The 228094-nt window shown below is 64.8% G+C and carries 204 protein-coding genes, 2 tRNA genes and 1 pseudogene; 71 read left to right on the forward strand and 136 right to left on the reverse strand.

Annotation, left to right across the window (positions count from 1 at the left end; all coding sequences use genetic code 11):
* Positions 1-19: 19 nt before the first annotated feature.
* Both RB2654_RS12110 and RB2654_RS12115 read right to left on the reverse strand, forming a co-directional pair.
* Positions 20-430, reverse strand: a pseudogene (locus tag RB2654_RS12110) (3-oxoacyl-[acyl-carrier-protein] synthase III C-terminal domain-containing protein); the annotation flags it as partial.
* A 54-nt stretch (positions 431-484) separates the two neighbouring features.
* A complete protein-coding gene (locus RB2654_RS12115; RefSeq protein WP_008331885.1) occupies positions 485-991 on the reverse strand; it encodes a DUF1643 domain-containing protein in 507 nt (168 codons plus the stop codon).
* Positions 992-1068: 77 nt separating this feature from the next.
* Here RB2654_RS12115 and deoA point away from each other — a divergent pair, with 77 nt between their 5' ends.
* Positions 1069-2373, forward strand: a complete 1305-nt coding sequence (deoA, locus tag RB2654_RS12120; RefSeq protein WP_008331887.1) for a thymidine phosphorylase — start codon at positions 1069-1071, stop codon at positions 2371-2373.
* A gap of 275 nt (positions 2374-2648) precedes the next feature.
* Here deoA and truB read toward each other — a convergent pair whose 3' ends face one another.
* Positions 2649-3554, reverse strand: coding sequence for a tRNA pseudouridine(55) synthase TruB (gene truB, locus RB2654_RS12125; RefSeq protein WP_008331888.1), 906 nt, complete (start codon positions 3552-3554; stop codon positions 2649-2651).
* The gene (gene rbfA, locus RB2654_RS12130) at positions 3554-3964 is read right to left on the reverse strand and encodes a 30S ribosome-binding factor RbfA (RefSeq protein WP_008331891.1); all 411 of its coding nucleotides are present in this window, start codon (positions 3962-3964) and stop codon (positions 3554-3556) included. Before rbfA ends, truB begins: the two co-directional genes overlap by 1 nt.
* A 73-nt stretch (positions 3965-4037) precedes the next feature.
* Here rbfA and dapB point away from each other — a divergent pair, with 73 nt between their 5' ends.
* Entirely contained in the window at positions 4038-4847 is an 810-nt protein-coding gene (dapB, locus tag RB2654_RS12135; protein WP_008331892.1) for a 4-hydroxy-tetrahydrodipicolinate reductase, read from the forward strand.
* A 196-nt stretch (positions 4848-5043) separates the two neighbouring features.
* On the forward strand, positions 5044-5604 hold the full coding sequence (locus RB2654_RS12140; protein WP_008331893.1) for a TetR/AcrR family transcriptional regulator: 561 nt from the start codon (positions 5044-5046) through the stop codon (positions 5602-5604).
* Here RB2654_RS12140 and recO read toward each other — a convergent pair.
* On the reverse strand, positions 5592-6323 hold the full coding sequence (gene recO, locus RB2654_RS12145) for a DNA repair protein RecO (RefSeq protein ID WP_040884803.1): 732 nt from the start codon (positions 6321-6323) through the stop codon (positions 5592-5594). The two genes, RB2654_RS12140 and recO, sit on opposite strands and share 13 nt — an antisense overlap.
* A gap of 74 nt (positions 6324-6397) precedes the next feature.
* On the opposite strand from recO, the gene RB2654_RS12150 reads away from it, so the two are divergent.
* Genes RB2654_RS12150 through RB2654_RS12160 form a run of 3 tightly spaced genes read left to right on the forward strand, consistent with a single transcriptional unit; the run spans position 6398 to position 8926 of the window.
* The gene (locus tag RB2654_RS12150; protein WP_008331897.1) at positions 6398-7012 is read left to right on the forward strand and encodes a Pr6Pr family membrane protein; all 615 of its coding nucleotides are present in this window, start codon (positions 6398-6400) and stop codon (positions 7010-7012) included.
* 48 nt (positions 7013-7060) lie between these two features.
* Positions 7061-7660 (forward strand): Pr6Pr family membrane protein, encoded by a 600-nt coding sequence (locus tag RB2654_RS12155; RefSeq protein WP_008331905.1) that lies wholly within the window; start codon positions 7061-7063, stop codon positions 7658-7660.
* 12 nt (positions 7661-7672) lie between these two features.
* Entirely contained in the window at positions 7673-8926 is a 1254-nt protein-coding gene (locus RB2654_RS12160) for a DNA polymerase IV (RefSeq protein WP_008331908.1), read from the forward strand.
* On the opposite strand, the gene RB2654_RS12165 is transcribed toward RB2654_RS12160, so the two are convergent.
* Positions 8927-9787 carry an N-formylglutamate amidohydrolase gene (locus RB2654_RS12165; protein ID WP_008331910.1) on the reverse strand — a complete coding sequence of 287 codons (861 nt, stop codon included), beginning with the start codon at positions 9785-9787 and terminating at the stop codon, positions 8927-8929.
* A 147-nt stretch (positions 9788-9934) separates the two neighbouring features.
* Here RB2654_RS12165 and RB2654_RS12170 point away from each other — a divergent pair.
* Together RB2654_RS12170 and ykgO are read left to right on the forward strand one after the other, a co-directional pair.
* Positions 9935-10009 (forward strand) — tRNA-Val (locus RB2654_RS12170).
* A 67-nt stretch (positions 10010-10076) separates the two neighbouring features.
* Positions 10077-10202, forward strand: a complete 126-nt coding sequence (gene ykgO, locus RB2654_RS12175) for a type B 50S ribosomal protein L36 (RefSeq protein ID WP_005850168.1) — start codon at positions 10077-10079, stop codon at positions 10200-10202.
* 112 nt (positions 10203-10314) lie between these two features.
* Here ykgO and RB2654_RS12180 read toward each other — a convergent pair whose 3' ends face one another.
* Together RB2654_RS12180 and RB2654_RS12185 are read right to left on the reverse strand one after the other, a co-directional pair.
* On the reverse strand, positions 10315-11961 hold the full coding sequence (locus RB2654_RS12180) for a peptidoglycan-binding domain-containing protein (protein ID WP_008331916.1): 1647 nt from the start codon (positions 11959-11961) through the stop codon (positions 10315-10317).
* Positions 11962-12079: 118 nt separating this feature from the next.
* A complete protein-coding gene (locus RB2654_RS12185; protein WP_008331918.1) occupies positions 12080-13300 on the reverse strand; it encodes a phenylacetate--CoA ligase family protein in 1221 nt (406 codons plus the stop codon).
* Positions 13301-13433: 133 nt separating this feature from the next.
* Here RB2654_RS12185 and RB2654_RS12190 point away from each other — a divergent pair, with 133 nt between their 5' ends.
* A complete protein-coding gene (locus tag RB2654_RS12190) occupies positions 13434-14252 on the forward strand; it encodes a hypothetical protein (protein WP_040884808.1) in 819 nt (272 codons plus the stop codon).
* Between the two features lie 41 nt (positions 14253-14293).
* On the opposite strand, the gene RB2654_RS12195 is transcribed toward RB2654_RS12190, so the two are convergent.
* From RB2654_RS12195 to RB2654_RS12225, 7 genes are all read right to left on the reverse strand, one after another.
* Positions 14294-15121: an ABC transporter ATP-binding protein gene (locus RB2654_RS12195; protein ID WP_008331922.1), complete on the reverse strand. Its 828-nt coding sequence runs from the start codon at positions 15119-15121 to the stop codon at positions 14294-14296.
* 69 nt (positions 15122-15190) lie between these two features.
* Positions 15191-16477, reverse strand: coding sequence for an ABC transporter substrate-binding protein (locus RB2654_RS12200; protein WP_008331925.1), 1287 nt, complete (start codon positions 16475-16477; stop codon positions 15191-15193).
* Between the two features lie 73 nt (positions 16478-16550).
* Positions 16551-17627, reverse strand: a complete 1077-nt coding sequence (locus RB2654_RS12205; protein ID WP_008331927.1) for a branched-chain amino acid ABC transporter permease — start codon at positions 17625-17627, stop codon at positions 16551-16553.
* Positions 17627-17875 (reverse strand): hypothetical protein, encoded by a 249-nt coding sequence (locus RB2654_RS12210; protein ID WP_008331929.1) that lies wholly within the window; start codon positions 17873-17875, stop codon positions 17627-17629. The genes RB2654_RS12205 and RB2654_RS12210 overlap by 1 nt, the downstream gene beginning before the upstream one ends.
* Positions 17876-17877: 2 nt before the next feature.
* Complete coding sequence (locus RB2654_RS12215; protein WP_008331931.1) at positions 17878-18864, reverse strand: branched-chain amino acid ABC transporter permease; 987 nt, start codon at positions 18862-18864, stop codon at positions 17878-17880.
* 95 nt (positions 18865-18959) lie between these two features.
* Complete coding sequence (locus RB2654_RS12220; RefSeq protein ID WP_008331932.1) at positions 18960-19781, reverse strand: ABC transporter ATP-binding protein; 822 nt, start codon at positions 19779-19781, stop codon at positions 18960-18962.
* A gap of 31 nt (positions 19782-19812) precedes the next feature.
* Positions 19813-21789 carry a long-chain fatty acid--CoA ligase gene (locus RB2654_RS12225; protein WP_008331933.1) on the reverse strand — a complete coding sequence of 659 codons (1977 nt, stop codon included), beginning with the start codon at positions 21787-21789 and terminating at the stop codon, positions 19813-19815.
* Positions 21790-21996: 207 nt separating this feature from the next.
* Between RB2654_RS12225 and RB2654_RS12230 the strand changes: the two genes are divergently transcribed.
* The 3 genes from RB2654_RS12230 to RB2654_RS12240 are packed head-to-tail and all read left to right on the forward strand — an operon-like array spanning position 21997 to position 25316.
* The gene (locus RB2654_RS12230; RefSeq protein WP_040885666.1) at positions 21997-23907 is read left to right on the forward strand and encodes a hybrid sensor histidine kinase/response regulator; all 1911 of its coding nucleotides are present in this window, start codon (positions 21997-21999) and stop codon (positions 23905-23907) included.
* The gene (locus RB2654_RS12235; protein ID WP_008331935.1) at positions 23904-24608 is read left to right on the forward strand and encodes a response regulator transcription factor; all 705 of its coding nucleotides are present in this window, start codon (positions 23904-23906) and stop codon (positions 24606-24608) included. The genes RB2654_RS12230 and RB2654_RS12235 overlap by 4 nt, the downstream gene beginning before the upstream one ends.
* 57 nt (positions 24609-24665) lie before the next feature.
* Positions 24666-25316 carry a histidine phosphatase family protein gene (locus RB2654_RS12240; protein WP_008331936.1) on the forward strand — a complete coding sequence of 217 codons (651 nt, stop codon included), beginning with the start codon at positions 24666-24668 and terminating at the stop codon, positions 25314-25316.
* A gap of 13 nt (positions 25317-25329) precedes the next feature.
* On the opposite strand, the gene RB2654_RS12245 is transcribed toward RB2654_RS12240, so the two are convergent.
* The 10 genes from RB2654_RS12245 to RB2654_RS12290 form a co-directional block, all read right to left on the reverse strand.
* The gene (locus tag RB2654_RS12245) at positions 25330-25650 is read right to left on the reverse strand and encodes a DUF3775 domain-containing protein (RefSeq protein WP_008331939.1); all 321 of its coding nucleotides are present in this window, start codon (positions 25648-25650) and stop codon (positions 25330-25332) included.
* 60 nt (positions 25651-25710) lie between these two features.
* A complete protein-coding gene (locus RB2654_RS12250) occupies positions 25711-26943 on the reverse strand; it encodes a DNA recombination protein RmuC (RefSeq protein WP_008331941.1) in 1233 nt (410 codons plus the stop codon).
* Complete coding sequence (mutL, locus tag RB2654_RS12255) at positions 26940-28772, reverse strand: DNA mismatch repair endonuclease MutL (RefSeq protein ID WP_008331943.1); 1833 nt, start codon at positions 28770-28772, stop codon at positions 26940-26942. The genes RB2654_RS12250 and mutL overlap by 4 nt, the downstream gene beginning before the upstream one ends.
* Positions 28773-28882: 110 nt before the next feature.
* On the reverse strand, positions 28883-30193 hold the full coding sequence (locus RB2654_RS12260; RefSeq protein ID WP_008331945.1) for a M16 family metallopeptidase: 1311 nt from the start codon (positions 30191-30193) through the stop codon (positions 28883-28885).
* Positions 30190-31545, reverse strand: a complete 1356-nt coding sequence (locus RB2654_RS12265; RefSeq protein WP_008331947.1) for a M16 family metallopeptidase — start codon at positions 31543-31545, stop codon at positions 30190-30192. The genes RB2654_RS12260 and RB2654_RS12265 overlap by 4 nt, the downstream gene beginning before the upstream one ends.
* 152 nt (positions 31546-31697) lie before the next feature.
* The gene (locus tag RB2654_RS12270; RefSeq protein ID WP_040884810.1) at positions 31698-32231 is read right to left on the reverse strand and encodes a DUF3035 domain-containing protein; all 534 of its coding nucleotides are present in this window, start codon (positions 32229-32231) and stop codon (positions 31698-31700) included.
* A gap of 51 nt (positions 32232-32282) precedes the next feature.
* Positions 32283-32762 carry a signal peptidase II gene (lspA, locus tag RB2654_RS12275; protein ID WP_008331950.1) on the reverse strand — a complete coding sequence of 160 codons (480 nt, stop codon included), beginning with the start codon at positions 32760-32762 and terminating at the stop codon, positions 32283-32285.
* On the reverse strand, positions 32762-34351 hold the full coding sequence (purH, locus tag RB2654_RS12280; RefSeq protein ID WP_008331951.1) for a bifunctional phosphoribosylaminoimidazolecarboxamide formyltransferase/IMP cyclohydrolase: 1590 nt from the start codon (positions 34349-34351) through the stop codon (positions 32762-32764). The genes lspA and purH overlap by 1 nt, the downstream gene beginning before the upstream one ends.
* A gap of 15 nt (positions 34352-34366) precedes the next feature.
* Positions 34367-36100: a heparinase II/III family protein gene (locus RB2654_RS12285; protein WP_008331952.1), complete on the reverse strand. Its 1734-nt coding sequence runs from the start codon at positions 36098-36100 to the stop codon at positions 34367-34369.
* Positions 36101-36192: 92 nt separating this feature from the next.
* Entirely contained in the window at positions 36193-37455 is a 1263-nt protein-coding gene (locus RB2654_RS12290; RefSeq protein ID WP_008331953.1) for an RsmB/NOP family class I SAM-dependent RNA methyltransferase, read from the reverse strand.
* Between the two features lie 65 nt (positions 37456-37520).
* Here RB2654_RS12290 and RB2654_RS12295 point away from each other — a divergent pair, with 65 nt between their 5' ends.
* Positions 37521-37700: a DUF1674 domain-containing protein gene (locus RB2654_RS12295; protein WP_008331954.1), complete on the forward strand. Its 180-nt coding sequence runs from the start codon at positions 37521-37523 to the stop codon at positions 37698-37700.
* A gap of 124 nt (positions 37701-37824) precedes the next feature.
* Positions 37825-40749 carry a hypothetical protein gene (locus tag RB2654_RS12300; protein WP_008331955.1) on the forward strand — a complete coding sequence of 975 codons (2925 nt, stop codon included), beginning with the start codon at positions 37825-37827 and terminating at the stop codon, positions 40747-40749.
* On the opposite strand, the gene RB2654_RS12305 is transcribed toward RB2654_RS12300, so the two are convergent.
* The 12 genes from RB2654_RS12305 to RB2654_RS12360 all read right to left on the reverse strand — a co-directional run bounded on the left by RB2654_RS12305 (position 40746) and on the right by RB2654_RS12360 (position 54463).
* Entirely contained in the window at positions 40746-41732 is a 987-nt protein-coding gene (locus RB2654_RS12305; RefSeq protein WP_008331956.1) for a sulfotransferase, read from the reverse strand. The genes RB2654_RS12300 and RB2654_RS12305 overlap by 4 nt on opposite strands.
* Before the next feature lie 4 nt (positions 41733-41736).
* Positions 41737-42708 carry a UDP-glucuronic acid decarboxylase family protein gene (locus RB2654_RS12310; protein WP_008331957.1) on the reverse strand — a complete coding sequence of 324 codons (972 nt, stop codon included), beginning with the start codon at positions 42706-42708 and terminating at the stop codon, positions 41737-41739.
* A 68-nt stretch (positions 42709-42776) separates the two neighbouring features.
* Entirely contained in the window at positions 42777-43916 is a 1140-nt protein-coding gene (locus tag RB2654_RS12315) for a glycosyltransferase family 4 protein (protein ID WP_008331959.1), read from the reverse strand.
* On the reverse strand, positions 43913-45046 hold the full coding sequence (locus RB2654_RS12320) for a glycosyltransferase family 4 protein (RefSeq protein ID WP_008331960.1): 1134 nt from the start codon (positions 45044-45046) through the stop codon (positions 43913-43915). Before RB2654_RS12320 ends, RB2654_RS12315 begins: the two co-directional genes overlap by 4 nt.
* Positions 45043-46197, reverse strand: a complete 1155-nt coding sequence (locus RB2654_RS12325) for a glycosyltransferase (protein ID WP_008331962.1) — start codon at positions 46195-46197, stop codon at positions 45043-45045. Before RB2654_RS12325 ends, RB2654_RS12320 begins: the two co-directional genes overlap by 4 nt.
* A gap of 6 nt (positions 46198-46203) precedes the next feature.
* The gene (locus RB2654_RS12330) at positions 46204-47049 is read right to left on the reverse strand and encodes a glycosyltransferase family 2 protein (RefSeq protein WP_008331963.1); all 846 of its coding nucleotides are present in this window, start codon (positions 47047-47049) and stop codon (positions 46204-46206) included.
* A 17-nt stretch (positions 47050-47066) separates the two neighbouring features.
* Complete coding sequence (locus RB2654_RS12335) at positions 47067-48020, reverse strand: sulfotransferase family protein (RefSeq protein WP_040884812.1); 954 nt, start codon at positions 48018-48020, stop codon at positions 47067-47069.
* Complete coding sequence (locus tag RB2654_RS12340; protein WP_008331965.1) at positions 48013-49416, reverse strand: hypothetical protein; 1404 nt, start codon at positions 49414-49416, stop codon at positions 48013-48015. Before RB2654_RS12340 ends, RB2654_RS12335 begins: the two co-directional genes overlap by 8 nt.
* Positions 49413-50492 carry a glycosyltransferase family 4 protein gene (locus RB2654_RS22435; protein ID WP_008331966.1) on the reverse strand — a complete coding sequence of 360 codons (1080 nt, stop codon included), beginning with the start codon at positions 50490-50492 and terminating at the stop codon, positions 49413-49415. Before RB2654_RS22435 ends, RB2654_RS12340 begins: the two co-directional genes overlap by 4 nt.
* 3 nt (positions 50493-50495) lie before the next feature.
* Positions 50496-51413, reverse strand: coding sequence for a sulfotransferase family protein (locus RB2654_RS12350; RefSeq protein WP_008331967.1), 918 nt, complete (start codon positions 51411-51413; stop codon positions 50496-50498).
* 171 nt (positions 51414-51584) lie between these two features.
* Positions 51585-52613, reverse strand: a complete 1029-nt coding sequence (locus RB2654_RS12355; protein WP_008331970.1) for a glycosyltransferase family 4 protein — start codon at positions 52611-52613, stop codon at positions 51585-51587.
* Positions 52610-54463 (reverse strand): ABC transporter ATP-binding protein, encoded by a 1854-nt coding sequence (locus RB2654_RS12360; protein WP_008331972.1) that lies wholly within the window; start codon positions 54461-54463, stop codon positions 52610-52612. The genes RB2654_RS12355 and RB2654_RS12360 overlap by 4 nt, the downstream gene beginning before the upstream one ends.
* A 326-nt stretch (positions 54464-54789) precedes the next feature.
* Here RB2654_RS12360 and RB2654_RS12365 point away from each other — a divergent pair, with 326 nt between their 5' ends.
* On the forward strand, positions 54790-56934 hold the full coding sequence (locus tag RB2654_RS12365) for a polysaccharide biosynthesis tyrosine autokinase (RefSeq protein ID WP_008331974.1): 2145 nt from the start codon (positions 54790-54792) through the stop codon (positions 56932-56934).
* Positions 56935-56940: 6 nt separating this feature from the next.
* Here RB2654_RS12365 and rfbA read toward each other — a convergent pair whose 3' ends face one another.
* From rfbA to RB2654_RS22440, 6 genes are all read right to left on the reverse strand, one after another.
* Entirely contained in the window at positions 56941-57813 is an 873-nt protein-coding gene (rfbA, locus tag RB2654_RS12370; protein ID WP_008331976.1) for a glucose-1-phosphate thymidylyltransferase RfbA, read from the reverse strand.
* Positions 57810-58676, reverse strand: coding sequence for a dTDP-4-dehydrorhamnose reductase (gene rfbD / locus RB2654_RS12375; RefSeq protein WP_008331977.1), 867 nt, complete (start codon positions 58674-58676; stop codon positions 57810-57812). Before rfbD ends, rfbA begins: the two co-directional genes overlap by 4 nt.
* Positions 58673-59713, reverse strand: coding sequence for a dTDP-glucose 4,6-dehydratase (gene rfbB, locus RB2654_RS12380; RefSeq protein WP_008331979.1), 1041 nt, complete (start codon positions 59711-59713; stop codon positions 58673-58675). Before rfbB ends, rfbD begins: the two co-directional genes overlap by 4 nt.
* Complete coding sequence (rfbC, locus tag RB2654_RS12385; protein WP_008331981.1) at positions 59710-60276, reverse strand: dTDP-4-dehydrorhamnose 3,5-epimerase; 567 nt, start codon at positions 60274-60276, stop codon at positions 59710-59712. The genes rfbB and rfbC overlap by 4 nt, the downstream gene beginning before the upstream one ends.
* A gap of 182 nt (positions 60277-60458) precedes the next feature.
* A complete protein-coding gene (locus RB2654_RS12390; RefSeq protein ID WP_008331983.1) occupies positions 60459-61859 on the reverse strand; it encodes a dihydrolipoyl dehydrogenase in 1401 nt (466 codons plus the stop codon).
* A 96-nt stretch (positions 61860-61955) separates the two neighbouring features.
* Positions 61956-63293: a calcium-binding protein gene (locus RB2654_RS22440; protein ID WP_008331985.1), complete on the reverse strand. Its 1338-nt coding sequence runs from the start codon at positions 63291-63293 to the stop codon at positions 61956-61958.
* Positions 63294-63475: 182 nt separating this feature from the next.
* Between RB2654_RS22440 and RB2654_RS23700 the strand changes: the two genes are divergently transcribed.
* Together RB2654_RS23700 and rpsO are read left to right on the forward strand one after the other, a co-directional pair.
* A complete protein-coding gene (locus RB2654_RS23700) occupies positions 63476-63922 on the forward strand; it encodes a DUF5665 domain-containing protein (protein ID WP_008331994.1) in 447 nt (148 codons plus the stop codon).
* A gap of 127 nt (positions 63923-64049) precedes the next feature.
* A complete protein-coding gene (gene rpsO / locus RB2654_RS12405; RefSeq protein WP_008331996.1) occupies positions 64050-64319 on the forward strand; it encodes a 30S ribosomal protein S15 in 270 nt (89 codons plus the stop codon).
* Between the two features lie 34 nt (positions 64320-64353).
* On the opposite strand, the gene RB2654_RS12410 is transcribed toward rpsO, so the two are convergent.
* Positions 64354-64914, reverse strand: coding sequence for a cytochrome b (locus RB2654_RS12410; RefSeq protein WP_008331997.1), 561 nt, complete (start codon positions 64912-64914; stop codon positions 64354-64356).
* A 1-nt stretch (position 64915) separates the two neighbouring features.
* Positions 64916-65485, reverse strand: coding sequence for a YceI family protein (locus tag RB2654_RS12415; RefSeq protein ID WP_008331998.1), 570 nt, complete (start codon positions 65483-65485; stop codon positions 64916-64918).
* A gap of 259 nt (positions 65486-65744) precedes the next feature.
* Here RB2654_RS12415 and pnp point away from each other — a divergent pair, with 259 nt between their 5' ends.
* Positions 65745-67895 (forward strand): polyribonucleotide nucleotidyltransferase, encoded by a 2151-nt coding sequence (gene pnp, locus RB2654_RS12420; protein WP_008331999.1) that lies wholly within the window; start codon positions 65745-65747, stop codon positions 67893-67895.
* A 60-nt stretch (positions 67896-67955) separates the two neighbouring features.
* Here pnp and RB2654_RS12425 read toward each other — a convergent pair whose 3' ends face one another.
* The 7 genes from RB2654_RS12425 to RB2654_RS12455 form a co-directional block, all read right to left on the reverse strand.
* Positions 67956-68756 (reverse strand): DUF2711 family protein, encoded by an 801-nt coding sequence (locus tag RB2654_RS12425; protein WP_148912493.1) that lies wholly within the window; start codon positions 68754-68756, stop codon positions 67956-67958.
* A complete protein-coding gene (locus RB2654_RS12430) occupies positions 68749-69480 on the reverse strand; it encodes a metallophosphoesterase (RefSeq protein ID WP_008332001.1) in 732 nt (243 codons plus the stop codon). Before RB2654_RS12430 ends, RB2654_RS12425 begins: the two co-directional genes overlap by 8 nt.
* 92 nt (positions 69481-69572) lie before the next feature.
* Positions 69573-70166, reverse strand: coding sequence for a hypothetical protein (locus RB2654_RS12435; protein ID WP_008332007.1), 594 nt, complete (start codon positions 70164-70166; stop codon positions 69573-69575).
* 57 nt (positions 70167-70223) lie between these two features.
* Positions 70224-70358 carry an aa3-type cytochrome c oxidase subunit IV gene (locus RB2654_RS12440; RefSeq protein WP_008332009.1) on the reverse strand — a complete coding sequence of 45 codons (135 nt, stop codon included), beginning with the start codon at positions 70356-70358 and terminating at the stop codon, positions 70224-70226.
* Between the two features lie 81 nt (positions 70359-70439).
* Positions 70440-70901 carry a DUF6173 family protein gene (locus tag RB2654_RS12445; protein ID WP_425463155.1) on the reverse strand — a complete coding sequence of 154 codons (462 nt, stop codon included), beginning with the start codon at positions 70899-70901 and terminating at the stop codon, positions 70440-70442.
* A gap of 2 nt (positions 70902-70903) precedes the next feature.
* Positions 70904-71947, reverse strand: a complete 1044-nt coding sequence (locus RB2654_RS12450; RefSeq protein WP_008332018.1) for an MBL fold metallo-hydrolase — start codon at positions 71945-71947, stop codon at positions 70904-70906.
* Entirely contained in the window at positions 71944-73659 is a 1716-nt protein-coding gene (locus RB2654_RS12455) for an acyl-CoA dehydrogenase (RefSeq protein ID WP_008332020.1), read from the reverse strand. The genes RB2654_RS12450 and RB2654_RS12455 overlap by 4 nt, the downstream gene beginning before the upstream one ends.
* Positions 73660-73757: 98 nt before the next feature.
* On the opposite strand from RB2654_RS12455, the gene RB2654_RS12460 reads away from it, so the two are divergent.
* The gene (locus tag RB2654_RS12460) at positions 73758-74711 is read left to right on the forward strand and encodes an L-threonylcarbamoyladenylate synthase (protein ID WP_008332022.1); all 954 of its coding nucleotides are present in this window, start codon (positions 73758-73760) and stop codon (positions 74709-74711) included.
* 90 nt (positions 74712-74801) lie between these two features.
* Here RB2654_RS12460 and RB2654_RS12465 read toward each other — a convergent pair whose 3' ends face one another.
* From RB2654_RS12465 to RB2654_RS12480, 4 genes are all read right to left on the reverse strand, one after another.
* Complete coding sequence (locus RB2654_RS12465) at positions 74802-75971, reverse strand: beta-barrel domain-containing protein (protein ID WP_008332024.1); 1170 nt, start codon at positions 75969-75971, stop codon at positions 74802-74804.
* The gene (locus tag RB2654_RS12470; protein ID WP_008332026.1) at positions 75971-78214 is read right to left on the reverse strand and encodes an ATP-binding cassette domain-containing protein; all 2244 of its coding nucleotides are present in this window, start codon (positions 78212-78214) and stop codon (positions 75971-75973) included. The genes RB2654_RS12465 and RB2654_RS12470 overlap by 1 nt, the downstream gene beginning before the upstream one ends.
* A complete protein-coding gene (locus tag RB2654_RS12475; protein ID WP_008332028.1) occupies positions 78211-79464 on the reverse strand; it encodes a TolC family protein in 1254 nt (417 codons plus the stop codon). Before RB2654_RS12475 ends, RB2654_RS12470 begins: the two co-directional genes overlap by 4 nt.
* Positions 79465-79600: 136 nt before the next feature.
* Positions 79601-83758, reverse strand: a complete 4158-nt coding sequence (locus RB2654_RS12480; RefSeq protein ID WP_050771960.1) for a beta strand repeat-containing protein — start codon at positions 83756-83758, stop codon at positions 79601-79603.
* Positions 83759-84051: 293 nt separating this feature from the next.
* Here RB2654_RS12480 and RB2654_RS12485 point away from each other — a divergent pair, with 293 nt between their 5' ends.
* From RB2654_RS12485 to RB2654_RS12510, 6 genes are read left to right on the forward strand one after another with little or no spacing between them, the layout of a single operon-like run.
* A complete protein-coding gene (locus RB2654_RS12485; protein WP_008332032.1) occupies positions 84052-85476 on the forward strand; it encodes a circularly permuted type 2 ATP-grasp protein in 1425 nt (474 codons plus the stop codon).
* A 1-nt stretch (position 85477) separates the two neighbouring features.
* Complete coding sequence (locus RB2654_RS12490; RefSeq protein ID WP_008332034.1) at positions 85478-86413, forward strand: alpha-E domain-containing protein; 936 nt, start codon at positions 85478-85480, stop codon at positions 86411-86413.
* 11 nt (positions 86414-86424) lie between these two features.
* Complete coding sequence (locus tag RB2654_RS12495; RefSeq protein WP_040884817.1) at positions 86425-87222, forward strand: transglutaminase family protein; 798 nt, start codon at positions 86425-86427, stop codon at positions 87220-87222.
* A 9-nt stretch (positions 87223-87231) separates the two neighbouring features.
* On the forward strand, positions 87232-87969 hold the full coding sequence (locus tag RB2654_RS12500; protein ID WP_008332046.1) for a proteasome-type protease: 738 nt from the start codon (positions 87232-87234) through the stop codon (positions 87967-87969).
* 51 nt (positions 87970-88020) lie between these two features.
* Entirely contained in the window at positions 88021-89751 is a 1731-nt protein-coding gene (locus tag RB2654_RS12505; protein WP_008332047.1) for a sensor histidine kinase, read from the forward strand.
* Positions 89748-90974 carry a sigma-54-dependent transcriptional regulator gene (locus RB2654_RS12510; RefSeq protein WP_008332049.1) on the forward strand — a complete coding sequence of 409 codons (1227 nt, stop codon included), beginning with the start codon at positions 89748-89750 and terminating at the stop codon, positions 90972-90974. Before RB2654_RS12505 ends, RB2654_RS12510 begins: the two co-directional genes overlap by 4 nt.
* Here RB2654_RS12510 and RB2654_RS12515 read toward each other — a convergent pair.
* The 8 genes from RB2654_RS12515 to RB2654_RS12550 form a co-directional block, all read right to left on the reverse strand.
* Positions 90971-93322 carry a TRAP transporter permease gene (locus tag RB2654_RS12515; RefSeq protein WP_246146536.1) on the reverse strand — a complete coding sequence of 784 codons (2352 nt, stop codon included), beginning with the start codon at positions 93320-93322 and terminating at the stop codon, positions 90971-90973. The two genes, RB2654_RS12510 and RB2654_RS12515, sit on opposite strands and share 4 nt — an antisense overlap.
* Positions 93323-93439: 117 nt before the next feature.
* On the reverse strand, positions 93440-94510 hold the full coding sequence (locus RB2654_RS12520; protein ID WP_008332052.1) for a TAXI family TRAP transporter solute-binding subunit: 1071 nt from the start codon (positions 94508-94510) through the stop codon (positions 93440-93442).
* A 33-nt stretch (positions 94511-94543) separates the two neighbouring features.
* Positions 94544-96229 carry a sulfatase-like hydrolase/transferase gene (locus RB2654_RS12525; RefSeq protein WP_040884820.1) on the reverse strand — a complete coding sequence of 562 codons (1686 nt, stop codon included), beginning with the start codon at positions 96227-96229 and terminating at the stop codon, positions 94544-94546.
* Between the two features lie 112 nt (positions 96230-96341).
* Positions 96342-97253 carry a LysR substrate-binding domain-containing protein gene (locus RB2654_RS12530; protein ID WP_246146537.1) on the reverse strand — a complete coding sequence of 304 codons (912 nt, stop codon included), beginning with the start codon at positions 97251-97253 and terminating at the stop codon, positions 96342-96344.
* Positions 97254-97308: 55 nt separating this feature from the next.
* Positions 97309-99138: an acetyl-CoA hydrolase/transferase C-terminal domain-containing protein gene (locus RB2654_RS12535; protein ID WP_008332055.1), complete on the reverse strand. Its 1830-nt coding sequence runs from the start codon at positions 99136-99138 to the stop codon at positions 97309-97311.
* Positions 99131-101191 (reverse strand): 3-hydroxyacyl-CoA dehydrogenase NAD-binding domain-containing protein, encoded by a 2061-nt coding sequence (locus RB2654_RS12540; RefSeq protein WP_008332056.1) that lies wholly within the window; start codon positions 101189-101191, stop codon positions 99131-99133. The genes RB2654_RS12535 and RB2654_RS12540 overlap by 8 nt, the downstream gene beginning before the upstream one ends.
* Positions 101188-102471: an acetyl-CoA C-acetyltransferase gene (locus tag RB2654_RS12545; protein ID WP_008332057.1), complete on the reverse strand. Its 1284-nt coding sequence runs from the start codon at positions 102469-102471 to the stop codon at positions 101188-101190. Before RB2654_RS12545 ends, RB2654_RS12540 begins: the two co-directional genes overlap by 4 nt.
* Positions 102468-104708: an acyl-CoA dehydrogenase gene (locus RB2654_RS12550; protein ID WP_008332059.1), complete on the reverse strand. Its 2241-nt coding sequence runs from the start codon at positions 104706-104708 to the stop codon at positions 102468-102470. Before RB2654_RS12550 ends, RB2654_RS12545 begins: the two co-directional genes overlap by 4 nt.
* 357 nt (positions 104709-105065) lie before the next feature.
* On the opposite strand from RB2654_RS12550, the gene RB2654_RS12555 reads away from it, so the two are divergent.
* From RB2654_RS12555 to RB2654_RS12565, 3 genes are all read left to right on the forward strand, one after another.
* Positions 105066-106076, forward strand: coding sequence for a DctP family TRAP transporter solute-binding subunit (locus tag RB2654_RS12555; protein ID WP_008332061.1), 1011 nt, complete (start codon positions 105066-105068; stop codon positions 106074-106076).
* Between the two features lie 79 nt (positions 106077-106155).
* The gene (locus tag RB2654_RS12560; RefSeq protein WP_008332063.1) at positions 106156-106806 is read left to right on the forward strand and encodes a TRAP transporter small permease; all 651 of its coding nucleotides are present in this window, start codon (positions 106156-106158) and stop codon (positions 106804-106806) included.
* Between the two features lie 3 nt (positions 106807-106809).
* Positions 106810-108207, forward strand: coding sequence for a TRAP transporter large permease (locus RB2654_RS12565; protein WP_008332065.1), 1398 nt, complete (start codon positions 106810-106812; stop codon positions 108205-108207).
* 127 nt (positions 108208-108334) lie between these two features.
* Here the strand turns inward: RB2654_RS12565 and RB2654_RS12570 are convergent, their stop codons facing one another.
* The 14 genes from RB2654_RS12570 to RB2654_RS12635 all read right to left on the reverse strand — a co-directional run bounded on the left by RB2654_RS12570 (position 108335) and on the right by RB2654_RS12635 (position 124828).
* The gene (locus RB2654_RS12570) at positions 108335-109060 is read right to left on the reverse strand and encodes an ABC transporter permease (protein WP_050772036.1); all 726 of its coding nucleotides are present in this window, start codon (positions 109058-109060) and stop codon (positions 108335-108337) included.
* A 92-nt stretch (positions 109061-109152) separates the two neighbouring features.
* On the reverse strand, positions 109153-109935 hold the full coding sequence (locus RB2654_RS12575; RefSeq protein ID WP_040884822.1) for an ABC transporter ATP-binding protein: 783 nt from the start codon (positions 109933-109935) through the stop codon (positions 109153-109155).
* A gap of 64 nt (positions 109936-109999) precedes the next feature.
* Entirely contained in the window at positions 110000-111004 is a 1005-nt protein-coding gene (locus RB2654_RS12580; RefSeq protein ID WP_008332072.1) for an ABC transporter substrate-binding protein, read from the reverse strand.
* A 162-nt stretch (positions 111005-111166) separates the two neighbouring features.
* The gene (locus RB2654_RS12585; RefSeq protein ID WP_008332073.1) at positions 111167-113794 is read right to left on the reverse strand and encodes a nitrate reductase; all 2628 of its coding nucleotides are present in this window, start codon (positions 113792-113794) and stop codon (positions 111167-111169) included.
* Entirely contained in the window at positions 113794-114126 is a 333-nt protein-coding gene (nirD, locus tag RB2654_RS12590; protein ID WP_008332074.1) for a nitrite reductase small subunit NirD, read from the reverse strand. The genes RB2654_RS12585 and nirD overlap by 1 nt, the downstream gene beginning before the upstream one ends.
* Complete coding sequence (nirB, locus tag RB2654_RS12595; protein ID WP_008332075.1) at positions 114123-116555, reverse strand: nitrite reductase large subunit NirB; 2433 nt, start codon at positions 116553-116555, stop codon at positions 114123-114125. The genes nirD and nirB overlap by 4 nt, the downstream gene beginning before the upstream one ends.
* A complete protein-coding gene (locus RB2654_RS12600) occupies positions 116552-116974 on the reverse strand; it encodes a globin family protein (protein WP_008332079.1) in 423 nt (140 codons plus the stop codon). The genes nirB and RB2654_RS12600 overlap by 4 nt, the downstream gene beginning before the upstream one ends.
* A 5-nt stretch (positions 116975-116979) precedes the next feature.
* The gene (locus tag RB2654_RS12605; RefSeq protein ID WP_008332081.1) at positions 116980-118686 is read right to left on the reverse strand and encodes an ABC transporter ATP-binding protein; all 1707 of its coding nucleotides are present in this window, start codon (positions 118684-118686) and stop codon (positions 116980-116982) included.
* Between the two features lie 5 nt (positions 118687-118691).
* Positions 118692-119777: an ABC transporter permease gene (locus RB2654_RS12610; protein WP_008332084.1), complete on the reverse strand. Its 1086-nt coding sequence runs from the start codon at positions 119775-119777 to the stop codon at positions 118692-118694.
* Positions 119778-119899: 122 nt separating this feature from the next.
* Positions 119900-121270, reverse strand: a complete 1371-nt coding sequence (locus RB2654_RS12615; protein WP_008332093.1) for a CmpA/NrtA family ABC transporter substrate-binding protein — start codon at positions 121268-121270, stop codon at positions 119900-119902.
* Positions 121271-121516: 246 nt separating this feature from the next.
* Positions 121517-122719 (reverse strand): CmpA/NrtA family ABC transporter substrate-binding protein, encoded by a 1203-nt coding sequence (locus tag RB2654_RS12620; RefSeq protein ID WP_008332101.1) that lies wholly within the window; start codon positions 122717-122719, stop codon positions 121517-121519.
* On the reverse strand, positions 122716-123300 hold the full coding sequence (locus RB2654_RS12625; RefSeq protein ID WP_008332103.1) for an ANTAR domain-containing response regulator: 585 nt from the start codon (positions 123298-123300) through the stop codon (positions 122716-122718). Before RB2654_RS12625 ends, RB2654_RS12620 begins: the two co-directional genes overlap by 4 nt.
* Before the next feature lie 100 nt (positions 123301-123400).
* Positions 123401-124081: an NAD(P)H-binding protein gene (locus tag RB2654_RS12630; protein WP_148912494.1), complete on the reverse strand. Its 681-nt coding sequence runs from the start codon at positions 124079-124081 to the stop codon at positions 123401-123403.
* 27 nt (positions 124082-124108) lie between these two features.
* Complete coding sequence (locus tag RB2654_RS12635; protein ID WP_008332107.1) at positions 124109-124828, reverse strand: DUF4386 domain-containing protein; 720 nt, start codon at positions 124826-124828, stop codon at positions 124109-124111.
* A 174-nt stretch (positions 124829-125002) separates the two neighbouring features.
* On the opposite strand from RB2654_RS12635, the gene RB2654_RS12640 reads away from it, so the two are divergent.
* Positions 125003-125887 (forward strand): LysR family transcriptional regulator, encoded by an 885-nt coding sequence (locus RB2654_RS12640; protein WP_187432391.1) that lies wholly within the window; start codon positions 125003-125005, stop codon positions 125885-125887.
* Here RB2654_RS12640 and RB2654_RS12645 read toward each other — a convergent pair.
* Positions 125847-127052, reverse strand: coding sequence for an FAD-dependent oxidoreductase (locus tag RB2654_RS12645; protein WP_008332112.1), 1206 nt, complete (start codon positions 127050-127052; stop codon positions 125847-125849). The two genes, RB2654_RS12640 and RB2654_RS12645, sit on opposite strands and share 41 nt — an antisense overlap.
* 154 nt (positions 127053-127206) lie before the next feature.
* Between RB2654_RS12645 and RB2654_RS12650 the strand changes: the two genes are divergently transcribed.
* The 3 genes from RB2654_RS12650 to RB2654_RS12660 all read left to right on the forward strand — a co-directional run bounded on the left by RB2654_RS12650 (position 127207) and on the right by RB2654_RS12660 (position 129757).
* Positions 127207-127611 (forward strand): DoxX family protein, encoded by a 405-nt coding sequence (locus tag RB2654_RS12650; protein WP_008332114.1) that lies wholly within the window; start codon positions 127207-127209, stop codon positions 127609-127611.
* Between the two features lie 93 nt (positions 127612-127704).
* Entirely contained in the window at positions 127705-128994 is a 1290-nt protein-coding gene (locus RB2654_RS12655; RefSeq protein WP_040885680.1) for an AAA family ATPase, read from the forward strand.
* A gap of 1 nt (position 128995) precedes the next feature.
* Positions 128996-129757, forward strand: coding sequence for a COG3904 family protein (locus tag RB2654_RS12660; protein ID WP_008332118.1), 762 nt, complete (start codon positions 128996-128998; stop codon positions 129755-129757).
* A gap of 3 nt (positions 129758-129760) precedes the next feature.
* Here the strand turns inward: RB2654_RS12660 and RB2654_RS12665 are convergent, their stop codons facing one another.
* Positions 129761-130711 (reverse strand): YihY/virulence factor BrkB family protein, encoded by a 951-nt coding sequence (locus tag RB2654_RS12665; protein WP_008332120.1) that lies wholly within the window; start codon positions 130709-130711, stop codon positions 129761-129763.
* A gap of 151 nt (positions 130712-130862) precedes the next feature.
* Between RB2654_RS12665 and RB2654_RS12670 the strand changes: the two genes are divergently transcribed.
* Positions 130863-132533 carry a PAS domain-containing HWE histidine kinase family protein gene (locus tag RB2654_RS12670; protein ID WP_246146538.1) on the forward strand — a complete coding sequence of 557 codons (1671 nt, stop codon included), beginning with the start codon at positions 130863-130865 and terminating at the stop codon, positions 132531-132533.
* Positions 132534-132536: 3 nt separating this feature from the next.
* Here RB2654_RS12670 and RB2654_RS12675 read toward each other — a convergent pair whose 3' ends face one another.
* The 8 genes from RB2654_RS12675 to RB2654_RS12710 all read right to left on the reverse strand — a co-directional run bounded on the left by RB2654_RS12675 (position 132537) and on the right by RB2654_RS12710 (position 144048).
* The gene (locus RB2654_RS12675; RefSeq protein ID WP_008332122.1) at positions 132537-133628 is read right to left on the reverse strand and encodes a transglutaminase-like domain-containing protein; all 1092 of its coding nucleotides are present in this window, start codon (positions 133626-133628) and stop codon (positions 132537-132539) included.
* 125 nt (positions 133629-133753) lie between these two features.
* Positions 133754-136636: an error-prone DNA polymerase gene (locus tag RB2654_RS12680; protein ID WP_008332123.1), complete on the reverse strand. Its 2883-nt coding sequence runs from the start codon at positions 136634-136636 to the stop codon at positions 133754-133756.
* A 149-nt stretch (positions 136637-136785) separates the two neighbouring features.
* Positions 136786-137202 (reverse strand): hypothetical protein, encoded by a 417-nt coding sequence (locus tag RB2654_RS12685; protein WP_154653311.1) that lies wholly within the window; start codon positions 137200-137202, stop codon positions 136786-136788.
* A 53-nt stretch (positions 137203-137255) separates the two neighbouring features.
* Positions 137256-137759, reverse strand: coding sequence for an RNA pyrophosphohydrolase (locus tag RB2654_RS12690; RefSeq protein ID WP_008332125.1), 504 nt, complete (start codon positions 137757-137759; stop codon positions 137256-137258).
* A 7-nt stretch (positions 137760-137766) separates the two neighbouring features.
* Complete coding sequence (locus tag RB2654_RS12695) at positions 137767-139104, reverse strand: S41 family peptidase (RefSeq protein WP_008332126.1); 1338 nt, start codon at positions 139102-139104, stop codon at positions 137767-137769.
* A 48-nt stretch (positions 139105-139152) separates the two neighbouring features.
* Complete coding sequence (locus tag RB2654_RS12700; protein WP_008332128.1) at positions 139153-140256, reverse strand: murein hydrolase activator EnvC family protein; 1104 nt, start codon at positions 140254-140256, stop codon at positions 139153-139155.
* Positions 140257-140291: 35 nt separating this feature from the next.
* On the reverse strand, positions 140292-141812 hold the full coding sequence (gpmI, locus tag RB2654_RS12705; protein ID WP_008332130.1) for a 2,3-bisphosphoglycerate-independent phosphoglycerate mutase: 1521 nt from the start codon (positions 141810-141812) through the stop codon (positions 140292-140294).
* Between the two features lie 364 nt (positions 141813-142176).
* Complete coding sequence (locus RB2654_RS12710; protein WP_008332132.1) at positions 142177-144048, reverse strand: cation:proton antiporter domain-containing protein; 1872 nt, start codon at positions 144046-144048, stop codon at positions 142177-142179.
* A 139-nt stretch (positions 144049-144187) separates the two neighbouring features.
* Here RB2654_RS12710 and RB2654_RS12715 point away from each other — a divergent pair, with 139 nt between their 5' ends.
* Positions 144188-145453 carry a SulP family inorganic anion transporter gene (locus RB2654_RS12715; RefSeq protein WP_008332139.1) on the forward strand — a complete coding sequence of 422 codons (1266 nt, stop codon included), beginning with the start codon at positions 144188-144190 and terminating at the stop codon, positions 145451-145453.
* Here the strand turns inward: RB2654_RS12715 and rlmH are convergent.
* From rlmH to RB2654_RS12735, 4 genes are all read right to left on the reverse strand, one after another.
* Positions 145450-145920: a 23S rRNA (pseudouridine(1915)-N(3))-methyltransferase RlmH gene (rlmH, locus tag RB2654_RS12720; RefSeq protein WP_008332142.1), complete on the reverse strand. Its 471-nt coding sequence runs from the start codon at positions 145918-145920 to the stop codon at positions 145450-145452. The two genes, RB2654_RS12715 and rlmH, sit on opposite strands and share 4 nt — an antisense overlap.
* Positions 145920-146288, reverse strand: a complete 369-nt coding sequence (gene rsfS, locus RB2654_RS12725; protein WP_008332144.1) for a ribosome silencing factor — start codon at positions 146286-146288, stop codon at positions 145920-145922. The genes rlmH and rsfS overlap by 1 nt, the downstream gene beginning before the upstream one ends.
* A 130-nt stretch (positions 146289-146418) precedes the next feature.
* On the reverse strand, positions 146419-147861 hold the full coding sequence (locus tag RB2654_RS12730) for a mechanosensitive ion channel family protein (protein WP_008332146.1): 1443 nt from the start codon (positions 147859-147861) through the stop codon (positions 146419-146421).
* Positions 147862-147936: 75 nt separating this feature from the next.
* Positions 147937-148737: a GNAT family N-acetyltransferase gene (locus RB2654_RS12735; protein WP_008332147.1), complete on the reverse strand. Its 801-nt coding sequence runs from the start codon at positions 148735-148737 to the stop codon at positions 147937-147939.
* A 229-nt stretch (positions 148738-148966) separates the two neighbouring features.
* Here RB2654_RS12735 and leuC point away from each other — a divergent pair, with 229 nt between their 5' ends.
* Together leuC and leuD are read left to right on the forward strand one after the other, a co-directional pair.
* Complete coding sequence (leuC, locus tag RB2654_RS12740; RefSeq protein ID WP_008332153.1) at positions 148967-150373, forward strand: 3-isopropylmalate dehydratase large subunit; 1407 nt, start codon at positions 148967-148969, stop codon at positions 150371-150373.
* 89 nt (positions 150374-150462) lie between these two features.
* The gene (gene leuD, locus RB2654_RS12745; protein WP_008332154.1) at positions 150463-151068 is read left to right on the forward strand and encodes a 3-isopropylmalate dehydratase small subunit; all 606 of its coding nucleotides are present in this window, start codon (positions 150463-150465) and stop codon (positions 151066-151068) included.
* A gap of 51 nt (positions 151069-151119) precedes the next feature.
* Here leuD and RB2654_RS12750 read toward each other — a convergent pair whose 3' ends face one another.
* Complete coding sequence (locus tag RB2654_RS12750) at positions 151120-152337, reverse strand: MFS transporter (RefSeq protein ID WP_008332156.1); 1218 nt, start codon at positions 152335-152337, stop codon at positions 151120-151122.
* Between the two features lie 441 nt (positions 152338-152778).
* Here RB2654_RS12750 and RB2654_RS12755 point away from each other — a divergent pair, with 441 nt between their 5' ends.
* Together RB2654_RS12755 and RB2654_RS12760 are read left to right on the forward strand one after the other, a co-directional pair.
* Positions 152779-153618, forward strand: a complete 840-nt coding sequence (locus RB2654_RS12755; protein WP_040884829.1) for a hypothetical protein — start codon at positions 152779-152781, stop codon at positions 153616-153618.
* 62 nt (positions 153619-153680) lie between these two features.
* Positions 153681-154694: an endonuclease/exonuclease/phosphatase family protein gene (locus RB2654_RS12760; protein WP_008332159.1), complete on the forward strand. Its 1014-nt coding sequence runs from the start codon at positions 153681-153683 to the stop codon at positions 154692-154694.
* Here RB2654_RS12760 and RB2654_RS12765 read toward each other — a convergent pair.
* Positions 154691-155584: an NAD-dependent epimerase/dehydratase family protein gene (locus RB2654_RS12765; protein ID WP_008332161.1), complete on the reverse strand. Its 894-nt coding sequence runs from the start codon at positions 155582-155584 to the stop codon at positions 154691-154693. The genes RB2654_RS12760 and RB2654_RS12765 overlap by 4 nt on opposite strands.
* Positions 155585-155673: 89 nt before the next feature.
* Here RB2654_RS12765 and RB2654_RS12770 point away from each other — a divergent pair, with 89 nt between their 5' ends.
* Positions 155674-156558, forward strand: coding sequence for a LysR family transcriptional regulator (locus RB2654_RS12770; protein ID WP_008332163.1), 885 nt, complete (start codon positions 155674-155676; stop codon positions 156556-156558).
* Between the two features lie 60 nt (positions 156559-156618).
* Positions 156619-157722: a 3-isopropylmalate dehydrogenase gene (gene leuB, locus RB2654_RS12775; protein ID WP_008332172.1), complete on the forward strand. Its 1104-nt coding sequence runs from the start codon at positions 156619-156621 to the stop codon at positions 157720-157722.
* 46 nt (positions 157723-157768) lie between these two features.
* Here leuB and RB2654_RS12780 read toward each other — a convergent pair whose 3' ends face one another.
* On the reverse strand, positions 157769-158452 hold the full coding sequence (locus RB2654_RS12780) for an ArsR/SmtB family transcription factor (RefSeq protein WP_040885684.1): 684 nt from the start codon (positions 158450-158452) through the stop codon (positions 157769-157771).
* A gap of 111 nt (positions 158453-158563) precedes the next feature.
* Between RB2654_RS12780 and RB2654_RS12785 the strand changes: the two genes are divergently transcribed.
* The 3 genes from RB2654_RS12785 to RB2654_RS12795 all read left to right on the forward strand — a co-directional run bounded on the left by RB2654_RS12785 (position 158564) and on the right by RB2654_RS12795 (position 160025).
* Entirely contained in the window at positions 158564-158884 is a 321-nt protein-coding gene (locus RB2654_RS12785; RefSeq protein WP_008332183.1) for an NIPSNAP family protein, read from the forward strand.
* Between the two features lie 62 nt (positions 158885-158946).
* Complete coding sequence (locus RB2654_RS12790; protein ID WP_008332184.1) at positions 158947-159903, forward strand: DMT family transporter; 957 nt, start codon at positions 158947-158949, stop codon at positions 159901-159903.
* Positions 159904-159948: 45 nt separating this feature from the next.
* Positions 159949-160025, forward strand: a tRNA-Pro gene (locus RB2654_RS12795).
* Positions 160026-160276: 251 nt separating this feature from the next.
* Here the strand turns inward: RB2654_RS12795 and RB2654_RS12800 are convergent.
* From RB2654_RS12800 to RB2654_RS12825, 6 genes are read right to left on the reverse strand one after another with little or no spacing between them, the layout of a single operon-like run.
* Positions 160277-161089, reverse strand: a complete 813-nt coding sequence (locus tag RB2654_RS12800) for an ABC transporter permease (protein ID WP_008332185.1) — start codon at positions 161087-161089, stop codon at positions 160277-160279.
* Between the two features lie 3 nt (positions 161090-161092).
* Positions 161093-161911: an ABC transporter ATP-binding protein gene (locus RB2654_RS12805; protein ID WP_008332186.1), complete on the reverse strand. Its 819-nt coding sequence runs from the start codon at positions 161909-161911 to the stop codon at positions 161093-161095.
* A gap of 11 nt (positions 161912-161922) precedes the next feature.
* The gene (locus RB2654_RS22445) at positions 161923-162903 is read right to left on the reverse strand and encodes an ABC transporter substrate-binding protein (RefSeq protein WP_083783390.1); all 981 of its coding nucleotides are present in this window, start codon (positions 162901-162903) and stop codon (positions 161923-161925) included.
* Between the two features lie 36 nt (positions 162904-162939).
* Positions 162940-163959: a dihydrodipicolinate synthase family protein gene (locus RB2654_RS12815; protein ID WP_008332188.1), complete on the reverse strand. Its 1020-nt coding sequence runs from the start codon at positions 163957-163959 to the stop codon at positions 162940-162942.
* Positions 163959-165440, reverse strand: a complete 1482-nt coding sequence (locus RB2654_RS12820; protein WP_008332189.1) for an NAD-dependent succinate-semialdehyde dehydrogenase — start codon at positions 165438-165440, stop codon at positions 163959-163961. Before RB2654_RS12820 ends, RB2654_RS12815 begins: the two co-directional genes overlap by 1 nt.
* A gap of 11 nt (positions 165441-165451) precedes the next feature.
* The gene (locus RB2654_RS12825; RefSeq protein ID WP_008332190.1) at positions 165452-166465 is read right to left on the reverse strand and encodes an ornithine cyclodeaminase family protein; all 1014 of its coding nucleotides are present in this window, start codon (positions 166463-166465) and stop codon (positions 165452-165454) included.
* Positions 166466-166587: 122 nt separating this feature from the next.
* Here RB2654_RS12825 and RB2654_RS12830 point away from each other — a divergent pair, with 122 nt between their 5' ends.
* On the forward strand, positions 166588-167247 hold the full coding sequence (locus RB2654_RS12830; protein ID WP_008332191.1) for a FadR/GntR family transcriptional regulator: 660 nt from the start codon (positions 166588-166590) through the stop codon (positions 167245-167247).
* A gap of 151 nt (positions 167248-167398) precedes the next feature.
* Here the strand turns inward: RB2654_RS12830 and RB2654_RS12835 are convergent, their stop codons facing one another.
* The 5 genes from RB2654_RS12835 to RB2654_RS12855 form a co-directional block, all read right to left on the reverse strand.
* A complete protein-coding gene (locus RB2654_RS12835; protein ID WP_008332192.1) occupies positions 167399-167836 on the reverse strand; it encodes a c-type cytochrome in 438 nt (145 codons plus the stop codon).
* Positions 167833-168273 (reverse strand): c-type cytochrome, encoded by a 441-nt coding sequence (locus tag RB2654_RS12840; RefSeq protein ID WP_008332193.1) that lies wholly within the window; start codon positions 168271-168273, stop codon positions 167833-167835. The genes RB2654_RS12835 and RB2654_RS12840 overlap by 4 nt, the downstream gene beginning before the upstream one ends.
* 22 nt (positions 168274-168295) lie before the next feature.
* On the reverse strand, positions 168296-169684 hold the full coding sequence (locus RB2654_RS12845) for a multicopper oxidase family protein (protein ID WP_008332194.1): 1389 nt from the start codon (positions 169682-169684) through the stop codon (positions 168296-168298).
* Positions 169684-170130 (reverse strand): c-type cytochrome, encoded by a 447-nt coding sequence (locus RB2654_RS12850; protein ID WP_008330893.1) that lies wholly within the window; start codon positions 170128-170130, stop codon positions 169684-169686. The genes RB2654_RS12845 and RB2654_RS12850 overlap by 1 nt, the downstream gene beginning before the upstream one ends.
* 83 nt (positions 170131-170213) lie before the next feature.
* On the reverse strand, positions 170214-170543 hold the full coding sequence (locus RB2654_RS12855; protein WP_008332197.1) for a hypothetical protein: 330 nt from the start codon (positions 170541-170543) through the stop codon (positions 170214-170216).
* A 167-nt stretch (positions 170544-170710) separates the two neighbouring features.
* Between RB2654_RS12855 and RB2654_RS12860 the strand changes: the two genes are divergently transcribed.
* The 4 genes from RB2654_RS12860 (at position 170711) to RB2654_RS12875 (ending at position 173664) form a co-directional block, all read left to right on the forward strand.
* Positions 170711-171715 carry an AraC family transcriptional regulator gene (locus tag RB2654_RS12860; protein WP_008332200.1) on the forward strand — a complete coding sequence of 335 codons (1005 nt, stop codon included), beginning with the start codon at positions 170711-170713 and terminating at the stop codon, positions 171713-171715.
* Between the two features lie 109 nt (positions 171716-171824).
* A complete protein-coding gene (locus tag RB2654_RS12865; protein ID WP_008332202.1) occupies positions 171825-172652 on the forward strand; it encodes an NAD(P)H-binding protein in 828 nt (275 codons plus the stop codon).
* Between the two features lie 25 nt (positions 172653-172677).
* The gene (locus RB2654_RS12870) at positions 172678-173106 is read left to right on the forward strand and encodes a DUF4345 domain-containing protein (protein ID WP_008332204.1); all 429 of its coding nucleotides are present in this window, start codon (positions 172678-172680) and stop codon (positions 173104-173106) included.
* A gap of 63 nt (positions 173107-173169) precedes the next feature.
* Positions 173170-173664: an anthrone oxygenase family protein gene (locus RB2654_RS12875; RefSeq protein WP_008332206.1), complete on the forward strand. Its 495-nt coding sequence runs from the start codon at positions 173170-173172 to the stop codon at positions 173662-173664.
* 52 nt (positions 173665-173716) lie between these two features.
* Here the strand turns inward: RB2654_RS12875 and RB2654_RS12880 are convergent, their stop codons facing one another.
* Positions 173717-174931, reverse strand: coding sequence for an NnrS family protein (locus RB2654_RS12880; protein WP_040885688.1), 1215 nt, complete (start codon positions 174929-174931; stop codon positions 173717-173719).
* A gap of 73 nt (positions 174932-175004) precedes the next feature.
* The gene (locus RB2654_RS12885) at positions 175005-175430 is read right to left on the reverse strand and encodes a pseudoazurin (protein ID WP_008332211.1); all 426 of its coding nucleotides are present in this window, start codon (positions 175428-175430) and stop codon (positions 175005-175007) included.
* Between the two features lie 97 nt (positions 175431-175527).
* Between RB2654_RS12885 and RB2654_RS12890 the strand changes: the two genes are divergently transcribed.
* Positions 175528-176223 carry a Crp/Fnr family transcriptional regulator gene (locus RB2654_RS12890; RefSeq protein ID WP_008332215.1) on the forward strand — a complete coding sequence of 232 codons (696 nt, stop codon included), beginning with the start codon at positions 175528-175530 and terminating at the stop codon, positions 176221-176223.
* Between the two features lie 6 nt (positions 176224-176229).
* On the opposite strand, the gene RB2654_RS12895 is transcribed toward RB2654_RS12890, so the two are convergent.
* On the reverse strand, positions 176230-176445 hold the full coding sequence (locus RB2654_RS12895; protein WP_008332217.1) for a DUF1858 domain-containing protein: 216 nt from the start codon (positions 176443-176445) through the stop codon (positions 176230-176232).
* Between the two features lie 122 nt (positions 176446-176567).
* On the opposite strand from RB2654_RS12895, the gene RB2654_RS12900 reads away from it, so the two are divergent.
* The 7 genes from RB2654_RS12900 to RB2654_RS12920 are packed head-to-tail and all read left to right on the forward strand — an operon-like array spanning position 176568 to position 182158.
* Positions 176568-177020: a c-type cytochrome gene (locus RB2654_RS12900; RefSeq protein WP_040884837.1), complete on the forward strand. Its 453-nt coding sequence runs from the start codon at positions 176568-176570 to the stop codon at positions 177018-177020.
* Between the two features lie 33 nt (positions 177021-177053).
* Positions 177054-178400, forward strand: a complete 1347-nt coding sequence (locus tag RB2654_RS12905; protein WP_008332220.1) for a cbb3-type cytochrome c oxidase subunit I — start codon at positions 177054-177056, stop codon at positions 178398-178400.
* Positions 178397-179197, forward strand: coding sequence for a CbbQ/NirQ/NorQ/GpvN family protein (locus tag RB2654_RS12910; RefSeq protein WP_008332222.1), 801 nt, complete (start codon positions 178397-178399; stop codon positions 179195-179197). The genes RB2654_RS12905 and RB2654_RS12910 overlap by 4 nt, the downstream gene beginning before the upstream one ends.
* Before the next feature lie 4 nt (positions 179198-179201).
* On the forward strand, positions 179202-181076 hold the full coding sequence (locus tag RB2654_RS12915; protein WP_008332224.1) for a nitric oxide reductase activation protein NorD: 1875 nt from the start codon (positions 179202-179204) through the stop codon (positions 181074-181076).
* 1 nt (position 181077) lies between these two features.
* On the forward strand, positions 181078-181254 hold the full coding sequence (locus RB2654_RS23705; RefSeq protein WP_008332227.1) for a hypothetical protein: 177 nt from the start codon (positions 181078-181080) through the stop codon (positions 181252-181254).
* Positions 181251-181469: an NnrT protein gene (locus RB2654_RS22920; RefSeq protein ID WP_083783391.1), complete on the forward strand. Its 219-nt coding sequence runs from the start codon at positions 181251-181253 to the stop codon at positions 181467-181469. Before RB2654_RS23705 ends, RB2654_RS22920 begins: the two co-directional genes overlap by 4 nt.
* Complete coding sequence (locus RB2654_RS12920; protein WP_008332232.1) at positions 181466-182158, forward strand: NnrU family protein; 693 nt, start codon at positions 181466-181468, stop codon at positions 182156-182158. The genes RB2654_RS22920 and RB2654_RS12920 overlap by 4 nt, the downstream gene beginning before the upstream one ends.
* Before the next feature lie 3 nt (positions 182159-182161).
* Here the strand turns inward: RB2654_RS12920 and RB2654_RS12925 are convergent, their stop codons facing one another.
* The 11 genes from RB2654_RS12925 to gyrB form a co-directional block, all read right to left on the reverse strand.
* Entirely contained in the window at positions 182162-182947 is a 786-nt protein-coding gene (locus RB2654_RS12925) for an SUMF1/EgtB/PvdO family nonheme iron enzyme (RefSeq protein WP_008332234.1), read from the reverse strand.
* A 71-nt stretch (positions 182948-183018) separates the two neighbouring features.
* Positions 183019-184137: a copper-containing nitrite reductase gene (gene nirK, locus RB2654_RS12930; RefSeq protein ID WP_040884840.1), complete on the reverse strand. Its 1119-nt coding sequence runs from the start codon at positions 184135-184137 to the stop codon at positions 183019-183021.
* An 82-nt stretch (positions 184138-184219) separates the two neighbouring features.
* Positions 184220-185131, reverse strand: a complete 912-nt coding sequence (locus RB2654_RS12935; RefSeq protein WP_008332238.1) for an FAD:protein FMN transferase — start codon at positions 185129-185131, stop codon at positions 184220-184222.
* On the reverse strand, positions 185131-185676 hold the full coding sequence (locus tag RB2654_RS12940) for a nitrous oxide reductase accessory protein NosL (protein ID WP_008332240.1): 546 nt from the start codon (positions 185674-185676) through the stop codon (positions 185131-185133). The genes RB2654_RS12935 and RB2654_RS12940 overlap by 1 nt, the downstream gene beginning before the upstream one ends.
* A complete protein-coding gene (locus RB2654_RS12945) occupies positions 185673-186500 on the reverse strand; it encodes an ABC transporter permease (protein ID WP_008332242.1) in 828 nt (275 codons plus the stop codon). Before RB2654_RS12945 ends, RB2654_RS12940 begins: the two co-directional genes overlap by 4 nt.
* The gene (locus tag RB2654_RS12950) at positions 186497-187405 is read right to left on the reverse strand and encodes an ABC transporter ATP-binding protein (RefSeq protein ID WP_008332243.1); all 909 of its coding nucleotides are present in this window, start codon (positions 187403-187405) and stop codon (positions 186497-186499) included. Before RB2654_RS12950 ends, RB2654_RS12945 begins: the two co-directional genes overlap by 4 nt.
* Positions 187402-188649, reverse strand: coding sequence for a nitrous oxide reductase family maturation protein NosD (locus RB2654_RS12955; protein WP_008332244.1), 1248 nt, complete (start codon positions 188647-188649; stop codon positions 187402-187404). Before RB2654_RS12955 ends, RB2654_RS12950 begins: the two co-directional genes overlap by 4 nt.
* Positions 188650-188661: 12 nt before the next feature.
* Positions 188662-190557 (reverse strand): TAT-dependent nitrous-oxide reductase, encoded by a 1896-nt coding sequence (gene nosZ, locus RB2654_RS12960; protein ID WP_008332248.1) that lies wholly within the window; start codon positions 190555-190557, stop codon positions 188662-188664.
* Between the two features lie 12 nt (positions 190558-190569).
* Complete coding sequence (locus RB2654_RS12965) at positions 190570-192732, reverse strand: NosR/NirI family protein (RefSeq protein WP_008332250.1); 2163 nt, start codon at positions 192730-192732, stop codon at positions 190570-190572.
* A 156-nt stretch (positions 192733-192888) separates the two neighbouring features.
* A complete protein-coding gene (locus RB2654_RS12970) occupies positions 192889-193056 on the reverse strand; it encodes a twin-arginine translocase TatA/TatE family subunit (protein WP_040884842.1) in 168 nt (55 codons plus the stop codon).
* Between the two features lie 247 nt (positions 193057-193303).
* A complete protein-coding gene (gene gyrB, locus RB2654_RS12975; protein ID WP_008332255.1) occupies positions 193304-195721 on the reverse strand; it encodes a DNA topoisomerase (ATP-hydrolyzing) subunit B in 2418 nt (805 codons plus the stop codon).
* 140 nt (positions 195722-195861) lie between these two features.
* Here gyrB and RB2654_RS12980 point away from each other — a divergent pair, with 140 nt between their 5' ends.
* Complete coding sequence (locus RB2654_RS12980; RefSeq protein WP_008332263.1) at positions 195862-196071, forward strand: hypothetical protein; 210 nt, start codon at positions 195862-195864, stop codon at positions 196069-196071.
* Here the strand turns inward: RB2654_RS12980 and RB2654_RS12985 are convergent.
* The 6 genes from RB2654_RS12985 to rpsT form a co-directional block, all read right to left on the reverse strand.
* Positions 196064-196684, reverse strand: coding sequence for a LysE family translocator (locus RB2654_RS12985; RefSeq protein WP_008332270.1), 621 nt, complete (start codon positions 196682-196684; stop codon positions 196064-196066). The two genes, RB2654_RS12980 and RB2654_RS12985, sit on opposite strands and share 8 nt — an antisense overlap.
* Positions 196681-197097, reverse strand: coding sequence for a VOC family protein (locus RB2654_RS12990; protein WP_008332277.1), 417 nt, complete (start codon positions 197095-197097; stop codon positions 196681-196683). The genes RB2654_RS12985 and RB2654_RS12990 overlap by 4 nt, the downstream gene beginning before the upstream one ends.
* Positions 197094-198209 (reverse strand): DNA replication/repair protein RecF, encoded by a 1116-nt coding sequence (gene recF, locus RB2654_RS12995; protein ID WP_008332279.1) that lies wholly within the window; start codon positions 198207-198209, stop codon positions 197094-197096. The genes RB2654_RS12990 and recF overlap by 4 nt, the downstream gene beginning before the upstream one ends.
* Entirely contained in the window at positions 198206-199324 is a 1119-nt protein-coding gene (gene dnaN, locus RB2654_RS13000; RefSeq protein ID WP_008332281.1) for a DNA polymerase III subunit beta, read from the reverse strand. Before dnaN ends, recF begins: the two co-directional genes overlap by 4 nt.
* A gap of 152 nt (positions 199325-199476) precedes the next feature.
* Entirely contained in the window at positions 199477-200856 is a 1380-nt protein-coding gene (gene dnaA / locus RB2654_RS13005) for a chromosomal replication initiator protein DnaA (RefSeq protein ID WP_040884845.1), read from the reverse strand.
* A gap of 544 nt (positions 200857-201400) precedes the next feature.
* The gene (rpsT, locus tag RB2654_RS13010; RefSeq protein ID WP_008332285.1) at positions 201401-201664 is read right to left on the reverse strand and encodes a 30S ribosomal protein S20; all 264 of its coding nucleotides are present in this window, start codon (positions 201662-201664) and stop codon (positions 201401-201403) included.
* A 285-nt stretch (positions 201665-201949) separates the two neighbouring features.
* On the opposite strand from rpsT, the gene RB2654_RS13015 reads away from it, so the two are divergent.
* Positions 201950-204049 carry a DEAD/DEAH box helicase gene (locus tag RB2654_RS13015; protein ID WP_083783462.1) on the forward strand — a complete coding sequence of 700 codons (2100 nt, stop codon included), beginning with the start codon at positions 201950-201952 and terminating at the stop codon, positions 204047-204049.
* Between the two features lie 42 nt (positions 204050-204091).
* Here the strand turns inward: RB2654_RS13015 and RB2654_RS13020 are convergent, their stop codons facing one another.
* Both RB2654_RS13020 and mutM read right to left on the reverse strand, forming a co-directional pair.
* Positions 204092-204868, reverse strand: a complete 777-nt coding sequence (locus RB2654_RS13020) for an enoyl-CoA hydratase (protein ID WP_008332287.1) — start codon at positions 204866-204868, stop codon at positions 204092-204094.
* A 65-nt stretch (positions 204869-204933) separates the two neighbouring features.
* The gene (mutM, locus tag RB2654_RS13025) at positions 204934-205785 is read right to left on the reverse strand and encodes a bifunctional DNA-formamidopyrimidine glycosylase/DNA-(apurinic or apyrimidinic site) lyase (RefSeq protein WP_008332288.1); all 852 of its coding nucleotides are present in this window, start codon (positions 205783-205785) and stop codon (positions 204934-204936) included.
* 130 nt (positions 205786-205915) lie between these two features.
* Between mutM and ubiE the strand changes: the two genes are divergently transcribed.
* Both ubiE and ubiB read left to right on the forward strand, forming a co-directional pair.
* On the forward strand, positions 205916-206665 hold the full coding sequence (ubiE, locus tag RB2654_RS13030) for a bifunctional demethylmenaquinone methyltransferase/2-methoxy-6-polyprenyl-1,4-benzoquinol methylase UbiE (protein ID WP_008332289.1): 750 nt from the start codon (positions 205916-205918) through the stop codon (positions 206663-206665).
* Positions 206665-208194 carry a 2-polyprenylphenol 6-hydroxylase gene (gene ubiB / locus RB2654_RS13035; protein WP_008332290.1) on the forward strand — a complete coding sequence of 510 codons (1530 nt, stop codon included), beginning with the start codon at positions 206665-206667 and terminating at the stop codon, positions 208192-208194. Before ubiE ends, ubiB begins: the two co-directional genes overlap by 1 nt.
* A 120-nt stretch (positions 208195-208314) precedes the next feature.
* Here ubiB and RB2654_RS13040 read toward each other — a convergent pair whose 3' ends face one another.
* Positions 208315-209103 (reverse strand): phosphotransferase family protein, encoded by a 789-nt coding sequence (locus tag RB2654_RS13040; RefSeq protein WP_008332291.1) that lies wholly within the window; start codon positions 209101-209103, stop codon positions 208315-208317.
* The gene (locus tag RB2654_RS13045; protein ID WP_008332305.1) at positions 209084-209932 is read right to left on the reverse strand and encodes an LOG family protein; all 849 of its coding nucleotides are present in this window, start codon (positions 209930-209932) and stop codon (positions 209084-209086) included. The genes RB2654_RS13040 and RB2654_RS13045 overlap by 20 nt, the downstream gene beginning before the upstream one ends.
* Before the next feature lie 91 nt (positions 209933-210023).
* On the opposite strand from RB2654_RS13045, the gene dapD reads away from it, so the two are divergent.
* From dapD to RB2654_RS13060, 3 genes are all read left to right on the forward strand, one after another.
* Positions 210024-210851: a 2,3,4,5-tetrahydropyridine-2,6-dicarboxylate N-succinyltransferase gene (gene dapD / locus RB2654_RS13050; protein ID WP_008332307.1), complete on the forward strand. Its 828-nt coding sequence runs from the start codon at positions 210024-210026 to the stop codon at positions 210849-210851.
* Positions 210852-210960: 109 nt separating this feature from the next.
* Positions 210961-211215, forward strand: a complete 255-nt coding sequence (locus tag RB2654_RS13055; RefSeq protein ID WP_008332309.1) for a GlsB/YeaQ/YmgE family stress response membrane protein — start codon at positions 210961-210963, stop codon at positions 211213-211215.
* Positions 211216-211400: 185 nt separating this feature from the next.
* Complete coding sequence (locus RB2654_RS13060) at positions 211401-212357, forward strand: calcium/sodium antiporter (protein WP_008332310.1); 957 nt, start codon at positions 211401-211403, stop codon at positions 212355-212357.
* On the opposite strand, the gene RB2654_RS13065 is transcribed toward RB2654_RS13060, so the two are convergent.
* A complete protein-coding gene (locus RB2654_RS13065; RefSeq protein WP_040885693.1) occupies positions 212341-213039 on the reverse strand; it encodes a DUF4336 domain-containing protein in 699 nt (232 codons plus the stop codon). The two genes, RB2654_RS13060 and RB2654_RS13065, sit on opposite strands and share 17 nt — an antisense overlap.
* Before the next feature lie 277 nt (positions 213040-213316).
* On the opposite strand from RB2654_RS13065, the gene RB2654_RS13070 reads away from it, so the two are divergent.
* From RB2654_RS13070 to RB2654_RS13085, 4 genes are read left to right on the forward strand one after another with little or no spacing between them, the layout of a single operon-like run.
* Positions 213317-214351, forward strand: a complete 1035-nt coding sequence (locus tag RB2654_RS13070; protein WP_008332312.1) for a sodium:calcium antiporter — start codon at positions 213317-213319, stop codon at positions 214349-214351.
* 49 nt (positions 214352-214400) lie between these two features.
* Positions 214401-214745, forward strand: coding sequence for a DUF8846 family protein (locus RB2654_RS13075; protein ID WP_008332313.1), 345 nt, complete (start codon positions 214401-214403; stop codon positions 214743-214745).
* Complete coding sequence (locus tag RB2654_RS13080; protein ID WP_008332314.1) at positions 214742-215749, forward strand: TIGR00341 family protein; 1008 nt, start codon at positions 214742-214744, stop codon at positions 215747-215749. The genes RB2654_RS13075 and RB2654_RS13080 overlap by 4 nt, the downstream gene beginning before the upstream one ends.
* The gene (locus tag RB2654_RS13085; RefSeq protein ID WP_008332315.1) at positions 215746-216384 is read left to right on the forward strand and encodes an HAD hydrolase-like protein; all 639 of its coding nucleotides are present in this window, start codon (positions 215746-215748) and stop codon (positions 216382-216384) included. The genes RB2654_RS13080 and RB2654_RS13085 overlap by 4 nt, the downstream gene beginning before the upstream one ends.
* Here RB2654_RS13085 and RB2654_RS13090 read toward each other — a convergent pair.
* On the reverse strand, positions 216381-216977 hold the full coding sequence (locus tag RB2654_RS13090) for a hypothetical protein (RefSeq protein WP_008332316.1): 597 nt from the start codon (positions 216975-216977) through the stop codon (positions 216381-216383). The genes RB2654_RS13085 and RB2654_RS13090 overlap by 4 nt on opposite strands.
* A 60-nt stretch (positions 216978-217037) precedes the next feature.
* Positions 217038-218135: a Hint domain-containing protein gene (locus RB2654_RS22450; protein WP_008332317.1), complete on the reverse strand. Its 1098-nt coding sequence runs from the start codon at positions 218133-218135 to the stop codon at positions 217038-217040.
* Positions 218136-218501: 366 nt separating this feature from the next.
* Between RB2654_RS22450 and dapE the strand changes: the two genes are divergently transcribed.
* The gene (dapE, locus tag RB2654_RS13100; protein WP_008332319.1) at positions 218502-219647 is read left to right on the forward strand and encodes a succinyl-diaminopimelate desuccinylase; all 1146 of its coding nucleotides are present in this window, start codon (positions 218502-218504) and stop codon (positions 219645-219647) included.
* 50 nt (positions 219648-219697) lie between these two features.
* Here the strand turns inward: dapE and RB2654_RS13105 are convergent, their stop codons facing one another.
* Together RB2654_RS13105 and RB2654_RS13110 are read right to left on the reverse strand one after the other, a co-directional pair.
* Positions 219698-221668, reverse strand: a complete 1971-nt coding sequence (locus RB2654_RS13105) for a bifunctional 2',3'-cyclic-nucleotide 2'-phosphodiesterase/3'-nucleotidase (protein ID WP_008332320.1) — start codon at positions 221666-221668, stop codon at positions 219698-219700.
* A 150-nt stretch (positions 221669-221818) separates the two neighbouring features.
* Complete coding sequence (locus RB2654_RS13110; RefSeq protein WP_008332322.1) at positions 221819-222847, reverse strand: glycosyl transferase family protein; 1029 nt, start codon at positions 222845-222847, stop codon at positions 221819-221821.
* Positions 222848-222966: 119 nt separating this feature from the next.
* Here RB2654_RS13110 and cysG point away from each other — a divergent pair, with 119 nt between their 5' ends.
* The gene (cysG, locus tag RB2654_RS13115) at positions 222967-224397 is read left to right on the forward strand and encodes a siroheme synthase CysG (RefSeq protein ID WP_008332324.1); all 1431 of its coding nucleotides are present in this window, start codon (positions 222967-222969) and stop codon (positions 224395-224397) included.
* A gap of 12 nt (positions 224398-224409) precedes the next feature.
* On the opposite strand, the gene RB2654_RS13120 is transcribed toward cysG, so the two are convergent.
* Positions 224410-224994, reverse strand: coding sequence for an HD domain-containing protein (locus RB2654_RS13120; protein ID WP_040884846.1), 585 nt, complete (start codon positions 224992-224994; stop codon positions 224410-224412).
* Positions 224995-225225: 231 nt separating this feature from the next.
* Here RB2654_RS13120 and ahcY point away from each other — a divergent pair, with 231 nt between their 5' ends.
* Both ahcY and RB2654_RS13130 read left to right on the forward strand, forming a co-directional pair.
* On the forward strand, positions 225226-226620 hold the full coding sequence (gene ahcY, locus RB2654_RS13125; protein ID WP_008332328.1) for an adenosylhomocysteinase: 1395 nt from the start codon (positions 225226-225228) through the stop codon (positions 226618-226620).
* A gap of 140 nt (positions 226621-226760) precedes the next feature.
* Positions 226761-227879 (forward strand): DUF4344 domain-containing metallopeptidase, encoded by a 1119-nt coding sequence (locus tag RB2654_RS13130; protein ID WP_008332330.1) that lies wholly within the window; start codon positions 226761-226763, stop codon positions 227877-227879.
* Positions 227880-228094 lie beyond the last annotated feature (215 nt).

Below are 228094 nucleotides of genomic sequence, written 5' to 3' on the forward strand. Positions count from 1 at the left end.
TCTGGCGCGAAAGCGCCGATTACCAGTGCAGAACGACGGCACCCCAGGCAAGTCCGCCACCGATGGCATCGGTCACGACCACGTCGTTTTCGTGGATCTGGCCGCGTTTCTTGCCCTCGTAGAGTGCAAGCGGGATCGAGGCGGCCGAGGTGTTGCCGTGGTCGTGAACCGTCACCACCACGTTGTCCATGCTCATGTCGAGCTTCTTGGCCGTGCCCTGAATGATCCGGATGTTGGCCTGATGCGGCACGATCCAGTCGACGTCTGTATGGGTGAACCCCGCCTTGCCCAAGGCCGCATCGGCGGTCGCGGCGAGCTTTTCGACGGCCTGCCGGAACAGGGGATTACCCTGCATCCGCAGTTTGCCCGCCGTCCCGGTGGTCGAGACGCCGCCATCGACATACAGCATCTCGCGGTAACGCCCCCCAGACCCCCTCCGAGGTTTTTTGAAACGAAGAAGAGGCCGCCGTTTCGGTGGCCTCTTCTATGTCCAGAGTTCGGGCTGCTGGGTGTAGGCGATGTAGAGCGGGTGTTTCGGGTGGCCTGCCTTGGATAGCCCGAGGTGGTAGAGCGGCTTGCCGGTCTGGCGCAGAAGCGCCTCGACCTGCGCACCGCGGGCGAGGTGTTCGCCGTGCGTGCCCCAGGCGCATATGATCTGATCGGCCCAACCCGTGCTTTCGACGATAGCCGCATCGTTTTCCGGCCCCACGGGGTCGCCCGCCCGGCGCATCGCGCGCGGGTCGGTGTCGCGCCAGGCGAAGATGTTGAGCACCCGGAAACTGCCGAAGCCCAGCGCACGGGCGCGCCGTTCGCAGCGTTCGACGGTCGGATCGTTCTGCACTTCGGTCGCCGTCGACGGGTTCAGCATGATGAAAAGCGCGCGCTTGCCCGCCGGATCCCAGACGCGGGTCAGCGCATAGCGATACCGTTCGCAGTCGGAGTAGACGGCGACCGACGGGGCATCGCCTTTGGTATGTTCTCGCGTAATCATGCGGCGGTTTTTGCCCGGCGTGCGCAGGAACTCAAGTCGCGCTTGCGGAATTTGACCAATAGGTCAAGGTTGGGCCCATGTTGATATCCGAAATCATCCGCAAGAAACGCGACGGCGCCACGCTGGACGAGGCCGAGATCGCCGCGCTGGTTACTGGCATCACCGATGGGTCCGCTTCGGACGAGCAGGTGGGGGCCTTCGGCATGGCTGTCTATTTTCAGGGCATGGAGGCCGAGGAGGCCGCGGCCCTGACGCTGGCCATGCGCGATTCGGGCGACGTGATGCGATGGGATCTGCCCGGCCCGGTGGTGGACAAACATTCGACCGGGGGCGTGGGCGACAACGTCAGCCTAATGCTCGCGCCTATCGTGGCGGCCTGCGGTGGCTATGTCCCAATGATCTCGGGCCGGGGCCTGGGGCACACCGGCGGGACGCTCGACAAGATGGAGGCGATCCCCGGTTATTCCGCCACGCCCGACAACGATACCTTTCGCCGTGTCGTGCGCGAGGTTGGATGCGCGATCATCGGCCAGACCGGCACCATCGCACCGGCCGACAAGCGGTTTTACGGCATCCGTGACGTGACCGCGACGGTGGAGTCGATCCCGCTCATCACCGCGTCGATCCTGTCCAAGAAACTGGCTGCGGGGCTGGATGCGCTTGTGATGGACGTGAAAACTGGCAACGGCGCCTTCATGCCGACCTTCGAGGCATCGCGGGATCTTGCCCGGAGCATCGCGCGGGTCTCGACGGCGGCGGGTGTGCCGTGCCATGCGCTCCTCACCGCGATGGACCAGCCGCTTGCGCGGGACGCGGGCAACGCCGTTGAAGTCAGAAACGCGGTCGAGTTCCTGACCGATGTGCATCGCGACGTCAGGCTCGAATGGGTTACGCTGGCGCTGGCGGGTGAGATGCTGACGTTGGCCGGGCTGACGAAGGACCGCGACACCGGGTTCTCGGTCGCGCGCGCGGCGCTTGAGGACGGGCGGGCGGCAGAGGTGTTCGCCAAGATGGTCGCAGGTCTTGGGGGCCCGGCTGATTTCGTGGAACGCTACGAAGACCATTTGCCGAAAGCACCGCTGACACGGGACATCGCAGCGCCTGTCGAAGGGCATGTCGCCTCGATCGACACGCGGGGCATCGGGCTGGCTGTGGTCGAACTGGGTGGCGGGCGACGGCGGTCGGCGGATGAAATCGATCCGGCCGTGGGCATCACGGGGATGATCGACCTTGGCCAGACGGTTCGGGAAGGCACGGTGATGTGCACGATCCATGCGCGGACCGAGGACCAACTCGACGCCGCGGAAAAGCAGATCCGGGCCGCCTACCGGATCGGGGAGGCTCCGGAGCAGACCGACCCGGTGCTAGAGATCATTTCCTAGGCGTTTCGCCGCGCGGGGCGCGTCGATCCTGATGGGGGGCCAGCCCCCCGAAGTATTTTTGAAACAGAGAAGGAGCGCGTTTACCCACCATTAAGGTTAACGCGCTAACGTGATGGTGCGTTACAGGCTGAAGAGCCGATGAACGTAAACGGAGAAGCCCCCGGCCTTTGGTCGGGGGTGGACCACGCCCCGCTTCTTCGTTTCACAAATACTTCGGGGGGTGAGGCTCATTCGCCCCGCGAATGAGGCGAGGGGGGCAGCGCCCCCCTGCCCGGTCAGAGGTTGAAGACCCGGCTGGGGTGAAGTTCGCCCGCCTTGTAAATGCCGACCGCCACCGGCTCACCATCATAGGACGCCCAGGCTTCGTCGCCATAGTCCACGTCGGACGCTATGACCATGCCGGGGTTGCCGTGGCGCAGACGGGTCGCGCCCTCGTGCGTGCACTTGAGTTCCGGCAGGCTGGTCAGGCCCTCGGACAGCGGCAGAAGCAGCGCGTCGATCTCATCCGATTTCGCGAGTTCTTCGATCCGCTCCATGCTCACGCCCTCTTCGGCCACGAAGGGGCCGGACCAGATCCGGCGCAATTCGCGGACATGACCGTAGCAGCCGAGTGCCTCGCCCAGATCGCGGGCGATGGCGCGCACGTAGCCGCCTTTGCCGCAGGTCATTTCCAGCGTGACGTGATCGGCGTCGGGACGATCCACAAGCTTCAGGTCTTCGACGAAGAGCGGGCGGGCCTCGATCTCGACATCTTCGCCGTCGCGGGCGAGCTTGTAGGCGCGCTGGCCGTCGATCTTCACGGCCGAGAACTTGGGCGGCACCTGCATGATGTCGCCCGTCAAAGGCGCGAGGGCCTCGACGATCTCGTCATCCGAAGGGCGCGTTTCGCTTTCGGCAATCACTTCGCCCTCGGCGTCGTCGGTATTCGTCGCCTGCCCAAGCCGCACGGTGAAGCGATAGGCCTTCAGCGCGTCGGTGATATAGGGCACCGTTTTGGTCGCCTCGCCCAGCGCCACGGCCAGAACCCCCGTCGCCTCGGGGTCAAGGGTGCCCGCGTGCCCGGCCTTCTTCGCATCGAAAGCCCAGCGCACCTTGTTCACGACGGCATTCGACGTGATGCCCGCCGGCTTGTCCACGACCAGCCAGCCGTGGACGTCGCGCCCCTTCTTGCGGCGTCCCATTATTCTTCCTCGTCGCCTGCGTGGATATCGCGCTGCACCGTCTCGTCCGAGAACAGGCGGCGGGTCGCGTCCATCTGGTCGAAGGTCTCGTCAATCATGAACCTGAGGTCCGGCGTGAACTTGAGGTTCGTCACCTTGCCGATGAAACGGCGCAGCTCGTGCTTGTTGCGGGCGAGCGCCTTGATCGCTTCGTCGGGGTTCTTGCCACCCAGCGGCAGCACATATGCGGTCGCGATCTTCAGGTCGGGCGATGTGCGCACCTCGCCCACCGTGATCGACATGCGGTTGAGGTCCGGGTCGTGGATCTCGCCGCGCATCAGCACGTCGGACAGGGTGCGGCGGATCAGTTCACCCACGCGCAACTGGCGCTGGGACGGGCCCGTGCCTTCGTTGAATCGGTTCTTCGACATGTGGCGCGATGTAGTGCCGATTGCGTGTTCGCGCAACAGGCACTAGGACAAAGGCCGAACGACGGAGGGTCAGATGAGCGAATTGCCGGGGATCGTGGTGAACGGGGCGTCGGGGCGGATGGGCCAGATGCTCGTCAGACTGGTGTCCGAAAACCCGGCCTGCCGGCTCGTCGGCGCATTGGAGCGCGCCGGGCATGACTGGATCGGGCGGGACATCGGAACCGCGATGGGCGGGGCCGAACTCGGCGTCACCGTGACCGACGATGCGCTCGACGCCATGTCGCGCGCACAGGCCGTCATCGACTTCACCGCACCCGCCGCCACCGTTCCACTGGCCGAGATCGCAGCGCAGGCGCGGGCGGTCCACGTGATCGGCACCACCGGGCTGGACGAGGACGACATCGCGAAGCTCGACGCCGCCGCGCGCCACGCCGTGATGGTCCGGGCGGGCAACATGAGTTTCGGGGTCAACCTTTTGACCAAGTTGACCGAGACGGTCGCCCGCGCGCTGGACGTGGAGTTCGACATCGAGATCGTGGAAGCCCACCACAAGCATAAGGTCGACGCGCCGTCCGGCACCGCCCTCATGCTGGGCGAGGCCGCGGCCGAGGGGCGCGGCGTGCGCCTGACGGATGTGGCGGACCGGGGCCGCGACGGGATCACCGGGGCGCGCGAAGAGGGGCACATCGGGTTTTCGGCCATTCGCGGCGGCGACATCGTGGGGGAACATGACGTGATCTTCGCCGGGCCGGGCGAGCGCATCATCCTGCGCCACGTCGCCACCGACCGCGCGATCTTCGCGCGCGGGGCGGTCAAGGCGGCGCTCTGGGGGATCGGTCGCAAGCCCGGCGCCTATGACATGATGGACGTGCTGGGCCTTTGACCCGACCGCCCGCTGCCTGTTTTCACGGCAGGGCGCGGCGACTTCGGGCATCGCATCCGACAACGGACCGCGAAACGTGCGGAATGTGGGATCGGCGCGTCCAATCCTGACCTGAACCGGGGCGCCCGCGCCAAAAACATTGAAAATGCTGCACCTGCAAAGTAGACTGAATACATTGCAGTATGGGTGTTTCACCATGTCTTCGAAGAAAACGCGTCTCACCGCTCAGGACTGGATCGCCGCCGGTTTCCGCGCCCTCGTCACCAAAGGCCCAGACGCCCTCAAGGCCGAGCCTCTGGCGCGCGACCTTGAGACCACGAAGGGCAGTTTTTATTGGCATTTCAAAGATGTGCCCGATTTCAAGACCAAGATGCTGCATCACTGGCAGTCGAGCGTGATCGGCGCGCTTACCGCGGCCGTGGATGCGGGCGGCACCGCCAGCCAGCGGCTTTACCGGATCAATGAAATCGCCTCGACCGACTCCGGGTCTTTCGGCGGTGCAGCATTGGAGCCGGCGATTCGCGCTTGGGCGCAGTCGGATGTCGAAGTGGCGGATGCCATCGAAGAGATCGACGCCAAGCGCATGGCCTACCTCGCCGCGACGTTGAAGCAGCTCGGTCTGACCAATCCCGAATTCGCGCGCATCCTGTATGGCGCCTATATCGGGATGGGCACGCTCTCCGCCACCGACGGGCAGGACAACACCGATGCGCTGTCGACCCTGACCGCCGCAATGCTCGCGCTTCAGGACGCCTGACGCCGCGACAGGCGATCCACCAGCCGCGCCCGCGCCTCGGGCAGGGGCCGGTCGCCCAGCGCATGAGCCAGCCCGTGTGTCAGGAAGTATCCCGTCGTGCGCAGGCCGTCGGGGATGCCAGCCAGATCCTGCGTCACGACGCCCAGAAGCTCCTCGGGCAAGGGCAACAGCCGATCGACCCATTCGCCGGCCCCTTCGGCACTCACCGCCCGCCCGGACTTGGGCGAGACATAGGCCAGATCCTCGGCCCCGCCCGTCACCGCGCAGGCGGTCAGGTCGAGGCCGTATCCAAGCTCCTCCAGCAGCGCGAGTTCCCATTGCAGGTATCCGACAGGCCAGGCGGGCGTTTCGGCCAGAAGATCGAGCATGGCGATGCTGCGGGTGTAGAGGCGGGGGTGCGCTTCACGCTCCGGCAGGGCGAAGGACAGAAGCGCGGTGATCGCGTTCAGGCCCGCCAGCGCGTTGCGATCGCCCATGATCGCCGCGGCACGGCTTTTCACGGGCTCGACGGTGAAGGCGCCGATGTGTTCTTCCAGCCGCGCCCGCCACACAAGGTCGAGTTGCGATCCGGGTTGCAGGATCGGGGCGATCTTGCGCGACACGCCACCCCGGACCACGCCCGCGTGGCGGCCATGTTCGGCCGTGAAAACCTCGATGATGACCGAGGTTTCGCCATGCTTGCGCACGCTCAACAGCGTGCCCTGATCCCGCCACTCCATGCGCGCCATTGTGCGCGGGGGTGGGACGCACGCAAGGGCTTGATTTACCGGACGGAGTCGGACCTGATGGGGCCATGACACCGACCGCCCGCCTTGCTGCCACCCTGATCGCGCTCGCCGCCCTCGCCGCGCTGGTGATGCAATGCGTGGTGTCCTACGGGCTGGCCGGCGGGTTCGGCGCGATGCTCTGGGTGATCCTCGGGTATTTCACGGTCCTGACCAACATCCTCGTCTTCGCGAGCTTCGCGCGCATGGCCGCGACGGGCCGGATGCTGTCGGCCGGTTGGCTGGCGGGTCTGACGCTCTGGATCGCCATCGTCGGGGTCGTCTACCACACCTTGCTTGCGAATATATGGGAGCCGCAGGGGCTGGCGCTCTGGGCCGATCAGGGGCTTCACACGGTGACGCCGCTCCTCACCCTCGCCTTCTGGCTCGCCTTCGCGCCCAAGGGGGGCTTGGGTGTGATGGACGCGGTGCGCTGGCTGGGCTGGCCGCTGATATACGTGATCTACGCCCTCGTCCGGGGGATCTTCACGCAGAAATACCCTTATCCGTTCATCGACCTGAACGTGCTGACCGCCGGACAGGTCGCGGTGAACTCGGTCGGTCTGACCGTCGCGTTCTTCCTCGGCGGTCTGGTGTTCGTCGGTCTTGCACGGGCGCTGCACGGACAAAACGTCGCCGCCTGACGCGACGCCCTGCTTTGCGGATACGGTGCCGTCTGGCAGTCTCGCCCCATGACACGCCCTGCCCGCATTTCCGCCAGCCTCGTCTTTCTTCTGGCCCTCGCCACCATCGCCGTTCAGGTGCCGCTCACCTATCAGGATTACGGCAGCCTTGGCGCGACGCTCTGGCGGCTCGGCTGGTTCTTCACCCTGCTCACGAATGCGATGGTCTGCGCGTCCTTCGGCCTCATGTCGATCCGGGGGCAAAGCCTGTCGGCCCATTGGCTTGGTGGCCTGACCTTGTGGATCCTGATCGTCGCCATCGTCTATCACACCCTGCTCGCCCACCTCTTCAACGAAACCGGCCTGCGATGGTGGACGGATCTGGGCTTTCACACCGCGATCCCGCTGGCGACGGCGCTGTACTGGCTCGCTTTCGCGCCGAAAGCGCCCCTGCCGTGGCGGGCCGCGCTGGTCTGGCTTTGGTGGCCGATCCTTTACTGCGTCTACGCGATGCTGCGCGGTCTGGGCTCTGGCGAATACCCCTATCCGTTCCTCGACCTGAATGACCTGACCCTCAAGCAGACCGCGATCAACATCGTGGGGCTGTCGGTGGCGTTCTACCTTGGCGGGCTGGGCATCATTGCCATCGCGAGGGCGTTTCGCCGGTGATATGATCGCGCCATGCCCGCGCTGTGCCGATCCTGCCTGACCACATTCGACGAGGGGACACGCTGCCCCGCGTGCCGGTCGCCGCGTGTCCTGTCGCATCCAGAGCTGTTCAGCCTGTCCATCGCGCATATGGATTGCGATGCGTTCTATGCGAGCGTGGAGAAACGCGACGACCCCAGCCTTGCCGGCAAGCCCGTCATCATCGGCGGCGGTAAGCGTGGCGTGGTGTCGACCGCCTGCTACGTCGCGCGCATCCGGGGCGTGCGCTCGGCCATGCCGATGTTCAAGGCGCTGGAGCTTTGCCCCGACGCCGTGGTCATCAAACCGCGCGGCTCGCATTACGCCGCTGTCTCGAAACAGATTCGCGCGATGATGGACGAGCTGACCCCCGCCGTCGAACCGCTCTCGCTGGACGAGGCGTTTCTGGACATGACGGGCACGGAACGGCTGCACCACCATCCACCCGCCGTAATGCTGGCGCGGCTGGTCAAACGGATGGAGGACGAATTGGGCCTGACCGGCTCCATCGGCCTCAGCCACAACAAGTTTCTGGCCAAGGTGGCGAGCGATCTGGACAAGCCGCGCGGGTTCTCGGTGATCGGCAAGGGCGAGACGATGGACTTTCTGGCCGGGAAACCCGTCCGCATGATCTGGGGCGTGGGTGCCGCCGCGCAAAGCTCGCTCGAACGGGCGGGCATCCGCACCTTCACGGACCTCCTGCGCTGGGACAAACAGGCGCTCATCGAACGGTTCGGGGGTATGGGCGAACGGCTCTGGCATCTTGCGCGGGGCGAGGATTTCCGGCGCATCTCGGCCAATGCGCCCGTGAAGTCGATTTCGAACGAAACCACGTTCTTCGAGGACACGTCGGACCCCGACCTGCTCGACGGCCATCTCTGGCGCCTGTCGGAAAAGGTCGCGGACCGGGCCAAGGCCAAAGGGCGCGCAGGCCGGGTGGTGACGCTGAAGCTCAAACGGGCCGACTTCAAGCTCATCACCAAACGCACGAGCCTTCACGACACCACGCAAAGCGCCGACCGCATCTATCGCACGGCGCGCAGCCTGTTCGACACCGTGGCGAACAAAGGGCCGTTCCGGCTGATCGGCGTTGGAATTTCCGAGATCACGGGGGCCGACGGCGCGGACACGGCGGGCGATCTTCTGGACCCGCAGGCGGCGCAACGGCGGGCGGCAGAAAAGGCGACGGATGCGATCCGGGCGAAGTTCGGTGATGGGGCGATCCTGAAAGGCCGCGCGATCCGCTGACTATTCGGCGGCGAGCGGCAGGTCTTGCGGTCGCCCGACCTCGGCAATGCGCGCGATGACGCGATCCAGCGATTCCCGCATGGCGGTGAAATTGCCGTTGGGGACCAGTTTCGCTTCGTTCATGTACAGCGCCCGGTCGATCTCGATCTGGATCGCGTGCTGGCCGCGTGAGGGGCGGCCATAGTGCTGGGTCGTGAACGCGCCCGCGAACGGCGTATTGCGCCCGACCTTGAAGCCCTCGTCCCGGAACGCCAGTTCGATCTCGTCCACGATCTCGCCACCGGCGCTGGCGCCGAACCTATCGCCCAGCACGATCTCGGGTTTCTCGCGACGACCCCGGCACAGGCTGTCGATGGCCTCGTGGGGCATGGAATGACAGTCGATCAGGATCGCCTGCCCGAACAGGCGATGCGACTCGTTCACCAGCGTCTTGAGCCGGGCATGATACGGATGCCAGTGCGAGCGCAGGCGCGCTTCGGCCTCGGCCAGCGGGATCTTTCCGCGATAGATCTGCCGCCCCCCGGCGACGACGCGGGGGATGACCCCAAGGCCCGAGGCCACGCGCGGGTTGTGCGTGCCCTTCTCGACCCCCCGGATCAGCGCCGGATCAAGCTCTTCCGCCCCGCGATTCACATCGACGAAGGCGCGCGGCACGTTCAGCGACAACAGCGGCGCACCATGTGACGGAGCGGTGGCGAACAATTCGTCGACGAAGGCATCTTCCGACGAGCGGATGGTGCGCGAATCGAGCACCGTGCGCCGCAGGAACCCCCACCCGTAATCCCGCCCGGAATGGGGCGAGGAAAATATGGCCGAGGTCGATCTGAGGCTCGGATATTCGACGCGATGCGAGGGACTCATTTTCTCTCCTGATCCCACAGCATAGACCGATAACAGACCCTGCCAAAAGCCCCTTGCAAGGTGGTTCGACTCCTTTTATAGACACGCGGACCGGCGCGGGGTTTCCCGCGTCTGTTTGTTTGGGTTAGCGCCCGGACAGGAAATTCAGGGCGATTAGCTCAGCGGTAGAGCACTTCGTTGACATCGAAGGGGTCACTGGTTCGATCCCAGTATCGCCCACCATGAACCGCCTCACACGTGAGGCATGAACACAAAGGCGCGACCAGCGCCGCGAATGAGGAGAAGGGCCATGAAAGTCCGCAACTCGCTCCGCTCGCTGAAGAACCGGCATCGGGATTGCCGTGTCGTGCGCCGTAAGGGCCGCGTCTACGTGATCAACAAGACCCAGCGCCGTTTCAAAGCCCGTCAGGGCTGATCGGCAAGCTCAGTTTTGCAAAAGGGCCGCCGGAACGATCCGGCGGCCCTTTTTCTTTTGTCGGTGGCGGGCCGGGGTCGCACGCCCCGGCCTTGGCGGGCACCCGCCCCGGTCAGAACGCGGCCAGAAGCCGCACCATCGTCTCCTGCGTGACGAACCCCGTGACCGGCAGCCCGCGCGAGCTTTGGAAGCGGCGGATCGCGCGGCGGGCGGTGGGGCCGAACACGCCATCCACCTCGGGAATGTCGAAGCCAAGGCTGACCAGCCTGTTTTCGACCAACAGCCGCGTCACCTGATTTCCGGCCACGGTCTGCTCTTCTCGTTCCGCCGCCGCCATCTGGGCCTCGTTCTGCTGGTTCTGCGAAAGCTGATCCAGCCGCGCCCGCGCCTCCTGCGCGAACAGCCCGTTCGGATAACGGTCGAGGTAGGCGCGGTAACTGCCCGGCTTGTCCTCGTTACGGACGCGATCCCAGAAGTCCCGCTCCTGCGCCTGCGCTTCCGACCGTTTCGCGGCCTCGATGTCGTCCAGACGATCCTGTGCGACCTCGGAAAAGAGCCCGTCCGGGTAACGGTCGAGATAGGCGCGAAGCCCGGCCTCGTCGCGGCCTTGCCCGATCTGTTCCCAGTACCGCCGATCCTCGCGTTCCTGACGCGCCTGCCGTTCGGCGGCTTCGCGTTCCAACTGCTCGGCGCGGTCGTCCGCCTGTGCGGTCATCCGGGCCAGCATGTCGCGGCTCAGGTATCCCGTCACCGTGAAATCGTTGGCGGACTGGTAGGACCGGATCGCGGCACGGGTCGCGGGGCCGAAGATCCCGTCGATGCCCTTGGGGTCGTGCCCCAGAAGCGCGAGGTTGCGCTGCACCTGACGGCGCGCGGCCTGATTGAGGTTCAGCGCCGCCTCGGCGGTCTCATCGCGATTGGCGCGATTGTCTTCGATCTGGCGCAGGGCCGCACGCGCTTCCTGATTGTGGGCCCCTCTGGGGAAATATTCGAGGTAGAGCGAATACCCCTCCTCGTCGTCCATCGTGCGCGCAACGACCCAGAAGGCATCGTCGGGCGATTGCTCGGTGCGCTCGATCACCACCCTGCCCTCGTCGCCTGCGGGCAGGAACGGAACCACGTTGGAGACGAACCCGGTCGCGGTGACGCCACCCGGCCCGCCGTCCAGACCCTCGCCCAAGGGCAGGCCGGGCACCAGAACCACTTCGTTCGCGACGCGGATGATGCGGTCGACGGGTCCGGTCAGGATGGTGACCCCCTGCGGCGCCTCGAGCTCGAACGTGTCGGACAGGCCCGTTCCCGCCACCTCCTCGCCGGCAGGGGCGGCCATGAGGATGGATTGCCCTTGGAACTCGCTCAGAACGTCGAGGATGGGGCCGATCGCCAGCGCCTCGCCCGCCACCGACACGGCATTGGGCCGGTCCGCCTCGTGCGTCAGGAGGTAGCTGTCGCGCGGACCGCCGACCATGTGTCCGGCAAGGTAGACGAACACGCGGTCGCCCCCTTCCGCGTCCTCGCGGAACTCCTGCACGGCATCGCGCACATCGTCCGCCTCCTGATCGAGGGACGAGGTGACGGTGAACCCGCTGTCCTCGAGTTTCTGGGCAAGTGTCACGGCCTGCGCCGCGCCCGAGACGTCGGGCAGGCTTTCGTATTCGGATTGCACGATGATGAGCGCCGCGTCGGCGGCGGCGATCTGCGGAACTGTGGCCAGAACGGCGAAGCTCGTCGCCAGAGTGGCGAAGGGTTTGTGTCGCATGGAACCTCCCATTGGTCAGGGTCGCGATTGCTGCAAACCTGTGCCGTCCCGCCCCGATATCCAATATCAACGGGTTGCTATGGGATATGTTCCGGCGGTGATCCGCCGCTCACGGCCTCTAGTCGTAGGTGCGCACGTCGTCGATCACCTTGCCATCGTTGGGTAATGCGCCGGGCGCCACGATCTCGACCTTGCCCTTGAGCTTCAGGACATCGGCGATGGTCCGGCCATAGGCATCTGCGTCGCCGCCGTTGGATTCGACCTGCACCGTCATGACGTCCGCCTCGCCCTCGCGGCTGGCCACGACGCGCGCCTTGGCGATCTCGGGGTGTTTGGCGACGAAATCCGCGACCTGTTCGGGGCGCACGAACATGCCCTTGATTTTGGTCGTCTGGTCGGCCCGGCCCATCCAGCCCTTGATGCGCAGGTTGGTGCGCCCGCAGGGGCTTGCCCCCTCCATCACTGCCGACAGGTCGCCGGTCGCGAAACGGATCAGCGGATAGTCGGCGTTGAAGCTGGTGACGACCACCTCGCCCACCTCGCCCGGTGCCACGGGGTCGCCGGTGCCGGGGCGCACGATTTCGACGATCACGCCTTCGTCCACGATCATCCCCTCCATCGCGGGGGATTCGTAGGCGATGTTGCCCAGATCGGCGGTGGCGTAGTTCTGAAGGCAGCGAATGCCCCGATCCGCGTATTCCTGCCGGAGCGACGGGAACAGGGCTCCACCGCCGACCGTGGCCTTGGTGATGCCAAGGCTCACGCCCATCTCTTCGGCCTTGTCGAGAATGATCTTGAGGTAGTCGGGCGTGCCCGCATAAGCAGTCGTTCCGATGTCGGCAGCGGCGCGCACCTGCAACTCGGTCTGTCCGATGCCGGCGGGCACGACGGCGGCCCCGACAGCGCGCGCGCCGTTTTCAAAGATCATGCCGGCGGGCGTCAGGTGATAGGAAAAGCAGTTCTGGACGATATCGCCCTTGCCCACGCCCGCGGCGTGCAGAAAGCGCCCGATCCGCCACCAGTCATCACCGATTCCACCCGGCTCATAGATCGGACCGGGGCTTTGGAAGATGTGGCCGTACTCATGCGTCTTTTTCGCCGCGAAGCCACCCAGCGGAGCATGGGCGGCCTGCGACTTGCCGAGTTCCGACTTGCGCAGGACGGGAAGCGCCGACAGGGCCTCGACACTCGCAATCGCCGCCGGGTCCACGTCGCGCAGACTGTCGGCATACCCCGGCAACGCCTTGGCGCGGGCGATCTGGCGCGGCAGGGCGCGGGCGATATCGTCGGCGCGCTCGTCGGCCGAACGGGTTTCGAGGTCGTCGAAGAACTCAGACATGACAGGGCCCCTTTCCCGGGTGTTGCACGGTTTCTGCGACAATCCGCCCAAACGGCCTGCGCGGAAGTATCGCGTGGACGATCTGGTTAAATTGACGTTGAGTAAGCTGATTTGTGATTCGGGAGAAACTTATATGCCGCATAGGTATTTGCATCGCGTAACGCTGAACGACGATCTTCAGGTGGCCGAGATCGATTTGTCCGGCCTCCGGCTGGACACGTCGGGCGAGGTGAACGCGCTTTACGATGCGATCGAAGCGGCTTTGGCGGAATCCGGTGAAGAGCTGTGGTTTTTCGTCATTAATTACTCTGACTTCCGGATCGACAGCGACGCCTGGTATACCCACCACCGGCGCGGCAAGGCGCTGAACCTCGGTCACAGCATGGGCACGGTCCGCTTCGACATGAGCGAGGAAACGCAGCGCCAGATCGAACGCACGGCGGAGACCGAAAGCTTCGATCCCAACCTGTTCGCGGATCATGACGGCGCGCTGGCGCGGGTCGCCGAGCTTCCGTCGAAACGTCGCGCGAAGGTTGTTCACGACATGGGTTATTCGGACGCGGAATTCGCCAAGCGCATTTCGTTCGACGGGGCGGCCGAAATCATGAACGTCGATTTCTCGAACTTCGTTTTTCACCATTCCGCCGACGTGAACGCGTTCTACGATCATATCGAGGCGCGGCTGGAAGAGACCGCGGTGCGCTGGTTCTTCCTCATCAACTACGAGGGTTGCCGGATCTTCGAAGAAGCCTGGGTCGCCTATGCCCGGCGCGGCAAGCGGCTGAACGAACGCTGGTCGATGGGTTCGGTGCGCTACGCCCCCGGCTCGGAAACCGAGGAAACCATCCGTATGCGGGCCGAAAGCCAACAGTTCCGCCCGAACATCCGCAACACCCGCGAAGAGGCGCTGGCGCGCATCGACGAGATGAAGTCGGAGATGGCGGAGCATTAGGTCTGCCCACCTGACGGTTATGTTCGCGCTGTGATCGGTCATTATGAGAGCCAGCGTTTCCGCCGGCGATAGGAGCGCACGTCGCGGAAGGACTTGCGCCCTTCGTCCGACATGCCGAGGTAGAATTCCTTGACGTCCGGGTTCTCGCGCAGGGCGGCGGCGGGGCCGTCCATCACGATCCGGCCGGATTCCAGAATATAGCCGTAGTGCGCATAGCGGAGCGCCACGTTGGTGTTCTGTTCGGCAAGAAGGAAGGTGTAGCCTTCGTTCTCGTTCAGGTTTTTCACGATTTCGAAAATCTGCTCGACGAGCTGCGGGGCAAGACCCATAGACGGCTCGTCCAGCAGGATCGTTTCGGGCCGGGACATGAGCGCGCGGCCAATGGCGACCATCTGCTGCTCACCGCCCGAGGTATAGCCGGCTTGGCTTTTGCGGCGCTCTTTCAGGCGCGGAAAATAGTCGTAGACCATGTTCAGGTCGGCGTCGATGTCGCCGCGCCCGGCCTTGCGGGTATAGGCGCCGGTCAGAAGGTTCTCTTCCACCGTTAGGTGTTCGAAGCAATGCCGCCCCTCCATCACCTGAATGACCCCTTTGGTCACGAGGTCGGCGGGCGACAGATCCTGCACCTTTTCGCCGCGATACTGGATCGACCCCTTGGTCACCTCGCCGCGCTCGGAACGCAGGAGGTTGGAAATCGCCTTGAGCGTCGTGGTCTTGCCCGCCCCGTTGCCCCCGAGAAGCGCGGTGATGCCGCCCTTGGGCACCGTGAGGCTCACACCTTTCAGGACGAGGATCACGTGGTTGTAGATCACCTCGATATTGTTGACCTCGAGCACTGTCTCGGTCTGGGTCGGCTGGGCGTCGAGCATGGCGAAATCCGTCTGTTCGTCTTGGTCGTGGTCCCCGGCCCGCGGGACATGCGGGCCGGGGGGGAGGGCTTACATCGCGCAGCCCGGTTCGATGCCGGCTTCCGCCGCGAAGGCTGCCGAGTCTTCCTCGATCAGCGGCGACAGAACGTCGAGATCGGCCTGCATGTAGTCGGTGATCAGGCTCCACTCGCCCGCTGCCGCATCCCACTGCGCCACAGCTGCATAGCCGTCGCCGCCGTGGTTCTGGCAGGACACCGAGAACTCCGGCCCGAAGCCCGGCAGACCCAGATCGGTCATCTTGGCTTCGGTGATCTCGAGGTTCTCCATCCCGTCGCGCATCTGCTGCGGGGTGAGGGTCGAGGTGCCGTGCATCTCCTGCGCCGTCTTGGCCGCTTCGGCGGCGAGCATGGCGGCGTAGAGGCCCCGGTTGTAAAGCGCGGTGCCGATCTGGTCGCCGGCGCCCGCAGCCTTGCCCGCATCCACCACGTACTGCTGGATGTCGTCGAAGACCGGGTAGTCGGAGCCTACGTTGTGGAAGGTCAGCGCCTTGTATCCGTTGGCACCTTCGCCCGCCGGGAGCACGTCGTTTTCAGAGCCGGACCACCAGATGCCGATGAAGTTTTCCATCGGGTAGCGGATGTTCACCGCTTCCTGAATGGCGACTTGGTTCATAACGCCCCAGCCCCACATCAGGGTGTAGTCGGGCTTGTCGCGACGGATCTGAAGCCACTGCGACTTCTGCTCCTGACCGGGGTGGTCGACCGGCAGCGTGATGAGCTCATAGCCATGCTTGGCCGACAGCTCTTCCAGCGTGCGGATCGGCTCCTTCCCGTAGGCGGAGTTGTGATAGACCAGCGCGATCTTCTTGCCTTCCAGCGAGCCGCCGTTTTCGTTCAGCAGGTACTTGATCGCCACCGAGGCCCCATCCCAGTAGTTCGCGGGATAGTTGAAGATGTAGTTGAACACTTCGCCGTTCTTGGCCGAGGTCCGGCCATAGCCCATCGAGTGCACCGGGATCTCATCCGCCGTCGCTTTGGGGATGAGCTGGTAGGTGATGCCGGTCGAGAGCGGCTGATAGACCAGCGCGCCGGAGCCCTTGGTCGACTCGTAGCATTCGACACCCTTCTCGGTGTTGTAGCCGGTTTCGCATTCGATCAGTTCGATCATCTCGCCGCCGATGCCGCCGTCACGCTCGTTCAGAAGCGTGAAGTAGTCGGCATAGCCATCCGCAAACGGGATACCGTTCGCGGCATAGGGGCCGGTCCGGTAGCTGAGCGCGGTGAACGTCAGGTCGGCCAAAGCCGGGCTGGCCGCGACCGCGGCGCCCAGTGCGACAGTTGCAAGTTTCATTTTCATCGGGTGTCTCCTCCCTTGGTTGGTCCGATGTTTCCAGTCGGGGTTCCCGCCCCGCTTATTGCCCAGCCCCGCCCTAGTGCGGGAAAGGCCAGAGTCTGAGTTTTTCCTTCATCACCTTCCACAGCGCGGCGAGTCCATGCGGCTCCACGATCAGGAAGAACAGGATCAGCCCGCCGACGATCATGAACTCAAGATGCGCGGCAAGGTCCGTGGCCCAGCCCAGTCCGCCCACGAGCGTGTTTTTCAGAAGCACGGGCATGAGGACCATGAAGGCCGCGCCCGCGAAGCTGCCGAAGATTGAGCCCAGCCCGCCGATGATAATCATGAACAGGACAAGGAACGATTTCTGGATGCCGAACGCCTCGCCCACTTCGACCGCGCCGAGGTAGACCGAGAAGAACAGCGCGCCCGCGACGCCCACGAAGAACGACGATACGGCGAAGGCGCTGAGTTTGGCGGTCAGCGGGTTCACCCCGATGATCTCGGCGGCGATGTCCATGTCGCGGATCGCCATCCATTTGCGCCCCGTCGACCCGCGCGTCAGGTTACGCACGATCCAGGCCGACAGGAACACGAACACGAGACAGAAGAGATAGGTCGCCCAAGCCTCGGTCTGCGGTCCGGTCACCTTGATCCCGAACACCGCACGCTCCGGCACGCTGATCTGGCCGGAGGCGGAGTAGTTGTAGAACCACGGCACCCGGTTGAACAGCCAGACGAGAAAGAACTGCGCGGCAAGCGTTGCCACGGCAAGGTAGAAGCCTTTGATCCGCAACGATGGCAGACCGAACAGCATCCCCACCAGCGCGGTGATCCCGCCCGACAGGATGATGTGGAAAAAGATGTTCACGTCCGGGAAGGACGTCATGAGCTTGTAGCTGGCATAGGCGCCTACGGCCATGAAACCGCCCGTGCCCAGCGACACCTGACCCGCATAGCCCGTCAGCACGTTCAGCCCCAGCGCCGCGATGGCGTAGATCAGGAACGGCAGAAGCACGGCGTTGGCCCAGTAGTCGTTGATGACGAAGGGCACGACGATGAGCGCCACAGCGATCAGCACGTAATAGGCGATCCGGTCGAACTTGATCGGGAACGTCTGGCTGTCGTCCCGGTAGGAGGTTTTGAAATCTCCGGCCTCGCGATAGAGCATCAGGCGATCTCCCCGTCAGTTTTGAGGTGTGAAGGCACGCGGTTCGCGCGTTTGGCGTAACCCGTGGCTTCCGAATGGCGGACAAGCTGGAACCAGCAGGCGAGGCCGATGGCGGCACCGACGGCCGCCAGCAGCGACGCGATAAGCGCCTGATTGCCGGTGTCGGTCGGGGCCGACAGGGCGAGGTAGCCGAAGGCCCAGAAGCCGGACCATGCGACGGTGTTGGCGATGGCGATGAGTTTCTGCATCGTCACACCCTCTCGATGATCTTTTCGCCGAACAGCCCTTGGGGGCGGAAGACGAGGAACAGAAGGGCGAGGACATAGGCGAACCAGTTCTCGGTCGCGCCGCCGACCAGCGGGCCGATGGCGAATTCGAACAGCTTCTCACCCACCCCGATAATCAGCCCGCCGACGATGGCGCCGGGGATCGAGGTGAAGCCGCCCAGCATCAGAACCGGCAGCGCCTTGAGCGCGATGAGCGAGAGCGAGAACTGAACGCCCGACTTGGACCCCCACATGATGCCCGCGACCAGTGCGACGAAGCCCGCGATCGACCAGACCAGCACCCAGATGAACCGGAGCGAAATGCCGACCGACAGCGCCGCTTGGTGGTCGTCGGCCACGGCCCGCAGCGCGCGGCCCTGCTTCGAGTATTGCGAGAACACGGTCAGCGCGACGACGAGGATCACCGCCACGATGGTCGCCGAGATGTCGAGGTTGTCGATGAAGAAGCCGTAGCCGAACCAGTTGAAGGTGGTGTCGTCGATGGCGATGTTGATGCCCTGCGGCAGCCCCACGTCCAGCTTCTTGATGTCGGACCCCCACATCATGTCGCCGAAGCCTTCCATGAAATAGGCCAGTCCGATGGTGGCCATGAACAGGATGATGCCCGGCTGGTTCACCAGATGTCGCAGGATGTATCGCTCGACGATCCATGCGAAGGCGACCATCACCACGACGGTCAGAAGGATCGCGAGGATCGCGGGCACATGCCAGCCGAAGTGGTGCACGTCGGTCCCGAAGATCGCGTTGATGAGGTGGGCGAACGGCACCTGCCCGTCCTGAATGCCCACGAGCGTCAGCGCGGCGAACAGCGCCATGACGCCCTGAGCGTAGTTGAAGATGCCGGAGGCTTTGAAGATGAGAACGAAGCCCAGCGCGACGAGCGCGTAAAGCACCCCGGCCATCAGACCGTTCAGCGTGACTTCCATCGCGTAGAGAAGCTGATCAGGCATGGGTTCCTCCCGTCCCGAAGCGGCGTGCCCAGCGCGCGGCGCCGTCCTCGCCCAAGTATTGTGAAGAACCTCCGACGGAGGTGATGAAGGTCGCGTCAGTCATGCGCCACCCCCAGATAAGCGTCGATGACCGCCTGATTGCCGCGCACCTCGTCCGGTGTGCCGTCGCCGATCTTCTTGCCGTAATCCATCACGACGACACGGTCGGACAGGTCCATGACCACGCCCATGTCGTGCTCGATCAGGGCGATGGTGGTGCCGAACTCGTCGTTCACGTCGAGGATGAAGCGGCTCATGTCCTCTTTCTCTTCGACGTTCATACCCGCCATCGGCTCGTCCAGAAGCAGAAGCTTCGGCTCGGCGGCCAGCGCGCGGGCCAGTTCGACCCGCTTTTTCAGGCCATAGGGCAGACGGCCAACGGGCGTCTTGCGGATGTTCTGGATTTCGAGGAAGTCGATGATCTTTTCGACCTGTTCGCGGTGATGGTTTTCTTCCTTCTCCGCCCGGCCGAACCACATCGCCTGACTGAGCAGACCCGTCTTCATCATGGTCAGGCGACCCGTCATGATGTTGTCCAGCACGCTCATGCCGTCGAACAGCGCGATGTTCTGGAACGTGCGCGCGATGCCCTGTGAGGCGACTTGATAGGGCTTCATCTGCGGACGGCGCTTGCCACGGAACCATACCTCGCCCTCTTGAGGCACGTAGAAGCCCGAGATGACGTTCAGCATCGACGACTTGCCAGCGCCGTTCGGGCCGATGATTGCGCGTATTTCCCCTTCGCGAATGTCGAAGGAAATATCCTTGATCGCGACCACGCCGCCGAAACGCAGGGTGATGTTCTTCATTTCCATCACCACGCCGCCGATGGTCCGGCCGTCCGCGGTCACGTAGCTGTCCGGGCTCATGTCGTTCATTGGGCCCCTCCGGTTCCGTATTGTGTGAAGGTCATTCCGCCGCGATCCCCTGCTTCGGGGCGGTCGGCACCACCTTGGCGTCGCGGATTTCCAGCGTCGCCTTGATCTTGCCCTTGCGGCCGTCTTCGTAGGTGACTTCGGTTTCGGTGTATTGTTCGGTCTTGCCGGAATAGAGCGCCTCGACCAGATCACCGAACTTTTCCGAGATCACGCCGCGCCGCACCTTGCGGGTCCGAGTCATCTCGCCATCGTCCGCATCCAGTTCCTTGTGCAGGACGAGGAAGCGGTGGATCTGGCAGCCCGACAGCATCTCGTCCTCGGCCACGCTCGCGTTCACCTCTTCGACATGGCTCTGGATCGTGTCGAGCACCTGCGGATGGTTCGCCAGTTCCTGATAGGACGCATAGGAGATGTTGTTGCGCTCGGCCCAGTTACCCACCGCGTTCAGGTCGATGTTGATGAAGGCCGTGCACATCTCACGCCCCGATCCAAAGACCACGGCTTCAAGGATATTCGGATAGAACTTGAGTTTGTTCTCGACGTATTTCGGCGCGAACATTGACCCGTCGGCCATCTTGCCCACGTCCTTGGCGCGGTCGATGATCCGCAGGTGTCCGGTGTCCGGTTCGATGAACCCGGCGTCGCCCGTCGCGACCCAGCCTTCGGCATCCTTGGTCGACGCCGTGCTTTCGGGGTTGTTGTAATATTCGACGAAGGTGCCCGGGCTGCGGTAATAGACCTCGCCGTTGTCGTCGATGCGCAGTTCCACGCCGGGGGCAGGCACGCCGACCGTATCGGGCCGCACCTCGCCATCGGGCTGCACGGTGATGAACACAGTTGCCTCGGTCTGGCCGTAGAGTTGTTTCAGGTTGATGCCGAGCGAGCGGTAGAAATCGAAGATTTCCGGCCCGATCGCCTCGCCCGCCGTATAGCCGACGCGCACGCGGCTGAACCCGAGCGTGTTCTTGAGCGGCCCGAAGATGAGCAGATTGCCGAGCCAGTAGGAAAAGCGGTCGCCACCCGACACCGGCTTGCCGTCGAGGATCGCGGGCCCGACCCGGCGCGCGACCTTCATGTAATGGTCGAACAGCCGTTTCTTGAGCCGCGTGGCGTCTTCCATGCGGATCATGACCGTCGTCAGAAGGTTCTCGAACACGCGCGGCGGAGCGAAGAAATAGGTCGGCCCGATCTCGCGCAGGTCCGTCATCATCGTCTCTTCGGACTCGGGGCAGTTCACGCAGAACCCGGTCCAGTAGGCCTGACCGAGCGAAAAGATGAAGTCGCCCACCCAGGCCATCGGCAGATAGGCGAGAATGTCGTCGCCCGCGGTCAGGTGATCGAACTCGGACGAATTCTTGGCGCTTTCGATGACGTTGCGGTTCGACAGCACCACGCCCTTGGGCTTTCCGGTCGTGCCGGAGGTGTAGAGCATCACGCAGGTGGAATCGTAGTCCAGCTTCTCGGTGCGCTCGCGCATGATCGGTTCGAGCCGCGAATGCCCGCCGCGTCCTTCGGCCTGCACGTCGTCGAACCAGTTCAGATGCGTATGGTCGTATTTGCGCATCCCGCGCTTGTCGACGTAGATCACATGCTCGATCTTCGGCACGCGGTCCTTCACTTCGATGACCTTGTCGACCTGTTCCTGATCGCCGCAGATCACGAAGCGCGCACCGCAATGGTCGAGGACATAGTCCATTTCTTCCGGGCCGGCGTCCTGATAAAGCGGCACGGGAACGGCGCCGCATTTCTGCGCGGCGACCATCGACCAGTAATGTGCCGGACGGTTGCGGCCGATGATGGCGACATGATCGCCGGGTTCGATTCCCAGCGCGATCAGGCCCATCGCCAGCGCGTCGATTTCCTCGGCGGTCTCGGCCCAGCTCCATGTCTGCCAGATGCCGAACTCTTTTTCACGATAAGCGGGACGACCGCCGAATTCCTTCGCATTCCGGGCCAGAAGCGCCGGAACCGAGGACAGACCGCTGGTCGCGGTTTGAACCTGTGCCAAATTGTCTCCTCCCACACCGGCCCTCCCCGACCGGCGTTCCGCATCACCCGAAGGCGACACGCAATATTCTTGCCAAGCAGAGTTCCACGTCAAACATTTCCGCAGTTTTTCCAGAATGTAACGAATTGTTGCGGGTGCTGCGGAAGCGAAACCGGGGGCTTCCAGAGCGGTCGCCACGGTGCTAGCGAGAAAGGGGGAGGACGTTCTCTGAACACCAAGTACACCGATATCGCCGCCCTGACGCAGGCCGGTCTGAACCTGATCCAACAGGCGCTGTCGATCTATGACAGCGACCTGCGCTTCGTGGTCGGCAACCGGACCTTCCAGACGATGTTCGGCCTGCCCGACAGTCTGGTGACACGCGGCGCGCGGTTCGACGATACGATCCGGTTTCTGGTCGAACGCGGCGAATACGGCGAGGTCGACGACCACGAAGCCTTCGTGCAGGACAAGGTCGATCAGGCGCTGGCGTTCGAACCGCATTACGTGGAACGGCAGCGGGCCGACGGGCGCATGATCTCGGTCGAAGGATCGCCGCTGGCGCAAGGCGGCTGGGTCACGGTCTATACCGACATCACCGCGATCAAGCGGCAGGAAACGCTGCTCAGATCGCGGTCCGAAGAGCTGTCGGATCAGCTTCTGGAACATGCCGAGGAGTTGTCGCACACCAACCGGGCGCTGGCCGCGACCAACGCGGCACTCGAAGAAACCAAGCGGCAATTGACCGAGATGGAAAGCCGCGCCCGCGTCACGGCCGAAATGATGCCCGCGCATATCGCGCGGCTCGACAGGGATTGGCGCTATTCCTATTCCAACCGTCAGCTTGCCACGATCCTGCCGTTCACGCCGCGCAACATCGTCGGATTGCACGCCCGCGACGCGTTGGGCGACGAGGCGTTCGAGAAGATCACGCCAAGCCTCGAGCGGGCCTTTGCCGGAGATGCCAGCGTTTTGGAATTCGCGCACGAAGGCGTGGCGCGGCGTATCCGCGTGGCCTTCACCCCCGATGCCGACGAGAACGGCGAAGTCACCGGGGTCTATATCCTGTCGATGGACGTCACCGAAGAGGCGCAGGCGCGGGCGGCGCTGACCCAGACCCGCAAACGCGAACTGGCCGCCCAACTCACATCGGGAATGGCGCATGACTTTTCGAACCTGTTGACGATCATCCTCGGCCTTCAGGCGCGGTTGGGTTCCATGCCTTTGGGCGAGGATGCGCAGGCGCTGGTGCAGGCGACGACGGGCGCGGCCCGGCGGGGCGGTGCGCTGCTCGACCGGATCTCGTCCCTGTCCGGCGCGCGCGAGGTGCGGCCGGAGCCAGTCGAAGCCGCGCGCCTTCTGGCCGAGATCGAAACGCTGGCGAAACCGACGCTGCCGGATGGCCTGTCGCTGACCACCGAGGTTGAAGGGCTGGCGCATCCGGTGTTGCTGGACGTGGGCGCGACGCAAGATGCGCTCCTGAACCTCGTGCTGAACGCAAAGGACGCCATCGGGGCGGGCTCCGGTCGGATCGCCATTGTCGCGCGCGAAGTGGCGGGGACATGGATCGAATTCGAAGTCACCGACACGGGGCCGGGGTTCAGCCCCGACGCGCTCGACCATGCGCTCGACGCGTTCTTCACCACGAAGGGTGGCGAAGGCTCGGGCCTTGGGCTCGCCATGGTCTATGACCACGCAAAGATGTCGGGCGGCCACGTGCGGCTTGCCAATACGGACCGGGGCGCACGGGTCACGATCCGGGTGCCGTTGAAGCCCGCCGTGGCGACAGGCGCGCCGCAACTCGTGCTGCTGGTCGAGGATCAGGACAACATTCGCGCGGACGTGCGCGAGATGCTCATCTCGCTCGGCCATCAGGTGATCGAGGCCGCCTCGGGCGAAGAGGCGCTGGACCTCGCCGGGATCGAAGGGATCGATCTGGTTCTGTCGGACATCATGCTGGGCGGCACGGTGACCGGGGACCGGCTGGTCGGCAGGATCGAAGCGCCCGTGATGCTCATGTCGTCGCTGCCGCAGGGCGATGCGCGGCGGGCGGGCCATGCCGTGCTGACCAAGCCGTTCACGCGCGGCCAGCTTGCCGCGTTCCTTGCCGATGCCCTTGCACGGGAGGCGGCGGAATGAGCGCGCCGATGGTTGCCATTCTGGATGACGAACCCGAGATCCGGCAAATGCTGTCGGACGCCTTGCAGGACGCCGGGTTCCGCACCGCGGGGTTCGGCCGCGCGACCGAGTTCGAGGCCGCGTTGCGCAAGACCGCGCCCGACGTCTGCCTCGTCGATCTCGGCCTGCCGGATCGCGATGGCCTGACACTCGTTCACCGGCTGGCTCTGGAAAGCGGCGCGGCCATCATCATCATTTCGGGCCGCGCGCAGGTTCAGGACCGGGTGACGGGGCTGGAGCTTGGCGCGGACGATTACATCATCAAGCCCTTCGAACTGGCCGAGGTCGTGGCCCGTGTCCGCGCCCGCGTGCGCGTCGGCAAGGCGGCCAAGCCGGGCCAGTCGAACACGGCGAGCTTCGCGGGATGGACCGCGCATTTCGACCGTTACGTGCTGGAAGACGCGACCGGGGCCGAGACCGGATTTTCCCATGCCGAGGGCGAAGTGCTTCGCCTGTTCCTCGAAGCGCCCAAACGCCTGATTTCCCGCGCGCATATGCAGGAAAGCCTTGGGGGCGCCGCGGGCGAGAGCTTCGACCGGGCGATGGACGTCCGCATCTCGCGCCTGCGCACGAAGCTGGGCGAAGACCCGAAGAACCCCAAGCTCATCAAGACGATCTACGGCGCCGGATATATCTTTCTGGGTGATGTCACGTGGCGCTAGGTCTTTTCCCTGTCACGTCTTCGGGTTAGCACCCGGTGAGCCAGTTGGGGGAACACGATGTCACAGGTCACGCTGGTCCGGCATGGGCAGGCCAATTCCGGGTCGAACGACGAACACGGATACGACAAGCTGTCGGACCTCGGCTGGCAACAGACCGGATGGCTGGGCAACTATTTCGACAGCGTCGGTGAACGGTTCGACCGGATCTATTCCGGCACTTTGACCCGCCATGTCGAGACGGCGAAGTCGATGGGGTTTCCCGAACCCGTTCAAGACCCGCGCCTGAACGAAGTCGCCTATTTCGATCTGTCCGCGAAGATGCACGAACAGATGGGCATCAAGCCGCCCGAAAACCGCGACGAGTTCGTGAAACACCTGCCGCTCGTCTTCACGGCATGGCGCGAGGGCCAGATCGAGGACACGATCGAGACCTATGCCGAATTCGAAGGGCGCGTGGACGACGTGCTGCATGAGATCGCGGCGGGCAAGGGCCGCGCGCTCGTCTCGACCTCAGGGGGCTGGATCGCCATGTCGATCAAGGTGGCCATGGGGCTGCAACTGAATTCGATGGCGCGGCTGGCGCTGACCATCATGAACAGTTCCGTGCACCAGATGCACCCGGTCGGCGCCGGTTTGACCCTGACCCAGTTCAACGCGGTTCCGCATCTCGCCGACCCGGACCGTCAGTACGCCCAGACCTTTATCTGAGGGTGGCGGCGGATCACTTCAGATGGTCGTCCTCAAGGTCTTCGACATCATAGCCCAACGCTTCCAACCCGGCTTCGAGGTAGTCGGCCAGCATGGTCTCGCCCAGCAGGTAATCCTCGGTGGGCGCGGTCGCCTCGGCCTTGGCGGTCGCGATGGCCTCGTCCAGTTCCTCGGCTTCGAACGTCTCGCGCCCGATCCACATGACGGCCACGAGGCTCGCCTGTTCGTCGGTATTGAGATCCGAGATGTAGTTGCGGATCACGTTCTCGGTGTCGGGCAGTTCGCGGGCCTGAATGGCGATGCGGGCGACGCGGGACGGGCTGATTTCGAGCATGTCTGACCTGTTCATTGCTTGCCCCCCATTTAGGGGCGAAAGCGGGGGCGCGACAAGGGATCAGGTCTTGGGAAGCTGAACCACCGCTGCCGCGTCGTCCTGCGCCAGTTCCTCGAAGTCGAAATTGTCGAGCCGTTTGGCCCGGTTTCCGGCCTTTTCGGCGGAAATCTTGATGTCCGCGATGTCCTTGGAGGCCTGATGGAAATGCCGGTCGAGGTTTTCGACACGGTCGCCCAACCGGCCGACGTCCGCCGACAAAAGGTGCAGTTCCTTGCGGATCGCGCCCGCCTGTTCGCGCATCCGGGCGTCTTTCAGGATCGCGCGCATCGTGTTCAGCGTCGCCATGCAGGTGGTGGGCGAAACGATCCAGACGCGGGCGTTGAACCCTTCGCGCACCACATCGGCGAAATTCGCGTGAAGTTCGGCATAGACGGCTTCTGACGGCAGGAACATGAGCGCGCCATCCGCCGTCTCGCCCTCGATGATGTATTTCTCGCTGATCGCCTTGATGTGGGCACGCACGGCTGTTTTCATCAGCCGTCCGGCCTCGGCGGCCTGTGCCTGTGTCCCGGCCCGGCGCAGCGCCTCATACGGCTCCAGCGGGAACTTGGAGTCGATCACGATGGGGCCCGGCGGGTTCGGCAGGTGGATCAGGCAGTCGGCGCGCTTCCCGTTCGACAGCGTATGCTGAAACGCATAGCTGTCGGTCGGCAGGGCCTTGGACACGATGTCGTTCAACTGAATCTCACCGAACGCCCCGCGCGTCTGCTTGTTGGACAGAATGTCCTGAAGGCTCAGAACGTCGCCCGAAAGCTTTTCGATATTCGCCTGCGCCTTGTCGATGGTGGCGAGCCGTTCCTGCAATTCGGTCAGCGACTTGGTGGTCTTGACGGTCGAACCCGTGAGCGTTTCGTTCATCCGCTCCTGCAAGTCGGACAGGGCCCGCGCGGATTTCATCGCGTTCTCGTGCAGCCGGTCCTGCATCTGCCGCTGCACGTCGGCGAGGCGGGTTTCCATGGTCTGTATCATCCGGCTCTGCGCGTTGGCCTGCGCGTCCGACACGGTGCGCAGGCCGCCCGACAGCTGATCCTGCCCCTGCCCCAGCACCTGCACCGCTTGCCCGATGCCACCAAGCTGACGCGCAAGTTCCGCGTTGGTGGCGCTGGCGCGGCCCGACCGCACGAGCAAAACGATCAGCAGGAGGACGAGCAGAAGCAGCACCGCCCCGGCCACAAACGCGGCAAGGGTCAGAGGGTCGGAAAGGTCGAGGGTCGTGTCGCCGATCTGGATCATGTGCGCCCGAAAAGCCGTTCGATATCCGCCAGCTTTAACTCGACATAGGTCGGACGGCCATGGTTGCACTGACCGGAATGGGGTGTCGCCTCCATCTCGCGCAGGAGGGCGTTCATCTCTTCGGGCCGCATCCAGCGTCCGGAGCGGATCGAGCCGTGGCAGGCGACGCGCGACAGCACCGCTTCGATCCGGGCCTGAAGGGTCTGGCTTTGACCGAGGTCCGCGAGTTCGTCGAGGATGTCGCGGATCATGGCTTCGGCGTTTACCTGGCCCAGGATCGCGGGCGTTTCGCGCACGGCGATGGCGCCGCCGCCGAATGGCTCGATGACGAGGCCCAAGCGGGCGAGGTCGTCGGCGAGGCCCAGGAGCAGGGATGCGTCGCCTTCGGACAGGTCCACGATCTCGGGGATGAGCAGCGCCTGCGACGCCACGCCGTTTTCGGCCATCTGGCGCTTGAGCTTTTCATAGACCAGCCGTTCGTGCGCGGCGTGCTGATCGACGATCACCATGCCGTCTTCGGTCTGGGCGACGATGTAGTTTTCATGCACCTGCGCGCGCGCCGCGCCGAGCGGAAGGCTTTCGGCGGGCGGCGTTTCGGGTGTCGGCTCCGGTTCGATCACGGGGTCGAACCGGGCCGAGGGAGTTTCCGCGAAGCCCATTGGGGACTGGGCTTCGCGTGCCGTGTGCAGGACGACTTGGGACGGTCTGTCCATCTGGTACACACGGGCGTGCGTTGGCTCGGGCCGCATGGCGCCGAGCGTGGATTGGGCGACGGTGGAAGACGCGCGGTGCCCGGCCTCGGCAAGCGCATGCCGGATCGTCGTGACGATCAGCCCGCGCACGAGGCCGGGTTCGCGGAAACGCACTTCGGATTTCGCCGGGTGGACGTTCACATCGACCAGTTTCGGGTCGCAGGTGACGAACAGCGCCGCCGCCGGGTGGCGGTCGCGGGACAGGAAATCGGCATAGGCCCCGCGCAACGCCCCGATCAGAAGCTTGTCGCGCACAGGGCGGCCGTTGACGAACAGGAACTGCGCCACCGCCGCGCCACGGGAATAGGTCGGCAGGGCCGCGTAGCCCGTCAGCCGGAAGCCTTCGCGCAGCGCGTCGAGCGGCACGGCGTTCTCGGCGAAGTCGCGCCCGAGAACACCGCCCAGACGGGCATGGAGCGCGTCGAACAGATCGCCGTTTTCGGGCGCGGCCCGGAAGGTCACGCGCCCTTCGCCCCCGCCGGAAACGTCGCGCAGGGTGAAGCCGATATGCGGCTCGGCCATGGCGAGGCGTTTGACCACATCGGTGATCGCCTGCGCCTCGGCCCGGTCGGTGCGCAGGAACTTGAGCCGCGCGGGCGTGGCGAAGAACAGGTCGCGCAATTCCACGACCGTGCCGCGCGACAGGGCCGCGGGCCTCACCGGCTCGGCCTTGCCCCCGGCCACGCGGATGCTGGCGGCCGCCCCATCGCAGCGCGAGGTGATCGTCAGCCGACCGACCGCGCCGAGCGACGGCAGCGCCTCGCCCCGGAAACCGAAGGTGTGAATGTCGAGCAGGTCGGACCCGTCGATCTTGGAGGTCGCATGGCGCGACATGGCGAGCGGCAGGTCTTCGGCCGGAATGCCGCACCCATCGTCGGTGACCCGGATCAGGGTCTTGCCGCCATCGGCGTAGGCCACATCGATGCGGGTGGACCCGGCGTCGATGGTGTTCTCGACAAGCTCTTTCACGGCGGACGCCGGCCGCTCCACGACTTCGCCCGCGGCAATCCTGTTGATTGCAGCGTCATCAAGCTGGCGTATGGCTGGCCGGCTTATCTTGGGGGCGTCGTCGGGCATGCCACTAGACCTAGCATGTGCACGCGCGATTCTGAAAGCGCGAAAGACGGCGCGAGGGCCGTCTTTCACAGGGGTGTCGGGGCGTCTTCAGCGCCCCGATGGCGCGGCCCTCAGTTCACCGTCGGCTCCAGACCTTCGGGCTGGCCGACCACCACGAAGCGCAGGTTCTCGGGCTGGAAAAGCTCCGCCGCGACGCGGTTCGCCTCTTCCAGCGTCACCGCCATGACCTTTTCGTTCCGGGTTTCCGGGTAGTCGATCGGGTATCCGTCCATCTGCATCGAGGTCAGGATGTTGGCGATGTTGCTGTTGCCGTCGAACCGCAGCGGATAGGCGCCGGTCAGGTATTTCTTGGCATCTGCAAGCTCCTGCTCGGTGATGCCGTCCGCGGCCATCTTGGCCCATTCCTCCTGCACGACCGAAACGGCTTCGGCCATGACGCCGTTCTGCGACGAAAAGCTGCCGCCCAGCACTTCGGAATAGTCGCTGTCGGACAGGTAGGTGCCGATGCCGTAGGTCAGGCCGCGCTTCTCGCGCACCTCGTCGAACAGCCGGTTTTCGAAATTCGCGCCGCCCATGATCGTGTTCACGATATAGGCCGCGAAGAAATCCGGATTGTCGATCTTCATGCCCGGCTGACCGAAGCGCGCCACGGATTGCGGCGTGTCGAAGGTCACGACCGAGATGCCGGGCGTGGCGCCGAAAGGCACCGGGTCGGGGTATGCCCCGCCTTGTTCGCGCAGATCGCCCAGAATGGTGTCCAGCACCGTGCCCAGTTGCTCGGGCGTGATGTCACCGACCGCCGAGACATAAACCCGGTCACGCGCGATGGCGTTTTCCCACGCAGTCACGATATCGTCGCGGGTCAGGGCGGTTACGCTGTCGACGGTGCCCCCGTCGAAGCTTCCATAGGGATGGTCGCCATAGGCCGCGGCATTCATCGCATCGCCCGCAAGCTCGTCGGGGTCCGTCTGGCGCGAGTTGATGTAGGACAGGACCTGCCCGCGCACACGCTCCACCGCGACGTCATCGAACGTCGGCTCGACCAGCGAGGCGCGGATCAGGTCGATGGAGGGCTGCATGTTCTCGGTCAGGAACTGGGCCGAAACGGTCAGGACATCGCCATAAACGTCGAAGTCGATCGACGTGGCGAGGTCTTCTTTCGCCTCGGCAAAGGCGCGGCTGTCCATGTCGGCCGCCCCTTCCTCGAGCAACCCGGCCATGAGGTTCGTCGCACCGCGCTTGCCCGGCAGGTCGAGCGACGTGCCGCCCCGGAACCGAAGCTCGAGAGCGACGAAGGGGATCGAATGTTCTTCGACCAGCCAGGCCGAGATGCCGCCGGGCGACGTGACCTCCTGAATCGGAACCTGAGCACGGGCCGGAACGGCGGCGATCAGGAAAAGCGCAATGGCGAGACGGATCATTGGATGGCCTCCGCGTCGGTGTCAGGGGTCGTGGTGGGGCCGGTCAGCCAGCCGGTGACGGCGTGAGAGCGTTGCAGAACCTTCTCGGCAGCCGCCATCACGTCGTCTGGCGTCACCGATTGCAGAACCTCGGGCCAGGCTTTGACGTCTTCGATGGTCAGACCGCTCGTCAGCGCCGCGCCATAGCGGTTGGCAAGGCCACGCATGGAATCCTGCGCGTAGATATCGCCTGCCCGAATACGGGTCTTGATCCGTTCGAACTGCGCCGGGTCGATCCCGTTCTCCATAAACTCGGCCAAGGTGGCATCCATCGCGGCTTCGGCTTCGGCCAGCGACACGCCCTGCGCCGGAACCACGCCGATGCGGATCGACGAGATGTCGAGGTTCAGCGCGCTGTAGCCCGCAAAGGTCGAGACGGCGATGTTCTGGTCAAACTCGAGCGCCTGACCGAAGACCGACGTTGCCGAGTTCCCACCGAGGATCTCCGCGAGATAGACGAGCGCGGCGGCCTCTTCCTGTTCGCCCGGATTGCGTTCGGGGGCGAGGTAACTGCGCACGACATAGGGCTGGCTGACACGCGGGTCTTCGTATGTGATGCGACGTTCGGCAAGCGGCACGGGTTCCAGCGGTCGCGCGCGCGGCTCCAACCCTTCGGTCGGTTCGAGCGGGCCATAGTGCTCCTCGGCCATCGCGAGCACCTCTTCCGGTTCCACGTCACCCGCCACCACGAGGATCGCGTTATTGGGGGCGTAATATTTGCGGTAGTAGGCCATCGCTTCGTCCAGCCCCAACTGCTCCATCTCGTGCCGCCAGCCGATGACCGGGATGCCGTAGGGGTGGTTCTGGTAAAGCGCGGCCTGCATCTGTTCGTTCAGCAGTGCGCCCGGCGAATTGTCGGTCCGCATCGCGCGTTCTTCGAGGATCACGTCACGTTCGGTCGCGATGTCGTCTTCGGACAGCTGAAGGTCGCGCATCCGGTCGGCCTCCATCGTCATCATCAGGTCGAGCCGGTCGGCGGCGACGCGCTGGAAGTAGGCGGTATAGTCCTGACTGGTGAAGGCGTTGTCAGACCCGCCGTTTTCAGCCACCACGCGGCTGAGTTCGCCGGATTCCATGTCGTCGGTCGCCTTGAACAGCAGATGTTCGAGGAAGTGGGCGATGCCGGAGACCCCCGGATCTTCGTCGGCGGCCCCGGCGCGATACCAGACCATGTGGACCACGACCGGCGCACGATGATCTTCGATCACCACTACGTCCATACCGTTGTCGAGGGTGTAGTCGGTGACCTCCTGCGCCGTGGCAGGGAGCGTGACGGCCATGATGGCGAAACAGGCCGAGAGAAGTCGCTTCATCTGAAATCCTCCGTTCCACTGACACAGTTAGCCGGAGCGGCCAGAGGAGCAACCCCGCATGACGGTGGTGTGAATTGGATTACAGGTTGTTAACACGCCTGTGTGGCGCGGAAAAAGAAACGGGCCCAGCCGGGCCCGTCGCATCTTTCGCCTCACTCGAACCGCTCGGGATCGGGGGGTGCCGCCGGGGTCCAGACCCCGCGATTGCGGACCCGGTCGAGTTCGAGCTGCTGGTCGAGCGACTGCTGGCTGTAGCTGTCGTAATAGACGTTCACGTTGAACAGGCGCTCAAGCAGCTTGCCGTTGTTCTTGCGGCGGTATTCCAGGTCTTCCTCGGCCAGCACCGTGCGGATGTTGCCGTTGGTGCCATAGCGACCGGCATGGGCGAGAAGCGTGCCTTCACCGGCATTCGCGCGATCCGAGGTGAGCGCATCGGGATTGCCGCCCAAGGCCGCCACCGCATCGGCGGTCGGCGTGGCATCGGCGCGGTTCGTCTGACCGGGGGTCGGCGTCGGAAGCGCGCTGTAATCCTCGGGCTGTTCAAGCGGCTTGTTGGGCAGGATCGAAAACTCGTCCGGGGTCGAGGACCGGATGTTCATGAGGTCGGGATTGCCGTCGTTGGAACAGGCCGCAAGCAGCCCGAGACCCACAAGGGCTAGTCCGAATTTCATGGCAGGAACCCGCATCTATGCCTCCAACACCCGTTTCGACCTCTTTACCGCAACTCGCGGGCCCCGTCACGGGGCCTTTTTCCCATCGGCTTTGTCGGCCAGCAGGATCAGACCGATGGCCCCGGCAAACACTGCAATATCAGCGACATTGAAGGAATAGGGATTGGTAAATCCGCAACAGGACATATTGAGAAAGTCCGCGACGGCACCATAGACCACGCGGTCGATCACGTTGCCCAGCGCACCACCGACGAGCACGCCTGCGGCAATGCGTGCGGCCAGCGTCATGGATTTGCGCCGCACCCACCATAGCACGCCCAGACAGATCGCGAGCGCCACACCGATCAAAATCCAGCGCATCGTGTCCTCAGACGACGAGAACAGTCCGAAGTTCACGCCTTCGTTCCACGCCATGCGGTAGTTGAGGAAGGGCGGCCAAACGTCGATCGCCCCGACCTCCTTCAGGTTCATCACCTGCACGACCCAGTATTTCGTCACCTGATCGAGGACGAAGACGATGAGCGCGGTGATCGACAGCGCGCGCATCAGTGACGGAAGTGCCGCATACCGGTGAACACCATGGCGAGCCCGGCCTCGTCAGCCGCCTTGATGACCTCGTCGTCGCGCATCGACCCGCCCGGCTGGATCACGCAGGTCGCACCCGCTGCGGCGGCTTCCAAGAGGCCGTCGGGGAATGGAAAGAACGCGTCCGAGGCGACGGCGGAGCCGATGGCGGGGCTTTCGGACAGGCCCAGTTCGGCCGCCATGCGACCCGCTTTCGTGGCGGCGATGGTGGAGCTGTCCAGACGGCTCATCTGGCCCGCGCCAACACCCACGGTCGCGCCGTCTTTGACATAGACGATGGCGTTGGATTTCACGTGCTTGGCCACTTTCCAAGCGAAAAGCAGGTCTTTGAGCTGTTCGTCGGTCGGGGCCTTCTTGGTCACCACCTTCAGGTCATCGAGCCCGATATGCCCGTTGTCCTTGTTCTGGAACAGATAGCCACCCGCGACCTGACGGATCGTCTGGCTGCCGATCAGCGGATCGGGCAGACCGGCGGTGGTCAAGAGGCGCAGGTTCTTCTTCGCCGCGAAAATCTCTTTCGCCTCGTCCGAAGCACCGGGGGCGATGACGACCTCGGTGAAGATCTGGGTGATCTCGCGTGCCGTGTCGGCGTCGAGCGGCTGGTTCAGCGCGACGATGCCGCCGAAAGCCGAGGTGCGGTCGCAATCGAACGCCTTCTTGTAGGCGTCGAGCAACGTCGCGCCCCGCGCCACGCCCGAGGGGTTGGCGTGCTTGATGACGGCGACGGCGGGACCGTCGGCGGGGTCGAATTCCGCGACCAGTTCGAACGCTGCGTCGGTGTCGTTGATGTTGTTGTATGATAACTCTTTGCCCTGATGCTGCACGGCGGTCGCGACGCCTTCGCGGGCCGAGCCGTCGACATAGAACGCCGCGTCCTGATGCGGGTTCTCGCCGTAGCGCATGACCTGTTTCAACTCGCCCGCGACCACACGGCGGCGCGGCGCGGCCTCGCCAATCGCGCCCGCCATCCAGCCGGACACGGCAGCGTCGTAAGCTCCGGTGCGGGCATAGGCGATCTGTGCCTGACGCTGGCGGAAGGCATAGGTGGTCGCGCCATCGTTCGTCTTCAACTCGTCCAGCAGCGCGCCGTAATCTTCGACATCGACGATGGTGGTGACGAAGCCGTGGTTCTTGGCCGCCGCGCGGATCATGGCCGGGCCGCCGATGTCGATGTTCTCGATCATCTCGTCGTAATCCGCGCCACGGGCCAGAGCGGCCTCGAACGGGTAGAGGTTCACCACCAGCAGGTCGATCGCGCCGATGCCATGCTCATTCATCGCGGCCACATGGTCGTCGTTGTCACGCAGCGCCAGAAGGCCGCCGTGCACCATCGGGTGCAGCGTCTTGACGCGGCCATCCATCATCTCGGGAAAATTCGTCACCTCGGACACGTCCTTGACCGCAACGCCCGCATCCCGCAGCGCCTTGGCCGATCCGCCGGTGGACAGGATCTCGATCCCCATCCCCTCCAGAGCCTTGCCCAGATCGACCAGCCCGGTCTTGTCGGAAACGGAAATCAGCGCGCGGCGCACGGGGGAAAGGTCGGTCATGTGGTGTCCCTTGGGTCAGTCTGGCAGCTCGTCCACCTCATCCCGCACCAGATCGCGCACGCCGATGGGCGTGTCCTGCGCCTTGGCGAGGGACCAGCGGATGCGCGTCGCATAGTCTATTGCCGCGCCGGATAGAACCACTTGTTTCGACGCACGGGGCTTCAATCGGTTCTTTTCGAGGTAAACCGAGGGTTCGAGCGACAGTTTCGCCGCACCATCGTAGCGGAACACCCAGATTTCCCCGGATTTGAGCGCCATCGACACCGCTGTGCCGCCAAGGTCGATGGTCGCGTCCACGTCCGGGTGCAGGTGGAAGCGGATGTTGAAGGGCACGCCTTTCTCGCCCTCGCGTTCAAGCGCGCGGCCAAAGGTGGCCTGTTCGGATTCTGACACGGCCGCCAGCGTTTCCTCGCCCGCGATGGTGCGCCCGTCCACGGCCAGTTCCAGCCGCCGGATATAGGCCAGACCGAACCGCGGCTGATAGCCATCGTGGCCGCTGACGAGGCCGATCATGTCGGCATCGCCGATCCGCCGCGCCTCGACCTCGTTCGGGACTTCGACCATGCGCGCGCGCGGCCCGTAGGGCGTGGCCTCCATATCGCCGAGGCGCGAGGACGACACGCCGGTCAGGCCAAGCACCGAATGCGACGGGGTGGCGCGGCCCGCTTTGCCCCAATCCTCGCCGAATTGCCGCCCGGACCCGCAGTTCACGATCAGCGGGCGACGCCCCGAAGTGACCTCGAGCGCGAGGGTCGAGGCGTGCGCATTCCACGACGCCGGCCCCAGCGGCGGCTTGTCGGCATCGACGATGATCGAGGTGCGGCCTGCCGAGAGGCGGGCGAAACCCATCGCCGGGCCATCTGTCGGCCCACCGCGCACGCCGGATGTGGCAAGCGCCTGATCCAGCCGCCCTTCGGCCCCGCGCCCGCCGCCGTGAAATCGGGCCAGACCGCCGTCGGCATGGCGCAACGCACGCAGCGTGGGTGCGATGCGTTCGATGGCCGACTGGTGGGCGGGCTTCGGCGTGATCTCGGATTCGCGCAGCGCGAGGGCGGCCCAGTTGAGGAGCGTGAAGACTTCGAGCAATTCTTCGGGGTTGCGGGTCGGAATACCCCCCGCCGCGTCGATCTGCCGGTCGCATTCGCGGGCCAGCGCCTGTGTGGCGGGTTCGGTCAGGTGCTCCATGCCGGAGAGCGAAAGCCCCGCATAAATCAGGCCGGTGAGCGCCTCGAACCGGGGCAGACCGGGCGAGGTGCCCTGCCACCGCTTCGACAGAAAAATCGCTTGCTGACCAAGACTGCGGTGAAACCGGAGCGAGGCGTCGCTGTCCTGCCCGTTGAGGATCAGGAAGGCATGGTTGATCCAGCGGATAAGCCTGCGGCCCGCGACATCGGGCACCCAGCCGGGGCCGGTGCCCCGCCCGAAACGGTCGATCCAGTCCATCGTCCAGAATTGCGCCCGCGCCCGCGCATCGCGGTCGCCGAGGGCCGCCAGATCGTCCAACCATCCGAAACCCTGAAGCGCGGCTTCGAAATCGTCGGAGGGGGGCGTGATGGCCCAGATGCTGTCGGCGGGGGACTGGACGAGGTGCCCTGCGAACAGGAAGTTCCCCGCGACCATCTGTTTGCCCTTGGCGAAGCTGCCGATGGTGCGCGGTTCGGGCTTGGACGTGAAACCCGTCGCCGGCTTCGCGCGGGCCGCCCGCCGGGCGTGCCAACGGTTGAGCCACCGCGTTCTGCGGCTGGTCATGGGAAAATCCTTGGCCAACGTCGCCTTGCCTTACCTCAGATGCCGACCCTTACCGGGTTCTGGCCGCACTCTACAGGTCGGGCGGGCGCGAGTCATGCCTTAACGAGGCATGCGATGTAGAACCCGTCCATCCCGCCCTTGTCGGCCCAGTAATCCGGGCGCAGGCGCAAACCACCCTCATCCGTGCGCCAGTCGGGGTCGATGCCGGGGCGGTCGAGCGCGGCGGTGTCCACCGAAAGCCCCTCATGCCGCCCGAGCGCGTCGCGCACCTGTTCCTCGCCCTCGTCGATCAACAGAGAACAGGTGCAATAGACCAGACGCCCGCCGGGTTTGAGCATACCCAGCGCGCGGTCGATCAGGTGTTCCTGAAGCTCGAAGAGGCCGGGGAAATCGCTGCCGTCCTTGGCGTATGGAAGATCCGGGTGACGCCGGATCGTCCCGGTCGCGGTGCAGGGCGCGTCTAGCAGGATCGCGTCGAACGGCCCGCCCTCGTATTCCAGCGCATCCATCGTGACGAGGTCGGCGGACAGGCCGCAGCGCGCAAGGTTCTCGCCCACCCGCGCCATGCGGTGTTCCGAGATGTCGACGGCGGTGACCTCGGCCCCGGCGGCGGCAAGCTGCATCGTCTTGCCGCCGGGTGCGGCGCACAGGTCCAGCACAGCCTCGCCAGGCTGGGCGTTCAGCACGCGGGCCGGAAGCGCGGCGGCGGCGTCCTGCACCCACCAGTCGCCCTCGGCAAACCCGGGCAGGGTCGAGACCTGCCCGGCCCCCGTCACACGCACCGATCCGGTGGGCAACACCGTGCCGCCCAACGCCTGCGCGAGCGTCTCGGCATCGCCCTTGGGTGTCAGGTCGAGCGGCGCCCCTGCGTAGAACGCCGTTTCCATCGCCGCCACGATGTCTTTGCCGTAGTCGTCGGTCAGGGGCTTTCGCAGCCATTTTGGCAGGCGCGGCGTGGGCAGCGCGGCCCACCCTGCGGGGTCGACCTTGCGCAGGATCGCGTTGACCAGCCCCGCCATGCCCGCCGTCTTCTTGTCGGCGCGCGCAAGTTCGACCGCCGTGTTCACCACGCCGTGCGGGGCGGCGCCGAGTTCGCAGATTTCCGCGACCGACAGCCGCAGGATATTGTGGATGCGCAGGGTCGGGCGTTTGCGCAGGTGCGGGCCGAGCACGCGGTCGGCGCGGTCCATCACCCGGAACGCCGTCGCGACGAGCCGCTGCGTGCGCGCGCGATCCTCGGGCGCGAGCTTTTCCAGACGGCGCGGCAGCACCTCTGGCAAAAGCCGTCCATGCTCCATCACGTCGCCCATGAGGTCCAGCGCGACGCGGCGCGGCAGATTGGGATCACCGGCCATGCGGCCTCCTTTGCCAAATCGGTGGCGACGGCCTATATCAAAGGCGCGAGACAAGGAAGCCTGCCATGAGTGACGAAACCAAACGCGACCTGCCCCCTGCCGCCATCCGCGCGCTGGCCGAGGCCGAGGAACGGCGCAAGAAGGCCGCCGCCCTGAAGCTTCCCGAAGAGCTGGGCGGGCGCGACGGGCCGGAGCCGGTGCGCTATGGCGACTGGGAGAAAAAGGGCCTCGCCATCGACTTCTGAACGGCATTAACCGTCTCGGGGCGGTCGATTTCCGCCGCCCTAACTCCTCTTCCCTCAAATCAGACCCATCGAATGTGCGGCTTCATCCGAATGCCGCCCGCACCGCCGTTCAAGGAGCTGCTTCATGGGTCTTCTCAACCACCCCGACGTGATGCGTGCCGTCAAGCCGGATCAGACGCCGGTCGCCGGGGCCTGCCGGTTCGTCTTCAAGGCCGGGTCCGACAATCTTTGCCCGATCTTCCGGGACCGTCACCTGACCTATACGATCGGCAATCCGATGATGTCCGACGTCAACGGCGATTTCGCGCCCTGCTACCTGCTGGAAGGGGCGTATCGGGTCCGTATCGAGGATCGGTTCGGCAAGGTTCTGGTGGATGTCGACGGCGTGGAGGTGACCGAGGCCACGGGCGGAGGCGGGTCCACCATCACACAGACGGGCGCCAGCACGCTTTTGCCCAGCGTGACGGCGCTGATCGCGGACGAGGTGCTCGCTTACATCGAGGGGGCGGACCGGGTGCAGGTCAGCGCCGGGGATTCGGTTCGGGTCGAAGCGCCCGCCTATCTGTACGAGGTGGCGGCACCGGACGCGACGGACTACCACACGATGACGGCGGGTGGGCTGAAACTCTACGCCCTGCCGGACGGTCTGGGGCAGATCTTCACGTCGCAGTTGAATTGGGCGGCCGGAACCGATGTGACCGACGACATGGTCCGTCTTTTCGCCCGCTGGCCGGAGGGCGCGCGGACGCTGCGCCAGACGGCGGACTACATGATCCGGGGTTCGGAATACACGCTTCCCACCGCTCTGCGCGCGTGGCTTTCGGATGACTACGAACTCTTGTCCCACGGCGAGGTCGCATCGCGGTCGCTGTTGCTGATGGATGCCTGCGACCAGTCCGCGGACAGTCACGGCCTGACCCGTGATCTGAAAATCCGGTTCTTCACGCCCTCGGGGTTCAAGGTCGGTGGCCTGCGGTTCGACCACAGCGTCGCGGTGGACGAAACTCAACTGGTCGCGGGCGGCAATGCGTCCGAAGTCTTCAACTGCACCGACAACGCCATTGGCCTGACGGTGGACAAGTGCCGCTTCGACTTCGAAGGCGGGACGGCCGTTCAGATCGTGAATTCAAAGCACTGGGCCTTTACCGCGAACCATGCGGGCAAGCAGAAATACCTTCTGAACCTCGTGGGCGGCGCACACTTCGGAACGTATTCGCACAATCGCGGAGAAATGGGTTTCGTCGGCCTCAAGGCGAACGGGCAGCCCTCGACGTTCTTCGGCGACTACATCAAGACGACCCCGACCGATAATGTCGGACCGCGCTACTGCAAGTGCGAATACAACGAGTTCATCAACGAGAACCGGGATGGACCTGACGGCACGGGCGGCTTTCACGGCTGGACGTTCGCCGAAAACTATTTCCGCGTCGCCGTCGCGGCCATCGACATCAAGATCGCCTATAACCTCGCCACCGATTTCGCCACGCGTGAGAACCAGTATTCCAACATCACGATCCGCAACAACATCTTCGACGGTTGCGGGCTGGTTTATACCTGCACCTGGAAAGAAGCGGTGACGGGGGTTGCGAACAACCCGGACCTGATGCTGCGCCATATCGTGAGTCAGGGAAACCACTTCATTCCGCGCCCCGGCAAGGGCTCCAGCGCGCATTTCTTCAAGTCCTACCGCGGGACGTTCCTGTCGCTGGGCGATACCATGTCGACCTTCACGGGCGCGAACGCAGGGGCCTTTGACGCGTCGAGCGGCGCGTTCCCCGCGAATGCGGTCAAGAACAGCTACTACACCGTCACGGTCGCGGGGGTCGTCGATGGTCAGAGCTTCGCGGTCAACGATACGGTCTACGCCCTCAAGACCGGGGCCTCGACCACGACCTATGCGGGCAATTGGTACAACACCGGCAAGACCTACCCCCGGATCGCGGCACCCACGCCGTTCAAATGCGGTATCGACGGGGTCGGGACGCATACTGTCAACAAGGGGACATGGAACGCGGCATCGGGGAGTTTTCCGAGCGGTGCGGTTCTGGGCGACTTCTACACATCGACATCCGACGGAACGGTGGGCGGCGTGAAGTTCCGCACCGGCGACATCATCGTCGCCACCACCGCCACGCCTTCGACCTCGACCTACGAAGGCCAGTGGGAGGTCCGGACCCCCGATTCCGGTCTGAACGAGAACATGGTGTTCCGCAGCCTCGTCTTCGACGGCCGGGGGGCGAGTGCGCTTCAGATCATGTCCTGCCGGAATGTCTCGGTCGATTTCGCGGATTATCAAAGCGACGGGCTGGGGACGATCAGCGTGTCGGGCGAGGATATCACGATCACCGGGAACATGCGGTCCGAGGCCCTTCCGCCGCTGGACTCCGGGGTCTGCGATATCATCGTCCTGAACGGCTGCCGGAACGTTCGGATCGATACGACCTACAGCCACAAGCGGGGCGCATCGCATGGGGGTGCCCTCGTCCGCGTCACGGGAAAGGCGACTCGCGTCTGGATCGACGGGACCGTCACCGGTTCGGCCGAACTCGTCGAGGTCGCGAACGCGGGCGTGCTGACGGACCTTTACCTCGGCCAGCGATCATCCCTGACCGTCGAAGCCCTGTCCGCACGCGTACTGACGATCACGGGAACTGCGAATGGCGTCTGGCAGGGGCGTCTCGACAACCCCGATGGCGTGCCGCTCTTCAACAACCCGCCTGCGGTCCATAACCTCGGCCAGCTGTCGAAAGGTCAGGGCCGGGAACTGACCATCGCATCGGGCACGGTCAAGGCGCAGCGCACGGCGCATCGGGTGGATACCGAAGGCGACGCGGCGAGCGACGATCTGGTCACCGTGTCCGGGGGCGCGCTGGGGGATCAGCTGATGATCTGTTGCGCCGACGCCGGCCGGGCGGTGGTCGCCAAAACGGGCACCGGCAATCTCAGGCTGGTTTCCGACCGGATGCTCGGCAACCCCGGTGACACACTGGTTCTTGAGATGCGGGGCGATGGGAACTGGCACGAAGTCAGCTTCACCGATCAGGTCTAGGAACGGACCCTGCGCGGTGTAAGCCCGTGACGCAGGACAGGAAACAGCAAGGCGAAGAACCGGAATTGCGCCAGCTCGAAGCGGGTCAGGTCCGGTGCCTTGGGCGGGGGGCGAAGCGTGACCGTTTCGGCCCCCTTCGTGCCGCGCGTAATCCAGATATTGCCCGTGTAGACATGCGCTTGGTCGAGCCGGATATCGGCCGGGCCGGTGCGCCCGAACGACACGGTGCGCCCATACCACCGTGAGAGCGCCTTTTCGGTTCCCTTGGGGTCGGACACGAAGTCTTCGTAGTTCAGGTAATAAACGCTGCGGGGCGGAATGTCCTTCAGGGCGCTTCGCATCTGCCGGTAGTGGTGCAGAAGCCAAAAGACATAGGCCGGGGCGAGGGCCTGCCGGTAGAACCGATTGCGCCGCCGCGCGCGTTTGATACGGGCCGCGAAGGCATCGACAGGGCGGCGTGACATCGCGATGACCCTGAGCGGCAGGTCGGATGCTTCGGCAAAGACCTGCAAGCGCCGGGCGTTCTTTGCCGCGTCGATGACCTCGTGACTGCCGGTCTCCTCAAGGGCCAGCTTCATGAACCCGATGTGATCCTGACGGTAGGCGCGCAGGTCCTCGGTGCCGTAAATCCCCTGTAGGGATCGTCCGAAAATCAGCGACAGACGGGTCGCGAGCGACGGGTTGCGCCGGTCGACAGCGCGCAGACGGGTCGAGGTGTCGAACGAGAGCATGGGGCGGCCCGCAGCCCGTTCCGCTTTCGCCCGCGCGATCAGCGGCCCCCAGAACGCACATTCCGTCACCAGCGCGCCGCAGCTACAGGTCCGCCGTTCGTTCAGGTCGTTCTCGAGGTAATTCATCTCACCCAGGTTCACGAACCCGTCGGCATTTCCCAATGCGAGCGCGAACAGGCTCGACCCGGAGTAGGGCAGCGCAAGGATGTAGGTCAGTCCGCGCTCGGGCGGTGGCGCACCCCGTTCCGCCAACGGCTTAAGCCTCCTGAAGCGTCTTCAGCACGTCCGTGAAGTAGTCGACCGTGCGCACGAGCCCGTCTTCGAGTTGAACCGAAGGCTCCCACCCGAGGGTCGATTTGGCCAGTCCGATGTCGGGGCGGCGTTGCTTCGGGTCGTCTTGCGGGAGCGGTTCGTAGACGATCTTGGACCCCGATCCGGTCATCGCGACCACCTGTTCCGCAAGCTCGGCGATGGTGAATTCGCGCGGGTTGCCGAGGTTCACGGGGCCGGTCACATCCTCGTCCGTCGCCATGAGGCGCAGGAACCCTTCGACCAGATCGTCGACGTAGCAGAACGATCGGGTCTGGCTGCCGTCGCCGTAGATGGTGATGTCGCGCCCCGACAGCGCCTGAACGATGAAGTTCGACACGACGCGACCATCGGCGTGATGCATGCGCGGCCCATAGGTGTTGAAGATCCGCGCGACCTTGATCTCGAGCCCGTGCTGGCGGTGGTAGTCGAAAAACAGCGTCTCGGCGCAGCGTTTGCCTTCGTCATAGCAGGACCGCGTGCCGATCGGGTTCACGTTGCCCCAATAGCTTTCCGGCTGAGGGTGAACCGACGGATCGCCATAGACCTCGGACGTCGAGGCCTGAAAGATCTTGCAGCGCAGGCGCTTGGCCAGACCGAGCATGTTGATCGCGCCGTGCACGCTGGTCTTGGTCGTCTGCACCGGGTCGTGCTGGTAGTGCACGGGCGAGGCCGGACAGGCGAGATTGTAGATTTCGTCGACCTCGACATAGAGCGGAAAGGTCACGTCGTGACGCATGAACTCGAACCGCGGGTTGCCGTGCAGGTGGTCGATGTTGCGCTTCGTGCCGGTGAACAGGTTGTCGAGGCAGATCACCTCGTGCCCCTGATCCAGCAGGCGGTCGATCAGGTGCGACCCGATGAACCCGGCACCGCCGGTGACGAGGATGCGTTTCCGGCTGTCGTAAAGGCGTGCCACTGTCGTTTTCCTTTGCGTCGAAATCAGGGAACCTGTTGCAAGCGCGGCGGGGCCAGTCAATCGGCTATTTACCCGCTGCCCCCGGTTTGGGGGGCCAGTGCCGCGCGCAGGGCGGTTCTGTAGGCATCTATGACGATACGTTCATCGAAAAGCGTTTCCGCCCGTTTGCGCGACGCGGCCCCCATCGCCACCCGCGCCTCGGGTGTGAGGTCGGCGAAGGCGTTGAGTTTCTCAGCTAGATCGCCCGCGTCGCGCGGCTGGCACAGGAACCCGGTCGCGCCCGGCGCGACGGTGTCGCGGCAACCGGCGGTGTCCGTCGTGACGATGGGGCGGCCCATCGCGGCGGCTTCGATCAGCGCTCGGGGCGTGCCTTCGAGGTAGTAGGAGGGCAGGACGACCGCGTCGGCCTCGGCGATGAGCGGGCGGACATCGCCGACTTCACCGAGGTAGTCGATGACGCCCACGGCCTGCCACGCCGCGAGGTCGGTTTCGGGCATGTATTCCGGGCCGGTGCCATGACCGCCGATCAGGACGAACCGCGCCTTGGGATGTCGCGCCTGCACCGCGCGGGCCGCCGCCGCATATTCCGCGACCCCCTTGTCACGCAGCACCCGCGCGATCATCAGGAACGTGGGCGAGTCGTGCGCGGGCATCGGGGCGGCCTGAAACTTGTCGAGATCCACGCCGGAGCCGGGCAAAAGCGTGCTGCGGTCGAGCGATCCGATCCCGTGGTCCAGAAAGAACGCCCGGTCCTCGGGGTTCTGGTAAAAGACGCAGGCCGCGCGATTGAAGGCAAGGCGATAGGCCGCGAGCACCGCCCTGACGGTCAGGCCCGGCTCTTGGAACACCGCCCCCCGGCCGCTGACATTCGGCAGGAACGGAATGCCGAGCAGGCGACAGGCGATGCCGGTATAGATGTTGTTCTTGATCGTGAAGCTGATGACCGCGTCCGGGCGCAGGCGGCGCAGGGTGCGATAGGCATTGGCGACCACGCCCGCCTCGGTCACGGGTGACTTGCCGCGCCGGGTCATGGCGATGTGTTCGAAGTCGCAGCCCAGGGCCTCGAGCGCCGGGGCACTGTCGTCGCGCGGGGCAAGCAGGGTCACCCGGTGCCCTTCGTCCTGCAACATGCGGATGATCCCGGTGCGGTAATTGAGGAGGTTCCACGCCGCGTTCACGGTCACGACGATATGCTTGCCACCGCTCATCGCGCCACCGCCTCGTAGATTTCGGACATGCGGGCGGCCGTCGCCGACCACGGGAATTCCCGCGCCCGTGCCAGCCCCCGCGCGCGCAGATCGGCGGCCAGCGTGGCGTCGGACCCGACCTTCACGATCGCCTCGGCGATTTCGTCGGGGTTCATCGGATCGACCAGAAGCGCCGCGTCGCCCGCCACTTCCGGCAACGAGGACAGGTTCGAGGTGACGACCGGCGTCCCGCTCGCCATCGCTTCGAGCACCGTCAGCCCGAACCCTTCGTAAAGCGACGGGTGAACATAGATCGCGGCACGACGATAGAGCGCGTGCAGCGCGGCATCCGACACGTAGCCCGCGACATGCAGGCGTTTCGACAGGATCGGGTCGTCCAGAATGGCCTCGATCTGCTCCATGTCCCAACCGCTGCCGCCGGTCACGACGAGGTGGTGGGGAATGTCCTGCATCGCGATCCTGAGTGCGGCGATCACGCCCTGCACGTTCTTGCGCGGGCTGATCTTGCCTGCGGTCAGGATGAACGGAACGTCGTCCGGCGGGAGCGGAATGCCGTCGAGCGCAGCGTCGTCCGGTTCTGCGAAGAAACGGTCGGAAACGCCGGAAGCGACCACGTGCAGCCGATCCCATGACTGGCCCGGATAAAGGCTCATCACCTCCTCCGCCGTCGCCTGCGAGATGCAGACCAGCGCATCGGCACGGTGCACGGCCTGATCCAGCGCGCGTTTCATCAGCCACGGGCGGTTGTGACTGAAGTATTCGGGATGGGTCAGCGGGCCGATGTCGTGGACCGTGACGACCAGAGGCTTCGCCGTCGCGATGGGGTATCCCATGCAGACCGAATGGGTCACGTCCACCGGCCCCTCCATCATCCATTCGATGCGCGGCAGCCCGGCGAAGGTCCAGCCATAAGACGTGCCACGCCGCCCGGATTTCAGAAGCGTGAGGCCGGTATCAGACCGAAGCGCGGCGAGCCGGTCGGGCGGCAGCGACGACCATGCAGAAGCAGGGCGAACGTCGACGTCGCCCTGCGCCGCCAGAGCGTCGCGCAACTCACGCGCATAACGGGCCAGCCCGTGCCCGTGCAGGTCGGCGAACTGGTTGGCGAAAAAGGCGACCGTCGGTTTCATGGCGTCGGCCCCTCGGGCGGCAAGCCGATCTCGGCCAAAATACGGTCGACCTTGGATTGCCACGAATGGGTCGTGGCGAAGGTGTCGATCGCCCGATCACGGTCCGGGTCGCCCGACAGCGCGCGGGCGATGGCGGGGGCGACGGCACCTTCGTCCGACAGCACCTCGGCAGGCGGCGCGAGGTGGGCATATTCGTCGTGCGGCGTGGACAGGATCGGGAGGCCTGCCGCCGCGTATTCGTAAAGCTTGAGCGGGTTCTGCCCTTTGTAGACCGCCTGCTTGCTCCGGTCGTAAAGCATCACGCCGAGGTCACAGTGGACGAGCCACGCGGGCAGCTCGCGCGGGGCGACGGACCCCATGAGAAACACGGTCCCCGGATAGCGGGCGGCGAGGTCGTCGGCCCAACCCGCACCCGGCCCGATGAGCGCAAGGCTTCCGCCCCGCGCCTTCATCTCGGCCGCGACGGCTTCAAACAACGCCGGATCGCCCTTGCTCAGAACGCCGGTCCACACCGCACGCGGATGGGGCAGCGGGGCGAGCGCCGCGGGCTCGGCCGGATCGCCCGCATAAATCTCGCGTTCGACACCCTGCCCCAGCACGTGAACCTTGCTCGCCGGCACGCCAAGCTCATCCACGGCATACGCCTTGAGCGTCGTCGAAATCGTATGAACAGCGTCGACCGAAGCATAATCCTCGGCCTCGATCGGCTTCACGGCGTCACCCCGGAACGCCGGGTAATAATCGACCACGTGAAAAGCCACGCGCGCCTTGGGGAAGGCACGTTTCAGCGCGCGGCCCGATCCCGGCACAGTCGTCCAGACGAGGTCGGGGTCCGGCATCACCTGCGCGAGGCCGGGCCGCGCCAGACCATAGCGCAGATGCGAGGCGGTCCGGGTCGAGAGCGGCCAGATGTCGCGCACGGGAACCGGCGTCGCCTGCGTCACGATATGCACGCCAGCCTCGGACCGGGGCGTGGCGCGCCAGACCTTCAGGTAACCGCCCGTCCCCCGCAAGAGGTGCACGGGGTCGAGCGGTGCCTGCAAATAGGTCACGTCATGCCCGCGCGCTGCCGTGAGCCGCGACAACACCTTGGTCGAGCACTGGATATCCGAGGCCCAGACCGTCGGCCGATGAAACAGAACGCGCGCCATGATGGGTCAGCCAGCGCCCCCGCCACGTGTCCACTGGTCCTGAAAATCCGCGTCGATCTGCGACCGCGTGATCGCATTCTGACGGTCCCAGACGATTGCATTGGCCCGGAAAATGGCGGTCGCGGAATGGACGGCCGAAATGAAGCCCGGAATCCCGTCCTGAAACCCCTTTTTGGCCACGTATTTACGGAAGAATTCGTAGATGGGGCGCCCCGCGATGTCGATGAAGCGGACCGGGCGCCCGCGCCCCTCGACCCCCTTCACGACCTCTTCCATATACTGCCCGCTCTTGCGGAACCGTTTCTCGAGGTTGTCCTCGTTGAAATGCACCATGAGGGCCGAAAGCTGACCGACGCGGCTTTCGGGTGCGTCGAGCAGGCAGTCCTCATGGAACATGCCGCCGAAGCGGAACTTGTCGCGTCGCGCGAGGTGGACGAGGTTCCAGTCGCGCCAGCCGCCGCCCTTCATCGGACGATGCATGAAGTAGTTGAGGCGGCGATAGCGGTAGCCGTCCTTGCCGTCGTCGCAGATCGCCTCCTGCACCTGTCGGGCAAGCTCGGGCGTCACGCGTTCGTCCACGTCCATGTGGAGCAACCAGTCGCTCGTCGCCGCGTCGATCCCCTTGTTGCGCTGATGCGAGAAATACTCGCCCTCCACGCGGGGCGACCGCAGGAACCGCACCTTGGGGCCGGCGGCCTTCGCCAGATCCTCGGTCGTGTCGGACGAGCCGTCGTCGACGATGATGATTTCATCCACCCAGTCGATCAGGTTTGCAAGGAAGCCGGGCAGATCGCGTTCTTCGTTGTAGCTGATCGTCACGACGCCAAGCTTGGGGCGGGTCTGGTCGGGCATGTGTGGTCCTTGCGGGTCTAGCGATACGGCGATTGCCGGCGCATGCGGATGGGCCGGTAGATGCGGTCGCGGAAACGGTTCTTGAAGGTCGTGAAATCGGGGATCGGACGGCCGGGCGGAGGCCCGAGGTCGAGCGGCGCGCCATGCGGGTTCGTCAGATCGTCGTCCGAATAGCCGAAGGCACGGGCCACTTGGATCACCACCGGGTCGAGCGTCAGGCGATAGTCGGGATCGGTCCGCCAGCGGTCCTGCGTGCGGTCGGTGATCGAAGATCCCATGTCCGGGGTCGTCGCGATTCCGATGTGGTCGCAGACGCTGGCAAAAGATGCCTGCGGATCGGCGATGATGTCTTCGTGGCGGATCAGCATCAGCCGCTCGGGCGGCAGCATCTGGCGGAGCGCCAGCAGGTTGCGATGGATTTCGGCCCAACCGAACTGGCGATCATAGGGCGCGGTGCCGAACAGTTTCTGTGATGAATGTTGAACGGCGAGCGGGTTGCGCACGAGGCCGACGAGGCGCACGTCGAACGTCGTTTCTTCCATCCAGTTCAGAAGGAGCGACACCGCCGCCCAGTTCGCCAGCACCTGCGGTGACTTCTCGAAGAAGACAGGCGCTGCGAACCGGGAGCAAAGCGCCTCCCACCCGTCGCGGATCAGGGCGTGGTCGTCGGCAGGCGGCACGAAGTCCGGGATGTTGCCGCGCACGGTGTCGATCATGTAGGTGCGCGCGTTCCGTGCGCCGCCATAGCCGGGATAGGGAACGCCGCCCGAGAACAGCCGCGCGGGTTGACCCGTCATCACGGCGGCCTTCAGCCAGTGGTGGCTTTCGAGATAGGTGTGCGACGTGTAATCGAGCCCCCGCACATCGGGATGCGCGATCAGTTCGCTTTGAAAGATCGTGGAGCCCGACCGTTTGTCCGACAACAGGATCACCACGGTCGGGCGTGACGCAGACGTGGGCCGCTCAGGCATGGCTTTCCTCGGGCAGGGGCGTGTCGTCGCGCACCGACGGGGCCTCGTCGCGCAGGGCGACATTCGCCGGTTTCGACAGCGAAGCCATCAGATCGGGGTTACGCAGGGCCGAAAGCAGCCCGAGCACGAAAATGAACATGTAGACGCCGCGCACATTCTCGCCGAAGGCCGGGGAAAAGGCCGCCACCGGGAACATCGGAAGATATGCGAGATACAGCGCCCGTGGCCAGTCCCGCGCGAGCGGGGCCAATCGGGCGGCGTTTCGTCGATGCACGTTCGCATAGTTGAACGCGGATATGAGCAGGAAGACGAACAGGAACGTGCTCAGCATCCCGTGGGCGAAATACCCCTGCCCGATCAGCGAGTGGTTGTTCTCGAACCGCCCCATCTCGAAATCGTCCTGCCGGTTCGACGTCGACCCGGCCCCGACGATGAAGAACTGCGGATAGTCCAGCACGTGTTCGAAGGGCGTCACGAACGACAGGAACCGACGGGATTCGCGTTCATCGGTGAAGGGGTCGTTGAACGTCGCCGTGAACCGATTCACGTATCGGTCGAAGAAGAACAGCGACGATCCGACCCCGACGAAGATCACCAGCCCGACCGAGATCAGGACGGGCCTGAGCATGATCGAACGAAGCTGCCAGAACGGAAAGATCAAAAGCGCGCCGAGGATCAGGACGAGTTCCGACAGGGCCTGCCTGGAATAGGCCATGACGATTCCCATCGGAGACAGGAAGATGCCGACGGTGGTCACGAAGGACCAGAACGCCGAAAGGTGGAAGCGTTTCGTCTTGAGATAGCTCACCATGGGCCAGGCGACCGCGACGAAGGTCGCGCTCAGAATGGACACGCCGACAAGGCTCTTTCCGCGCACGCCATAATCGCCGTAACGGATCGAATAACGGTTCGCCGAGTTGGCCGGGTCGAGCTGCGGGATCGAAAAGATCGCGATGGCGATGGGCCGGGTCTGCGGCAGAGAACTCATGATGATCATCGAGGCGGTGACGAGCAGCCCGAGCGACAGCGCCTTGAGCACGAGTTCGACGTCCTTGGCCGTGCGCACGAACTGCGGAATGGCGAAGACCATCCCGAAGGCGAGGAAGAACTCGATCGCGGTGTAGATGCCGAAAAGCGCCGACCCGCCGTAGACGACGACCGACACTTCGCTCAATACGATCAGCGCGGTGATGATCGCGATCAGGCCCCGGAACGGATAGCGGGCGACGGGGTTGTGGCGCGCCATGATGTAGCCGCGCAGGATGATATATGCCGCCACCCCGTCGATGATGTAGATCGGGATCGGGCCGAGCTTCACGTTCAGGCGCGGCATGGCGAAGAGGATGAAGGTGAAGACCGCCATGACGGCGATGCCCCGTGTGCGCTCGACCGTCATGCCGCGACCCTTTCGGGCAAGTCCCGCCACATGGCGAGATAGTCGCGGGCCATGCCCACCTTGTCATAGCCCTTGGCCGCCTCGAACCCGGCCAGACCCAGTTGGGACCGTTGCGCGGGCGCGTCGATCAGACGGCCCAGCGCCTGCGCGAAGCCTTGCACATCGTCGGGCGCGATGACCGGGTTTCCGACAGGCGCGACGATATCGCTCAACCCCGGCACGTCCGATGCGACGACCGGCAAGGCCGCGTTCATCGCCTCGACGGCGGCCAGCCCGAACCCTTCCCACAGCGAGGGCAGCAGGAAGATGTCGGCTGACCGCAAAAGCTCCGTCACGTCCGTCACATTGCCCAAAAACGTCACGCGGTCGGCGATCCCGAGTTCGTTCGCCCGCGCTTCCAGCACCGGGCGCAGGGCACCATCACCGGCGACGACATAGTTCCACGGTCGATCCGCGATCAGGTGGAGCGCGGACAGCGCCGTTTCTATGTTCTTCGCGCGCGCCAATCTGGCGACGGTCAGGATCGTGGGCGGGGTCGAGGTGTCCGGCCTTTCCGGCGGGGTCGCGAACCGCAGCGCGGCGCCGTTGCGCACGGTGACCGTTTTGGCGGCAACCTGCGGATGCGCCGTGGTCAGCGCATCACGGGTCTGGGTGCTGATGGCCGCGATCCGGTCGAACTGACTGTAGATCGCACGATCCAGCCTGCGCCACAGCCCGCTGTCGCGACGTTTGTTCCACGTATTGTGTTCCGTCATCGTGCAGGGCGCCGCGATACGACCGGCACGGCGTAGCATCGACAAATGGAGGATGGTGGGAAACAGGTGACCATGAACGACGCTGTCCGGCGTGGCCAAGGGGCCAAGCGCCCGCGCAAGACGGATCGCGGCGCGCGGGTCGCGCGGGTTGGCGATGCCAAGCGACCGGGCATTCTTCAGCCCGTCGGTCGCGCAGGGTTCGAGCGCGATGATATGCGCGTCTGCGCCCAGGTCGAGCAGGTCGGAATGCAACCCACGCGCAAGCCGTTCGGCCCCGCCGCGGTCCAGCCCGAAGCTGTTTATGACCTGAACGACCCGCATCCGTCAGGCCGCCGCCTCGAGCGCCCGAACCTTCCAGCTTTCGAGGTTGCGCCCGGTCAGACGCTCCAACTCGATGATGTCGGGTTCGTAGAAGCGCCGCAGCGCGAGATCGAGATGAGGGGGCAGTTCCTTGCGTTCGAGCGTCTTGGAATAAACGAACGAGCGAACCTGTTCCCGCAGGATGCGCGGCAGAAAGCGCCGCACGGCCTTGAGCGGGCCCTTGCGCGTGGTGAGCGACTTCATCAGCCAACGCGAACGTGGAACGCCGCTGCGTTGCGTGTGAACGGCGACGGGCACGAAACTGTCGTCGACGCCGAGCCACCTGTAGATTTCGACCGCTGTCCTTGCCGCGTGATCCTCGAGATCTTCGAAGAGCACGAAATGCACATGGTCCGCGCCGAATGCCTCGATCCAGGGCTTCACCAGCCGGGCCTGCTGGCCCTTGCCGATCCGCGATTCCGGCGTGAAATCGACGATGCGGCCATCATCCGAAAAGGTGGCGTTCCGGCGCAGAAAACTCTCGAATTCCCCTTCGAAATGGCCTGCCCGCACGCCGCGCATGAATTCCGAGAATAGCCGCTCGGCCGGATTTCGCAGCGACACGATGATCCGGGCGTCCGGTGACGCGGCACGGATCAGCTCCGCCGTTCCTTGCGCGTAGATGTAGTGCGACGATTCCCCGATCCACCGTTCGGTGGTGACGCCGTCGAAAAGGCCCTCGTAAGCCTCGGGTTCGGCATAGGGCCATGCTACACCGGACGTGTCCGTTGCGCCGGTGGCACGAAGCATCTCCGCCCGCCAGTACATCGGCTCCTTCACAGGGGACATGAAGATCTCGGGGTGCTGCGACAGAAGCAGGTTCAGCGTGGTCGAGCCACAGCGCATACCACCGATGAAATAGAGGTTCGGAACGATCTTCATGCCTTGCCTTCCGCCCGTCGCTCGGTCGGGTCAAATCCTTGGGCAGGCAGCCACGCCGAGCGACCCCTGCGATCAACGCTGCCTACATAGCAACGCGACCCCGGAATAGCCAATTGGAATGACCCGGCGATGTGCGGGGGCCCGCGATGGCCGCCACCGGGGCCAGTCGTTTCATCGACCATCGGACAGGATGCCTTCAAGATCGGCGGCGATGCGACGGGTATCGAAGCGTTCTTCGACGATCTTGCGGCCAGCCGCACCCATGGCGCGACGCTTCGCGGTGTTTCCGGCCAGATCGGATAGCGCACGCACCCAGTCGTCGGGAGAACGCAGAAGATGACCCGACACGCCCTCCTCCACGATCTCGGCATGGTTGGCCGCGTCGCTTGCCAGAACCGGAATGCCGGTGGCCATGTATTCCAGTGCCTTGAAGCCGCATTTGTAGTCGTTGAACGGACCCGCGAAGAGCGGGTAGAGCCCGATGTCGAAAGGGGCGACGGCGTCGGAGATCGCGGCGGGTGAGGACCAGTCCACACCGTCGATCACCTCGGCTGTCAGGCCGGGGATGCCATCGAACGCCGTATGCAGGCGCTGCTCGCCATTCGCGCCGACGATCCTGAGCGTCACGGGACGGTCCGCCGCCACCTTGCGCAGCGGTTCGGTCAGGATACCCAGAATGTCATCGGCATAATGCGCGCCGTTTCCGATCCAGCCCAGACAGACGCGCGACGGGTCATGGGTGTCGACGGGTTGCACGACGTAGTTCTCAAGCCGGATGCCGGACGGCACGAAGTGCACGCGGTCCTGCTCTTCCCGCGCGACCCGGACGAGGGCCGATGAACCCGCCAGCACGCCGTGACAGTTGCGCATCATCCATCGCGCCGTGCGTTCGACGCGCGGGTTTCCGACCCGCGAGGGCGCATCGTCGATGTCGAAGAAGACCCGCTTTCCCGCCGCGCGCGCAAGCCTGAGGATCGCGGGGTGATAGCGACTGTAGGATTTCTGAAAGATCACGACGTCGTGGCGCGCGATCCGGGCGGTCAGCCGCAGGTAATCGGCCTTGGAGTTCACATGGGCGTAGGACACCGTATGCCCCAGCTCTTCCAATGCCTCGCCGATCCAATAGCCGCGCACCCGCGAACTCGCCTTGTTTCGGTCCCCTGCCAGATTGAACAGGATCCGCATCTTTCCGTTCGTCATGCCGCGCCTTCGAAATCCTTGGCCTGCGTCACCCTGCGAAACTCTTCGTTCCGCATCGCGTCATCGACCGGAGCATCGACCGAAACCCGGCCACCGCCGAACAGGATCACCCGTTCGGCATGGGTGAGTGTGTCGAGGTGATGTGTCACGGAAATGACTGTCGGGTTCTGTGGCAGGGTGGCGATCGCATTCATCACCTTGGATTGCGTGGCGCGATCAAGGGCCGAAGTCGCCTCGTCCAGCACCACGACCGAGGGTTCGTGATAGAGCGCACGCGCGATGCCGACGCGCTGCCGCTGCCCGCCGGACAGGTTGCCGCCACGCTCCCCTACCCGCGTATTGATACCGTCGGGCAGCGTGGCGATGAAATCGGTCAACTGCGCGCGGTCGAGCGCCATGCGCAGACGCTCGGGATCGTGCTTGGCTTCGGACAGGCCGAGGGCGACGTTCGCTGCAATCGTATCGTCGGTCAGAAAGACGGTCTGGGGCACGTAGCCGATCTGCCCGTTCCAGATCGCCAGAACCGAGTCGAGATCGGCCCCGTCGAGTTTCACCTGCCCGCTGGTGGGCTGGATAAGACCCAGCAGCATCGCGAGAAAGGTGGACTTGCCCGCACCGGTCGGCCCCATGATCGCGACATGCTCGCCCCGCTTGAGCGACACATTGATGTCCGACAGGGCGGCGGCGTCGGTTCCGGGAAAGGTAAAGCCAGCATCTTCGAAGGAAAGCTCGGCGAACCCGTCGGTCGGAGCCTCGATCAGCGAAACGCCCGCATCCTCTTGGGCGCGGTGGTGTTCCAGTTCTTTCAGGTCAGCGGCCAAAGGCGGGAAAGCCGCGCTGAACGAGCTGATCCGGTTCGTCGAATTCGCGACCTTCGTCAGCGTCTGCCTCAACCGGAAGATCGCGACGGCCAGCACGGTCGCCTGCCCGAACGCCGTTTCGATGCTGTCCGCCGTCAGAACGATGAAGCCGATGATGAGAACCAGCGCAACGAGCATCAGTGTTTCCAGAAGCACCGGCACGATCTGCATAACGAAAATGGTCTTGCGGTTCGCCGCGCCGAAATCGCGGGACTTTTGCGCGAAGGCCCGAATGAACCCGTGTCGCGTCCCCATGAGGCGCGCTTCGGTGAGGGCGCCCAGCCCCTCCTGCACGGCCTTCATCATGTCACCCGTCGCATTCCGCGCCTCGCGCCCGGCACGCTGCAATTGTCGGTTCGCGCCTTTGCCGGCGACGAAAAGAGCGGCGGCAAGGGCGCAGATCATACCGACCAGGACCGGCGGAAGGGCGAGGACGATGAACCCCAGAACAGACAGCGCCATCACGAGGTTCAGCGCCAATTGCAGAAGCTGAAGGACGACGCCGTTGGAAATCTGGGACGTGTCCGCGGTGAGGTTACGCTGTAGTTCCGACGTATGTCGCCCGAGGTGCCACAGGTAGGGCGCATATTGGTAAGCCCAGAACAGGCGGTTCGAAAACGATACCTTTTGCAGGCTCACCGCGCGGGCGAGCAGGGCATAGGTTCCGATCCCGATGGCCAGCTTCAACGCGAACAGCAGCATGAGCGCGGCGGAAAACACCACGAGCCGGGTCCGCAAATCCATCCCGGTCACCCACGGTCCGATCGCGCCGGGCAGATCGGGCGTCCGCGACGAAATGAGGCTCATGTAGACCTGAATGCCGTAGAGAGTCGCAAGTTCGACTACTGCGAGCAGCAGCATCGCTCCGAACAGGCCCACGAGGCGCAGACGTTCCCGGCGCGAGAAGATGCGCCACAGACCGATGGCAACGGTTCCCAGCTTCACGTTCGCCTCGGCGGACGGCCGTTCCTCGTCCGGTATCGTCGTCATGCCGGTGACTGCCCCGATATGGCCGCGAGGCTCTGCGCGTCCGCTCGACCCGCAACCGAGCCTTTAGGATAATCCTGCGTCGGCATTCTCGCGCCTCAACCCAAGTCGTTCAGGCCCTGCACTGGACCGACGCCGGTCTAACATGCTGCAGTGCAGGAGGTAAGGCCATACCGGGCACCGGCAAAGGTCAGATCACGAAAAATGTTTTCTTCGCAAAAACAGGTCATTCCTTATGGCCTTTCGCGGATTTGCTGGGCTACATACGCATTGCGCGCCCCGTTTTCGCGGGAATTCAGGCCCGATCGGCACAAAGGCTAATCCAACACATGACGGACACGTCACCCAGCCAGCCAGGCATTCAGGAAGACGAACTGGACCTCATGCGGCTGCTCGGCCTTGTTTGGCGCGGGCGCTGGATCATCCTCGCCTGCGTGGCCGTGGCCATCGTGCTTTCCATGCTCTACGTGCGCAACATCGCGGTGCCGAAGTATGCGTCGACCGCGCGTCTCGTGATTGAAGCCGAGGATCGCAACGTCGTCGACATCGAAGCCGTCGTCAGCGGCATTTCCACGAGCGACACGTCGATCAATACCGAGCTGTCGATCATCACCTCGCGCGGCATGATCGAGAAACTCATCCGTGACCTCGAGCTTTATAAGGATCCCGAGTTCAACGGCGCGCTCTACGAGCCGAACCCCTATTCGATCGCAGGCATCCGAAAACGGATTCTAGCGCTTTTCGGACAGGAAGACGCAGCGGGGCCAGAACAGTCCATCGAGCAGGCCGTCCTGTCCACGATACCCCGCACGACACGCGCGATCCGGGCCGTATCGGTGCAGAAAACGCTGCTGATCGACATAACGGTGACGACCGAAGACCCGCGCAAGTCCACACAGATGGCGAACCGGCTTGCCGCGATCTACGTCCAGTCGCAGGTCGAGACCAAGTTCGACGCGGTCGAATATGCGATCAACTGGCTGACCGAGCGCGTGACCGAACTCGAGGGCGAATTGCGCACGCGCCAGAACGAATTGGACAACGTCCGTTCCGAAGCGGCGCTGGTCGGGATCGAAACGCTCGAGGCGATGACCGTGCGCAGTGTCGAATTGCGCAGCCGCCAGTCGAACCTGACGAACACGATCACGGAAAAGACCGAGCTGATCGAACGGGCACGCGTTCTGATCGAGGCGGGCGATGGCGATGGGCTTGTCGCCCTTTTCGACGACCGAATCCTGAACGAAATCGCAGGCACGGTCGACGACGGCACGCTGATGGAAAACGAGCGTTTCAACGCGCGCATCGACACGCTCGTCGATCAGGAAACGAGTTCGATCCAGCGTCTGACGTCCCAGCGTGACGTGTTCCGCGATTCGCTCAACCGTTTGAACGAGGAAATCTCGCAGCAGACCACGGCCCTGAAACGGGTCGAGGAGCTGACCCGCGATCTTCAAGCGGTTCAGACGCTTTACGAGACGTTCCTGTCGCGGCTCAAGGAAACCTCGCTTCAGATCGGGTTGCAGCAGGCCGACAGCCGCGTCTTGTCGGAAGCGCCGCCCTTTGGCCGTCAGGTCGCACCGCAGGTGCGCCGGACCGTATCGCTCGCCATCGTGTTCGCCTTTCTCGTCGGCGTCGGCATCATCCTTGTCGTGCAATTCACGCAGCGCGGTATCCGCAGTGCCGGTGAACTCGAATCCCTGTCGGGTCAGAACGTGATGGGGCAGATCCCGCTCTCGCCAGTGAAAGACCGCAAGAAACTGCTCGAATACCTGCGCAATAAACCGACCTCCGCCATGTCCGAGGCGGTGCGCAACCTGCGCACCTCGGTCACGCTGACGAACCCGAAGAACCCGCCGAACGTCATCATGATTACCTCGTCCGTGCCGGGCGAGGGCAAGACGACCGTGGCCGCGAGCCTCGCGCTCAACCTCGCGAGCCTCGGCAAGAAGGTTCTGCTGATCGACGGCGACATCCGGCGCAATACGCTGTCGGACTATTTCAAAGGCGTGGACACGGAGAACAAGCCCGGGATCGTGTCCCTGCTCGACGGAGACGTCAGCCTGCAAGAGGCCGTTCTGACGCTTCCCGACACCGGCATCGACGTGCTGATGAGCGAGAAGAGCGTTCAGAACGCCGCCGACATTTTCGCCTCCGAGCCGTTCTCGAACTTCATGAAGACGCTGCGCGAGCATTACGATCACGTCATCATCGACACGCCGCCGGTTCTGGCCGTGCCGGACGCCCGCGTGATCGCCCGCTTCGCCGATGCGGTGCTTTACATCGTCGGTTGGAACAAGACCCACCGAGAGCAGGTCCGCGAAGGGATCAGCGAGCTTCGGTCGCTTGGCGTGACGATTTCCGGCGTTGTCCTGAACCAGATCGACGGGCGCAAGATGTCGCGCTACGGCTATGGCTACGGCGGTTATTCCCGGTACGGCTCCCGCAAGTACGGGCAGGGCTACTACGACAACTGAGGGCGATCACTTCGCCAGTCGTTGCAGGTAGCGACCGTATTCGGTCTTTCGGAAAATCTCGGCCCGCGCCAGCAACCCGGCGCGGTCGATCCAGCCCGCTTCATACGCGATCTCTTCGGGGCAACCCACCTGCTGACCCTGCCGCTCTGACAATGTGCGCACGAAGTTCCCGGCGTCGAGAAGCGAGGCATGAGTTCCGGTGTCGAGCCAGGCATAGCCCCGCCCCATCTGCTGCACCGAAAGCGCCCCGTCTTCGAGGTAGGATTCGAGAAGTGCGGTGATCTCAAGCTCCCCCCGCGCCGAGGGCGTCACATCGCGTGCCCGCGCGGGCGCTGTCGCGTCGAGGAAGTAAAGACCCGTCACGGCAAAGGGCGACGGCGCGACCTCGGGCTTTTCGATGATCTGGCGCACGGTACCATCGGGCGCGAAATCGACTACGCCATACCGTTCGGGGTCGGCCACGCGGTAGCCGAAGACCGTGCCACCCGCGACCTGCGTATCGGCGGCGCGAAGCTGATCGGGCAGGCCATGCCCGAAGAAAATGTTATCCCCCAGCACCATCGCCGAGGGGCAGCCATCAAGGAAGTCCTCGGCGATCAGATAGGCCTGCGCCAGACCATCCGGCGACGGCTGGATTTCATAATGCAACCGCAGGCCCCATTGCGACCCGTCGCCCAGCGTTCGCTGGAACTGCGCCTGATCTTCCGGCGTGGTGATGACGCAGATCTCGCGAATGCCCGTCAGCATCAGCACGGTCAGCGGATAATAGATCATCGGTTTGTCATAGACCGGAAGCAGCTGCTTCGAGACGCCCATCGTGATCGGATACAGCCGCGTGCCGGAGCCGCCTGCGAGGATGATGCCCTTCCGGGTGCTCATGATGCCTTGTCCGTGAGAAAGTTCAGAATATCGGTCAGACCAACGCGCCAATCCGGGCGCACGATATCGAACGCGGCTTCGGTCGCGCGGCAATCGAGCCGTGAGTTGGCCGGGCGTCTGGCCGGGGTGGGGTAGTCCTTGGTGGCAATGTCCTCGACCACGGTGGTGCGGCCGGATTGCCGTAATATCTCACGTGCGAAATCGGCCCAGCTGACGTCCGGCGCGCCCGAGAAGTGGAAAGTGCCGCCTTTCGACGGGTCCGCAACCAGCGCCACGGCCATCGACCAGAGTGCTGCGGCGATGTCGGATGCCGGGGTCGGCCCTCCGATCTGGTCGGCGACGATCGTCAGCCGATCCCGCGTTTCGGACAGCCGGAGCATCGTCTTGACGAAATTGCCGCCGTGCCCGGACACGACCCAAGACGTGCGCAGGATCGCGTGGGGTCCGCCCGCCGCCCGGATCGCGGTTTCCCCGGCCAGTTTCGAGCGCCCATAGGCGTTGAGCGGTCGCGTCGGCGCGTCGACCGCCCAGGGCGCATCGCCTTCCCCGGAAAACACGTAGTCCGTGGAAACATGAAAGAACGGGATGCCCAACGCGGCGCAGGCCCGTGCCATTTCGCCGGGGGCCTCGCCGTTCACGACCGTCGCGAGCGCCTCGTCCTCCTCGGCCCGATCCACGGCGGTATAGGCCGCAGCATTGATGACGACATCCGGCGCGGCGTGGCGGATCGCCTCGGCACACTTTTCGGGGCGCGACAGGTCGGCCCGGTCACGGCCCAGCGCCTCCAACCTCACACCTTTGGGCGTGGTCGCGGCGAGTTCGCGGGCGACCTGCCCGGTCGTGCCGAACACCAACGCCTTCATGATGCCCGACCCAGTCGGCGGCCGACCCCGTCGCGATCCAGAAGCGCCTGCCACCAGTCGCGGTTGTCGAGATACCAGCGCACCGTCTTTTCCAGCCCCTCCTCGACCGTGACCGAGGGGCGCCAGCCCAGCTCGTCCCGGATGCGGGTCGGGTCGATGGCATAGCGGGCATCGTGGCCCGGACGGTCCGCGACGAAGGTGATCTGGTCGCCGTAGCTGCCCTCTTTCGGCGCCATCCGGTCGAGGATCGTGCAAAGCGTGCGCACGAGGTCGAGGTTCGAGCGTTCGTTTTCGCCGCCGATGTTGTAGCTGCGGCCAATCGCGCCCTCTTCGAGAACCAGAAGCAGGGCGTCGGCATGATCCTCGACATAAAGCCAGTCGCGCACGTTCGACCCGTCGCCGTAGATCGGGATCGGCTCGCCCGCCAATGCTTTCAAGATGACAATGGGGATCAGCTTCTCTGGGAAATGATAGGGGCCGTAATTGTTCGAGCAATTCGTGAGAACGACCGGCAGACCATAGGTTTCGTGCCACGCGCGGACGAGGTGATCGGACGAGGCTTTGGACGCCGAATAAGGCGACCGGGGGTCATACGGCGATTCTTCCGTAAACTGCCCCTCGGGGCCAAGCGACCCGAACACCTCGTCCGTCGAGATGTGGTGAAACCGGAACGCCGGGTCGCGCCCCTGCCCGTCCCAATACGATCTGGCCGCTTCGAGCAGATTGAAGGTGCCCATGACATTGGTTTCGATGAAGGTCGCGGGGCCGTCGATGGACCTGTCGACATGGCTTTCGGCGGCCAGATGCATGATCGCGTCCGGGCGGTGGTCGGACAGAACGCGGTCGAGCGCGGGCCTGTCGCGGATATCGACCTGTTCGAAGGCGTATCCCGGCGCATCGGCCACCGAGGCCACGTTGTCGAGACAGGCGGCATAGGTCAGCGCATCGAGGTTCACGACCTCTTGCCCACGTGAAATCGCAAGGCGCACCACGGCGGACCCGATGAAACCAGCGCCGCCCGTGACGAGGATCTTCATGCCGCGCTCCCGATGGTGAACGGATTGTCGAGATCCCTGAGGAATGGGGCCTTGGCGTCTTTGTCGGACAAGACCGGCGCGTCCGTCAGGCCCCAGTCGATCCCGATGTCGGGGTCGTCGAACCGCACGGCGCGGTCGCATTCGGGCGCGTAGTAGTTCGAGCATTTATAGACGACTTCGGTGTCCGGCTCGCGCGTGACGAAGCCGTGGAGGAAGCCGCGCGGGACCAGCAGCTGTTTGCCGTTCTCGGCGCTCAGTTCGACCCCGACCCATTGGCGAAACGTCGGGCTGTCGGCCCGGATGTCCACGGCCACATCGAACAGCCGCCCGCGCCCGCACCGCACCAGCTTGTCCTGCGCGAAAGGCGGAGTCTGCATGTGGAGGCCGCGAAGCGTGCCCGCCGTGGCCGACACCGAATGATTGTCCTGAACGAAGTCGATATCGACGCCGGCCGCCGACAGTTGGCGGCGGTTCCACGTTTCGGCGAAGAAGCCGCGGGCGTCGCCGTATCGCTCCGGCGTGAAGACGAAGACACCGGGTATTCTCGTCTCTTCAACCTTCATTTGCCCCACCCGTCCTTGCGCACCGGGCGCGCCCGGTAAGTATCTTCGACGGCGCGATTGTACGTCGGCTCAATCAAATGTGTAAAATAGCGCCCAAGCATGTCGGGATCATGTCTGCACCGCAACGTGACGCCGGTTCAAGCCTGAATTCCGCGCCGCAGAAACCGGATGCGCGGTCCGGGTCAGATCCCGGGTGGATTGCCGGTGTCGCGATCACCCGGCAGGTCGAGCGGAACGGCACGGCAGATTTCGCGCAGCGCACCGCGCAGCCCTTCTTCGACCGTGGGGTGGTAGAACGGTTTCGACAACAGGTCGCTCGCCGTCATGCCCGCATCGACCGCCCAGGCGATGAGATGGCCAAGGTGATCCGCGCCGGGGCAAAACAGATCGGCCCCGATCAGTCGTCCGTCCGGGGCGGCGGCGTAGAGCTGGGCGAGCCCGACATTGCGCGCTTCGACTTTGGCGCGCCCCTGATCGGTGTAGTCGGCGGTGCCGATCTGCGCGCTGTCGACCGGCCCCTGCCCGATCGAGACGAGCGGCGGATCGGTGAAGGTGATCGTGAACCGGGGGGACCGGGTGGCGTGGGTGAGGTCCGGAAAGGCCGCCGCGTTGCGCCCGGCGACGGCGCCCTCTGTCGATGCCTCGTGCAGGACGGGCCGGTTCGCGTTCGCATCCCCTGCCAAGAATATCGCGCTGTCACCGCACCGGAGCGTTTCCGGGTCGACGTCCGGCAGCCCGTTGTCGTCGAGGTGAAGTCCCGACGCGGACAGGTCGAGCCCGTCGAGCGACGGCAGGCGCCCTGTCGCCACGAGCACACGGTCGAACGTGTCGTCGCCCTCCTCCCAGACAAGGCGAATGCCGCCCGCCAAGGCCTCGGGCTTCACGTCTGCGCCGAGGAAAAGGTCCATGTCCTTCGCGAGTTCCGCCTTCAGCGCGTCGTGGATCGCGTCACATCGGGCCCCGGCGATCGTGTCGCCCTGGTCGAACACGGCCACGCGGACGCCGAGGCGCGCGAAGGCCTGAGCCAGTTCGATGCCGATGGCACCCGCCCCGATCACGGCGAGGCTTTTGGGAAGGTCGGCTTGTTCGAACACCGTCCGGTTGGTCAGCACGCGATCCCCGCCGATGTCGCGAAAGGGCGGCGGGACCATGGGGTGCGATCCGGTGGCGATGACGATGGCATTCGCCGCGACCTTCCGTCCATCGTCGAGCGAAAGCGCGCCCGGTCCGGTGAAGCGCGCCCTTGCCCGGATGCAGGTGCCATTCGGCAGATCGTCGAAACCCGCGCGGGTCGCGGCGGCGAAGGCATCGCGTTCGGCCCGGACCCGCGCCATGACGGCGGCGCCATCCACGGACACCGACGTTGACACACCGAAAAGCCCAGCCGTCCGCGCGTCATGGGCGCGGTGCGCTGCGGCGATGAGCAGTTTGGACGGCATGCATCCCACGGTGGCGCACACCGTTCCGGCGAAATCCGGGTCGATCAGAAGCGTCTTGGCCCCTTGTGCGCGCGCGCTGCGTTCCGCGGCGATTCCTGCCGTTCCCGCCCCGATTACCGCGACGTCGCATGTCAGGTCCGCCATTTCGCCCTTTCTCCCGGTCAGTGTCCGGAGTTTCGATTGCGAAAGACAAACCGCCGCGCGCCGCCTGCGGTTCCTGACTTTGATGGCGACGATGGGTCAGGCGAAGATGTCGGGCGTCACATCGACCAGCACGTCGGAGGCCGTCGCATCGACCGCGCCCCGCAGGATCGCGACGATCTGACCGTCGACCGACACCTGCGCGTCGAGACCGTCCGGCGAGGGCGCGACAGTGACGGTCAGGTCGCCATGGTCAAGGTCGGGGTTCAAAGACACGCGCAGAAAATCGAGCCCGGGTTCGAAATCCATGACCTCGGCGGCCCCGATGCCTTCGCCTGCGTCATGGTAGACCCAGAACGTATCGAGCCCTTCGCCGCCCGTCGCTGTGTCGTTGCGATCCATGATGAGCAGGTCGTCGCCCGCGCCACCATCAAGCGAATCGAGCGCGCCGTCGGTGTGCCAACCGAAGGCGTGGCGTTCCCAAGCAACCCCCTCCTCCACCCGGCCATGATGGTCGATGATGTCGTCACCGCTGCCGCCGAACAGGGTATCGGCACCATAGCCGCCCGCGATCCGGTCGTTGCCCGCGCCGCCGTCGATCCAGTCGTCGTCGGAGGTGTCGGCACCCGCGTCGTCGTGCGACCCGCCGAACATCATGTCGTCTTCCGTGCCGCCGAGCAGCGTGTCGTCGCCCACGCCACCGTCCATGAAGGCGGGCATCGGGCCGCCTGACAGAACATCTTCGCCCGCCCCGCCGAACAGGGCGGCGGTGCCTGTCGTGGCTGCAAGCTGGTCGTCCCCGTCACCGCCGAAGGCATAGGTCGCCGCATTTCCGAGCACGATCGTGTTGTCACCGCCGGCGCCATCGACGACCGTCAAAGCCCCCTCGGTGTCGATGATCGGAGTCCCGTAGAACGTGTCGAGCGAACCCTCGCCCGCCCCATCCTGCGGCAGGACGACAAGCGATGCTTCGTCGTCCAGCAGGTAATCCTGCGTGTCCGATACCTGATCGCCAAGCCAGCCGAGACCGATGCTGAAGTCGGATTCGCGTTCGATGAGGTTCTGTAACGTGCTCCCATCCCCGCCGACGCCGCCTTCACCGGGCACATCGACAGGGTCGAGCACGGTCGCGGGGTCCACCCATTCGCCGATCACCGGCGCCTCGTCGTCCTCGTTCGGGGTGAGAATCGTGTCGGGGTCGACCTCGGCACCGGCATAGGGTTCGGGATCGTCGGTGATCGGTTTCAGGGGTGAGGTGCCGCCATTGGCGGTTTCATCGTCGAGAAGCGAGGCGAGGCTTTTCGGCGGGGCTTCGTCGGCCTCGGCTTCGTCATCCCCTGACGCATCGTCGCCCGCCCCCGGAAAGACATCTCCGAGGAACAGAAGCGGCAACAGGCCGAGAAGGACGAGCACGACACCCATGACGATACCGATCAATGACCCCGGGCGGAAACGTCAGCAGCACCGCGGCAAGGCCCCCAAGCGCCGGGTAACTCCGGCAGACGACCGAACATAGCACGAACACCGATACGCGGCGGGCCAAAATAGGAAGAATTCAACATTAACACCCGGTTGTGAGCCGCGGATGCCCGGCCTACCGTGATCGGGAAGGGGAGCACATGGCCGAGAACGACCGATACAGCGATATCGCGGACGAAATCGACGGATTGCGCGCCGAGGTCGCGAAGTTGAACGGGCATCGCTATATCCGGCTGCACGACAATCTGTGGAAACTCGGGTTGTTCCAGTTGTTCCGGGGTCTGGCCTTCGGACTCGGATCTGTCCTCGGCGCGACCTTTCTGGTTTCGGTCGCCGCCTATCTGCTCGCCCAGATCGACTTTATCCCGATCATCGGGGATTGGGCCGCCGACATCGCCCGCGAGATCGACGCGGACAACGCGGAAAGCTACGGGATCGCGGAGGAAACAGGCGAAGAACCGGCCAGCGCGGACGAGACGGATGACGAGGCGGCGGCGGAAGAGAACCCCTCGCCCGGCGGGCAGCCCGCAGGTGACGATGGGATCGACCGGGGCGACTTCGGCATCACCGCGCCGGACGCCGAGTAACAAAAGCCTTTCCTTGCTGGGCGATTCCCCCTATACGCCCGCATCTGCGGACCTGTCCGCACTCCACGGGCCCTGCTGGACGACATCCCGGCTTGCGCCATAACCCTTAACTCTGAAGGAGACCCCGATGTCGATCACTGCTGAAGAGAAGAACAGCCTTATCAAGGAATTTGCGACGAAAGACGGCGACACCGGTTCGCCCGAAGTTCAGGTCGCGATCCTGACCAAGCGCATCGCCACGCTGACCGAGCACTTCAAGACCCACAAAAAGGACAACCACTCCCGCCGTGGTCTTCTGATGATGGTCGCCCAGCGTCGTAAGCTTCTCGACTACCTCAAAGGCAAGGACGAGGGCCGTTATCAGGACCTCATCAAACGCCTCGGCATCCGCCGCTAAGGTTTTCGGTTCCTCGCGAACCCGAAGCGCCCGCTCAATCGAGCGGGCGTTTTTCGTTCGGTCCGGTCTTGCCCGACACCATCCGGCGAAGCGTGCCATCCGACCGATGAAGCGCGCCTGCGATGTGAAGCAGAACTACGGCGGCGAGCAGTTTCGTGAGCGCGCCGTGCGCGGCGAAGAACCCGGTTTCCCATGCTTGCGAGACGGGCGCGATGCGTGGAAGCGTCACGGTTCCGAATATCACCACGTCGATCCCCGTCGCCGCGCTTGCGATCCAGCCGGTCAGAGGCACCGCCAGCAAGAGACCGTAAAGCGCCATATGCGCGCCTTTCGCGAACCGACGTTGCCAGCCCGGCACCGTTGCCATCGGCTGCGGGGGCGGCGAGAGGCGATGCCAGAGGATGCGCAGGACGATCAGAGCCAGCAGGCCTATGCCGATGGTCTTGTGCCAGCCGAACAGGTGGAAGTTCGACATATCGACCTGCATCCGCGCGATGTAGGTGCCGAAACCGAGCATCCCGATCACGAGGAGCGCCGTGATCCAGTGGATCAGGCGGGTCAGCAGACCGAACCGGTCCGGATCGTTCCCGATCACCTCAGCCTGCCCGGTTCAGCCGGGCGACGATCTGGACCACCACCCGGTCCGAAACCATGTCGCTCCACCCAGTCGCGCCGAAGTCCGAGCGGTTGACCGCGCCGGATATGTGCACCGACATCTTGGACAGATCGCCCGGATCGGTGCCCTGCTGGCGAAACACCTGCGCGGACAGCCGGATGGGCCGTGTGACGCCCCGGATCGTCACCTGCCCATCGACTTCGGCGGTCGTGGTACCGATCCGGAACGCCGACGATCTGAAGACGAGCTCGGGGAACTGCCCGGTCGCCAGCACCTTGGGGCCCTTCAAAGCCTGCTCTGCGAAAGGAAAGCTGGAGCTTGCCCCGGCTGCATTCAACACGACGGCCACATTGCTGTTGGCGTTCCGCTGGAAATCGAGCGTCACGTCGGCGGCCTTGATCGGCATACGTCCCGTGATCTTGTCCTGCCCGAAGCCGACCTCGTAGCTGACGACCGAATTCGCGGCGTCCAGCACGTATTTGACCGGCTCGGCCAACGCGGCGGACACGGAAAAGATCAGCGCAAGCGCGCCTGCCCAAACGTAGTGCATCGCAACCTCCCAACCTGCGCGCTCCGGCTTTGACTGTCAGACATTACGACAGGACCGCGCAACAGGTTCATTTGCCGCGCCACAAGACCCCTCGCGTTTCAGACCTTTCAAATGTGGGCGTTTTCCTGTATGGCGCGTCCATCTGAGACGTGACGCTCTGACCCCGGCGCATGAAAAGGTAGAGGGGTCGGCGGCAATGGGGCCGCCATGACAACGGGAGACCCGGAGGGCCGGGAGTGCTCCCATAAGGATACGCTACATGTTCAACGAAGTGAAAAAATCCATCCAGTGGGGCGAAGAGACGCTGACACTGGAAACGGGCAAGGTTGCCCGTCAGGCCGACGGAACCGTGATCGCCACGCTGGGCGAAACGTCGGTTATGGCGAACGTGACGTTCGCCAAGCAGCAGAAAGAAGGCCAGGACTTCTTCCCGCTGACGGTTCATTACCAAGAGAAATACTACGCGGCCGGTAAAGTCCCCGGCGGCTTCTTCAAACGCGAAGCCCGCCCGACCGAGAAGGAAACGCTGACCGCGCGCCTGATCGACCGTCCGATCCGCCCGCTGTTCGTCGAGGGCTTCAAGAACGAAGTGCTCGTGATGTGCACGGTTCTGTCCCACGACCTCGTCAACGATCCGGACATCGTCGCGATGATCGCCGCGTCGGCTGCGCTCACCATCTCCGGCGCACCCTTCATGGGTCCGATCGCCGGTGCCCGCGTGGGTTATGAGGATGGCGAATACGTCCTGAACCCGACCTGCGACGACATGCACGATCTGCGCAACAACCCGGATCAGCGTCTGGACCTCGTCGTCGCCGGCACGAAAGATGCCGTGATGATGGTGGAATCCGAAGCTTACGAGCTGACGGAAGCCGAAATGCTGGGCGCCGTGACCTTTGCGCACGAGCAGATCCAGCCGGTCATCGACCTCATCATCGATCTGGCGGAAGACAGCGCGAAAGAGCCGTTCGACTTCGCCGCGCCGGACTATTCCGCGATCTTCGAGGCCGTCAAAGCCGCCGGTGAGGACAAGGTGCGTGCCGCCTATGCCATCACCGACAAGCAGGAACGTGTGGCCGCCGTCGCCGCCGCCAAGGAAGAGATCAAAGCCTCGCTCACCGAAGAGCAGCTGGCCGATCCCTCGCTCGGCACCGCGCTGAAAAAGCTCGAGTCCAGCGTTCTGCGCGGCTCGGTCGTGAAGGAAGGCAAGCGGATCGACGGTCGTGCGCTGGATCAGGTTCGCCCGATCCTCGCCGAAGTCGGCCTCTTGCCCCGGACCCACGGCTCGGCGCTCTTCACCCGTGGTGAAACGCAGGGTCTGGTCGTGACCACGCTGGGCACCGGCGACGACGAACAGATGATCGACGCGCTCACCGGCACCTACAAGTCGAACTTCCTCCTGCACTACAACTTCCCGCCGTATTCGGTCGGTGAAGTGGGCCGCGTGGGTTCGCCGGGTCGCCGTGAAATCGGCCACGGCAAGCTGGCTTGGCGTGCGCTTCAGGCGGTTCTGCCGGCTGCGACCGACTTCCCCTACACCATCCGCGTCGTGTCCGAGATCACCGAATCGAACGGCTCGTCCTCGATGGCGTCGGTCTGTGGTGGCTCGCTGTCCATGATGGACGCCGCCGTGCCGCTGAAGGCTCCGGTCGCCGGTGTGGCGATGGGCCTCGTGCTGGAAGACGATGGTTCCTACGCCGTGCTGACCGACATCCTTGGCGACGAGGATCACTTGGGCGACATGGACTTCAAGGTGGCTGGCACCGAAAACGGCATCACGTCGCTTCAGATGGACATCAAGGTCGCTGGCATCACGCCGGAGATCATGGAAAAGGCCCTCGCGCAGGCGAAAGACGGCCGGATGCACATCCTCGGCGAAATGAACAAGGCGCTGTCCGCTGGCCGCACCGAGTTCTCGGCCCACGCCCCGCGCATCGAGACGATGACGGTGCCCACCGACAAGATCCGTGAAGTGATCGGGTCGGGCGGCAAGGTCATCCGCGAGATCGTGGAAGTGTCCGGTGCCAAGGTCGACATCAACGACGACGGCGTCATCAAGATCGCCTCGCCCAACAACGACTCGATCCAGAAGGCCTATGACATGATCCACGCGATCGTGGCCGAGCCGGAAGAGGGTCAGGTCTACAAGGGCAAGGTCGTGAAGATCGTCGACTTCGGCGCCTTCGTGAACTTCTTCGGCAAGCGTGACGGTCTGGTTCACGTGTCCCAGATCGAAAACCGCCGCCTGAACCATCCGTCGGATGTGCTCAAGGAAGGTCAGGAAGTCTACGTCAAGCTTCTGGGCTTCGACGACCGTGGCAAGGTCCGCCTCGCCATGAAGATGGTCGACCAGGAAACCGGCGCGGAACTGCCGCCGGAAGAAAAGAAAAAGAAAGAAGACGCTGAGTAAGGCGGACCTCTTTCGAGGACCGAGGCCCCGGTGGAAACGCCGGGGCCTTTTTTTGACATGTCAGCTCGTGCGCGAGGTTTTCCGGGCGAAAAAGTCGTGCGGGTTCAGCCAGTCGACATGGGTGTCGATCCCGGCATAGCGGCCTTCGAAGAACCGCTCGGGCGGCGCCGCGCGGCGCACCGCGTCCGGCATCGCGACGAAGGCTTCGACACCGTCATGGGCCCATGCGATCAGGATCTTCGGATCGTCGCAGGAAATGGCCGAGACGAAATGCTCTTCAAGCCGGACCGGCGGGTTGGTGCGGCTGAACTCGGCCACGTCGATCTCTTCCGACGCATCCCGGAACTCGGACCAGATCGTCACGTCGTCGATCCCCAGCGCGGTCAGGTAGCGGTGGATGATCGGCTCCATCACCACGGGCAACGTGTCCTCTTCGGGCGGATAGAGGCCATAATGGGCCAAACCGTCGAGCGATGCAGCCATCACGCGGTCGATGTCCGGCCGCTTCGCCTCCAGCGTCCAGAGCCATGCTGTGCGCGCGAACGTGTTGAAGTCGGACGCGCCGATGTCGCGCTGAACCTCGTCCCACCTGACGGGCTGTCCGCGCTCCTTGATCCTGATCTCGAACCCTTCGGGGGCCTCGTTCTCGCGCACGGGCGGGTTGTCGATCAACTCGCCTATGTCGTCGAAATCACCGCGGTTCGCGTGGATCGGGCCATAGGCCGCAGTTTGCGGCGTGTAGCCGGGCACACGGAAGAACGGATTGAACGCGATGAAGACGTGGTCATAGTCCTCGGCCCACCAGTCGAGCAGCGGGTGCTCGAAGGGCGGCAACAGCAGATGGCGGGGCGTCCTAGCCACGGGGCAGCACGGCTCGCCCGCCCTCGGTCAGCAACCAGGCCTCGCGCCCCTCGATCACGACGGCGCTCATGGGGCGGAAATAGCCCGCGCCGCTGTCGATGTTCAGCCGGTTGCCGTAATGCGTCGCGACATCGGCGGGCGTGTGACCATGGACGATAAGCTTGCCGTGGTCGTCGGTGGACGACAGGAACGGTTCGCGTATCCAGACGAGATCGTCCTCGACCTGATCGGCCAGCGGAATACCGGGGCGCACGCCTGCATGACAGAAGAAGCACTCGCCGCGTTCATAGGTGACGGGAAGGTCGTTCAGAAAATCGACATGCCGTGCGGGCACACGCGCGACGGCATCGGCGTGCAGGGCTTCGATCGGCTGGTCCGTATCGACGCCATACGAAGCCAGCGTTTCCCGTCCCCCCAGTCGTTCGTCGAGCCAGTGAAGGCCCGCGAGCAGCCGGTCTGGCGTGCGCGGCGTGGGTTCGAGAAACGCGGTCATCATGCGGTCGTGGTTGCCGGTCAGAACGACCCACGGCGCACCGGAGGCCAAGCCCTGCATCAGATAGTCGATCACCCCTGCCGTGGCGGTCCCCCGGTCGCACAGGTCACCGATGTGAACGGCTGGCGCATCCCGGTCGCCGCAGGCCACGCGGTCGCGTTCGATCAGATCGTGCACGCGCTCGAGCTCGGACAACTGCCCGTGGATATCGCCGATAGCATAGGTTCTCATGGCGCCCTGTTAACCGCTGGGATGTCCGGGCAAAACCCGCAAAACGAAAAGGCCGGACAGATCGCCCGGCCTCGTCCCGTTCCTCGCTCGCCTCAGACGTGCGGCGCGAGGATGTAGTCGTTGTCGTTCGGATCGTCGTCCTGATAGAACCGCTCGGTCACACCGGGAAGCGCCTTGAAGTCCTTCATCGCGGCGACCGGGAACAGCGTCGACCCGATGCTCTCGAAGCCCGGAAGCTGGCGCAGCACGGCGGTCACAGCCTGCGTGCACATCGCCTTGGGCACGGCGCCGTATTCCTGAACGAGCCGGATCGCCTTTTCGGCGACGGCGGGGCTTACGATGATGTCGTGACGATAGACGTCCCACGTGATGCGGGCGTGGTAGTCGATGTAGAATTCGACCGCCGGTTCGGAGATGCCGAAATGCACGTCGTTCCGCTCGGGGATCTGGGGGTGATACCAGGTGCCTGCCGGATCGAACAGGATGCGCTGCGACCCGTTAATCATCAGCGCCGCATGGCCACCCTGACCGTTGTTGCGACCGACCACCGTGAACAGCGAGATCATTGGCGGACCGTTGTGCACGTAAGTGGCGCGCGTCACCTCTTCGGTCGAAGCCCATTTGCTTTCAGCCGCACAGGCGGCAAGCCCGAACAGGAGAATGATCGAAAGAAGGATGCGGCGCATGGTCAGAACCACCCTGTCTGAAAATGAAAAGGCCGGGCCAGAGGGCCCGGCGGTTCCTCAGGCGCCGACGATGGCGAGAAGGATCAGAACCACGATGATCGCGATCACCGAACGGACGGTGAATTTCATGAACCCTTCAAAGGTCTTTTCCTGCACCCGAATGTCCATCGAGCCGTGCTTGTGTTCAGCCATTTGATCCCTCGTCAGCCGTGTTTCGCGCTGTCGATTAGACGATTTCGGCGGGCCTGTCACGCCGCGATGGGCGCAAATGCCTTATTCTTCGCCCGGTGTAGCACCCGCGTCGCGTTCAAGGTCGGCGGCAAGACGAAAGCCGATGCGATAGGGTTCGTCTTCGCCCTTTTCCCGTGGCATCGCCCTGAGAATCACGTTGAGCTGGCTGACGTGCTGGACGAGCTGGGTCTTGGTGCCCGTCGAATCCGTGCCGTAGAACGTCACGATGTCGGGGTCGAAATACCCGATCCCCTCGATCCTGAGCACGCCCGCATCCGAGCCGGTAAAGCCCATCGCGACCTCATGCTCGTTGTCGAGTTGCTCTTCGAAGTTCTGGATATAAAGGATGATGCGCTGATAGGCCCATTCCGCCGGGCTCTTGTCCTCGGGCGGCGTGTCGGCGACCGACGGCGGCAGGGGTGTCTCTTCGGCGGTAGGCGCATCGTGGTCCGAACACCGGGCGACGGCGCGGCGCGGATGTTTCTTCTCTCCGATCGCGCTCACGCTCACGCGCGGCCCCCTTTCGCCTGCCACAGCCACGCATCGTCGTCGCGGCGCGTGCGCGTGACCTTGCCGGTCTGGAACAGGTGATTGAGGTGGGCGAGCGCCTCGACCAGCGCGAGGCCGTATTCCCCTTCGCCAATGGTGCGCTTGAAGATCGCCGGAAAGCACTCGACCGCGGTTTTCGGCGTGTCGAGGTAGGCTTCGAGCCGCTCCAGCGCCGAGTGGTGGTTCTGGATCAACTGGCGCATCCGGGTCGGCAGACCCTTGTAAGGCAGCTTGTGGCCCGGCAGGACCAGCTGTTCGTCACGGGCGAAATGGATGAGCTTGCGGCAGCTTTCCAGCCACTCGCCCACCGGGTCGGCCTCGGGCTCGGTCGCGTAGACGCCGAGATTGGGGCTGATGGTGGCGAGAAGCTGATCGCCGCCATGAACGAGGTTGTCGTCCTGCGACCAGAAGGTCGCGTGCTCCGGCGCATGTCCGTTGCCGATGCGCACGTCCCACGTCCGGCCCCCGAAGGTGATCGTGTCGCCTTCCTTGACGCGCGTGAAGCCAAGCGGAAGCTCGGCCACGACATCCGCGAAGTTGAAGGGACGTTCGCGTGCCCGTTGTTCGTAGATCGCGCGGTCCATCCCGGCGGACCGCCAGAACGCCAATGTCTCGTCCACCGGCTTTTCGTGCTCGTCGAGCCTGAGCATCCGGGCCATGAGCCACGCGGTGCGGGTGGTGACGAGTTCGGCGCCATGTTCGCGCTGGAACCAGCCGGCCAGCCCGATGTGGTCGGGGTGGTGATGCGTGACGATCAGGCGCTTGATCGGCTTGCCGCCGAGGGGTCCGGCCAACAGGCCCTCCCAGATCGCACGGGTCTTTTTCGAATCGAACCCCGTGTCGATCAGCGTCCATCCATCGCCCTCGTCGAAGGCAAAGACATTCACATGGTCGAGTTTCATGGGCAGCGGCAGGCGGAACCAGAGAACCCCGTCCGCGACCTCGACGGCTTCACCGATGTCGGGCGCCGTCTCCCATGGAAAACTCAGATGCACGTTCAAACCGCCAGATCCTCGACCGAAAGGGCATAGAGCCCTTCCGCTCCGGCCCGCGCCTGCTCCAGCGACGACGCATGGTCGGGCAGAAGCCGTTCGATATAGAACGCGGCCAAGGCGGTGCGGGGCCCCCGGCCCTCCTCCGCGATCGCCGACTTGAGGTGATAATAGGCCCCCAGAACCCGAGCGAAAGCCGATTGATAAGGCACGGCCCCCGCAAAGCGCGTTTGCAGGTCTTGCTCGACCAGCCATTCGGTCGCCTCACGCAGGGTTTCGGCCGCTTCCCAGACGGGCTTGGCCAGTTCCCCGAGCGTTTCGCGCGCGCCTTCCGCCGTTCCCTCGATTTCGTCCAGCAGGCGGAAGGCCATGTCGCCCCCGTCCATCATCTTGCGGGCGACGAGGTCCATCGCCTGAATGCCGTTGGTGCCTTCGTAGATCGAGGTCACACGCACGTCGCGGTAATACTGCGCGGCGCCGGTTTCCTCGACATAGCCCATGCCGCCATGCACCTGCACGCCGAGTTCCGCGACCTTGATGCCCGTGTCCGTCCCATAGGACTTCGCGATGGGCGTCAGGAACGCGGCGCGCGCCTTCCAGCCCTTGTCGCCGGTTGCCCCGGCCATGTCGATTGCCGTGGAGCAGGCCAGCGATATGGCACGCGCGGCATAGGTTTCGGCACGCATCTGGACGAGCATCCGGCGCACATCGGCAAAATCCGCGATGGTGCCCGTGCCGTTCTCAATGGGCGTCTTGCCCTGCTTGCGCTCCAGCGCATAGGCGAGCGCGTGCTGATAAGCGCCTTCGGCCACGCCCACGCCCTGCACGCCCACATTGAGACGTGCGTTGTTCATCATGGTGAACATCGCGGCCATGCCGGCGTGTTCCTCGCCCACGATCCAGCCGGTCGCGCCCTCGTAGCTCATAACGCAGGTGGGCGAGCCGTGCAGGCCCATCTTGTGCTCCAGCGACACGACGCGCAGGTCGTTGGCCTTGCCGGGATTGCCGTTCTCGTCGGGGATATATTTCGGCACCATGAAGAGGCTGATGCCCTTGGTGCCCGGCGCCCCGTCGGGCAGACGGGCGAGAACGAGGTGGCAGATGTTTTCGGCCATGTCGTGATCGCCCCAGGAGATATAAATCTTCTGCCCGGTGATCGCGAAAGTCCCGTCGCCGTTCGGCACGGCCTTGGTGGTCAGCGCGCCCACGTCCGAGCCCGCCTGCGGTTCGGTCAGGTTCATGGTCCCGGTCCATTCGCCGCTGGTCAGCTTGGGCAGGTACAATTCCTTGAGTTCGTCCGACGCATGGGCTTCGAGCGCCTCGATCTGCCCCTGCGACAGAAGCGGGTTCAGACCGATGGCAAGGCAGGCGCCCGCGATCATGTCGTTGACGCTGGCCGTCAGGGTGAAGGGCAGGCCCATGCCGCCGTATTCCGGATCGCCGGAAATGCCGATCCAGCCGCCTTCGGCCATCGCTTCATAGCCTTCCTTGAAGCCCGGGCTCGAACGGACCACGCCGTTTTCGAGCACCGCGCCCTGAAGGTCGCCGTTGCGTTGAAGCGGTGCGATCACCTCATCCGCCAGCTTTCCCGCCTCGGTCAGGATCGCGGTCACGGTGTCGGCCGTCGCCTCGGCGAATTTTTCGGTCGCGGGGACGGCCTCGAAGCCGACGACGTGATCGAGCAGGAATTGGAAATCGGCGACCGGGGCGCGATAGGGCATGGGAACCTCCCGTTGGCTTGTGAAAGCGCGACTGCCACGCTAGGCAGTTGGCCGGAACCTAAGACTAATCGCTTTCGACACAAGGGAAACGCGGCGTCATGGCCGATCTGCACGCCACCGAAAGACTGGTGCCGGATGACACCGGGATCGCGCGGGCCGCCGAGGTCCTGCTTGCGGGCGGGCTCGTCAGCTTCCCGACCGAAACCGTCTATGGCCTTGGCGGCGTCGCGACCGACGACATCGCCGTCGCCCGGATTTTCGAGGCGAAGGGCCGGCCCCATTTCAATCCTCTGATCGCGCATGTGCCCGATCTGGAGGCGGTGTCGAAGATCGCGGAACTGTCAGAACGCGCGCACGATCTTGCGCAGGCGTTCTGGCCCGGCCCCCTGACGCTGGTGCTGCCGATGCGGGCGGATGCCGGCCTGTCGCCGCTGGTCAGTGCGGGCCTGACGACTGTTGCCGTGCGCGTTCCCGATCATCCGCTGGCGCAAAAGCTCCTCCGCGCCGTCGGGCGGCCCGTCGTCGCCCCCTCCGCTAACCCTTCGGGCCGGATCAGCCCGACCGAGGCGGCGCACGTGCTTGCGGGTCTTGGCGGACGGATCGAGGCGGTGCTGGACGGCGGACCCTGTTCGGTCGGCGTCGAAAGCACCATCGTCGGGTTCAATCCCGAACCCGTCCTGCTGCGCCCCGGCGGGCTGCCCGCCGAGGCCATCGAAGACGCGCTGGGCGCGCCGCTTGCCAGACGCGCAGAGGGCGCGGGGATCAACGCGCCGGGTCAGCTTGCCTCGCACTACGCGCCCGACGCGCGGGTTCGGCTCGATGCCGAAGCCGCGCGGCCCGGTGAGCGGATGCTGGGGTTCGGAGATGCGGACGGCGAGATGAACCTGTCGCCCTCCGGCGATCTGGTCGAGGCTGCGGCGAACCTGTTTCGGATGCTTCACGCGCTGGACGCGGCTGGCGACGCGCCAATTGCGGTGGCCCCCGTGCCTGACACCGGATTGGGACGGGCGATCAACGACCGGCTCAGGCGAGCAGCGGCACCGCGGGACTGAGTTTCGCGGCAGCAAGCTGCCACGATCCATGCGAGGGGCGCTGCCCCTCGCGCTCCCCGAGGTTTTTGGAAACAGAGAAGCAGGACGCGCTCAGGGCTCGCGGAAGGCTTCGCGGCTCTTGTAGAGCGGCTTCACCAAGTAGTGCAGGATCGTCTTCGATCCGGTGTGGAGTTCCACGTCCGCGACCATGCCGGGGCGGATTTCCAGGCTGCGCTGGCGGTCGGTCAGGCCGGACAGGTCGAGGCTCAGGATCACGCGGTAGTGCGGGTCGCCATCGCGCACCCGGTCGTCCTTGAACGTATCCGCCGAGATCAGGTCCACGGTGCCCTTGAGCGAGCCGTAGATGGTGTAATCGTAGGCCGACAGCTTGACCGTTGCCTGCTGGCCCGGCTGGACGTTGGCGATATCCTCGGGTTTCACGCGGGCTTCGACGAGGATCTGGTCGCCAAGTGGGATGATCTCGGCCAGTTCCTCGCCCGGTCTGACGACGCCGCCGATGGTCGTCACGGCGAGGTTGTTGACGATCCCCCGCATGGGCGAGGTCAGGACGGTCCGGTCGAGCTGGTCCTGCGCGATCTTGAGGTTCTGGCGGAGCGTCGCCTGATCGCGCAGCACCTCGGCATATTCCTCGGCCCGCTTGAGTTCGGTCTGGGTGACGATCTCGTTGTAGCGGGTCAGCGCGTCGGCATGGGCTTTGCGCGCCTTGGTCACTTCGATCAGCGCGACGATCTTCTGATCGAGCATGTTTTCGAGAAGCTGCAATTCGGTCGCGGCTTCGTCCAGCACCTGCTTGGCCCCATCCCGGCGCGAGATGAAATCGGCCTGACGCGCGGCGAGCAAAGCGGCCTCGGAGGCGACCATATTCGGGGTGCGGGCGGCGAGGTCGGCGGGCACGTCGAAGGTGTCATGGCCCGCAAGTTCCGCTTCCAGCCGGAGCCGTTTGATTTCAAGGGCGGCGATCTGTTCGAGGTAGTCGGTGACGGTCGAGCGGAACTCGGTCCCGTGCAGGCGCGCGATCACGTCGCCCGGTTCGACCCGGTCGCCTTCGGACACCAGAAGCTCGGCGAGAATGCCGCCTTCGAGGTTCTGGATGATCTGGGGTCGGGCGGATGAGATGACGTCACCGGGGGCGCGCACGATCTCGTCCACCCAAGCGATCGCGGTCCAGAACACGAACACCGCCACAGCGGCGGCGGAGACCCATATGACCATGCTGGGCCGTTTCAGCCCCGCTTCGAATTCCGCGTCGATCACCGCCATTAGCCGGCCTCCCGTCGTGCTTGCGCGTCGCGCAGATGGGCCAACACCTCGTCGCGCGGACCATCGACCGCGAGGCGGCCGTTTTGCAGGATCACGGTGCGTTCGGTCAGGGCGAGGATCGGAACGCGGTGGGTCGCGATGACCGCCGTGCGCCCCTCCAGCCACGTCTGAAGCCGCGACACCAGCGTCGTTTCCAGCGTCGTGTCCAGCGCGGCGGTGGGTTCGTCCAGAAGCACAACGCGCGGGTCTTGAAGCCAGATGCGCGCCCAACCTATCGACTGGCGCTGTCCAGCCGACAACCCTTCGCCATTGTCGCGGATTTCAAGGTCGAGGCCCTTGGCATGGCCACGCACATAGGGGCCGAGGCCCGCGAAATCGAGCGCGGCAAGCAGGCGGTCGTCGTTGCGTTCGAGAAGGGCGAGGTCGAGGTTGTCGCGTAGGGTTCCGGCGAACAGGCGCACGTCCTGCCCCAGATAGCCCACGTTGCGGCGCAGGTCGCGCGGCTCGATCTGGCCCATGTCGACCCCATCGATCATCACGCGGCCCTTGGTCGGTCCATAAAGGCCCGCGAGCATCTTCAGCAGCGTCGACTTGCCCGACCCGTTCGCGCCGAGCACGGCGATGTGCTGGCCCGCTTCGATGGCCAGCCCCGGCACGTCGAGCACGGGGGCTTCGTCGTCGTAAGCGAAACTCGCCTCACGCAGTTCGAAGGCGCCGTGGATCACGTCACGGCGCAGAAGCGTGCGCCCTTCGGCGGCGTCCTGTTCGGCGGTCGCGACGGCATCCAGCCCGGACAGCGCGTTCTTGACGTTCGACCAGCGGGCGAGCGTTCCGGCGAGTTGCGTGAGCGGGGCGAGCGTGCGGCCCGACAGGATGCCGACCGCAATGATCGTGCCCACCGTGAATTCGCCCGCGAACACCAGATAGGTGCCCGCGATGACGGCAGCGACATAGGTCGCCTGCTGAACTCCCTGCGCCCAGAAGGTGAGAAGCGCGGACAGCCGCCGCTGCTCGGTCGATTTCAGCGCCGACAGCGTGGTCAACTCGTGCCAGAGCCGCATGAACCGCGCCTCGCCCCGCGCCGATTTGATCGTGTCGAGGTCGTAGATCGCCTCGTGCAACAGGCGCGAGGTCTTGGCCGAGGCGCCCTGCGTCTGGCGGCTGAGTTCGACCATGCGCCGTTGCAGGAACAGGCCCGGCAGGATCATGAGTAACCCGCCTGCGATCAGCACCAGAACGATGGGTCCGGCGATGGAGGAGACAAGGGCGAGAAACAGGATGATGAACGGAATATCCGTCAGCGATCCGATGGAGGACGCCGTGAAGAATTCGCGGACCGACGAGAACTCCCGCATCGCCGCGAACAGGCCCGATGGGGTGGTGGGTCGTTTGTCGGATCGCATCCCGAGAATGCGGGACAGGAGAAGCGATTGCACGGTCAGTTCGATGTGCCGCCCTGCCCCGTCCATCAACCGCGCCCGCGCGATCTTGATGCCGCCTTCCAGCGCGAGGGCCAGTCCAGCGCCAAGCGCCAGCATCCAGAGGGTCGGCACCGACTGGTGCGGTATCACGCGGTCATAGACCTGAAGCGAAAACAGCGCGACGGACACCGCCAGCAGGTTGGCCACGAAACTCCCCAGCGCCACATCGCCGAAATGCTTCTTGTGCTTCGCGAGTTCGCCCCAGAACCAGTGCGGCGGGCGTTTGGCCAAGGCGTGCCGCTCGTCCAGCCTGGCCGCGGGGGCGAAGGCACGGACGGTGACACCGGCGTAAACCGGCGCGAAATCCGATACGGGCACTTCGGCCCTGCCATCGGGGGCACCTTCTTCGTAGAGGGTGAGCGTGTCGCCATGCTGATCGAGGACAAGCACCGCCTGCCCGTTCTTCATCATGGTGATGACCGGAAGCCCGTCGGGGTCCGGGTCGGACTTGGTCTGAACCTGAAGGCCCGTGGCCCTGAGCCCGACCGCAAGCGTTTCCGCGTCGATGGTTTCGCCCGGAGTGTGCGCGCGCATCGCCTCCAGAATGTCCTGCACCGCCGGTTTCGCGCCGAGTTGCCGGGCATAGACGGCGAGCAGTTGCGCCCGACGCAAAAGCCGGTTGGGGTCCGGGCCTTCGCGCTTTTCGACCTTGGTTTCGCTCGACTTCACGCGGATGCGTGGCGCTTCGGCGGTATTGGCGCTGTCGGGCAGAGCGCGGACAGCGGCGCCTGTGATCGAGGGGAAGGCGACCGTGTTCGTCATATCTCGCCCCCGTCGGCGAGCAGACCGAGTTCGCGCGCGATTTCGATGTCGGCCCGTGCGCCCGCGTATTTCGCGGCAATCGCTTCGGCTTCGAGCCGCGCCATGGATTCGATCACCGTCACCACTTCGGACACCGTGCGGGTGCCCGCATCGAACTGGCGGCGGAAGAGGTTGGCATTGGCCTGTCCCTGAGCCGCCAGATCGACGGCGCGACCGGCGCGGGCGGCAAGACCCGCGCGTTCCTGCGACAGGGCGGCAAGGCGGCGGGCGGCGTCTTCGCGCGCCTGCGCGACCCGGCGCTCGGCGGCCTCTTTCGAAGCATCGACGGCCTTGAGGTTGTCGGGCGTCGAAAACCCGATGCCGTTGTCCGAGGACAGGACCAGATCGGGCCCGGTCACACCGTCACGGCTGGAGATCGCGGCCCCGGCGGACAGGCCCGGCAAGAGCCCAGCGCGGGCAATTGCGGCCTCGGCGATGTCGCGGTCACGTTCGGCATGGGCAAGGTGAAGCGACAGGGGATCGACGGCATCGCCCGGAATGGTCAGCTTGGCGATGCCATGAACGGTGTCGAGCGACCCTGCGGTCATCGCGGCCAGTTCGGCGCGGGCCGTGCGACCCGCCTGAACGGCATCCGCCTGCGTCGCGGCGAGTTCCGCGACCTTCGAGCGGATCACGGCAAGTTCGGACATATCCGAGATGCCGCCTTCGACCCGCTTTGCCATGATCGTTTCCATCTCGCGCATCCGGGTGACCGCCCCACCACTCGCCGCAGCAAGTTCGCGCGCTTCCTCGGATTTGAGGTAGAGCGACAGCGCCGTATGGACACGGTCGTTTTCATCCTGCGACAAGGCGACCGCAGCCGCCTCGACATCCGCGCGGGCAAATTCGCGCTCGGCCTTCTTCTTGCCGAAGTCGAACAGGACCTGATCCACGACGAGCGAGGCGACGATGGACGACAGCGACAGAAGGCTCACGCTCGGGCCGAGCGATGGAAGCCAGTTCTTGTCGGCGGCGCGGGAGCGTAGGCGGGCCTGCCGCAGCTCCGCCTCGGCCGTGCGGGACGAGGCGGCGAGGGTCGCGTCGGCCACGCGGGCATAGGACGACCCCTCGGGCAGGACGGACCGGCGCGCGATCAGGGCTTCGATGATCTGTGACTGGTGGTCTTCGCCACGCTCGCCCTGCGCTTCGGCGAAGGCGCCCGCATTGCGGGTGACGTCCGGATCGTCGCTTGTCGCGAATCCGTCGCTCATGCATCCCGACAGGGCCACGCAAGCCGTGGCTGCCAGTACTCCCTGCCGTATCGTCCGCCTCAAATGTCTGCCCCGTAGTCTTGGATTCGAACCGCCCGGCACGCTCATTTTTGCGGCGCGCCGTGGTCGGCCCGGATCAGGTCGTCAGTCGGATGTCGTCGTCGATGATGAGCGTTCCGCCTTCGTCCCCCAGCGTGTAGATGGAATAGGTCTCGCCGCCGATGGTCACGTTCGTGTTGGTGTCGGACATGGCCGCGCCGTTGGTCCGGTCCACATTCACCGCATCGTCGCCCGATCCGTGGATCGTCAGCGTGTTCGAGTTGCCCGAAAGCCCTTCGAGCAGGTCCGAGGTGATGACCAGCGTGCTGTCTTCCGCGAACCGCAGGTCGACCGCCTCGATCTCGTGCCCGGTGAGACCCGGGTTCGACAGATCGACCGCATTCGGCAGGCCCTTGTCGAGCGCGAAGAGCGTGGCGCTTTCGTTGCCCGCGTCATCGGTCTTGGTGATGACGAGGTGCGAGCCGTTCGGAAGCGTCTGGGTGAAGTAGAAATCCACCTCGCCGGTCGCGATCGGGTTCGCGAACTGCATGTTGCCGATGGTGCCCTGCGACCCGTCCAGCCCGACGGTCGACAGTGCCGCCGTCGCATCGCCCGCATCGACCGAGAAGCCGCGCAGAAGGTCGCCCGACCGGTTGAACGCGGTGACGAAGGCCGCGTCGGGCGCCTCGGTGTCCAGTTCGACGGTATCGGTGATCGTGCGCGTGTTGCCCGCCGCATCGGTGGCCGACACGGTGACGTCGAGCGTGTCTTCGCCCGTGCCAAGCTCGCCCGCCGAGAAGCTGGCGGTCCAGTTCCCGGCCCCGTCGACCGTTGCCGTATGGCTCGTCCCGTCGATGTCGACGACGACCGTCGATCCGGCTTCGACGACGCCCGTGAGCGTGAGGCCCAGCGCCGCTTCGGTCGCGTTGATGTAGCCGTCGCCCGCGATGGGCGTTGCGATGGCGAGGCGGTTCACCTCGGTATCCACCACGACCGTATCGGTCAGCATGGCCGAGTTACCTGCGGCATCGGTCGCGGTCACGACCACGTTCACCCCCTGCTCGCCCGTGGGCACGCTGGATTTGGCGAAATTCACGGTCCAGTTGCCCGAACCGTCGACCGTGGCGGTCTGGGTCACGAGACCCATCTTGACCGAAACGACCGAGCCCGGCTCGACCGTGCCGGTCAGGGTGATGCCGTCGGCCCGTTCGACCGCGTTCACCACGCCATCGTTGTCCACCACGCCGTCGGACGAGAAATTCGTGACGACCGTGTCGATGGCGACGCTGTCGGTCACCGTCTTGGTGTTGCCGTAGCCGTCGTTGATCGACGCGGTGATCTGCGACACATAGGTGCCCGCCGGGATCTGGTTGGCCGGGAAGGTGGCGGACCACGTGCCGTTCATCGCGGCCACGGTCGTCGTCTGCGCGGCGCCCAGCCCGACGGTGACCACCAGACCGGGGGTCGCCGTGCCGTGGATCACCACGCCATCGGCGCGTTCGGTCAGGTTCACCACATCGTCGATTTCGATTGCGGCCGGAGACAGCGCCAGATCGCCCGCCACCGTGTCAATGCGCACGGTTTCGGTCAGGATCGAGGTGTTGCCTGCCGCGTCGGTCGCGGTCACGGACAGAAGCGTGTCGTATTCGCCGTTGGGGATCGACCCCGGCGCGAAGCTCACCGACCACGACCCGTCCGGATTGACCGTTGCCACGCGCGTTGTGGCGCCGATGCTAACGGTGACCTGCGCGCCGATTTCCACGGTGCCGGTAAGATTCAGGCCGCTCGAAAGCTCGGACCCGGCCAGCACACCGTCACCGCCCGTGGGCGAGCCGGTGAAGGCGAAGTCGGTGACGAGCGTGTCGATGCTGACCGTGGTGGTCGCCGTCGCCGTGTTGCCCGCCGCATCCGTGGACGTAACCGACACGTTGGCGGTGTATTCGCCGGACGCGATGCTGCCTTGAGGATAAGTGACGCTCCAGCTTCCGTTCGCGGCGACCGCCGCCGGGCGGACGACGCCGCCGATGCTGACATTCACGCTCGCACCCGGTTCGGCGATCCCGGTGAGGGTCAGACCCGCGACCGTTTCGGCATAGTTCGCGATGCCGTCGCCGCCGGTGCCCGAAAGCGTGGCGGTGACCGAGGTCATGGTGTCGACCTGAACGATCTCGGTCATCGTGGTGACGTTGCCCACGATGTCGGTCGATTTCACGAACACAGTCGCCTGATAGGCGCCTGTCGGCACTTCGCCTCCCGCGAAAGGCACGCTCCACGACCCGTTCGCGGCGACCGTTCCCGTGTGGGTGCGGCCCTGGAACGAGACGGATATCGAGGCACCCGGCTCGCCGATCCCCGTGAACGTGACGCCGGAGACCGCTTCGGCCTTGTTGATGATGTTGTCCGCCCCGCCGAAATTCATCGCGAGCGCCAGCAGGTTCTCGGTGTCGACCAGCATGGTCCCCGACGCGGTCGAGACGTTGCCGGCCAGATCGGTCGCGGTAACGTTGATCTGCTTCGTGTATTCACCACCGGCGATGTTCATCCCCGGCACGACCGCGGTCCACGTCCCGCCGGACCCGGCGGTGGCGGAATAGGTCATGCCACCGACACTGACGACGATGGACGATCCGGCCTCCGCCGTGCCGGACAGGAGGACGGTGCCCGCCTGTGCGACGCCGTTCACGACCACTTCGCCGCCCGATCCCGTGCCCGAGGACAGGGTGACCGCGCCGTCGGTGTCGATGTCGATGGTCGAACTGGTGTTGGTGACGTTGCCTGCGGCATCGGTCGCCTTGACCGTGATCGTCGAGGTATAGGTGCCGGACGGAATCTCGGATGAGGTGTAGGTGACGGACCAGCTTCCGGTGACGGATGCGACCGTCGTGTGCGTCACGCCGTTCATCGTGATTTCAAGCCGCGCGCCGGGTTCGGCGGTGCCCGTGATCTCGACCCCGGCATGGCGTTCGGATGCGTTCACCACGTTGTCGGTCGACAGCGTCAGGTCGATCGCCGCCGCGGGTGCGATCGTGTCGACGGTCATGGTGTGGGTGATCGTGGTCGCGTTGCCGTAGGCGTCGACCGAGGTGATGAACACGTCGATATCATATTCGCCGGTCGGCAGATCGCCGTGGCTGAAGTCGATGCTCCATTCCCCGTTCACGTTGACGGTGGTCGACCGCGTGAACCCGTTGACCTGAATGGTGACCTTGGCCCCCGCTTCGCCATTGCCGACGAGCGTGAAGCCCGTCTGATTTTCGACCGCGTTCACGACGAAGCCCTGAACTCCGACGTAACGGTCGAATTCCACGTTCGGCGGCGTAGTGTCGATGACGACATGCTGGCCGGACAGGTTCACGGTCGTTCCGCCCGGTTCGGTCACGACCACGGTCACGCGGTAATCGCCGTCGCCCGGGAAATTGCCGCCCGTGAACTTGGCGCTCCAGCGGCCTTCGAAGTTCGAATAGACCGTGATGGACTGGCCGCCGATGGTGACAAGCACTTCGGAATTCGGCTCGGCCTGCCCGTTGATCGTGACCGTCTTGGTGCTGGACCTGTTGAAACTGTAATCTGCGTTCGCGTCGAAGATCTTCGCGGTGATCGAGGTGCCCGATCCGCCCGTGGTTCCGCCGCCGGTGCTGGTGCCTCCGGTGTTCTTGACCGAGGTGGCCGACCCGACCAGCGCGGCGGCCCCCAGAACCCCGGTGCCGAGCACGATCCCGGTTCCGGCGGTGCCGAGCCCGGCCAGCGGTGCAAGCCCGAAACCTGCGAGCATGGTGGGCGCGTCGTCGCTGCGCGATGACCCGACATAGCCGTTCTGGTCGGCAAGGGCGGCGGCGACCGCCTCGTCCGCGTCGTCGTTATAGACGCCTTCGGCCAGAACCACCGGGTCGTCGGGGAAGGTGAGCGCGGCGAGTTCGCCGTACTTGCCCCAGATTTCGGTGTCGTGGTGGCTGACCTCGCTGGTGGCCGAAACCACGGTTCCGATCAGGTGGCCGCCTTCGTTGAGATACAGGTCGGCCTGCGGATTCCCGTCGGGACCGAAATAGTCCTCAAGCAGAATCTGACGCCCGTCGGCCATCAGAAGGACAAGGTCGTCGCCCTTCCGGATGTAGCCGGACACGTCCAGCCGTCGCATGTTCAGGGATACGGCGCCGCCCGCCGATAGTGCCAAATGTCCGTCAAATGAAGAATCGAAGACCGTTCCCTGCTGGTAATTGCCAACAGCATCACGGGCCACGAATTGAATCGCGCTCATGGTCTCTTCCGCCTACCTCAATGTCGCGTCGTTTTTTTAAGAATTTGGTGACGCGTACTTTATGCTCTGATTTCCCAATAACTTTTCCGGGTCAGGATTTCCACCATTATTGAACCATTCGGTTCGTTCTCATCCGAAAACTTATCCGTGCGACCGAAATGCCACGCGGCCCGCTGGCGAGAACTGCCTAACAAAAAGGCAGGATCAGCCGATTGTCAGGGTGTCGCACGCCCTGTGAGGTTCGAATGCGCCAAACCGTTTGTGTGTCTCGTTTGCGCGGATACAATGACGGTATGAGCGACGAAAAAATCTTCGACGAAATGTGGGGGCGGGACGAACAGCTTCGCGACCCCTATGCAAATTTCCAATCCTGGTTCGACGGCGAAGACCCGGCCCGATTGCGTGCGAAACAACGCGAGGCCGACGATCTGTTCCGGCTGACGGGCATCACCTTCAACGTCTATGGACGGCAGGAGGCCGAGGAACGGCTCATCCCCTTCGACATCGTGCCGCGGGTCATCGCCCAGCGCGAATGGCAGAAACTCAGCCGTGGGATCGAACAGCGGGTGCGCGCGATCAACGCGTTCCTGAACGACATCTACGGGCGGCAGGAAATCATCAAGGCCGGGCGTCTCCCGCAGGAGATGATCGCCAAGAACGCGGCCTTCCTGCCCCAGATGATCGGCGTTCATCCACCCGGCGGGGTCTATACCCATATCGTCGGCATCGACCTCGTGCGGACCGACGACAACGAGTTTTACGTGCTCGAGGACAATGCGCGCACGCCCTCCGGTGTCAGCTACATGCTCGAGAACCGCGAGACGATGCTGCATATGTTCCCCGAGCTTTTCGCCAAGAACAACGTGCTGCCGGTGTCGACCTATCCGGCGGACCTGCGCCGGTCGCTCGCCGCCTGTGCGCCGCCCGCCTGCGACGGGCCGCCCACGGTCGCGGTGCTAACGCCGGGCATCTACAACTCGGCCTATTTCGAACACAGCTTCCTTGCCGACCAGATGGGCGCGGAACTGGTCGAAGGCCACGACCTGCGCGTGGTCGACGGGCGCGTCGCGATGCGCACGACCCGTGGTTACCAGCCGATCGACGTGCTCTACCGCCGCGTCGATGACGACTTCCTCGACCCGCTGAACTTCAACCCGGACAGCCAGTTGGGCGTGCCGGGGATCATGGACGTCTACCGCGCGGGCGGCATCACCATCGCCAACGCGCCCGGGTCCGGCATCGCGGACGACAAGGCGATCTACAGCTACATGCCCGAGATCGTCGAGTTCTACACGGGCGAGCGCCCGCTGTTGCAGAACGTGCCGACGTGGCGCTGTTCGGACAAGGAAAGCCTGCAATACGTGCTCGACAACCTTGCCGACCTCGTCGTGAAAGAGGTGCACGGATCGGGCGGCTACGGGATGCTGATCGGCCCGACCGCGTCGAAAAAGGAAATCGCCGAGTTCCGAAAGAAGCTCGAAGCGCGGCCGGGCAATTACATCGCACAGCCGACGCTGTCGCTGTCCACCGTCCCGATCTTCACCAACAAGGGCCTCTCGCCGCGCCATGTCGACCTGCGGCCCTTCGTCCTCGTCTCGCCGGAAGGGATCAACATCACCCCCGGCGGCCTCACCCGCGTCGCCTTGAAGAAAGGCTCGCTCGTCGTGAACTCGTCGCAGGGCGGCGGGACCAAGGACACCTGGGTGCTGGAGGACTGATATGCTGGGAAAAACCGCAAACGGCCTCTACTGGATGTTCCGTTCGCTGGAGCGGGCCGAGAACACCTCGCGCCTGATCGAAACCGGACAGCGCATCGGCCTGACCCGTTCGGGCAACATGGAATGGGGCTCGGTCATGCAGACCGCCGGCGTGGCCGAGGGCTATGCCGCGCATCGGGGCGAAATCGCGCAGGATCAGGCGATCGACTGGATGCTGCGCGACACCGACAACCCGTCTTCGGTCCTGTCCTCCATCGCCTCGGCGCGTCAGAACGCCCGCATGGTGCGCACGGCGCTTACCACGGATGTGTGGGAGGCGACCAACGCCGCCTACATGCGGTCGAAGGAACTGCTGGCCCGCAAGGTGCCGGAGCGCGACCTTCCCAACACGCTCAAGCTCATCCGTCAGCGCACGGCGCTGGTGCGCGGGGCCACGCATGGGACGATGCTGCGCAACGACATCTACGACTTCGCGCGCATCGGCACCTTCCTCGAACGCGCCGACAACACGGCGCGCATTCTCGACGTGAAATACTATGTGCTTCTGCCCTCGGTCTTCGCCGTCGGCTCGACCATCGACAACGTGCAATGGGAAACCATCCTGCGCTCGGTCTCGGCTTCGGGTGGCTACCGCATGGCATACGGCAATCAGGTCAACGCCCGCGACATCGCGAAATTCCTGATCCTCGACAAACGGATGCCACGCAGCCTGAACTTCTGCGTGTCCAAGTTACGCGACAATCTGGGGTATCTCGCCTCGGACTACGACACCACGCTTCCGTCGCATGAGATCGCGGACAAGCTGGCGCAGAGGTTGTCGTTGCATGACATCGACGAGATCTTCGAATACGGTCTGCACGAATACATCCAGACGATCCTCGCCTCGATCGGGGAGCTGGGCGCTCAGATCGAGCAGGATTACCGCTTTTACGTATAGGGTGGGCGTGCATGCGGCTTAGAATAAAGCATACGACGCGATACAGGTTTGCCGAACCGGTGGCCTATGGTCTGCAACAGCTTCGCAAGACGCCGAAGTCCGGGCATCAGCAAGAGGTGCTGGACTGGACGACGACGGTCGAGAACGGGCGCAAGGAAGTGTCGTTCGAGGATCATCATCACAACGTGGTGGAACTTATCTCCATCGACCGGGATGCGACCGAGGTGACGGTCGTCTCGGAAGGCGAAGTGACGGTCGAAGACAGCGGGGGCGTCGTCGGGCGCCACCCCGGACCCTCGCCGCTCTGGCTTTATGAGCGTGAGACGAAGATCACCAAATGCGGCAGCGGCGGGCGCGCCATCGTGCGCAAGATCGACGCGACGGGCGATCTGGACAGGCTTCATGCCCTGATGCGCCAGATCGGCGAGCAGGTGACATATGCAACGGGCGAATCCCAATCGGACTGGACGGCGGAAGAAGCCATCGCGCATGGCAAGGGCGTCTGTCAGGACCACGCCCACATCTTTCTCGCCTGCGCGCGCGAGATGGGGTTCCCGGCCCGCTACGTCTCGGGCTACCTGATGATGGACGACCGCGTCGAACAGGATGCGACCCACGCATGGGCCGAAGCCCATGTCGACAACCTTGGCTGGGTCGGGTTCGACGTGTCGAACAACCAATGCCCCGACGCACGCTACGTTCGTGTTGCAACGGGCCTTGATTACACCGAAGCTGCGCCGGTTATCGGGTCGCGAGTCGGTGGGTCAGCCGAAACGCTGGATGTCCAGATACAGGTGGCACAGCAATAAAGGGCTGACATGACCTATTGCGTCGGAATGATGCTCGACCGCGGGCTCGTGATGATGTCCGACACCCGCACGAATGCGGGCGTCGACAATATCGCCACGTTCAACAAGATGCACACGTGGGAGGTCGAGGGCGACCGCGCCCTGATCCTCATGTCGGCAGGCAACCTCGCCACCACCCAATCGGTCGTGTCGATGCTGGACGAGCGCACCAAGGCGCACGATCAGCGCAACCCCTCGATCCTCGAAGCGCCGTCGATGTTTCAGGTCGCGCGCCTGATCGCCGAAACCCTGCGCGACGTCATCAGCATCCACGAAGACGCAGGCCCCCGCGCCGCCGCCCAGTTCGGCGCCACGCTTCTGCTGGGTGGTCAGGTCGCGGGCGGTCCGCCCCGGCTGTTCATGATCTATCCCGAGGGCAACTTCATCGAGGCGAGCGCGGACAACCCGTTCTTCCAGATCGGCGAGACCAAGTATGGCCGCCCGATCCTCGTCCGGGCCTTCGATCCGCAGATGAGTTTCGAGAAGGCATTGAAGCTGCTGTTGGTCAGCTTCGACTCGACGCTCAAGGCCAACCTGTCGGTCGGCCTGCCCTTCGATTTCCAGCTTTACGAGACGGATTCGCTGCGCCTTGGCTATCGCTCGCGGGTGCAGGGTGACAGCCCGTATTTCCAGCAAATCTCGTCCGGGTGGGGCGAGGCGCTGAAACAGGCGCTGGATTCGCTGCCGGATTTCGTGCTGGAGAAGTGACAGGCGCCCAAGCGCCGCCTATGATGGCCGCCGCTTCCGGGAGCCTTGTCGATGCCTCGACTGATCGCCTTTCTGCTCGCCGCCGCGCTTCTTGCCGGAAGCGTGGGGTGGTCGGCATATCGTGACGCACTCGACCGCCTGACGGAACGGGGCGAGGCCGACCTGTCGCTCGCCGCCGACCGGGTGACCGGCCAGCTTCTGCGCTACCGCGAGCTTGCCGTGATCCTCGCCCGCCATCCCGATCTGAAACGCCTTCTGATCTGGGGCGGGTCGCCCGGCGCTTCGGTGGAAGTCGTGCAGGGCATGGCCGACATGACGGGCGCCTCGGACGTGGCGGCGGTCGACCTCCATGGCCGCATCGTGGCGGGCAGCAACGGCAGCTCGGTCGCCCGCGACCCGAAGGAACCGCCGCTCGAACGCGCACTAGACGGGGCGCTGGGCACGTCGAACGAAATCGTCGCCGGCCCCCTCGGCCCGCGCCGTTACTTTGCCTTCGCCGCACCTGTGCAGAGCGAGTCCGGCGTGGTCGTCGGCGCCGTCATGACCCGCGTGTCGGTGGCGCAGATCGAAGACAACTGGCCCGGCGACGCGCCGCCTGTGTTCTTCACCGACCGCCAGAACCGCATTTTCGTGACCAACCGATCCGGCCTCGTCCTCGCGGACCGCAGCGACGGAATGCCCGACTATGAAAGCGCCATCACGGCGGGGCGTGAGGTCTGGCGCATTTTCGGGGATCGCTACCTGCCCAATCGTGCGATCCACCTGCAACGCGATCTGCCGACCATTGGCATGACCGCCGAAATCCTTATCGACAGTTCCGGTGCATTCTACTCTGCCGTCCTGTGGGGCCTGATTGCGGCGGGTGCGCTTTTGACCTTCGGCGCGATCCTGTTCTTCGTGCAGCAGAAACGCGCGGCGCTGGCCGATCGGTTGACGGTCGAAGCCGCGGCGAACGCCCGTCTCGAAGCGCGCGTCGTCGAACGCACGCAGGAACTGACCGAGGTGAACGCGGACCTGCGCCGCGAAGTGTCGGAACGGAAAGAGGCCGAAGCGGCGCTGAAACGCGCGCAGGACGAGCTTGTGCAGGCGGGCAAGCTGTCGGCGCTCGGCAAGATGTCGGCCGGGATCAGTCACGAACTGAACCAACCGCTCATGGCGATCCGGTCCTTCGCGGAAAACGGCGAGCAGTTCTTTGACCGGGGCAAGCCGGAACGCGCACGCGACAACCTTGGCAAGATCTCGGAACTGGCACGCCGGATGGGCCGGATCATCCAGAATCTCAGGGCCTTCGCCCGGCAGGAAAGTGGCCCGGTCACAGATGTCGATCTGGTCGATGTCATCGACGCCTCGCTTGAAATGACCGCCGACAAGATCCACCGCCACGAGGTCGAGCTTGTCTATGACCGCCCCCACCTTCCGATCATGGTGCGCGGGGGCGAAGTGCGGCTTCAACAGGTCGTCGTGAACCTCGTCTCGAATGCCGTCGACGCGATGAGCGATGCGCCCGAGCGCCGCCTTTCGCTGACCCTCGACACCGACGGCCCCGCCGTGCGCCTGACGGTGCGCGATTCCGGCCCCGGCATCGCGGACCCCGACCGCGTGTTCGATCCGTTCTATTCCACGAAAGAGGTCGGCGCGGCCGAGGGCATGGGGCTGGGCCTGTCGATCTCATACGGTCTGGTCCAGAGTTTCGGCGGCGCGATCAAGGGGCTGAACCACCCCGAGGGCGGCGCGGCCTTTACGGTCGAACTGGTGCCCGCCGGGCTGGAGGCGGCCGCGTGACGCGCCGGGTTCTGCTGGTCGACGACGATGCCTCGGTGCGCGAGGCGCTTGGGCAGACGCTTGAGCTTGCCGATCTGGTCCCGGTCCTCGCGGGCAGCTACATCGAAGCCAAGGACCACATCACCGCCGACTTCGAGGGGGTCGTGGTCAGCGATATCCGTATGCCGGGCAAGGACGGCTTCGCGCTCCTCGGTTTCACCCATGAGGTCGACCCGGAACTGCCCGTGATACTGTTGACCGGAGAGGGCGACATTCCGACGGCCGTTCGGGGCATGGCGGCCGGGGCCTTCGACTTTCTCGAAAAACCCTGCGCGCCCGCCGACCTGCTGACCGTCGTGGAAAAGGCCCTGAAGACCCGCGCACTGGTGCTGGAAAACAGGTCGCTCAAGGCGCAGGTCGAGGCAGGCGATGCCGCCGCGCGCCTGCTTCGGGGCACCTCGGCGCTGTCCGAAAAGATGCGCGACGATGCCCGCGCCGTGGCCCGCACGATGGCCGATGCGCTCATCACAGGTGAGCCGGGGGTGGGCACGTCGAAGATGGCGGAAGTCGTCCACCTGCTTTCCGCCGTGTCGCGCGGCCCGTTCCTGAAAATCCCCGGCGCGGGGACGACGCCCGACACGCTGGCCGCCGTGTTCGACGAGGCCGAGGGCGGCACGATCTTCATCGACGAGGTCGCGGGGATGAGCCAGCCCGCGCAATTCGCGCTGCTCGAACGGCTCGAACAGCCTTCCGCGCCACGGGTGCTGGCCGGGACGTATCAGGATCTTGCCAAGCTGACGGAAACCGGCGCGTTCAACCCCGATCTTTACTATCGGCTCGAAGCCGCGCGCATCCACATCCCGCCGCTTCGCGAACGGCGCGAGGATATCCCGACGCTCTTTCGGCATTACGTCGAAATCGCATGCGAACAGGCCGCGCTGCCCAAGCCCGACATCCCGACCGATGTGACCCACCGCCTGATGGGGCAGGACTGGCCGGGGAACGCCCGTGCGCTGATGAACGCCGCGATGCGCTTCGCGATGGGTCTGGCGGAACCCGACGCCGCAGGCGGGCTGGGGCTTGCCGAACGCATGGCGGATGTGGAGCGCGCCTTTCTGATCGAGGCCTTGCGCGATCACGAAGGCCGCGCGACCGAGGCCGCGCGCAGCCTGAAACTCCCACGCAAGACGTTTTACGACAAGCTTGCGCGGCATGGGCTGAAACCCGAGGATTACCGCAGCTAGGCTTCGGCAACCCGACGTCTGGCCACCCCGTAATGCGCCCCGATGGTCACCAGCGCGAGCGCGACGGCGGGCCAATGCACCTCGGGCATCCGCATCAGGATGCCGATGGCCAGCGCCAACCGGACCAGCAGCTCGACCCGGCCCAGTCGCCGGGCGTCGAACCGCACCAGCGCGCTTGCGATCAGGTAGAGCGCCAGCACCAGCCGCACCAGCAACAGGGCGAGCCCCGGCCAGTCGATGCCCGGCCCGTAACCTTCGAGGAACGCGACCGCGCCGGGTGTCGCAAACGGATCGAGCTTGGCCGCGTCGATGAGCAGCAGTTCGGGGTAGAAGGCGAAGATGAACGGCAGGATGAACATGACGATCCCCGCCCCCACCGCCGCGAACCCCGTCTTCATCGGGTCGGCATGGGTGATCGACGCGGCGGCGAAGGCCGCGACCGCCACGGGTGGCGTGATGGCCGAGGCGACGGCGAAGAAGAAGATGAACATATGCGCGGTGAAGGGCGCGATCCCCAGCCCGATCACGAGCGGCCCCATCAGAAGCGCGACGTTCACGTAGGCCGGGACCGTCGGCATCCCCATGCCCAGCAGAATGGCAAGCAGCATGGTCACGAAAAGGGCCGCGAACAGGAATACCCCACCATCCTGCAACTCCGGGCCGAAGAGACGCAAAAGCCCGGTCACGTCGCGGGCGATGAAGCCGGACAGGCCGGTGAAGTTCAGGCAGAAGTCGATGACCGACACCGATAGAAACATGAGGTAGAGAGTTGAGATCAGGATGCCCGCCTCGGACAGCGCGCCGAAGATCTGCGTGGGCCTCTCGCGGAATTTCGGGTCGAGGAAGAATAGGACCACCAGAAGCATCACGGCCCACCAGCCGGCCGACCCCGCATCGCCCGCGCTGTTCTGAATGAGCTTGAACAGGAACGGCAGATCGGTCGCCAGACAACTATCCCCGTTCACGACCCTTTCGACCCCGAAGAGCGCGGCGATGGGACCACAGCCGATCGCCTCTTTCGGCGTTACGAGCAGGAACAGGATCATCAGGATCGGCGCGAAGATCATGACGAGGTTCAGGTAGTCCTGCCGGCTCAGAAGCATGTCCGGGGTCTTTTCGCCCACCGCCTCGATCCCCTGTTTGCGGGCCTGAAAGACCACCGTCAGGAACAGAACGCCGAAATAGGCCGCGGCGGGCAGCGCGGCGGCGATGATGACCTCGCGGTAGGGCGTGACGGTCATCGCGGCGAGCACGAAGGCCGCGACCCCCATGACGGGCGGCATGATCTGCCCGCCGGAGGATGCCGCGGCCTCGACCCCACCCGCGAAGGTGCGCGAAAAGCCGCGCTTCAACATCATCGGGATGGTCAGAACGCCCGTGGACAGCACGTTGGTCACCGGACCGCCCGAAATGGTGCCGAACAGCGCCGACGACACGATAGCGGCATGGGCGGGGCCACCGCGCAGACGCCGGGTCCACAGGAACGCGACCTTGATGAGCGATTGACCCCCTGCGGAAATCCCGAAGAGCGAGCCAAGCACGATATAAGGAAAGACCGAGGACAGCAGGATGCCCATGAACCGGCCCAGAAGGCCCTGCGAGGTGTTGGTCAGCACGTCCTCGACATTGGGCCGCCCGTCCATCAGCGTTCGGGGTTCACCGCCCAGCTTGGTAATGGCGTATTTGTTCATGTCCTCGGACCCGAAGACATACCAGATCGCCACGGTGATGAGCGTATAGGCGGCGATGAGAATCGCGACGGCCACGAGGGGAAAGCCCCAGACTCGCACGTTATAGGCAAGGAATACGGTGATCGCCGCGCCAACGATGGCGAAGATCCACGAGCCAGTGGTGTTGATACAGGCCGGGTCGTCTACGCTTGTGGGTTCCGGCAGGCCATAGAGTTCCGCGAACTCCTTTTCTTCCTGCAAGGCGCGCGCGATCAGGTCGGCGCGTTCGCCCGTGAACTGGTCGATCAGGCAGATCGAGTCGATTTCGATCACGTAGGTCAGCGACACCATGATCGCCATCGTCACCAGCGCGACATCCATGACGATCGCGAAGGCGCGGCGCATCGGCGCCTTGTCGCGGTCCTTCATGTAGAAGGAATGCTTGGCGACGACGATCAGCATCATCAGCACGAAAGCGATCGGGTAGAGGTATTCGTAGGGGTATTTCCGGATCACGATGTCGGGGTCACCGGTGATGTTGGCGACAAGCTGGTCCAGACCCGGGATCGACGGGATCGTGTTCATCAAGCCGATGAAGACGAGCACCAGTCCCAGCCCCTTGGCGAAGGGCATAAGTCGATTCACGGGCGGTGGGGCCGGCGTCTGGGTCGCGCTCATGTCATGCTCCGGGGTGTTTACGCAGGTCTACCGTATCCGGGTGGAACGGGGCTGTGCGCCCCGTCCCGGCTCGCGGAGTGGTGGTGTCCGGGCGAAGGTGCCGCCCGGACGGTTGATTCATTCGGCTTCGGCGCAGTCGGGCACGTCGTAGCCCGCCTCTTCCCAGGCCGCGACGGCACCGGGATGGTATTTCAGCGACAGGCCGCCGCAGAAGCCAGTGGACTTCTGGTCGAGCACGTCGAAGTTCACGGTCTTGCCGTAGGGCGCCCGCGCTTTCAGCTCGTCGAGCGACGCGATGTAGGTGGCGGTGAGCGCCTTGACCGTCTCGAAGTCGAGATCGGCCCGAACCATCGTCGCGAAAGGCACGCCCGGCGAACGGAACACGCCATCCTCGGAAATCAGGTGCACGCCCTGATCCGCGCCATAGCCAAGATCGGCCTCGGCCACTTCGACGGGGGCGTTACCGGGGGCCGACAGGAATTTTTGCATCGCCTCGCCTTCCCAGATATCCTTGGGGATCGAGATGATGTTCACGTCGCCAGTCGACAGCATCGTGACCACCCGGTCCGAGGGCGAGGTGATCGGGACCATGACCGCATCGGCCGACCCGTCGACCAGAACCGAGGGAAGCTCGCCCCAGTTGGTCTGGTAGCCCTTGTAATCCTCACCGTCCTTGTAACCGCCCGAGCCGAACAGGATCGTCTGGCGCCCCACGGTCAGAGCCGCGCCGCGGGGCGGGCCGTTCCAGACCGTCTTGTCCGCCAGCTGCTCATAGCTCGTGATGCCCGACGCGACCGGCGTGATAAGGCCATAGGCCCCGGCGTTATAGGGCGCGATGGCGCGCACGTTGGCGGCCAGCGCCGCCCCGTCTTCACCGATGGCCGAGAACGGTCCGCGCCCCGCTTCGAGCAGGAAGTGCAGCACGGTCGGCGCGGTCACCATGTCGGACTTGCCCTCGGCCACGTTGACGATCGAGTTCGTCGCGGTCTGCCCCTCTTGCACCTGGATGTTGGCCACGCCATCGCGGGCCGCCACATCGGCGAGGTGGATCATCATCAGGTGCGGCGAGTTGCCGGGCGAGGATGTCTCGCCCGTCAGGTTGGCCTGCGCGAACGCCGCGCCGGCGGCCAGCAGAACGCTGCCTGCCGACACGGCGGCCAGTGCCGTCTTACAGATCATCGAAGTCATAGGTCTCCTCCCTTTTTGACCGATGGTGCCGGGTCACGCCCGGCGCGTTTCCTTGTCCCGCATGTCCGGCACCTTGCGGTTCCGGTATTTGGCGGTCAGCTCCTCGGGCAGGTCATCCTCCGTGACCACGCCGATCAGCACGCCGGTCCGTGCGGGGCCGGACGTCCGGGCCGCACGAATGGTGTCGTTCGAAATGGTGGTCCGCGCCGCGGGGCGCGCGGTCCAGTCGAACAGGCGGTCGTACATCATGTCGATGACGTCCGCATGGGCGTTGGTGCCGCCCAGATCGTTGATCTCGCCCGGATCGTCCCTGAGGTTGAACAGCATCGGGCGATGGCCGCTTTCGAAGTGGATCATCTTCCAGGTCTTGTCAGCAACCATGAACATCCGCGCGTCCTTGGGGTCGATGTCGAGCCGCCCGGCCAGCGGGCTGGTCGAGAAATCGTATTCGCAGATCACGTAATCCCGGTCGGGCGCGTTCCCACCCCGCAGCATGGGAAGCAGCGACTGACCCTCGAGGATATGGTCGAGCTTCGACGCGTCGCCCCCCGCCACGTCCACGAAGGTCGGCAGGAAGTCGATGCACTCGACCAGCGCGTCGGTCGACGTGCCGCGCGTCGCATCCGCCTCGCGCGAGGGGTCGTAGATGATGAGCGGCACCTTCACCGACGCATCGTGGAAAAAGGTCTTCTCCCCCATCCAGTGATCGCCCATGAAATCGCCGTGGTCCGAGGTAACGACGATCATCGTGTCCTCCATCCGCCCAGACTTTTCGAGGTAGTCGAACAGAACGCCCATCTGGTCGTCGCACTGCTTGATAAGGCCCATGTAGGCGCGCAGCACCTTGGCGCGCACGTCATCGCGCGAGAATGCCTTGCCGACCGGCGAATTCTGGAAGCCCTTGAACACCGGATGATCCGTCTCGCGCTCCGCCTCGCTGCGCACCGGGTCGAGAAAGTGCTCAGGGCCATACATGCTCGCGTAGGGTTCCGGCACGATATAGGGCCAATGCGGCTTGATGTAGGACAGGTGGCAACACCATGGCTGATCTCCCTGCGCTTCGATGAATTCGATCCCGCGCCGGGTCAGATAGGGCGTTTCGCTGTCGTCTTCGGCGATATTCGCGGGCAGGTCGGAGTTCTCGAGGAACCAGCCCGACAGCACGTTGCCCTGGTCGTCGCGCGCCGAGTTGGCATAGTCGTGCCACGGATTGTCGCTCTCGTACCCCTTGGACCGCAGGTAGTCGTTGTATTTGAGCGCGCCGCCTTCGTCATAGAACCCGTCAGGCCCTTCGGGGCGCATTCCGTCATCGCGTTCGAATACGTCGAAGCCGCATTCCGACACCCGCGCGCCGATCACGCTGTCCGGTTCCAGCCCCAGCCGCCGCATCCCTTCGGCATCGGCGGCCATGTGGGTCTTGCCCACCAGCCAGCAGCCCATGCCAAGGTCGCGCAGGTGATCGCCCATGGTCAGCTCGCCCACCTTGAGCGGCGTGTTGTTCCAGCTTGCCCCGTGGCTGTGGACGTAGCGCCCGGTATAGGTCGACATGCGCGACGGACCACACAACGGCGACTGGATGATCGCGCGGTCGAACCGCACACCCTTCGCGGCGAGCCGGTCGAGGTTCGGGGTGTGCAGATGCGGGTGGCCGTAGCAGCTTAGATAATCCCAGCGAAGCTGGTCGAACATGATGAAAAGGATATTCCGAGGTTGCCCCATCCAGCCAGTATCCTCCCAAATCCCGTAAGCATGGCGTTGGATTCTGGTTTTATCGCAAAATTTCCCGTCAGGATAATAGAAGGTAGCACTTCGATATATCAGTCTCGATATGTCAGCCGAATTGCCGCGCCGCGGCGCGGACGTGGTCCGCGAACCGCTCGGCCTCGGCGGACAGCGCCCTGTCGCGAAAGAACGTCAGACCGACGGAGGACACCAGTTCGTCGCCCCGCAACGCAAGATCGACCAGCGTTCCCGCCGCCAATTCCTGCCGCACCCCCCCACGCGGCAGCACGGCCACGCACTGATGTTGGGCTAGGTAGGACCGGGTGAACTCGAACGACACCGTTTCGATCTGGTTGGGAAACTCGCTCACCCCGCGCGCCACGATGAACTTGTCCATCTCGCGCCGGATGATCGTGCCTGCGAGCGGCACCAGCATCTGCTGCGTCTCGAAGTCCTGCACGGTGAGCGGACCGTCGAGCGCGACGAACGGGTGATCCGGGCGGGCGACGAAGATGATGTCTTCGGCATAAAGATGCTCGAACGTGACGCCCTTGAGGTGTTCCAGAGACAAAAGCCGCCCGAGGATGAAGTCCAATTCGCCCCGCGCCAGCCGCGCGATCAACTCGTCCACCGCCGCCCAGTGAATCTCGACGTCGATATCGGGCGCGGTGCGCTTGAATTCGGCCACCGCATCCACCGCCACCGTGCGCGCCACGTTCGGCAGAACCCCGAATGCCACGCGCGCCTTGGCGGAATCGCCCTGCGCCGCCACCGCCCCGGCCTCGATCTGCGTCAGGGCGATGTCGAAATGGCGCATGAGCTTGGCCCCGGCATCGGTCAGAGAGACGCCCCGGCCCGTCCGGTCGAACAGCGGACTTCCGATGATCTCTTCGATCTCGGCAAGCGTGCGCGACACGGCCGGCTGAGACGAGTTCAACTGCCGCGCCGCATGGGTGACGGACCCGGCCTTGGCCACGGCAAGGAAACAGCGGATATGGCGCATCCGCAGACGACTGAACACGCGCGAACCCTCCCTTGCCCGTGTCCGACCAGACTACCGACCCGGGCGGGCATGTCTATCGGCGCGACACGGCCCGAATGGCTCCGGCCAGCGCGAAAGCTTCCAGCCGTTCCCCGAACCCCACGGGCGAGGCGAGATTCATACGTCGCATCTTGTCTTCGGGCTTGGGCGCGAACACGCCGCTCAGGATCAGCTTGGCCAGCGCCAGCCTGCTCCCCTGTGCGTTGGACAGATGCGCCAGCACGGGCAGCAGACCCTTTTCCGTCTCGTCGAAATCGGTGCCGAACGGGAAGTCCGGCAGGTCATGGGGCGCAAGCCACGCCTTCACGCGCTCCGGTGTGTTTTGCCGCCACGCCGGGTCGATCGTGAAATCCTTGGCCAGCTTGCCCGCCGATTTGGCCTTGTCCAAAAGCGCGTCCTGAAACCGGCTGTCGGTGATCCTGAGCATCGCCGCGACCGCATCCTCATCACGCTTGCCGCGCAGATCGGCGATCCCGTATTCCGTCACGATCACGTCGCGATAGGCGCGCGGCACGCTTTCATGCGGATGCTCCCACACGATGTTCGACGTCGTCTCGCCCTTGCTGGTCCGGGTCGCGGGCAACGTCAGGATCGCGCGCGCTCCGTCGAGTGCGAAGGCCTGTTCGATGAAATTGAACTGCCCGCCGATCCCGCTCACCTCCTGCCCGCCGCTTGTGACGTCGCTGACCAACCCGCCCAGAAGCGTAGCCTTCATCGCGGAATTGACGAACCGCGCATCGACCCGCGCGGCGCGTTTGGCAGGCTCGTCGCCGTAAAGCTGGTTGGTGAAGGACACGGGCATCATGCGGATCTTGGCGCGCTCGGCGTCGGAGAGCGCCCGGAGGCGTTCGTAGAAGTCGCGGCAATCGACGAAGAACCCGGCATGGATCGCCGCCCCATCCACCTCGCGCTTGACGATGCCGCGCTCGAACAGGTGCAAGAGCCCGTCCACCAGCATCTCGGTCACGCCGTATAGCCCGGTTTCGAATGACCCATCCTCGTCGAACCCGTCCGTGTCGAACGGGCAGGTGCGCGCCACCTCGGACAGCCCGCCGGACTGACGCAGGATCAGGGCGTTCGCGACCGCATCGCCGATGGTCCCGATCCCGATCTGAAGCGTCCCGCCATCGCGCACCGTGCGCGCCACGTGCAGCCCGATGGCATGGGCCGCATCGCTGACCGGCTGTTTGACGACCGAGAACAGGTCGAAATTCGGCGCGGGGTCCAAGAGCAGGTCCACCTCGTCCCGCGCGACGCGCGCCTCCGCCCCGTCCATCGCGGGCAGGTTCCCGTTCACTTCGCCCACCAGCAGGAAATCCATCCGCCCCGCGCGACGGTCCCGCAACAGGTCCGACGAAATGTCGGTGTTGCACGACAGGCTGAAGCCTTCGTCCAGCGGCGCGAGAAGCTGAAACATCAGGTTGGGTTTCCACGCCGAGAGCACGTCAAACGCATGGGTATAGTTGGCGGGGATGTAATGCCGCTGGGCCGACAGAACGCCTATCCATCGCCCGGCGAGCATGAAGAATTCCGACACCTCGATATTGTCGGGGAGCGTTCCCGCGCGTTGCATCTCGGCATAGTCGAGCGTGGGATAGGCCCCGAACAGCCGATCCTTGGCCGGCTCCAGAAATCTCCGCGCCATGCCCGATGACATATCGGGCGGCTCGAGTGTCAGGGCGGTCAGGATCGACAGCTTCACGTCGGGCCGTGCCGCCACCGCCCGCGTCAGCGCGTTGACCAGCGTGACCGGCTTGCCCAGCCCAAGCGGCAGGGCGAGGCGTATGTCGCCCCCGGTCCTCTCGATGATCTCGGCGGCGATGGCATCCGCGCGGGCCGTGAACTCCGCCTCCGCCTCAGCCAAAGTCGCCCCACCCCGGATCGGGAGCGAAACGGGGGCCGTGCTGTTTTTCCAGCCGCGCTAGAACCTCCTGCACGTCGCCGCGCACCTTGGCGTAGTGCAGCGGCCCGCCTCGGAACGGTGCGAAGCCGGTGCCGAAGATCACCGCCGCGTCCGCCGTTTCGGCATCCGCCACGACGCCCTTGCGCAGACATTCGACGGCGGCATTGCACATCGGCAGGATCAGACGGTCGATGATGGCCGGGTCCGGCCTGTCGGCTGGCTCTTTCGGCGGCTTTTCGGACCCGTAGTCATAAAGCCCCTTGCCCGCCTTCTTGCCCGTTTCACCCGCCTCGACCTTTTTGACGAGCCACTCGGGCGTCTCGGCCACCGGCACATCCAACCCGGCGTTCAGCGATCCGGCGACCTCAAGACAGATGTCCAGCCCCACTTGATCGGCGAGGGAGACAGGCCCCATCGGCATCCCGAAGGCCAGCGCGGCGCGGTCGATGGCGACCTTGTCGTGGCCCTCGTCCAGCATCACCATCGCCTCCATCATGTAGGGCGCGAGCACGCGGTTCACGAGGAAACCGGGATAATCCGCCACCCGTGCGGGCAGGCGGTCGATTCCGGCCGTGAACGCGGCGAGACGGTCGAGCGTCGCATCCGACGCCAGATCATGCGACACCACCTCGACCAGCGGCATGGAACTGACCGGGTTGAAGAAATGCTGCCCCGCGAACAGCGCCGGGTCGGGCGCGGCATCGACCAGATCGGCCAGCCGCAGGCTCGACGTATTGGTGGCGAGGATCGCGCCCGGCTTCATCACATTGGTGAGTTCCGCGTAGATGCTTTCCTTCAACTCGGCCTTCTCCGGCGCGGCCTCGATCACCAGATCGGCCCGCGCACGCCCCAGCCCGTCCGGGTCGGGCATCAGCCGGTCGAGCGCATCGCGTGCGTCGATCCCGCTCAGGTGTTTTTTCTCGTAAATTTTCGCGGCCCGGCGGATCGTGTCGCCCAAGGGTGCAAGCTTCACGTCCTCGATCGTCACGCGCTTGCCCTGCATCGCGGACCACGCGGCGATCTCCGCCCCCATCGCGCCCGCGCCGATCACGTGGACATGCGCGATCCCGTCGTCCTCGCCCGCGCCCGACTTCAACCGACGCCGCAGAAAGAAAACGCGGATCAGGTTCTGCGCCGTGGTGCTGTCGAGCAGTTCGGCGAAGGATGCGATTTCGGCGGACTGCATCCGTTGCGGGTCGCCCCCGTGATCCTGCCACAGGTCGATCAGCGCGAAGGGCGCCGGGAAATGCGCGCGCGGGGCCTGCTTTTCGCTTTCGCTCCGCATCCGGTTCGCGGCAAGGCTGCGGGCCGCGCGGGTGCGCAGGGCGGTCGCCTTGAACCCGCCGTTGTCATGGGTGAGCTTGCCCTTGGCCGCCGCGTCGATGGCGGCATCGACATGCCGTTCGGGCACCAGCGCATCCAGAATGCCCAGCTTCTTGGCCTTGCGGTCATGGGCGCTTTTGCCGGTCAGCATCATCTGCATCGCCGCAACCGGGTCGATTAATCGCGTGAGACGGAAAGTGCCGCCCAGCCCCGGATGCAGGCCAAGCTGGATTTCGGGGAAGCCCAGCTTCACGCCGTCGACGCCGATCCGATGATCGCAGGCCAGCGCCAGTTCGAAGCCGCCGCCAAGCGTCGCACCATGCACCACCGCCACGGTGGGGAACGGGAGCGCGGCCAGCTTGTCGAGCACCGCGTGACCCTGTTTCAGCATCTCGACGGCGCCCTCGCCCCGCAGGTCCGCGAACCCGTCGATGTCGGCCCCGGCAGCGAACCCGCCGGGCTTGGCCGAGCGGATCACCAGCACATCGGGCTGCGCCTGTTTCGCCTCGTCCAGAAGCGTGTCCAACTCCCGCAGCACCGCCTCGGAAATCACGTTCGTCCCGGTGCCTTCGCAGTCGAGCCACAACGTGATCCGCCCACCCCGATCCTCACGCCGCCAATGCGCCGTCTCGGCGGGTTTCGGCGCGTCCGTCGACTCGTCGGGGGTGATCTGATCCAATACGTCGCTCATGCGGCCTCCAACAGCATCGCGCCGCCCAGGCCGCCGCCGATGCATTCCGTTGCGATCCCCCGCTTGGCCCCGCGCGCCTTCATGGCGTTGGCGAGGTGCAGGACGATCCGGTTCCCACTGGTGCCGACCGGATGGCCAAGGCTGATCGCCCCACCGTCCACGTTCAGTTTGTCGCGGTCGATCCGGCCGAAGGCCGCGTCATAGCCCAGTATCTCGCGGCAGAAGTCGTCGTCCTGCCACGCGGCGAGGCACGACAACACCTGCGCGGCGAAGGCTTCGTTGATCTCCCACAGGTCGATGTCGTCGCAGGACAACCCGTGGCGCTGCGCGAGCGGCGTAGACGACAGCACCGGTCCCAGCCCCATGATCGACGGGTCGAGACCCGCCCACTGGCTGTCGACGATCCTTGCGATCGGCTCCAGCCCATGCGCCTCGACCGCCGTTTCGGAAGCGAGAATGACCCAGGACGCACCATCGGTGATCTGGCTCGAATTGCCGGGCGTCACCTTGCCATAGGGCTTCTCGAACGCCGGGTTCAGCTTGCCCAGCTTCTCGACCGAGCTGTTCGGTCGCACGCCATCGTCATGCTCATGCACGCGACCGTCCTTGTCGAAGACCGGAACGACCTCGCCCTTGAGCCGCCCTTCCGCCTGCGCGGCGGCAAGGCGGTGGTGGCTTTCGTCGGCATAGGTGTCGGCGGTGATCCGGTCGATCCCGAAGCGATGCGCCAGAACCTCGGCGGTCTGGCCCATGTTGAGCTTGGTGATCGGATCGGTCAGCCCGCGTTCCAGCCCGATGACGGGCGAAAAGAAATCGGGGCGCACATCCGCGAACGCCTTGGCCTTGTCCAGTGGGCTCTTGGCCTTGGCCAGATCCCCATACCATTCGGTCGCGTCCCGGCTGTAGACGAGCGGCGCGTGACTTAGCGCCTCGGTCCCGCCTGCTAGGATCATCTCGTGACTGCCGTCACGGATATAGCGCATCGCCGTGTCGATGCTCTGCATCCCCGATCCGCAGTTGATCTGCACGGTAAAGGCCACCTGCTGCTCGCCCATACCAAGGCGAAGGGCGGCGACGCGGGCCGGGTTCATCTCGTCCTGAATGACATTGACGCAGCCGAGGATCACGAGGTCGAAGGCGCTCGCCGCGAACGGCTGGCGCATAAGCAACGGGCGGCCAGCCTGCACGGCAAGATCCACGGGCGTGAACGGCCCCGGCTCGCCGCGAGCCTTGAGGAACGGGGTCCGCGCCCCATCGACGAGGTAGACGGGTCGGCTCATTCCGCCGCCTCCTTCCACGTCGTTGGCCGCTGCATGTCGGGGAACAGTTCGGCCAATTCGTCGGGGGTGTAATCGTCCACCGCGATGACTTTCTGCACGGCGACCGCCACCTCTTCGAGCTGCTGGAACTCGGCGTCCGACAGGATACCCGCCTCCAGCCCCTCACGCGGGGTCTTCTTGGCATCGCGCAGACGTTTTTCGAGCGGCTCGGCCTCGAGCACCAGCGCATAGGCGTGGTTGAGCAGGCCAAGCCCACTGTCCTCGGCCGCACGATAAAGCCCGCTCGTCAGCCGTGTCCGCGCCTCGCAGGGTTCATAGACGATCTTTGCCACGGCCTCGGTCACCTCGTCCGACGGACCGCGCGCGTAGTGTCCCGGTCGGATCAGCGGGCGGAGCAGCCAGCCGACCCATTTGGCGGGCATGTTGGCGATGGTTTCGTCCAGCGCCTCACCGATCCGGGCGAAGGATGTCTCGGCGGCATGATGGACAAGCGGCAGGTCGTCGTCGTTGCGCCCGTCATCCTCCCACCGTTTGAGCACGGCGGAGATCAGGAACATCTCGGACAGCGCATCGCCCATCCGGGCCGAGATCATTTCCTTCCGCTTGAGCGCACCGCCCAGCGTCAGGAACGCCATGTCGGCGACGACCGCATATGCCGCCGACCAGCGCGACAGGCGGCGATAGATCGGGGCGACCTTGCCCACGTCCGCAGGCGCGTTGCCCTGCCCGGTCCAGGCCGACCAAGTGGCGCGGAAGGTCGTCTTGATCGCGCGGCTCACATGAGCCCAGAAATGCTTGTCGAACGCGTCGAGCGACTTTTCTTCGTCCGGCTCCTGCAACGCCTCGATTTCGTCCAGCATATGCGGATGCGCCCGGATCGCGCCCTGGCCGAAGATGATGAGGTTTCGCGTGACGATGTTCGCACCTTCGACGGTGATGCCGACGGGGATGGTGCGGTAGATCGGCTGAAGGTAGTTGAGCGGCCCGTCGATCACGGCCTTGCCCGAATGCACGTCCATCGCGTCGTTGATCGCATCGCGCATCCGGTCGGTGGCGTGGTATTTCATGATCGCCGAGATGACGGCGAGCTTGTAGCCCTCGTCCAGCACCGCCGTCGTCAGTCGCCGCCCCGCGTCGATGGTGTAGGCGGACGAAGCGATGCGCGCCATCGGCTCCTGCACCCCACCGAACAGGCCGATGGGCAGGTTGAACTGCTTGCGGATGCGGGAATAGGCGCCAGTCGTATGAGCGGCCATCGCCGTGGCGGCAGCCGACAGGGACGGCAGCGAAATGCCCCGCCCGGCGGCCAGCGCGCTCATCAGCATCATCCAGCCCTTCCCGGCATAGTCCGGCCCGCCGATGATGTTTTCGAGCGGGATGAAAACGTCTTTCCCGGTGGTCGGGCCGTTCATGAACATGGTGCCCGATGGCAGATGGCGCCGCCCGGTTTCGACCCCCGGCAGGTCGGTCGGGACGAGCGCACAGGTGATCCCGATGTCCTTCACATCCCCGAGCAACCCGTCCGGGTCGCGAAGCTGGAATGCAAGGCCAAGGACGGTCGCGACCGGGGCGAGCGTGATGTAGCGCTTGGCCCAGTTCATCCGGATGCCGAGCACCTCTTCCCCGTTCCACTCGCCTTTGCAGACGATGCCCTCGTCCGTCATGGCCCCGGCATCCGACCCGGCGTCTTCGCTGGTCAGTCCGAAGGCAGGAAGCTCGCTCCCGTCGGCAAGGCGCGGCAACCACGTCTGTTTCTGCTCGTCGGTGCCGAACTGGTGGATCAACTCGCCCGGACCGAGCGAATTGGGCACCATCACCGTCACCGCCGCGACGACATTGTGGCTCGCGATGTAGCGGACCACTTCGGAATGGGCGAAGGCCGAAAACCCCAGCCCGCCGAATTCCGTCGGGATAATCATCCCGAAGAACCCTTTTTGGCGCAGGAAATCCCACGCCTCGGTCGGCAGGTCGCCGGTCTTCTTGTCGATCTCCCACCCGTCGACCATGTCGCAGAACACGCGGCAGGGTCCGTCGATGAAGGCACGTTCGGCATCGGTCAGCGTCGGCGCTTTCACGGAACGCAGCTTGGTCCAGTCGGGATTGCCGGAAAACAACTCGGCCTCGAAATGGACATCGCCCGAACTCACGGCCTCGGCCTCGGTCTCGGACAGGGTCGGCAATACGCCCTTGGCCCATTTATGGATCGGCTTGGTGATGTAATCTTTCCGGAACGACATGGATGGTACCTCCTGCATCCGCAACGCATCGTCGGGGGCAGGGTTCCGTGGCGCGGGGTGGCGGCGGCTGACGGTCTGGGCCGGGGCGTTGCGGGTCCGACGGCCCCGACCGCGCAACGTCAGCGCGACGAGTCGTGTGTGGTTTTCCGCACAGATACCCGAATGCCCCGTGCGATTTCCCGCACACCGCAACCTTTCCCAACGGCCAAGGAGTCTGGCACTTTCAGACAACCACCTGACTTTTCTGCATTTTCCCGATCCATGCCCCTGCGTCAAAACAACGCTTGCCCGGTGCGCCGGCCCGCCGCCACATAGCCGCGGACCCTTCGGGGCCGGGAGATACATGGAGGAGCAATCATGAAATTCCTGACGACCGCACTTACCGCGGCCACCCTCACCGCTGGCACCGTTGCCGGCACCGCCGCCCTCGCCGCCTGCGACGATGGCGAAATGGTGATCAAGTTCAGCCACGTCACCAACACCGACAAGCACCCCAAAGGCATCGCCGCCAACCTGCTCATGGAGCGGGTGAACGAAGAGATGAACGGGACTGCCTGCATGGAAGTGTACCCGAACTCGACCCTCTACAACGATGACCAGGTGCTCGAAGCCATGCTTCAGGGCGACGTGCAGCTCGCCGCGCCGTCGCTGTCCAAGTTCGAGACCTTCACCAAGGTCTTCCGCATTTTCGACCTGCCCTTCATGTTCGTGAACATGGACGCTGTCGATGCGTTCCAGAACTCGGAAACCGGTCAGGCGATGATGGACTCGATGCAGCGCCGCGGCCTGCAAGGCCTGGCCTTCTGGCACAACGGCCTGAAGCAGTTCTCGGCCAACAAGCCGCTCGAAGTGCCCGCTGACGCCGCTGGCCTCAAGTTCCGCGTGCAGCCCTCCGACGTGCTCGTCGCACAGATGGAGGCTCTCGACGCCTCGCCGCAGCCGATGGCCTTCTCCGAAGTCTACGGCGCGCTTCAGACCGGCGTCGTCGACGGTCAGGAAAACACTTGGTCGAACATCTACGGCCAGAAGTTCTTCGAAGTGCAGGACGGTATCACCGAGACGAACCACGGTGTGCTCGACTACCTCGTCGTGGCCTCGGTCGACTGGCTCGACAGCCTCGACGAAGGTGTGCGCGATCAGTTCATGACCATCCTCAAAGAGGTCAGCGACGAGCGTAACGCCGCCATCGCCGAAGTCGATGCCGAGAACCGTCAGGCCGTGCTCGACGCGGGCGCGACCATCCGCGAGCTGACGCCGGAACAGCGCCAGCAGTGGGTCGACGCCATGAAACCGGTGTGGGAGCAGTTCGAAGGCGACGTGGGCGCCGACAACATCGCCGCTGCACAGGAAATCAACGCCAGCATGTAAGCGGGCACGGGGCGGTGCGGGCAATTGGCCCGGGCCGCCCTCTTTCCATCCATCGCATGGGATTTTCGGGGGAGACGCCATGAGCGCGCCGGGACATCGCCGGGGCTTCGAGGAAACGGCCATCGCCATTCTTCTGGGCCTCATGACCACCGTGACATTCGTCAACGTGGTCCTTCGCTACGTTTTCAATGAATCGCTGATCTGGGGGCTCGAGATCACGCTGATCCTGTTCGCCTGGCTCGTCATCTTCGGGGTCAGCTACGGGGTGCGCGTGACGATGCACCTGGGCGTCGATGCGATCACCGGTCTTCTGTCGGCCGGACCGCGCCGCACGCTGGCACTGATCTCGGCGGCCATCTGCCTCGTCTACGCCTTCCTTCTGCTCAAGGGTGCTTGGGATTACTGGGCGCCCTATGCAGGCATGTGGCAGACCGAGGGGCGCTGGTTCCCGCTGGGCTTCGATACCGGCACCCGCGACCGCGCGTTTTACATGACCGATCAGGTGCCGATGCCCGGCTTCCTCAAGTTTCTCGAGGACTGGATCAACATGGGCGAGGAATACGACAAGCTTCCGCGCGTCATTCCTTACGCGATCCTGCCCGTGGGCATGGCGCTTCTGCTCTTTCGCTTCATTCAGGCCACCATCGGCATCGTGCGTGGCCATTCCGACAGCCTCATCGTTTCCCACGAGATGGAAGACGATGTCGAAGCCGCCCGTGTGGAGGACTGATCCATGGACGTCGCACTTCTCTTTGTCCTGATCATCGGGCTTCTGCTGATCGGCGTGCCGATCGCCATTGCGCTCGGCTTCTCGTCGGTGCTTTTCCTGCTGGTCTTCTCGGAAACCTCGCTCGCCTCGGTGGCGCAGAGTTTCTATCAGGCGATGGCGGGTCACTACACGCTGCTCGCGATCCCGTTCTTCATCCTCGCGTCGAGTTTCATGTCGACGGGCGGGGTGGCGCAACGGATCATCCGCTTCGCCATCGCGGTCGTGGGCCACTTCCGCGGCGGTCTGGCCATCGCGGGCGTCTTCGCCTGTATGCTCTTCGCCGCCCTCTCCGGCTCGTCGCCCGCCACCGTGGTCGCCATCGGTTCCATCGTCATCGCGGCGATGCGCCAACAGGGCTACACCAAGGACTTCGCGGCAGGCGTCATCGCCAACGCGGGCACGCTGGGCATCCTGATCCCGCCGTCCATCGTCATGGTCGTCTATGCCTCGTCCGTCGAAGTCTCGGTGGGCCGGATGTTCCTGGCAGGCGTCATCCCCGGCATCCTCGCGGGACTGATGCTGATGATCGCGATCTACGTCATCGCGCGCATCCGCAACATGCCCGCGGGCAGCTTCGCGGGCTGGCGCGAGATCTACATGTCCTTCCGTGACGCGATCTGGGGTCTGCTCCTGATCGTCATCATCATGGTCGGCATCTACGGCATTCCCGGCATCACCGGCGCGATCTTCACGCCGACCGAAGCCGCCGCCGTCGCATCGATCTACGCCTTCATCGTGGCGACCTTCATCTACCGCGACATGGGTCCGCTCGCCGAGAAGAACAACGATGGCGTCAAGAAGTCGCTTTTGTCCAAGCCGCAGGCGATCATCACGTCGCTGTGGCACCGCGACACCCGCGACACGCTGTTCGAGGCAGGCAAGCTGACCATCACCCTGATGTTCATCATCGCCAACGCGCTGATCCTGAAGCACGTGCTGACCGACGAACAGATCCCGCAACAGATCGCCAATGCGATGCTGTCGGCGGGCTTCGGCAAGATCATGTTCCTGATCATCGTAAACCTGATCCTGCTGATCGGCGGTCAGTTCATGGAACCCTCGGGCCTCATCGTGATCGTCGCCCCGCTGGTGTTCCCGATCGCCATCGAACTGGGCGTGGACCCGATCCACCTCGGCATCATCATGGTCGTGAACATGGAAATCGGGATGATCACGCCGCCCGTCGGCCTGAACCTCTTCGTGACCTCGGGCGTGGCCGGGATGCCGATGATGAAAGTGGTGCGCGCGGCGCTTCCCTTCCTCGCGATCCTCTTCGTCTTCCTCATCATGGTGACCTACATCCCGATCATATCGACATGGCTGCCGACATTGATGATGGGACCAGAGATCATCACCAACTGACGACAAAGGCCGGGGCAAATCCCCGGCCTTTCTCCTTGATGCCTGATCCGGCTTTCCGGTCCTGAAATATCCCGGGGGTGCGGGGGCAGCGCCCCCGCCCGGGTCGGGCCGGTTCACCGGCTCGAAATCAGCCCGGGGCCCGCTCTGCCCAACCCGCGAAAATCTTCTCGAGCGCCACGACGATGTAGTAGAGAACGATCCCCAGCAGCGCCAAGGCGATCAGCACCGCGAACATGAGCGGATAGTCCGAGTTGGTCTTTCCGCTGTCGAAGAGCGCGCCAAGCCCGCGCCCGTGGGGCGAGACGATCTCCATCAGGTTGGTGCCGATGAAGGCCAGCGTCACCGCGACCTTCAGCGCGCCGAAGAACTCCGGCAGGGTCTTGGGCAGCGCGATCTTCCAGAAGATCGTCGCCTGTTTCGCGCCCAGCGCGCGCAGGATGTCGCGATACTCCGGCTCCAGCGTCGACAGGCCGATACTGACCGAGACGGCGATGGGGAAGAACGAGATCATGAAGGCCATGAGGATCGTGTTGAAGTTGTGCTCGCCCACGAACATCAGCGCGACGATGGGCACCACGGTCGCCTTGGGGATGGCGTTGAACCCGACGAGCAGCGGGTAAAGCGCATCGCGCATCAGGCGCGAAAACCCCATTATCATGCCGAGGAACAGGCCGACGATCACGGCCAGCACCAACCCCACGACCGTCCGCCACAGGGTCTGCCAGCCCATCGTGATGAACAGGCCCCAGTATTTCGCGTAAGCCGGAGGCAGGTCCGAGGGTGAGGCCATGACGTAGTTCGGCCAGCCGTTCACCCAGACGAGCAACTCCCAAAAGACGAGGAACACCACCATCGCGGCGATCGGGGCCAGAACCGCGCGGCTGGTCAGGGCCTTGACGAATGAGCCGCCGGGCGTCGACGGTTTCAGATCGGGTACGTAAGCCATTATGCAGCGGCCCTTCCTTGGGCCACTTCGATCTGGTGGCGCAGAATGTTCAGCATCTCCGCCGCTTCCGGCGTGTAAAGGTGGTCGAGGTCGCGGGGGCCGGTGTTGGGCACATCGAGCACGTATTGAGTCATGGCCGGGCGCTGGCTCAGCACCACCACCTGATCGGCCAGAAAGATCGACTCGCGCAGGTCATGGGTGATGAGGACACCTGTGAACGGTTCCTCCTCCTTCACCTTGTGCATGGTCTGCCATAGGTCTTCGCGCGTGAAGGCATCGAGCGCGCCGAAGGGTTCATCGAGGATCAGAACTTCCGGCTTGTGAACCAACGCGCGGCACAGCGACGCCCGCTGGCGCATCCCGCCCGACAATTCCGAGGGGCGCTTATCCCCGAACCCCGTCAGGCCGACGAGGTCGAGCAGGTAATTCGCGCGCTCCTTCTGTTCGGCCTTGGTCATCTTGGTCGAGACGATTTCGAGCGGCAGCATGATGTTTTCCAGAATGGTCCGCCATTCCAGCATCACCGGGTTCTGGAACGCCATCCCGACGGTCGAGCGGGGGCCGGTCACCACCTCGCCATGCACCATCACGCGGCCCTCGTCCGGCTTCATCAGCCCGGCGATCAGACGGGTCAGCGTGGATTTCCCGCAGCCCGACGGGCCGACGACGGCGACGAAGCCGCCTTCGTTCACCGACACCTCCAGCCTGTTCAGAACCGGAAGCGGCCCTTTGGCGGTCTTGTAGGCGTGGCGCACGCCCTCGATTTTTATCATTGGGTACATGGTCCCACCCCTTTCCCCGGAACGGATTCCGGGCGCGAGGTGCCCCCCGCGCCCGGCAATAGGATCACTCCAGCGAGAAGCCGCCTTCGGGAAGGTATTCCTCGGTGAAATAGAGCGACGCATCGGGTTCGTTCTGGAACTCGTAGGTCAGTTTGATCTGCTCGATGGCGCTGTCCATCCGCGCCTCGTCGATGGTGCCGAAGGCGGTCATCGCGGCTTCGGTGGCGACGTTCGCGTCGATGGACAGTTGCAGACGGCGGGTTTCCAGATCGGCATCCGCCGCCGGGTTCCGCTCCATCAGGCTGGTGACAGCGGTCGCCGGATCGGCGATTGCGTCTTTCCAACCCATCGCGACGGCTTCCAGGAAGCCTTTGACCACGTCCGGGTTTTCGGCGGCGAAGTCGGTGTTCACGATGATCGCGTTGCCGTAAAGGTCGACGCCGTAATCAGCCATGAGCAGGGTGACGAGGTCATCCTCTTCCACACCCAGACGCGCGGCGTTCAGGTAGGAGGTGAACGAAAACCCGGTGATCGAGGCGACGTTGCCCTCGGCCAGCATCGGTTCGCGGGTCGGGAAACCCACGGGTTCCACCGTGATCGCCTCCATGTCGAGCTCGTTCTCGGCGGCGAAGATCGGGAACTGCGCCCAGGCGCCATCGGGCGGCGGCGCGCCCAGCACCTTGCCCTCAAGCGACTTCGGGTCGTCGGTGATGCCCAGCGAGGCCCGGCCGATCACGGCGAACGGCGGCTTGTCGTAGATCATCATCACGCCAGTCACGGGCGCGCCGGGGTTCTGGTCGAGGAACTTGATGACCGAGTTGATGTCGGCGAACCCGATGGGGAACGCCCCGGTGGCGATTTTCGGGATCGCGTCGAGCGACCCGGCGCCTTCCGAAATCTCGACCGACAGCCCTTTTTCTTCGAAATATCCTTTGTCGATAGCGACGAAATACGGGGCGGCCGGGCCCTCGAATTTCCAGTCCAGCGCGAAAGGAACGTCGGTCTGGGCCGACGCGGCACCACCGATCAGCGTCAGGGCGGCGGCGGTTAGAACAGCGCGATGAAACACGATTGAGTCTCCCTTGTTTTCAAAGCCTCGGAACCATTGTTTCAATTGAAACGGGCGGTCCAGAATATCCGTGCCCTTTTCAGGCGTTCGGAAGGCGTGCCTTAGGATTGCACACTTCGTGTCAACGTTTGCCTAAAATTTGACCTCAGGCAATGCTGCCGATCACTCGGCGGCCTGCGGGCGCAGATGAGCCTCCAGCAGCGCGCCAAGCTCGGCGCGGCAGGAGCCGCAATTCGTTCCGGCCTGAAGCTGCGCGCCGATGGCATCGACGCTCATCAGTCGGTGCTCTTCGATGGCCGCGACGATGGTGTTCAGCCCGACGCCAAAGCACGAACAGATCGTCGGCCCCGGATCGGGCATGTCGGCGGGCGCCCGGCCTGACAGCGCGGCGGGCGCGTCGGTGCCGACGAGACCGGCCAGAAAATCCCGGGTGATCGCCGCAGGCTCGCGCGAGATGAACAGGGCGGCCTCCAGCCGACCATTCACGGTGAAGGCAAAGCGGTGGATGCCCCGCGTGGGGTCTTCGACTGCCTGAACTTCAGCACCCGTATCGAACAGATCGCGCGCAAAATCCTCCCAATTCGCAGGCGTCGTCAGCCCGGCGAGTTCGGCGCGATACCCGGCATCGGTGCGGGTGCGCGTCCAGTATTCGGCTTTTGGGGACAGGTCGCGCGACGACACGGCGAACCCGTACCACGCAGCTTCGAAAGGCTCGACGCTGACGGTTGCGGCCTTGCTTTCCGGCTGCCCCGACACCGGGTCCACGTGCCCCGGCACCAGCGCATCGACGCGGGCCGACGGCGCGGTTTCACCCGTCCAGTGCATCGGCGCGAACACCTGACCGGGGCGCACCGCATCGGTGACCAGCGCGCGCAGAATGGCCGCGCCGTGATCGTTCGCCACCCTGACCAGCGCCGCGGGTTTCAGCCCCAACGCGCGGGCGTCTTTCGGGTGAATTTCAAGAAACGGCTCCGGCAGATGGGCGGATAGACGCGGCGACTTGGCGGTGCGCGTCATGGTGTGCCACTGGTCGCGCACCCGGCCGGTGTTGAAACGGAAGGGCCGTGCATCGGACAGACCCGACACCGGCGCACGATGCGACACCGGAACCATCCGCGCCTTGCCATCGGGGGTGAAAAACCGCCCGTCGCCGAAGAACCGCCCGCCGCTGCGCGTGGCCGACACAGGCCAGCGCACCGGGGCGAGCGCGTCGTATTCCGCGTCGCTCAGTTCGGCCAACGCCGAGATGTCGAAATCGCGCCCGAAACGCGCGGCCAGACCGGAAAGCGCGGCATACTCGCGGAAAATCTCGGCGGGCGACTGGAAATCGAAGGCAGCGCCCCAGCCCATGCGCCGCCCGACCTCGGCGATGATCTCCCAATCCGGGCGGGCCTCACCCGGCGGAGGCAACGCGGCCCTCTGGCGGCTGATCGTCCGGTCGGAGTTGGTCACCGTCCCCGACTTTTCGCCCCATGCCGCCGCAGGCAGCAGCACGTCGGCCAGTCGCGCGGTATCGGTCCGGTCGGTCACGTCGCTCACCACCACGAAATCGCAGCCCGCGATGGCATCGCGCACCCGGTCGGCATCCGGCATCGAAACCGCCGGATTCGTATGGATGATCCAGAGCGCCTTGATGTTCCCCTCGCCCACGGCGCGGAACATATCGACGGCCTTCAGCCCGGCAGCTTCGGGCATTTCAGGCGAGGTCCAGAAATCCTGCACCGTCGCGCGGTGTTCGGCGTTTTCCAGATCGAGATGACAGGTCAGCATGTTCGCCAGCCCGCCCACCTCACGCCCGCCCATCGCGTTGGGCTGACCCGTGACCGAGAACGGCCCCATCCCGACCCGCCCGATCCGGCCTGTCGCGAGATGACAATTCAGGATCGCGTTCACCTTGTCCGTGCCCGAGGTCGACTGGTTCACACCCTGGGAAAAGACCGTGACGACCTTCTCGGTCCCGCACCACAGATCGAAAAAGGCCCGGAGCTCGGCCTCGCCAAGCCCCGTGGCCGACAGATCGTCTCCGGCGGCGGAAACGAGAGCCTCCTCAAGCCCGGTGACGTTTTCGGCAAAGGCGTGGTCGATCTTTCCACGCAGGGAGACTTCATTGAGCAGCCCGTTGAACAGCGCCACGTCGCCACCCGGCGCGACGGCAAGGTGCAGGTCGGCCCCGTCGCAGGACGCGGTGCGGCGCGGGTCGATGACCACCAGCTTCGTGCCACGCTTTTTGCGCGCCGCGATGATCCGCTGGTAAAGCACCGGATGACACCATGCGAGGTTCGACCCCGTGAGGACGATCAGGTCGGCCTCTTCCAGATCGTCATAGGTGCCGGGCACCGTATCGGTCCCGAAGGCCCGCTTGTGCCCCGCGACGGTCGAGGCCATGCACAGGCGCGAGTTGGTGTCGATGTTCGCCGTGCCGAAGTAGCCTTTGGCGAGCTTGTTCGCGACGTAGTAATCCTCGGTCAGCAACTGGCCCGAGACATAGAGCGCCACGCTATCGGGGCCGTGCTTGGCGATGGTGTCGCCGAACCGCTCCGCGACCAGATCAAGCGCCTCGTCCCAACCCGCCGAGCGCGCGCCGATGCGCGGGCTCATCAGCCGGTCGTCCAGCCCAAGGGTCTGGCCAAGTTGCGAACCTTTGGAGCACAGCTTGCCCCGGTTCGCCGGATGCGCCGGGTCGCCCTTGACCTCCATCCCGCCCTGCCCGTCGGGGCGAAGCAGCACGCCGCAACCCACCCCGCAATAAGGGCAGGTCGAGCGGATCTCGGGCAGGCCCGTCCCGTCCATCAGGCCGCGCTCCTCGCAGCGAGTTCGGTGATGTCGAGGAACAGCCGACCCCCGTCGACACGGATCGGATAGGTCGCGATCACGCCCTCGTCCGCCCCCTGCGCCTCGCCGGTTTCGAGGCTGAAGACCCAGTTATGGAGCGGACAGGTCACCTTGTTGCCGTGCACGATGCCCTCGGACAGCGGTCCGCCCTTGTGGGGGCAACGATCCGAGGCCGCGAAGACCTCGTCGCTCGCCGTGCGGAACACCGCCACGCAGCCCGCATGGGTTTTCACAAGACGCGCGCCCCGTTCAGGGATGTCGTCGATATGGCCGATGTCGATCCAGTTCATTCCGCAGCCTCCAGCATGAGATTGGCGAGCGGCGCATAGCGCTCGGACTTGGCGACCTCCGCCGCCCACGGGTCGGTGCGATAGACCGATTGGGAAATCTCGAACCGCTCCACGAGGTCCGCGCGCGTGCCAGCATCCGCCAGCGTATCCTTGACCCAGTCGAGCCCGACCTTGGCGACCCATCTGTAGGGCCGGTCGAGATACTTGGCGCGCTCGCGGTAAAGCTGGATGAACGCCGTCACCCATTCGAGCACCTCGTCCTCGGTCTTCACCGCGACGAGCGCCTCGGTCTCCTTCACCTCCATGCCCGCAGCGCCCGCGACTGAGATCTGGTAACCGCTGTCGACGCAGACGACGCCCACGTCCTTGCAGGTCGCCTCGGCGCAGTTGCGGGGGCAGCCAGAGACGCCCAGTTTGACCTTGTGCGGCGTCCACGACCCCCAGAGCAGCTTTTCCAGCTTGATGCCCAGCCCGGTCGAGTCCTGCGTGCCGAAGCGGCACCATTCCGACCCCACGCAGGTCTTCACCGTGCGCAGGCCCTTTGAATAGGCATGGCCCGACACCATCCCGGCGGCGTTCAAGTCGCGCCAGATCGCGGGCAGATCCTCTTTCTTGACGCCCAGAAGGTCGATGCGCTGGCCGCCCGTCACCTTGACCACGGCACCGTATTTGTCGGCGGCGTCGGCGATGGCGCGCAGTTCGTTCGCGTCGGTCATCCCGCCCCACATCCGGGGCATGACCGAATAAGTCCCGTCCTTCTGGATGTTGGCATGGTTGCGCTCGTTCACGAACCGCGACTGCGGGTCGTCCATGTAGTCGAGCGGCCAGTCCGCGAGCAGATAGAAGTTCACGGCGGGGCGGCAGACGTGGCAGCCGTTCACCGTCTTCCACCCAAGCTCCTGCCAGACGGCGGGTTGGGATTTCAGTTCCTGCGACTTGATGAGCCGCCGAACATCCTCATGCGTATGGTCGGAGCAACCGCAGATCGGCTGGGCCGTCGGCATCTGAAAATCGTCGCCGAGCGTGGCGGCAAGCACCTGTTCCACCAGCCCCGTGCAGGTGCCGCAGGAATTCGACGCCTTGGTCGTGGCACGAACGGCGGCCAGATCGCCCGCCCCGCCTTCGATCGCCTGAACGATGGTGCCCTTGCAAACGCCGTTGCAGCCGCAGATTTCCGCATCATCCGGCAAGGCTGCAACGGCCGCCAAAGGGTCCGCCGTGGCCCCCCCTTGGAACGCGGGGCCGAAGATCAGGGTGTCGCGCATCTCGGCGACATCCGTGCCGTCCTTGATGTGGTTGTAAAACCACGCGCCGTCGCCCGTATCGCCATACATCACCGCGCCCACGATCCGGTTGCCTTCCAGCACCAGCCGCTTGTAGACGCCGCGCGCCGGGTCACGGAACACGATATCCTCGCGGTTGGCGGCTTCGGCGAAATCGCCCGCGCTGAACAGGTCGCAGCCGGTTACCTTGAGCTTGGTCGACACCTCCTTGTTCACGAAGGTCGCAGGCTCGCCCATCAGCGTCTTGGCCAGCACCTTGGCCTGATCGTAAAGCGGCGCGACAAGGCCGAAAATCGCCCCGTTGTGCTCCACACATTCGCCCAGCGCGAAAATGCTGGGGTCCGAGGTCACCATCTGGTCATCCACGTGAATACCCTTGCCGGTGGCAAGCCCGGTGTCCTGCGCGAGCGCGATGTTGGGCCGGATGCCGACCGCCATGACCAGGAGGTCACAGGGCAGTTCCGTCCCGTCATCGAGCATCAGGGCCTTCACCCGACCATTCTTGCCGACGATCTCTTTCGAGTTCGCCTGACAGAGAACGGTGATGCCCTTGTCCGTGAGTGATTTGCGCAGAAGGTATCCGGCCGCCTCGTCGAGCTGACGCTCCATGAGGTGACCCATGATGTGAACGACGGTGACGTCGACACCACGCGCGGCCATCCCGGCGGCGGCTTCGAGACCCAGAAGCCCCCCGCCGATCACCACAGCTTTCGCACCGGGCTTGTCGCCGAGCTGCATCATGGCCTCGGTGTCCTCGAGGTCGCGGTAGGGGATCACACCGTCCAGATCGTGACCCGGCAGCGGAATGATGAACGGGTTCGACCCGGTGCCGAACACCAGTTTGTCGTAAGCGACTTCGCCTTTCTCACCGACGACCACCTTACGCTCCCGGTCGATGCGCAACACGCGCTCACCGAACCGGCAGGTGACTCCATTCGCGGCATACCAGTCGTCACCATGCGTGACGATCTCGTCATAGGTCTTGTCGCCCGACAGGACCGGCGACAGCATCAGCCGGTTGTAGTTCCCGCGCGGCTCGGCGTTGAACAGCGTCACGTCGTAAGCGTCGGGGTTGGCGTCGAACAGATGCTCCAGCATCCGGCCCGAGGCCATACCGGCCCCGATGACAACGAGTTTCTCGGTCATTGCAGCGCCTCCTTCGGGTAAGCGGCTTGTTTCATCACGGATGACAGGGTGCCGTAGGCTTCGATCCATGCGGCCCGCACATCGGATGTGAAATCCGGGCCAAGACCCTGCTCCAACGTGCGGATGAGCGATGCACCGACCTTGTCGTAATGCTCAGGCTGGACGCCGTAGTCGACGTGCCGGATGGCGAGCGCCTGCGCGGCGGGCACGATCTGGTCGAGCGTGTGCAACCCGTTCACCACGACGGCGAGCGTGCCCATCAGCTTCATGCCCTGCTCGTTCATGTTGCCCTTGAACAGGGGGCGCACTTCCGGTGCGGCCGCGAACAGGTCCGAGTAGAAGAGTTCGGCCGCCGTCGCCTTGATCGGTTCGACCTTAGCGAAGCTTTCCTGAACCAGCGTGATCGTCTTGTCGTCCATGCCCGTCACTCCGCGGCCACGGCTTTGGGCGCGTCCACGTCCGCAGCCTTGGGTTTCGGTTTCGCGCCGTGCTCATATTCGTCGAGGAAGTTCAGAACCTCTTCGCGGTAGTGGTAGTAATCCGGGTGTTCCAGCAGCGCCTTGCGGGTGCGCGGGCGCGGCAGATCGACCTCGGTGATCTTGCCGATGGTCGCCTGCGGCCCATTGGTCATCATCACCACGCGGTCGGCCAAGAGGATCGCCTCGTCCACGTCATGCGTGACGCAGATCGCGGTGACCTTGGTGCGGTCCCAGACCTCCATCAGCACTTCCTGAAGCTCCCACCGGGTCAGGCTGTCGAGCATCCCGAACGGCTCGTCGAGGAGCAGGAGTTTGGGCGATAGCGCGAAGGCGCGGGCGATTCCGACGCGCTGGCGCATCCCGTTCGACATATCCGCCGCCGACTTGTCGATCGCATCGCCCAGACCGACGCGTTCGAGGTAGTATTCCACCACGTCCTGACGCTCGGCCCGCGAGGCTTTCGGATAAACCTTGTCCACCCCGATCGCGACGTTCTCTTTCGTGGTGAGCCACGGGAACAGGTTGGGCGACTGGAACACGACGGCGCGCTCCGGGTCGGCCTCGACCACTTCCTTGCCGTCCAGAATGATCCCGCCCTTCGAGATCGCGTTCAACCCTGCGGTCATGGTCAGGACCGTCGACTTGCCGCAGCCCGAATGCCCGATCAGCGAAATGAACTCGCCTTTCTTCAGGTTCAGGTCGAAATCCTCGACCACCGTGAGCGGCCCCTTGGGGGTCGGGTAGATCTTATGGATGTGCGAAAACTCGAGGTATTTCTCGTCCAGCTTCGACTTCGCCGCTTCGACCACCGCATTCGGGGCCTCGGGGTCCATGTTGTGAATGGCGGTGACGTTGGGAAGCTGGCGGATGCCCTCCGCCTTGGCTTCGATCCCCACGTCCATCAGGTAAGTCGTCACCCGCGCCCTGAGCGCCTTGAACGTCTCGTCATGGTTCATGGCCGAGCGATCACGGGGACGCTCAAGCCCCACCCTGAACTCTTCGCCCAAGCTGCCGTCCGGGTTCAGCGCGATGATCCGGTCGGCCAGCAGAATGGCCTCGTCCACATCGTTGGTGATGAGCACGCAGGTCTTCTTGTCGGCGTTCCAGATCGCCTCGATCTCGTCGCCCAGATTGGCGCGGGTCAGCGCGTCGAGCGCGGAAAGCGGTTCGTCCAGCAGCAGCACCTCGGGATTCATGGCCAGCGCACGCGCCACGTTCACCCGCTGGCGCATCCCGCCCGACAGCTCCGCCGGGCGGCGCGTGACGGCGTGGGACAGGCCGACCATCTGCACATACTTGGCGACGGTCGCTTCCTTCTCGGCTTTCGGCATCTTCGGGAACACCGATTCCAGCGCCAGCATGACGTTGCCGTGCACCGTGAGCCACGGCATGAGCGAATAGCTCTGAAAGATCACGCCGCGTTCCGGGCCGGGGCCTTCAATGGGCTTGCCCTTGAAACTGACGCTGCCCTTGGTCGGAAATTCCAGCCCGGCCATCAGGTTGATGAGGGTCGTCTTGCCGGTGCCGGAGAAGCCGAGCAGCACGAGGAACTCACCCTCCTGCACATCGAGGTCGATGTCTTTCAGGACATGGGTCGCTTCTGTGCCTTCACCGAAGGACTTCGAGACGTTCTTGAACTGGATGACGGACATGACGCTCACCGGTTGTTCGAGAAGGTGAAGGCCGACTGGAGCGCGAACATGACGCGGTCGAGCAGGAAGCCGATGATGCCGATGGTGAACACCGCGACCATGATCCGGGCGAGCGATTGGCTCGATCCGTTCTGGAACTCGTCCCACACGAACTTGCCGAGGCCGGGGTTCTGGGCGAGCATTTCGGCGGCGATCAGGACCATCCAGCCCACACCCAGCGACAGGCGCAGCCCGGTGAAGATGAGCGGCAGCGCGGACGGGAGCACCAGCTTGGTGATCTTGGTCCAGGTGTTCATCTTGAGCACCTTCGAGACCGAGACGAGGTCTTTGTCGATGGAGGACACACCCAGCGAGGTGTTGATGAGCGTGGGCCACAGCGAACACAGCGTCACGGTGATGGCCGAGATGATGAAGCTCTTGGGGAGCAGCCCGTCCGTGCCCTCGGCCGCCAGCGCCGAGACGATCATTGTCACGATGGGCAGCCAGGCGAGCGGCGAGACCGGCTTGAAGATCTGAACGATGGGGTTGATCGCGGCGTTCGCGATGGGCGACAGGCCCGCGACGATGCCGAGCGGAATGGCGATGGCCGAGCCGATCAGGAAGCCGAAGAACACGGTTTTGATCGAGGTCCAGATCTGGTCGTAGTAACTCGGCGCGCCGGTGAAGGGGATGTCCTTCACTTTGTCCATCTCGCCCGCTTCGATGTAACGCTGGTTGCGCGCCTCGACGCGTTCGTTGTGTTGGGCTTCCTTGGCGGCCTTTTCCACGGCGTCGCCATGCAGGCTGACCACTTCGGTCCAGACCTGCGCGGGGCCGGGGATCGCCCCGAGCGAGGTCTGAACCTTGGGCGCGAGCGTGCCCCAGAGCACGAGGAAGGCGAGGATCGCGACCAGCGGCACACCCAGCAGGCGCCAGACGTCTTTCATCTGAGCTTTCGGGTTGTCGCCGGCGACGGCTTTCAGGATCGGGGTGATCCAGGCGAGGCCGAGAACCTTGAAGTAGGTGTCGGCCTTGTTGATGCGGGTGAAGAGCCGGGCCTTGCGGGCCTCGCGCGCGTCCGCCTCAGCGAAATTGGGATCGACGGTTGTCATGGGTTCTCGTCCTAAAGTTCGAGTGTGGTCAGGAGCGTGGGCCGCTCATCCGGGGCTTGGCCCGTCTTCGCACCGTCTTGGGCGAAGACACGGCGAAGGTGTGGATGAGCGGCCCCCGTGGCTTAGCCCTGGATCTCGTTACCGATCACCTTCTGCTCGCCCTTGAGGCCGATCGGCAGGCTTTCGAGGTAAGCGTTGGGCTGGGTGCCGTCGAAACCGATGCCGTCGATCACGTCTTCGGCGGGCGTCGGGTCTTTGTAGCCATCCTCATCGGCAGCCGGGAACATATCCTCGGTCGCGTAGCCCTCTTCGATGAGGAGCGCGGCGGCTTCCATGTAGATCTCCGGCTTGTAGACCGAGCGGGCGACTTCGTCGTACCAGCTGTCGGGCTTGGCTTCGGCGATCTGGCCCCAGCGGCGCATCTGGGTCAGATACCAAACCGCGTCGGAGTAGTAGGGATAAGTCGCGTTGTAGCGGAAGAACACGTTGAAATCGGGGACTTCACGCTTGTCGCCCTTTTCATACTCGAACGTGCCGGTCATCGAGTTGGCGATGACTTCGTAATCCGCGCCGACGTATTCGGGACGCGACAGGATTTCCACGGCTTCCGGGCGGTTGGCGTTGTCGTTTTCGTCCAGCCACATCGCTGCACGGATCAGCGCCTTGGTGACGGCGAGCGTGGTGTTCGGATACTGCTCGGCGAACTCGGCGGTGATGCCGAACACCTTTTCCGGATTGTTCTTCCACAGCTCGTAGTCGGTGATGACGGGCACACCGATGCCCTTGAACACGGCCTGCTGGTTCCACGGCTCGCCCACGCAATAGCCCGAGATCGTCCCGGCTTCGAGCGTGGCGGGCATTTGCGGCGGCGGCGTCACGGACAGGAAGGCTTCGGCGCCGATCTGGCCGGTCACGTCCTCGGGCGAATAATATCCGGGCTCGATCCCGCCGGCGGCCAGCCAGTAACGCAGCTCGTAATTGTGGGTCGACACGGGGAACACCATGCCCATGTTGAAGGGCTTGCCGTTCGCGTTGAACTCTTCGATCACGGGCTTGAGGTAGCTGGCCGAGATCGGATGCGACACGAGGCCGTCGTCGTTCGTCGGCAGGTTCGGTTTCATCATCTCCCACACTTCGTTCGACACGGTGATGCCGTTGCCGTTCAGGTCCATCGAGAAGGGGGTGATGATATGCGCCTCGGTGCCGTAACCGATGGTCGCGGCCAGCGGCTGACCGGCAAGCATGTGCGCCCCGTCCAGCGTGCCCGAGATCACGCCGTCCAGCAGCACCTTCCAGTTCGCCTGCGCTTCCAGCGTCACGAACAGGCCCTCGTCATCGAAGAACCCTTGCTCATAGGCCACGGCGAGTGGCGCCATGTCGGTCAGCTTGATGAAGCCGAAGGTCAGCACGTCTTTTTCGAGGTCCAGCATCTCGGCCGTGGCCGGCGCGGTGAGCGCGGTCGAAGCGGCGAGAGCAACGATCAGTTTCTTCATGGTTTCAGGTTCCCTTTGTGTGTCCCGAAGGCCGAAGCCAAAACGAAAAAGCCGCTCGAATCGTCATCGCGGGGAGGAGGTCGCGACACGTTTCGAGCGGCTTTGCTCAGTATGATCCCAGTCACTGGGAGGAATTCGTAGGCAGACATCGTTGCCCGCCTGTCATCATGAGTGCGCCCGTTTCGGGATGCGCTCAACAAAACCTTTGCCGCAGACAACGAAAAAACGCTGCGGTGCAGAAAGTGCTTAATTCTTGTGCGTGATTTTCGACCGGATCGTCGCGTCCGGGTCAAAAGTGCGCCGGTCGAAGAACAGATCGGGCGGCAGGGTCAGGCGCCCATACTCGCTCGCCACCGGGGTTTCGACCTCGATCGAGCCCTCGATCTTCGAGGAAGCGCCGGGCAGATCGAGGGCGATTCCCTCCAGCGCGGCGCGGTAAAGATCGGGGCGGAAGACCTGCGCCGCCTGTCGCAGCGACTCTTCCCGGTCAAGCCCCATGCGCGCGGCAAGCTGGTTCGCGATCCACTGGGCCTGACTGCGCCAAGGGAAGTTCGCCGCGCCTTTGTGAAAGCCGACGAACCCGTCGACGGTGCGCTGCTCGCCCCGGCTGGAAATAATGAGATTGCCGGACAGGGCCCGTTCGATCACCTCGGGCGGCAGGTCGAGGTATTCGGGCCGCGACAGAAGCTCGGCGGTCAGCAGCCGCGATTCCGGGTCCGCGATCCAGCGCCCCGACCGATAGACCGCGCGGATCAGGCGCGCGGACAGCCCGGTTTCGGCGGAGGCCCAGTCCGAGCGGACGGCCAGCACTTTTTCGGGCGAGAAGCTCCAGATCGACTTGCCGGGCAGCAGGAGTGCGCCGACGCCGTTCTCGACGGCGATGGACCCCCACGGTTCCCCCACGCAGAACGCGTCGATCTCGCCCGCCTCTATGGCATCGGCCATAAGCGGCGGCGGCATCGTCTTGATGTCCACCCCCTGCGGCGCGGGCAGACCCAACGAGGACAGCCAGTAATAAAGCAGTTCCGCATGCATCGACAGCGGGAAGGGAACGCCGATGCGCAACCGGTCCACCTTGGCGGCGATCAACGCCTCGCCCGCCGATCTGGCGTCGCGGAAGTCGAAGCCGTGCCCGTTGTCGCGCAGCCGGCCCTCCAGCGCACGCGACACCCCGATGACCGTGCCGTTCACCGACAGGACGGCCAGCGCCGACAGATCGGCCCCGGCCCCGCCCAGCCCCATCGCGGTCGCGACGGGCACGGGCGACAGCATATGCGCCGCATCGACACGGCCGAAGACGAGCATGTCACGCAGCGACGACCAGCTCGGCGCGCGCACGAGGTCGAGCGTCAGACCTTCTTCCGCCGCGAACCCCATCTCCTGCGCCACGATCAGCGGCGCGGCATCGACCAGCGGGATGAACCCGACGGACAGCACGGCACCCTTCATGACAACAGCCCCGCCGTCGTCACAAGCGCCTGCGCCACGTCGGCCACGCGCTTGTTCTGGTCCATCGCGGCCTTGCGCAGGATCGCATAGGCCTCGTCCTCGTCCACCTTCCGCGCCTTCATGATGATCCCCTTGGCGCGGTCGATCAGCTTGCGCTCTTCCAGCGCCCGCTTGGTCGTCTCAAGCTCCACCCGCATCCTTTGAAACATATTGAACCGCGTGACGGCGGCATCGAGGATCGGCTTCAGCCGGTCCGATTTCAGCCCGTCGACCACATAGGCCGACACCCCGGCCTCGATCGCGGCTCGCGTCAGCCCCTCGTCCGACGTGTCCACGAACATCGCCACGGGGCGTTCGAGCGGGCCGGAGGCCAGCGCCAGTTCTTCCAGCGTGTCGCGCGACGGGTTCTCGATATCGACCAGAACCACGTCCGGTTTCAGATCCTTGATCTTTCCCGCAAGGTCGTTGGTTTCCGCGACGACCGTCACCTCGAAATCCCCGGCCACGCGCAGGCTTTCCTCGATCAGGATGCCGCGTTCCCGGTTCTTTTCGACGATGACGACGGAAAGCTTGTCTTTCATGCCCCTAGGCCAAGCCCGCCCCGGCGGATAAGTAAAGGCCCTCCCACAAGGGAAGGGCCTCTTTTCCGACCATTTGCCTAATTTCTAGGCAGCGGGGTCGCTATGCGGCATGGGCCACGGCGGACTGCGACACGCGGCTGACGATGGCGGGGGCCTGATGCACCAGCGTGTCGTCCGTCAGGGCGCTGACCATGAACAGGGCGAAGTCGGTGCGCCGCACCAGCTTCGAGGCGAGCACGTCGTCCTGCGCATGATGCGACCAGACCGGCAGCCCCTGGCTTTCGCCTTCTTCGAGGTCGGGTCCACGCACCACGGTCCAGAGCCGGTTCGACGCGAAGATCGCATCGGTCGCGCGGTACTGGTCTTCGATGTCCACCAGTCGGGTGATGCGGGCGATCCGGGCGACGACGAGGGCCGCCTTGACCTTCCAGCTGAACCGATCCTGCCCGTCCATCGAGATGTGAAGTCCGCAGGAAAAGACGAGCCGCGCGCCGGGATCGGCAAAGTCGAGAACGGCTTTCGCGGTGCCCGAGGCGTAATCGTCGACCCCCCAGGGGACCAGCACGGTGAGAACGCCGTCGCAGCCCTCGACCGCCTTGCGGATCACCTCCCGGTCGTTGGTCCGACCGGGAAAGACTTTGATGCGGTCGCCGAAGCGGGCCAGCTTGCCGACACTCTCGGGGCGGCAGACCCCCTGGACTTCGTAGCCCATCTTGAGGGCGTGTTCGGTCATGTACTGACCCAGTTTGCCGGAGATGCCGATGATGCAGATGCGTTTCATGGTTTTGGTTCCTTTCGGGTTCATGGTTCAGGCGGCGGCCAGAGCCGGGTTCAGGGGGGTGGGCTCCTTCGGCCCGCGAATTGCGAGCCAAAGGGCAAAGCCGACTTCCGACAGGGTGACGATGGCGAGGAAGCCGATGCGCAGGGTTCCGAACCAGTCGGCATCCGGGAAAGCGAAGGCATAGACGCTGTCGAAGATGTAGCCGAAGCTGCCGACGATCAGGCCGTAGCCGAACAGGCGCGGGACAAGACCGGACTTCAGGACGAGCGTGCCGAGCAGCATCAGGTGCATCCAGAAGAACGCCTGCCAGACCCAGATACCGGCATGGTGCGTGTCCATCATCAGCGCCGCGAGCGCGTTCCTGATCTCGTCGTTCGCCACGATGTCGCCTGTGGCGAGGCTGGTCAGACCGGCCTGGAACAGAAGCATCGCACCCATCACGGCCACCATGGCGAAGCGGGCGAGCATGGCGGCGAAGGCCAGCGTTTCGTTCGTGCGGCGGAAGATCTGGAACAGCATGGTCATGGTCATGACCTCGATCAGCATGACCAGCGTGTCGGCCCCGATTCCGGCGTTGTAGAGGCCACGCTTGGCGACAAGGTTCGCCATCGTGCCCGCCGGATCGCCGGTAACGATCTGGCTCGGCACGTAGCCGATGGCGAAGGCGCCGAAGACGGCGATCGAGAAGTAAAGACCACCGGCGAGGCGGCCGTAGTTGCGGGCGGTGGGATCGTTGAAGACTTTCATGACTTGGACCTTTCGGGCAAAGGGGCATCGGTCCGGTGCAAGCGGCGCCCCGGCGGTCAGTCCCGATTTCGTTTTGAATGTTGGTCGGCCTCTCGTTGGCCGGTGAGGATGTTTTAGCGCGGGGGCGTCCTCAACAAAATTGACCAATATCGTGGAATTGGTATGCATATCCGTATGGATTGGAAAAACGTCAGTTTCGACTGGAACCGCGCCCGTGCTTTTCTGGTGACGGCGGAAGAGGGCTCTCTCTCCGCCGCCGCCCGCGCGCTTGGCCTTGCCCAGCCCACGCTGGGGCGGCAGGTCGAGGCCTTGCAGGAGGAACTCGGCGTTACCCTCTTCGAGCGCGCGGGCCGGGGGATGCAGCTCACCCCCGCCGGTCACGCGATGATCGAACATGCACGCGCGATGGGCGAAGCGGCGGGGCGGCTTTCAAACGTCGCCTTCGGTCAGAACGACACGATGGAGGGGCCGGTGACGATCAGCGCCTCGGATGCCTACGCCGGTCTCCTCCTCCCCCCGATCATCGAAAAGATGACCGAGGCCGAGCCACGCATCACCGTGAACGTCGTCGTGTCGAATACCGCCTCGGACCTGCTCAGGCGCGAGGCCGACATCGCGATCCGGAACTTCCGGCCCGAAGAGCCCGACCTCATCGCGCGCAAGATCCGCGACGCCGAGGCGCGGATGTTCGCGTCACCGGATTACGCCGCCTCCCTTGGACCGATCCAAAGCAAGGACGACTTCGCAAAGGCCCGCTTCGTCGGTCTCGACCGCACCGGGCAGTTTCTGGGGATGTTGCAGCAGATGGGTTACCCCATCTCCGAGGCGAACGTGCCGGTTCACACCGAGAACTTCCTCGTCATGTGGGCGCTGGTGAAGCGCGGCATGGGGATCGGCATGATCGACTCCGTCATCGGCGACGCCGATCCGGGCGTCGTCCGGCTGTGGGAAGATGAGCCGACCCTCGGCTTCCCGATCTGGCTCGTCGCCCACCGCGATCTGCACCAGAACCGCCGGCTCAGGTTCGTGTGGGATTTCCTCGCGGACGCCCTGCGATAGGCGGCAGCAGCGTGCCCCGCACGAGCCGGGCAAGCGCCGCGGGGATCGGCGGCACGGTGGACAGGGGATAAAGCAGGCGGTCACGAAGAAACGCCAAGGCCCTACTGTCCGACTGGTACTGCGGCGTGAAGACGGCCGAGAGCAGTTGGTAGCCCCAGACATGCCAGCGGCGGGTGAGGACATAGGCCCTCAGCGCATCGTCCAGATTGCCATGCCGCTCCATCGCCCAGGTCAAAGCACTCGCATCCAGAAGCGCCATGTTCGCGCCCTGCCCGAGCTGGGGCGAGGTTCGGTGCGCCGCGTCACCGATATGCACCATCCCGTCGCCCGCCGTGCGCCACAGCGTGCCGTGGCCATAGCGCGCCATCGTGAAATCATCCGTCGCACCGATCTGATCCGCGAATTCCCACGCTTCCGGCCAATGCGCCTGCGCTTCCCGCTTCCACGCGTCCAGACCCGCCGCGCGCCAATCGTCGTATCCGCCCGAAGGCAGAGACCAGAACAGCGCCGCCTTGGGCCGATCCGCGCCCGCTGGTGTCCCGATCGGCAGCACTCCCATCATCCGGTCGGCATGGCTGTAGCGTTGGGTCAGCCGGTCCGGCTCGATCACGCCGGGCACCCAGTCCACGACGCTCCAGAGCGCGCCATAGGGAAGCGCCCGCGCCCGGATGGGCGACAGCATCGACCCCGACCCGCTCGCATCGATCAACTGGTCGAACGCCCCGGTCCGCTTGCCACCCTCCAGCACGAAGCGTTGCCCGTCACGCCCGACGACCAGCGATCGCGGCGTGACCCCGACGCCTTCGGCCATGCAGACCTCATGCAAGACCGAGAACAGGCTCGCCCGGTGGATGCCCAGCCCCTGATGCGCCGGGTCGGTGCCGTAGTCGGCAGCCAGCACGATACCCGCTTTCTGATGGCTCGTGCCCTGAATTCGGGTCAGCCCCTGCCCCTGCGCTTCGGCCTTGTCGAGAACGCCAAGCTCGGCCAGCACCGCGCGGCCCACGGGCTGCACGACCAGCCCCGACCCCACGGGGGCGGGCGCGTCGAACTGGTCGAAGATCTCGACCCTGTGACCGGCGCGGGCCAGAAACGCGCCGACCGCCAGCCCGCCGATCCCGGCCCCTGCAATTCCGATGGCTCGTGGCCTGCCCGTTCGGACCATACCGATCCCCGCCTGAATTAAGTGGCTGACTGATAACCGCTTTTATCACGGCCTCACGCGAAATGAACCCGCAAGCGATACCGGCTTCGGCAAGCTTCAGCCAGTCGCCGGACAGGGGGTTGTGGACCTGAAACCGCTTTGCCAAATACGGCCCATGTCGAACCTCCTGAACCTTGTCGGTCGCATCCTGATCGCGCTCATCTTTTTCGGTGGCGCGATTCAGAAGGTTGGCGATCCGGCCCCCGTGACCGGGATGATTACCGGCATCGGCCTGCCCGAGTGGCTGATCTGGCCGGTGGCGGCGTTCAACTTGATCGCCGCCGCCGCACTCGTCACCGGTCCCGGCATCAGGATCTGGGCGCTCATGCTCGCTGCCTATTGCATCTTCACCAGCTATTTTCATTGGGATCTTCGGGCGGACCCGTGGCAGGTCACGATCATGGTCAAGAACTGGGCCATCGCGGGCGGTCTTCTGATCCTCGCCAGTCAGGATACGGACGGGGTTTCGACCGGCGGCCGGCGCGCCGCAAAGACCGGGTTCCAGCCGGACCAGAAGTAAGCGAACCGGCGCTGAAAACAGCCGCGTGCATTGTCGGTTCACCGCACAGTCCCTACATTTTCAGGGACTGCAACGGGTGTGGCGGGGAAACCGGTGACTTCGAAAGACGCAAGCACGCGCTCGGGCGAGCGTGAAGGGGTCCGCTACGCGCGGGAATTGAACCGCCATATCACGTGGCTCGACAGCTTCACGGGGGTGGCCCTTGGGGTGTTGGCCGCCGCTTCGGGCATCTACACCTATCTCGGCGTGAGGTCTTTGCTCGACGACACCGGCGCGTGGACGACCTTCGCCGCGCTCAGTTACTCGCTCGCCGTGTCGGTCGGTATCTTCGTGTTCTGGTCCTACATGCTCCGGCTCTTGCCCGCGATGCGCACTGCTGCGTCCCGGCTTGGCCTGATGCTGTCGATGGCCCTCGGCTCGGTCGCCATCGTCGCCATGTCGTCGTGGCTGAACGCCGCCGCGCTCGCGGGGGCTGCCGCTGTCGAACAACATCTGGCCCACACGGTGCAGGACTATCAGACCGCCCTCGAACGGGCGCATTCCAAGACCATTGCCGGTCAGGCGCTGCAACGGGATGTCGCCCGTGCGCGCGAGACGTTTCAAGACCTCTCCGCGCAGGAGGACAGCGGAAACCTTTCCGGTCTCGCCGGGCGTGGCGCGGTGTTCCGGGTGCTCACCCAGAAATCCGCCGAACTTCAGGGGCTCGAAGACCAGATCGCCGCGCAGGAGCAGGAGGTGGCCGAAGCTTTCGCACAGGGTAACGCCGTTCTCAGCCGGATGCGCGCCCTGTCGGTCGAACCCGGCGCGGTCGAGGCCCGCTCGGTCCGGTTCGCGGAAGAGGCCGTGCGCCTGTCCGGTCTGATCGCGGAATTGCGCCAGTTGAACGTGGCCCCGCTGGTCGCCCGTGCCTCGGCCGACCTGCGCGACAGCGTGGTTCTGCCCGACCTCGACGCAGGTTCCGCCGAGGGGCGTGCGAGCCAGCAATCGACCATCGCCAGCGTCATGACGCTTCTGGCCGACCGCGCCTCGACGCTGGAGACGGCAGCGGCCGAGGTTCAGGCGCTCCCCGATGCCGAAGAGATCGAGTATACGCCCCTGTCCGCCGCCGACGCGGTGATCCGCTACGCGGGCAACTTCGTGCCGTCGTGGGCCGGGGCCATCGCCATCGACCTGTTGCCCGCCGTTCTCGTCTTCGTCCTCATGGTCACCCATGCGGCGATCCGGCAAGGGAACGGGGTGCAGACGGTCGAGGACACCATGACCGTGGCCGAGATGCGGGCGGCGCTCGACGCGGCGCGAAGCCTCGACATGATTCCGCACGAACCCGACCCGACCCCGCCGGAGCGCGATTCCGACAAGCGCCATGTCCGGGCGGTCGACTGAGATGAGCACCGAGACGACCGACGCCACCGACCCGGCACCGACCGGCATCCGGCGCGCTATCGCGGGGATCGTGGGCGTGCAGGTGGCGATTGCCGCCGCGCTCCTCATCACCGATCTGGCGGGCAGCCTGCCCCGGATCGACCCGCTCACCCGGCAGTCGCCCTCCGGCCCCTCAACACGGCCCTATTCGCCCGACCGCGCGCCATCGACCCTGCCCGGCGAACGGCCCGTTACGGGGCCTATGCCCGAACGGCTGGAAGTGTCGGCGGACGGCCCGACGCTGACCCTGACGGGGCAGATCGCCCCCGGTGACGGGGCGCGGATCGGCGACGAACTCCGCACCCGCGCGGGCGCAGGCCAGACGGTCGCCACCATCCGGCTGGACAGCCCCGGCGGCTCGGTCTCGGATGCGCTCGAGATCGGCGAACTCATCCGGGGCAGCGGCATCGACACCGAGATCGCCGCGAATGCGATCTGCCTTTCGGCCTGTCCCTACATCCTCGCAGGCGGAGTCGAACGGACGGTCGCCTCGTCGGGACGTGTCGGGGTGCACCAGCATTATTTCGGGGAAAGCACCATCCTCCCCGCCTTCATCGCGGTCGAGGACATTCAGCGCGGTCAGGCCGAAGTCATGGCCTATCTCACGCGGATGGGAATCGGGCTGGGCATCATGGAACACGCCATGCGCACGCCGCCCGATCAGATCTACCTACTGTCGCAGGAAGAACTGTCGGAATACGACATGGTGACGGCGGCGCAGTAGGCCCTATCCGGCCTGCTCGCCCTCGAACGCGTCCGCCTTGACCGCACCGCGCTGACCCCTTGGACGGTCCCGGCCAACGGTCGTATCCATCAGGTGCTGCGCCTCGATCTCGGCATTGAGCTTGGCACCCAGAAGCACGACCAGCGCCGAAATCCAAAGCCACATGAGCAGGACGATCGCCCCGGCGAGCGTTCCGAAGCTTTCCTGATAGCTCCCGAAATTGTCGGCATAGATCGAGAACCCTACCGAAGCGGCGCCCCACAACAGACAGGCCAGCACCGCGCCCGGCAAGATATAGACCCAGCGCGCCGACCGACGATCCGGCCCGTAGCGGAACAGGATCGAGAATGCGCCGATGGTGAATATGAGCAGCACCAACCACGGCACGATCCTCACCACGGTTTCGACCACGCCACCGAGGGGCAGGACATTCAGGACGATGGGCAGCACCACCATGACCCCAAGCGAAAAGATCACGCCGATGACGAGGAAAACGGTCAGCGCGAACACCGTCAGTTTCGCCCGGATCAGGCCGCGCTCGTCCTTTTCGGCATAGGCCACGTTCAGCCCCACCATCAGGTTCTCGACCCCCTTCGACGCGGAATAGAGCGCAAGAAGCAGGCCAAGGATCGCGGCGAGACCCAGCCCGCTTTCATCCGATCCGGTCACGGATGTCGCCTGATCCAGAATGATGCTCGCGGCCCCGTCGGGCAGCACTGCCGCGAATTCCTGCAACGGGTCCGTGATTTCGGCGGGATCGAAGAACAGGCCCGCAACGGCAATCGTGGCGGTGATCGCGGGAAACAACGACAATAGCGCGAAGAACGCGACGCCCGCCGCGATCAGGGTCAGACGGTTCTCGTTGAACCGCGTCCACACGCGTTTCAGGATCGCGAACCACTCCGCCCCGGAGAACGCGAGCGAGCGATTGGAGTGTTGCGCAGTGTCGACCATGACGTCTCGGTGCCCCCTTCGTGTCATTCAGGACTTACCAGACCAACCATGGTTCAATTCCATTGTTCCGAACATGCGCTATTCGGCCCGGCAAAACATGCAGCCACCGAAAGAATTTGCGTGATACGGGGCGTTCCACCTAACGTGGGACATGAACCCTCCGCAGGGCCCGATGGCGAGTCGGCCCTGCAACGTGGAAGTGGAACCCCGGTTGCTCAGACGCCAGCCCCCCGTTTTCAACAAGGCATCGTTTCTGTCCGGTTCGGGCGAAATGGCGGGCCGGATGCGCGATTTCGACTGGACGAACCATCCGCTCGGGCCGCCCGAAGACTGGCCGACCGCGCTGCGGTCCGCGCTGGGTATCGCACTGAACTCCACCTTTCCGACCTGCATCTACTGGGGGTCGGAGCTGCGCCTGCTCTACAACGACAGCTGGTCGACGATCCCCGGCCCGCGGCACCCGGATTGCCTGGGCGAACCCGCGGCCGAGGTCTGGTCCGACATCTGGCACGTCATCGAGCCGCAGTTCACCGAAGTGATCTCGACCGGCGAAGGGCTGTTCGTCGAGAACCAGATGCTGCCCATGCGCCGCTTCGGGGTCGAGGAGGAGACGTACTGGACCTACAGTTTCACCCCGATCCGCATGGATGACGGGTCGATCGGCGGGATTTTCAACTCGGGCAGCGAGACGACGACGCAGCTTCTGCAACAAAAGAACACCGCCTTCGTGCTGGAACTGAGCGACGTGTTTCGCAATGTCGCCGATCCGACCGCGATCCGGCCCAAGGCGCTCGCCATGCTGGGCCAGCACCTCGACGCCGACCGGGTCGGCCTGCGGGAACGCGCCGCCGCCGGGCCCGCGACCCAACTCGACATCACCGAACAGTGGTGTGCGACCGGCATAAATCCCGTGACGCCGCGCCCCGGCGCCGCGACGCTCGACCACAAGATGTGGGCGAGCCTTCTGGACGGCCACGTGATCCGGCTGGACGGAACCGATGCCGACCGGCTGGCCGTCGAAAAGCAGATCCTAGATTCCATCGGGTGTGCTGCGGCCCTTGCCGTGCCATGGGCCGAGGATGGCGAGACGACGGCGGTCATCTTCGTCCACTCCATGACCCCGCGCCACTGGACCGATCTCGAGGTCGAGGTGGTCGAAGCCGTTCTCGAACGCACCATGCACCTCGTCGCCCGCGCCCGTGCGGCCGAACGTGAACGCGTTATGACGAACGAGATCAACCACCGCGCCAGAAACCTTCTGTCGGTCGCGCAGGCCATCATCCGGCTCGCGCGGCCCGAAGACCCCAAGACGATGCGCGACAAGCTGGTGTCCCGGATCGGCGCCCTGTCGAAAAGCCACTCCCTGCTGGCGGATTTGAAGTGGGAGCCGGTGGCGCTCAGAACCCTGCTCGATCAGGAACTCGCGCCTTATGTGTCCGGCGCGGACGGAACCGCCGAACTCACCGGCCCCGATGTGGTCCTGTCGGCCACCCAATGTCAGGCGCTCGGCCTCGTCCTGCACGAGCTTGTCACCAACGCGGCCAAATACGGCGCGCTCAACGACACCGGCGGTCGTCTGCGCGTGCGCTGGGACGTGACCGACCGCAACACCCTGCGCATCGACTGGTCGGAACGGTGCCGCACCCCGGTCCAGACCACCGACAAGGTCGAAGGCGGGTTCGGCTCACGGCTTCTGAACCTGATGATCGAACGGCAGCTCGAAGGCTCGTATGAGCGTGACCTGCGCCCCGACGGCCTCCATTTCGTCATCGAAATCCCGTGGAGCGCCGCACCGACCCCGGTGCTCGAACCGCAGGATTAGGGATCAACGGGTAAGTTCGACCGCCGTGATCGCATAGGCGAAGGTGGCCGGGTCCAGTTCGTCGCGCGGCTTTCCGTCGATCTCGGCCTGCGGGTACATCAGGAACGGCACGGTTGCGTTCTCCGCCCCCGGCAGAACGACGTCATGGGCGAAGTTGTAGCCGATCCAGTTGCCTTCCCAGCTTCCGAACAGCCCGGCCCGCGCATCTTCCACCAGCGGATGATCGAGCGGCAGGTTCCCCTCGCCCTCCTGCAACATCACCTTGCGCACGTCGGCAGGATCGGCCGGAATCCAGCCGTATCCATCGACGAACACCTCGGCCCGGCAATGCTGCGCCTTGGTGACATCCTCGGACCCGGCGCCAAGGCTCTTGTAGCCAAAGGCCGAGGGCGCCACGCGCAAACCATACACATCGCGCGCCGGAAGCCCGGCGGCGCGCGCCAGCCCCACGTAAAGCGCATTCAGGTCGGCGCATTTGCCCGTCAGATCGCCCACTTCCAGCATCGAGGCGATATCGCCCAGCCCACAGCCCGGCGTGTCCGGGTTGCGGGCGGTGTTCTCGACGATCCACTCGTAGATCGCCCGCGCCTTGCGCAGATCGGTGTCCGCATACCGGGTAATCATGTCGGCGGTTTCCTTGACGATCCCGTCGGTCGGCAAAAGCTCGGTCGCCGCCGTGTAAAGCGCGCGCTCCTCCGCGCTCAGGCTGGCATCGCCTGTCGGCGCGCTCAGATCCTTGGCCCGGTCCTGCGTTTCGACCCGCGCGACGATGTTCAGCGTCGCCGTCTCGACCCCCGACCATTCGGCGTGCAGATACTGTGCCCCGCTCGGCCCATCCGTCACGATCTCGGCCCTGTCCGCGTTCGTCGTCCACTCCACCGCCTGCGGCTTCATCCAGCCGCCTTCGTGGACCGACGGCACCGGCACCCAGGCCTGTGAGGGCTTGCCGCCCGCCGGCAGATCGACCCGGGTGGTCAGTTCGAACAGGCGCCAGCCCGACGGCTGCGGCTGGAACGCGGCCAGCCCCGCCTTCGGCAGCATCGCCGCGAAAGGGGCCGCCGCGCCAAGTTTCATGAGGCTCCGCCTGTCGATCATCGTCTCGTCTCCTGTTCACGCATCGGCCTTGGGCCGCTTGCTTGGCTTATCGCGTGCACGCGGTCCGGTTTCAATCCGTCCTCGGATGCGCAACCCGGCTTTGCACCGGCCACGACCACGACGCCCTAGACCGGCGCGCCCCGCTCCGGTGTCAGCATGTGGCGGATGAGCGCGATGGGGTGTGAGCGCAACGTCAGCCGCATCGACACGAAATCCTCGACCACCTGTTCGCCCTCGCTCATCTCGGGGAAATAGGCGGCAGGCTCCACGATCCCCTCGCCGTCCAGATCGCCCGCGAACAGCGGCAGGGGCTTTTCGCCCGTGATCGCCCGCGCCTCCCACAACGCCTCGCGCCGGGACAGCCCGAGGTCAGCGAAAGCATCCGCCTCGGCCAACCGCGCCAGCAGCCGGGGCGACACGCCCGACCGCCGCCACACGTCCTCGACCACCGCATAGCCGTTGCCGCGCGCCGCCGTGATCCAAGCGGCCTCCTCCTCGGCCATCCCGCGCAACTGCCGGAACCCCAGCCGCACGGCGAGCCCGCCCTTGCCATCCGGCTCCATCACATTGTCCCAATAGCTTGCGTTGATGCAGACCGGGCGCACTTCGACCCCATGTTCGCGTGCATCCCGCACGATCTGCGCGGGCGCATAGAACCCCATCGGCTGCGCGTTGAGCAGCGCACAACAGAAGATGCCGGGGTGATGACACTTGATCCACGCGCTCGCATAGACCAGCAGCGCGAAACTCGCCGCATGGCTTTCGGGAAAGCCGTAGGAGCCGAACCCCTCGATCTGGGAAAAACACCGCTCGGCAAAGTCCAGATCATACCCGTTCGCCCGCATCCCCCGAATGAACCGCGTGCGAAAATCGCTGACGCTCCCATGCTTCTTGAAGGTCGCCAGAGAGCGCCGCAACTGATCCGCCTCCTCCGGGGTGAACCCGGCCCCCGTGATGGCGATCTGCATCGCCTGTTCCTGAAACAGCGGCACCCCCAGCGTTTTGCCCAGCACCGCGCCCAGCGCATCCGAGGGAAACTCCACCGCCTCCTCGCCGTTTCGCCGCCGGATAAAGGGGTGCACCATGTCGCCCTGTATCGGCCCCGGCCGGATGATCGCCACCTGAATGACGAGGTCGTAAAACGTTCGCGGCTTCATGCGCGGCAGGAAATTCATCTGCGCGCGGCTTTCCACCTGAAACACCCCCAGACTGTCGGCCCGGCAGAGCATGTCATAGACCACCGGGTCTTCCGGCGGCAGCGAGGCGAGCGTATGGTCGATCCCCAGATGGCTGTCCATCAGCCCGAACGCCTTGCGGATACAGGTCAGCATCCCCAGTGCCAGAACGTCGACCTTGAGGATGCCCAGCGCGTCGATGTCGTCCTTGTCCCAGCAGATGACCGTCCGGTCCTCCATCGTCGCGTTCTCGATCGGCACCAACTCGTCCAGCCGCCCTTCGGTGATGATGAACCCGCCGACATGCTGGCTGAGATGCCGGGGAAACCCCTGTATCTCGTCCACCAGATCGAGCACCTGATCGAGCTTCGGGTCGTCCGGGTCCAGCCCGATTTCCCGCAGCCGCGCCGACCGCATCCCCGTGCCGCCCCAGCCCCAGACCTGAGACGACATGGAGGCGATGGTGTCCTCGGTCAGCCCCATCGCCCGGCCCACCTCGCGGATCGCCCGCTTGCCACGATAATGAATGACCGTGGCGCAGAGCCCGGCCCGGTGCCGCCCGTAGCGTTGATAGATGTGCTGGATCACCTCTTCGCGCCGCTCATGCTCGAAATCCACATCGATGTCCGGCGGTTCGTCCCGCGCCTCGGACACGAAACGCTCGAACACCATCGTCCCGATCTCGGGGCTGACACTGGTGACCCCCAGAGCATAACACACGACCGAGTTCGCCGCCGACCCGCGCCCCTGACACAGGATGCCACGCGAGCGGGCGAAAGCGACGATGTCGTTCACGGTCAGGAAATAGGGCTCGTAGTTCAGCTTGGCGATGAGCGCGAGTTCATGCTCCAGCATCTTCGACACCCGCTCCGGTGCCCCCGCCGGATACCGCTCCCTCAGCCCCCGTCGGGCCAGTCGCGACAGCCGCGCCGAGGGCGTCTCGCCATCGGCGATCTCTGACGGATACTCATAGCGCAACTCGTCCAGTTGAAAGCCCAGCCGATCCGCGATCTCACCCGACCGATGCACCGCATCCTCGTGCCCGGCGAAAAGCCGCAGCATCTCACTTTCCGAGCGCAGACGCCGCTCGGCATTGGGCTGCGCCAGATGCCCCAGCGCCTCGACCCGCACGCCTTCGCGCACCGCGCTCAACACGTCGACCAGCTTGCGCCGCCGCCCGTGGTGCATGATCGGCTCGGCACTGGCCACGGTCGGCAGCCCCAGTTCCTTAGCCAGCGCCGCGAGATGCGTGAAGCGCTGCGCGTCTCGCCCGTCATAGCGCGGCGCGAGCACCAGATGCATGTCGTCCCGGTAGCGCGCGAGCAAAGGCCCGACCCTCTTGCGCAGCCCGGCCCCCGGCGGATGCAAGAGCAGTTCCATCCCGTCGAGCGCCCCACCCAAATCGCCGAGCCTGATAAGACACGATCCCTTCTCGGCCCTGAGCCGCCCGGTGGAAATCAACCGCGACAGCCGCCCCCACGCCGCTCGGTCCCGTGGCAAGGCGGTGATCGCCAGCCCTTCCTCCGTCACGATCCGCGCGCCGGGCAGCAGACGGGGCGCATTGTCGATGGGCAGGCGATAAGGCTCGGGCAGATGCGCGGGTTTGGGCGGACCTATGATGCCCTGCTCGGCCTCCAGCCGCGCCCGCGCCTCGGCCATCTTCGCGATCTCCCGGCTGAACGTATGCGCGCGCACGATCCCGGCGACCGAATTCACATCGGCCACCGCCAGCGCCCGCATCCCGGTCAGCGCCGCCCGATCCACGTATTCCTCGGCATGGCTCCCGCCGGTGAGAAACGTGAAATTCGACGTTATGCAAAGCTCCACGAACATGAGTCGCGAGTATATTCACGTTTTGTTCTCATTTGGAGTCCGATCTAAGGCGCGCCCGCGTCCCTCTTCTCTGGTCCGAAAATACCTCGGGGAGGTCTGGAGGGGCAGCGCCCCTCCAGCGGGTCGACGCGGGCTTGCCCGCGGCGAAACTACTCCGCCACCGGCGGGCAATCCCCGGCCATACAGGCCTCCATCACCTCGAAATCCGCCTCACTCGCCTCGGCAAAGTGATGCGGCATACAGGGATCGACGTCGAGGTAGATCGCCGCCCCATCCGCTTCGACCCTGAGAAACATCAGCGCGTCGTCCGAGGCCTGCGGCATCCCGCACCACGGGCCAAGGCAACTGACGACCACCACGATATCTTCGGCGAAGTCGTTCAGAAACCCGTCCGCGGCCAGCGATTTGCCGACCACGCGCCCGTTCGTCAGCCATTCCTCAGGCGCATCCTCGTCGTAGCTTTCGGGCAGGCCCTCGGCATCGAAACTCAGCGCCCCGCGCACCACCATATAGCGTTTGGCGGACTCGTCCGCCTCGTGGAAGGCCGTCACCGGGTCATAGCGCATGCACGACAGCGCCGCCGCCGGCCCCGGCAGGACCATCGCGGCCAGCGCAAGGCTCAGAGCCGCGCGCGAAACTCGTCCAGAACCGCGCGGTAGATGTCCCGCTTGAACGGCACGATGCGCGCGATCATCTCGTCGGGGTCGATCCATGTCCATGTGCTGAACTCCGGGTGCTCGGTCGCGATGTCGACCTGATCGTCAGTGCCCTTGAAACGCATCAGGAACCACCGCTGTTCCTGCCCCTTGAACTTGCCCTTCCAGACCTTGCCGCTCGCGACAAGCTCCTCGGGCAGATCATAGGTCAGCCAGTCGGGATGCTCGGCTTCGACCTCGACAAGGTCGGCACTCACCCCGGTCTCTTCCCAAAGCTCGCGAAGCGCCGCATCGCGCGGCGTCTCGCCCTTGTCCACGCCGCCCTGCGGCATCTGCCAAGCGGTCGCATCGGTGCCAAGATCCTTGGCGTCGATGCGTTGCCCGGCGAACACCTTGCCCTCGGCATTCGCCAGCACCACGCCCACGCAGGGCCGATACGGCAGCGCCGCGATCTCGTCCGGTGTCACGGACGGATCACTCGCGCCCGAAGGTCGACAGACCGTGCAGCAGGTCCACGGCATAGGACAGTTGGAAGTCCTCGTCGCGCAGCGCGGCGGCGGCTTCCGCCTCGGCCCGCTCTTCCTCGATCTGCCGGATTTCGTCCTCGGTCAGGCTGTCGTTGTTCAGCGACCCGCGCAGATCGGCCTCGGTGCGGGGCGGGCGACCGTTGGTCTCCTCCTCGTCCTCTTCGGCGCTGGGGCTGGGGATCGGCTGTTCGACAACGATGTCCGGGCTGACGCCCAGCGCCTGAATCGAGCGACCCGACGGGGTGTAATAACGCGCCGTGGTCAGACGCATCGCGCCGTCGCCACGCAGCGGCATGACCGTCTGGACAGACCCCTTGCCGAACGACTTGGTGCCGACGACGACGCCGCGGTGATGATCCTGAAGCGCACCGGCGACGATCTCGGAGGCCGAGGCCGAGCCGCCGTTGATGAGCACGACCAGCGGCTTGCCTTCGGTGATGTCGCCGGGCGTGGCGTTCACACGGTCGGATTCTTCCGGGTCACGGCCACGGGTCGACACGATCTCACCGCCTTCGAGGAAGGCATCCGACACCGCGATCGCCTGCTTGAGCAGACCGCCGGGGTTGTTGCGCAGGTCCAGAACCACGCCTTCGACATTGTCCATGCCGCCCATTTCCTCGACCACTTCGGCGAACCCTTCGGTGACGTTGGGATAGGTCTGGTCGTTGAACGTGGTGATGCGGATCACGACCGCCTCGCCCTGCTGGCGCACGGTGGCGGCCGTCAGCTTGATGGTGTCGCGGATGATGGAAATGTCGAACGGCTCGTCCTCGCCCTCACGCACGACCGTGATGATGATCTCGGACCCGATCGGCCCGCGCATCAGATCGACCGCCTCGTCCAGCGTCAGACCAAGCAGGCTTTCGCCGTCCACATGGGTGATGAAGTCACCGGCCAGAACCCCGGCCTGATCGGCGGGCGTGTCGTCCATCGGCGAGACGACCTTGACGAAGCCCTCTTCCTGCGTGACCTCGATCCCCAGACCGCCGAACGACCCCCGCGTCTGCACGCGCATGGCATCGGCATCGTCGGGCGGCAGGTAGGAGCTGTGCGGGTCGAGCGACTGAAGCATCCCGTTGATCGCGGCTTCGATCAGTTCGCTTTCCTCGACATCCTCGACATACTGGGCGCGGATACGCTCGAACACGTCACCGAACAGATCGAGCTGCTGGTACACGGTCGTCGACCGGTTCCCCTCTTGCGCGAGAAGCGGACCCGCCACCTGCGTGGTCAGAACTGCCCCTGCGAGCGTGCCGCCGACTGCGGCCATCAGAAATTTCTTCATGTCTCGTCTGCTCACTTTCGTCTCGTTTCGGTCGCGCAATCGCGCCGCTCACTCCCCGGATACCGCAAACCAGTCCGCCGGGTCCACAGGCTCGCCGTCTTTGCGAAGCTCCAGATACAATGTCTGGTTCGCTTCTGCGCCTCCTGCGGTGTCGTTGGAAATCAAAAACGCTTGAGGGTCCGTGGGCGCAGCCCCGCCCATGAGCCCGATGGGCGCCCCTTTCGGCAGCACCTCGCCCACCTCGCCGAACAGCTGGCCGAGCCCTGCGAACACCAGCAGATAATCCTCTCCCGGCTCCACGATGGCCACCTGACCATAGTCCAGAAGCGGGCCGAGATACCGGATCGTGGCAGGCCACGGAAGCGTGACGAGGGTGAGAGGTCGGGTCGCGATCACCCAGCCCGGACGGCGCACGCCTGCCGCGTCCGCCTCGTCCATCCGGCGGATGATCCGGCCCAGCACCGGCAACTCCAGCGTGCCCTGCGCTTCGGTGAAATCCGGGTTGGCGATGGAAACGCTCGTATCCTCGACGGTGGCCGACATCAGGCCCGACGCGAAGCTTTCCAGCGTGTCTGCGGTGGCGATCAGGTTCTCCATCGCCTCGGGGTCGGTCGTGATCCGCTTGGGCAGGTCGGTGCGGTTCGACATCGCCTGACTGAGTTCCGTGCGCGCCTGCTGCACCCCGGTCAGACCCTGTTCCAGCGTCACCACCGCCGATTCCTGCAAGGCCCGCAAAACCGCGACCTCCTGCAAGGCGGCGCGCAGCCGCCCCGCCTCGGCATTCAGCGCCGGGGTCACGTCGGACAGGATCATCCCGGTCCGCGCGGTGCCCACCGGCCCCTCGGGATGCAGGAGCAGATGCGGCTCTGGCGAGGATTCGATGGCCTGAAGCACGCCCAGAAGCTGTGCGAGCCGTTCGTTCTCGGCCCGGAACACACCGTCGATCGCCGCCTCGCGCACCCGCGCCTGTCTCAGCCCTTCGCGCAGCGCGGCGAGCCCCGCCTCATAGGCCTGCACGGTCTGCGTCAGCGCCGCCACACGGTCGCCCGCGCCGTCGGCACCGTCCAAAGCCTTGGCGGCTTCCTGCAACAAAAGCATGGCCTGACGCGCGCTTTCCGTTGGGTCGGTCTGCGCCGTCGCCTGGGTAATCATCGCCAGACACGCGGCGAAAAGGATCGCCGCCCGTCTCACCGGACGATCAGGCTTTCGCCGGTCATCTCGGCGGGTTTTTCGATGCCCATCAGGTCGAGCAGGCTGGGCGCGAGGTCGGCGAGCCGCCCCGACTTGATCTTGGCGCCCGCAGGCCCGTTGAACAGGGCGACCGGCACCGGATTGGTCGTATGCGCCGTGTGCGGCCCACCCGTGGCCGGGTCGATCATCATCTCGCAATTGCCGTGATCGGCGGTCACGATCATCGTCCCGCCCTCTTCCTTGAGCGCGATCATGGCTTCTAGAACCTGTTTGTCCACGGCTTCCACGGCGGCGATGGCCGCGTCCAGATCGCCGGTATGCCCGACCATGTCGGGGTTGGCGAAGTTCACGACGATCAGGTCGTATTTCTCGCGGATCGCACGCACGAGTTCGCGCCCCACCTCCGGCGCGCTCATCTCGGGCTGCAAGTCATAGGTCGCGACCTTGGGCGACTGCGCCATATAGCGATCCTCGCCCTCCTCCGGGTCTTCTTTGCCGCCGTTGAGGAAAAAGGTGACGTGCGGATACTTCTCGGTCTCGGCGAGCCGGAACTGCCGCTTGCCCTGCTTGGCGACCCACGCCCCCAGCGTGTTCACGATGTCCTCGCTCGGAAAAACCGTGGTCATATAGTCGTTGTGATCCTTGGAATACTCGACCATCCCCAGAAGGGCGGCGAGCTTGGGCCGCTGCCCGACATCGAACTCCGCGAACCCCGGTTCACCGATGGCCCGCAAGATCTCGCGCGCCCGGTCAGCCCGGAAGTTGACGAAGAAGACGCCGTCGCCGTCATGGATGCCGGTGTGCCCGTCGATCACGACAGGTTCGATGAACTCGTCCGAAACGTCGGCCTCGTAGGACGCCGCAATAGCCGCATCGGCGTTTGCCGCCGTGCCGCCCATCCCCTTGACCATCGCGTCATAGGCGCGGCTCACCCGTTCCCAGCGATTGTCGCGGTCCATTGCGTAATAGCGCCCGGTGACGCTGCCCACGGTCACACCCTCCGGCAGGTCCGCGACGAAGTTGGCCACCTGCTCGCGTGCCGAGCGCGGCGCCACGTCGCGCCCGTCGGTGATGACATGCACGCAGACCGGAACCCCCGCCTGCACCAGCGCCTGCGCCGCCGCCACGATGTGATCCTGATGCGAATGCACCCCACCGGGCGAGGTCAGCCCCATCAGATGCGCGGTCCCGCCCGACGCCTTCATATCGTCGATGAACCGCATGAGCGCGGCGTTCTGAAAGAACGACCGATCCTCGATGGCAAGGTCGATCTGCCCAAGGTCCATCGCCACGACCCGGCCCGCACCGATATTCGTATGCCCGACCTCGGAATTGCCCATCTGGCCCGACGGCAGGCCGACATCGTTGCCATGGGTGATGAGCGTCGCGTTCGGGCAGATCATCATCAGCTCGTCGAACGCGGGGGTCTCGGCCAGCGCCACCGCGTTGCCGGAGCTTTCGACCCTGAGGCCCCAGCCATCGAGGATGCACAAAACGACGGGTTTCGGGGTGGTCATGTCTGCCTCGCTCTTGCCTGACGTATTTCTAGGAGGTCACCGGCCTAAGGGCAATGCGCGAGGGGTTTCGAATGGGCTTGCGCCCATCCGACTGGCTGGGAGGGCGCTGCCAAGGTCATGTTTGCAGGCGAACATGACCAACCCAGACCCTCCCGAGGTATTTTCGGACCAGAGAAGGGACACGTTCACCTTTGACTAAGGTTAACGCGCTATACTGAGATCACGGTACAGGCTGAGGAGCCGATGACCGAGACCGGAGAAGCCCCCTGCGCCCAGCGTAGGGGGTGGACCCCGCCCCCAGCTTCTCTGGTCCTCAAATACCTCGGGGGAGTCGCGCTTCAGCGCGACGGGGGCAGCGCCCCCCTCAGGCCCGCGCTTTCCGCCCTTCCGCCAGAATGGCCTGCGCGTCCCGCAGGAATTCCGCTTCGATATCGCCACGCGCCGCCCGCAACCCTTCGATATAGGCCTCGTTGTCGAGGATCGAGATCGCCGGATCGTAATGCTCCGCCGCGATCAGCATGGCGCTGCGGTCCATCTCGGCGAACATCTCTGTCACCCGGTCCGCCTGATCGCGCGAATAGCCCAACGCCTCCACCGCCGAGCGGCTCATCCGCAACGAACTGTCATAGGTCTCGCGGATGATGTCGCGGCACCCGGCCCACCACAGATCGTAGACATGGGGCCGGTCCACCGCCCGTGCGATCACGTGCACGTCGGGGTAGTGCTTCTTCACATAGGTCACCAGTTCGGTGATCTGGTGCTTGTCGTCGATGGCGATCACCAACAGCTTCGCGTGCTCGATTCCCGCCGCATGCAACAGATCGGGCCGGGTCGCATCGCCGTAATAGGCCTGCACGTCGAATTTCTTGAGCATCTCCAGTTGCCGCGCGCTGAAGTCGATGACGGTGGGCGTGAGCCCGGCCCCGCGCAGCATCCGCGCGACGATCCCGCCCACGCGCCCGTGGCCCGCGATGATGATGTCGCTGGGCTCGTCGATCGCATCCATCTCGCGCTCTTCGGCTTCGGAAAACCGGGGCGCCACCACCCGGTCGTAAAGGATGAACAGCGCCGGGGTGAGCAGCATCGACAGCGCGACGACCAGCAGAAGCTGGTCCGCCAGATCGCCGGGGATCACCGCATTCGCGACCGTGAAGGACAGGAGGACGAAGCCGAACTCCCCGGCTTGGGCGAGACCCAGTGAGAACAGCCAGCGATCCGCCCCGCCCACCTTGAACACGTAGGACAGCACGTAAAGCACGGCCATCTTCGCCACGATCAGCCCCAGCGTCAGGGCGAGGATCAGGACGAAGTCGTCGAACAGCAGGGCGAAGTTGATCCCCGCCCCCACCGTCATGAAAAAGAGCCCCAGCAGAAGCCCCCGGAACGGGTCGATGTCGCTTTCCAACTCATGCCGGTATTCGCTGTTGGCCAGCACGACACCGGCGAGGAATGTGCCGAGCGCGGGCGACAGCCCGACGAGGGACATGAGGAGCGCGATGCCGATGACGAACATCAGCGCCGTCGCCACAAAAAGCTCCCTCAGGTTCGCCCCGGCGATGAACCGGAAGATCGGACCGACGAGGTAGATGCCCGCCCCGACCACCACCGCGATGGCACCCACCGTCACCAGCGCAACGCCCCAGCCCGGCAGACCGTCGACAAGGCTCATACCCCCGCTGTGGTCGCCGTCCTCGGCCGCGTGGCTCAGACCTTCGACCAGTTCCGGCATTGCGAGCAGCGGTATCAGCGCCAGCATGGGGATGACCGCGATGTCCTGAAACAGCAGGACCGAGAACGACGACTGCCCGCCGTCCGAGCGCATCAGCCCCTTCTCGCCCAGCGTCTGAAGCACGATCGCGGTCGAGGACAGCGCCAGCACCAGACCGACCGCAAGGCTCACCGACCACGGCTGACCCAGAACCATCGCCACGCCCATGACCAGGAGCGCCGTCAACCCGACCTGCCCGCCGCCAAGCCCCAGAAGGCGCGCGCGCATCTCCCACAGCCGCCGCGGCTCCAACTCCAGCCCGACGAGGAACAGCATCATCACGACGCCGAATTCGGCGAAGTGCTGGATCTGGATCACGTCGACATGAAGCCACGCCAGAACCGGGCTGATGACGATCCCGGCGATCAGGTAGCCCAGAACCGACCCCAGCCCGAGGCGTGAGGCGATGGGGACCGCGACCACCCCCGCGATCAGAAAAACGAAGGCAAGTAGCAGAAAATCGGTCATGAGCAGTCCCCTGTGCGCCGGTCCAGCTTGGCGAAATGCGGGCGCATGTAAAGCTCGTCCGTGCGACGCAACGCCCGTTGACAGGACGGCGATCCGGGCAGACACCGACAGGATATTGCCCTGACGCCGGTGTTTCCTCGTGAAGCCGAAAATCCTGACGACGCTCGCAAGCTATTCGCGCGACCAGTTCTTCGGCGATCTGATCGCCGGGGTCACGGTCGGGCTGGTGGCGGTTCCCCTCAGCCTTGCTATCGCCATCGCGTCGGGCGCGACGCCGGAGCAGGGGCTGGTCACGGCCATCGTCGGTGGCGCTCTCGTCTCTCTTCTGGGTGGCAGCCGCGTGCAGATCGGCGGACCGACGGGCGCGTTCATCGTCGTCGTCTACGGTGTCATCGCCGCGCATGGGATCGACGGTCTGATCGTGGCGACGCTGCTGGCCGGGTTGATCCTCGTCGTGGCCGGCGTGCTGCGGGCCGGAAGCCTCGTGGCCCATGTGCCCGAAGCCGTCATCAACGGCTTCACCCTCGGCATCGCCGTCATCATCGCCACCAGCCAGATCGCGGATCTGTTCGGCCTTGCCGTGGCGGACATGCCAGCGGAGTTCACCGGCAAGATCGCGGCGCTCTGGGCGGCGCGCGATACGCTTCAGATCGACGCGCTGGGGATCGGCGTGGTCACCGGCGCGCTGATCGTCGCGTTGCGTCGCTGGCTCCCGCCGAAGGTGCCGGGCCTGATCCTCGCCGTCGCGGCCGGGTCGGCCCTCGCCGCCCTGCCGGGGGTCGAGGTGGAGACCATTGCGGCCCGGTTCGGTGCATTGCCCGACCACCTGCCCACCCCTGCGATGCCCGACATCTCGTGGGCTCTGGTGCGCGAAGTGTTTCCATCCGCGCTGGTGATCGCGTTCCTAGCGGGGGTCGAATCGCTTTTGTCCGCCGTGGTCGCCGACCGGATGATCGGCGGGCATCACCGGCCCCGGGCCGAGCTGGCCGCGCAGGGCGTCGCCAACATCGGGTCGGCCCTGATGGGCGGGCTGCCGGTGACCGGGGCCATCGCGCGGACGGCGACGAATGTGAAGGCCGGGGGGCGCACGCCGGTCGCCGGGCTGTGGCACGCCGTCACGGTTCTGGCGCTGATGCTGTTCGCCGCACCGCTGGCCGGTCAAATGGCGCTGCCCGCCATGGCGGCCCTGCTGGTCATCACCGCGTGGAACATGGCCGAACCGGACAAGTGGCGCGGATACCTGTCCGCGCCGGTGCGGGACCGGGTTCTGATTTTCCTGACCATGGCGTTGACGGTTCTCGTCGATCTCACGGTCGCGATCGGGGTCGGGGTCGCGCTTGGCTTTGCACTGTCGCGGGTCGCGGCGGGCCGTGCGCCGCGCGACTGGACTCCGCGCGACCGCTAGACCCGGTGATAGGGGCTTCCGGCAAGGATCGAGGCGGCGCGATACAGCTGCTCGGTCAGCATGGCGCGGGCCAGCATGTGCGGCCAGACCATCTTGCCGAACGACAGCGACGCATCCGCCCGACCGCGCAGGGCCGGGTCGATCCCGTCCGCGCCGCCGATGACGAAGGCCACGTCATCGCGGCCCTGATCGCGCCAGCCCGCAAGTTGCTCGGCGAATTGCGGCGAGGTCTGCACCTTGCCACGCTCGTCCATCGCGACAATCACCGCGCCCTCCGGCACGGCACGCGACAACAGGGCGGCCTCGGCGCTCATGCCGCCACCCTTCTTGTCTTCGACTTCGTGGATCGTGAGAGGACCGAGACCCAAGCTGCGCCCGGTGCGGTCGAACCGGGTGGTGTAGTCGTCGATCAGGTCGCGCTCGGGGCCGGCGCGAAGCCGCCCCACCGCGACGATGTGAACCCGCATCAGGCCTTGGCCGACGCAGGAGCCTCAGGTGTCATCCACATTTTCTCGAGCTGATAGAACTCGCGCACCTCGGGCCGGAACACGTGAACGATCACGTCGCCCGTGTCGATCAGAACCCAGTCGCCCTGATCCTTGCCCTCGACCTTGCAGATGATCCCCATGCTTTCCTTCAGACGATCGCACAGCTTTTCGGAAATCGCCGCGACCTGGCGCGAAGACCGGCCCGAACAGATCACCATGGCATCGGCCATCGCGGATTTCTTCCGCAGGTCGATGGTCACGATATCCTCGGCCTTGTCGTCTTCGAGTGAGGAAAGAACGGTGTCGAGGATATTGTCGCTCGACGGGTTCATGGGCGGCTTTTTCATTCCGCCCGATCCTGCGGTCGACAGTGCGGCCGCGTCTGGATGATGAGACAGGACATAGTCCTCCTTCGTTGCGCGCCGATCGTTTCCCCGACGCCGGGACAAGTTAAAAGTAACATGCTGGTCCGGTTTTTCAATTCTCGCGTTGCTCCGGCTCGGCCACTTTTCGCGGATCGTTGAGATGGCGCACCTCCCGTTGCGGGAACGGGATCGAGATGCCGTTCTCCTGAAACGCGTCCCAGAGCGCAAGATAGACATTGCCGCGGATGTTGGTCAGGCCCCCGGTCGGGTCGTCGATCCAGAAGCGCAGGATGTAATCCACGGACGAGTCCCCGAAGCGGACGATATGGCAGACCGGGGGCCGGAAACTCAGCACCCGGTCGACGCTCGCCGCCGCCTTGATCGCCACCTTGCGCACCAGATGCGGGTCGTCGCCGTAGGCCGTGCCGAAATAGATGTCGAGCCGGACAAAGGCGTTGGTGTGCGACCAGTTCACCACCTGCCCGGTGATGAGATCCTCGTTCGGGATCAGGTATTCCTTGCCGTCACGGGTCACGACGCTGACGTAGCGCGCACCAAGCTGTTCGATCCAGCCGAAGGTATCGCCAAGGCTGATGACGTCGCCGGGCTTGATCGACTTGTCCAAAAGGATGATGACCCCGGACACGAGGTTCGAGACCACCTTTTGCAGGCCGAAGCCAAGACCAACACCGATGGCCCCCGACAGGACGGCGAGGCCGGTCAGGTCCACGCCCACGGCACGCAGCCCGATGAAGATCGCCGCGCCGAACAGCACCAGTTGCAGGATCTTGACGATCAGCACCTGCATCGAGGGGCTGATGTCCTCGTTCTTCCTGATCCGGGCCGCAGAGCTTTGGGTCAGGAATCGCGCGGCGAAGACCAGAGCGCCGAGGATCGCGATGGCCTGAATGACCATCCAGATCGACAGGCGCATGTTGCCGGTGTTGATCGCGAACCCGTCGAGGATGGAAATGGTTTCATCCTGTAGATTCAGGATGTTGACCGTAACCCAGACCCAGCCCGCCGTCCGCACGACGCCACGCACGAAGGCGTTGGCGATGAACCGGGCGAGGATCGCGATGACCAGCCACGCCAGCGCCAGTTCCGCGATGATCGACAGCAGGTAGGAGCGTGAGGGCCACGTCGCCTCGCGCATGATCCAGACCGTCGGCCAGATCAGGGCCACGAAGACGATCAGTTTCATCCGGCGGTGCAGCATCACGCCGAACCGCATCCGCCACTTGGGCCAGTTTTCCCGCCCGCGCAGCCAGCCGTGATATTTCGGGGCGAGCCATTTCGCGATCAGCCACGCCGCCAGAGCCAGCCCCACGGCAATCGCGACCTGATAGGCATTCCAGGGGCGCATCAGGCCCTGCGCGAAAACCGTAAGCTGGTCGAACAGGTCGAGCGCCACGTCTTCGGGCGCCGGAACGGGGGCGGCCTGCGGGGTTGCGGCGCCGACCGTCCCGGACTCCGTGGTCGCATTCGGCGTCGCCTGCACCTCGGTGGGTGCGATCGTCTGGTCCCAAACCGTATTCGGGCTGCGCGTGGCCATTTAACTCCCTTTTTCAGGAGGTTGGCAAATGAACCGGCCAGCGTCCAGTTCTAAACCCGCCCTCCCGCAACCGTGTCAGCGCGTGATGCGGATGTCCGAGGCCGAAAAGTTGACCACCATCCGATCCGGCACCTGTTCCAGCCCGCAGGCCCTGAGCACCGCGCGGGATGCCGCGTTGTCCGCCGCCACGAACTCGACCGCGCCCGCCGCACCCAGTTCATCCACCGCGATCAGGTTCGCGATGGCATCGGCCATCTTGCCCAGACCCAGACCGCGGGCCGCCGGATCGACCGCGATCAATCCGACGAACGCCATGCCGGCGAGCCACGAGTGTTCATTATGAACCAGCGCGGCATAACCGGTCGCGGCGATGGCGCCGTCTGCCGAACGCAGTATGACGGGCCGCGCCGGGATCAACGCGCCCGAGAGCGCCGGCTTCGAGAAGGGCGCGATCCCGTGCTCGGTCAGGAAGCCCTGCATCTCGTGCAGGACCGTGGCGTCGATTTCCTCGTCCGGGTGCCGCGTGATCCCGTCCGGCAGACCGCCTGCCACGATCTGCCCGCACGCCGCGCGCACCCTGTCGGCATCCGCAAGGAACACGTCCCAGAAGTGCTGCTTGGGCGCGAACCCGGCCAGTTCGTGCTCGGCCTTCAGGATCACCTCGGGGGTCGCGCCCCGGATCTGCACGATCCCCTCGCGGCGCATCGCCGCGCGCAGATCGTCCCACCCGAAGGCGTCCGGGTCGTCCGAACTCGTGACCCGGCCATGCACGACCGCGCCGGGCCGGTTGCGGAACCCCGCGACCTCGCCATCACGGGCCGCCTGCAAGGCGCGCATCATATCGTCCCCGTAGAAGGGGTCGTCCTCCGGTTTCATCCGGCGTCTCCCAAGCCCCTCGGACCAGCATAGCATGGCATCCGACGCTTGCGAGACTCACGGCCAGCGTATAGATGCTCCCGCATGACACGGATTTTCGACATGGACGACCGCGCCCGCCTGCCTTGGCGGTTCTATGGCGCGACGCTGACGATCCTCGCCCGACTTTGATCGCGGCGCACCTTTCCGCACGTCCAGAATTCGAACATTTCCCCTAGGAGAAAACCCCATGGCCGGGAAAACACTCTACGACAAAATCTGGGATGCCCACGTCGCTGACGAAGCCGACGACGGCACCTGCCTGCTCTATATCGACCGTCACCTCGTCCACGAAGTGACCAGCCCGCAAGCCTTCGAAGGGCTGCGCATGGCGGGCCGCACCGTCCACGCGCCGGACAAGACCATCGCCGTGCCGGACCACAACGTGCCGACCACGCTCGACCGCGTGAACGGCGTGATCGAGAACGAGGAAAGCCGCATTCAGGTCGAGGCGCTCGACAAGAACGCCAAGGACTTCGGCCTGCATTATTACCCGGTGTCGGACGTGCGTCAGGGCATCGTCCACATCGTCGGCCCCGAACAGGGCTGGACCCTGCCGGGCATGACGGTCGTGTGCGGCGACAGCCACACCGCGACCCACGGCGCCTTCGGGGCGCTGGCCCACGGCATCGGCACCTCCGAGGTCGAGCATGTGCTGGCCACCCAGACGCTGATCCAGAAGAAGTCCAAGAACATGAAGGTCGAGATCACCGGCAAGCTGAAGCCGGGCGTCACCGCCAAGGACATCACCCTTGCCGTGATCGGCGTGACGGGCACCGCCGGCGGCACCGGCTATGTCATCGAATACTGCGGCGAAGCGATCCGCGATCTGTCGATGGAAGGCCGCATGACCGTCTGCAACATGGCGATCGAAGGCGGCGCGCGGGCCGGTCTGATCGCCCCGGACGAAAAGACCTTCGACTACGTCAAGGGTCGCGCCCACGCGCCCAAGGGCGCCCAGTGGGAAGCCGCGATGAACTGGTGGAAAACGCTCTACTCCGACGACGACGCCCATTGGGACAAGGTCATCACGCTCAAGGGCGAAGAGATCGAGCCGGTCGTCACCTGGGGCACCTCGCCCGAAGACGTGCTGCCGATCTCGGCCGTCGTCCCGTCGCCCGACAGCTTCAAGGGCGGCAAGGTCGAAGCGGCCAAGCGCGCGCTGGAATACATGGGCCTCGAAGCCGGAACGCCGCTGGACCAGATCAAGATCGACGCGGTCTTCATCGGCTCCTGCACCAACGGCCGGATCGAGGATCTGCGCGAAGTCGCCAAGGTCGTGAAGGGCAAGAAGGTCGCAGACGGCGTCCGCGCCATGATCGTGCCCGGCTCTGGCCTCGTGCGCGCTCAGGCAGAGGAAGAAGGTCTTGCCGAGATCTTCGAAGCCGCCGGTTTCGAATGGCGCCTCGCGGGCTGTTCGATGTGCCTTGCCATGAACCCGGACCAGCTGGCACCGGGCGAGCGGTGCGCGTCGACCTCCAACCGGAACTTCGAGGGGCGTCAGGGCTACAAGGGCCGCACACACCTCATGTCCCCCGGTATGGCCGCCGCCGCCGCCGTCACCGGTCACCTGACCGACGTGCGCACGTTGAACTGACCAGCCAGCTCATCCAGCCTTGCGGGCTGTATTCGCCACCTGCGAAGACGACCCAATGGGACGGATGAGCGAGCATAAGGAAAAGTAGAATGGAAAAATTCGAAAAACTCACGGGCATCGCCGCCCCCATGCCGCTGGTCAACATCGACACGGACATGATCATCCCCAAAGGGTTCCTGAAGACGATCAAGCGCACCGGGCTTGGCGTGAACCTCTTCGACGAGATGCGCTATGACCGCGAAGGCAACGAGATCCCTGATTTCGTGCTGAACCAGCCGCAGTACCGCGAGGCCGAGATCCTCGTCGCGGGCGACAACTTCGGCTGCGGCTCGTCGCGCGAACACGCGCCTTGGGCGATTGCGGATTTCGGCATCAAGTCGATCATCTCGACTTCTTTCGCCGACATCTTCTTCAACAACTGCTTCAAGAACGGCATCCTGCCCATCGTGCTGCCGGAAGAGCAGGTCGAAGTGCTGATGAAGGACGCCGAGAAGGGCTCCAACGCCCGCATGATCGTCGACCTCGAGGCGCAGACCGTGACCACGTCGGACGGCGAGGTTTTCCCGTTCGAGGTCGACCCGTTCCGCAAGCATTGCCTGCTGAACGGTCTCGACGACATCGGCCTGACGATGGAAAAGAAGCCTGCCATCGACGCGTTCGAAGCCAAGGCCGCGCAGGAACGTCCCTGGGTCTGATCGCAGGCCTTATGAGTCAAGAAACGGCGGGGCTTCGGTCCCGCCGTTTTCTTATGGGCGCAGCTCGCGCGCCAGACGCAGTGACACCGGAACCATCACGGCGGACAGGCCGAGGCACCAGAGGCCCAGCCCGACCCCCTGCACCGGGAACGCCACGCCCGCGTCGATCAACACGCCCGTAACGCCCGGCCCGATGGCGGTCGACACGACCATGATGACGGTCTGGAGCGAGCGCACGGCCCCCAGATGCCGCGTCCCATACACCCGTGGCAGGAACGCCCCGAGAAACGCATTCGCCGCGCCCATGGACACGCCGCCGATCGCCAGAACCGCGAACCAGACCTGATAGCCTTCTGCCGGACCGAGCAACAGCAGGGCTGTGCCCATCGGCACCACGACGAGCGGAAGCAGGCGTTCGGGTCCGAACCGATCGCAGGCCCAGCCCGCGACCAGCGCCGACACGACCGAGACGCTGGCCCAGAACACGTAGCCGGGGGCCATCTGCGCCAGCGTCCAGCCCTTCACCTCGGCAATGTTCACCTGCTGAAAGAACAGGACCGTCCCGATAAAGGGCGGCGTCAGGATCAGGGGCAGGATCGCCCAGAACAGCCAGTGCCGCACCAGCATCCCGCGGGTCCAATGCGCACCGTTCAGCCCCGCGCTGGCTTCGGGCGACTGCGCCTCGCCCGATGGCTGGCGATCCTGCGCCAGAAGCACCATGAGCAGGGGGATGACCACGATCAGGATCGCACCCGCCGCCACGCCCCATGCCATGCGCCAGCCGATCCCGCCGATGAGCGCGACGAAGATCAGGGGCAGCACCGCCTCGCCCAGCGGATGCCCCATCGAGGCGATGGCGACGGCGCGGCCCCGCGTGGCGTGGAACCAGCGCCCCATAGAGGTGATCGACATATGGGGAAACATCCCCTGCCCGCAGAAGCGGAGCAGAAAGACGCCCAGCCCCAGCATCCAGACATTCACCGAAAACGCCAAGATCCCCGCCGCCAGCGCGAAAAGCAGGCTCACGAGAAGCGCCAGCCGCGACAGGCGCATCGTGTCCACCAGCGCCCCGCGACTGAACAGGAGCGCGGCCGAAGCGAGCGTCGCGATGGTGTAGAGCCCGCCCCAGCCGCCGTTCGACAGCCCGTGCGCAGCGCGCACCTCGCCCGCGAAGAGCGAAATGAACCACGTCTGCCCGAAGGACGACGCGAAGGTCAGCAGGAAGCCTGTGGACAGCCAACGGGCATTGGCGGTGAGAAACGACAACATACCTTTCGCAATATTCCGCATTCGGGGCAGAGGAAAGCCGACGTTCTGCGCGCCAACGCACTGATACCGGAGGAGTTATCCGATAGGCGGTGACAGGTGCCCGCGATGCCACGCGCCACGGTTTCCGGTATCGAAACAGCTATTTTCCTTGGCCTGAACGACGCAGGTTCTACATCTTGTGGGCGATTTCGTTCTCCGCACCACACGCGGTAGACATACCGACCGCGCCCAATTCCAGCCACAGCATAGGTGCAAAATCGCACCACTCCCCCCACAATACCGCCCTGAATCTTTCGTCAATTCAGACCGTTACTTGCAGCGGGACACGAATGTGGGCAAGATTGTGACAAATAAGAGGCAGGCCGCCACAATTGGCGGCTTCGGTTTGGAAACAGGGAAGCGGCATCGTATCGCGCCCGGCCAGAGCGAGGGTAAAGAGCAGTGACTTCGCGTGTAATCGGCGCGCTCGTACGCGCATGTTTGACGGTCATCCTGATTTTGACCCCGTCACTCATGATTCCGGGCATTCATTCCGAAACGGTCCAGATCGTCGCGCTCGCCGCGATCTTCGCGTTCGCCCTCACAACCTTCGAATACGCTTCGACATACCCCGGCCTCGTGGAATTCCGCGAAGCGCCGCCGTTCAACCGGATCAGGTTCGTGTCGCTGTTCTTCACCGTGTTCCTGCTGTCTGCCGTTGCGCGGCACTCGACCGATCCGTCGACCTTCACCGCCTTCGTCGGCGCCGTGGGCAACCTGATCGGCAACGCGATCGACATCCCCTATTCGCCCGTTCGGCTCATCGTCCTGATGCTGCCAGACAACGCGACGGCGGCCGAGATCATCAGCCTGCGCATGGCGGCCGGCATGGCCTATCTCATCTCGCTCATCTCGCTGGCCGTGTTCATCATCACGCTTCGGATCACCGGCTGGCCCAAGCGCAAGGGCGGGTTCAACGTCTGGGTGAACCTGCCGATGTTCGACCCGACCGCCGGTGGCGACGTGGTCGAGCGGCTGGAGCGTGACGCGCGGTTCAACGTGGCGCTCGGTTTCCTGCTTCCGTTCCTGACCCCGGCTGTCATCAAGGCCGCGTCGGGCGTGTTCGGATCGGTCGCGATCACCAACGATCAGACGATGATCTGGACGATCACCGCATGGGCGTTCCTGCCCGCCTCGCTGTTCATGCGCGGCATCGCGATGCAACGGGTCGCGACGCTCATCAGCGAACAGCGTGCGCGCAATTCGTCCCGTGCCGAAGGCGAAAGGCTGGCGCCAGCGTGAAGCTCGGGGGGGCATTAACCTTAATATCCCTTCTGTCCGGCAGCCTCCTCGCTGCCGAACCTGTGATTGTCGCGACGTATGACGCCGAGCTTTATCGCGACGGTCCCGGCCTTCTGCTCGACGACATTCTGGATGGCGACCCGCAGGTCGAGGCGGTTGCCGAAGTCATCGCCTATGCCGATGCCGACATTCTTCATCTGACCGGGTTCGACTGGGATCTGGAAAACCACGCGCTGACGGCCTTTGCCCGGGTGCTCGCCAATCAGGGCGCGACCTATCCCTACCTCTACGCAAGCCAGCCGAATACCGGCGTGCCTTCGGGTGTCGACCTCGACGGCAACGGGCGCGTGGGCGAGGCCCGCGACAGCTTCGGGTATGGCAGTTTCACCGGGCAAGGCGGCATGGCGATCCTGTCGCGCTATCCCATAGGCGAGGTGCGCGACTTCTCGCAGATGCTGTGGGCCGAATTACCGGACAACCATGCGCCACGGGTCGATGGATTGCCCTTTCCATCGGAGGAAGCGAGCAAGGTTCGCAGGTTATCCTCGGTCGGGCATTGGGACGTTCCCATCGACGTCGCAGGCACGACGCTCCACCTGCTCGCATGGCACGGGTCGACCCCGGTGTTCGACGGGCCGGAGGATCTGAACGGCGCTCGCGGGGCGGACGAGGCGATGTTCTGGATCAAGCTGTTGAACGGATCGCTGCCCTTCCCGCCGCCCGAAGGTCCGGTCGTTCTGACGGGGATCTCCAACATCGACCCGGTGGACGGCGACGGGCGCCATGTGACCATGGCCCGCATCCTGCGCGACCCGTTGATACAAGATCCGATGCCGACCAGTGCGGGTGGATCGGCCGCCGCGAACCCCGGACATGCCGGTGACCCGGCGCTGGATATGGCGGATTTCGACGATCCGCTGCCGGGCAATCTGAGGGTGGATTACGTGCTGCCGGATGCGCGCCTCAGGGTTCTGGCAAGCGGGGTCGTCTGGCCCGCACCGGACGAGCCGATGGCGGAGACCGTCGAAACGGCCAGCCGCCACCGGATTGTCTGGGTCGAAGTCGATCTGCCTTAGGCAAGGGCCCGCGTCGTCGCCGGTCGTGCCGTGTCCTGCGGCAGGGCGGCGCGGATCACCTCGCGCAGCGGCGTCGGCTCGAACTCCGGCAGCAGATGTGTCAGCCGGTCGGGCGACAGGCTGTGCGACACCTGCCACAGATACCGCATCTCTTTCAGCTCGCGCGCAAGCTCCCACACCGGGCTGGCGACCGTGATGAGCCACCACGGGAACCGGGTCGCGCGCAGGGACCGGCCCGTGACCCTTTCGACCTCGGCCTTCAGCGCATCGAGCGTGAGGGCATGGCCGGGGAACGGCACGTCCTCGAACGTCGCGAGCGTTTCGCGTTTTTCGGCGAGCGCGACGGCGGCGCGCGCCCAGTCGGGGAGGTAGCACCACGGCTGCAACAGGTTACCGGGGCCGGCATAGGTGAAGCGCCCCTTCTCGACCCCGTTCAGAACCATGAGCGACATCACGTCCCCGCCCGCATCCGGGTCGATGAAGTTGCCGCCGCGCAGGATGATCGTCTGCACGCCGCTGTCGCGATAGGCGCGCTCCATCTCGGCCCGGATGGCCCCTTTGCGGGAGTTCGGGCGATGCGCCGTCGTGCCGGACCATTCGCCGGGCGTGTCGCCGTAGACATAGACGTTTCCCGGAACGATCACGGTCGCGCCCGAGGCGCGGGCGGCGGCGAGCACGTCGCGGGTGATCTGGGGGATGATCCCGGCCCAGTTGTGGTAGTTGGGCGGGTTCATTCCGTTGACGATCACGTCGCAGCCCATCGCGGCCTGTGTCATGTCTTCGGTGGCGCGGTTGAACCGGCGGACGGTCCAGCCGTTCGTCGCAAAGGCGCGGGCGGCGTGGGTTCCGATCTTGCCGGAGGCGCCGAGGATGAGAACGGTCTTGGTCATGGCTTTCTCCAATGCTTGATGACCTCAAACTAGCCATTCACCGCCAAACAGGAATTGCGAGAAATCGAAGGTCTGGTATTCAGGATTGAATGGAAAACCTCGACTGGTCCCTGATCCGCGCCTTCCTTGCCGTGGCCGAAACCGGCTCGCTTTCAGCGGCGGCCCGGACGCTGGGGTCGAGCCAGCCCACGGTGGGGCGGCAGGTGCGTGAGGTCGAGACGGCCCTTGGGGTGGAGCTGTTCCAGCGGCACGCCAAGGGTCTGTCCTTGACCGAAACGGGTGCTGCGATGTTATCCGCGGCAAAGAGAATGCGCGACTCGGTCGGAGAGATCGCCCTGATCGCAGCCGGGCAGGATATGCGACCCACGGGCACGGTCAGGATCACGGCGAGCGTCATCGTCGCGCATTTCGTGCTGCCGCAGATCCTTGCGCGACTACGCAGGGACGAACCCGGTATCGAGATCGAACTGGTGGCGACCGATTCCAGCGACAACCTTTTGTTTCGCGAGGCCGACATCGCGCTGCGCATGTATCGCCCGGACCAGCTGGACATGGTGACGTTGCATGTCACCGACCTGCCGCTGGGGATCTATGCCGCCAAATCCTATCTCGACCGCGTGGGACGGCCGGACACGGTCGAGGATGCGTTCAAGCTCGATTGGGTCGGCTATGACCGTTCGGACCTGATGCTGCGCGGGATGCGGCGGCTGGGCTGGGCCGTGGACCGCACCTTCTTCGCGACCCGCACCGACGATCAGGCGGGGAACTGGCAGCTCATCCGCGCGGGCTGCGGGATCGGGATCGCGCAGATCGCCACGGCACAGGACGCGCCCGAGGTCGAGCGGCTGTTTCCCGATATGGCGCTTCCGTCCTTGCCGGTCTGGCTGACCGCGCATGAGGCGATGCGCCGGACCCCCCGGATCGCGCGGGTGTGGGATGCCTTGGCCCAGGGGTTGAAGTCTGCGGTTTCTTGACCCTTCCCGGCCTGCGGGCTAGGCACACGCGAACAGTATTCAGCCCAAGGACACAGTGATATGAGCGTTGGCTCCCTCCTCATCCTCCCCGGCGACGGGATCGGCCCGGAAGTCATGGCCGAAGTGCGCCGCATCATCGATTGGTACGGCGAGAAGCGCGGCCTGACCTTCGACGTGTCCGAAGACCTTGTGGGCGGCTCGGCCTATGACAAGCATGGCGTGCCGCTGGCGGATGAGACGATGGCCAAGGCGCAAGAGGTCGATGCCGTGCTGCTGGGCGCCGTGGGCGGCCCGAAATACGACGATCTGGATTTCTCGGTGAAGCCCGAGCGCGGGCTTCTGCGCCTGCGCAAGGAGATGGACCTGTTCGCGAACCTGCGCCCGGCCCAGTGCTTCGATGCGCTCGCCGATTTCTCGTCGCTGAAGAAGGACGTGATCGCCGGGCTCGACATCATGATCGTGCGCGAGCTGACCAGCGGCATCTACTTCGGTGAGCCGCGTGGCATCTTCACGGAAAACAACGAGCGCGTGGGCGTGAACACCCAGCGGTATACCGAGAGCGAGATCGACCGGGTCGCGCGTTCGGCCTTTGAACTGGCCATGAAGCGGGGCAAGAAGCTTTGCTCGATGGAAAAGGCCAACGTGATGGAATCCGGCATTCTGTGGCGTGAGGTCGTCACCGAGGTCGCCAAGGATTACCCCGAAGTCGAGCTGTCGCATATGTATGCCGACGCGGGCGGGATGCAGCTTGCCCGCTGGCCCAAGCAGTTCGACGTGATCGTGACCGACAACCTGTTCGGCGACCTTCTGTCCGACGTGGCCGCGATGCTGACCGGGTCGCTGGGGATGCTGCCGTCGGCCTCGCTCGGTCTGCCGATGGCGAACGGTCGGCCCAAGGCGCTTTATGAGCCGGTGCATGGTTCGGCCCCCGACATCGCGGGTCAGGGCAAGGCCAACCCCATCGCCTGTATCCTGAGCTTCGCCATGGCGCTGCGCTATTCCTTCGACGAAGGCGCGGAAGCGGATCGTCTGGAAGCGGCGATCGAGACGGTGCTGGCCCAAGGCAAACGCACCGCCGACCTGCTGGGCGAAGAGGGCGTCACCCCGGTCTCCACGACCGAAATGGGCGACGCCATCCTCGACGCGCTGGAGGCGAGCCTCTGAGGCGAGACCTTTTCCGCGGGGAAAACGCGCGGAGGGTTTTCTTTTTCTAAATCAATGGGAAAGCATCCTGAAAGGCTTGCTCTCCCGCCGCTGAGAACAGAACCGCGCGCCCCTCGGGTGCGCGGTTCGCCCATTTCAGGGTGATGATCCGGTCGAGAAGCGCCGCGCCGAGGCTGCCCGCCAGATGCGTGCGGCGTTCGGACCAGTCGAGGCAGGTGCGGCAGAGCGGGCGGCGCTTGGCCTCGAGCAGGGCGAGGTCGATGCCCAGCGCGGCGATACGCGCGCGCCCCCCATCGGTCAGGTCGATCCGGTCCGCCGTCAGGACGAACCCACCCCGTCCCGCAAGACTGTCGTAGATCCGCACCCCGGCCGTGCCCGCGAGGTGGTCGTAGCATACCCGCGCCTGCCTGAGTTCGGGGTCGCGCGGCCCCGGCCGGTTCCGCAGGTGGCCGTGATGCGCGGCAAGGCCCGCGACCGCCTCGAGCATATGCGCGACCTCGTCACCGGCCAGACGGAAATAATGATGCCGCCCCTGCTTGAGCCGGGCGATGAGGCCGACCGCCTCAAGCTTGCGCAGGTGTTCGCTGGCCGCCGCCGCGCCCACCCCGGCCTCGCGCGCAAGTTCCCCGGCGGTCAGCGCCCGGCCCGCCAACAGCGCGGTCAGCATGTTGGCGCGGGCCGGGTCGCCGATCATCGCACCGATGCGGGTTATGTCGGGGCCTTCCTTCATATCCGCGACAGTGGACGCGCGCGCCGCGTCGGACAAGCCGCGACGCTTCGGTCCGGGCCGAAACATCGGTGCACGCGGCCGTGGCAGAACGGCGCGAAAGGAGACCCGACCATGATTACCTGTTTCATCCGATACGAGATCGAGCCGACGCAAAAGGCGGATTTCGAGACCTATGCCCGCAACTGGGGTCAGGCGATTCCGCGCTGCGGGGCCGACCTGATCGGCTATTTCGCCCCGCACGAGGGATCGTCCACCCTGGCCTATGGGGTCTATTCCCTGCCGTCGCTCGCCGCATATGAGGACTACCGCGCGAAACTGGCGGCAGACCCGCTGGGGCGCGAGAACTACGACTTCGCCATGCAAAGAAAGTTCATTCGGCGGGAGGACCGCACATTTCTTCGGCTGGCATCCGCTCCGCACGGAAAACCCTGACCGGACGGCTTGCATGCGGCGCGAAAACGGGGTTGGGATGACCGCAACCACGGAGCATTCCCATGAACCTTGCAGGCCCGCTCTACGCCCTTCTGGCGTTCGCGCTCTATGCGACGCATGACGTCATCATCAAGTTCCTGGGCGGGACCTATTCCCCGTTCCAGCTGATCTTTTTCTCGACGTTGTTTTCGTTCCCGCTGGTGACGTTCATGCTGATGAAGGATGCGACGGCGGGACATCTGCGCCCGGTTCATCCGTGGTGGACGGCGCTGCGCACCGTGCTTGCGTCGATCACCGGGTTCACGGCGTTTTACGCGTTTTCGGTTCTGCCGCTGGCGCAGACCTATGTGCTGCTGTTCGCCTCGCCGCTTCTCATCACGCTCTTGTCGATCCCGATGCTGGGCGAGCGTGTCGGCATTCACCGGCTGGGTGCCGTGGTCGTCGGGCTGATCGGGGTGCTGGTCGTGCTGCGGCCCGGCGCGACCGATCTGACGCTCGGCCACCTCGCCGGGATCACGTCGGCTGTGTGCAACGCGCTGGCCAGCGTCATCGTGCGCAAGATCGGGCGGGACGAGCGGCCCGTGGTGCTGATGCTCTATCCGATGGCCTCGAATTTCGTGCTGATGGGCATATTGCTCGCCTTCGTCTACAAGCCGATGCCGATCGAACATCTGGGCGGGCTCGGCGTGATCTCGGCGCTAGGATTCGTGGCGGGGCTGGTGCTGATCGCGGCCTACAAGAACGGCGAGGCCGCCATCGTCGCACCGATGCAGTATTCGCAGATTATCTGGGCCAGTGTGTTCGGCTTCTTCATCTTCGGTGAATCTCTGGAAACCGCCACGATGGTTGGTGCCGGGATCATCATTTTCTCGGGTCTTTACATCGTCTTCCGCGAAGCGCGTCTGGGCGCGGACTCGCAGACCCCGGTGCTGAGAACCCGGTCGCGCGGGGCCACGGCGGCAAGCTTCCGCATATCGCCGATCCTGCGCCGTTCGCGGCCGCACGAACCGGCCGAATAACCCCTTGCCAAGCAAGGCAACGTGGGCTATCCCGCCCGCCACGGTCGGAGTGTAGCTCAGCCTGGTAGAGCACTGTCTTCGGGAGGCAGGGGTCGGAGGTTCGAATCCTCTCACTCCGACCAATAAAACAAGGCGCCTTCGGGCGTCTTTTTTGTTTCTCGGTTTCGGGCTGCGGCCGTTCAGACCGGGATTTTGTTCGTTCCGGTCGAAATGAACAGAAAGCGCGCCCGGATCACGATGCGGGCGCGTTGAGGTGTGTGTCAGGCGTCACGCCGTCAGGGGCACCGTGGCGGGCAGTGGCGCGGAGCGTCTTGTCTTGCTCCGCCGACGGCAGCCCTTCGACGGACGCGGCAAAATTCCGTCCAGAGGGCGATCACCGCTCGTGCTTGCGATGCCACGGGATCACCAGCCGTTCGAGGAAATCGACGGCGTAGGAGAAGCCCAGCCCGAGGATCGCGATGACGAGGAAGCCGACATACATCGTGTCGACCCAGAACACCGTCCACGCCCACCAGATACGATAGCCGACGCCGCTGTCCGCCGTCGAGAACTCGACCGCCACCAGCAGGATCAGCGCCGTGCCCATGCAGATGCGCAGCCCCGTGAAGATGCCCGGCAGCGCACCGGGCAGCGCCACGGTGAGATAGGTCTTGAGGCGCGAGGCTTTCAGGTTCCGCGCCACTTCGAAATAGATCTTCGGCGTGCTGACCACACCTGCGAAGGTGTTGATCGTCATCAGGAAAAAGACGTTGATCGCGATGGTGACGTATTTCGACGTTTCACCGATGCCGAAGATCAGAAGCAAAAGCGGCAGAAGCGCGATTTTCGGGATTGGGAACAACGCCGCGATCAGAGGGTTCAGTGCCTCGCGCACGGGGCGGAAAAGGCCCATGGCCAGCCCGACCAGAACGCCCGGCACCGCGCCCATGACCAGACCGACCGCGATGCGCTGCAGGCTGATCCCGAGGTCGCCCCAGAACTGCGCGGTCTGTGCCTGCGCGAACCCTGTGGCAAGGATGGTGGACGGCGCGGGAAAGAACGTGACGTTGACCGCCCCGGTCCGCGCGGCGATTTCCCACAGCCCCAGAAGCACGATGGGCGAGATCAGCCCGATCGGCATCCCCAGCACCCGCCGCGTGCCTTTGCGCGGCGCGCGGCTCACGTCGATGGTTTCGATGGTCGCCATGGTTTACCTCCCCGCCGCCTGAATACGGTCGGCTTCCTGCTGACGCGCTGTGCGCACCTCGTGCCCCAGAATGTCCCACAACTCGGCGGTGAGCGCCCCGAACTCCGGCGTGCGCCGGATCTCGGCCGATTTGCGCGGACGCGGCAGGTCGATTTCGAGGCTGTGAATGAAGCGTCCCGGCGCCGACGACATGACCACGACGCGGTCGCCCAAGAGCACCGCCTCGTCCAGCCCGTGGGTGATGAAGACGACGGTGGAGCGGAACTCTTCCCAGAGCGTCGCAAGCTCCTCCTGCATGATGAGCTTGTTCTGCTCGTCGAGTGCGGCGAAGGGTTCGTCCATCAGCAGCACTTCGGGATTGGTCGCAAAGGCGCGCGCGATGGACAGGCGCTGTTTCATCCCGCCCGACAACTGGTCAGGGCGGAAATCGCGGAAGGAATAAAGCCCGGTCTTTTGCAGGAAGTAATCCACCCGCTCCTGACTTTCGGCGCCCCTCCACGTCCCCGACGCACGCAGGCCGTAGGCCGCGTTGTCGGCCACGGTCAGCCACGGAAACGCGCTTTCCTGCTGAAAGATCATCGCGGTCATGGGCCGGTCCGGATTGTCATGCGCGATCCGGATCTGCCCCTCCGAGGGGTGCTCCAGCCCGGCGAACATGCGGATAAGGGTCGATTTACCGCAGCCCGACGGGCCGACGATGCAGACGAATTCGCCGTCCGCAATCGTCAGGTCCACCTTGTCGATGGCCCGGAAGCCCCGCTGGGGGTCGCCGAACACCTTGGCGACCCCGTCCACTTCGATCTTGCCTGTCTTGCCTGTCATCGCACCCGGACCTAGTTCGACGCCTGATCGAGCAGGGCCGAGTTCAGATGCGCGTCCAGATCGGGCGCCTGCGGGATGAGCCCGGCGTCGATGAGCGTCTGCATCTGCCAGCGCAGGCCATAGTCGCCGTCCACGTTCACGGCGAGGCTTTCGGACGCCGTGCCCATCGCGATCTTCTCATAGACGCTCGCGTCCTTCGCGGGCACGTATTGCTGATAGTATCCGGCAAGCTCTGTGCGTCCCTCGGGCGTGGCAAGCGCCTCGCGGATCCAGTCGTTCGTGGCCTTGTAGGCGCGCAGGAACCGCACGGCGACGTCTTCGCGCTCCATCATCCCGTTCGAATAGACCATGAAGGCCTGCGAGGTGCCCGGCATCACCTCGGACGCACGGACAAGCCGCGTGACGGTGCCGCCGCCCAGCGCGATGGACTGGAACGGGTCGATCATGATCGCCGCGTCGACCGATCCGTTGGTCAGCGCGGGGACCATATCAGGCGGGGCCATGCCCACCTTGGTCACGTCCTCCGGGTTCACGCCCGATTGCGCGATGTATTCGTTAACGATCATGTCGAGGATCTGCCCCGGCGCGGTCACGGCGATCTTCTTGCCGGCAAGGTCCGCGCCGCTTTCGATCCCGGCGTCGCTGCGCACCATGATAGCGGTCGGATCACCGCCCGGCGCGCCCGGTTCGATGTTCAGCGCCTCGGCAACGATGGTGAACTCCGCGCCCCGCGCCAGCGCGTTGAACAGCGCCGCGCCCGAGGTTGTGATAGCCGCATCGACCTGACCCGTGGCGACCGCAGGCGCGATCTCGGACCCCGACTTGAAGAACGTCGGTTCGACCGTGATCCCCTCGGCCTCGAAGAACCCTTTGCCCATCCCGGCATAAACCTGCACCGGCACCCTGAGGCTGCCGAACTTCACCACGTCTTCGGCCAGCGCGGGGGCGGCAAGGCCCACAGCCATGGCCAGCGTTGCGATTAGTCGTTTCATCTCTCTCTCCCTGAAAATGCGCCGTGTCGGGCGCGGTCACATCGGATGACGTCCGATGAAAAAGTCGCGGAACGGCTCCATCGACGGGGACAGACCGGCGTCGATCAGCCCCTTGCGCAGCGCGTTCATCTGCGGGTCGTGGATGCGCTGGGTCGGCATCCGAAGCGGCCCGCCGTTGTAGCCCTGAAGCCAGCCCTGAAATTTCCAGACGTAGCGGTTGATGAAGAACCCGCCGTGCATCTGCTGCGCGACCATCCCCTTGGCCTTTCGCGCCGGATGCATCCGCCAGTAAATCTCGGTCGCCGCGTCGTAGTCGCCGTTCCGCAGATGCTGCATCACCTGCGGGATGAGCGGCCCCCAGTATTCGTGATCCGACGTGGCCGACAGTTGCAGCGGCATCACCTGCGACAGCGGGATCAACTCGCCCTCGATCGGCATCGAAATCACAACCTCGTCCCCGAACAGACGGTGACATTCGATCACGCTCTGGATCGACGGAAAGCCCCCCTCGGCCTTGATCGCCGCCACGTTGGGGCAATCGTCGATCAGCCGCCGCATCACGCTTGTCGGAATGTCCGAGGGGTGAACCCGCGTGTTGAAGCCCCACAGGAACATCGGAAACAGCATCACGGCGAGGTTCGTCGCATCGCAGATCGCGCGCGTGTAGTCGTAGATGTCATCCTCGCTCTCGGGATAGAACGCGGGCGGATAGGACAGGAGCACGAACTCCGCCCCGGCCTCCTCGGCCAACTGGACGGCCTCGATGTTCTGCTCCAGCGTGTTCCAGCTTGCGTGATGCACGATGACCAGATCGTTCCCCGCCTCGGCCTTCATGAACCGCATGAAGTCGATGTATTCCGGCAGCCTGATCGACACTTCGGACACGGCGAGCGAGCCGACGAAGCCGTGTTCGATCGCAAGCCGGGTGTCGTGCCGGATCGCGGCCTCGTTGATCCGGGTCAGATCGTTCGAGAACGACGGGATCGTGCAGTTGACCGCGCCCACCAGCGTCTCGCGCACCCATTTGCGTGCCTCATCCTTCGTATACCGTGCCATCAGACCAGCTTCGCCTCTCCTGCCCCGGCCCAGGCCAGGTATTTCTGTTCCATGAATTCATCGATGCCGTAGACCGAACCTTCGCGGCCGATCCCCGACTGTTTGATCCCGCCAAACGGCGCGACCTCGTTCGAGATGAGGCCGGTGTTGACCCCGATCATCCCGGCCTCGAGCGCCGCCGACACGCGCCAGAGCCGCGCGCCGTCGCGGGCGAACAGATAGGCGGCCAAGCCGAATTCGGTATCGTTGGCCATCGCCACTGCCTCGGCCTCGGTCTCGAATTTCACGACCGGCGCGATGGGGCCGAACGTCTCTTCCCGCGTGATCTTCATCGCCTGCGTGACGCCGGACAGCACGGTCGGCTGGAAGAACAGAGGCCCGCGATTGTGCGTGGCCCCGCCGCAGACGACCTGCGCCCCATGGGCCACGGCGTCGGCGATGTGATCCTTGACCTTCTCGACCGCCGCCGCGTCGATCAGCGGGCCTTGCTGGACGCCGTCCTCGAACCCCTCGCCCACCTTGAGCGCCCCGACCTTTTCCGCGAGCAGTGCGACGAAAGCGTCGTGGATACCGGCCTGCACATAGGCGCGGTTGGCGCTGATACAGGCCTGCCCGGTGTTGCGGTATTTCGTGGCGATGAACCCGTCGACGGCGGTTTCCAGATCGGCATCGTCGAACACCAGAAGCGGCGCGTTGCCACCCAGTTCCATCGACGCCTTCTTGATCGTCGCGGCGGATTGCTCGAGCAAGAGCCGCCCCACTTCGGTCGACCCGGTGAAGGTGATCTTACGCACCTTGGGGTTTGCGGTCAGTTCGCCGCCCACAACGCTCGCCCGCCCCAGCACCACGTTGAAGACGCCCGCCGGGATGCCCGCACGGTGGGCGAGTTCGGCAAGTGCGAGCGCGGTTAGCGGGGTCTGCCCGGCGGGCTTCACGACCATCGTGCAGCCCGCTGCCAGCGCCGGCGCGGCCTTGCGCGTGATCATCGCCGCCGGAAAGTTCCACGGCGTGATCGCAGCGCAGACACCCACGGGTTCCTTCAGAACGACGATCCGCCGCCCGGCCTCGGGCGCGGCCATCACGTCACCCCGGATTCGCTTGGCCTCCTCCGCGAACCATTCGACGAAGGACGCGGCATAGGCGACCTCGCCCTTGGCCTCGGCAAAGGGCTTGCCCTCTTCCAGCACAATGAGCCGCGCCAGATCGTCGGCGTGCGCGGTCATCAGATCGAACCACCGGCGCAGGAGCTTCGCGCGGTCCTTGGCGGGGCGCAGCCGCCACGGCCCGAACGCGGCCTCCGCAACTTCGACAGCATCCCGCACCTGCCCGGCGTCGAGCTGCGGCAACGTGGCGAGCGTGGCCCCGGTCGCCGGATTGCAAAGGTCCATGGTCCCCGCCTTGCCGTCCGACACCCACGCGCCGTTCACATAGGCCGCATCGCGCCACAACCCGGCATCGGAGAGGATATCTCTGCCCGTCATTCGCCCCGCCCTCATTTCAGAACCGGTCGGATGGTGTCCGGCAGCATCACGCCCAGACCCATCGCTTCGGCGCGGTGAAAGCACATCGCCGCGACCGCCAGATCCTGAATGGCCCCGCCGACCGACTTGTAGAGCACGATCTCATCCGCGCTCTCGCGCCCCTTGATGCGCCCGCCGATCACGTCCGCCAGCGCGACGATCCGGTCCGACAGGTCCGCCTCGTCGGCCCTTGCGGCGATCAGGTCGCCCGTGTCATGCGCCACCTCGTTCGGCATGTCCGCCACGATCCGCGCGGCACGGCTGAGCGTCGTCACATCGACCTCGCGCTGCTCAGGCAGGGTCGATCCGATTGAGGCGACCGTCATACCGGGCACAAGACTAGCGCCGTCGAACAGCGGCTGCTCGTCCCGCGCCCGTGCCGCGCAGATCAGCATGTCGGGGGCAGCGTCGACGACCGCGTCCGCACTATCGCATCCCACCACGCTCAGCCCCAGATCCGCCACCGCCGCGACGAACCGCGCCCGGCTATCGGGCGACGGGCTGAACACGTCGACGCGTGTGATCTGGCGGATCGTGGCAAGCGCGCGCAGATGGTTCTGCGCCTCGAACCCGGTGCCGAGAAGCCCGACCCTGACCGCGCCCGGATCGCCGAGGGAGTCGAGCGCCAGCGCGGTGGTCGCCGCTGTACGAAACCCGGTGATCGCGTTCCCATCCAAGAGCGCCCGAAGCTCAACCGTCTCCTGATCGAAGAGCGGGATCAGGTAGCTTGCCCGCCGCGCGCGGATATTGGCCGCGATCATCTTGGCGCCCATCAGCCCCCCGTCCGGGGCGATCCCCGACAGTGTGCGCAGCCAAAGCCCGTCGCCCCGCGCCATGGTCCGGTCGGGAAACATCGCCTCGGTCACGTCGCCCGCATAGGCCGTGCGCAAGGCGTCGATGGCCTGCCCCCAATCGAACGCCCGCTCGACAGCGTCGCCGCCGACGAACCGCGTGCCCAAGGTCAATTCCGCGCTTGTTCCGCTCATACCGCCCTCATTTCCATGTCGAAGCGTGGTAAATACATTATTGATGCATGTCAATTGATTGATTGATATTGATTGAGCGAAACGGCGGCACCCGTTAAAAACAGGCAATCACTGGAGGCCCCTTGGACGGCATCGACGATCTTTCCCGGCTGCGCGCCTTCATCGAAGGCGAGGCCGAACGCGGAAATACCCAGCTTCCGCCCGAACCGAAGCTGGCCGAGGCGCTCGACGTGTCGCGGGGGCGTCTGCGTACGCTTCTGAAGCGCGTGGAGGACGAGGGGCTGATCTGGCGTCACGTCGGCAAGGGCACCTTTATCGGCGAGCGCGAAGTCGACCCGACCGCGCCCGAATGGGCGGCGGACGTCAGCCTTGGCGACATCATGGATGCCCGGCGCCTTCTGGAACCGATGCTCGCCGGTCAGGCCGCGATCAACGCGCGGCCCGCAGACCTGTCGGCGATGGAGAAATCCCTGACCGAGATGGAAACGGCGGCGTCATACGCGCAATGGAAACGGCTGGACGAACGGCTTCACCGCCTGATCGCGACGGCGACCCGCAATCCGCTGTTGCTTTTGCTGCACGATACGCTGCGCGGTCAGGGTCGCAGCGGGCTCGACACCCGGCTGAACGCCGTGTTCGGCCAAGAGACTGCACCCTCCGCCACCAACCGCCAGCACGAGGCCATCGTTGCCGCGATCCGAAGCGGCGACCCCGAAAGCGCCGAGAACGCGATGCGGGACCACCTGACGTCGGTCCGGGAGCAGTTGTTCGGGCTTAGATAGGGCGGCACCGGGATCGGGCGCGCAGCGAAAGCGTTGCCCAGCACATCGCCAGGGGAATGGGTCTGGCAGGGCTTCGCTTATGCTTGGCCGGAAAGACGTTCGACGCTCGGCGCGGGCGTTAAAGACCGGGCAAATCCGGACCCCCCGCCTCTCAGCCGCCGGATTGGTGGCTGCGCATATCCTGCACCTCTTGCACACGGTCGGGCCACGTCGAGCGGATGAAGCCGAGGACATCGCGGATTTCGGCGTCGCTCAATACCTCCTCGAAGGCGGGCATACCGCTTGTGAACCCTTTGACCCCACGCGCCTCCAGCGCCGCCTGCCCGCCGAACTTGGTGTAGTCGAACAGAAGCTGACTGTCGTGATGCCAAGTGTGACCGGTTTCGTCGTGGGGTGGCGCTGGCATCACGCCGTCCGGCCCGGGCGATTGCCAGTCCGGTTGCCCCTCGAGCCGCGCGCCGTGGCAGGAGGCGCAGGTTTCGGCATAGACCGCTTCGCCGTTCGCGATGTCCGCGCCGCCAAGGACGTGGTCGGCCAGCGCGGCGAACGGAATGACGGAGGCCACGCAAGCGATGAGGAGCGGCTTCATTCCCGATATTCCGAATGGCAGGATTTGCACGATGTCCCGATGTCGCCCATCAGCGCGCCGAGATCATCGGGAGAGGCCACGGTGCCCTGACGGGTGGCCGCGAGCGTTTCGAGGGCGAGCGCCTTTTCGCTGAACGCCTCCATCTCGTCCCAGATCGCCGGGCGGGCTTCGGACTTGGGCGTGATGACTTCGGTTTCGAAGCGTTCGGGGATGCGTGCCGCGCGCGTTTCGATCTCGGCCAGAGCCGCGTCGATCGCCGCCGAGTCGAAGTCCGTTTCGCCCTTCGCCATCAGACCGATGGTTTTGACGGCATCCGCAATCGCGCTCATGCCGTCCATGCGCGCCTTGACGTCAGGGTCCTTCACCCCGGTATGGGCGAGCGCCGTGGTGGCGAGAGCGGTGAGTGCGGCTGCGATGACAGGTTTGACGAGTTTCATTGGTCCTCCTCTTTCATTGGGTTCAGGTCACGTCGATCCAGGTGGTCATACCACTCCTGGCGTGTCCGAGCATGTGGCAGTGGAACAACCACTTGCCCGGATTGTCGGCCGAGACGGCGATTTCGAGCGGTTCCTCGGGGATACTCAGGATGGTGTCGCGCAAGGGGCCGAGGGTTCCATCCGCCGCGACCTTGCGAAAGTGCATCCCGTGCAGGTGCATGGCATGGGCGAACACGGTCCGGTTTTCGATCCGCAGCCGGACGACCTCGCCGCGTTCGAGTTCGGCGAAGGGTTCGTCGCTCATCCCGACCTGTCCGGCGAGCGACCAGAACTGGCCCTGCCCCACAAGATCGCGAAACCCCATGTCGCGGCCCTGATAACGGGCCATGCCGAGCCGCCCCATCGCACCGCCCTCCATGACCATGTCGAGCGACCGCGCACCCGTCAGGTCGGGCAGCGCCGTATTGGGATTGGGGGGCAATGGCGCCGGGCGTTCGCGACGGGGGCCGGACCGCGCTCCCTGCACCGGGAAAGCGACCTGAGCGCGCCACTGGTCGTCATCGTCGAGGCGAAGCAGCGCGGCGGTTTCGCCCTCCGGCGCGGTCACGTCGACGATCAGGTCGATCCGCTGCGCCGGGGCGAGGATGATCTCGTCCATCACGGGTTCCGGGGCGGCAAGCGGCATCCCGTCGAGCGCGACCGACCAGCCCGAAAGCCCCCGAAGCCGCAGCACGAAAATCCGCGCGTTGGCCGCGTTGATGAGGCGCAGCCGAAGGCGCGCGCCGGACTGTGCGGGCAGCTCCAGTTGATACTGCCCGTTGGTCCCGATCAGGTTGCCCATGCGCCCGGCATGGGACAGGGCCATGGGCTGATCGAAGTCATCGAAGAACTGGCCGCTGTCCGGGTCGATCAGCCAGTCGTCGAGCATCAGAACCTTGTCCGCGTCCACTTCGGGCGCTTGGGCTTCTTCCACGATCAGCGGCCCGGACAGGCCGCGCGCCACCTGCTCCATCGAATTGGTGTGCGCGTGATACCAGTAGGTTCCGGCATCCGGCGCCACGAAGTCATAGTCGAAGGTGTGGCCGGGCGGCACCGCATCCTGCGTCAGGCCAGCTACGCCGTCCATCGCGTTGTCGATGCGGATGCCGTGCCAGTGGATCGATGTCGGCACGTCGAGGTCGTTGACCAGACGGCGGGTGACCCGTTCGCCCTGTCCGACGCGGATCGTTCGCCCCGGCAGCATTCCGTCATACGACCACACCTCGGTCATCGGGTAGCCGTCCGGGGCAAGCTGGACGCGGGCTTTGCGCGCGGTCAGGTCATCGGGCGCGGCGGCCCATGTCGGGCGGACGCTGAACGCCGCAACGCCCCCGGCACAGAAACCGCGACGGGAAAGGTTGAAGCGTTCCATCACTCGATCCCGTTCGCGCGTTGCAGTTCACGAACGTAAGCCGTGATCGCCTGCACATCCGCACCGGTCAGCCCCTCTTGCGGAGGCATGTTGCCGAATTTCCAGTGGTGCGCGGTGACGCCGTTCTGGACCGCCAGTTGGAACGCCATGTCGGCATGATGGGACGGCTCATAGATCTTGTGCACCAGCGGCGGACCGAACCCCATCTTGCCCTGCGCGTTTTCGCCGTGGCAATCGGCGCAGACCGCGTTGAATCCGCGCTCGCCCATCTGGGCTTGGTCGGAGAGCGTTTGCGGAAGGGTGACGGTGACGATGGGGTCGCCTTCGGCAGGTTCGGCGACCGCACTGGTGGTGGTGTCTTGGGCAGATGTGCCGGGACGGGTGACGACGTAGATACCGCCAAGGACGGCGGCGGCCAGAACGGCCAGTAGCAGGGGTTTGTTCATGTGACTCTCGATCGAACTGTTCGCGCGCAACTGCGCGGGTCGGGGTCATCGGGTGGCCCCGATGGATGACAAAGGGAACAGCCTCAGGCGCGCGGAGGCGGCAGATCGAGTTGGGGGGTGGTCGAGACGAAGGCGGTATCGGGTGGTAGGCTTCTCCAATCCCGCGCGACGCGGATGAGCACGACGGGCAGTTGCACCGCTTCCACCGCATTCAACATGCAGCTCGCCCCGTTCGCACAGGCTCCGACATGCGCCTTCGCCATGCCGATCTCTGCCGTCTCGGGGCAGGCGTCGCAATGCGCCTTTGCGGAGGTTGCCGCAGGATCGTGCATCTCGCCCATGTTCATCGTGACGCCCGACGCGCCGGCCAACGCAAGGATGAGCGTCATGACGATGACCTTGGCGAATGACATGCGGGCCTTTCGAGGCGAAGAACGGGAACGGCGAAGCCTGTGGGACAGTGTAAAAGCTCGGACCCGGCCACGCAAGCGGAGGCCCGGAAACGTGAGGGTGCCGAGCGCCATTCCGTGCGGACCCGGTAAGCTTGGCGGTATCCCATACGCGCCGTAGGATAGCGGGCATGGGGTATGTGACGTCGCTTTTCGCACGCAAGGTGGTCGCTGCGGCCGGCGATGCTGTCGACGCCGCGGAAATGCTGGCCCATGTCGGGATCACTCCCGATAGCGCACCGGACGCCGGGCAGATGGTTCCCGCCGAGCTTTATTACGACATGCTCGAAAGGATCGCCGACCGGATCGACGTCACCGACCTTCCGGTGCGCGTGGGTGCTTCCATGCGGCTCGACGAATACGGCGCGCTGGGTCTGGCGTTCAAGGCCGCCACGACCCTTGGCGCGTCCTATGCGCGGGTGGAACGCTACGCGCGGCTTTGGACCAGCGTCGTCGAATACGAACTGCGGCCGGCGGTCGGCGGCACGCTTTTCACCCTGCATCGCGACGGCGAACGACGCCTTGGGATGCGGCTGTCGAACGAGGCGACGCTTGCGAGCGCGGTGTCCATCGCGCGGCAGGTCTGCCCCGTGCCGCTCGCCCCGATGGAACTGCTGGTCCGCCATCCCGCCCCGCAGCATGTCGCCGCGCATGAGGATTGGTTCGGTTGCCCGGTGCGTTTCGGGGCCGAACTCGACGCGATCCTTTACGCGGACGAGGCGCTCTCGCGGCCCAACATTCTGGGCGACGAGGGGATATCGCAATATCTCACCACGCATCTCGACGCGGAGCTTTCGCAGATCACCCGCGAACCGGAAGTCGTGACGCAGGCCAAGGCGGCCATCGTGCAGGCCCTGAGCGAGGGCGCGCCGAGGATGGCCGAGATCGCGCGCGGCCTTGGGCTGAGTGCGCGGTCCTTTCATCGGCGCCTGTCCGAGCATGGGATGAATTTTCAGGGCCTCACCGAAGAGACGCGCCGCGATCTTGCCGAAGGGCTTTTGCGGGATGAAAGTCATACCTTGGCCGAAATCGCGTTTCTGACCGGGTTCTCAGAACAAAGCGCCTTTACCCGCGCGTTCAAACGCTGGGTCGGCACGACGCCCGCGAGTTATCGCAAGGATCTGTCGCTCCGCTGATCGGCGGCGATGGCGGCGCGGGTCAATAACATGGCCTTGCCGGTCAATACCCCGCTGCATCCACGCGCCTATCCCTTGGCTACCGAAACCCAAGCCAAGGAGATTTCCGATGCAAGACAAACCCATCCTCGTGATCGGCGCGACCGGCAAGACCGGCCGTCGTGTCGCCAGCCGCCTCGAAGCGCGCGGCGTTGCAGTGCGGCGCGGCGCGCGCAATTCCGTCACGCCCTTCGACTGGGACGCGCCCGAGACATGGGCTCCGGCCCTGCGCGGCGCGCGTGCCGCCTATGTCACCTATTTCCCCGATCTCGCCTTCCCCGGTGCGGTCGAGAAGCTGGAGTCCCTGTGCGAAACGGCGCGTGACGTCGAGGTCGAACACCTCGTGCTGCTTTCCGGTCGCGGCGAACATCACGCGCGGCTGGGCGAAGATGTGGTGCGGGGGTCCGGTGTCGATTTCACCATCGTCCGGGCCGCGTGGTTCGCCCAGAACTTTTCGGAAGGCTATCTGCGCGATCCGATCCTTGCCGGGGTCCTGCCCATGCCCGATGGCGACGTGGTCGAGCCGATCATCGACATCGACGACATCGCGGACGTCGCGGTCGCGGCGCTGACCGAAGACGGGCACCGGGGCGAACTCTACGAAGTGACGGGGCCACGTCTGATGTCTTTCGCGGACATGGCGGGCGAGCTCTCGCGCGCGACCGGGCGAAACATCCGCCATATCCCGATCAGTTTCGACGCCTTCCACGAGACCATCGCGGAAGCCGGGGGATCATTCGTCGCCGACGTCTTCACCGCTATCGCACGCGAGACGCTGGACGGGCGCAATGCCCGCACCGCCGACGGCGTGACGCGGGCATTTGGCCGGTCCCCCCGCGACTTCGCCGATTTCGCACGCGCGGCTGCCCGAATGGGCGCGTGGACGAACGCGGCCTGAGACCATCGCACGAAAGGACAAAGACATGACGACCACCCCATTCGAAAAAGCGGCGCTCGGCCTCTCGGGCCTTGCCGCCCTGACCATCGGCGCTTTCATCCTGTTCGCGCCCCGTTCCTTTTACGCCAGTTACGGTATCGCCCTTGGCGACGATGCCAGTCTGTTGAGCGAACTGCGCGCACCCGGCGCCGGGCTTGCCGGGTTCGGCCTTGTGATGCTGGTGGGCATCTGGCGGCAGCCGATGCTCTTGCCCGCCATCGTGTCGGCGCTGACCGTTTTCATCGCCTTCCCGGTCGGGCGGCTGGTCGGGATCGCGGTGGACGGGATGCCCTCCGGCAGCCTTGTCGGCGCGCTCGTCTTCGAACTGCTCATCGCCGCGCTTTGTCTCGCGGCGTTCCGACAGCGCCTTCGGCCCGCCGCCCAACGCCACACCCCGGCACGAACCCCGAACTGATCTTGCTGCGGTGGCGTGGCGCTTACCGCCCCGCCGCCGCCCCAAACACAGGAACCAATCCCGATGTCACCCCTTATCCTCTATCTCGCCCATCTCGCCGTCCTCGCATATGCGCTGGTCGGTGGCGTCTTCCTCGCTTTCTCGGATTTCATCATGCGGTCCCTTGCCCAGACGGATGGCGTCGACACGATGCAGGCCATCAATCGGGAAGTCTTTCACTGGGCCTTCATGGTGCTTTTCCTCGGGCTGGCCCCCGTATCCCTGCTGCTCGCGGCCTATGGCGCGATCGGAGTCGGTCACGGGCCGGGAACCGTCATGGTGCTGGCAGGTCTGATCTATTTCGTCGGATGCTTCGGCGTGACCGTGGCCTTCAATGTGCCGATGAACGAAGCCTTGGCGGGTATGGACGCCTCGGAAAAGAAGACCGTGGATTATTGGACCCGGACCTATCTGCCCCGCTGGACCTTCTGGAACACCGTCCGCACCGTCGCGTGCGGGCTTTCGGCGGCCCTGCTTCTGTTCTCGCTCGTCTGGGCGGCGCAGTCGCAGGGTTCTTGACGGTCTACGGCGTGCGGACAAGGCCTGACCCGTCGTCCCGCACGCCGCACCGTCATCGTCCTTGGTCACCATGACCGGCCGCCGAGGACGGGCGTTTGCGCCGGGGCTTGTCGGAGGTTACCGCAAGGCAGATTTTCCCCGCCACAAAGGCGAAGGCGCAGACCCAGAGGATGCCTGCGCTTTCGACGAACACGTCACGGTTCACGCCATCGACTTCGGCGATGACGCGCAACAGGGTCGCGAGCGTCAGGGCGACGAATGCCCCGGTCGCGACCGGCCCGGCGACAAGATCGCGGCCGGTGTGACCCAGCGTCGCCCGGACCATGACGGCGACGGTCATGGCGCCCACGGCACCCGCCCCGAACAGGTGAAGCGTTGCCGCCGCGCTGACGACTCCCGCTGCAGACAGGGCGGCGGACAGGAAGCCCACGGGGATGAAGCCGTATGCGACGTGAAGCATGAAAAGGAGGGGTGAACGCAACGTCCGCTCACCCCGCCAGCGCGTCAGGCGGGCCAGTTGCACGAACCCCGCGAAGCCGAGGAGGATCGTTGCGATCGGTCCCTCGATCTGAAGGACCCAGAAGGCAAGCGCGATCACGGCCGTCAGAATGGCGAACCCGTCGAAGCGGTCGAACGGAACGGGAAGCCGCGTGCCGCCCTGTTTCACGAGCCAGTTTCGCGTGAAGCTGGGAATGATCCGGCCCCCGATCAGCATGATGAGAAAGATCAGGATCGCGATGCCGATCCGGTGCCCGGAGGATGCCGACCCCGTGGTCATCGCTTCGACGTGGTAGGCGAGGTTCGCAACCCAGAACAGGGTGACCGGCACCAGCACCTTCAGGTTGCGCCAGTTACGCCCGGCCACGATTTCACGCGCGATCATCGCCCCGACAAGCAGCAAAAAGGCTTGATCGACGCCGAGCACGGCAACGGGACCGAGCGGCAACAGGCCGGCGGAGGCGAGCCGTCCGGCAAGCCAGACCAGCGCCAGCCCCGCCAGTGGCATTCCGCGTGTCGGCAGGCGTCCGGTCCAGTTCGGAACGGCGGTGAACAGAAACCCGGCCACCACCGCCGCGCCGTAGCCGAAGATCATCTCATGGACGTGCCAGTCGACGGGCGAAAAGTCCGACGAGAGCGTGATGAAGCCCGTCCATATCGCAAGCCAGACCGCCACCGCCAATGCGGCGAAACCGGAGGCCAGCAGGAAAAAGGGGCGGAACCCGGCGGACAGAATCGCGGGGCCGGTATATGTTTTGCCGTTTGCCATGGGATGCTCCTTGAGGTCGAAAGGGCGACGCATGGCGCCGCCCTTTCAGTGACAGTGACGAAGGGACTGGACGTCACTGAACCTGTGCGATCAGGTCGGCCATGCGGCCCTTGGATTTGCCTTTCTGCTGCACGTCGGCGGCGTCATCGAGATTGACGGCTTCGCCCACCTGAATCAGGGCGACCATGCCCATGCCGTAGTGCGGCGTGCATTTCACGCCGTAGACGCCTTCGGCATCGACGGTCATCTCGAAATCCTCGTTGAACTTGGTCTTGAAGGCTTCGACGCCCTCGGGAAGCATCCCTTCGATGCTTTCGACATTGTGCCCCTTGTCGGTCGCGACAAAGTGGATCACGTCGCCGGGCTGGGCCTGCACGAATGCGGGCTGGAACACCATCGCGCCGTCGTCACCCTTGTTCAGCATCTGAATTTCGATGGTTTCGGCAGAGGCGGCCCCGGCCAGAAGGGCGAGCGCGGCAGAGATCAGGAGGCGTTTCATCGGTCTTTCCTTTCGGTGTATTCCTATTTCGTCTGACGGCCTTTTCCGTTACTTCCAGAGATCGAACATTGCACTTCGACAAACTTCCGGAGCTATTTTGGCCAAGCTCGACGAAAGCCTTCTTGCCGATCTTCCGCCCTTCAGCCGTCTGGAGCGGGGACAGATCCGCGATATCCTGAGTCAGGCCTCGTCGCGCCGGTATGACGAGGGCATGGCGATCTTCAGCGAGGGCCACGATGCAGAGCGGTTCTATCTTCTGCTCGATGGCTACCTGCGCGTGATCCGGTCGACCGAAGGCGGGGAAGAGATCATCGTCCTGCACATCGCGCCCGGTCAGCTCTTTGGCATCGCGCGGGCGCTTCAGCGCGACACCTATCCGGCGACGGCCATCGCCGCGGCGGAATCCATCGCCCTGTCATGGCCGATGACCCTGTGGGACGAGTTCACGAAGACCTACGAAGGCTTCGCGACCGAAAGCTACAAGACGCTGGGCCGCAGGCTTGGTGAAATCCAGACCACGCTGACCGAAATGGCGACTCAGGCGGTCGAGAAACGGGTGGCCTGCGCCGTGCTTCGCATGATGAACCAAAGCGGGCGGCGCACCGAGGACGGGATCGAGATCGGGTTTCCGATCACACGGCAGAATATCTCGGACATGACCGGGACGACGCTGCACACCGTCAGCCGGCTTCTGTCGGCATGGGAAAAGGATGGCGTGGTCGCGTCACGGCGCAAGCATATCATCGTGACGAACCCGCATGAGCTGGTGCTGCTGTCCGGCGCGCAGGGCTAGGCCGGACTAGGGCAACCGCGCCGCCCGCCGCAACTCGGCGCGAAACACCTCTTCATCCAGTTCGTATTCCTCACAGGCATCGGTGATCGCGTGGAACGGGGCCACCGGGCAGCCGGGGCACAGCATCTGCTTGGCCAGAAACACCTCCACCATATCCGGCCATTCACCGAACAGGGTGGACAGGGGCAGGTCCGGGTCGTCGAAGCGGGGGCGTCTGGGCATGTCGGGCTCCTTTCCCGGCACCCTGCCCGATCCAATCGCGCGTAACTTTGCGTTTCCACAACAAGCGGCACGGTCGCGCCCGGTAGGTCAGGTGCATCGACACCAACAAACGGGACCGTGACATGTCAGACATACTCACGAAATCACGGGCCAGGAACGTCTTCTACGGGGGGAGTATCTTCTTCGTCGTCGTGTTCGTGGCCCTCACGGCGCAAAGCCATCGCTTTATCGTCAAAACCTCGACCGCAGGCGCACCGATCACCGAAGAGGTGCGGCTGGGCAAGGAAGTGTGGGAGCGCAACTCCTGCATCAACTGCCACACATTGCACGGCGAAGGCGCCTATTTCGCGCCGGAGGTCGGCAATGTGATGACCCGCTGGGGCGTCGCGGACGACCCCGAAGGCGCGTTCGACATCCTGAAAGGATGGATGGAGGCGCAGCCGTCGGGGATCGAGGGCCGCCGCCAGATGCCACACTTCGAAATCACCGACGAAGAGATGCGCGGCCTCGCGGAATTCCTGCGGTGGGCCGATCAGACCAACACCCAGAACTGGCCGCCGAACGACGCGGGCTAAGCCAAGCGCGACGCGCGCAATCGGAGAAAGCACATGAAATACCAATCTCAATCCGTGGCGAAATACTACTTCTTCGCCGCTCTCGCCTTGTTCGCCATTCAGGTGCTGGGCGGGCTTCTCGCGGGCTGGATCTATGTCTCGCCCAACACCTTGTCCGAACTACTGCCGTTCAACATCGTGCGGATGATCCACACCAACGCCCTGATCGTCTGGCTGCTCCTGGGCTTCTTCGGCGCGGCCTACTACCTCGTCCCCGAGGAGGCCGAGCGCGAGCTGTTCTCGACCAAGCTCGCCTATATCCAGCTCATCATCCTGCTGGTGGGCACGCTGGGCGCGGTGGGAAGCTATCTCGTCGGCATCCATGGCGGGCGCGAGTTCCTTGAACAGCCGCTTTGGGTCAAGTTCGGCATCCTGGTCGCGGCGGTGATCTTCCTCGTGAATATCTCGCTGACCGCATTGGCGGGCCGCAAGACCGCGATCACCAATATCCTGCTCATGGGGCTGTGGCTTCTGTGCCTCTTGTGGGTCTTCGCGTTCATCAACCCGGACAACCTGTCGCTCGACAAGATGTACTGGTGGATGGTCGTGCACCTGTGGGTCGAGGCGACCTGGGAACTGGTCATGGCGGCGACCCTCGGCTTCCTGATGCTGAAACTCACGGGCGTGGACCGGGAGGTGATCGAGAAGTGGCTCTACGTCATCGTGGCGCTGGCCCTGTTCTCGGGCATTCTCGGCACCGGCCACCACTTCTACTGGATCGGCACGCCGGGATACTGGCAGTGGGTCGGCTCGATCTTCTCGACGCTCGAGGTGATCCCGTTCTTCGCCATGATGACCTTCGCCTTCGTCATGGTCTGGAAGGGCCGCCGCAACCACCCGAACAAGGCCGCGCTTCTGTGGTCGCTGGGGTCGTCCACAGTCGCCTTTTTCGGCGCGGGCGTCTGGGGCTTCCTGCACACGCTGCACGGGGTGAACTACTACACCCACGGCACGCAGATCACGGCAGCGCACGGGCACCTCGCGTTCTATGGCGCCTATGTGGCCCTGAACCTCGCCATGTTCACCTATGCGATGCCGCAGCTGCGCAAACGTGCGCCCTATAATCAGGTGCTCAACATGGCGTCCTTCTGGCTGATGACCGGCGGCATGGCGTTCATGACCTTCACGCTGACCTTCGCGGGCACGATCCAGACGCATATGCAGCGGATCCTCGGCGAGTATTACATGGACGTGCAGGATCAGCTCGACCTGTTCTACATCATGCGCTTCGGCTCTGGTGTGGCGGTGGTGCTGGGTGCGATCCTGTTCATCCAATCGCTGGTCATGGTGCGGCGCGAGCTGATCCAGCCCGGCCCGATCGTGGCGCAGGCGGGGGAATGACCATGACCCTGGACATGACCCCCGACCTGCCGTTCTACAGCCCGCACGCAAGCGAGTGCGAGCTGTTCGAGACGGCCCATGAAAACGGTTTGCCCCTTCTTCTGAAGGGGCCGACCGGCTGCGGCAAGACGCGCTTCGTCGAACATATGGCGGTGCGTCTGGGCCTGCCGCTGCACACCGTCGCCTGTCACGACGACCTGTCGGCGGCCGACCTGATCGGGCGTTACCTTATCAAGGGCGGCGAAACCGTCTGGGTCGACGGGCCGCTGACCCGCGCTGTGCGCGAGGGCGGGATCTGCTATCTCGACGAGGTGGTGGAGGCGCGCAAGGACGTGACCGTGGTGCTGCACCCGCTGACCGACGACCGGCGTCGGCTGGTCATCGACCGGACGGGCGAGGAACTGGTCGCGCCCGCGTCCTTCATGCTGGTGGCGAGTTACAACCCAGGCTACCAGAACGTGCTGAAGAAGCTGAAGCCGTCGACCCGGCAACGGTTCCTGTCGATCGGGTTCGATTTCCCCGAGCCTGATCTGGAAACCGGCGTGGTCGCTCGCGAGGCCGGGCTGGACACGGACCGGGCGGGCGCTCTGGTCCGGCTGGCGGGGCATATCCGCAAGCTGTCGGGCATGGATCTGGAGGAAGGCGTTTCCACCCGGCTTCTGATCTATGCCGGGACGCTGATCGCGGGCGGTATGCGCAGCGACGACGCCATCGAGGCGGCCATCGTCGAGCCGCTGTCGGACGAACCGGACGTGCAGCAGGCACTGCGCGACCTCACGGCCAGCGTATACGGGTGACGCCATGAAGATGCGCGACTTCCTTGAACCGGAAGAGGCCGTGGGCACGCTGTGGCACGGCATGGTCACGCGGCCGGGTGCCGACGCGACCCATGCCGGGGCTGCGGTGACGCTGGACACGATGCAGGCCAGCATCGCCACGCTCTATCGCGCCTTGGGCGGCGGCGCGGGGGTCGAGATCGGCCCGGTCGCCGCCACGCCTTCGGCCCACCGGATCGCCGGGGCGCGCAGGCTGGGCGGCACGCGCCCCCGCGAACACGTTGCGGGTTTCGACGGCGACCGGCTTGGTCTGCCGCCCGTGATGGATGTCTTTCCCGACGCGCGGCTCAATCGCGCGGCCTACCTCTGGCTCGCCGCCGTCGCCGCCTTTGTCGCCCTGCCGCGCCCCCATTATGACCCGCTCGCACGCGACCGGGCCGAGATCGCCGCGAATGCGCTGGCCGCCGACCGCGCCTATGCCGCCTGTCCGGGGCTGCGAAGCGCCTATGCCGAGATGTGCACCCATATCCGGGTGACACGCAAAAGAAGCGGTCTGCCGTCCTGCGAAGCGGGCGTCGAGGCCATCATCACCGGACAACTCGCAGGCGGGCACGACAGCGATGAGTGTCTTTTCTGCGCCGCCCCGCGTGGGTATCGCCCTTATGCTCCGGTTCCGATCTGGCTGCGCCTGACGCACCGCGCACCGGGCAAGGGTGCCGCCGGGGACGAACCCGCCCCCGCCACGCCTGCGCCCGAGATGAAGGGGCGCAAGGCCGCCCAGCGCGAGGACCGCGATCAGGCCGACCGCCGCGACAGCTTCATCGTTCACCGTTTCGAGGCGATCCTGTCCTGGGCCGAAAGCCTGAACCTCAACCGGATGGTCGAGGATGACGACGATGAAAACGCGCAGAAAGCGGCGGACGATCAGGACCAGATCACGTTGTCGCAGAACTCGAAACGCGCGGCGACCCGTCTGCGCCTCTCGCTCGACCTGTCGCCGCAGGATGCCGACCACGAACGGCTCGCCGGCACGTTCACATATCCCGAATGGAACCGCCGCACCGGCGATTACATGGCCGACCATACCCGCGTTCTGGACGCGCCCGGCGAACCTGCGACCGGCTACGTGCCCGATCCGCGCCTCGTCGCGCGGGTCAAACGGCAGTTCGCGCCGCTCAACCCGCGCCGGGTGATCCTGCCGCGCCAGTTGGACGGCGATGACCTCGACCTCGACGCGGTGGTGTCGAGCCGTGCCGACATCGTCGCGGGGCATGAGGGCAGCGACCGCATCTGGCAGTCCGCCCGCCCGATGGCCCGTGATCTGTCGGTCGCGATCCTGATGGATTGCTCGCGCTCGACCGAGGCGCACATTGGCGACCGTTCGGTGATCGACGTCGGGCGCGAGGCCCTTGCGGCGCTGGCTGCGGGCATCGACACGGCGGGGGATCGGCTTGCGATCTGGGGCTTTTCCTCGCTGCGCCGCGACCGCGTGTTCCTGCACCGGGCCAAGGATTTCGACGAAGACATGAGCGGCGAGGTGACCGCGCGCATCGGCGGGTTCCGACCGGGTCACTACACTCGGCTTGGGGCCGCGATCCGCCACGCCTCGGCGCAACTGGCCGATGAAGGGGCTGCGCGGCGACTGCTGCTTGTCCTCACCGATGGCAAACCCAACGATCTCGACCACTACGAAGGTCAGCACGGGATCGAAGACAGCCGCATGGCGGTGCGCGAAGCCAGCGCATCGGGGCAGGCGGTGCATGGCGTCATCATAGACGCCGATGGGCAGGACTGGTTCGCGCGGATCTTCGGGCGTTCCGGTTTCACGCTTCTGCCGCACGCCGACCGTCTGCCGCGTGCGCTTCCAGACATTTACCAAACGCTCACGATGGAGACCTGACATGAAACGCATCCTGTTCGCCGCCGCCGCGCTGCTTCCCGACCCCCTGCTTGCCGCCAGCTTCGAGCGCCCGGTTCCGCAGGCGCAGACGGATGTGGCCGAGTTCTGGTTCCTCGTGGCCTCGGTCGCGCTGATCGCCGCGCTCGTCGCGGTTCAGATGCTGGTGAGCCGCCGATGAAACGCCCCTCGCCCCGTCTGGTCGCTGCGATCTATCCCTTTGCGGCGGGCGCAGCGGCGGTGAACCTGTTTTTCCTGTCTCTTCTGGGAAGCTGGGTCGGTTTGCCCGTCTTGAGCCCATACTGGTCGGTGCTTGGCGGCGCAGCTCTGGGTCTGCCCGCAGCCCGCGCATTTGCACGCCACATCGAACGCCTGATAGATCAGGCGGAGAGATGACCGGCTGGACCGAATACACCCTCGCCCTCGTGGCCTTTACTGCGAGCCATTTCGTCCCGCGCATCGGTGACCTGCGCGGCCGGCTGATCGGGCGGGTCGGGCGCCGGGCGTATTTTTCGGTCTATGGCTTGTTGTCCCTCGCCCTTCTGGTCTGGGTCATCGTGGCGGCCGGGCGCGCCCCGTTTGTAGAGGTCTGGCCGCAGGCGCCGTGGATGCGCTGGGCCCCCAACCTTTTGATGCCGCTTGCGGCGGTGTTGATCGTGAACGGCATCGGGATCGCGCAGCCCTTCACGCTGGGCGGCAGGCGACAGGCGGTCTTCGACCCTGCGGACCCCGGTTTCGCCGCGATCTCGCGTCATCCGCTGTTTCTGGCGCTCGCGCTCTGGTCGCTTGCGCATCTGGTCCCCAACGGCGACCTCGCCCACGTCATCCTGTTCGGTCTTTTCGCAGCACTCGCGCTGGCCGCGATCCCGATTTTCGACGCCCGCGCACAGGCGCATTTTGGGCCGGACACCGCGCCCGCCTTTTTCCGGGCGACAGGCCTATTCTCACTCGCACCCCTCGCCAACCGTTCTTGGCGCAAAAGAAACGGCGGGCGCCTTGTGAAGCGCACCGCCATCGGGATCATCCTTTGGGCAGCCCTGCTGCTGGGCCATACCGCGGTGATCGGTGTCTCGCCCCTGCCGTAGCCCTCAGCCGTCCTTCACCAACCGGAACCCAAGGTAATCGGGCGGCAAGCCGACCGCGCAGCCGCCGACCTGCGGATCGCGCACGAAGTCGATGATCGCCGCGCGGTGGCGACCCCCTGCGACCCGGACGGTGCAATAGGGCTCGCTCGCGACAACCTGCCCCTCGGCGTCCAAGGTTCCGTTTTCCATGCAACCGGACGTCCATTCCCAGACGTTGCCTGACAGATCGGCCACGCCCATCGAATTTTCCCCGAACCCGCCAGCGGGGCGCAACGCCGAACTCGCGGACCCCCGCAGCAGGATGCCGCGTTCGTATTGCGCCAGCATCCGTTGGCCGGGATCGAGGTAGTCCTCATCCTCCGGGGTCGCATCGCCGTAACGTTCGGCAGCGGCACGCTGCCACTCCGGCTCGGTCGGCAGTCGCCACGTCACGCCGGTTCGTTCGGACAGCCAGGCGGCATAAACCTCGGCGTCGTGGAAGTTCACGTGGGTCTGCGGCTGGTTGCTTTCGGTCACGACTTCGGCCGCGCAGACCCCGTCCGCGACACAGGCCGCAAAGTCGCTGCGCGTGACCTGATACTTCATGATCTCGAAAGCGCGCACCTGCGTCGGCACCGGGGCGGGCGTATGGGTCTTGCCCTGATAGCTGAAGCTGCCGAAGGGGCGAAACGCAACCTCGCCCGACGGGACGGACACCGTTTCGGGGCTGTCCATCTTGGGCGTGTCGTCCCCGAAGAGGCCGAAAAGTCCGGCCAGAAGCAGCGCGGGCATGGTCATGAAGGGTGTCATCAGCTCTCTCCCATCGCAAAGGGGCGGCCACGTCTGCGGCCGCCCCCCATGTTTCGTGAGTGGTGAACGGGTCAGCCCACGATTTCGGTCGGGGCGACGACCTGTTCCATCAGGTCGTTGTTCCAGTCACCTTCGACCTTGAAGTGCGCCGTTGCGCCAAGGTTCACCGCCTCGATCAGGTTGTGGTTCACGTAGGCGTAGATGCCCGGTTGCAGGAACTCGTAGAGCGCAGCACCGGCGGACCCACCCCGGATGAACCAGGTCTCGAGATCGCGGTCGGGCACGTTGTTGAACTTGCCCGCTTCCCACACGAGGTCACCGTGTCCACCGATCAGGTGCGGGCGCGTGTCGCGGTTGCCCTGACTGTGCACGATCAGCACGCGATCGCCCACTTTGGCCGTCATCGCATTCTCGCCAGTCAGTGCGCCCACGGCCCCATTGAACACCACGTGGCTCGGGATCAGGCCGTTCATCAGCTCTTCGGTCTCGGGATAGCTTTCCGCGACATCCTCGAACCGCTTGTAGTTCCCGTTCTCATCCTTCGGGATGTAGAAGTCGTTCTCACCGACATAGAAAACCTTGTCGTAGGTGACGGGATTGCCCTTGTGATCGGACAGGCCTTCGCGCGGCAGGATCATGATGGCACCGACCATGCCGGACACGACGTGCCATGGGATCATGGGGCCGCCGGGGGCGCAGTGGTAGACGAAGGTCCCCGGACGGGTCGCCTTGAACCGAAGCACCGTGCGTTCGCCGGGGCTGACCAGCGTCAGAGCACCACCGCCCAGCGCGCCGGTCGCGGCGTGGAAGTCGATGTTGTGCTGCATCATGTTCTCGGCCGGGTTGATGAGCGTCAGTTCGACATAGTCGTCCTGGTGCACGACCATGAGCGGACCGGGGATCGACCCGTTGAAGGTCATGCCCTGAAGCCACGCGTCATCGGCGACCTGAATTTCCTTTTCGATGATCGGCATCTCGAATTCGACGATGCGCGGTTCGCCGGGGGCGACCTGTTCGTGTTCGTGAACGAACGGCGGCGCGACCAGTTCGCGCTTGATGCGCTTCAGCTTCGACAGATCGACAGGAGCCGCAACCGGGGTCATGGCTTCTTCCGCTTTGGCGGCAGTGGCGATCAGGGGCGCGGCGGCAATACCGGCGGCTCCGAACAGGGCGGCTCTACGAGTCAGCATCTTTTAACTCCTTTGGTGTAAGTGCTGCTGTTGAGACCTTTGTAGCGACCGGCCGAAGTCGAATATTGATCAAGCGCAAAGTTCAGAGCGTTTTCGCGTCGGCGAGCAGAATTTTTGCCCCAAAACTATCGAATGATTTCAGTAGTTTGTTTTCCATTACTATCGAAGCCGTCGAAATCGCGTCCGCAATGGCGGCGCTGTCGTGAACGACCGAGACAAAGGAATCGCGCCCCCGGTCACGCCCGCTGGGGTCGAAGATATGGCCGATACCGCGCCACGGGTCGATCTGGGTGCCCATCCTGTGCGACGTGGCGACCGCTTGGTCGCGCAAGCGGATCTCGGTCCCCGGCAAGCGCACCGACCAGCCGGGGCCAGTCGGCCCCTGCCCCATCGCCATCACTTCGCCCGCGTTGACCATCACGTCCCGAAGTCCCTGTGCGCGCAGCAGCGCCGCGATCCTGTCCGAGGCATATCCCTGCGCGATCCCGTTCAGGGTCATCGCCATACCGGGGCGCAGGAACCGTACCGCTTGCGCGTCGAACGTCACGCGATCGAACCCGACCGCGTGTTGCACAGTCTCGATGTCGCCCGCCTGCGCCGCACGCCCTTCGGCGGCGGCCTTGGCGTAAAGCGCGAACATCGGCTGCACCGTCGGATCGAATGCTCCTTCCGTCGCGTGGTGGACCGAGCGTGCGATTGTCAGAAGTTCCAGAAACGCCGGGTCCGGCCGCACCAGTTCGCCGTCGCGGTTGAGCCGCACCAGTGCGCTGTCGGCCCGATACAGCGAGAACAAGCGGTCGATCCGGCCAAGCTCGGCTTCGATGGCCGCGAAGATCGGCCCCGGTGTCTCGATCCCGACCAGTCTCACCTCGGCCAGCGTGCCCAAAGCCGGGCCCTGCCAGCGGGCGACGGGCGCGGCGTCGGAACCCCGGCCCGCGACCACGGCCGCCCCGGTGATCGCGAGGAACCGTCGCCGGGAAAGCATGGCGCGCATCAGTTCACGCCCCCATGCATGTCGCGACCGCCCATGTCGCCCGCTTCCATCACGGGCAGATCGGGGTGAACATAATCAACGGGCACGGCTTCGAAGATGACGATCTGCCCGCCGTTTTCGCGTTGGAAGGCCTCGGCCCCGCCGCGCGAGCCGAACGGGATGACCTCCGGCACGCCCATGCCCCCGGGCCGGTCGCTTTCGATCACGAACATCGCGTCCTGCACGGTGATCCAGTTCCCAGTCCCCGGAATGGCCCAGCTTTCCGCACGCTCCATGTCGGACACGAAAATGGCGGTGATCTCGGCGTCACGCTCGGGATCATGGACATAGGCGACGGCGTCCGAGACCTGACTGAACCACAAAGGCGCCGAATAACCCTTGAGATGGATCTGCGCCTTGGGGCCTGCGTGGTCGGCAACGAACATCTGGCAGTAATGACCAAGGGCTTCGTCGGTCATCTCGACCGGCTCGGGCGCATTGGCGATGTCGTCCTTACATGCGGTGAGCGATGCGACGACGGTCAAGAGAATGAATGCGCGTTTCATGGGACGATCCTTTTCGTGCGATAGATGCCGAGGGCCAGTGCCGCCATCAGCCAGAGAGCGATTGCGGCGAGGCCCGTTTCGGGCGGGAAGGGAAGTGTGCGGGCCAGCCCGTCGATCCCGGCGACCGGGGCCGCGTCGAGAGCTGCGAGATTGTAGAGCCGGAAGGCATCGGCGGGGTTGGCCACGACCAGCCACGGAAAGACCCGCGTCGCGAACGCCCCATCGCCCGACGCCATGATCCCGCCCAGAAGCGCGAGATCGTAGAGCACGACAAGGATCAGCCATGTGCCGATCGCGGCGGCGGCGGCGCGCGCGGTGCGGGCCGCGAAGGCCGACAGCATCAGGCCCACCGCGACGAAGACCGCTCCGAGCCCCACCGCCGAGACGACGAGGCGCGCCCAAGCCGACAGACCTTCGGGCGAGGTGCCGAAGGCGGTGGCGAGTGCGGCGCCTGCCAGCATGAACGACAGGGACACGGCCACGGCGACCGCGACCACTTGGGCGAGCAGCTTTCCTGCGAACACCTCCCACCGCCGGACGGGGGTGGCGAAGGTCAGGCCCAGCGCACCGCGCTCGATCTCGCCCGCGAAAGCATCGTAGGACATCAGAAGCGCGATCAGCGGGATCAGGTAGACCGACAGGGTGGCAAGGCTGGCCGAGGTCAGCGTCAGCACGTCGGCCTTGAGCCCCGCGCCCTGCCCCGCGCCGAAGAACCCGAGCGCGAGGGCGAAGAGGGTCAGGATCAGGGTGGCCAGCAGAACCCAGTGATTGCGGCGGGCCAGCCGGAATTCCTGTGCAAAGATGGTGGCGATCCGGTGGGTCATTGCAGCGCCTCCGCGTCGAGGTTCGAGAAATGCAGGTACACGTCGCCCAGCGTGGGCGGCGACATCTGAAGGTCGGTGACCCGCCCCGCCTCGGCCCCGAGCCGGGCGACGAGGTCAAGCTTGGCGTCGGCGGTGCAATCGATGTCGAGCCGGCAGCCGTTGAACCGGCGCCCGCCGTATTCCGCCTGAAGCCCGTCCGCCGCCCCTTCGCGGGCGGTGACGCGCAGGCGGGTCGGAAGGTTCGCTTCGCGGGCCAGCGCGTCGAGCGTTCCGATGGCGCGCATCCGGCCCTGAGACAGGATCGCTACCCGGTCCGTCCTGTGCTCGATCTCGTCCAGGCCGTGCGACGACAGAAGGACCGCCGATCCGCGCCCCGCCGCTTCGGCAATCACGCCGTAGAAATCGTGCCGCGACACGGGGTCGAGCCCGCTTGTCGGTTCGTCGAGCAGCAGAAGGCGCGGCGCGCCGATCAGGGCTTGGGCAAGGCCAAGCCGCTGGCGCATCCCCTTCGAATAGGTGCCCACCGCCCGGTCCGCCGCATCCGACAGGCCGACCCGTTCAAGTAGGTCCGCGATCTGGCGGCGCGGCTCGCCCCTGAGGCCGGTGAAATAGCGCAGCACTTCGCGGCCCGTCAGGCTGCGGGGAAAGGTCACGACCTCGGGCAGATAGTTGATCGCCCGCCGCGCGGCATCGGTTCCGGGCGCGTGGCCCGAAACGCGGATGGTTCCACCGGCGAGCGGCATGAAGCCGAGGATCGCCTTGAACAGCGTCGATTTGCCCGCGCCGTTGTGACCCAGCAGGGCGAGCCGTTCGCCGGGGGCCACCTCGAACGACGCGGCCTCAACCGCGCGGGTGCGGCCATAGGCGAGCGAAACGGAGGACAGGGAGAGCACGGGATCGGTCATCGGGACGCCTCGGATTGCAATAGGTCGGGTGAGGTGAGCGGGTGGCTGTCGATCACGCCGCCGGGCAAGAGCCCCGGAAACCGCGATTGCGACCAACGCAGGAGTTGCAGCGCGGGCGCGCCCATCAGGAGCTTGGCGGCAGGCTGCGACCAGACGAGCTGATCCACCGCGTCGTTCGGGCGGTAGGGGCTGTCGGCGATGCCGTCGCCGTTCACGTCGAAGGCGACATGGTCGGACCAGTAGTTGCCGCGCCCGGCGTCGGACCATTCGAGCCAGCGGGTGCCCACGTATTTCACCTGCGTCCGGTTCCCGACAAAGGCATTGCCGGACATCGCGTTGCCCTGACTGCCGGCGGTGAAATGCACGCCGATGCCGCAGCCCTGAAACCGGTTGGCGGTGAAGCTGTTGTTGTTCGAATTGTAGATGAACAGGCATTTCTCGCCGCCGTCGCGCACCTCGTTCCCCGACAGGTCGGCGCGGTTGGCGAAGTTCATGAAGAAGCCGTGGTTCGTGTCGCCGGTCGAAAGATTGCCGTGCACCGTGAGATGCGTGGAATACATGAAGGCGAAGCCCATGTCGTTGTCGCGGCTGACGTTGTCGGTGACCTCGATCCGGTTCGCATACATCGAGTGAAAGGCGAAGCGCAGTTCGGTGAAGGTGTTGCGCCGGTAGATGGCTCTGTCCGATGTGGTGATGAACACCCCGTCGCGCCCGCGTGCGACCATGTTGTCCTCGACCAGCAGGCCGGGCGAATTCCAGACGTAGATGCCGGGGCCGCGTTCGGCCACGCGCAGGTCGTTGCGCCCCTGGATGGTGTTCCCGCGCAGGATCACGTCGCGCGCGCCGTGCACGTCGATACCGATGAGGTTGCCGGTGAGGGTCACACCCTCGACCCGCGCGCGGTCGGCACCCTTGAGCAGGCGGATGCCACTGTCGAGATCGGCAAGGCTCGCGCCCGCACCGGACACGGACAGTCCAGTGAGCGTCACGTCGGGGGCGGTGATCGTCACGACCGAGCCGTCACCCGGCCCTTCGATCGTGGCACTCGGCCCGGTCAGGGTCAGGGGCTGGTCGATAAGGACCGGCCCGGCGTAGGTGCCGGGGGGCAGCACCAGTTCGTCGCCGGGCCGGGCCGTGGCCAGAGCAGTGGCGAGCGCATCCTGACCCCGCCCGACCTCGATCCGCTCCGCCGCAAGGGGAGTGGCCAGCGCGAACGACAGCAGGATGAGGGTCAGGATACGCATCGCCACGACCCCTTAAGCGGCCTTGGGTTTCACGAGCATCCGGCCGCGCATCTCCATGTGGAGCGCGTGGCAGAACCACTGGCAGTAATACCAGTGCACGCCCGGACGATCCGCGGTGAAGGTGACGGACGCCGTGGCCTGCGGCCCGACCTCCATCGCGACACCGTGGTTGCCCAGCGTGAAGCCGTGGGTCAGGTCGTCGACCTCGTCCATGTTCGTGACATAGACCGTCACCTCGTCACCCTGATTGACCTCGAAGCTGTCGAGGCTGAAGGCGGGCGCGACCGAGTGCATGTAGACCCGCACCTTGTTGCCGTCGCGGATCACGTCGGCACCCCAATCGAGGTCCACACCGTCCGCCTCGGCCTGCTTGCGCGCGTCTTCCCAGAGCACGTCGCCACGGTCGTAGACCGACACCGGGTTCACCTTGTCGGCGCGCACGAGGATACAGTCGTGCGGCTCGGCAAAGGTCGGGCCGTCGTGCACCACTTCCATCTTGTCGCCGGAGATCGAGATGAGCTGATCGTTCTCGGGTTTGAGCGGCCCGACGTTCAGGAACCGGTCTTTCGAGAACTTGTTGAGCGAGATCAGGTATTCCCCGTCCGCTTCCAGCGTCTCGCCCATGGTCGTGTGGTTGTGGCCGGGTTGATACATCACGTCGACCTTCTCGATGATCGGGTCCACGTCCTCGCCGTTGAAGGCGCGAATGGCGTCTTCGATGTTCCACTTCACCATCTGGCTATCCAGGAACAGCGTCGTGAAGGCGTTGCCCTTGCCGTCATAGGCGGTGTGAAGCGGGCCGAGGCCCAGCTGAGGCTCGGCCACCACGGCGCTGCGCGGATCGGCACCCGCGAAGACGTCAGGCAGCTTGGTCACGTCCACCACGGTCACGGTGGGCGACAGCTTGCCGTTGATGCACAGGTGCACCTTGTCGGGTGCCATGTTGCAGCCGTGGGGGGAGTTCGAGACGGGGATATACTGGGTGTATTTCCCGGCCTTGCGGCCATCCAGAACCTTGACCCCGTTGTATTCGGTGTAGTCGCCCGCCGCGACGCCGGCTTCGATGGCGGCGATGTCGAAGATCACGACCCAGTCCTGCTCGTTCTCGGTCATCTCGGCCAGCGTCACGCCGTTTTCCGAGTTGTAGCAGGTGGAGAAGGCGAATTTGCCTTCGTAGTCCGCGTCGCAGTTGTCGAGGTTGCCGTTCACGATGACCTGCCACGCGATGTCCATCGTGTCGCCGTCGATGGCGGTGAAGATCGAGACGTACTTGTCCGGCTCGTCCAGAATGATCCCATCGTTGGGCAGCGGGATGCGGTGCTCGCCGTTGGCGAAGACATAGCCCGTGCGCGGGTATTTCTGGGGGCGCAGACCGTGGATGTCCGAGGTGTTCGGTATCTCGATGATCTTGTCGGTCTTCATGATGTCGCAGCGGATACGCGCGACACGGGTGTTGGCTTTGTCGTTGGCGAACAGGTAACGCCCGTCATAGGTGCCTTCGGTGAAGGACATATGCGGGTGGTGCAGGTCGCCGTTCTCATAGGTCTGGCGGCCACGCTTCGCGAGGAACTCTTTCGTTTCGGGCAGCAGACCCTCGGTCATCACCTTGAGGCTCTCGTTGGTCGAGCCCCAGCCCGTTGCCGAGCAGCGGTTGAACACCGGGATACGCATGAGCTCTCGCATCGACGGCACGCCCATGATGCGCACCTCGCCCGACTGGCCCGAAGACCAGAAGCCATAGTAGCTGTCCAGCTCACCCGGCGCGATTTCGGCACCGGCTGCTGCGGCGGCACGGGTGGTGGCGAGCATTCCCAGCGTTCCGGTGCCCCCCGTCGCCGCGAGCGCGGCGATGCCGGCGCTTCCCTTGAACAGCCCACGTCGTGTCAGGCCCTTTTTCTCTTCACTCATCGGAGGTCTCCTTCAGTTGGTTTTCGAGATCTGGTTCGGGTGGCCGAGGTTCGGCCGGTCGTCATGGGCCGCGAGCGATGCCGCAGCGGCCGCATCACGGGCGCGGCGTTTGTCGGTCTTGATGACGACCGGACAGCGCGCGTGATCCTGGTAGAGCACCTGACAATTCAGGCATGAGATACATTCGTTCGGGTTGATCTCGCCCGTCGGGTGGATCGCCTTCACCGGGCAATCGGCCGCGCAGAGCTGGCAAGGATTGCCGCATTCCTTATAGCGGTTGAGCCAGCGGAACATGTGCAGCCGCGCCGGGATCGCGAGGCCGCCGCCCAGCGGGCAGACATATCGGCAGTAAAAACGCTCGATGAACAGGCCCGGCAAAAGCGCCGCGACGGCGATCAGGACGAACGGCAGAGGACGGGCGAATTTCAGGATAATCGCGGTCTTGAACGGTTCGACCTCGGCGAACCTTTCGGCCAGTTCGAGCGAGTAGAGCGACAATCCGAACAGTCCGAGGAACAGGATGTATTTCACCGCCCAAAGCCGTTCGTGCAGCCCCCACGGCAGCGTCACCTGCGGCACGCCCAGCTTGCGCGCGACCTTGTTCGACAGCTCCTGCATCGCGCCGAACGGGCACAGCCAGCCGCAATAGGCCCCGCGCGCCCAGAACAAAAGCGCCGCCGCCACCGCGAACCACAGGATGAAGATCAGCGGGTCCATCAGGAACGTGTCCCAGTTGAAATCGCTGAAGAAGGCGTTGGTGACGGCCAGAATGTTGACGACCGAAAGCTGCGCATTCGCGATCCAGCCGACGAAAACCAGCGTGAAGACGAGGTAGGCGTTACGCAGGATGGCGAAGGTCCGGGCGTTTCGCGTGGCGAAAGTCTGGAAGAAGAAGATGCCCGAGAGCAGCGCGAGCGCGGCAGAGAGGACGATCACCTGAAGGCGCTTCGTCTCCCATATCCGTTGCCACAGCGCATTGCGCGGATTCGCGTCGGTCTGCGCTGCGGGCGCGGCGGGCGGCTCGACGGTGCGGGTGTAGAGATCGGGCAGGTCGTAAGCCAGTTCGCGGGTCAGGAAGACCTTTTCGATGGGCCCCACAGCGCGGCTGACAAGAAACTGAAGCCGGAACGGCGCGGCCGGGTCGAAGCCCGCCGCGGCAGGCACGATGAACAGGTCCATCTCGGTGAAATCCGGTGCACCGGCGGCGGCGATATTCACGATACGGGCATGTTCGCGGTCGAAGAATCGGTGCGAGATTTCGCCCTGGATCAGTTGGAAGCGGTCGAAGATGCCGCCGCGCACGTAGCCCGACCCCTTGAACGACCAGCGCCCGCCGCCGAACACCGCGATCGCCTCGTCCCCCTGTTCCATCCGGGCCACAAGGTTGTCATAGGCCCCGTCGCCCAGCAGGCTGCGCCCGATGGCGGGCTGACTGACGAGTGCGGCCCAGATGTCGACATAGGCCGCATCATCGGGGCCGTCCTCGGTTTCCTTTTCGGTGCGCGGGTCATCGAATGCCGCGAAATCGGCGTTGATCGTGCCCACGTCGATGGTCATGCGGCGCAGTGCACCGTTTCCGGCCAGCGCTTCCCAATCGGTGACCTCGCCGGCGTCCCGGTCCACTTCGCGCGTCGGCCCGGTGGCCTGGGCGACCTCGAACCCGTCGAGGCCAAGCGCCTGCGCCGCCTTGATACCGGAGCGCAGGATGGAATCGTCGATCACCATGATCGTCACCGTCGCGCCCGACACGATCTCGAGATCTTCTGGCGACCGTTCGGCCACCTGACGCAGATCGAACCCCGTGTAGTGGTCGATGACGGCGGTAATCTCGCTTTCCGGAATGCCGACCAGAACGATGGGTTCCGAGTGTTTGACCAGCTTCGCGCCGGTCAGCACGGCCTCGGGCGAGATACCGGCGACGACGTGGATCGGTTTGCCGGAATACCCCGTCGTCGGCACGAAATCAGAGGTGAGGTAGACCCAGCCGACCAGCTCTCCGCCCTCAAGCGCAGGCACCAGCCCGTCCTCCCTGACCGCGCCGAACGCATCCGCGCCCGGAACGATGTCACCGGGGGTCACCTCGGACAGAAACGTCCCGATCAGCGGATCGGCCGCCGCCACGCCGCCTGTCAGGACAAGCGCGATAGTCGCGAGAGCACGAAGGATGGCGCGCATGGATGGACCCCGATGGTTGTTCTGGTTTCGGGGTAAAGGCTGCGGGCAAAGGCAAGTTTGTGATTTCGCAAACACCGGCGCGGTTTGGCGGCCCACCAACGAAAAACGCCGCCGTGGGTGCGGCGGCGCTTTGTCTGGCGGTCGATGGGGAGGGTGTCAGACCGAGGCGGTTTCATCCTCATCCTTGGCTTCGACGCCCTTGCGGAATGACGTAATCCCCTGACCCACTTCGCCCATGATCGACGATAGCTTGCCGCGTCCGAAGAGAACGATGACGACCATGGCGATGATGGCGAGACCGGGGAGGCCGATGTTGTTCAGCATATTGGTGCCCTTTCGTTTCAGGTGATTTGGGCCTTGGGCCGAAATCGAGTTGTGGCGATGAAACGATACCCAGACCACGGCGCGGAACTTTGCGATTTCGCAAAATTCCGACGCCTTCGCGCGCACTTGATACGCCGCCCCGGAGTCGGGCGACCCCCGTTCAACACCTGAAGTGGCACCATCGGACAGGTTACCGATGGACCGCGCCATTCCGGGTTCGGCGTCGCGGCGTTCAGCCGACAGACCGTCAGATGTCGAGGTTTTCCACAGAAAGCGCGTTCTGCTGAATGAACTCACGCCGTGGTTCGACCACGTCGCCCATCAGCTTGGTGAACAGATCGTCGGCATCCGCCAGATCATCGACCTTGACCTGAAGCAGCGTGCGCGCTTCGGGGTCGAGCGTGGTTTCCCAAAGCTGATCCGGGTTCATTTCGCCCAGACCCTTGTAGCGTTGCAGCGTCAGGCCTTTTTCGCCCTCGGCGAGGATGGCCTGCAACAGATCGGTGGGACCGTAGATCTCTTGATCGCGGTCCTTGCGAACGAGCGACGAGGGGTCTTGATAATAGCCCCGCGTCTCTTCGCTGACCTGGCTCAGGCGGCGCGCCTCGCCCGATCTGAGGACCGCTCCGTCGAGCGTGCGGATTTCTTCGACACCGCGCAGGATGCGGCTCAGACGGATGCCGTGATCCTGCGTGATCCGGCCATTCCAGCCCTTTTCGTATTCCACCGCGACCTGATCGAGCCGCTCCGCCACGCGGTCGGCGACCGCCTGAAGGTCGCTGTCCGCCGCACCCGGATCGAAAGCCCCGGCAAGGGCCGCCTGTTCAAGGATGTTGCGCGGGTAATGCGTCGGGAAGGCATCGAGGATGCGTTTGAACGACCGCGCGCCTTCGATGATGCGTGCCAGATCGGGACCGGCGATTTCCTCACCCGTCTTGAGGCGCAGGACGGCGCCCTCGATCCCCTGCTGGATCAGATAGTCTTCCAGCGCAGGAACGTCCTTGATGTACACTTCGGACCGACCCCGCGACACTTTGTAAAGCGGCGGCTGGGCGATGTAGAGATATCCGCCGTCGATGATTTCGGGCATCTGGCGGTAGAAAAACGTCAGCAGAAGCGTGCGTATGTGCGCGCCGTCCACGTCGGCGTCGGTCATGATGACGATCTTGTGGTAGCGCAGCTTTTCGATGTCGAATTCATCGCGCCCGATGCCGGTGCCGAGCGCCGTGATGAGCGTGCCGACCGTTTCCGAGCCGAGCATCCGGTCGAAGCGCGCGCGTTCCACGTTCAGGATTTTGCCGCGCAGGGGCAGAACCGCCTGATTGTGGCGCGACCGGCCCTGCTTGGCCGAACCACCGGCCGAGTCACCCTCGACGATGAACAACTCGCGTTTGGAGGGGTCTTTTTCCTGACAGTCGGCCAGCTTGCCCGGCAGGCTCGCCACGTCATGCGTCGCCTTTTTGCGGGTGAGTTCGCGCGCCTTGCGGGCGGCTTCACGCGCCAGCGCGGCTTCGATGATCTTGCCGACGATCATCTTGGCCTCGTTCGGGTGCTCTTCGAACCAGTCCGAGAGGCGTTCGTTCATCAGGCTTTCGACCGCCGGTCGCACTTCGGACGACACCAGCTTGTCCTTGGTCTGGGACGAGAATTTGGGGTCGGGCACCTTGACCGACAGCACGCAAGTCAGACCCTCGCGCGCGTCATCGCCGGTGAAGGCGACCTTTTCCTTTTTCGCGAGACCCGAGGAGTTGGCGTAAAGGTTCATGGTCCGCGTCAGCGCACCCCTGAAGCCCGCCATATGGGTGCCGCCGTCGCGTTGCGGAATGTTGTTGGTGAAGGGCAGCACCATCTCGTTGTAGCTGTCGTTCCACCACATCGCGACTTCGATCCCGATCCCGTCACGCTCGCCCGTGATGAAGATCGGCTCTTCGATCATCGGCTGCTTGTGGCGGTCGAGGTATTTGACGAATTCCTTCACGCCGCCTTCGTAATGCAGCTCGGTTTCCAGCGGCTCGGCGGGGCGTTCGTCCTTCAGGATGATGCGCACGCCGGAGTTCAGGAACGCAAGCTCGCGCAGGCGCGTTTCCAGCGTCTTGAAGCTGTATTCGAGGTTCGAGAACGTGTCGGTCGAGGCGAGAAAGCGCACTTCGGTCCCGGTCTTGCCGTTCGCATCCCCGACGACTTCGAGGTGCTTGGCGGTATCGCCACGTTCGAACCGCGCGATATGCTCTTTCCCGTCGCGCCAGATGCGCAGCTCCAGCCAATCCGACAGGGCGTTCACGACCGAGACGCCCACCCCGTGGAGACCGCCAGACACCTTGTAGGAGTTCGAGTCGAACTTCCCGCCCGCGTGAAGCTGGGTCATGATGACTTCGGCCGCCGACACGCCCTCTTCGGCATGCATTCCGACCGGGATACCGCGCCCGTTGTCATAGACCGATACGCTGGAATCCGCGTGAACCGTGACCGTCACATAGTCCGCGTGACCCGCCAGCGCCTCGTCGATCCCGTTGTCCACGACCTCGTAGACCATATGGTGCAGGCCCGAGCCATCGTCGGTGTCCCCGATATACATGCCGGGGCGTTTGCGAACAGCCTCCAAGCCCTTGAGAACCTTGATGGAATCTGCACCGTATTCGGAATTGTTCTGCGCGTCGTCGGCCATGCGAGCCTTCCTGTTTTTTTGTTGCCTGTTTCTAGCGTTTCTGGCCGGGATTGTCACGCGAATGACACCATATTTGGTGGTTCGCGCGGGAAGGATGCCCGAGATTTTTCACAGCCCCGACACAGGCTGGCCCAGATCCTTTGAGACGGTTCGGCGCCCGCTACAACGAGGTGTTCGCAATGCGGTATCTGCGCCCCATCCTATTGTCCTTCGGTATCGGTATCGGCGTCGGTTTGTTGACCCATCCCTACATGGCGATCATCGCCACCGTCATCATGGCCCCGGTGCTGCTCATGCTGGACCGGATCATGTTCCCCGTGTCGGACGAGCGGGCCGAACCGTTCAGGTGAACGGGATGATCGCGGCCACGACGATCAGCAAGGCCCCTGCGGAAATGTTGAGCCGTCTGAGCGCCTTGGGCGAGGTCAGGAGGGTGCGAAGCTTACCGATGAACGCCGCCATCAGGACGTTCCCGAAAAGCGGCACCGCCATCGACAGCGCGACGATTAGGGCGATGTCCGGCCATGTGAGCGCGGTCAGATCGAAGAACCCCGGCAACATCCCCATGTAAAACAGGATCGCCTTGGGGTTGGCCAGGATCACGATTACCCCGGCGACGAAGCCCGCCCACATGCCGGGGCGGGTCAGGCGGCTGTCCGCCGCGATCTGCTTGTCGGCGTTCCGGATAATGGTCCAGCCGAGCCAAAGGAAGAACGCGCTCGCCACGAATTTGAGCACGACGGTCAAACCTTCGAACTCGGTCGCGACCCAGCTCATCCCCAGAATGGCCAGAAGCGGCCAGAGCGCATCGCCGATGGTCACGCCCAGCGCAAGCGGCCATGCGGCGTGGAACCCACCGGACATCGCGCGGGCCAAGAGGGCCATCCAGACCGGCCCCGGCGTCAGGAACAGGACGAGAAGCGCAAAGGCATAAAGCCCCGCGTCAGCGAGTGTGAGGGTCAAGCGATGCGGCCCTCGTCATCCAACGCCCAGAACGGATTATGGGCGAATTCCCAAAGGTGGCCGTCCGGGTCCGCCACATAGGACGAATATCCGCCCCAGTCCGTCTTGAACGGCTGCGTCACCGGCGACGCGCCCGCCGCGACCGCGCGCGCGAACATCGCATCCACTTCGTCGTCGGAGTTGAAGTTCTGCGCCAGCGTCATCGCCCCGGTCTTCAGGTCTTCGACGGTGCGCCCGGTTTCCTTGGCCAGCCCTTCGAGGTGGAAACAGCCGAATTTCATACCGTTCATGTCGAAGAACAGGGTCTGACCCAGATCCTCTTCGATCACCCATCCGAGCGCCTCGTAATAGGCGCGGCTTCGTTTGGGATCGGACACACCTAGTGTGATGAGCGTCACGCGATTGGCCTTCATGGGGCGACCTCCTGAATCAGGGACTGGCCCGCCTCATCACGGACTTCGATATGCATGGCCCGCGCGCCGAGCTCTGTAAAGAGTTCCGGCCCCGTTCCGGTGAGGAACGCTTGCGCGCCCAACGCGACGATCTCGTCATACAGCGCGGCGCGGCGGTCGGCGTCGAGATGCGCGGACACTTCGTCCAGAAGCAGCATCGGTGGCGCGCCGAAGTCCTGCGCCAGCGCGCGACCGTGGGCAAGGATGAGCGAGACGAGCAGCGCCTTCTGCTCGCCCGTCGAACATTCCCGCGCGGGCATCGCCTTTTCGGCATAGGTGGCCGCCAGATCGGCACGGTGCGGGCCGACCAGCGTGCGCCCGGCCATCAAATCGCGCGGGCGGCTTTCGGCATAGGCCTCGGCCAGCTCCGCCTCGCCTTCCGGCCCGGTCTCGGCCCCTTCGGCGTGAAGGAGTTGCAGTTCAGCCGCCGGAAACGCGGTCTGCGCCGACATCTGGGCACCGACGATCAGGGCCACGGTGCGCCGCCGGTTTTCCTGTATCGCGGCGCCCGCCTTGGCCATCTGCGCCTCGAGCGCGCCATACCAATGCGCGTCGCGGTGCCCGTCTTTCAGCAGCCTGTTCCGGTCGCGCATCGCCTTTTCATAGGTCAGCACCGCCTCGCCATGCCCCGGCTCGAAACTCATCGCCATCCGGTCGAGGAATTTGCGCCGCCCGTCCGCACCCTCCATCCAGAGCCGATCCATCACCGGGACCAGCCACGTGACGCGCGAGATGCGGCCCAGCGCGACCTGCGCTGCGGTCTTGCCGTCGATGGTGACATTGCGCGAGCCGCCGGGTTCCGCCCATGTCTCGACCTCGTGGACCTGATGGAGCGACTGGAGCACGCCCGTCAGCTTCCACCCCACGCTTTCGGGTCGCCGCGCCATATCTTCGGCGGAAGCGCCCCGCAGCCCCCGACCGGGGGACATGAGGCTGACGGCTTCGAGGATGTTGGTCTTACCCGCCCCGTTGCGCCCGAAAATGGCGATCGGGCGCGCGTCCAGCGACAGAACGGCCCGCCTGTGGGAGCGGAAATGGGAAAGGGTCAGTTCTCTTAGATAAAGACCCGTCACACGCGCATCGGCATGACGACATAGACCGCGCTGGTGTCGTTGCCTTCGCGCATGAGCACCGGCTGGCCTGCGTTGTCGAACATGAACACCGCGTTTTCGCGATCCACCTGGCTGGCAATTTCCAGCAGGTATTTCGCGTTGAACCCGATCTCCATACCCTCGTCGCCATAGGCCACGATCAGTTCTTCCTCGGCAGCGCCGGCATCGGGCGCGTTCACGGACAGCGTGAGCTTGTCTTCGGCCAGCGCGAGCTTCACGGCGCGGGACCGTTCCGACGACACGGTCGCCACACGGTCGACCGCCTTGGCGAATTCGGCGGCGTCCACTTCCATCTTCTTCGTGTTCCCCATCGGGATCACGCGGGTGTAATCCGGGAAGGTGCCGTCGATGACCTTGGAGGTCAGCGTGATGTCGGGGGTCGCGAAACGCACCTTGGTCTCCGACACCGACACGGCGATCTGCATGTCGTCATCGTCCAGAAGCTTGCGAAGCTCGCCCACGGTCTTGCGCGGGACGATCACGCCGGGCATATCCTCGGCCCCTTTGGGCAGATCGGCGTCGATGCGCGCCAGACGGTGACCGTCGGTCGCGACGCAGCGCAGCACCTTGCCGCCCTCGGCATCGGACACGTGCATGTAGACGCCGTTCAGGTAATAGCGCGTCTCCTCGGTCGAGATCGCGAATTTGGACTTGTCGAACAGGCGGCGCAGCACCGGCGCGGGGGCCGAGAAGTTGGCGCTGTATTCCGACGAAGCCATCACCGGGAAATCTTCTTTCGGCAACGTGGCGAGCGAGAAGTTCGACCGTCCGGCTTCGACCGTCAGACGGCCCGCGGCACCATCGTCGGTGAGCTGGACCATCGCGCCGTCGGGCAGCTTGCGCACGATCTCGTGCAGCGTGACCGCGCTGACCGTCGTGGCGCCCGCACGTTCGACCATCGCGGGGGCCTTGTCGACCACTTCGATGTCGAGATCGGTGGCGCGAAAGCTGACCGTGCTCCCCTCGGCCTCGATCAGCACGTTGGCGAGGATCGGAATGGTGTTGCGGCGTTCAACGACCGACTGCGCCTGACCGACCGCTTTCAACAGCACGGCGCGTTCGACGGAAATCTTCATGTCCCACTCCCGATATCGTCAGGGCGCACTGGCCCCGGGACGGCGACATTACCCGGTTCCCCGCCCGTCTCAAGGTTTTTCGCACTGTCTGAGTGTTTCAAGGCAGGGTCAAGGCCCCGCCCCGGCATCGACGTGCGTCCATCGCGCTGGGCCTAGTGCTCCAGCGCCTTGCGCAAAAGGTCGACGTCTTCGGCGATCTGGTGGTCCGTCGAGACCAGTTCCTCGACCCGCTTGACCGCATGCATGACCGTCGAATGGTCACGGCCACCGAAGCGGCGCCCGATGTCGGGATAGGACCGGGTGGTCAGATCCTTGGACAGTTTCATCGCCACCTGACGCGGACGCGCGATGGAGCGCAGGCGTTTGGGGCCGATGAGGTCGGACAGGCGAATGCCGTAATGTTCGGCCACCTTGCGCTGAATCTCTTCGACCGTGACCTTGCGGTCCGAGGCGCGCAGCACATCGGTCAGACATTCCTGCGCACGATCCAACGTGATCTCCCCCCCGACGAGCGAGGCGAAGGCGAAGAGCCGCATCAGAGCCCCTTCGAGTACGCGGACATTCGTGGTGATCCGGTGGGCGAGGAATTCCAGCACGCCGTCTGCGATGGACAGGTCAGGGTAGGTTTCGCGGTAGGCCGCGACTTTGGATTGAAGCACGCCGAGGCGCAGTTCGTAATCGGTCGGGTGCAGATCGACGACAAGGCCGCACTGGAGGCGCGACTTGATCCGCTCTTCCAGGTCCTTGATCTCACCCGGCGCACGGTCGGCGGAAATGATGATCTGCTTGTTCTGGTCGATCAGCGCGTTGAACGTGTGGAAGAACTCTTCCTGCGTCGAATCCTTGCCCGCGATGAACTGCACATCATCGACCATCAGGACGTCGACCGAGCGGAACATGTGTTTGAAGTCCATCATCTGCTTGTCGCGCAGCGCCTGCACGAAGCGATACATGAACTGTTCGGCGGACAGGTAGAGCACGCGCAATTGCGGCTGCCGTTCGGTCATTTCATGCGCGATGGCATGCATCAGGTGCGTCTTGCCGAGGCCGACGCCACCATAAAGGAACAGCGGGTTGAAGGTGACGGGGCCACCCTCGGCCACGCGGCGTGCGGCGGCATGGGCAAGCTCGTTCGGCTTTCCGACGACGAAGCTGTCGAAGGTGAAGCGTTTGTCGAGCGGCGCCCCCGGAAGGTCGTCGCCCGCCCCGGACTTGGCGGCGGCAGGCCGGGCGTTTCCGTTCGCGGGTGCCGGGGCCTCGTCCGCTGCGGCGGCGCGGTTCGTCTCACCGACGCGGGGCACGACGAATTCGAGCCGCGAAACCCGCGCACCGGCATTCACCATATGCTGAAGAATCTGCTCACCGAAATTGCGCTGAACCCAGTTACCCATGAAGTTCGTCGGCACGAGGAACGTCGCCACGCCCCCGTCCAGATCGTTGAACTCGAGGGGTTCGATCCAGTTCCGATAGTTATTCTGCCCGACCGAGCGTTCCAGCCGCTCGCGTACTTGTCCCCACATATTATCCGCCATCTCGTCTCTGACCTGCTTCGTTTAGTCCGCGTGTCGCGCGGCCCGTTCCCCCGGCAAGGCACATGCCGGTTCAGCGATCATCTCTGACAAGACTGACGGCCCATGACCCGCAAAGGTCACGCGCCACCAAACGCAACAAGCGCCCGACGGAATACTCCGTAGGTGCCGGATTGCGTCCGGTTTGCAGCCGAAGGTACCCCCTCAGATCCCTTCGGTACGGCTGAACGAGGATCCCCACCCCCGTTTTCCGTTCTGTCCCAAGTCAGCGATGTGAATCGCCTGCTCAAGATAGGTGGGGGGTCGGGAGAGTCGCAACTGATCTTCGCGCTTGACTCTGACTGGGGTCAAACGAATCCAGAGCCGCTTTCACAATTGCAATGTTTCACTTGGGAAACTGTCGGTTTGAACCGAATCGTGGCTTTGGATCGAATTGTCCGAAAGCATACATGGCGTGTCCGTTCGGCATCATCTGCACGCCCGAACGAAAAAACGCGGCCCGCTTGGGGCCGCGCCTTGATGTCGCGTCGTCACGTCAGATGACGGATCAGGCAAGCGCCTTCACACGCGAAGACAGGCGGGACATTTTCCGCGCTGCGGTGTTCTTGTGGTAGACGCCTTTGGTCACGCCACGCATCAGTTCGGGCTGAGCGGCTTTGAGGGCGGCGGTCGCAGCTTCCTTGTCGCCCGAGGCGATGGCTTCCTCGACTTTGCGGAGGTAGGTGCGGATGCGCGAACGGCGGGCTTTGTTGACGGCAAAACGACGCTCGTTCTGACGGGCGCGTTTCTTGGACTGGGGCGTATTCGCCATGGTGATCTTCCCTTCGTCGGGTTCGTTTCAAATATCGGCAGCATGAGACGACGTCCCGACCGGGTTTCCTACCGGCTGATTCCGACCTGAGCGGGTCTCACGCGCATGTAGCGGCGGCGTATATGGGGTTTCGCACGGCTTGTGAAGTCCCTTGTGAGCGAATCCTTCAATGATCCCCGTTATTTTCATATACAAACCCTGCGCCGCGCTGTAAGGACGCTGATCTTGCGCGGCCAGATCGCGCCCATGCGTGCCAATGCACCGACGACTACGGACCACCTGAACATGACCCGCCTGATTAACGAAGCGCTCGCCGAGCGCGGTTACGACACTCTTACCCCGGTGCAGGAGGCGGTGAGCGATCCCGATCTCGCCGGTCGCGACCTGCTGGTTTCGGCCCAGACCGGGTCGGGCAAGACTGTGGGCTTCGGCCTGGCCATCGCGCCCACGCTTCTGGGTGAGGACGAAGAGTTCGGGCCCGCCGGACTGCCGCTGGCGCTCGTCGTCGCACCGACGCGCGAACTTGCGATGCAGGTGAAGCGCGAATTGATCTGGCTTTTCGGCAAGACCGGCGCGCGCCTCGCCTCCTGCGTGGGCGGGATGGACATGCGAGACGAACGCCGGGCGCTGGAGCGCGGGGCGCATATCGTCGTCGGCACGCCGGGCCGCCTGCGCGACCACATTCAGCGCGGGTCGCTGGATATGAGCGAACTGCGCGCCATCGTGCTGGACGAAGCGGATGAGATGCTCGACCTCGGTTTCCGCGAAGACCTTGAGTTCATGCTGGAAGAAGCCCCCGAAGAGCGGCGCATCCTGCTGTTCTCGGCCACCGTGCCGCCGACCATCGCCAAGCTTGCCGAGCAGTATCAGAACGACGCCGCGCGGGTGAACACGATCACGGGCGCGACCCAGCACGCCGACATCGCGTATCAGGCGATCCGGGTCGCCCAGACCGATACCGAGAACGCGATCTTCAACCTGCTCCGATTCCACGATTCTGAAAACGCCATCGTCTTCGCCAACACCCGCGCGCAGGTCGCGCACCTGACCGCGCGGCTGTCGAACCGTGGCCTGAACGTGGTGAGCCTGTCGGGCGAGTTGAGCCAGAACGAACGCACCCACGCGCTGCAAGCCATGCGCGACGGGCGGGCGCAGGTCTGCGTGGCGACCGACGTGGCCGCGCGGGGGATCGACCTGCCGAACCTCGATCTGGTGATTCACGCCGATCTGCCGAAGAACACCGAAAGCCTGACGCACCGTTCGGGCCGCACGGGCCGCGCCGGGCGCAAAGGCATTTCGGCCCTGATCGTCCCGCCGCGCGATGTGAAGAAAACCGAGCGCCTGCTTGGCTGGGCCAAGACCACTGCGGAATGGACCACCGCGCCGTCGGCTGACGACATTCACGCGAAAGACGAGGAACGCCTGCTGGCCGATCCGGTCTGGACCGAACCCGTAACCGAAGCGCAGGCCGCGTTCGCGGAAAAGGTGCTCGCCCAATATGGGGCCGAAGCGGTCGCGGCTGCCTATCTGCGGCTATTCCAGTCGCGTCAGGGTGCGCCGGAGGATCTGCTGCCGCCCGACACCAAGCCGGAGCGCAAGGAGCGCAAGCCGTTCGGGCCGAGCAAGTGGTTCGCCCTGTCGGTCGGACAGGCCGAGAAGGCCGAGGCGCGCTGGCTCCTCCCGCTCATCATGCGGGCGAGCGGCGTCGACAAAGCCGACATCGGCGCGATCCGGGTTCAAGGGGCCGAGACCTATCTCGAACTGACCGAGAAGAGTGCCGATGGGTTCCTGTCGTCGCTTGGTGCGGACGGGGAGTTGGACGAGGGCATCAAGGTCCGCGCGCTGGACGCCGCGCCCGAGCTTGGGCCGCGCCCGAAACCCGAGCGCCGGGATGGCAAGCCGGGCGGTCGCGACGGCAAACCGCCCTTCAACAAGGGTCCGCGCGACCGGGGCGAGCGGAAAGAGCGGTCGGACGACAAGCCGCGCGAACATGGCGCCGCGAAGCGCAAATTCGACGACAAACGGCGCGCGCAGGCCGAAGATGGCGCGACGACCGCCTACAAGCCGCGCAAGACATCGGACCGCAAGGACGATGACAAGCCGCGCGGCAAACCCAAGGGCGAGTTCAAACCCAAGGGCGAATTCAAACCGAAAGGCGAGTTCAAGCCCAAAGGTGACGGCAAGAAACCCTACAAGCCGAAAGGCGCGAAACCCTCGGGCGACCGTCCGGCACCCAAGGGCAAACCCGCCGGGGCTTCCAAGCCGAAACCCGCGGGCAAGCCCGGTGCAGGCGATACGTCGAAGTCGTTCAGGAAACCGCGTGCGAGCGCGGTGAAGGGCAAGCAACCGCGCGGCGCGAACGCCACGCCCCGTCGCAAGCCCTGACGCAATGTGACGCCCGGCTGGCGCAAACCAGCCGGGACAGGATCACTTGTCGCGGAACTGCGGCTCGCGCTTTTCGATGAAGGCGGCCATGCCCTCTTTCTGGTCCTCGGATGCAAAAAGCGAATGGAACACGCGGCGTTCGAACAGGATCGCCTCGGTCAGCGGCATCTGGTCGGCGCGATGCACCGCTTCCTTGATCGCCATGACGCTGATCATGCCCTTCTCGGCGATCTTGCGGGCGGCCGCCGTCGCCTCGTCCAGCAGCTTCTTCGCGGGCACCACGCGGCTGACCAGCCCCGAACGCTCGGCTTCTTCCGCGTCCATGAACCGACCCGTCAGGTTCATGTCCATCGACTTGGCCCGGCCCACCAGACGCGTCAGGCGCTGCGTGCCGCCCATGCCGGCCATCACACCCAAGTTCACCTCGGGCTGTCCGAACTTGGCGCTGTCCGCCGCGATGATGAAATCGCACATCATGGCCAGCTCGCAACCGCCGCCCAGCGCGTAGCCCGACACCGCCGCGATGATCGGCTTGCGGATGCGCATCACCGCTTCTTCTTCCGGCGTGAAGAGATCACCCAGAAACACGTCGGCAAAGCTCTTGCTCGACATCATCTTGATGTCCGCGCCCGCCGCGAAAGCCTTTTCCGAGCCCGTGATGATGAAGCAGCGAACCTTGTCGTTCTTCTGCCCGTCCGCCAGCGCATCGCCCAGTTCCTTGAGCAGTTCGAGGTTCAGCGCGTTCAGCGCATCCGGCCGGTTGAGTTTGATTGTGCAAACGTGATCTTCCACGTCCACGATGATGTTGTCGTAAGCCATCTGTTATGATGCCCCTTCCCATGCAGTCCGCCCATGCCTAAGCGAGTCTCAGGCGGGGCTTCAAGTCACCTTTGACACGTGGGGCAGTAGAAAGACGAACGGCCGGATTGCACGATCCGCGCGATTTTCGCCTGACATTCCGGTGTTTTGCAGGGCTGGCCCTCTTGGTCGTAGACCCGGAAAGTGTGTTGAAAATACCCCAACTCGCCGTCGGCCTGCCGGTAATCGCGCAACGAACTTCCGCCTGCCGCAATCGCCTCGGCCAGCACGTCGCGGATGATGGGAACCAGCGACGCGATACGGGCAGCCGAAATGCGCCCTGCCTTGCGGGCCGGGTGGATGCCCGCACGATAAAGCGCCTCGCACACATAGATATTTCCCAGCCCCGCCACGATCCGCTGATCCAGCAGCGCCGACTTGATCGGCGTGTTCTTCCCGGCGAGTTTCGCGATCAGGTAGCCTTCGTTGAATTCGTTTCCCAACGGTTCCGGCCCCAAAGCGGCGATGAGCGGATGAAGATCGCCCGTGCCGGTCGTGAACAGGTCCATCACCCCGAACCGCCGCGCATCGTTCAGCGTGATCCGCGCGCCGCCGTCCATGTCGAGCACGACGTGATCGTGTTTTTCCGTCGCGGGGTGCTCGTGGTGGAACTTGCCCAGCGTCGTGCCGGAAATCAGGATGCGCCCCGACATGCCAAGGTGGATGAGGCAGGTCTCATTCGTATCGAGATCGGCGAGGATGTATTTCGACCGCCGCCGCAGGCCCAGCACGGTCGCACCCGTCAGCCGTTCCGCCATCCGTTCGGGAAACGGCCAGCGCAGACCCTCGCGCCGAACCTCGGCCCGCGCGATCCTGTGCCCCGTCATCACGGGCTCCAATCCCCGGCGAACCGTTTCGACCTCTGGCAGTTCCGGCATCTCATCCCTCTCGGTAAGCCGTGCGTATATAGGGCATCGCCGCCCGGCGCGACAGTCTGCCCACCAGTTCGGGTTTGTCGTTTGCCGTCAGGGAGGTTATCTGCACTCTGACCTGATCGAGGCAAGACGCATGACCGACGACAAAAAGACCACCCACTTCGGCTACCAGACCGTGGACGAGGATCAGAAGGCCGGGATGGTGCACGGCGTCTTCACCAATGTCGCCTCGAAATACGACGTCATGAACGATGTGATGAGCATGGGCATTCACCGGGTCTGGAAAGACGCGATGATGGACTGGCTGGCCCCGCGCCCCGGTCAGAAACTGCTCGATGTGGCGGGCGGCACCGGCGACGTGGCGTTCCGGTTCCTGAACCGCGCACCCGGGGCCCATGCCACGGTCTGCGACATGACCGAGGGAATGCTGATCGAAGGCCGCAAACGGGCCGAAGCCGAACAGATGGCCGCGAGCCTCGAATGGGTCGTGGGCGACGCCATGGCGCTCCCGTTCGACGACAACAGCTTCGATGTCTACACCATCAGCTTCGGCATCCGGAACGTGACACGCATCGCCGACGCGCTGGCCGAGGCCTATCGCGTGCTGAAACCCGGCGGGCGTATCATGGTGTTGGAATTCAGCCAGATTCCCAACGACATGATGCAGAAGGTCTACGACCTTTATTCGTTCAACATCATCCCCCGTATGGGGCAGGTGATCGCGAACGACCGCGACAGTTACCAATACCTCGTCGAATCGATCCGCCGTTTCCCGGATCAGGAAACCTTCGCAGGCATGATCCGCACCGCCGGGTTCGAGCAGGTGAAATACCGCAACCTGACGATGGGGATCGCGGCACTGCATTCCGGCTGGAAGATCTGATGAAAGGCCCGATCAACATCTGGCGCCTGATCCGTATCGGCGCGACGTTCGCACGCACCGGCGCCTTGGGCGAGGTGCTGCACGCGATGAACGCCCCGCCGCTGGTCAGGGTCACGACCCGCGCGGTCAGCTGGACCTTCGCCTGGGTCGGAAAGCGCGGCGACAAGTCGCTCCCCCCGGTGACCCGCGCCGTGACGGCGATGGGCCCGGCCTACATCAAGTTCGGGCAGATCCTCTCGACCCGCCCCGATGTCGTGGGCGAGGAACTGGCCGAGCAACTGCAATACCTGCAAGACAAGCTCGACCCCTTCCCCACCGACGTCGCGCGCCGGATGATCGAAAGCGAGCTCGAGATCAAAGTCGACGATGTCTTTTCGGACTTCTCCGATCCGGTCGCGGCGGCCTCGATCGCGCAGGTGCACAAGGCACGTATCCGCGCGACCGGCGAACAGGTCGCGGTCAAGGTGCTTCGCCCCCGCATCGAACGGGCCTTCCGAAACGACCTCGACGCCTTCCATTTCGCAGCGCGCGTGATCGAGGTGCTTCTACCTCAGACCCGCCGCCTGCGCCCGCAGGACGTGGTCAACCATTTCGAAAATGTGGTGCTGGGTGAGCTGGATCTGCGGCAGGAGGCCTCTTCGGCGTCCGAGTTCGCCGAGAACACCGAAAAAGACGCGGGCTTCGTCGTCCCGCTTATCAACTGGGGCCTCAGTTCCCGCCGCGTGATGACGATGGACTGGGCCGAGGGCATTCCCGCGAACGATCTGGAAAAACTCCGCAGATCGAACCTCGACCTCGAAGCGATCGGGAACCGCGTCTTGCACCTGTTCCTCGCCCATGCCCTGCGCGACGGGCTGTTTCACGGCGACATGCATCAGGGCAACCTCAAGATCGCCGCGAACGGCGACCTCATCGCCATCGACTTCGGCATCATGGGGCGCATCGACGAATACACCCGCCGGGTCTATGCCGAGATTCTCTATGGCTTCATCCAGCGCGACTACAAACGCGTGGCCGAGGTGCATTTCGAGGCCGGATATGTGCCCGCCGACAAGGATGTCGAGGAATTCGCGCGGGCCCTGCGCGCCGTCGGCGAACCGATCTTCGGAATGGATGCGAGCCACATTTCGATGGGTCGGCTTCTCGCCTACCTCTTCGAAGTGACCGAGAAATTCGGGATGCAGACGCGCACGGAACTTATCCATCTGCAACGCACGATGGTGATCGTCGAAGGCGTGTCGCGTTCGCTGAACCCCCATATCAACATCTGGGAAATCGCACGCCCCATCGTCGAGGATTACATCGCTGGCGCCATCGGGCCCAAGGCCGTCATCAACGACCTTATCAAGACTGTGAAAGTCCTGTCCCGTTTCGGCCCGCGCCTGCCGGAACTCGCGGAAGCCGCGCTCATCAATCAGGCAAAACCGCAGAAAGAGGTCGACCGCGCCCGCCCGCTGCGCGCCATGGGCTATGTCGCATTGGGCGCGGCTATCACGCTTGCCGCCGTCCTGATCGAAGCGCTTCTCTGACCGCCTCGCCCCTTCTCTGTTTCCGGAAACCTCGGGAGAGCGCGAGAGGGCTGGCCCTCTCGCCCCGCCTGTGCCTGCCAGAGGCAGGGACAGGCTCATAAAGCGTGCGCGCAAGCGCACTCATCTTTCAAGCAGCGACGCCTTGCCGTATCCGTCGTCACCGCGCGCGGCCCGCCAGCGGCAGTAGCCGCGCATCCGGGCCTGATAGAGCGGCGCCAGGGCGCGGTATCGCTCGGTCACGTCGCCCTCGCCATAGGCCGCCAGAAATCCTTCCACCTCGTCCTCGGTCAACGGACGATTGCCGGAAATGACCTGCATCGCCGGCGACAGGAACACCGCGATGTCGTCGCAGGCATCCCCCACGCCGGGGCATTGCCAGTCGATGAAGGTCACCCGGCCTTCCGACACCAACGCATTGGCCGCCGTCGCGTCGCCGTGGATGAACGCCTCGCGCGCCTTGGGCAGATCGTCCGGCACGACGGGGACGTTTTCGCCCAGCGCCATGGTCTGCTGAACCAAGGCATCCTTGCCCATCGGCTTGTGCGGCAGACCCTCGGGCGCTTCGATCGCGTGCAGGCGGGACAGCCGTTCGGCCACGCAGGCCACGCCATCTTCCGGCTGCCAGCCCCGACCGGGGGCGAGGCGATAGACAAGGCTGTCGCCCTCGGCCGCGATCAGTTCGGGGGCGAGGTTCGTGCCTTTCAGCGCCCTCAGAACCTGCCGCTCCGCATTGGGGTCGTTCGTGAACAGCGGCGTATCGGCTTCGGGCCGATAAAGCTTCACCACCCGGTCGCCCACTTGCCAGAGCGCGTTTGTGTTGCCGCCCGTCAGGGGCTTCCAGCGGACGAGCGGTTCGACCGCCCCCTGCTGTTCCCAGAAATAGATGAGGTCAGCGTCCGGGAATGACACGGCGCTTCTGGCCCTTTTCGTCCCAGTTCTCCATCGCCTCGATCGCCTCCTCTGCGGTGTCCACGAACCTGAACAGCTTGAGATCGTCGGGCGAGATCGTGCCCGCATCTTCCAAAGCCTTCCAGTCGATGATCCGTTCCCAGAATTCGCGCCCGAAAAGCAGGATCGGGATTTGTTTCATCCGTCCGGTCTGGATCAGGGTCAGGCTCTCGAACAACTCGTCCAGCGTGCCGAAGCCGCCGGGGAAAACGGCAATCGCCTCGGCCCGCATCAGGAAATGCATCTTGCGGATGGCGAAGTAGTGGAAGTTGAAGCACAGCTCGGGCGTCACGTATTCGTTCGGCGCCTGCTCGTGCGGCAGGACAATGTTCAGGCCGATGGACACACCGCCGGCGTCCGCCGCGCCCCGGCTGCCAGCCTCCATCACACCGGGACCGCCGCCCGTGACGACGACCTTTTCCAGCTCCGGCGTCTTCAGCCCCTCGATGGTCAGAAGCCGCGCGAATTCGCGGGCCTGATCGTAGTATTTCGACAAATCGCGCAGGGTGTCGGTGCGGGCCTTGTCCTTGTTCGCGGGGGCCGGAATCCGTGCGCCGCCGAACATGACCACCGTCGACTTGATCCCCGCCTCGTTCATGACGAGCTCCGGTTTCAGAAGCTCCAGTTGCAGCCGCACCGGGCGCAATTCCTCGCGTGCCAGAAACTCCGGATCGTCGAAGGCCAGCGCATAGGTGGGGCTGCGCGTCTGCGGCGTGTCGGGAATGTCATGGCTCGCCCGCCGGTCTTCGGAACTGTCCCGAAACGGGTGGGCGCGGCTTTGTTCTGTCATGCTCGTCCTCTCTTGCCGCGTTGCGCGGGGCTGCGTCCGCCTTTATAGCCGTCGCGACACAAGACGTAACACGGGATTTCGGGGAGACACCATGTCCAACGCCGCACTGGAGACCGCCATCGAAGCCGCCTGGGAGGCGCGCGATACGATCACGCCGACGACCGGGGGCGAAACCCGCGAAGCCATCGAGGATACGCTGAACGCGCTCGACTCGGGCGAGCTGCGCGTGGCCGAGCGCCGGGACAACGGCGACTGGCATGTGAACCAGTGGGCCAAAAAGGCCGTTCTTCTGGGCTTTCGCATCAAGGACATGGAGATCCAGCCGGGCGGCCCGCAAGGCGGCGGCTGGTGGGACAAGGTCGACTCCAAGTTCAAGGGCTGGGGCGACAACCAGTGGAAGGCCGCAGGCTTCCGCGCCGTGCCGAACTGCGTCGTTCGCAAATCGGCCTACATCGCGCCGGGCGTCGTGCTGATGCCGTCCTTCGTGAACCTCGGCGCCTACGTCGACGAGGGCACGATGGTCGACACATGGGCCACGGTCGGGTCGTGCGCCCAGATCGGCAAGGGCGTGCACCTGTCGGGCGGCGTGGGTATCGGCGGCGTGCTGGAACCGATGCAGGCCGGTCCGACGATCATCGAAGACAACTGCTTCATCGGTGCCCGGTCAGAAGTGGTCGAGGGCGTTATCGTGCGCGAAGGCTCGGTTCTTGGCATGGGTGTCTACATCGGCCAGTCGACCAAGATCGTGGACCGCGAGACCGGCGAAGTCATGTACGGCGAAGTGCCGCCCTATTCGGTCGTCGTCTCCGGCTCCATGCCCTCGACCGGCGGCGTGAACCTGTACTGCGCGGTGATCGTGAAGCGCGTGGACGAAAAGACGCGCTCCAAGACCGGGATCAACGAGCTTCTGCGCGACTGATACCCACTCATCGCTGGGTTTTGGATCAGGGCCGGGGAACACCCCGGCCCTTTTTCGTGTTTGTTCGGGGAACACCGGCCTGCCCGGTACAGACAACAGGAGATTTGACATGACCGGAGTCGGTTGGTTTGCAGCTATCATCATCGGCGCCGTGGCCGGGTGGCTGGCGGAACAAGTCATGAAGTCCAACATGGGGCTTCTGATGAACATCATTCTCGGGATCGTCGGTGCGCTGGTGCTGAACGCCATCCTGATGTTCGTGGTGGGGAGCACGCTGGGCGGCTGGCTGGGTCAACTCGTCGTCGGCTTCATCGGTGCCTGCCTGCTGATCTTCATCGCACGGGCCTTCCGTCGCGGGACTTGAACCGGAGGTCGACGAGACCGGAGACATATTGGGCCGCGCGTCGATGGATGCGCGGCCTTCGCGTATCGCAGGGGTCGCAAGGCCTCGGTCAGGCCGCGGGTTTTTTGCGGCGGTGGATTGAAATGGCTCGGCGGGGGACCATCTGAGTCGAGCGCGGTCTTTGCGTTCTCGGAGTGCTCTTTCCCATGATCGATGTTCTGTTTCTGCTCGGCGGCCTTGTCGGGCTGGTCATCGGCGGCGAGTTTCTGGTGCGGGGGGCCGTGTCCGTCGCCGAACGGGCGGGCCTGTCGCCTATGGTGATCGGCCTTACGCTTGTGGGCTTCGGCACCTCGGCGCCCGAGCTGGTCACATCGATCCAGGCCGCCTTTGCGGGATCGCCCGGAATCGCCATCGGCAACGTCGTCGGATCGAACACCGGGAACATCCTGCTGATCCTCGGTCTCACCGCCCTGATACGGCCCGTGCTGATCGACCGGAATGCCTTGATGCGCGATGGCGGCGTGGTGATCGCGGCAAGCGTTCTCCTTGTGGCGGTCGCCCTGACCGGCGCGCTTGGGCGGGGGGCCGGCGTGCTGCTGTTCGGCCTGCTGCTGGTCTACCTCATCGCGACACTGGTCATCGAGCGGCGGCGCAACACCGCCACCGGCGCGGTCTACGCCGCCGAGGCCGAGGCCATTCCGCAGGCCTCCCTGTCGCTGGGTGCCGCACTGGGCATCGCGGTCGGCGGTCTCGTGCTGACCATCTTCGCCGCGCGGGCGCTGGTGTTCGGGGCCGTCGGTCTGGCTGAACTGGCGGGCATGTCGGAAACCGTGATCGGCCTGACGATCGTGGCCATCGGCACGTCGATGCCGGAACTCGTGACCGCCATCATCGCGGTGCGCAAGGGTCAGGGCGACGTGGCCTTTGGCAACGTGCTGGGGTCGAACATCTTCAACATCTTGGGCATTCTCGGCTTGACCGCGATGCTGCGGCCCTTGGCCATTCCGCCGGAAATCCTGCGGCTCGACATCTGGGTCATGCTGGCCTCAACGCTCGCCATGGTTCTGTTCGCGATAACCGGCTGGCGCCTGTCCCGTCGCGAAGGCGCGGTGTTCGTCGCCTCCTACGTGGTGTATGTCGGCGTGCTCATTTCCGGGGTCTGAGCCACGCGAAAGCGCGTTCGAGAACGGCTGTCCCATCCGTCGTGACCGGTGCCCCATGCGCCACGACGACAGCCTTGGGAGACCACCCCAGAATGCGGCGAACGGCGGCTCGGGCTGCGTCCTTGTCGCTGAACGCCACGCGGAATTTCTTCGGCACGCTCGGTTCCAGACCGATCATGCCGTCGAGTCGGGCCACGATGGCGCGCCAGCCTTTGAACCAGCCAACCGGGAGTTGCTGGAGCAGGTCGCAGAACAGGACCGTGCGCGACGGTATGTGGTAGAACACGACCTCGGTCGTGATCCGGTTGCCGGGGATAACGACCTGTTCGATCACATCGGACCAAGGCGGCGCTGGATCGTTCCCCAAGGTGCCCGCGAAGGCCAGATCGCCCCGTTTTTCGGCAAGCCCCGGTGCAGCCCAGAGTTCCGCCTGCGGATAGGCTTCGGCCCAGTCGGCTAGAAAGACGTGGTGCAGGTGGTTCGGTGCGACGAGGTATCCGACAGGTCCGATCGCATCGACCGCCGCACGGATATCCTGTGAAAGCGCCACCGGGGACCACACCCAAAGCGCCCCATCGGTCAGGCGCACGACCACCATGCGCGTGGGGTAGTGAAACCCCATTGCGGCAACGACCTCGGTGCCATTGGCGAGCCAGATTCCATCGGCGAACTCGTCCAGCATCATGGCCTCCTGTTGCGCTCAAGGGAGCCTAGATTGGCGGCCGTGAGCCATCAAGATCGTTTGGTTTGCTGCGGAATGCGTGGCGGCGCGCGGTTCGGCATCGTCGGCAGAAACGACCACCGGCGCCAACACCGATGTCGCGGTCGACCCATTTCCATGCGCCATCGTTATATGCCTGCAAGCGGCGGAGTTTCCTTCCCGCAGGCAAAAGGAACCCTCTGCGGTCACGTGGGTTGGGATTAGGTCCCCGGCACGAATCCCGCATGAAAGGCCCGGTTTGTTCGACGATTTCTCGACTGTCGTATTGTTCCTCGTGTTCGGCATCGCGGGCGCCCTCGTCGTTGGTGCGTCGATCAAAGCGACCGGGTTGGCCGATACCATCGCCGACCGAACAGGCATGGGCGAAGCGATGGTCGGTGGGCTGGTTCTTGGCGGCGCGACATCGCTGTCGGGCGTCGTGGTGTCGGTGACGGCAGCGTCCTCGGGCGACGCGAGTTTCGCCATCTCGAATGCCGTCGGCGGGATCGCGGCACAGACCCTGTTCCTTGCCATTGCCGACCTGATCTATCGGCGCGCCAATCTGGAACATGCGGCGGCCGAACCTGCGAATATGTTTCAGGCCGTCCTGCTGCTGATCCTTCTGTCCCTGCCCATCGCCGCAATGGCAGGGCCGGACTTTTCGTTCTTCGCAATACACCCCGTATCGATCATCCTGTTCGCCGGATACCTCTGGGGCGTCAGGCTTGCGACCTCCGTCCGCAACCGACCGATGTGGGAACCCGTCGAAACCGGCGAGACCCGGTTCGACGAGCCCGAGGACGAAGCCGACGCGGCCAAGTCCGCCCGAAAGCCCGCCATCATCTTCGCCGCGCTGGTCGTTGTCATGGCGGGTTGCGGCTGGGTCATCAGCCAGGTCGGGGGGCAGTTCATTTCCCGTTTCGGGCTGAGTTCGTCTCTGGTCGGTTCGCTCGTCACCGCCGTGGTCACATCGCTGCCGGAGCTGGTGACGACGCTTGTCGCGGTGCGCCGGGGCGCCCTTCAACTCGCGGTCGGCGGCATCATCGGAGGCAACACCTTCGACACCCTGTTCCTCGTCTTCTCCGACGTGGCCTATCGTGAGGGGTCGATTTTCCACGCGGTCGGGATGAAGGATCTCTACTGGTTCGCAACGGGTCTTATCATGACGGCGGTGCTGCTGGCGGGCCTGATCCTGAGGCAGCGCGAGGGGCCGGCGCGGATCGGCATCGAAAGCGCGCTGATGATCGCCGTCTACGCGCTTGCCGTCGGGGTGGAGGTCTTTGCCCGTGCTTGACTTTGCAAGGCCCCCGGCGCACCTCTGCCGCAAGAATGCGGGGGCGGACATGACCGACAAACCTAAGAAACCGAAACGTCAGAAGGTCTATACCCTGCTGGTCGATGTCGGGCGCAAAGACGGCGACGGGTTGCCCGACGGGTCAACCGGAGCCGCGCTCGTCTGCTATGCCTCCGGCGTGGACGAGGCCGAGGCCGTGCGCGAAACGGTCGCGATCCTGAAGCAAGCCGACCTCGCCCCGCTTGACGTCACGGGCTATGGCACGCTGGAAGAGCGCCTGTCCGAAGGCCATGACATCCCGGACGGAGAACGTGCGCTGATGGATCGTGCGCTTTCCGAGAATTCGGTGGTCGTCGCGCAGATGACGCCGTTTTTCGAGGACGGCGAGGCATGAGCGACCGGCTGATCCAGATCGTCACGGCGAAAGAGCATGTCGAGACGATCACGGGCTGCCTGAAAGACCTTCCCGAAGAGCATTGGTACTGTTTCCCGTCGGGCGAGGATGATCGGCAGGTCATCATCGCTTCGCTGGATCATGTCGACATGCAGGACGTGCTCGACGCCATTTCCGAAGCGATGGACGGGCGGGAGGGCTGGACCCTTCACACGTTGCCGACCGAGGCGCGTCTGCCCAAGGCCGAGGACGAGGAGGAAGAGGAACGGGTCGCCCAGGCCGAGAACGCAAATGCGCGGGAAGAGATCTATTCCGACATTCGCCAAGGCACCGCGCTGACCGTCGATTACCTCGTGATGACGGGTCTGGCGACGGTCGTCGCGGCCATCGGGCTGTTGCAGGATCAGGTCGCCGTCGTGATCGGTGCGATGGTGATCGCCCCGCTGCTGGGGCCGATCCTCGCATTCGCCTTCGCGACGACGCTGGGCACCGTACCGCTGATGTGGATCGCGCTGCGCGCCCTTGGGGCCGGGCTCGGTGTCGGGGTCGTCGCCGGGGTCATCTTGGGATTCATCGTGCCGTTCAACGGAGAGTCTTCGTTGATGGCCTATGACGGTTCGCTGACCCTCATGACCGTCGCGCTGCCGCTCGCCTCGGGCGCGGCGGCGGCGCTGATGGTCGCGGGTGGCCAGACCTCGGGCCTAGTCGGGGTGATGGTGGCGGCGGCCTTGTTGCCGCCGCTCGCCGCCTTTGGCCTGTTGCTTGGCAACGGGTCGTACGTGCCTGCGGTCCGGGCGCTTGCCACTGTCGTCATCAACATCGCGGCGATCAACCTCGCCGCGCTTGTGGTGTTCCGGGTCAAGGGGATCCGCCCCCGCGACTTCGAGACCGAGGAACATCAGACCTCGATCAGAACCTCGCTCGCCATCGCCGCCGCGGTCGTCGCTTTGCTTGCGCTTGCGGTCTATGCGGCCGAGCACGGGTGGCTCTTGTTCGGCGGATGACCACCGTATTCCTCGACCTCGACGGAACGCTGACGGACCCGGCGGAGGGGATCGTCACGTCGGTGATTCATGCGCTGGAACGCGTGGGGCTCGACGCGCCGCCGCCCGACACGCTGACCTGGGTGATCGGGCCGCCTTTGATCGAAAGTTTCGCCCGGCTGGGCGTGCCGGACCCTGTCAAGGCGCTCGCCTTGTATCGGGAACGGTTTGCCGAGGTCGGGCTATTCGAGAATGTGCCCTATTCGGGTGTGGAAGGCGTGTTGGCGCGCCTCGCCGCAGAGTATCGACTGTGCCTCGCGACCGCGAAACCGCTGGTCTATGCGAAACGAATCACGGCGCATTTCGGCATGGATAGACACTTGTCGGCCCAGTTCGGACCGGAGCTGGACGGGGCGCGCAACGACAAGGGCGACTTGCTGGCCTATGCGCTGGACCAGCTCGGGGAACGTGCCGGGAATGCCGTGATGATTGGCGACCGGCACCACGACATCGACGCGGCAAGAGCCGTCGGCATGCGCTCCATCGCGGTGACCTGGGGATACGGCACGCCGGAGGAACACCGGCAGGCCGATCTGGTTTGCGACCACCTCACCGATCTGCCGGAGGCTGTGGCCCGCGTGTTCGAAGGGCGCTAGGAGCCGGGAACGAGTTCCACGTCGAAGCTGGACGGAAGGCTTTCGGGTTCCGGCATGAACATGATGGTCAGCGGGATCACGAGTTCGGCTGCGGTGCCGTCGCGGATGATCGTGCCGTTGGTCGACACGATTTCCTTGCCGATCACGGTCAGCGACATGGCGTGCCCTTCAAGCGAGTCGCCGAACATGGCCGCCATCTGCTCCCGCTCTTCCGGGGGCGGCAGGTCCGACGTCATCTCGGACAGGTCGAACGAGATCGAGATGTTGCCGTTGTCGAGTTCTTCGATCGTCACCCCGTCGCCGATTCCGATGTCGTTGTCCGGGTCGTCTATCGCCATGAGCAGGTCTTCGAGCGACCGGCGTTCGAGCATCGAACAGGTGTAGGTGCCATCGGCGTTCTCGGTTCCGATCCCCTCTTCGCAGGGATCTTCGCCCATGCTCGACGCCATCTGGTAGATTTCGGCGCCCATGGTCATGACCGCATCCAGCTTGACCTCGTCGGTGTTGGTGAAGTCGGCCCGGATGTCGGCGTCGAAACAGGCGGCGAGGGGCAGGATCGCCGCGAAAGCGAGTCCCTTGACGAAATGGCGCATAGCGAACTCCCTGAAATATCCTTCGGCTACTCTGTCAGCGGCATGATGGCCTGTCCACCGTCAGCGGTGGAGGACGGACGCAAGCGACCGGGCTTCGTGATCCGACAGGCGGTGACGCGCGAAACTCCGATGCGTCGGAATGGCCGAGCGCGGCATCTCGGCAAGCGCCGTGGCATCCAACCTGACTGGATCGGTGGCAATCTGGCCGACATACAGGCTTTCGGACCAGAGCGAGTCGTGCAGCAGGCAGTCGTGCCGGTCGAGCAGAACATGATAATAGGTTACGGTCTTGAGCCGGGCTTCCGACACTGCCGCGCGGCTACCCATCAACCGCTGGGCCGGAAGAAGCGCGTCTTGTTCGCCCAGAAGATATTCGGTCTCGGACCCTTCGACGAGGATGCGGTGATCGGGTGCGACCAGCATGTCTTCGGACAGGCCGAAAAACGGGGCACGGATGCGGATCGGACGAAAGCGGCCTAGCGCAGGCACCGTGCGCCGGGTGATCCAGCGCACCGGCTGAATACCGGAGGTCGCGGTCAGGACGCGGTCGCCCAGCCTGAGGTTTTCGATCCGCACCGAACCAGACGGCGTTTCGATGCGCGACCCTTTGCAGATACCGGCGGAAAGCCCGACCGGCTCGACCTTGTCCGACACCGCGACGAACGCCGCCTCGGCGCTGATCCGCGTGGAATGGCCGTTTCGCATGATCGTCAGCGCGTCGAGCATCGGCATGGGCAGCGGATTTCCCACCTTGATGACGAAAAACTCGCCCGTGTCGACGAGCTTCACCGCCAGCCGACCCCAGCGTTCCGGTGCATTCCAGCTGAAATAGAGTCTGATCGCCGCATCATGCTCGGGCACCGGGAATTTCAGTCGCGCGATGAAACGGCTTTGTCCCTGAACCATGCGCACCTGCATCTCGCCCGATTTCCTGAGCTCGACCGACAGGTGCCGGTGCCAATCCTTGCTGCGTTCATAGTGGAGGACGGCCTGCGATCCGTCCGTCTCGGGGCGGAACAGGGTTTCGACGACCAGTGTTCCGGTCGGAAGAATCTCGTTCGGCGCGGCGACCTGCACATTCGTGTGCTGCGGTTTCGCACCCAGTCCCGCCGGATTGAAAAGACCCTTGGTCAGGTCGGTAAGGCCGATCCAACTCATGGGATGACCCCCGCGCCTTCGCCGAAGATGGCGGTCGCCATCGCAAGCGCGGACGCATGTGTTCGAGTCGGCAAATCACTCGCCGTTGCCATGAAACTCTGCCCTCTGCCCACGCGGCAGCCGACGACACAGGGGGGCGAAATGCCTTGGTCCTGAAATCCGCTCGCGGGTCCTGCGCTTTGCGCGCTTTTGGGTGGACCGCTACAACTGCCTCGTTGTTATTGCGCCATCTATGAACCAAAAATTCCAATTTGTTAACCGTGTGGTTCAAAAAACCGCGTTTGTGTTCAACCCCCTGTCACCCGGACGCAACATTGCGAGGCGGCGGGGCGGCGTGTATCACCGGGCGGTCAATGTGAGGCTGCCATGACCGAAACCAATCCTGTCGAAATCACGCGGCGCTTGATCGAGTGCCCTTCGGTCACGCCGGAAGAGGGCGGGGCGCTGGTCTATCTGGCCGATCTGCTCGAGGGCGCCGGGTTCGTATGCACGCGCGTGGATCGTGGCGGGATCGCGAACCTGTTCGCGCGCTTAGGGCCCAAGGGCGCGCGGCTGACACTTGGCTTCAACGGTCACACCGACGTGGTCCCGGTCGGCGATACCGGCGCCTGGACGGTGCAGCCCTTTGGCGCGGAAGAGCGGGACGGTCACCTTTGGGGGCGCGGCGCGACGGACATGAAATCGGGCGTCGCCGCCTGGGTCGCCGCCGCGATGGATGCAACGCGGGACCTGCCGGACGATTGCGCGCTGATCCTTGCCATTACGGGTGACGAAGAAGGCGACGCGACCGACGGAACCAAGGCGCTGCTCGACTGGATGGACCAGAACGGCGAGGCGATGGATGCCTGTGTCGTCGGCGAGCCGACCTGCCCCGACACGATGGGCGAGATGATGAAGATCGGGCGCCGGGGGTCGATGACCGCCTTTTTCACGGCGCGCGGCGTGCAGGGGCACGCGGCCTATCCGCACCGCGCGAAAAATCCCGTGCCTGCGCTGGCGCGGTTGGTGTCGGACCTCGATGCGCATGTTCTTGACGAAGGCACCGCCCATTTCGACGCCTCAACGCTGGCGGTCACGACCTTCGACGTCGGCAACCCGGCGACGAACGTGATCCCGGCCGAGGCGAAAGCCACGGTGAACATCCGGTTCAACGATGCGCATACTTCGGCGGACCTGACCGACTGGCTTCAGGCGCAGATGGACCGGGTCGCCGGCGAGACGGGGATCGAGATCGGCATGGTCGTCAAAGTGTCGGGGGAGAGTTTCGTCACACCCCCCGGCCCGCTGTCCGATACCGTCGCTGCGGCGGTCGAGGCCGAGACGGGGCTGCGCCCGGTCATGTCCACATCGGGCGGCACCTCGGACGCGCGGTTCGTCAAGGATCACTGCCCGGTGGTGGAGTTCGGTCTGGTCGGCAAGACAATGCATCAGGTCGACGAGCGGGTGGAGATTGCGCAGATCGGGCAGCTCAAGTCGATCTATGGCCGGATCATCCGCGACTTCTTCGCCTGAACGGAAAACGGGCGCGCCGACCGGCACGCCCGTTCCTCAACCGACTGCCCTCAGAGCGTGATGCGGAAGCGGGCGAAACCGTCCGGACCATCGCCCGCCGGCTCGATCTCGACCCCTTCGACCGATGCAGCGTAGTCGGCCGCCTTCGGCCCGGTGTCGAACAGAACCGTCGCTCCATCCATCGGCGCAAAGGTCCAGTTGGCGTCGGCGCTGGGGTTGATGGTGCCTTGTTCGACGATGTAGCGCACGATCACGTCGCGGTTGGTGTCCGGCCCCTCGAAGATGATCGTATCGCCCTTGGCCCCCGGGAAATCGCCGCCGCCGCCCGCGCGATAGTTGTTGGTCGCGACCACGAATTCCATATCGTCGGTCACCGGGGCGCCGTCGAACATCAGGTTCACGATCCGGTTCGCATCCGAGTTGATCTGGTTTCCGATCCGGTCGAACCGCGACGGCTGGCTCAGGTCGATCTGGTAGGTCACGCCGTCGATCACGTCGAAGTTGTAGGAAGGAAAATCGGGATTCAGAAGGACCTGATCCGCTTCACCCGGCGTGATCTGGTTGAACATGCCCGCAGACCGTTCGAGCCATCCCCTGAGCTGCGCTCCGTCGATCTTCACCGCGCGCACCGTGTTGGGATACAGATACAGGTCGGCCACGTTCTTGATCGCCACCGGCCCCTCGGGCACGTCGGTGTAGTATTCCGGTCCGCCACGTCCCCCGGCCTTGAACGGGGCTGCCGCGGAAAGGATCGGAAGCCCCTCGTACTCCGTTCCGCGCATCATCTGTTCGATGTACCAAAGCTGCGCGTTCGACACGATCTGGACGCTGGGATCGTCGGCCACCAGCGCGAAGTAGCTGTGAAGCGGGGCCGATGTTTCGCCCACCGCGCGGCGCACGTATTCGAGCGTTTCGTTGTGCGCCTGTTCGACACTGGCCAGAACGGCGGGCACGTCTTCGACCAGCGCGGTCACGCTGCGGTCTTCGTTGCGTTTCGAAATCGGGCGCGCCTCGGTCTCGGCCATGACGACGCGCCATGCGTTGCCGTCGCGTTCCAGCATCAGGTCGATGACGCCAAGGTGCGACCCCCAGAACCCGCCCATGACGGCGGGCTTGCCGTGGATCGTCCCGGCCTCGGCGTCGAGACCGGCGTAATCGGCGTAGTCAGGCGACGGGAAGACGAGGTGGCTGTGACCCGTCATGAGCGCGTCGATCCCCTCGACTTCGGCGAGCGGGACCGATGCGTTCTCCATCCCGTCCTCATGCTGGGCCGACCCGATGCCTGAATGGCTGAGCGCGATGATGATGTCGGCGCCCTCTTCCTTCATCTGCGGCACCCAGGCCTGCGCGGCTTCGACGATGTCGCGGGTCGTGACGTTACCTTCTAGATGGCGGCGGTCCCACGTCATGATCTGCGGCGGCACGAAACCGATCAGTCCCACCTTGATCGGCGCGGTCGTCCCGTCGCCCAGCGTCACCTCGCGGTCGAGGATCACGTAAGGTTGCACCAGCGTCTTGTCGTCGCGCGGGTTTTCGGCCCGTTCGCTGACCACGTTGGCGGAAACGACCGGGAAGTCGGCCCCGGCCAGCGACTTGGTCAGGAACTCGAGGCCATAGTTGAATTCGTGGTTGCCCAGTGTCGAGGCGTCGAAGCCCACGGTGTTCATCGCCTGAATGACCGGGTGCATGTCGCCTTCTTTCATCCCCCGCTCATAGGCGATGTAGTCGCCCATCGGGTTGCCCTGAAGGAAGTCGCCGTTGTCGACGAGCATCGAGTTGGTCGCTTCGGCCCGGATTTCCTCGATGATCGACGCGGTGCGCGACAGGCCCACGGTGTCGATCGGGCGGTCCGAGTAGTAGTCATAGGGATAGACATGAACGTGAAGGTCCGTCGTCTCCATGATCCGAAGATGGGCCTGTGCGCCTTGCGCGCGGGCCGAGAACGGGTGCAGCGCGATCAGCGCGGCACCAGCGGTGCCCGACATGAATGCGCGGCGGGAAAGGGTGAAATCCTGTGACATGCGTGTCCTCCAACTGTCCTGCCGAAAACGCTATGCGCGGTTCGTGACAGGCCAAAGACAGGATTTCCTTGTTCGGCGGATTTCAGCTTTTTACCGGGCGGTCAAAGCCTGAAACGGCCCCTGCGCGCCCATGAAACGCGCAGGCCGGTCTCATTTCGGCGCGAAACGCGAAGGGTCGCGGGCGTCCCAGATCGCTTTTGCCTGCTCGTTCGCCTCGGCCTGAGTCGCGGCGCGGCCCATGGTCTTGAGCGTAACCGCGAGCGTCGAAAGCACGGCGGCGAGCGCATAGGGATCGGCGTCCCGACCGGCCCAGACCTGTTCAAGCCGGGCGACATCCATCGTTTCGTCAGCCGGCGCATGGCCGTCGTCGAGCGTCGCGGGCCATGTCTCGACCACAGGGTCGGTAACGCCATGCGTCGTCCAGACCGGGCAGGGCTTGTTCGGGCGCATCTCGATCTCACCCCCATCGCCACGAAACACCGCCATGTTTGGGATGTCGAGGATCTGCGCGGCACCGGAATGGATGTCGAGGAAGCCGCGATGAAAGATCCCCTGCATCACGGTCGGCGCGTCGAACGGGTTGAGAAGCCGGGTGAAGCTGTTGACGGGCGAGCGCAGGCCGAGCACCGGTTTCAACTCGATCAGGTCGCGCAGGACCGGCGAGAGCGTCTCGAGCGGCATATAGGTCATGCCTTGCGCTTCGATCTGACCCGCGGCATCGGAAAAATCGCAAGCGATCGGCAGGCCGAAACGCGCAAAGACGTCACGCGTATAGACGCGGCCGGGCGTGTGCCCTTCGGCCCCATGCAGCACCACGCGGGCGCCGGACTGGACCAGCGCGATGAGCGCCAGGATGAACCACGGCAACTGAATCCGTTTGCCCGCGTAGCAGGACCAGTCCAGGTCGACCTGCGGGAGTTCTTCGGGACGCTCGAATGTCGCCCGCGTTCCGGCAACGAACCCCGCGATCTCCTCCGGCGTCTCTTCCTTGAGCCTGAGGAGCATCAGATAGGCCCCGATCTGCTCCGGCAGCGCCTCGCCCCGCAGGATCATCGCCATCGAATCGCGCGCTTCCTCATAGGTGAAGGGTCGTTGCTTGGTCTTGCCGCGCGCGAGGATCGCGACATAGGGCGCGAACGGGTGCGGGTTGTCGGCGGTGAAGGGGCGTTGGATGTTCATGCCAGCATCATACGCTGCGTTGCGGCGGGCGTGTAGGCCCTTTGAAACATGCGGATTCGCGCATTTGACACGCAGCCCGGAAAGCGGGACATGGACGAAAGAGCCAAGGGGACGCGGACATGGATTACCTTCCCATCTTTCTCGAAGTCGCGGGCAAGCGCGTGATCGTGGATGGCGGCACGACGGTCGCCGCACGACGGGTGGAACGGGCGCTGAACGCGGGCGCGCTGGTCGAGGTGTTCGATCCCGATCCGGGGGACGAGGTTCGCGCGTTCCTTGGCCACGAACGGCTGACGCATCACGCACGCGTGCCGGACGGGGCCGATTTTCAGGGATGCCTCGTCGCCTATGGCGCGTCGGAGGAGCATGACCGGGATGCGTTGCTTCATCGCGCCGCCAAGGCCGCCGGGGCGCTGGTGAACGTGGCGGATGAAAAGCAATACTGCGATTTCATCACCCCCTCGGTTGTCGAGCGCGACCCGATCACCATCGCCATCTCGACAGGCGGCGCGGCCCCCGTGATCGCGCGTATCCTGCGGGCGCGGATGGAGGCGATGCTGCCGGCCGCCTACGGCCGGCTCGCCAAATTCCTCGCCGATTTCCGGGGGCGCATCTACGAAGCCGTGCCGAACGGGCGCAATCGTCGCCGGTTCTGGGAGAACCTGATCGAAGGGCCGGTGGGCGACGCCTTTCTCGCGGGCGAGGAAGGTCTGGCGCAGGAACGACTGGAGGCCGAGTTGCAGCGCGGCGCCGATGTCGATCTGAAACGCGGCGAGGTCTGGCTGGTGGGTGCGGGTCCGGGCGACCCCGATCTACTGACCTTCAAGGCGTTGCGCATGATGCAGCATGCCGACGTGGTTTTCTACGACCGTCTGGTGGGGGACGGGATCGTCGACCTGCTCCGCCGTGATGCCGAACGCATCTACGTGGGTAAGAAACCCAACGAACATACTCTAACCCAGCGTGAAATCACCGATCAGATGATCGAACGCGCCAAGCGGGGCGAGCGCGTTCTGCGCCTCAAGGGCGGCGATCCGTTCATATTCGGGCGTGGCGGCGAGGAGTTGGAGGATGTCGCCGCCGAGGGTATCCCGGTCGAGGTCGTGCCGGGGATCACGGCGGCTGCGGGCTGCGGCGCGGCGGCGGGGATTCCGCTCACCCATCGCGATCACGCACAAAGCTGCGTCTTCATCACGGCCCATGGCGCGGGTGGCGTGATCGGGCACGACTGGACGCGATACGCCCGCAAGGGGCAGACGGTCGTCGTCTACATGGGGCTCAACGCGATCAAGACGGTGATGGACGCGGCCCTTGCCCAAGGTGTCGATCCCGAAATGCCGGTGGCCGTCATCGACAATGGCACGCGACTGGATCAGCGCGTGATCACAGGCACGCTCGCGGATATCGAGGCCCGCGTGGTCGAGGCCGATCTACCCGGCCCCGCGCTTATCGTCATCGGGCATGTCGTGTCACTCTATGGTGCACTCGGCGTGAAAGGCGCGGTTGCGGACCAATACGATATGACGCTGAAGGCCGGATCGACGCTCTAGCCGAAACAGGCTCTAAACCAGCGCAAGAAGCGCGTTGTGGCGGGCGACGAAATCGTGCCGCACATCGACGGGCGGACGCGGCGCGATGGTCAGGCCCTCGATAAGCCCCTCGTCCGGGTGGCCGAAGAACTTGTCCGCTTCCGCCATCGAGAACCCGGCGATCTGGGTCGCTTCCAGCCAAGCCGACACCTTGTCGGCCTTCTTGATCGCCTTCTTGATGTTGGCGGGCACCTTGTGCGGCAAGCCGAAGCGCAGGTGGATCGCCGCCATGAGCCGATCGTCGAGTTCCCCGTAGCCCGGCCCCACGGCGGCCTTCACCGGGGAAATCATGTCGCCAATGACGTATTCCGGCGCATCGTGCAGCAAAGCGGCGAGTTGCCATTTCGCGGGGGCTTTGGGGTTCATGCGTGAGAACAGCTCTTCCACCAGAATGGAGTGTTCGGCCACCGAATAGGGAAAATCGCCACGCGTCTGCCCGTTCCAGCGCGCGACGAAGGCAAGGCCGTGCGCGATATCTTCGATCTCGATGTCCACCGGGGTCGGGTCGAGCAGATCGAGCCTTCGACCGGACAGCATTCGTTGCCACGCACGGGCCATCAGCCTTGCCTCCCTTCAAGCGCATCGGGGTGAGCCTGCGCTGACATCGCATGATCCGGCCCTTCGGGCACGCCACAGTGACCGCCTTGTCGTTCGTTCATCGTGTAAAACATTCGCCTGCCTTTTACGCGAAGTGTTCCCAAGGACCGCGCAAAGTCAACGCAGGCTTCGTTGCACCTTGGGTGAGGTGGTGCTAGCAACCTGCAAACGCTGACCTACGGAGAGATACCTGTGACTCAGGATTATATCGTTAAGGACATTTCGCTTGCCGACTTCGGGCGCAAGGAATTGGACATCGCCGAAACCGAAATGCCCGGGCTGATGGCGCTTCGGGAAGAATACGGTGCGACCCAACCGCTGAAGGGCGCCCGGATCGCGGGGTCGCTGCACATGACGATCCAGACGGCCGTTCTGATCGAAACGCTCGTTGCGCTCGGCGCCGACGTGCGCTGGGCGTCGTGCAACATCTTCTCGACGCAGGATCACGCGGCCGCCGCCATCGCGGCTGGCGGCACCCCGGTTTTCGCCGTGAAGGGCGAGACGCTGGAAGAATACTGGGACTATGCCGACCGCATCTTCATGTTCGAAGAGGGCGGCTGCAACATGATCCTCGACGATGGCGGCGACGCGACCATGTACATCCTGATGGGTGCGCGTGTGGAAGCGGGTGAAACCGACCTGATCGAAACGCCGACCTCGGAAGAAGAGGAATACCTCTTCAAGCAGATCAAGAATCGCCTCGCAGCGAGCCCCGGCTGGTTCACCAAGCAGCGCGACATGATTAAGGGCGTTTCGGAAGAGACGACGACCGGCGTTCACCGCCTGTACGAGCTGATGAAGAAGGACCTGCTGCCCTTCCCGGCTATCAACGTCAACGACAGCGTCACCAAGTCGAAGTTCGACAACAAATACGGCTGTAAGGAATCGCTGGTCGACGGTATCCGCCGCGCCACCGACACCATGATGGCCGGGAAGGTCGCCGTGGTCTGTGGCTATGGCGACGTGGGCAAAGGCTCTGCCGCCTCGCTGCGCGGCGCGGGTGCCCGCGTGAAAGTGACCGAGATCGACCCGATCTGTGCGCTTCAGGCCGCGATGGACGGGTTCGAGGTCGTCACGCTTGAGGATGTCGTGTCGACCGCCGACATCTTCGTGACCACCACCGGCAACAAGGACGTCATCCGCATCGAGCACATGCGCGAGATGAAGGACATGGCCATCGTCGGCAACATCGGCCACTTCGACAACGAAATTCAGGTGGCGAGCCTGAAGAACCACAAGTGGACGAACATCAAGGATCAGGTGGATATGATCGAGATGCCCTCGGGCGCCCGCATCATCCTGCTGTCCGAAGGTCGCCTCCTGAACCTCGGCAACGCCACCGGCCACCCCTCGTTCGTCATGTCGGCGTCGTTCACCAACCAGGTGCTCGCCCAGATCGAACTTTGGACCCGTGGCGAGAACTACAAGAACGAGGTCTACATCCTGCCCAAGCACCTCGACGAAAAAGTGGCCCGTCTGCACCTCGACCGGATCGGCGTGAAGCTGACCGAGCTGAAGCCGGAACAGGCAAGCTACATCGGTGTGACGGTCGAAGGGCCGTTCAAACCGGAACACTACCGGTACTGAGCCACTCGTTTACCGAGGAAATCGAGACGCCGCTTCCCGCTTGGGAGGCGGCGTTTTCATTTCCGGCGCTTTTTCGGTCCCCGCGCATTGACCGAATCGCCCGGTCTGGCCGGATACTGGTCTTCGAGAGGAGACCAGACATGCGCCGACTCCTGCTTGCCGCCGTGACGGCCTTGTTCGTTTCCGGGCCGGGCACCACCTCCGAAGCGGCCACAGACGACGAGATCGCGCGCGCTGTCGCCGAGGTCATCGTCGAGGAATTCCCCGATCTCACGCTCGACGTGGTCGGACGTGCGTTGCGCAAGACCTGGGCCAGCATCCAGTTCATCATGTACCACGAAATCGCGCATATGCTGATCCACGAGTATCAGTTGCCTGTGCTCGGGTGGGAAGAGGACGCGGCGGATACACTCGCCGTGGCCATGCTGGTCGGGAACGAAACCGACGAGAATTATGAAACCCTCTACGCCGCCATTCAGGATTGGGCGATCAACAGGGGTGATCCGGCAACCCTGACCGATGCCCATTTCTACGACGAGCACAGCTTTAACCTTCAGCGGGCCTATCATGCCACGTGTCTGCTCGTCGGGCGAAACGGCGAGCGTTACGGCCCGATTGCCGACATCATGCAGATGCCCGACGACCGTCGGGAAAAGTGCGTCCATATCTCCGAGCGGGCGCTGGATGGCTGGCGCGCCGTGCTGAAGCCGCATCTTCTGCCCCGTGACGTACCGAGAACGGGCGGCGCGTTTGCGTTGAATTATGTGCAGCCGGAGCCGGGCATGACATACCTGCTGGGCCAGATGCTGATGGAGATGAAGTTCCTCGAGAAAGTCGAAGCCCTGATCGCCGGGAATTTCGACCTGCCCCGCGATCTCCAGATCGCCACCGCGCCCTGTGGCACCGTGAACGCCTTTTACCGCCGTGATCCGCCGGCCATCGTGATGTGCTACGAGATGGTATTCGCCAAGTTTTCCCAGTTCACGAACTACGAAACGGGATTGGCTGCCCGCGAGGAAGCCGACCGCACGGATGCAACCAAGCCACCGGAGACGGAAACCGGCGCGGCCCAAAGTCGGTTCGGTGGCGCCGTGGACCAGAGCGGTTGGTCCATCACGGTGACGTCCGAAGGCGAATGGGCAGGGCGCGATGCATCGGGCAACGAGCTTAGAATGCCGTCCACGCTGACCACGAAAGGGCTGGACAACGCCCGGCGGTGCCCGGGGCGCGGAACCTGGCCGAACTGTTTTTCGGACTAGCGGAAGCGTGCGCGATCGCAGCTTCGGGGTGATCCGCGGGCCAAGCCGCCCATTACCTTTATTGTTTTTTGTCAGACACTTGATTGAAAAATGGGCAGGTTCCCGCCCGGCCTTGCTTGGGCGGAATGCGGCCCGACCTGCGGGCGGTCATCGGCCATCCTTCGCCAACCGCTCCCCGTCGCGATCCCTTAGTGGGAACCGACTCACCTCCAGCC

Origin of the sequence: Maritimibacter alkaliphilus HTCC2654 (assembly GCF_000152805.1) — a bacterium.
GTDB classification, from domain to species: Bacteria; Pseudomonadota; Alphaproteobacteria; order Rhodobacterales; family Rhodobacteraceae; genus Maritimibacter; species Maritimibacter alkaliphilus.

Coding starts and splice junctions, on each gene's coding strand:
- RB2654_RS12670 (WP_246146538.1), top strand. CDS start 130,863: ATGAACCCTCCGCAGGGCCCGATGGCGAGTCGGCCCTGCAACGTGGAA.
- RB2654_RS12675 (WP_008332122.1), bottom strand. CDS start 133,628: ATGATCGACAGGCGGAGCCTCATGAAACTTGGCGCGGCGGCCCCTTTC.
- RB2654_RS12565 (WP_008332065.1), top strand. CDS start 106,810: ATGGACGTCGCACTTCTCTTTGTCCTGATCATCGGGCTTCTGCTGATC.
- RB2654_RS13055 (WP_008332309.1), top strand. CDS start 210,961: ATGACCGGAGTCGGTTGGTTTGCAGCTATCATCATCGGCGCCGTGGCC.
- RB2654_RS22435 (WP_008331966.1), bottom strand. CDS start 50,492: ATGCGGGTCGTTCAGGTCATAAACAGCTTCGGGCTGGACCGCGGCGGG.
- cysG (WP_008332324.1), top strand. CDS start 222,967: ATGGATTACCTTCCCATCTTTCTCGAAGTCGCGGGCAAGCGCGTGATC.
- pnp (WP_008331999.1), top strand. CDS start 65,745: ATGTTCAACGAAGTGAAAAAATCCATCCAGTGGGGCGAAGAGACGCTG.
- RB2654_RS13105 (WP_008332320.1), bottom strand. CDS start 221,668: ATGTCACAGGATTTCACCCTTTCCCGCCGCGCATTCATGTCGGGCACC.
- deoA (WP_008331887.1), top strand. CDS start 1,069: ATGTTGATATCCGAAATCATCCGCAAGAAACGCGACGGCGCCACGCTG.
- RB2654_RS12560 (WP_008332063.1), top strand. CDS start 106,156: ATGAGCGCGCCGGGACATCGCCGGGGCTTCGAGGAAACGGCCATCGCC.
- RB2654_RS12955 (WP_008332244.1), bottom strand. CDS start 188,649: ATGCGTATCCTGACCCTCATCCTGCTGTCGTTCGCGCTGGCCACTCCC.
- RB2654_RS12600 (WP_008332079.1), bottom strand. CDS start 116,974: ATGGACGACAAGACGATCACGCTGGTTCAGGAAAGCTTCGCTAAGGTC.
- RB2654_RS22445 (WP_083783390.1), bottom strand. CDS start 162,903: ATGAAACGACTAATCGCAACGCTGGCCATGGCTGTGGGCCTTGCCGCC.
- nosZ (WP_008332248.1), bottom strand. CDS start 190,557: ATGAGTGAAGAGAAAAAGGGCCTGACACGACGTGGGCTGTTCAAGGGA.
- RB2654_RS12615 (WP_008332093.1), bottom strand. CDS start 121,270: ATGAAGAAACTGATCGTTGCTCTCGCCGCTTCGACCGCGCTCACCGCG.
- RB2654_RS12815 (WP_008332188.1), bottom strand. CDS start 163,959: ATGGCACGGTATACGAAGGATGAGGCACGCAAATGGGTGCGCGAGACG.
- RB2654_RS12820 (WP_008332189.1), bottom strand. CDS start 165,440: ATGACGGGCAGAGATATCCTCTCCGATGCCGGGTTGTGGCGCGATGCG.
- RB2654_RS13130 (WP_008332330.1), top strand. CDS start 226,761: ATGCGCCGACTCCTGCTTGCCGCCGTGACGGCCTTGTTCGTTTCCGGG.
- RB2654_RS12730 (WP_008332146.1), bottom strand. CDS start 147,861: ATGGCCACGCGCAGCCCGAATACGGTTTGGGACCAGACGATCGCACCC.
- RB2654_RS12645 (WP_008332112.1), bottom strand. CDS start 127,052: ATGGTCCGAACGGGCAGGCCACGAGCCATCGGAATTGCAGGGGCCGGG.
- RB2654_RS12665 (WP_008332120.1), bottom strand. CDS start 130,711: ATGGTCGACACTGCGCAACACTCCAATCGCTCGCTCGCGTTCTCCGGG.
- RB2654_RS13060 (WP_008332310.1), top strand. CDS start 211,401: ATGATCGATGTTCTGTTTCTGCTCGGCGGCCTTGTCGGGCTGGTCATC.
- RB2654_RS12210 (WP_008331929.1), bottom strand. CDS start 17,875: ATGCAGAAACTCATCGCCATCGCCAACACCGTCGCATGGTCCGGCTTC.
- RB2654_RS13015 (WP_083783462.1), top strand. CDS start 201,950: ATGACCCGCCTGATTAACGAAGCGCTCGCCGAGCGCGGTTACGACACT.
- mutM (WP_008332288.1), bottom strand. CDS start 205,785: ATGCCGGAACTGCCAGAGGTCGAAACGGTTCGCCGGGGATTGGAGCCC.
- RB2654_RS12515 (WP_246146536.1), bottom strand. CDS start 93,322: ATGAGCGCGACCCAGACGCCGGCCCCACCGCCCGTGAATCGACTTATG.
- RB2654_RS12545 (WP_008332057.1), bottom strand. CDS start 102,471: ATGAGCCGACCCGTCTACCTCGTCGATGGGGCGCGGACCCCGTTCCTC.
- RB2654_RS12925 (WP_008332234.1), bottom strand. CDS start 182,947: ATGACACCCTTCATGACCATGCCCGCGCTGCTTCTGGCCGGACTTTTC.
- RB2654_RS12680 (WP_008332123.1), bottom strand. CDS start 136,636: ATGTTCGTGGAGCTTTGCATAACGTCGAATTTCACGTTTCTCACCGGC.
- RB2654_RS12765 (WP_008332161.1), bottom strand. CDS start 155,584: ATGACCAAGACCGTTCTCATCCTCGGCGCCTCCGGCAAGATCGGAACC.
- RB2654_RS12625 (WP_008332103.1), bottom strand. CDS start 123,300: ATGAAAGACAAGCTTTCCGTCGTCATCGTCGAAAAGAACCGGGAACGC.
- RB2654_RS12540 (WP_008332056.1), bottom strand. CDS start 101,191: ATGAGCGACGTATTGGATCAGATCACCCCCGACGAGTCGACGGACGCG.
- RB2654_RS12910 (WP_008332222.1), top strand. CDS start 178,397: ATGACCATGACCCTGGACATGACCCCCGACCTGCCGTTCTACAGCCCG.
- RB2654_RS12710 (WP_008332132.1), bottom strand. CDS start 144,048: ATGACCGATTTTCTGCTACTTGCCTTCGTTTTTCTGATCGCGGGGGTG.
- RB2654_RS12335 (WP_040884812.1), bottom strand. CDS start 48,020: ATGCCTGAGCGGCCCACGTCTGCGTCACGCCCGACCGTGGTGATCCTG.
- RB2654_RS12935 (WP_008332238.1), bottom strand. CDS start 185,131: ATGCGCGCCATGCTTTCCCGGCGACGGTTCCTCGCGATCACCGGGGCG.
- RB2654_RS12215 (WP_008331931.1), bottom strand. CDS start 18,864: ATGCCTGATCAGCTTCTCTACGCGATGGAAGTCACGCTGAACGGTCTG.
- RB2654_RS12165 (WP_008331910.1), bottom strand. CDS start 9,787: ATGAGTCCCTCGCATCGCGTCGAATATCCGAGCCTCAGATCGACCTCG.
- RB2654_RS12315 (WP_008331959.1), bottom strand. CDS start 43,916: ATGAGCGGTGGCAAGCATATCGTCGTGACCGTGAACGCGGCGTGGAAC.
- RB2654_RS12520 (WP_008332052.1), bottom strand. CDS start 94,510: ATGACTTCGATGATCTGTAAGACGGCACTGGCCGCCGTGTCGGCAGGC.
- RB2654_RS12870 (WP_008332204.1), top strand. CDS start 172,678: ATGACGACCACCCCATTCGAAAAAGCGGCGCTCGGCCTCTCGGGCCTT.
- RB2654_RS12825 (WP_008332190.1), bottom strand. CDS start 166,465: ATGAGCGGAACAAGCGCGGAATTGACCTTGGGCACGCGGTTCGTCGGC.
- purH (WP_008331951.1), bottom strand. CDS start 34,351: ATGACCGACCTTTCCCCCGTGCGCCGCGCGCTGATTTCCGTTTCCGAC.
- RB2654_RS12915 (WP_008332224.1), top strand. CDS start 179,202: ATGAAGATGCGCGACTTCCTTGAACCGGAAGAGGCCGTGGGCACGCTG.
- RB2654_RS12550 (WP_008332059.1), bottom strand. CDS start 104,708: ATGTCGTTCCGGAAAGATTACATCACCAAGCCGATCCATAAATGGGCC.
- lspA (WP_008331950.1), bottom strand. CDS start 32,762: ATGCGCGCGCTGTCGATCACCGCGCTCATCGTCTTCGTCCTCGATCAG.
- RB2654_RS12490 (WP_008332034.1), top strand. CDS start 85,478: ATGCTGGGAAAAACCGCAAACGGCCTCTACTGGATGTTCCGTTCGCTG.
- RB2654_RS12885 (WP_008332211.1), bottom strand. CDS start 175,430: ATGAAACGCCTCCTGATCTCTGCCGCGCTCGCCCTTCTGGCCGGGGCC.
- rpsO (WP_008331996.1), top strand. CDS start 64,050: ATGTCGATCACTGCTGAAGAGAAGAACAGCCTTATCAAGGAATTTGCG.
- RB2654_RS12905 (WP_008332220.1), top strand. CDS start 177,054: ATGAAATACCAATCTCAATCCGTGGCGAAATACTACTTCTTCGCCGCT.
- leuC (WP_008332153.1), top strand. CDS start 148,967: ATGGCCGGGAAAACACTCTACGACAAAATCTGGGATGCCCACGTCGCT.
- RB2654_RS12865 (WP_008332202.1), top strand. CDS start 171,825: ATGCAAGACAAACCCATCCTCGTGATCGGCGCGACCGGCAAGACCGGC.
- RB2654_RS12235 (WP_008331935.1), top strand. CDS start 23,904: ATGAGCGCGCCGATGGTTGCCATTCTGGATGACGAACCCGAGATCCGG.
- RB2654_RS12245 (WP_008331939.1), bottom strand. CDS start 25,650: ATGCTCGAAATCAGCCCGTCCCGCGTCGCCCGCATCGCCATTCAGGCC.
- RB2654_RS12365 (WP_008331974.1), top strand. CDS start 54,790: ATGACGGACACGTCACCCAGCCAGCCAGGCATTCAGGAAGACGAACTG.
- recO (WP_040884803.1), bottom strand. CDS start 6,323: ATGGAGTGGCGGGATCAGGGCACGCTGTTGAGCGTGCGCAAGCATGGC.
- RB2654_RS12780 (WP_040885684.1), bottom strand. CDS start 158,452: ATGAAGGAAGGCCCCGACATAACCCGCATCGGTGCGATGATCGGCGAC.
- RB2654_RS12455 (WP_008332020.1), bottom strand. CDS start 73,659: ATGCCCTATCGCGCCCCGGTCGCCGATTTCCAATTCCTGCTCGATCAC.
- RB2654_RS12970 (WP_040884842.1), bottom strand. CDS start 193,056: ATGCTGAACAACATCGGCCTCCCCGGTCTCGCCATCATCGCCATGGTC.
- RB2654_RS12500 (WP_008332046.1), top strand. CDS start 87,232: ATGACCTATTGCGTCGGAATGATGCTCGACCGCGGGCTCGTGATGATG.
- RB2654_RS12640 (WP_187432391.1), top strand. CDS start 125,003: ATGGATTGGAAAAACGTCAGTTTCGACTGGAACCGCGCCCGTGCTTTT.
- leuD (WP_008332154.1), top strand. CDS start 150,463: ATGGAAAAATTCGAAAAACTCACGGGCATCGCCGCCCCCATGCCGCTG.
- RB2654_RS12585 (WP_008332073.1), bottom strand. CDS start 113,794: ATGGACGGGACGGGCCTGCCCGAGATCCGCTCGACCTGCCCTTATTGC.
- RB2654_RS12390 (WP_008331983.1), bottom strand. CDS start 61,859: ATGGCGGACCTGACATGCGACGTCGCGGTAATCGGGGCGGGAACGGCA.
- RB2654_RS12900 (WP_040884837.1), top strand. CDS start 176,568: ATGTCAGACATACTCACGAAATCACGGGCCAGGAACGTCTTCTACGGG.
- RB2654_RS12945 (WP_008332242.1), bottom strand. CDS start 186,500: ATGACCCACCGGATCGCCACCATCTTTGCACAGGAATTCCGGCTGGCC.
- RB2654_RS13090 (WP_008332316.1), bottom strand. CDS start 216,977: ATGCGCCATTTCGTCAAGGGACTCGCTTTCGCGGCGATCCTGCCCCTC.
- RB2654_RS12525 (WP_040884820.1), bottom strand. CDS start 96,229: ATGGGGCAACCTCGGAATATCCTTTTCATCATGTTCGACCAGCTTCGC.
- gyrB (WP_008332255.1), bottom strand. CDS start 195,721: ATGGCCGACGACGCGCAGAACAATTCCGAATACGGTGCAGATTCCATC.
- RB2654_RS12800 (WP_008332185.1), bottom strand. CDS start 161,089: ATGGCGACCATCGAAACCATCGACGTGAGCCGCGCGCCGCGCAAAGGC.
- RB2654_RS12650 (WP_008332114.1), top strand. CDS start 127,207: ATGTCGAACCTCCTGAACCTTGTCGGTCGCATCCTGATCGCGCTCATC.
- RB2654_RS12180 (WP_008331916.1), bottom strand. CDS start 11,961: ATGCGACACAAACCCTTCGCCACTCTGGCGACGAGCTTCGCCGTTCTG.
- nirB (WP_008332075.1), bottom strand. CDS start 116,555: ATGACCGAGAAACTCGTTGTCATCGGGGCCGGTATGGCCTCGGGCCGG.
- RB2654_RS12605 (WP_008332081.1), bottom strand. CDS start 118,686: ATGTCCGTCATCCAGTTCAAGAACGTCTCGAAGTCCTTCGGTGAAGGC.
- RB2654_RS12790 (WP_008332184.1), top strand. CDS start 158,947: ATGAACCTTGCAGGCCCGCTCTACGCCCTTCTGGCGTTCGCGCTCTAT.
- RB2654_RS12630 (WP_148912494.1), bottom strand. CDS start 124,081: ATGAAACGCATCTGCATCATCGGCATCTCCGGCAAACTGGGTCAGTAC.
- RB2654_RS12200 (WP_008331925.1), bottom strand. CDS start 16,477: ATGAAAATGAAACTTGCAACTGTCGCACTGGGCGCCGCGGTCGCGGCC.
- RB2654_RS12320 (WP_008331960.1), bottom strand. CDS start 45,046: ATGAAACCGACGGTCGCCTTTTTCGCCAACCAGTTCGCCGACCTGCAC.
- RB2654_RS12685 (WP_154653311.1), bottom strand. CDS start 137,202: ATGCGCTATGACCCGGTGACGGCCTTCCACGAGGCGGACGAGTCCGCC.
- RB2654_RS23700 (WP_008331994.1), top strand. CDS start 63,476: ATGGCCGAGAACGACCGATACAGCGATATCGCGGACGAAATCGACGGA.
- RB2654_RS12340 (WP_008331965.1), bottom strand. CDS start 49,416: ATGACGGTCGAGCGCACACGGGGCATCGCCGTCATGGCGGTCTTCACC.
- RB2654_RS12260 (WP_008331945.1), bottom strand. CDS start 30,193: ATGATCCGTCTCGCCATTGCGCTTTTCCTGATCGCCGCCGTTCCGGCC.
- rpsT (WP_008332285.1), bottom strand. CDS start 201,664: ATGGCGAATACGCCCCAGTCCAAGAAACGCGCCCGTCAGAACGAGCGT.
- rfbA (WP_008331976.1), bottom strand. CDS start 57,813: ATGAGCACCCGGAAGGGCATCATCCTCGCAGGCGGCTCCGGCACGCGG.
- RB2654_RS12470 (WP_008332026.1), bottom strand. CDS start 78,214: ATGACGAACACGGTCGCCTTCCCCTCGATCACAGGCGCCGCTGTCCGC.
- RB2654_RS12195 (WP_008331922.1), bottom strand. CDS start 15,121: ATGCTCGACGCCCAGCCGACCCAGACCGAGACAGTGCTCGAGGTCAAC.
- RB2654_RS12140 (WP_008331893.1), top strand. CDS start 5,044: ATGTCTTCGAAGAAAACGCGTCTCACCGCTCAGGACTGGATCGCCGCC.
- RB2654_RS12750 (WP_008332156.1), bottom strand. CDS start 152,337: ATGTTGTCGTTTCTCACCGCCAATGCCCGTTGGCTGTCCACAGGCTTC.
- RB2654_RS12635 (WP_008332107.1), bottom strand. CDS start 124,828: ATGAAAGTCTTCAACGATCCCACCGCCCGCAACTACGGCCGCCTCGCC.
- rsfS (WP_008332144.1), bottom strand. CDS start 146,288: ATGAAAAAGCCGCCCATGAACCCGTCGAGCGACAATATCCTCGACACC.
- RB2654_RS12350 (WP_008331967.1), bottom strand. CDS start 51,413: ATGAAGATCGTTCCGAACCTCTATTTCATCGGTGGTATGCGCTGTGGC.
- RB2654_RS12185 (WP_008331918.1), bottom strand. CDS start 13,300: ATGTCTGAGTTCTTCGACGACCTCGAAACCCGTTCGGCCGACGAGCGC.
- RB2654_RS22450 (WP_008332317.1), bottom strand. CDS start 218,135: ATGAGTTGGATCGGCCTTACCGACCTGACCAAGGGTCTTTTCAATCCG.
- RB2654_RS12770 (WP_008332163.1), top strand. CDS start 155,674: ATGGAAAACCTCGACTGGTCCCTGATCCGCGCCTTCCTTGCCGTGGCC.
- RB2654_RS12555 (WP_008332061.1), top strand. CDS start 105,066: ATGAAATTCCTGACGACCGCACTTACCGCGGCCACCCTCACCGCTGGC.
- RB2654_RS12290 (WP_008331953.1), bottom strand. CDS start 37,455: ATGGCCGGTGATCCCAATCTGCCGCGCCGCGTCGCGCTGGACCTCATG.
- RB2654_RS12895 (WP_008332217.1), bottom strand. CDS start 176,445: ATGCCCAGACGCCCCCGCTTCGACGACCCGGACCTGCCCCTGTCCACC.
- ubiB (WP_008332290.1), top strand. CDS start 206,665: ATGAAAGGCCCGATCAACATCTGGCGCCTGATCCGTATCGGCGCGACG.
- RB2654_RS12480 (WP_050771960.1), bottom strand. CDS start 83,758: ATGAGCGCGATTCAATTCGTGGCCCGTGATGCTGTTGGCAATTACCAG.
- ykgO (WP_005850168.1), top strand. CDS start 10,077: ATGAAAGTCCGCAACTCGCTCCGCTCGCTGAAGAACCGGCATCGGGAT.
- RB2654_RS12155 (WP_008331905.1), top strand. CDS start 7,061: ATGACACGCCCTGCCCGCATTTCCGCCAGCCTCGTCTTTCTTCTGGCC.
- RB2654_RS12360 (WP_008331972.1), bottom strand. CDS start 54,463: ATGACGACGATACCGGACGAGGAACGGCCGTCCGCCGAGGCGAACGTG.
- RB2654_RS12805 (WP_008332186.1), bottom strand. CDS start 161,911: ATGACAGGCAAGACAGGCAAGATCGAAGTGGACGGGGTCGCCAAGGTG.
- RB2654_RS12575 (WP_040884822.1), bottom strand. CDS start 109,935: ATGTACCCAATGATAAAAATCGAGGGCGTGCGCCACGCCTACAAGACC.
- RB2654_RS12415 (WP_008331998.1), bottom strand. CDS start 65,485: ATGCACTACGTTTGGGCAGGCGCGCTTGCGCTGATCTTTTCCGTGTCC.
- RB2654_RS12880 (WP_040885688.1), bottom strand. CDS start 174,931: ATGGCAAACGGCAAAACATATACCGGCCCCGCGATTCTGTCCGCCGGG.
- dapB (WP_008331892.1), top strand. CDS start 4,038: ATGAGCGAATTGCCGGGGATCGTGGTGAACGGGGCGTCGGGGCGGATG.
- RB2654_RS12150 (WP_008331897.1), top strand. CDS start 6,398: ATGACACCGACCGCCCGCCTTGCTGCCACCCTGATCGCGCTCGCCGCC.
- RB2654_RS12850 (WP_008330893.1), bottom strand. CDS start 170,130: ATGAACAAACCCCTGCTACTGGCCGTTCTGGCCGCCGCCGTCCTTGGC.
- RB2654_RS12660 (WP_008332118.1), top strand. CDS start 128,996: ATGAGCACCGAGACGACCGACGCCACCGACCCGGCACCGACCGGCATC.
- RB2654_RS12990 (WP_008332277.1), bottom strand. CDS start 197,097: ATGAAGGCCAATCGCGTGACGCTCATCACACTAGGTGTGTCCGATCCC.
- RB2654_RS12325 (WP_008331962.1), bottom strand. CDS start 46,197: ATGGCGCGCGTTCTGTTTCATCGGCCGACGGTCTGGGCCTCGGATATC.
- RB2654_RS12840 (WP_008332193.1), bottom strand. CDS start 168,273: ATGAAACTCGTCAAACCTGTCATCGCAGCCGCACTCACCGCTCTCGCC.
- truB (WP_008331888.1), bottom strand. CDS start 3,554: ATGGGACGCCGCAAGAAGGGGCGCGACGTCCACGGCTGGCTGGTCGTG.
- RB2654_RS12435 (WP_008332007.1), bottom strand. CDS start 70,166: ATGCGCCGCATCCTTCTTTCGATCATTCTCCTGTTCGGGCTTGCCGCC.
- RB2654_RS12205 (WP_008331927.1), bottom strand. CDS start 17,627: ATGCTCTATCGCGAGGCCGGAGATTTCAAAACCTCCTACCGGGACGAC.
- RB2654_RS12835 (WP_008332192.1), bottom strand. CDS start 167,836: ATGAAGCCGCTCCTCATCGCTTGCGTGGCCTCCGTCATTCCGTTCGCC.
- RB2654_RS13120 (WP_040884846.1), bottom strand. CDS start 224,994: ATGGCCCGTGCGTGGCAACGAATGCTGTCCGGTCGAAGGCTCGATCTG.
- ubiE (WP_008332289.1), top strand. CDS start 205,916: ATGACCGACGACAAAAAGACCACCCACTTCGGCTACCAGACCGTGGAC.
- nirK (WP_040884840.1), bottom strand. CDS start 184,137: ATGCTGACTCGTAGAGCCGCCCTGTTCGGAGCCGCCGGTATTGCCGCC.
- RB2654_RS12190 (WP_040884808.1), top strand. CDS start 13,434: ATGCCGCATAGGTATTTGCATCGCGTAACGCTGAACGACGATCTTCAG.
- RB2654_RS12700 (WP_008332128.1), bottom strand. CDS start 140,256: ATGATTACCCAGGCGACGGCGCAGACCGACCCAACGGAAAGCGCGCGT.
- nirD (WP_008332074.1), bottom strand. CDS start 114,126: ATGAACTGGATCGACATCGGCCATATCGACGACATCCCTGAACGGGGC.
- RB2654_RS12505 (WP_008332047.1), top strand. CDS start 88,021: ATGCCTCGACTGATCGCCTTTCTGCTCGCCGCCGCGCTTCTTGCCGGA.
- RB2654_RS12440 (WP_008332009.1), bottom strand. CDS start 70,358: ATGGCTGAACACAAGCACGGCTCGATGGACATTCGGGTGCAGGAAAAG.
- RB2654_RS12330 (WP_008331963.1), bottom strand. CDS start 47,049: ATGCCCGACCAGACCCGCCCCAAGCTTGGCGTCGTGACGATCAGCTAC.
- RB2654_RS12695 (WP_008332126.1), bottom strand. CDS start 139,104: ATGAAGAAATTTCTGATGGCCGCAGTCGGCGGCACGCTCGCAGGGGCA.
- RB2654_RS13065 (WP_040885693.1), bottom strand. CDS start 213,039: ATGCTGGACGAGTTCGCCGATGGAATCTGGCTCGCCAATGGCACCGAG.
- RB2654_RS13080 (WP_008332314.1), top strand. CDS start 214,742: ATGAGCGACCGGCTGATCCAGATCGTCACGGCGAAAGAGCATGTCGAG.
- RB2654_RS12920 (WP_008332232.1), top strand. CDS start 181,466: ATGACCGGCTGGACCGAATACACCCTCGCCCTCGTGGCCTTTACTGCG.
- RB2654_RS13020 (WP_008332287.1), bottom strand. CDS start 204,868: ATGGCTTACGACAACATCATCGTGGACGTGGAAGATCACGTTTGCACA.
- RB2654_RS22920 (WP_083783391.1), top strand. CDS start 181,251: ATGAAACGCCCCTCGCCCCGTCTGGTCGCTGCGATCTATCCCTTTGCG.
- RB2654_RS23705 (WP_008332227.1), top strand. CDS start 181,078: ATGAAACGCATCCTGTTCGCCGCCGCCGCGCTGCTTCCCGACCCCCTG.
- RB2654_RS13110 (WP_008332322.1), bottom strand. CDS start 222,847: ATGAACATCCAACGCCCCTTCACCGCCGACAACCCGCACCCGTTCGCG.
- gpmI (WP_008332130.1), bottom strand. CDS start 141,812: ATGACCACCCCGAAACCCGTCGTTTTGTGCATCCTCGATGGCTGGGGC.
- RB2654_RS12620 (WP_008332101.1), bottom strand. CDS start 122,719: ATGAAGGGTGCCGTGCTGTCCGTCGGGTTCATCCCGCTGGTCGATGCC.
- RB2654_RS13085 (WP_008332315.1), top strand. CDS start 215,746: ATGACCACCGTATTCCTCGACCTCGACGGAACGCTGACGGACCCGGCG.
- RB2654_RS12465 (WP_008332024.1), bottom strand. CDS start 75,971: ATGGCGGTGATCGACGCGGAATTCGAAGCGGGGCTGAAACGGCCCAGC.
- RB2654_RS12475 (WP_008332028.1), bottom strand. CDS start 79,464: ATGAGCGACGGATTCGCGACAAGCGACGATCCGGACGTCACCCGCAAT.
- RB2654_RS12300 (WP_008331955.1), top strand. CDS start 37,825: ATGGGTCTTCTCAACCACCCCGACGTGATGCGTGCCGTCAAGCCGGAT.
- RB2654_RS13045 (WP_008332305.1), bottom strand. CDS start 209,932: ATGACAGAACAAAGCCGCGCCCACCCGTTTCGGGACAGTTCCGAAGAC.
- rbfA (WP_008331891.1), bottom strand. CDS start 3,964: ATGTCGAAGAACCGATTCAACGAAGGCACGGGCCCGTCCCAGCGCCAG.
- RB2654_RS12570 (WP_050772036.1), bottom strand. CDS start 109,060: ATGGTGGTGTTCCTCGTCTTTTGGGAGTTGCTCGTCTGGGTGAACGGC.
- RB2654_RS12295 (WP_008331954.1), top strand. CDS start 37,521: ATGAGTGACGAAACCAAACGCGACCTGCCCCCTGCCGCCATCCGCGCG.
- leuB (WP_008332172.1), top strand. CDS start 156,619: ATGAGCGTTGGCTCCCTCCTCATCCTCCCCGGCGACGGGATCGGCCCG.
- RB2654_RS12495 (WP_040884817.1), top strand. CDS start 86,425: ATGCGGCTTAGAATAAAGCATACGACGCGATACAGGTTTGCCGAACCG.
- RB2654_RS12785 (WP_008332183.1), top strand. CDS start 158,564: ATGATTACCTGTTTCATCCGATACGAGATCGAGCCGACGCAAAAGGCG.
- RB2654_RS12735 (WP_008332147.1), bottom strand. CDS start 148,737: ATGAAACCGGAGGACGACCCCTTCTACGGGGACGATATGATGCGCGCC.
- RB2654_RS12270 (WP_040884810.1), bottom strand. CDS start 32,231: ATGCGGGTTCCTGCCATGAAATTCGGACTAGCCCTTGTGGGTCTCGGG.
- rfbD (WP_008331977.1), bottom strand. CDS start 58,676: ATGAAGGCGTTGGTGTTCGGCACGACCGGGCAGGTCGCCCGCGAACTC.
- RB2654_RS12460 (WP_008332022.1), top strand. CDS start 73,758: ATGGCCGATCTGCACGCCACCGAAAGACTGGTGCCGGATGACACCGGG.
- dapD (WP_008332307.1), top strand. CDS start 210,024: ATGTCCAACGCCGCACTGGAGACCGCCATCGAAGCCGCCTGGGAGGCG.
- RB2654_RS12950 (WP_008332243.1), bottom strand. CDS start 187,405: ATGACCGATCCCGTGCTCTCCCTGTCCTCCGTTTCGCTCGCCTATGGC.
- RB2654_RS12485 (WP_008332032.1), top strand. CDS start 84,052: ATGAGCGACGAAAAAATCTTCGACGAAATGTGGGGGCGGGACGAACAG.
- RB2654_RS12220 (WP_008331932.1), bottom strand. CDS start 19,781: ATGAACGACATGAGCCCGGACAGCTACGTGACCGCGGACGGCCGGACC.
- RB2654_RS12855 (WP_008332197.1), bottom strand. CDS start 170,543: ATGTCATTCGCCAAGGTCATCGTCATGACGCTCATCCTTGCGTTGGCC.
- RB2654_RS12940 (WP_008332240.1), bottom strand. CDS start 185,676: ATGAAACGCGCATTCATTCTCTTGACCGTCGTCGCATCGCTCACCGCA.
- RB2654_RS12240 (WP_008331936.1), top strand. CDS start 24,666: ATGTCACAGGTCACGCTGGTCCGGCATGGGCAGGCCAATTCCGGGTCG.
- mutL (WP_008331943.1), bottom strand. CDS start 28,772: ATGCCCGACGACGCCCCCAAGATAAGCCGGCCAGCCATACGCCAGCTT.
- RB2654_RS12355 (WP_008331970.1), bottom strand. CDS start 52,613: ATGACGAACGGAAAGATGCGGATCCTGTTCAATCTGGCAGGGGACCGA.
- dnaA (WP_040884845.1), bottom strand. CDS start 200,856: ATGGCGGATAATATGTGGGGACAAGTACGCGAGCGGCTGGAACGCTCG.
- RB2654_RS13075 (WP_008332313.1), top strand. CDS start 214,401: ATGACCGACAAACCTAAGAAACCGAAACGTCAGAAGGTCTATACCCTG.
- RB2654_RS12860 (WP_008332200.1), top strand. CDS start 170,711: ATGGGGTATGTGACGTCGCTTTTCGCACGCAAGGTGGTCGCTGCGGCC.
- RB2654_RS12875 (WP_008332206.1), top strand. CDS start 173,170: ATGTCACCCCTTATCCTCTATCTCGCCCATCTCGCCGTCCTCGCATAT.
- RB2654_RS12845 (WP_008332194.1), bottom strand. CDS start 169,684: ATGGAACGCTTCAACCTTTCCCGTCGCGGTTTCTGTGCCGGGGGCGTT.
- rlmH (WP_008332142.1), bottom strand. CDS start 145,920: ATGCGGGTTCACATCGTCGCGGTGGGGCGGCTTCGCGCCGGCCCCGAG.
- RB2654_RS12430 (WP_008332001.1), bottom strand. CDS start 69,480: ATGAGAACCTATGCTATCGGCGATATCCACGGGCAGTTGTCCGAGCTC.
- dapE (WP_008332319.1), top strand. CDS start 218,502: ATGACCGAAACCAATCCTGTCGAAATCACGCGGCGCTTGATCGAGTGC.
- RB2654_RS12265 (WP_008331947.1), bottom strand. CDS start 31,545: ATGAAGCGACTTCTCTCGGCCTGTTTCGCCATCATGGCCGTCACGCTC.
- RB2654_RS12115 (WP_008331885.1), bottom strand. CDS start 991: ATGATTACGCGAGAACATACCAAAGGCGATGCCCCGTCGGTCGCCGTC.
- rfbC (WP_008331981.1), bottom strand. CDS start 60,276: ATGAAGGTTGAAGAGACGAGAATACCCGGTGTCTTCGTCTTCACGCCG.
- RB2654_RS12250 (WP_008331941.1), bottom strand. CDS start 26,943: ATGATCCAGATCGGCGACACGACCCTCGACCTTTCCGACCCTCTGACC.
- RB2654_RS12160 (WP_008331908.1), top strand. CDS start 7,673: ATGCCCGCGCTGTGCCGATCCTGCCTGACCACATTCGACGAGGGGACA.
- RB2654_RS12965 (WP_008332250.1), bottom strand. CDS start 192,732: ATGCGCGCCATCCTTCGTGCTCTCGCGACTATCGCGCTTGTCCTGACA.
- dnaN (WP_008332281.1), bottom strand. CDS start 199,324: ATGAAGATTTCCGTCGAACGCGCCGTGCTGTTGAAAGCGGTCGGTCAG.
- RB2654_RS12285 (WP_008331952.1), bottom strand. CDS start 36,100: ATGACCAGCCGCAGAACGCGGTGGCTCAACCGTTGGCACGCCCGGCGG.
- RB2654_RS12610 (WP_008332084.1), bottom strand. CDS start 119,777: ATGACAACCGTCGATCCCAATTTCGCTGAGGCGGACGCGCGCGAGGCC.
- rfbB (WP_008331979.1), bottom strand. CDS start 59,713: ATGAAGATCCTCGTCACGGGCGGCGCTGGTTTCATCGGGTCCGCCGTG.